The 230,686-nt window shown below is 51.8% G+C and carries 201 protein-coding genes and 1 pseudogene (1 of these 202 running past the window's edge); 52 read left to right on the forward strand and 150 right to left on the reverse strand.

Annotated elements, in window-relative coordinates:
• Positions 1-1,750, forward strand: partial view of a bifunctional 2',3'-cyclic-nucleotide 2'-phosphodiesterase/3'-nucleotidase gene (locus R50912_RS21830; protein WP_042237826.1) — the 3' portion only. Its footprint begins 878 nt before the window's first position; 1,750 of the gene's 2,628 nt are visible here — the last part of the coding sequence; the start codon falls outside the window, past its left edge; its stop codon occupies positions 1,748-1,750.
• A gap of 108 nt (positions 1,751-1,858) precedes the next feature.
• On the opposite strand, the gene R50912_RS21835 is transcribed toward R50912_RS21830, so the two are convergent.
• Positions 1,859-2,167, reverse strand: coding sequence for a hypothetical protein (locus R50912_RS21835; protein WP_039300408.1), 309 nt, complete (start codon positions 2,165-2,167; stop codon positions 1,859-1,861).
• A gap of 119 nt (positions 2,168-2,286) precedes the next feature.
• Entirely contained in the window at positions 2,287-2,946 is a 660-nt protein-coding gene (locus tag R50912_RS21840; RefSeq protein ID WP_042237829.1) for a helix-turn-helix domain-containing protein, read from the reverse strand.
• Between the two features lie 269 nt (positions 2,947-3,215).
• Here R50912_RS21840 and R50912_RS21845 point away from each other — a divergent pair, with 269 nt between their 5' ends.
• Complete coding sequence (locus R50912_RS21845; protein WP_042237833.1) at positions 3,216-3,587, forward strand: hypothetical protein; 372 nt, start codon at positions 3,216-3,218, stop codon at positions 3,585-3,587.
• A gap of 64 nt (positions 3,588-3,651) precedes the next feature.
• On the opposite strand, the gene R50912_RS21850 is transcribed toward R50912_RS21845, so the two are convergent.
• From R50912_RS21850 to R50912_RS21980, 27 genes are all read right to left on the reverse strand, one after another.
• On the reverse strand, positions 3,652-3,933 hold the full coding sequence (locus R50912_RS21850; RefSeq protein ID WP_081956597.1) for a copper amine oxidase N-terminal domain-containing protein: 282 nt from the start codon (positions 3,931-3,933) through the stop codon (positions 3,652-3,654).
• A gap of 188 nt (positions 3,934-4,121) precedes the next feature.
• On the reverse strand, positions 4,122-4,940 hold the full coding sequence (gene spo0A, locus R50912_RS21855) for a sporulation transcription factor Spo0A (RefSeq protein WP_042237835.1): 819 nt from the start codon (positions 4,938-4,940) through the stop codon (positions 4,122-4,124).
• A gap of 170 nt (positions 4,941-5,110) precedes the next feature.
• Complete coding sequence (gene spoIVB, locus R50912_RS21860; RefSeq protein WP_042237836.1) at positions 5,111-6,244, reverse strand: SpoIVB peptidase; 1,134 nt, start codon at positions 6,242-6,244, stop codon at positions 5,111-5,113.
• A gap of 114 nt (positions 6,245-6,358) precedes the next feature.
• Complete coding sequence (gene recN, locus R50912_RS21865) at positions 6,359-8,086, reverse strand: DNA repair protein RecN (protein WP_042237837.1); 1,728 nt, start codon at positions 8,084-8,086, stop codon at positions 6,359-6,361.
• A 56-nt stretch (positions 8,087-8,142) separates the two neighbouring features.
• Complete coding sequence (gene ahrC / locus R50912_RS21870; protein WP_042237838.1) at positions 8,143-8,592, reverse strand: transcriptional regulator AhrC/ArgR; 450 nt, start codon at positions 8,590-8,592, stop codon at positions 8,143-8,145.
• Positions 8,593-8,620: 28 nt separating this feature from the next.
• Positions 8,621-9,091 carry a hypothetical protein gene (locus R50912_RS21875; RefSeq protein WP_052416600.1) on the reverse strand — a complete coding sequence of 157 codons (471 nt, stop codon included), beginning with the start codon at positions 9,089-9,091 and terminating at the stop codon, positions 8,621-8,623.
• Positions 9,092-9,215: 124 nt separating this feature from the next.
• A complete protein-coding gene (locus R50912_RS21880; RefSeq protein ID WP_042237840.1) occupies positions 9,216-10,115 on the reverse strand; it encodes a TlyA family RNA methyltransferase in 900 nt (299 codons plus the stop codon).
• A gap of 41 nt (positions 10,116-10,156) precedes the next feature.
• Positions 10,157-12,070 (reverse strand): 1-deoxy-D-xylulose-5-phosphate synthase, encoded by a 1,914-nt coding sequence (gene dxs / locus R50912_RS21885; protein WP_042237842.1) that lies wholly within the window; start codon positions 12,068-12,070, stop codon positions 10,157-10,159.
• A 96-nt stretch (positions 12,071-12,166) separates the two neighbouring features.
• Entirely contained in the window at positions 12,167-13,114 is a 948-nt protein-coding gene (locus R50912_RS21890) for a polyprenyl synthetase family protein (protein WP_042237844.1), read from the reverse strand.
• On the reverse strand, positions 13,101-13,358 hold the full coding sequence (gene xseB, locus R50912_RS21895; protein ID WP_039300434.1) for an exodeoxyribonuclease VII small subunit: 258 nt from the start codon (positions 13,356-13,358) through the stop codon (positions 13,101-13,103). Before xseB ends, R50912_RS21890 begins: the two co-directional genes overlap by 14 nt.
• On the reverse strand, positions 13,330-14,715 hold the full coding sequence (gene xseA, locus R50912_RS21900; RefSeq protein ID WP_042237846.1) for an exodeoxyribonuclease VII large subunit: 1,386 nt from the start codon (positions 14,713-14,715) through the stop codon (positions 13,330-13,332). Before xseA ends, xseB begins: the two co-directional genes overlap by 29 nt.
• Positions 14,716-14,724: 9 nt before the next feature.
• On the reverse strand, positions 14,725-15,582 hold the full coding sequence (folD, locus tag R50912_RS21905; protein WP_042237848.1) for a bifunctional methylenetetrahydrofolate dehydrogenase/methenyltetrahydrofolate cyclohydrolase FolD: 858 nt from the start codon (positions 15,580-15,582) through the stop codon (positions 14,725-14,727).
• Between the two features lie 31 nt (positions 15,583-15,613).
• Positions 15,614-16,063 carry a transcription antitermination factor NusB gene (gene nusB, locus R50912_RS21910; RefSeq protein ID WP_039295510.1) on the reverse strand — a complete coding sequence of 150 codons (450 nt, stop codon included), beginning with the start codon at positions 16,061-16,063 and terminating at the stop codon, positions 15,614-15,616.
• Positions 16,064-16,206: 143 nt separating this feature from the next.
• Complete coding sequence (locus R50912_RS21915; protein WP_042138734.1) at positions 16,207-16,440, reverse strand: DUF2273 domain-containing protein; 234 nt, start codon at positions 16,438-16,440, stop codon at positions 16,207-16,209.
• 15 nt (positions 16,441-16,455) lie between these two features.
• The gene (amaP, locus tag R50912_RS21920; RefSeq protein ID WP_042237850.1) at positions 16,456-16,995 is read right to left on the reverse strand and encodes an alkaline shock response membrane anchor protein AmaP; all 540 of its coding nucleotides are present in this window, start codon (positions 16,993-16,995) and stop codon (positions 16,456-16,458) included.
• Positions 16,996-17,067: 72 nt separating this feature from the next.
• Positions 17,068-17,484, reverse strand: coding sequence for an Asp23/Gls24 family envelope stress response protein (locus tag R50912_RS21925; protein WP_039295505.1), 417 nt, complete (start codon positions 17,482-17,484; stop codon positions 17,068-17,070).
• Positions 17,485-17,603: 119 nt separating this feature from the next.
• Complete coding sequence (gene accC, locus R50912_RS21930) at positions 17,604-18,947, reverse strand: acetyl-CoA carboxylase biotin carboxylase subunit (protein ID WP_039295502.1); 1,344 nt, start codon at positions 18,945-18,947, stop codon at positions 17,604-17,606.
• Positions 18,948-19,003: 56 nt separating this feature from the next.
• Positions 19,004-19,513, reverse strand: coding sequence for an acetyl-CoA carboxylase biotin carboxyl carrier protein (accB, locus tag R50912_RS21935; protein ID WP_042237852.1), 510 nt, complete (start codon positions 19,511-19,513; stop codon positions 19,004-19,006).
• A gap of 271 nt (positions 19,514-19,784) precedes the next feature.
• Complete coding sequence (locus tag R50912_RS21940) at positions 19,785-20,675, reverse strand: SpoIIIAH-like family protein (RefSeq protein ID WP_042237853.1); 891 nt, start codon at positions 20,673-20,675, stop codon at positions 19,785-19,787.
• Positions 20,676-20,753: 78 nt separating this feature from the next.
• On the reverse strand, positions 20,754-21,392 hold the full coding sequence (gene spoIIIAG / locus R50912_RS21945; protein WP_039295496.1) for a stage III sporulation protein AG: 639 nt from the start codon (positions 21,390-21,392) through the stop codon (positions 20,754-20,756).
• 54 nt (positions 21,393-21,446) lie between these two features.
• On the reverse strand, positions 21,447-22,250 hold the full coding sequence (locus R50912_RS33455; RefSeq protein ID WP_052416601.1) for a stage III sporulation protein AF: 804 nt from the start codon (positions 22,248-22,250) through the stop codon (positions 21,447-21,449).
• A 73-nt stretch (positions 22,251-22,323) separates the two neighbouring features.
• Positions 22,324-23,577, reverse strand: coding sequence for a stage III sporulation protein AE (gene spoIIIAE, locus R50912_RS21955; protein ID WP_042237855.1), 1,254 nt, complete (start codon positions 23,575-23,577; stop codon positions 22,324-22,326).
• A gap of 46 nt (positions 23,578-23,623) precedes the next feature.
• A complete protein-coding gene (gene spoIIIAD / locus R50912_RS21960; protein WP_042237857.1) occupies positions 23,624-24,013 on the reverse strand; it encodes a stage III sporulation protein AD in 390 nt (129 codons plus the stop codon).
• A gap of 9 nt (positions 24,014-24,022) precedes the next feature.
• Entirely contained in the window at positions 24,023-24,226 is a 204-nt protein-coding gene (gene spoIIIAC / locus R50912_RS21965; protein ID WP_020426549.1) for a stage III sporulation protein AC, read from the reverse strand.
• Between the two features lie 13 nt (positions 24,227-24,239).
• Positions 24,240-24,758, reverse strand: a complete 519-nt coding sequence (gene spoIIIAB, locus R50912_RS21970; protein ID WP_042237859.1) for a stage III sporulation protein SpoIIIAB — start codon at positions 24,756-24,758, stop codon at positions 24,240-24,242.
• Entirely contained in the window at positions 24,751-25,752 is a 1,002-nt protein-coding gene (spoIIIAA, locus tag R50912_RS21975; RefSeq protein ID WP_042237862.1) for a stage III sporulation protein AA, read from the reverse strand. The genes spoIIIAB and spoIIIAA overlap by 8 nt, the downstream gene beginning before the upstream one ends.
• Positions 25,753-25,834: 82 nt before the next feature.
• Entirely contained in the window at positions 25,835-26,098 is a 264-nt protein-coding gene (locus R50912_RS21980) for a YqhV family protein (protein WP_042138738.1), read from the reverse strand.
• Positions 26,099-26,438: 340 nt separating this feature from the next.
• Here R50912_RS21980 and R50912_RS21985 point away from each other — a divergent pair, with 340 nt between their 5' ends.
• Entirely contained in the window at positions 26,439-27,305 is an 867-nt protein-coding gene (locus R50912_RS21985; RefSeq protein ID WP_042237864.1) for a YitT family protein, read from the forward strand.
• A 537-nt stretch (positions 27,306-27,842) separates the two neighbouring features.
• Here the strand turns inward: R50912_RS21985 and R50912_RS21990 are convergent.
• The 4 genes from R50912_RS21990 to R50912_RS22005 all read right to left on the reverse strand — a co-directional run bounded on the left by R50912_RS21990 (position 27,843) and on the right by R50912_RS22005 (position 31,586).
• Complete coding sequence (locus R50912_RS21990) at positions 27,843-29,096, reverse strand: aspartate kinase (RefSeq protein WP_039295541.1); 1,254 nt, start codon at positions 29,094-29,096, stop codon at positions 27,843-27,845.
• Positions 29,097-29,345: 249 nt separating this feature from the next.
• Positions 29,346-29,903 carry an elongation factor P gene (gene efp, locus R50912_RS21995; RefSeq protein ID WP_042237868.1) on the reverse strand — a complete coding sequence of 186 codons (558 nt, stop codon included), beginning with the start codon at positions 29,901-29,903 and terminating at the stop codon, positions 29,346-29,348.
• A 45-nt stretch (positions 29,904-29,948) separates the two neighbouring features.
• The gene (locus R50912_RS22000) at positions 29,949-31,019 is read right to left on the reverse strand and encodes a M24 family metallopeptidase (RefSeq protein WP_042237870.1); all 1,071 of its coding nucleotides are present in this window, start codon (positions 31,017-31,019) and stop codon (positions 29,949-29,951) included.
• 75 nt (positions 31,020-31,094) lie between these two features.
• A complete protein-coding gene (locus tag R50912_RS22005) occupies positions 31,095-31,586 on the reverse strand; it encodes a YqhR family membrane protein (RefSeq protein ID WP_042237871.1) in 492 nt (163 codons plus the stop codon).
• Positions 31,587-31,793: 207 nt separating this feature from the next.
• Here R50912_RS22005 and R50912_RS22010 point away from each other — a divergent pair, with 207 nt between their 5' ends.
• Entirely contained in the window at positions 31,794-32,747 is a 954-nt protein-coding gene (locus tag R50912_RS22010) for a DUF1385 domain-containing protein (RefSeq protein WP_152679709.1), read from the forward strand.
• A gap of 7 nt (positions 32,748-32,754) precedes the next feature.
• Positions 32,755-33,096: a hypothetical protein gene (locus R50912_RS22015; RefSeq protein ID WP_042237874.1), complete on the forward strand. Its 342-nt coding sequence runs from the start codon at positions 32,755-32,757 to the stop codon at positions 33,094-33,096.
• Between the two features lie 101 nt (positions 33,097-33,197).
• Here the strand turns inward: R50912_RS22015 and R50912_RS22020 are convergent, their stop codons facing one another.
• From R50912_RS22020 to mntR, 3 genes are all read right to left on the reverse strand, one after another.
• Positions 33,198-34,157 carry a patatin-like phospholipase family protein gene (locus tag R50912_RS22020; protein WP_042237876.1) on the reverse strand — a complete coding sequence of 320 codons (960 nt, stop codon included), beginning with the start codon at positions 34,155-34,157 and terminating at the stop codon, positions 33,198-33,200.
• A gap of 68 nt (positions 34,158-34,225) precedes the next feature.
• Positions 34,226-35,902, reverse strand: coding sequence for a family 10 glycosylhydrolase (locus R50912_RS22025; protein WP_042237878.1), 1,677 nt, complete (start codon positions 35,900-35,902; stop codon positions 34,226-34,228).
• A 175-nt stretch (positions 35,903-36,077) separates the two neighbouring features.
• Complete coding sequence (gene mntR, locus R50912_RS22030; protein ID WP_039295471.1) at positions 36,078-36,503, reverse strand: transcriptional regulator MntR; 426 nt, start codon at positions 36,501-36,503, stop codon at positions 36,078-36,080.
• A 192-nt stretch (positions 36,504-36,695) separates the two neighbouring features.
• Here mntR and splB point away from each other — a divergent pair, with 192 nt between their 5' ends.
• Positions 36,696-37,772 (forward strand): spore photoproduct lyase, encoded by a 1,077-nt coding sequence (gene splB / locus R50912_RS22035; RefSeq protein WP_042237880.1) that lies wholly within the window; start codon positions 36,696-36,698, stop codon positions 37,770-37,772.
• A gap of 9 nt (positions 37,773-37,781) precedes the next feature.
• Here splB and R50912_RS22040 read toward each other — a convergent pair whose 3' ends face one another.
• The 8 genes from R50912_RS22040 to R50912_RS22075 form a co-directional block, all read right to left on the reverse strand.
• Positions 37,782-38,495, reverse strand: a complete 714-nt coding sequence (locus R50912_RS22040; RefSeq protein WP_042237882.1) for a cytochrome c biogenesis CcdA family protein — start codon at positions 38,493-38,495, stop codon at positions 37,782-37,784.
• Positions 38,496-38,582: 87 nt separating this feature from the next.
• A complete protein-coding gene (locus R50912_RS22045; RefSeq protein WP_042237885.1) occupies positions 38,583-39,386 on the reverse strand; it encodes a metal ABC transporter permease in 804 nt (267 codons plus the stop codon).
• Positions 39,387-40,115: 729 nt separating this feature from the next.
• Positions 40,116-40,865: a metal ABC transporter ATP-binding protein gene (locus R50912_RS22050; RefSeq protein ID WP_042237887.1), complete on the reverse strand. Its 750-nt coding sequence runs from the start codon at positions 40,863-40,865 to the stop codon at positions 40,116-40,118.
• Positions 40,866-40,899: 34 nt separating this feature from the next.
• Positions 40,900-41,868, reverse strand: a complete 969-nt coding sequence (locus R50912_RS22055) for a metal ABC transporter solute-binding protein, Zn/Mn family (RefSeq protein WP_042237889.1) — start codon at positions 41,866-41,868, stop codon at positions 40,900-40,902.
• Positions 41,869-42,092: 224 nt separating this feature from the next.
• Entirely contained in the window at positions 42,093-44,126 is a 2,034-nt protein-coding gene (gene metG / locus R50912_RS22060; protein WP_042237891.1) for a methionine--tRNA ligase, read from the reverse strand.
• A 353-nt stretch (positions 44,127-44,479) separates the two neighbouring features.
• The gene (gene yidD / locus R50912_RS22065) at positions 44,480-44,743 is read right to left on the reverse strand and encodes a membrane protein insertion efficiency factor YidD (RefSeq protein WP_042237893.1); all 264 of its coding nucleotides are present in this window, start codon (positions 44,741-44,743) and stop codon (positions 44,480-44,482) included.
• A gap of 2 nt (positions 44,744-44,745) precedes the next feature.
• Complete coding sequence (locus R50912_RS22070; RefSeq protein WP_039295454.1) at positions 44,746-45,207, reverse strand: Fur family transcriptional regulator; 462 nt, start codon at positions 45,205-45,207, stop codon at positions 44,746-44,748.
• A 274-nt stretch (positions 45,208-45,481) separates the two neighbouring features.
• On the reverse strand, positions 45,482-47,782 hold the full coding sequence (locus tag R50912_RS22075) for a copper amine oxidase N-terminal domain-containing protein (protein WP_042237896.1): 2,301 nt from the start codon (positions 47,780-47,782) through the stop codon (positions 45,482-45,484).
• A 555-nt stretch (positions 47,783-48,337) separates the two neighbouring features.
• On the opposite strand from R50912_RS22075, the gene R50912_RS22080 reads away from it, so the two are divergent.
• From R50912_RS22080 to R50912_RS22090, 3 genes are all read left to right on the forward strand, one after another.
• Positions 48,338-49,714, forward strand: coding sequence for a helix-turn-helix domain-containing protein (locus tag R50912_RS22080; RefSeq protein ID WP_197072955.1), 1,377 nt, complete (start codon positions 48,338-48,340; stop codon positions 49,712-49,714).
• 91 nt (positions 49,715-49,805) lie between these two features.
• Complete coding sequence (locus R50912_RS22085) at positions 49,806-50,822, forward strand: ABC transporter substrate-binding protein (RefSeq protein ID WP_197072956.1); 1,017 nt, start codon at positions 49,806-49,808, stop codon at positions 50,820-50,822.
• 10 nt (positions 50,823-50,832) lie between these two features.
• Positions 50,833-51,267, forward strand: coding sequence for a nitroreductase family protein (locus tag R50912_RS22090; protein WP_052416604.1), 435 nt, complete (start codon positions 50,833-50,835; stop codon positions 51,265-51,267).
• 92 nt (positions 51,268-51,359) lie between these two features.
• On the opposite strand, the gene R50912_RS22095 is transcribed toward R50912_RS22090, so the two are convergent.
• The 19 genes from R50912_RS22095 to R50912_RS22185 form a co-directional block, all read right to left on the reverse strand.
• Positions 51,360-52,151, reverse strand: coding sequence for a response regulator transcription factor (locus R50912_RS22095; RefSeq protein ID WP_042237902.1), 792 nt, complete (start codon positions 52,149-52,151; stop codon positions 51,360-51,362).
• Positions 52,129-53,982, reverse strand: a complete 1,854-nt coding sequence (locus R50912_RS22100; protein WP_042237904.1) for a cache domain-containing sensor histidine kinase — start codon at positions 53,980-53,982, stop codon at positions 52,129-52,131. The genes R50912_RS22095 and R50912_RS22100 overlap by 23 nt, the downstream gene beginning before the upstream one ends.
• Before the next feature lie 27 nt (positions 53,983-54,009).
• A complete protein-coding gene (locus R50912_RS22105; protein ID WP_042237906.1) occupies positions 54,010-54,837 on the reverse strand; it encodes a carbohydrate ABC transporter permease in 828 nt (275 codons plus the stop codon).
• Entirely contained in the window at positions 54,837-55,721 is an 885-nt protein-coding gene (locus R50912_RS22110; protein WP_042237909.1) for a carbohydrate ABC transporter permease, read from the reverse strand. The genes R50912_RS22105 and R50912_RS22110 overlap by 1 nt, the downstream gene beginning before the upstream one ends.
• A 171-nt stretch (positions 55,722-55,892) precedes the next feature.
• On the reverse strand, positions 55,893-57,296 hold the full coding sequence (locus tag R50912_RS22115) for an ABC transporter substrate-binding protein (protein WP_042237911.1): 1,404 nt from the start codon (positions 57,294-57,296) through the stop codon (positions 55,893-55,895).
• A gap of 338 nt (positions 57,297-57,634) precedes the next feature.
• Positions 57,635-58,372, reverse strand: coding sequence for a pyruvate formate-lyase-activating protein (pflA, locus tag R50912_RS22120; protein ID WP_042237913.1), 738 nt, complete (start codon positions 58,370-58,372; stop codon positions 57,635-57,637).
• A gap of 123 nt (positions 58,373-58,495) precedes the next feature.
• Positions 58,496-60,757, reverse strand: a complete 2,262-nt coding sequence (gene pflB, locus R50912_RS22125; protein ID WP_042237916.1) for a formate C-acetyltransferase — start codon at positions 60,755-60,757, stop codon at positions 58,496-58,498.
• Between the two features lie 262 nt (positions 60,758-61,019).
• Positions 61,020-63,641: a bifunctional acetaldehyde-CoA/alcohol dehydrogenase gene (gene adhE / locus R50912_RS22130; protein WP_042237918.1), complete on the reverse strand. Its 2,622-nt coding sequence runs from the start codon at positions 63,639-63,641 to the stop codon at positions 61,020-61,022.
• Positions 63,642-64,088: 447 nt separating this feature from the next.
• Positions 64,089-65,555 (reverse strand): ABC transporter substrate-binding protein, encoded by a 1,467-nt coding sequence (locus R50912_RS22135; RefSeq protein WP_042237920.1) that lies wholly within the window; start codon positions 65,553-65,555, stop codon positions 64,089-64,091.
• A gap of 133 nt (positions 65,556-65,688) precedes the next feature.
• The gene (locus R50912_RS22140; RefSeq protein WP_042237922.1) at positions 65,689-66,561 is read right to left on the reverse strand and encodes a carbohydrate ABC transporter permease; all 873 of its coding nucleotides are present in this window, start codon (positions 66,559-66,561) and stop codon (positions 65,689-65,691) included.
• A 1-nt stretch (position 66,562) separates the two neighbouring features.
• Positions 66,563-67,486, reverse strand: a complete 924-nt coding sequence (locus R50912_RS22145; protein ID WP_042242960.1) for a carbohydrate ABC transporter permease — start codon at positions 67,484-67,486, stop codon at positions 66,563-66,565.
• Between the two features lie 116 nt (positions 67,487-67,602).
• Positions 67,603-68,931, reverse strand: a complete 1,329-nt coding sequence (locus R50912_RS22150; protein WP_042237924.1) for a response regulator — start codon at positions 68,929-68,931, stop codon at positions 67,603-67,605.
• A gap of 13 nt (positions 68,932-68,944) precedes the next feature.
• Positions 68,945-70,738, reverse strand: a complete 1,794-nt coding sequence (locus tag R50912_RS22155; protein WP_042237926.1) for a cache domain-containing sensor histidine kinase — start codon at positions 70,736-70,738, stop codon at positions 68,945-68,947.
• Positions 70,739-70,902: 164 nt separating this feature from the next.
• Positions 70,903-71,865 carry an alpha/beta hydrolase gene (locus tag R50912_RS22160; protein ID WP_042237927.1) on the reverse strand — a complete coding sequence of 321 codons (963 nt, stop codon included), beginning with the start codon at positions 71,863-71,865 and terminating at the stop codon, positions 70,903-70,905.
• Positions 71,866-71,883: 18 nt separating this feature from the next.
• Complete coding sequence (locus tag R50912_RS22165) at positions 71,884-72,393, reverse strand: GNAT family N-acetyltransferase (RefSeq protein ID WP_042237929.1); 510 nt, start codon at positions 72,391-72,393, stop codon at positions 71,884-71,886.
• A gap of 40 nt (positions 72,394-72,433) precedes the next feature.
• Positions 72,434-73,234, reverse strand: coding sequence for an alpha/beta hydrolase (locus R50912_RS22170; RefSeq protein WP_042242962.1), 801 nt, complete (start codon positions 73,232-73,234; stop codon positions 72,434-72,436).
• 79 nt (positions 73,235-73,313) lie between these two features.
• Positions 73,314-73,943, reverse strand: a complete 630-nt coding sequence (gene pgmB / locus R50912_RS22175; protein ID WP_042237931.1) for a beta-phosphoglucomutase — start codon at positions 73,941-73,943, stop codon at positions 73,314-73,316.
• A gap of 98 nt (positions 73,944-74,041) precedes the next feature.
• Complete coding sequence (locus tag R50912_RS22180) at positions 74,042-76,378, reverse strand: glycosyl hydrolase family 65 domain-containing protein (protein ID WP_042237933.1); 2,337 nt, start codon at positions 76,376-76,378, stop codon at positions 74,042-74,044.
• Positions 76,378-78,681 (reverse strand): glycoside hydrolase family 65 protein, encoded by a 2,304-nt coding sequence (locus tag R50912_RS22185; RefSeq protein ID WP_042237935.1) that lies wholly within the window; start codon positions 78,679-78,681, stop codon positions 76,378-76,380. The genes R50912_RS22180 and R50912_RS22185 overlap by 1 nt, the downstream gene beginning before the upstream one ends.
• A 411-nt stretch (positions 78,682-79,092) precedes the next feature.
• Between R50912_RS22185 and R50912_RS22190 the strand changes: the two genes are divergently transcribed.
• Positions 79,093-79,812 carry a Crp/Fnr family transcriptional regulator gene (locus R50912_RS22190; protein ID WP_216626496.1) on the forward strand — a complete coding sequence of 240 codons (720 nt, stop codon included), beginning with the start codon at positions 79,093-79,095 and terminating at the stop codon, positions 79,810-79,812.
• Between the two features lie 134 nt (positions 79,813-79,946).
• On the opposite strand, the gene R50912_RS22195 is transcribed toward R50912_RS22190, so the two are convergent.
• From R50912_RS22195 to ric, 6 genes are all read right to left on the reverse strand, one after another.
• The gene (locus tag R50912_RS22195) at positions 79,947-80,429 is read right to left on the reverse strand and encodes an NUDIX hydrolase (RefSeq protein WP_042237937.1); all 483 of its coding nucleotides are present in this window, start codon (positions 80,427-80,429) and stop codon (positions 79,947-79,949) included.
• A 103-nt stretch (positions 80,430-80,532) separates the two neighbouring features.
• Positions 80,533-81,351: a formate/nitrite transporter family protein gene (locus R50912_RS22200; protein WP_042237939.1), complete on the reverse strand. Its 819-nt coding sequence runs from the start codon at positions 81,349-81,351 to the stop codon at positions 80,533-80,535.
• 24 nt (positions 81,352-81,375) lie between these two features.
• A complete protein-coding gene (gene nirD / locus R50912_RS22205) occupies positions 81,376-81,717 on the reverse strand; it encodes a nitrite reductase small subunit NirD (RefSeq protein WP_042237941.1) in 342 nt (113 codons plus the stop codon).
• A 25-nt stretch (positions 81,718-81,742) separates the two neighbouring features.
• Positions 81,743-84,169 (reverse strand): nitrite reductase large subunit NirB, encoded by a 2,427-nt coding sequence (nirB, locus tag R50912_RS22210; protein ID WP_081956599.1) that lies wholly within the window; start codon positions 84,167-84,169, stop codon positions 81,743-81,745.
• Between the two features lie 202 nt (positions 84,170-84,371).
• Positions 84,372-85,058 (reverse strand): hypothetical protein, encoded by a 687-nt coding sequence (locus tag R50912_RS22215; protein WP_042237943.1) that lies wholly within the window; start codon positions 85,056-85,058, stop codon positions 84,372-84,374.
• Positions 85,059-85,202: 144 nt separating this feature from the next.
• Positions 85,203-85,898 carry an iron-sulfur cluster repair di-iron protein gene (ric, locus tag R50912_RS22220; protein WP_042242967.1) on the reverse strand — a complete coding sequence of 232 codons (696 nt, stop codon included), beginning with the start codon at positions 85,896-85,898 and terminating at the stop codon, positions 85,203-85,205.
• Between the two features lie 232 nt (positions 85,899-86,130).
• On the opposite strand from ric, the gene R50912_RS22225 reads away from it, so the two are divergent.
• On the forward strand, positions 86,131-86,346 hold the full coding sequence (locus R50912_RS22225; protein ID WP_042237945.1) for a helix-turn-helix transcriptional regulator: 216 nt from the start codon (positions 86,131-86,133) through the stop codon (positions 86,344-86,346).
• Positions 86,333-86,776, forward strand: a complete 444-nt coding sequence (locus R50912_RS22230; RefSeq protein WP_042237946.1) for a hypothetical protein — start codon at positions 86,333-86,335, stop codon at positions 86,774-86,776. The genes R50912_RS22225 and R50912_RS22230 overlap by 14 nt, the downstream gene beginning before the upstream one ends.
• A 157-nt stretch (positions 86,777-86,933) precedes the next feature.
• On the opposite strand, the gene R50912_RS33460 is transcribed toward R50912_RS22230, so the two are convergent.
• From R50912_RS33460 to R50912_RS22250, 4 genes are all read right to left on the reverse strand, one after another.
• Positions 86,934-87,656 carry a hypothetical protein gene (locus tag R50912_RS33460; RefSeq protein ID WP_052416607.1) on the reverse strand — a complete coding sequence of 241 codons (723 nt, stop codon included), beginning with the start codon at positions 87,654-87,656 and terminating at the stop codon, positions 86,934-86,936.
• A 352-nt stretch (positions 87,657-88,008) separates the two neighbouring features.
• Positions 88,009-88,326 (reverse strand): winged helix-turn-helix transcriptional regulator, encoded by a 318-nt coding sequence (locus R50912_RS22240; protein WP_042138775.1) that lies wholly within the window; start codon positions 88,324-88,326, stop codon positions 88,009-88,011.
• Between the two features lie 126 nt (positions 88,327-88,452).
• Entirely contained in the window at positions 88,453-88,782 is a 330-nt protein-coding gene (locus tag R50912_RS22245; RefSeq protein ID WP_042138776.1) for a protein YxiS, read from the reverse strand.
• A 32-nt stretch (positions 88,783-88,814) separates the two neighbouring features.
• Positions 88,815-89,750: a Gfo/Idh/MocA family protein gene (locus R50912_RS22250; protein WP_042237947.1), complete on the reverse strand. Its 936-nt coding sequence runs from the start codon at positions 89,748-89,750 to the stop codon at positions 88,815-88,817.
• A gap of 148 nt (positions 89,751-89,898) precedes the next feature.
• Between R50912_RS22250 and R50912_RS22255 the strand changes: the two genes are divergently transcribed.
• Both R50912_RS22255 and msrA read left to right on the forward strand, forming a co-directional pair.
• Positions 89,899-90,507, forward strand: a complete 609-nt coding sequence (locus R50912_RS22255) for a TVP38/TMEM64 family protein (RefSeq protein ID WP_042237948.1) — start codon at positions 89,899-89,901, stop codon at positions 90,505-90,507.
• 91 nt (positions 90,508-90,598) lie between these two features.
• The gene (gene msrA / locus R50912_RS22260) at positions 90,599-91,585 is read left to right on the forward strand and encodes a peptide-methionine (S)-S-oxide reductase MsrA (protein ID WP_042237949.1); all 987 of its coding nucleotides are present in this window, start codon (positions 90,599-90,601) and stop codon (positions 91,583-91,585) included.
• A 112-nt stretch (positions 91,586-91,697) separates the two neighbouring features.
• On the opposite strand, the gene R50912_RS22265 is transcribed toward msrA, so the two are convergent.
• Entirely contained in the window at positions 91,698-92,105 is a 408-nt protein-coding gene (locus tag R50912_RS22265) for a GNAT family N-acetyltransferase (protein WP_042237950.1), read from the reverse strand.
• Between the two features lie 50 nt (positions 92,106-92,155).
• Complete coding sequence (locus R50912_RS22270) at positions 92,156-93,301, reverse strand: DUF4349 domain-containing protein (RefSeq protein WP_052416609.1); 1,146 nt, start codon at positions 93,299-93,301, stop codon at positions 92,156-92,158.
• Positions 93,302-93,672: 371 nt separating this feature from the next.
• Between R50912_RS22270 and R50912_RS34420 the strand changes: the two genes are divergently transcribed.
• Positions 93,673-93,825 (forward strand): DUF1540 domain-containing protein, encoded by a 153-nt coding sequence (locus tag R50912_RS34420; RefSeq protein ID WP_076245672.1) that lies wholly within the window; start codon positions 93,673-93,675, stop codon positions 93,823-93,825.
• A 185-nt stretch (positions 93,826-94,010) separates the two neighbouring features.
• Here the strand turns inward: R50912_RS34420 and metE are convergent, their stop codons facing one another.
• From metE to R50912_RS22295, 5 genes are all read right to left on the reverse strand, one after another.
• Positions 94,011-96,311 (reverse strand): 5-methyltetrahydropteroyltriglutamate--homocysteine S-methyltransferase, encoded by a 2,301-nt coding sequence (metE, locus tag R50912_RS22275; protein WP_042237951.1) that lies wholly within the window; start codon positions 96,309-96,311, stop codon positions 94,011-94,013.
• A 252-nt stretch (positions 96,312-96,563) separates the two neighbouring features.
• Positions 96,564-97,424, reverse strand: a complete 861-nt coding sequence (locus R50912_RS22280; protein ID WP_042237952.1) for an undecaprenyl-diphosphate phosphatase — start codon at positions 97,422-97,424, stop codon at positions 96,564-96,566.
• A 30-nt stretch (positions 97,425-97,454) separates the two neighbouring features.
• On the reverse strand, positions 97,455-98,078 hold the full coding sequence (locus R50912_RS22285) for a DedA family protein (protein ID WP_039295402.1): 624 nt from the start codon (positions 98,076-98,078) through the stop codon (positions 97,455-97,457).
• 15 nt (positions 98,079-98,093) lie between these two features.
• Positions 98,094-100,043, reverse strand: coding sequence for an FtsX-like permease family protein (locus tag R50912_RS22290; protein WP_042237954.1), 1,950 nt, complete (start codon positions 100,041-100,043; stop codon positions 98,094-98,096).
• Positions 100,018-100,788, reverse strand: a complete 771-nt coding sequence (locus R50912_RS22295) for an ABC transporter ATP-binding protein (protein WP_042237956.1) — start codon at positions 100,786-100,788, stop codon at positions 100,018-100,020. The genes R50912_RS22290 and R50912_RS22295 overlap by 26 nt, the downstream gene beginning before the upstream one ends.
• 249 nt (positions 100,789-101,037) lie before the next feature.
• Here R50912_RS22295 and R50912_RS22300 point away from each other — a divergent pair, with 249 nt between their 5' ends.
• The 3 genes from R50912_RS22300 (at position 101,038) to R50912_RS22310 (ending at position 103,012) form a co-directional block, all read left to right on the forward strand.
• The gene (locus tag R50912_RS22300) at positions 101,038-102,075 is read left to right on the forward strand and encodes an NADH:flavin oxidoreductase/NADH oxidase (protein WP_042237957.1); all 1,038 of its coding nucleotides are present in this window, start codon (positions 101,038-101,040) and stop codon (positions 102,073-102,075) included.
• A gap of 95 nt (positions 102,076-102,170) precedes the next feature.
• Positions 102,171-102,605, forward strand: a complete 435-nt coding sequence (locus R50912_RS22305; RefSeq protein ID WP_042237959.1) for a MarR family winged helix-turn-helix transcriptional regulator — start codon at positions 102,171-102,173, stop codon at positions 102,603-102,605.
• Positions 102,606-102,736: 131 nt separating this feature from the next.
• Complete coding sequence (locus R50912_RS22310; protein ID WP_042237962.1) at positions 102,737-103,012, forward strand: PQ-loop domain-containing transporter; 276 nt, start codon at positions 102,737-102,739, stop codon at positions 103,010-103,012.
• A 21-nt stretch (positions 103,013-103,033) separates the two neighbouring features.
• Here R50912_RS22310 and R50912_RS22315 read toward each other — a convergent pair whose 3' ends face one another.
• Positions 103,034-104,008: a sensor histidine kinase gene (locus R50912_RS22315; protein ID WP_042237964.1), complete on the reverse strand. Its 975-nt coding sequence runs from the start codon at positions 104,006-104,008 to the stop codon at positions 103,034-103,036.
• A 1-nt stretch (position 104,009) separates the two neighbouring features.
• On the reverse strand, positions 104,010-104,708 hold the full coding sequence (locus tag R50912_RS22320; protein WP_042237965.1) for a response regulator transcription factor: 699 nt from the start codon (positions 104,706-104,708) through the stop codon (positions 104,010-104,012).
• Positions 104,709-104,815: 107 nt separating this feature from the next.
• On the opposite strand from R50912_RS22320, the gene R50912_RS22325 reads away from it, so the two are divergent.
• On the forward strand, positions 104,816-105,613 hold the full coding sequence (locus R50912_RS22325) for a class I SAM-dependent methyltransferase (RefSeq protein ID WP_156123261.1): 798 nt from the start codon (positions 104,816-104,818) through the stop codon (positions 105,611-105,613).
• 495 nt (positions 105,614-106,108) lie between these two features.
• Here the strand turns inward: R50912_RS22325 and R50912_RS22335 are convergent, their stop codons facing one another.
• The 7 genes from R50912_RS22335 to R50912_RS22365 form a co-directional block, all read right to left on the reverse strand.
• Entirely contained in the window at positions 106,109-106,906 is a 798-nt protein-coding gene (locus tag R50912_RS22335; RefSeq protein WP_042237971.1) for a TIGR00266 family protein, read from the reverse strand.
• A gap of 434 nt (positions 106,907-107,340) precedes the next feature.
• Positions 107,341-108,027, reverse strand: a complete 687-nt coding sequence (locus tag R50912_RS22340; protein WP_042237973.1) for a YitT family protein — start codon at positions 108,025-108,027, stop codon at positions 107,341-107,343.
• Positions 108,028-108,342: 315 nt separating this feature from the next.
• On the reverse strand, positions 108,343-108,843 hold the full coding sequence (locus R50912_RS22345; RefSeq protein ID WP_042237976.1) for a Crp/Fnr family transcriptional regulator: 501 nt from the start codon (positions 108,841-108,843) through the stop codon (positions 108,343-108,345).
• Between the two features lie 214 nt (positions 108,844-109,057).
• The gene (gene tnpB, locus R50912_RS22350; protein WP_042237978.1) at positions 109,058-110,179 is read right to left on the reverse strand and encodes an IS200/IS605 family element RNA-guided endonuclease TnpB; all 1,122 of its coding nucleotides are present in this window, start codon (positions 110,177-110,179) and stop codon (positions 109,058-109,060) included.
• Between the two features lie 204 nt (positions 110,180-110,383).
• On the reverse strand, positions 110,384-112,333 hold the full coding sequence (locus tag R50912_RS22355) for a PTS fructose transporter subunit IIABC (RefSeq protein WP_042237980.1): 1,950 nt from the start codon (positions 112,331-112,333) through the stop codon (positions 110,384-110,386).
• Between the two features lie 44 nt (positions 112,334-112,377).
• Entirely contained in the window at positions 112,378-113,289 is a 912-nt protein-coding gene (gene pfkB / locus R50912_RS22360; RefSeq protein WP_042237981.1) for a 1-phosphofructokinase, read from the reverse strand.
• Positions 113,290-113,329: 40 nt separating this feature from the next.
• Complete coding sequence (locus R50912_RS22365) at positions 113,330-114,091, reverse strand: DeoR/GlpR family DNA-binding transcription regulator (protein ID WP_197072957.1); 762 nt, start codon at positions 114,089-114,091, stop codon at positions 113,330-113,332.
• A 400-nt stretch (positions 114,092-114,491) separates the two neighbouring features.
• On the opposite strand from R50912_RS22365, the gene R50912_RS22370 reads away from it, so the two are divergent.
• Positions 114,492-114,791, forward strand: coding sequence for a hypothetical protein (locus tag R50912_RS22370; RefSeq protein WP_042237985.1), 300 nt, complete (start codon positions 114,492-114,494; stop codon positions 114,789-114,791).
• Positions 114,792-114,804: 13 nt separating this feature from the next.
• Here the strand turns inward: R50912_RS22370 and R50912_RS22375 are convergent, their stop codons facing one another.
• Positions 114,805-115,278: a general stress protein gene (locus tag R50912_RS22375; protein ID WP_042237987.1), complete on the reverse strand. Its 474-nt coding sequence runs from the start codon at positions 115,276-115,278 to the stop codon at positions 114,805-114,807.
• A 211-nt stretch (positions 115,279-115,489) separates the two neighbouring features.
• Here R50912_RS22375 and R50912_RS22380 point away from each other — a divergent pair, with 211 nt between their 5' ends.
• Complete coding sequence (locus R50912_RS22380; protein WP_063840078.1) at positions 115,490-116,629, forward strand: AI-2E family transporter; 1,140 nt, start codon at positions 115,490-115,492, stop codon at positions 116,627-116,629.
• Positions 116,630-117,541: 912 nt separating this feature from the next.
• On the opposite strand, the gene R50912_RS22390 is transcribed toward R50912_RS22380, so the two are convergent.
• The 4 genes from R50912_RS22390 to R50912_RS22405 form a co-directional block, all read right to left on the reverse strand.
• Positions 117,542-117,946: a hypothetical protein gene (locus R50912_RS22390; protein WP_039295375.1), complete on the reverse strand. Its 405-nt coding sequence runs from the start codon at positions 117,944-117,946 to the stop codon at positions 117,542-117,544.
• Positions 117,947-117,977: 31 nt separating this feature from the next.
• The gene (gene ung / locus R50912_RS22395; protein WP_039295373.1) at positions 117,978-118,646 is read right to left on the reverse strand and encodes a uracil-DNA glycosylase; all 669 of its coding nucleotides are present in this window, start codon (positions 118,644-118,646) and stop codon (positions 117,978-117,980) included.
• Positions 118,647-118,716: 70 nt separating this feature from the next.
• Positions 118,717-119,382 carry a ribonuclease H gene (gene rnhA, locus R50912_RS22400; protein WP_042237991.1) on the reverse strand — a complete coding sequence of 222 codons (666 nt, stop codon included), beginning with the start codon at positions 119,380-119,382 and terminating at the stop codon, positions 118,717-118,719.
• A 158-nt stretch (positions 119,383-119,540) separates the two neighbouring features.
• The gene (locus R50912_RS22405) at positions 119,541-120,116 is read right to left on the reverse strand and encodes a TetR/AcrR family transcriptional regulator (protein ID WP_042237993.1); all 576 of its coding nucleotides are present in this window, start codon (positions 120,114-120,116) and stop codon (positions 119,541-119,543) included.
• A gap of 162 nt (positions 120,117-120,278) precedes the next feature.
• Here R50912_RS22405 and R50912_RS22410 point away from each other — a divergent pair, with 162 nt between their 5' ends.
• The 3 genes from R50912_RS22410 (at position 120,279) to R50912_RS22420 (ending at position 123,274) form a co-directional block, all read left to right on the forward strand.
• Positions 120,279-120,839 carry a hypothetical protein gene (locus R50912_RS22410; RefSeq protein ID WP_042138799.1) on the forward strand — a complete coding sequence of 187 codons (561 nt, stop codon included), beginning with the start codon at positions 120,279-120,281 and terminating at the stop codon, positions 120,837-120,839.
• A gap of 89 nt (positions 120,840-120,928) precedes the next feature.
• Complete coding sequence (locus tag R50912_RS22415) at positions 120,929-122,287, forward strand: metallophosphoesterase (RefSeq protein WP_042237995.1); 1,359 nt, start codon at positions 120,929-120,931, stop codon at positions 122,285-122,287.
• A gap of 84 nt (positions 122,288-122,371) precedes the next feature.
• Positions 122,372-123,274, forward strand: a complete 903-nt coding sequence (locus R50912_RS22420; RefSeq protein ID WP_039295366.1) for a manganese catalase family protein — start codon at positions 122,372-122,374, stop codon at positions 123,272-123,274.
• Between the two features lie 186 nt (positions 123,275-123,460).
• On the opposite strand, the gene R50912_RS22425 is transcribed toward R50912_RS22420, so the two are convergent.
• The 3 genes from R50912_RS22425 to R50912_RS22435 form a co-directional block, all read right to left on the reverse strand.
• Positions 123,461-123,742 (reverse strand): Dabb family protein, encoded by a 282-nt coding sequence (locus tag R50912_RS22425; RefSeq protein WP_042237998.1) that lies wholly within the window; start codon positions 123,740-123,742, stop codon positions 123,461-123,463.
• Positions 123,742-124,866 carry a DNA alkylation repair protein gene (locus R50912_RS22430; protein WP_042238000.1) on the reverse strand — a complete coding sequence of 375 codons (1,125 nt, stop codon included), beginning with the start codon at positions 124,864-124,866 and terminating at the stop codon, positions 123,742-123,744. Before R50912_RS22430 ends, R50912_RS22425 begins: the two co-directional genes overlap by 1 nt.
• Before the next feature lie 336 nt (positions 124,867-125,202).
• Positions 125,203-125,733, reverse strand: a complete 531-nt coding sequence (locus tag R50912_RS22435) for a hypothetical protein (RefSeq protein ID WP_042238001.1) — start codon at positions 125,731-125,733, stop codon at positions 125,203-125,205.
• A gap of 258 nt (positions 125,734-125,991) precedes the next feature.
• On the opposite strand from R50912_RS22435, the gene R50912_RS22440 reads away from it, so the two are divergent.
• Positions 125,992-126,219, forward strand: coding sequence for a hypothetical protein (locus R50912_RS22440; protein ID WP_052416612.1), 228 nt, complete (start codon positions 125,992-125,994; stop codon positions 126,217-126,219).
• A 148-nt stretch (positions 126,220-126,367) separates the two neighbouring features.
• On the opposite strand, the gene R50912_RS22445 is transcribed toward R50912_RS22440, so the two are convergent.
• The gene (locus R50912_RS22445) at positions 126,368-126,616 is read right to left on the reverse strand and encodes a hypothetical protein (RefSeq protein ID WP_042238005.1); all 249 of its coding nucleotides are present in this window, start codon (positions 126,614-126,616) and stop codon (positions 126,368-126,370) included.
• Between the two features lie 187 nt (positions 126,617-126,803).
• Between R50912_RS22445 and R50912_RS22450 the strand changes: the two genes are divergently transcribed.
• The 6 genes from R50912_RS22450 to R50912_RS22475 all read left to right on the forward strand — a co-directional run bounded on the left by R50912_RS22450 (position 126,804) and on the right by R50912_RS22475 (position 134,029).
• The gene (locus R50912_RS22450; RefSeq protein WP_081956602.1) at positions 126,804-127,799 is read left to right on the forward strand and encodes a LacI family DNA-binding transcriptional regulator; all 996 of its coding nucleotides are present in this window, start codon (positions 126,804-126,806) and stop codon (positions 127,797-127,799) included.
• Between the two features lie 182 nt (positions 127,800-127,981).
• Positions 127,982-129,403 (forward strand): tagaturonate reductase, encoded by a 1,422-nt coding sequence (locus R50912_RS22455; protein WP_081956603.1) that lies wholly within the window; start codon positions 127,982-127,984, stop codon positions 129,401-129,403.
• 29 nt (positions 129,404-129,432) lie between these two features.
• A complete protein-coding gene (locus R50912_RS22460) occupies positions 129,433-130,920 on the forward strand; it encodes a UxaA family hydrolase (RefSeq protein ID WP_042238011.1) in 1,488 nt (495 codons plus the stop codon).
• A 35-nt stretch (positions 130,921-130,955) separates the two neighbouring features.
• Positions 130,956-132,380: a glucuronate isomerase gene (uxaC, locus tag R50912_RS22465; protein WP_042238013.1), complete on the forward strand. Its 1,425-nt coding sequence runs from the start codon at positions 130,956-130,958 to the stop codon at positions 132,378-132,380.
• A gap of 13 nt (positions 132,381-132,393) precedes the next feature.
• A complete protein-coding gene (locus tag R50912_RS22470) occupies positions 132,394-133,080 on the forward strand; it encodes a rhamnogalacturonan acetylesterase (RefSeq protein WP_042238015.1) in 687 nt (228 codons plus the stop codon).
• Positions 133,081-133,186: 106 nt separating this feature from the next.
• On the forward strand, positions 133,187-134,029 hold the full coding sequence (locus tag R50912_RS22475) for a sugar phosphate isomerase/epimerase family protein (RefSeq protein WP_042238017.1): 843 nt from the start codon (positions 133,187-133,189) through the stop codon (positions 134,027-134,029).
• A 160-nt stretch (positions 134,030-134,189) separates the two neighbouring features.
• Here R50912_RS22475 and fucU read toward each other — a convergent pair whose 3' ends face one another.
• Genes fucU through R50912_RS22495 form a run of 4 tightly spaced genes read right to left on the reverse strand, consistent with a single transcriptional unit; the run spans position 134,190 to position 138,597 of the window.
• Positions 134,190-134,630, reverse strand: a complete 441-nt coding sequence (gene fucU / locus R50912_RS22480) for an L-fucose mutarotase (RefSeq protein WP_042238018.1) — start codon at positions 134,628-134,630, stop codon at positions 134,190-134,192.
• A gap of 33 nt (positions 134,631-134,663) precedes the next feature.
• On the reverse strand, positions 134,664-135,314 hold the full coding sequence (locus tag R50912_RS22485) for a class II aldolase/adducin family protein (protein WP_042238020.1): 651 nt from the start codon (positions 135,312-135,314) through the stop codon (positions 134,664-134,666).
• On the reverse strand, positions 135,314-136,801 hold the full coding sequence (locus tag R50912_RS22490) for a rhamnulokinase (protein ID WP_042238023.1): 1,488 nt from the start codon (positions 136,799-136,801) through the stop codon (positions 135,314-135,316). The genes R50912_RS22485 and R50912_RS22490 overlap by 1 nt, the downstream gene beginning before the upstream one ends.
• Positions 136,802-136,830: 29 nt before the next feature.
• The gene (locus R50912_RS22495) at positions 136,831-138,597 is read right to left on the reverse strand and encodes an L-fucose isomerase (protein WP_042238025.1); all 1,767 of its coding nucleotides are present in this window, start codon (positions 138,595-138,597) and stop codon (positions 136,831-136,833) included.
• 333 nt (positions 138,598-138,930) lie between these two features.
• Between R50912_RS22495 and R50912_RS22500 the strand changes: the two genes are divergently transcribed.
• Positions 138,931-139,701, forward strand: a complete 771-nt coding sequence (locus R50912_RS22500) for a DeoR/GlpR family DNA-binding transcription regulator (protein WP_042238027.1) — start codon at positions 138,931-138,933, stop codon at positions 139,699-139,701.
• Positions 139,702-139,867: 166 nt separating this feature from the next.
• Here the strand turns inward: R50912_RS22500 and R50912_RS22505 are convergent, their stop codons facing one another.
• Positions 139,868-140,719 (reverse strand): MBL fold metallo-hydrolase, encoded by an 852-nt coding sequence (locus R50912_RS22505; RefSeq protein WP_231637689.1) that lies wholly within the window; start codon positions 140,717-140,719, stop codon positions 139,868-139,870.
• 302 nt (positions 140,720-141,021) lie between these two features.
• Between R50912_RS22505 and R50912_RS22510 the strand changes: the two genes are divergently transcribed.
• The gene (locus R50912_RS22510) at positions 141,022-141,363 is read left to right on the forward strand and encodes an antibiotic biosynthesis monooxygenase family protein (RefSeq protein ID WP_042238030.1); all 342 of its coding nucleotides are present in this window, start codon (positions 141,022-141,024) and stop codon (positions 141,361-141,363) included.
• A gap of 302 nt (positions 141,364-141,665) precedes the next feature.
• Complete coding sequence (locus tag R50912_RS22515; RefSeq protein ID WP_042238033.1) at positions 141,666-143,603, forward strand: NAD(+) synthase; 1,938 nt, start codon at positions 141,666-141,668, stop codon at positions 143,601-143,603.
• 283 nt (positions 143,604-143,886) lie between these two features.
• Here R50912_RS22515 and R50912_RS22520 read toward each other — a convergent pair whose 3' ends face one another.
• From R50912_RS22520 to R50912_RS22535, 4 genes are all read right to left on the reverse strand, one after another.
• Positions 143,887-144,315 carry a GreA/GreB family elongation factor gene (locus tag R50912_RS22520; RefSeq protein WP_042238035.1) on the reverse strand — a complete coding sequence of 143 codons (429 nt, stop codon included), beginning with the start codon at positions 144,313-144,315 and terminating at the stop codon, positions 143,887-143,889.
• Positions 144,316-144,483: 168 nt separating this feature from the next.
• Positions 144,484-145,389: a class I SAM-dependent methyltransferase gene (locus tag R50912_RS22525; RefSeq protein WP_042238037.1), complete on the reverse strand. Its 906-nt coding sequence runs from the start codon at positions 145,387-145,389 to the stop codon at positions 144,484-144,486.
• A gap of 111 nt (positions 145,390-145,500) precedes the next feature.
• Positions 145,501-145,902 (reverse strand): RrF2 family transcriptional regulator, encoded by a 402-nt coding sequence (locus R50912_RS22530; protein WP_042238039.1) that lies wholly within the window; start codon positions 145,900-145,902, stop codon positions 145,501-145,503.
• A gap of 262 nt (positions 145,903-146,164) precedes the next feature.
• On the reverse strand, positions 146,165-148,828 hold the full coding sequence (locus R50912_RS22535; RefSeq protein WP_042238040.1) for a glycoside hydrolase family 78 protein: 2,664 nt from the start codon (positions 148,826-148,828) through the stop codon (positions 146,165-146,167).
• 149 nt (positions 148,829-148,977) lie between these two features.
• On the opposite strand from R50912_RS22535, the gene R50912_RS22540 reads away from it, so the two are divergent.
• Both R50912_RS22540 and R50912_RS22545 read left to right on the forward strand, forming a co-directional pair.
• A complete protein-coding gene (locus R50912_RS22540) occupies positions 148,978-149,901 on the forward strand; it encodes a helix-turn-helix transcriptional regulator (RefSeq protein ID WP_052416614.1) in 924 nt (307 codons plus the stop codon).
• Positions 149,902-150,006: 105 nt separating this feature from the next.
• Complete coding sequence (locus R50912_RS22545; RefSeq protein ID WP_042238042.1) at positions 150,007-151,746, forward strand: ABC-F family ATP-binding cassette domain-containing protein; 1,740 nt, start codon at positions 150,007-150,009, stop codon at positions 151,744-151,746.
• 76 nt (positions 151,747-151,822) lie between these two features.
• On the opposite strand, the gene R50912_RS22550 is transcribed toward R50912_RS22545, so the two are convergent.
• The 9 genes from R50912_RS22550 to R50912_RS33465 all read right to left on the reverse strand — a co-directional run bounded on the left by R50912_RS22550 (position 151,823) and on the right by R50912_RS33465 (position 165,955).
• Positions 151,823-152,374 (reverse strand): SMI1/KNR4 family protein, encoded by a 552-nt coding sequence (locus tag R50912_RS22550; protein WP_042238043.1) that lies wholly within the window; start codon positions 152,372-152,374, stop codon positions 151,823-151,825.
• Between the two features lie 270 nt (positions 152,375-152,644).
• Positions 152,645-155,830, reverse strand: coding sequence for an alpha-mannosidase (locus tag R50912_RS22555; RefSeq protein WP_042242980.1), 3,186 nt, complete (start codon positions 155,828-155,830; stop codon positions 152,645-152,647).
• A 275-nt stretch (positions 155,831-156,105) separates the two neighbouring features.
• Complete coding sequence (locus tag R50912_RS22560) at positions 156,106-157,143, reverse strand: LacI family DNA-binding transcriptional regulator (protein ID WP_042238045.1); 1,038 nt, start codon at positions 157,141-157,143, stop codon at positions 156,106-156,108.
• A gap of 1,022 nt (positions 157,144-158,165) precedes the next feature.
• Positions 158,166-159,857, reverse strand: coding sequence for a cellulase family glycosylhydrolase (locus R50912_RS22565; RefSeq protein WP_042238047.1), 1,692 nt, complete (start codon positions 159,855-159,857; stop codon positions 158,166-158,168).
• Positions 159,858-159,872: 15 nt separating this feature from the next.
• Positions 159,873-160,745 carry a carbohydrate ABC transporter permease gene (locus R50912_RS22570; protein WP_042238049.1) on the reverse strand — a complete coding sequence of 291 codons (873 nt, stop codon included), beginning with the start codon at positions 160,743-160,745 and terminating at the stop codon, positions 159,873-159,875.
• Positions 160,742-161,629 carry a carbohydrate ABC transporter permease gene (locus tag R50912_RS22575; RefSeq protein ID WP_042238051.1) on the reverse strand — a complete coding sequence of 296 codons (888 nt, stop codon included), beginning with the start codon at positions 161,627-161,629 and terminating at the stop codon, positions 160,742-160,744. Before R50912_RS22575 ends, R50912_RS22570 begins: the two co-directional genes overlap by 4 nt.
• Positions 161,630-161,661: 32 nt before the next feature.
• Complete coding sequence (locus R50912_RS22580; RefSeq protein WP_042238052.1) at positions 161,662-162,981, reverse strand: ABC transporter substrate-binding protein; 1,320 nt, start codon at positions 162,979-162,981, stop codon at positions 161,662-161,664.
• Between the two features lie 132 nt (positions 162,982-163,113).
• Positions 163,114-164,187, reverse strand: coding sequence for a response regulator transcription factor (locus R50912_RS22585; protein ID WP_042238054.1), 1,074 nt, complete (start codon positions 164,185-164,187; stop codon positions 163,114-163,116).
• A complete protein-coding gene (locus R50912_RS33465; protein ID WP_052416616.1) occupies positions 164,165-165,955 on the reverse strand; it encodes a sensor histidine kinase in 1,791 nt (596 codons plus the stop codon). The genes R50912_RS22585 and R50912_RS33465 overlap by 23 nt, the downstream gene beginning before the upstream one ends.
• A 201-nt stretch (positions 165,956-166,156) precedes the next feature.
• On the opposite strand from R50912_RS33465, the gene R50912_RS22595 reads away from it, so the two are divergent.
• Positions 166,157-166,792: a TetR/AcrR family transcriptional regulator gene (locus tag R50912_RS22595; protein ID WP_052416619.1), complete on the forward strand. Its 636-nt coding sequence runs from the start codon at positions 166,157-166,159 to the stop codon at positions 166,790-166,792.
• A gap of 13 nt (positions 166,793-166,805) precedes the next feature.
• Positions 166,806-168,080 carry an MFS transporter gene (locus tag R50912_RS22600; RefSeq protein ID WP_042238057.1) on the forward strand — a complete coding sequence of 425 codons (1,275 nt, stop codon included), beginning with the start codon at positions 166,806-166,808 and terminating at the stop codon, positions 168,078-168,080.
• 140 nt (positions 168,081-168,220) lie between these two features.
• Here R50912_RS22600 and R50912_RS22605 read toward each other — a convergent pair whose 3' ends face one another.
• Positions 168,221-168,736: a stalk domain-containing protein gene (locus tag R50912_RS22605; protein WP_042238060.1), complete on the reverse strand. Its 516-nt coding sequence runs from the start codon at positions 168,734-168,736 to the stop codon at positions 168,221-168,223.
• A 227-nt stretch (positions 168,737-168,963) separates the two neighbouring features.
• On the opposite strand from R50912_RS22605, the gene R50912_RS22610 reads away from it, so the two are divergent.
• Positions 168,964-170,652 carry an alpha/beta hydrolase family protein gene (locus R50912_RS22610; protein WP_052416621.1) on the forward strand — a complete coding sequence of 563 codons (1,689 nt, stop codon included), beginning with the start codon at positions 168,964-168,966 and terminating at the stop codon, positions 170,650-170,652.
• Between the two features lie 616 nt (positions 170,653-171,268).
• On the opposite strand, the gene R50912_RS22615 is transcribed toward R50912_RS22610, so the two are convergent.
• The 6 genes from R50912_RS22615 to R50912_RS22640 all read right to left on the reverse strand — a co-directional run bounded on the left by R50912_RS22615 (position 171,269) and on the right by R50912_RS22640 (position 179,699).
• Positions 171,269-173,695, reverse strand: coding sequence for a glycoside hydrolase family 31 protein (locus R50912_RS22615; RefSeq protein WP_081956605.1), 2,427 nt, complete (start codon positions 173,693-173,695; stop codon positions 171,269-171,271).
• A gap of 36 nt (positions 173,696-173,731) precedes the next feature.
• On the reverse strand, positions 173,732-174,655 hold the full coding sequence (locus R50912_RS22620) for a carbohydrate ABC transporter permease (protein ID WP_042238061.1): 924 nt from the start codon (positions 174,653-174,655) through the stop codon (positions 173,732-173,734).
• Between the two features lie 16 nt (positions 174,656-174,671).
• A complete protein-coding gene (locus tag R50912_RS22625) occupies positions 174,672-175,595 on the reverse strand; it encodes an ABC transporter permease (RefSeq protein ID WP_042238062.1) in 924 nt (307 codons plus the stop codon).
• A 519-nt stretch (positions 175,596-176,114) separates the two neighbouring features.
• A complete protein-coding gene (locus R50912_RS22630) occupies positions 176,115-177,398 on the reverse strand; it encodes an alpha-amylase family glycosyl hydrolase (RefSeq protein ID WP_042238063.1) in 1,284 nt (427 codons plus the stop codon).
• A gap of 17 nt (positions 177,399-177,415) precedes the next feature.
• Positions 177,416-178,042, reverse strand: coding sequence for a LacI family DNA-binding transcriptional regulator (locus R50912_RS22635; protein WP_052416623.1), 627 nt, complete (start codon positions 178,040-178,042; stop codon positions 177,416-177,418).
• Positions 178,043-178,091: 49 nt separating this feature from the next.
• Positions 178,092-179,699, reverse strand: coding sequence for an extracellular solute-binding protein (locus R50912_RS22640; RefSeq protein ID WP_042238065.1), 1,608 nt, complete (start codon positions 179,697-179,699; stop codon positions 178,092-178,094).
• 318 nt (positions 179,700-180,017) lie between these two features.
• On the opposite strand from R50912_RS22640, the gene R50912_RS22645 reads away from it, so the two are divergent.
• The 3 genes from R50912_RS22645 (at position 180,018) to R50912_RS22655 (ending at position 184,936) form a co-directional block, all read left to right on the forward strand.
• Positions 180,018-181,757 carry a sensor histidine kinase gene (locus R50912_RS22645; protein ID WP_042238067.1) on the forward strand — a complete coding sequence of 580 codons (1,740 nt, stop codon included), beginning with the start codon at positions 180,018-180,020 and terminating at the stop codon, positions 181,755-181,757.
• Positions 181,754-183,364 carry a response regulator gene (locus R50912_RS22650; RefSeq protein ID WP_042238068.1) on the forward strand — a complete coding sequence of 537 codons (1,611 nt, stop codon included), beginning with the start codon at positions 181,754-181,756 and terminating at the stop codon, positions 183,362-183,364. The genes R50912_RS22645 and R50912_RS22650 overlap by 4 nt, the downstream gene beginning before the upstream one ends.
• 555 nt (positions 183,365-183,919) lie before the next feature.
• A complete protein-coding gene (locus R50912_RS22655; protein ID WP_042238071.1) occupies positions 183,920-184,936 on the forward strand; it encodes an ABC transporter substrate-binding protein in 1,017 nt (338 codons plus the stop codon).
• A gap of 126 nt (positions 184,937-185,062) precedes the next feature.
• Here R50912_RS22655 and R50912_RS22660 read toward each other — a convergent pair whose 3' ends face one another.
• From R50912_RS22660 to fabZ, 7 genes are all read right to left on the reverse strand, one after another.
• A complete protein-coding gene (locus R50912_RS22660; protein WP_042238073.1) occupies positions 185,063-186,055 on the reverse strand; it encodes a Gfo/Idh/MocA family protein in 993 nt (330 codons plus the stop codon).
• Between the two features lie 139 nt (positions 186,056-186,194).
• Entirely contained in the window at positions 186,195-187,550 is a 1,356-nt protein-coding gene (locus R50912_RS22665; protein ID WP_042238074.1) for a glycoside hydrolase family 30 protein, read from the reverse strand.
• 61 nt (positions 187,551-187,611) lie between these two features.
• Positions 187,612-189,252 carry a type 2 periplasmic-binding domain-containing protein gene (locus tag R50912_RS22670; RefSeq protein ID WP_042238076.1) on the reverse strand — a complete coding sequence of 547 codons (1,641 nt, stop codon included), beginning with the start codon at positions 189,250-189,252 and terminating at the stop codon, positions 187,612-187,614.
• A 63-nt stretch (positions 189,253-189,315) separates the two neighbouring features.
• A complete protein-coding gene (locus R50912_RS22675; protein WP_039310017.1) occupies positions 189,316-190,203 on the reverse strand; it encodes a carbohydrate ABC transporter permease in 888 nt (295 codons plus the stop codon).
• A 15-nt stretch (positions 190,204-190,218) separates the two neighbouring features.
• Positions 190,219-191,199, reverse strand: coding sequence for an ABC transporter permease (locus tag R50912_RS22680; protein ID WP_197072958.1), 981 nt, complete (start codon positions 191,197-191,199; stop codon positions 190,219-190,221).
• Between the two features lie 183 nt (positions 191,200-191,382).
• Entirely contained in the window at positions 191,383-192,402 is a 1,020-nt protein-coding gene (locus tag R50912_RS22685) for a LacI family DNA-binding transcriptional regulator (protein ID WP_042238078.1), read from the reverse strand.
• Positions 192,403-192,513: 111 nt separating this feature from the next.
• Complete coding sequence (fabZ, locus tag R50912_RS22690) at positions 192,514-192,942, reverse strand: 3-hydroxyacyl-ACP dehydratase FabZ (protein ID WP_042238080.1); 429 nt, start codon at positions 192,940-192,942, stop codon at positions 192,514-192,516.
• Positions 192,943-193,016: 74 nt separating this feature from the next.
• On the opposite strand from fabZ, the gene R50912_RS22695 reads away from it, so the two are divergent.
• Positions 193,017-193,319, forward strand: a complete 303-nt coding sequence (locus R50912_RS22695; RefSeq protein ID WP_042238082.1) for a hypothetical protein — start codon at positions 193,017-193,019, stop codon at positions 193,317-193,319.
• 812 nt (positions 193,320-194,131) lie between these two features.
• On the opposite strand, the gene R50912_RS22700 is transcribed toward R50912_RS22695, so the two are convergent.
• From R50912_RS22700 to R50912_RS22710, 3 genes are all read right to left on the reverse strand, one after another.
• A complete protein-coding gene (locus tag R50912_RS22700) occupies positions 194,132-195,520 on the reverse strand; it encodes an MATE family efflux transporter (RefSeq protein ID WP_042238084.1) in 1,389 nt (462 codons plus the stop codon).
• A gap of 44 nt (positions 195,521-195,564) precedes the next feature.
• Positions 195,565-195,996, reverse strand: a complete 432-nt coding sequence (locus R50912_RS22705) for a MarR family winged helix-turn-helix transcriptional regulator (RefSeq protein WP_197072959.1) — start codon at positions 195,994-195,996, stop codon at positions 195,565-195,567.
• A gap of 303 nt (positions 195,997-196,299) precedes the next feature.
• Positions 196,300-197,055: a YheC/YheD family protein gene (locus R50912_RS22710; RefSeq protein ID WP_042238087.1), complete on the reverse strand. Its 756-nt coding sequence runs from the start codon at positions 197,053-197,055 to the stop codon at positions 196,300-196,302.
• Between the two features lie 212 nt (positions 197,056-197,267).
• Here R50912_RS22710 and R50912_RS22715 point away from each other — a divergent pair, with 212 nt between their 5' ends.
• Together R50912_RS22715 and R50912_RS22720 are read left to right on the forward strand one after the other, a co-directional pair.
• Positions 197,268-198,083, forward strand: a complete 816-nt coding sequence (locus R50912_RS22715) for a DUF6492 family protein (RefSeq protein WP_042238089.1) — start codon at positions 197,268-197,270, stop codon at positions 198,081-198,083.
• A gap of 14 nt (positions 198,084-198,097) precedes the next feature.
• Positions 198,098-199,423 carry a sugar phosphate nucleotidyltransferase gene (locus R50912_RS22720; RefSeq protein WP_052416624.1) on the forward strand — a complete coding sequence of 442 codons (1,326 nt, stop codon included), beginning with the start codon at positions 198,098-198,100 and terminating at the stop codon, positions 199,421-199,423.
• 96 nt (positions 199,424-199,519) lie between these two features.
• On the opposite strand, the gene R50912_RS22725 is transcribed toward R50912_RS22720, so the two are convergent.
• From R50912_RS22725 to R50912_RS22755, 7 genes are all read right to left on the reverse strand, one after another.
• Positions 199,520-203,005: a glycoside hydrolase family 2 TIM barrel-domain containing protein gene (locus R50912_RS22725; protein ID WP_042238091.1), complete on the reverse strand. Its 3,486-nt coding sequence runs from the start codon at positions 203,003-203,005 to the stop codon at positions 199,520-199,522.
• Positions 203,006-203,302: 297 nt separating this feature from the next.
• Positions 203,303-204,181: a carbohydrate ABC transporter permease gene (locus tag R50912_RS22730; RefSeq protein WP_042238094.1), complete on the reverse strand. Its 879-nt coding sequence runs from the start codon at positions 204,179-204,181 to the stop codon at positions 203,303-203,305.
• A 13-nt stretch (positions 204,182-204,194) separates the two neighbouring features.
• Positions 204,195-205,103: an ABC transporter permease gene (locus R50912_RS22735; protein WP_042238096.1), complete on the reverse strand. Its 909-nt coding sequence runs from the start codon at positions 205,101-205,103 to the stop codon at positions 204,195-204,197.
• A gap of 84 nt (positions 205,104-205,187) precedes the next feature.
• Entirely contained in the window at positions 205,188-206,798 is a 1,611-nt protein-coding gene (locus R50912_RS22740) for an extracellular solute-binding protein (RefSeq protein WP_042238098.1), read from the reverse strand.
• 174 nt (positions 206,799-206,972) lie between these two features.
• A complete protein-coding gene (locus tag R50912_RS22745; RefSeq protein WP_042238100.1) occupies positions 206,973-209,261 on the reverse strand; it encodes an AraC family transcriptional regulator in 2,289 nt (762 codons plus the stop codon).
• 394 nt (positions 209,262-209,655) lie between these two features.
• Positions 209,656-210,450, reverse strand: coding sequence for a Nif3-like dinuclear metal center hexameric protein (locus R50912_RS22750; RefSeq protein ID WP_042238102.1), 795 nt, complete (start codon positions 210,448-210,450; stop codon positions 209,656-209,658).
• A 34-nt stretch (positions 210,451-210,484) separates the two neighbouring features.
• Positions 210,485-212,569 carry an alpha-glucuronidase family glycosyl hydrolase gene (locus tag R50912_RS22755; RefSeq protein ID WP_042238104.1) on the reverse strand — a complete coding sequence of 695 codons (2,085 nt, stop codon included), beginning with the start codon at positions 212,567-212,569 and terminating at the stop codon, positions 210,485-210,487.
• Positions 212,570-212,860: 291 nt separating this feature from the next.
• Between R50912_RS22755 and R50912_RS22760 the strand changes: the two genes are divergently transcribed.
• Complete coding sequence (locus tag R50912_RS22760) at positions 212,861-213,766, forward strand: AraC family transcriptional regulator (RefSeq protein ID WP_042238106.1); 906 nt, start codon at positions 212,861-212,863, stop codon at positions 213,764-213,766.
• Positions 213,767-213,848: 82 nt separating this feature from the next.
• Here R50912_RS22760 and R50912_RS22765 read toward each other — a convergent pair whose 3' ends face one another.
• Positions 213,849-214,481: a GntR family transcriptional regulator gene (locus R50912_RS22765; protein WP_231637690.1), complete on the reverse strand. Its 633-nt coding sequence runs from the start codon at positions 214,479-214,481 to the stop codon at positions 213,849-213,851.
• 244 nt (positions 214,482-214,725) lie between these two features.
• Between R50912_RS22765 and uxuA the strand changes: the two genes are divergently transcribed.
• A complete protein-coding gene (gene uxuA / locus R50912_RS22770) occupies positions 214,726-215,802 on the forward strand; it encodes a mannonate dehydratase (protein ID WP_042238111.1) in 1,077 nt (358 codons plus the stop codon).
• Positions 215,803-217,419, forward strand: a complete 1,617-nt coding sequence (locus R50912_RS22775) for a mannitol dehydrogenase family protein (RefSeq protein ID WP_042238113.1) — start codon at positions 215,803-215,805, stop codon at positions 217,417-217,419.
• Between the two features lie 101 nt (positions 217,420-217,520).
• Here R50912_RS22775 and R50912_RS22780 read toward each other — a convergent pair whose 3' ends face one another.
• The 6 genes from R50912_RS22780 to R50912_RS22805 all read right to left on the reverse strand — a co-directional run bounded on the left by R50912_RS22780 (position 217,521) and on the right by R50912_RS22805 (position 224,533).
• Positions 217,521-218,528 (reverse strand): alpha/beta hydrolase family protein, encoded by a 1,008-nt coding sequence (locus tag R50912_RS22780; protein WP_042238115.1) that lies wholly within the window; start codon positions 218,526-218,528, stop codon positions 217,521-217,523.
• Entirely contained in the window at positions 218,506-219,189 is a 684-nt protein-coding gene (locus R50912_RS22785) for a GNAT family N-acetyltransferase (RefSeq protein WP_042238118.1), read from the reverse strand. Before R50912_RS22785 ends, R50912_RS22780 begins: the two co-directional genes overlap by 23 nt.
• Positions 219,186-219,983 (reverse strand): MerR family transcriptional regulator, encoded by a 798-nt coding sequence (locus R50912_RS22790; protein ID WP_331281879.1) that lies wholly within the window; start codon positions 219,981-219,983, stop codon positions 219,186-219,188. Before R50912_RS22790 ends, R50912_RS22785 begins: the two co-directional genes overlap by 4 nt.
• 175 nt (positions 219,984-220,158) lie before the next feature.
• On the reverse strand, positions 220,159-221,745 hold the full coding sequence (locus tag R50912_RS22795; protein ID WP_042238119.1) for a glycoside hydrolase family 43 protein: 1,587 nt from the start codon (positions 221,743-221,745) through the stop codon (positions 220,159-220,161).
• Positions 221,742-223,709: a YjhG/YagF family D-xylonate dehydratase gene (locus tag R50912_RS22800; protein WP_042243002.1), complete on the reverse strand. Its 1,968-nt coding sequence runs from the start codon at positions 223,707-223,709 to the stop codon at positions 221,742-221,744. Before R50912_RS22800 ends, R50912_RS22795 begins: the two co-directional genes overlap by 4 nt.
• Before the next feature lie 65 nt (positions 223,710-223,774).
• Entirely contained in the window at positions 223,775-224,533 is a 759-nt protein-coding gene (locus tag R50912_RS22805) for an IclR family transcriptional regulator (protein ID WP_042238121.1), read from the reverse strand.
• Positions 224,534-224,628: 95 nt separating this feature from the next.
• Between R50912_RS22805 and R50912_RS22810 the strand changes: the two genes are divergently transcribed.
• The 4 genes from R50912_RS22810 to R50912_RS35995 all read left to right on the forward strand — a co-directional run bounded on the left by R50912_RS22810 (position 224,629) and on the right by R50912_RS35995 (position 226,487).
• Positions 224,629-225,564 carry a dihydrodipicolinate synthase family protein gene (locus tag R50912_RS22810; protein ID WP_231637691.1) on the forward strand — a complete coding sequence of 312 codons (936 nt, stop codon included), beginning with the start codon at positions 224,629-224,631 and terminating at the stop codon, positions 225,562-225,564.
• A 234-nt stretch (positions 225,565-225,798) separates the two neighbouring features.
• A complete protein-coding gene (locus tag R50912_RS36250) occupies positions 225,799-226,008 on the forward strand; it encodes a sugar diacid recognition domain-containing protein (RefSeq protein ID WP_052416630.1) in 210 nt (69 codons plus the stop codon).
• Positions 226,005-226,208 carry a sugar diacid recognition domain-containing protein gene (locus R50912_RS36255; protein ID WP_052416632.1) on the forward strand — a complete coding sequence of 68 codons (204 nt, stop codon included), beginning with the start codon at positions 226,005-226,007 and terminating at the stop codon, positions 226,206-226,208. Before R50912_RS36250 ends, R50912_RS36255 begins: the two co-directional genes overlap by 4 nt.
• Before the next feature lie 69 nt (positions 226,209-226,277).
• Positions 226,278-226,487, forward strand: coding sequence for a hypothetical protein (locus tag R50912_RS35995; RefSeq protein ID WP_052416635.1), 210 nt, complete (start codon positions 226,278-226,280; stop codon positions 226,485-226,487).
• A gap of 529 nt (positions 226,488-227,016) precedes the next feature.
• Here R50912_RS35995 and R50912_RS22820 read toward each other — a convergent pair.
• The 3 genes and pseudogenes from R50912_RS22820 to R50912_RS22830 all read right to left on the reverse strand — a co-directional run bounded on the left by R50912_RS22820 (position 227,017) and on the right by R50912_RS22830 (position 230,663).
• On the reverse strand, positions 227,017-228,159 hold the full coding sequence (locus tag R50912_RS22820; RefSeq protein WP_042238123.1) for a glycerate kinase family protein: 1,143 nt from the start codon (positions 228,157-228,159) through the stop codon (positions 227,017-227,019).
• 27 nt (positions 228,160-228,186) lie between these two features.
• A pseudogene (locus R50912_RS22825) lies at positions 228,187-228,994 on the reverse strand (GntT/GntP/DsdX family permease).
• Between the two features lie 190 nt (positions 228,995-229,184).
• The gene (locus tag R50912_RS22830) at positions 229,185-230,663 is read right to left on the reverse strand and encodes an MDR family MFS transporter (protein ID WP_042238124.1); all 1,479 of its coding nucleotides are present in this window, start codon (positions 230,661-230,663) and stop codon (positions 229,185-229,187) included.
• Positions 230,664-230,686 lie beyond the last annotated feature (23 nt).

Genomic DNA, 230,686 nt, shown 5'->3' on the forward strand with positions numbered 1-230,686 from the left:
GAAGTCGCTGGATGTCCTCTTCAAGGATGCCTCCGGCAAAGTATTGCCTGGTGTCGACAATGCCAAAGGAACCATCAACGGTGTCCCGGCAGTACAGGCCGGCTACGGCGGCAGTAATCTGGGCCTGATCGATCTGACTCTGGAAAAAACAGATGGCAAGTGGAAGGTCACTTCATCGCAATCCTCCACCAAAGCCATCTATGATGCCGTTGCCAAAAAATCTACGGTAGACGTGGATCAGGCCATTGTGGATGCCGTGCAGGCCGATCATGAAGCAACGATAGCCTATGCGAACAGTCCAATTGGCACTACGACCGCTCCGATCTACAGCTACTTCGGACTGGTTCAGGATGATCCATCCGTACAGATCGTTACCACTGCGCAGAAACAGTATGTAGAGAATTACATCAAAGTTAATCTTCCGCAATATGCAGGTATCCCGGTTCTGTCCGTCGGTGCTCCATTTAAGGCCGGACGTAACGGCCCGGAAGAATATACTGATATTGCTCAGGGTCCACTGGCCATTAAGAGCGCAGGTGACCTGTACCTGTACGACAATACGCTGAAGGCGATTCTCGTGAAGGGTTCTGTGGTCAAGGAATGGCTGGAAATGTCTGCGGGCAAATTCAATCAGATCGATCCGTCCGCTACAAATGCGCAGGAACTGCTTAATTCCTCCTTCGCCGTCTATAACTTCGACGTAATTGATGGTGTAACTTATCAGGTCGATGTTACCAAACCAGCCAAGTACAAACCGGATGGTACCGTGAATGACGCCTCCTCCACCAGGATTATCAATCTGCAGTATAACGGCAAAACGATTGATCCGAATCAGGATTTCATCATGGCAACCAACAACTACCGTGCAAGCGGCGGCGGTAACTTCCCTGGTGTCAAAGGCAGCAAATACATCATCGACTCACCGGATGAGAACCGCCAGATCCTGATGGATTATATCACGGCCAGCAAGACCATTAATCCGTCCGCCGACAACAACTGGTCGATTGCACCAATCTCCGGGAATGTGAAGGTCACCTTCACCTCATCTCCCAAAGCAGAGGCCTATGCCAAATCGACGGATAACATTGCCTATACAGGTCAAGTGGATGAGAAGGGCTTTGGTGTCTTCACACTGGACGTGAGCAAGGCTGTAACGCCATCTCTACCCGCTGCCGATCCGGTTACGCAACAGCCTGCCGTTGCAGTATTCAAGGATGTTCCCGTGTCACACTGGGCGGCTGGTTACATCAATAGCCTCACTGCGGATAAGATCATTTCCGGCAAAACAGCCGATACTTTTGATCCGAACGGCCTGGTAACCCGCGCAGAATTCGCCAGCTTGCTGACCAAAGCCTTGAAGCTACAAGTCAACGTATCTCCAGCCTTTAAAGATGTACCCGCATCCGCCTGGTATGCAGGTGCCGTTGCAGCAGCTCATGAGAACAAGCTGGTAAGCGGTCTAACCGCCGATACCTTCGCACCTAATGCATCCATCACCCGTGAACAGATGGCGGTTATGGTGAAGCAGGGGCTGGATCTTCGTGCCGGTAAAATCTTGACTGCCTCCACAGCAGTCAGCTTCAGCGATTCGGCTTCCATCAGCGCTTGGGCAACATCCGCTGTAGCCGTCGCTGTCGATAAGAAGATTATCGCTGGACGCACAGACGGCAGCTTCGCCCCTAAGGCTACTGCCACACGCGCTGAAGCCGCCAAAGTAATCTCCAGCCTGCTGTCTGCTTCTGTAGAGTAACCCTCAGCTGTGAGCGCTGAAAGGCTATACTGAACAGTATGCACAGACGCAAAAAAGCCATCCTCCACATACGTGCGGGGATGGCTTTTTATGTTAGTACACAAGGGACTACTCGATGAATTCTGTCTTGAAGACATTCTCCAGCTTGCCGCCGAGTCTCTTCTTCAGTGGAACCTTGATATCACGGCCCAGCTCTTTGAAGAAAGTATCCACATCGCATTTCACATTCTGCGCCAGGGCGATGATCGTACCGTCGCCTACGATATTCTGGTTCACTTCAAGAGGCACATCCACTTCAATATCGTATTTCTTAGTAAGTGTTTTGATGTATCTTGCAAAGATCTCCAACAGCTCATCGTTATTGAAATTCTCGATTGCAGCTTTACCTTTGCTGGTAAACTTCATATTGATTCTCATGATTCGTATCCCCTTTTCTGTCTAACCATTTGTAGTTGTTTATGGATCAAGATGAATAGATGGCTGCAAGAAAGGGCAACATTATTCATTTTTGACAACAAGCTGAGCTAGGTCCTTCTTCACTTATACACGCCCTTGATCTGCTGGACTTTGAACTGAGTGAATTCCTTCAATGACTGGATAACCTGATCCTGCTCTTCTTCCTTCAGTTCATAGATGCATTCGCGGAGCCACTCTCCGAACAAATAGGCCTGACGCCCTTTGCGGGGCTGTTTGCGGAGGCTATCCAGACTTCCCTCGAATATATCGTTCAGGACGTCGGTCAGGTTGTATTTCTCGATCTTCTCTATTACCATTCCTGCCCCATATTCCGTTTCATAAACGATAACTTCGTCAGAATCAAACGAAACATATGACGTTTCTTTGTCTTCCTTAGCCCGGAACTCCTTCAGCTTGTTAAACGCCGTTTCATAGATGTAATCCTGGGACTGATTATGCTGCGGCAGCTTGTAGCCCTGCTTGAGAGTCTTAATGTATTCAATGTCAGGCATGTAGTCTGCCAAATGATACATCCGGTTCTTAAGATCCCCTCCGAGCGCCTCAATGATCTTGTCCAGGTTATCTTTAAGCGGAATACTCTCTCCCCGTTCAATCTTGCTAAGCTGTGAATAGCTGATGCCGCTCTTCTCTTCAAGCCCTCGTAAGGTCAAACCTCGAGCTTTGCGGAAGTGCCGGATGAAATTCCCCAGCTCATCGGGATAGTTATCGAAATCGTTCATAGGAGCCACCTCTACCTATATCATAACACAAGATAACAATTTGTGTTTCATTATAACAATTGTTTGTGTAAATTCTTTAGGCAGAATCAATAAAAAATCCAACATTAGCACTCAAGGGCAGCTAAACTTAAGGCTAAATCCGCTTTAAATGGAGGTAATTCCCATAACTGTGAACGGATCTGATTTGATTTCCTTATTCTCTCAAATACACTGCATTATTATCCGATAAAGACTAATGTATAATCAAAATCACTACTGGGGGAATTATTATGTCTTACACCATGGAAGTAAATGTAGCGAAAAATCAGGTGATTGTTAGAGCCTATGGCCTCACCGAAGGTGATGTGCCTGCATACATAGCCGATTTCGAGAGTGCTCTGAAGAAACTGAAACCGGGATTCACCGGCGTAACCGATGTAACGGGTTCCCCTACTGTACTGTCTCCGGAAGTAGCAGCTTTGCTTGCTCCGACGGGCGACCTGGCGATTGCCTCAGGTGTTGGCGGCTGGGTCTACGTTGCAGATTCCCCGGTATGGAAAATGCAGATGAAGCGATTGTTCGGCAAATTCGCTGTCCACTACCCGACCTATGAAGAAGCAGATGCTTACCTGAACGGCTTGTCTAACCAGACGATTAACTAAAAAAACATACAAAAGGTGATTCCTAACCGGTTGAGTTGGGGATCACCTTTTTTAATTTTAACAATTATTCAGGAAAGCTAATGTAGATTGAGGCATCATCGTTTGTTTTATTCCATTGAACCGCTGCCCCTAATGCTTCAGAGATAAATCTCAGATTAACGTAAAATATATTGTTGTTCGGTTCTAAGGTCGGAACCTGAGTTAAAGCAACCTTTTCTCCATTAATAACTCCATCATGAGAATTATGCGTTAATTTAATGACCGTACCCTCTTTCGTTGCAGTTACTGTTTTCGTAACATTACCCCATTCAATGCTCATTCCATATTTCTCAAAGATCGGCCGCATAGACTACATAATATATATTCAATCTAATATTTTCCATTTATATTATTTTATTTTATAACATTACTTTAAAAAAACTCCTTCAAGGGATTTGCATACCCATGAAGGAGTGTTTTGTACATATTCTCAGCAGAAACTGATTGACTCATCAGTTCCCCGTTAAATCTTCACGTATCCTAATCCTAACCCTTTCAAGACACCTTATGCTCAATGCGCAGCTTGTCGGCTACCATGGCAATAAATTCCGAGTTAGTTGGCTTGGATTTGGAGATATTAATGGTATAGCCGAACAGTAGGGAGATGCTGTCGATGTTGCCACGGGTCCAGGCGACTTCGATCGCATGGCGGATGGCGCGCTCCACACGTGAAGGCGTTGTCTTGAATTTCTCGGCAATGGCAGGGTAGAGTGTCTTGGTGATAGCACCCAGAATCTCGATATTGTTGTAGACCATGGTAATGGCTTCACGCAGGTACTGATAACCTTTAATATGCGCAGGTACGCCGATTTCATGAATGATCGATGTAATATTGGCATCCAGATTCTTTCCTTTGGACAAAGGCACCACATTACTGGAAGATCTGGAACTCGAATAGCCGGACATGCTGGCAGAAGTGCTCATGCTGCCTTGGGCACCCACAAGCTGACGCACACGGTTCGCCAGAACCTCCATATCGAAAGGCTTCAAAATATAATAAGATGCTCCGAGCTGAACCGCTCTTTGGGTGATGTTCTCCTGGCCGAAAGCGGTCAGCATGATGATCTTCGGCTGAGGGTTCAGATCCATATCGCGCAGGCGTTCCAGAACGCCGAGGCCGTCCAGATGCGGCATAATGATATCAAGAATAAGGACATCGGGAATTTTGCGTGCTCCGCTCAGCATTTGAAGCACTTCTTCACCATTATAGGCAATGCCTGTCACGGTCATATCTTCCTGTTCGGTAATGTATTCGGCAAGCAAGTTAGTGAACTCCCTGTTATCATCGGCCAACAACACTTCAATATTCTGCACTGGCTACTTCCTCCTTATTATCTTCTCTCCCTTAAGTTTTCGACATGAAGATTGAATATCCTTCTGTCGAAAATTATTTTTCTTTATTTTTTTTCGGCGTTGATTTATAATTAAATATTTTGTTTCACGATTCGATGTTTCTCGTTGGCCTTCGACAAAAAATCTTAAGGCTAAACCGCCTTAAGATTGTAGGGAAGCAAATTCTCTTGTTGCACCACACCGGAGTCACGAAGCATCCATTCGATGAAGCAGCCGTAACCCGACTTGGGATCATTGACGAATACATGGGTCACTGCACCGATCAGCCGGCCATTCTGGACAATCGGGCTGCCGCTCATCCCCTGAACAATCCCGCCGGTCTTATCAATCAGACGGGAATCGGTGATGCGCAGCACCATTCCTTTGGTCGCCGGAGTCTGCTGGCGTGCCACATGAATGATCTCCACATTGAAACGTTCCACCTGCTGACCATCGACTACTGTAAGAATCTGTGCCGGGCCTTCCTTCACTTCTGCGCTCATTGCAACGGGTATCGGTTCCTGGTACAGGCTGTGCTCTGGATTACGGGTCATTTTGCCGAAGATTCCGAAATCCGTATTGCTCTCCACATTACCAAGAACCTGGCTTTCCTTCAGAAAATGAGCCCGTTTCTCCCCAGGATCGCCATCCTGGCTTTTGGAAATGGAGGTGACACTGGACTGGACGATATGGCCGCTGCCGACAACGATCGGTGTACCGGTGTTCATGTCGGTAATGACATGCCCCAGAGCACCGTATACGCCTTGTTTCGGAGCATAGAAAGTCAGGGTACCCACACCTGCTGCGGAATCGCGGATGTAGAGCCCCAGTCTCCATACCTTGTCATTGCGGTCATACGCGGGTTTTAGCTGAGCTTTGTGCTCTTTGCCGCTGCGTTTGTACACAATACTTAAGGAATCATTGCTTTTACCGGCACGTTCCACAAGCTTTGCTACCTTGGATACCTCATCCAGCTTGACTCCATTAATGGAGATCATCAGATCACCAGGCATCAGTCCGCTGTTCTCGCCGGGTGAAATCTTGGACTGCTCCGATACTTCAATCAGATGATGGCCCACGACCAGAACCCCTGCTGACTTCACTTTCACACCAATCGTCTGACCTCCCGGGATGACTCTAAGCTCATTGTCATTCCCCTGAACCGCTTTATGCGGCTGATGTTCTAGCGGTGCTGCAAAGCTCTGTTGAGGTCCCGTTATGCCTGTTAAACTGAGAAAGAAGGCAAATAAAAGGCCGGGCATTAACTTCCTGAGGTTCGGCTTCAATGGCTGTCACGCTCCCTTTTGCTTCTTTCGCTTGACGAAAAAGGTGGTCGCCAATTGCGTACCTATAAGATAACCTTGCCCCCAGGCTTTTATTACTGTCAATCATTGTCCCGCTTACCCAGCAGCAGCTTTGCTGGCCTCGGCCAAACCGAGCATTTCCTGTGCGTGATGCAATGTTTTTTCGGTAATTTCCACACCACCCAGCATACGGGCCAGCTCAAGGACCCGGCCCTCTGCCGAGAGGGAGTCCACTTCGGTCATCGTGCGTCCGTCTTCGACTTTTTTGACAATCAGATATTGATGATCCGCCATACAGGCCACCTGCGGCAAGTGAGTAATGGAGAACACCTGACAGGTGGAGGACAGCTTGTATAATTTATCCGCAATGGATTGAGCCGCGCGCCCGCTGACACCGGTATCCACTTCATCGAAGATCAGGACAGGAATGGCATCATGCCGGGCAAAAATGCTCTTCATCGCCAGCATGATCCGCGACAGCTCACCGCCGGAAGCGATTTTGCCCAGCGGCCGCAGGGGCTCGCCCGGGTTCGGGGAGATCATGAACTCCGCGCTGTCGATCCCCTGCCGGGTCAGACGGTAACGGCGGTCCTGATACTCAATACCACGCGGATCTTCAAGTGTATCCATTTTGACCTGAAGCGAAGTCCGCTCCATCTGCAGATCCTTCAGCTCACCTTCCACTTGCGAAGCGAGATCCGTAGCACACTGGCGGCGTGCCGCGCTAAGTGCTCCGGCAGCTTTCATTAAAGTGCCGAGCAGGCCATCGCGTTTGGCCGTCAATTTCTCAATGTATTCGTCCTTATTCTCCAGAAGATCGGTCTCCCGGTGAATCTGCTCATAATAAGCCAGAATCTGCTCAACACTATCCCCGTATTTGCGCCGCAGCCCTGTGATCAGATCCAAACGGTTCTCAATTTCCTCCAGCCGCGCCGGGTTGAATTCGATCTCTTCACGGTAGTCACGTAATTGAAAGGCCGCATCCTCCAGCTGATAATACGACGACTGCAGCTGCTCGAATACAGCTCTCAGGCCCTTCTCGTCATAACGGATCGCATCCTCCAGCTTGGAGATGACACTCCCGATGGATTCAAGCCCTTGCCTGTCATACAGCAGCTCGTATGCGCCGGATACTGAATCCATCATTTTCTCACTGTGGGATAGTTTGACCCTTTCTTCGTTAAGTAATTCATCTTCTCCCGGTTTTAGTCCAGCAGCAGAAATTTCCTCTAGCTGAAAACGGTACAAATCAAGCATTTGATACGCTTTTTGACTGGATTCCTGAAGTTCCCGGAGTTCTTTTTCCACTTTGGCGAAGGCCGTATATTTCTCCTGGTAGTCAGATTTAAGCGGGCCAATCACAGCTTCGCCGTAAGTATCCAGCAGCCCCAGATGACGTTCTGCCTTCAGCAGGTTCTGATGCTCATGCTGCCCGTGGATGTTAACCAGCTGTTCACCGATTTCCCGTAGCATGCTGAGATTGACCATCTGGCCGTTCACCCGCGAAGTGCTTTTGCCTTGAGCGGTAATCTCCCGGCGGATCACCAGATGCTCTTCGCGTTCTGCTCCAATGCCAAGACGTTCCAGCGTATCCCAGACCGGGTGGGTTCCAGGCAAGCTGAAAAGCGCTTCCATTTCTGCCTTTTCACACCCATACCGGATAGAGTCCGCAGAACCGCGGCCCCCGGCAATGAGTGCTAGCGCATCGATAATAATCGATTTCCCTGCCCCCGTCTCCCCTGTAAGAACATGAAAGCCGGGATAAAAATGCACATCCACCGCCTCAACGACGGCCAGATTGCGGATTGATAACGTGTCTAACACGAATACAGCACCTCCGAAAAGATGATCGATTATTTAAGTCTAAACGTGTGATAGAGTTATGAGATGTAGCCCATAATTTGTGCAATAACGCCTTTGCTGTCCTCCGGCTGGTGGCAGATAATCAGAATGGTGTCATCGCCCGAGATGGTGCCCATAATTTGCGGCCAGTCAATATTATCAATCAGTGCAGCCACAGAATTGGCTGTTCCCGGAAGACATTTCATGACCACAAGGTTGGCGGAGAAATCGATCTGCACAAAATTATCCACCAGCACCCGCTTAAGCTTCTGGGTCGGATTATAGCGCTGGTCAGTCGGCAGGGAGTATTTGTAGCGCCCGTCATCCATCGGTACCTTAATCAGCAGCAGTTCCTTTATATCCCGTGATACTGTAGCCTGGGTAACCTGAAATCCGGATTCACGCAGAGCCTCAACCAGGTCATCCTGGGTCTCGATCTCCCTCTGCGTAATAATTTCTCTTATTTTGATGTGCCTGTGTCCCTTCATTGTTGCCTCCCGTATTTATAAGTTGATCTCAATTGGATTCACCATCGTCTTTGCCTAACTTAATTACATGAATTGCTGAATTCACCGTATCCACGTACAGCACACCGCTGCAATCCGGATAGATCAGCAGATAAGGAAGCAAGGTGTCGCGAAGTCCGCTGCCGGTGAACTCAAGCCCTTTGCGCGGCCGGGACAGAATAACCAGATAGAAATGCTCCTCATCTTTGCTGGCCACATAATCAATGAACAGCCTGCTGTACATCGGTGCCCCGTTCACTTGAAAGGACAAAGGAATCTTCAGCTTGCCGCCAATGACCTCGTAACCGGCATCCTCTAATAGTCCGATGGAAGGATGAGGCTGAATAATGGTATTGATCGGCACCCGGTCCTTCATGAACGATCTTGGGGAGCCTTGGAGCCAGATGTAGATCCGGTAAATGATAAAGATTGCCGCCGCCAGTCCAATGAGTGCCACAACGGCCTTGTCAGAGCTCGCCACTCCCATCACCTCGGTGAATCTATTCGCGTGAGGGCAGGCGAAATCCTGCTTGTAGGGAACAACTGGTTTATTGCAAGCAGAACCGGCAGATCATTTCATTCGTTATTATTGCAGCAAAAGAAACTCATCGTTTAGATGAGTTTCCATTGTTCGTAGCGCTAAAGGTTGCATTCGCTTCCTTGATGACGGATTCGGCAAGCGCGGCGAAAGGATTCGGCTGTACTTCAGCCGGGAAAAGCAGCTGTTCGTGCTGTTCATCCGGAGAGTTGTCCACTGTTTCAGGCAGTAGCTTCCAGTGGGCCAGAAATTCAATATTACCTTCCCCTCCGGTAATTGGAGAGAAGGTCAGCCCTTCCAGCTTATAGCCCAGCTCGGCCGCCATAGACAGCACATTAACTAGCACCTCTTTGTGAACGGCGGATTCGCGGACTACACCGGATTTCCCAACCTTTTCACGTCCGGCCTCGAACTGCGGCTTGATCAGCGCAGCGATATCGGACGGTCGGTTCAGGAGCGCCATCAACGGCGGCAGAATAATCTTCAGCGAGATAAAGGACACATCAATACTGGCAAAGTCAGGTACCGGCCCCTTCAGGTCTGGCGGGGTCATGTAGCGGAAGTTGGTCTGCTCCATTACAGTTACCCGCTCGTCGTTGCGCAGGCTCCAGTCCAGCTGGTTATGGCCGACATCAATAGCATACACATGTGCTGCCCCGTTCTGGAGCGCACAATCGGTGAAGCCTCCTGTAGAAGAGCCGATATCCAGCATATTCCTTCCGTTCAGGTCAATGCCGAACTGCCGCAGCGCCTTCTCCAGCTTCAGGCCGCCCCGGCTGACGTAGGGATGCACAGCTCCTTTGACTCTTAAGACAGAGCTGCGCAGCACCTTCATTCCCGGCTTCTCAATCCGTTCTTCATTCGCCAGCACAAGACCCGCCATGATTGCTGCCTTGGCCTTCTCACGGCTGTCGTAGAAGCCTTGCTCTACTAACAGTACATCTATACGTTCCTTAGGGTGTTCCATGTTCATCTCCTGGTCACTTGGGTCCGGCTTCCACCCTGTACTCAGGAATTGGAAGTCGACTTGTAGGTATAAGTGCTCAATGCCTGCATCGCCTTGATCCGCGCACATAAGGCTTCAATGGTGAGGCCGGTTTCCTGACGCTGCTCCTTGATCGAACCATGCTCAACGAAGATATCCGGCACGCCCATCAAGTGGACACGTGCATCATAAATCTCATGTTCCGCATAGAATTCGAGCACAGCGCTGCCGAGACTGCCTGCCTGGCTGGCTTCTTCAAGCACAACCATGCTGGTTCCGGCATGAGCCAGTTCAAGCAGCATGGTATTATCCAGCGGCTTCAGGAACCTGGCGTTCACTACGCTAACCTGAATGCCTTCACGCTTCAGCAGCTCAGCTGCCTCCTCGGCTAACTGAACCATAGGGCCGCAGGCCAGCACTGCGTAGTCATCTCCCGGACGCAGACGCTCCCAGGAGCCGATAGACAGACAATGCAGTTCGGCATCTACAGCCGCCCCGGTGCCCTCAATCCGCGGATAACGGTAAGCGATTGGTCCGTCATTGTATTCCAATGCCGTCTTCATCATATGGCGCAGCTCATTCTCATCCTTAGGCATCATAAGCACTATATTCGGGATGTGCCGCATGAACGCTATATCATATACCCCTTGATGGGTCTCCCCGTCCGCACCGACAAAACCGGCGCGGTCGATCGCAAACATTACATTAGCGTTATGTCTGCAGATATCATGGACAATCTGGTCATAGGCACGCTGCATAAAAGTGGAGTAGACGGCATAGACCGGTTTCATCCCCTCCATGGCCAGAGCGGCGCACAGTGTGGCCGCATGCTGCTCAGCAATACCGACATCGATCATCCGGTCCGGGAATTCCTTGGCGAACGGGAACAGGCCCGAGCCGCCCGGCATTGCCGGTGTGACCGCAATCAGTCTTGAATCCTGCCGGCCTAGCTCAATCAGCGTCTCCCCGAATACTTCAGTATACATCGGGTGGCTTACAGCCTTCACAGCCTTAAGGGACTGGCCGGATTCAATTTTGTAGGGTGAGATCGCATGTGATTTATAGAAGTCCGTTTCGGCCGGTTTGTAGCCTTTGCCCTTCGTCGTCAGCACATGTACCAACACAGGACCAGACACATTATCTGCCTGATGGAAGGTGTCGATCATTTTCTCCAGATCATGACCATCCACGGGTCCCAGATATGTGAATCCGAGCTCTTCGAACAGAACACCGGGAACGAGCATGTTCTTCAGGCCGTCCTTCACATTCTGCGCCGTCTTGGCCAGCCGCCCGCCAATCGCCGGGATTTTCTTGAGCAGGCCTTCCACTTCATCCTTCGCACGCAGATAATGGCGGTCCGAGCGGATTTTGCTCAAATAATTATGCATGGCTCCTACATTCGGTGCAATAGACATCTCATTGTCATTGAGGATAACCATCAGCTTGCGGCGCTCATGTCCAATATGGTTCAGCGCCTCAAAGGCCATCCCCCCGGTAAGCGCGCCGTCGCCGATCACAGCGATGACCCTATTGTCCTCGCCCTTCAAATCCCGGGCCATAGCCATTCCCATTGCGGCAGACAAAGAGGTACTGCTGTGTCCGGCTTCCCAGACATCATGCTCGCTCTCCGAACGCTTCACAAAGCCGCATAAGCCGCCCTGCTTGCGCAGTGTATCAAACCGGTCCTGGCGGCCAGTCAGTATCTTGTGTACATACGCCTGATGACCGACGTCATATATCATCTTGTCCCGGGGACTGTCATAGCAGTAATGCAGGGCCAGCGTGAGCTCCACTACCCCCAGGTTGGATCCGAGATGCCCTCCGGTTACTGTAAGTTTGTCTATTAAAAACCGGCGGATTTCTTCCGCAAGGGCTGCCAGCTCCTCGACTGACAAAGATTTAAGTTGCTGAGGATCATTTATTTGTGGAAGCAGCACGAGTATTCCCCGCTTTCCTAGATGTTGTAAAATATATAAACCCCATTATAACACAAACGAAACGGCTGTCGAAACACAGCCGTTTCCGAAATGTACCTAATGATCGCGTGACATCAAATAATCCGCAATTTCAAGCAGCCGGGTATGATCCTGAAATCCGCCCTCAAGGACCGCGCTGTGTGCTTCAGCGGTCAGCCGCTTCACCTCTTCACGCGAGGCTTCCAGGCCGATGAAGTAAGGATAGGTCACCTTTTGCTGCTTGATATCACTGCCGGTTTTTTTGCCCAGCTTGCTCTCATCGCCGACCAGATCAAGGATATCATCCTGAATCTGAAAAGCCAGACCGATCTGCGTTCCGAACTGGCGAAGCGCTTCCAGCTGACGCTCATCCGCACCGGCGATTCTGCCTCCTGCCAGCAGCGAGAAGATCATCAGATCGCCTGTCTTATGAAGATGGATATATTGAAGCTGATGCAGATCGGTTAAGCCCTGCTCGCCTTCCATATCGGCAACCTGCCCGCCGACCATGCCGCGCGGACCGGCCATTTCGGCCAGATCCTCAACGATGGACAGCACATTCTCTGCCGGAACGCCAAATTTACGCGAAGCTTGTACCACGCTATAGAATGCATGCGTCAGCAGTGCATCCCCGGCCAGAATCGCCGCAGCTTCCCCGAAGACCTTGTGGTTCGTGAGCTTCCCGCGCCGGTAGTCGTCATTATCCATGGCTGGCAGATCATCATGAATCAATGAATAGGTATGCACCATTTCAATCGCTGCCGCTACGGGCAGCGCAGCCTCACGGCTGCCGCCAAGCGCTTCACAGGCGGCGATGACCAGCAGCGGGCGCAGGCGTTTGCCTCCGGCCTGCAGCGAATAGTCCATCGCCTCCCTGAGCACCTGAGGCACAGTCCACTGCGCAGGCAGGGTTGCCGTCAGTGCATCGGCAACCCAGTGTCCCACCTCTGCAATATACTGCTCAAGCGGTGCGCGCCCGTGTGCTTCCGCTTCACTGCTGCCCGGTTCCAGCTCAGAACGACTCATCGCCATCGCCTTCCAGCCGGGCTCCGAATGGCTTCTTGCGCAGCTCGCCATCCTCTACCGTAATCATCTCGATCTTGCGCTCTACCTGCTCCAGCTTACTGCCGCAGAGCTGCGACAGCTTCATTCCCTGCTGGAATAAATCAATCGCCTTCTCCAGGGGAACGTCGCCATGCTCAAGCTCGCGTACGATTCCCTCCAGGCGCTCCATGGCTCCCTCAAAATCCAGTTCCGCTTCCTTTGCCATTCGTTTCAACATCCTCCTTCATTCCCCATACCTGGCAGTTTAGCTGTCCGTCATTAAGCTTTATGTTCACCTTATCGCCTACTTCAACTTCCTTCAGCGATTTGATTAAATGCTCTTCCTTCTCATCGTACACGAGGCTGTAGCCCCGTGACATCACCTTGAGCGGGCTGAGCGCATCCAGATGGCGCAGCTCAGCCACATAGCGCGCGCGCTTATCCTGGAAGCGCGCCTGCATCGCCCCCGTCAGCTCACGGGTAAGGCTATCCGTGCGCCGGCGGGCAGCGCTGATGCTATCCCGCGGATGGAAGCGCTGCAGGCTCTGATGCAGCAGCGCGCTGCGCCCCTGAGCGCGGCTGTGCCTTGCCTCGGCTGCGCGGACCAGGGCCGCGCGCAGCATGTCCAGCCGCTGCGCGTGCTGGGCCAGCTGCCGGCGCGGGCCGGCCAGCGCCAGCGAGCGCTGCAGCGCCGCGAGGCGCTCGCCGCTGCGCTGGGAGCGGCGCAGCAGCCCTTGGCGCAGCCGCTGCTGGGCGGTGCGCAGCTGCCCGGCGAGCTCGGCTGCGCTCGGCACGGCAAGCTCCGCTGCCGCCGTAGGGGTTGCCGCACGGAGATCGGCGGCGAAGTCGGCGATCGTGAAGTCGGTCTCGTGGCCGACAGCCGAGATGACCGGAATCCTGGAGGCCGCAATCGCGCGGGCGACGGCCTCTTCATTGAAGGCCCAGAGCTCCTCCAAGGAGCCGCCGCCGCGCCCTACGATCAGCACATCGGCCTCGCCCATGGCGTTCAGGTTCTCGATGGCCTTCACAACGGAAGGGCCGGCGCCTTTACCCTGTACAAGTACAGGATAGAGCACTACCGCCACCTGCGGATAACGGCGCTGCAGGGTGATGATAATATCCCGCACCGCCGCTCCTGTCGGCGAGGTAACTACACCGATCACGCGCGGGAACCGCGGCAGCGGACGCTTGCGCGCCGCTGCGAACAGCCCCTCCTGCTCCAGCTTACTCTTCAGCTGTTCGTAAGCCAGATACAGGCTGCCGATTCCGTCCGGCTGCATGTGGGTGGCGTAGAATTGATACTGCCCGTCCCGTTCATAGACCGTCACGTTGCCTCTGGCAATGACCTTGGTGCCTTCCTTCGGTACAAAAGGCAGCCGCGAATTATGTGAAGCAAACATGATCGCCTTGATCCGGCTGCTCTCATCCTTCAGCGTGAAATACATATGCCCGCTTCCATGGTGGGTGAAATTCGATATTTCACCGCGGATCCATACATCGGAGAGCACTACATCCGAATCCAGCTTCATGCGGATATACTTGTTAAGTTCCTTTATGGAGTAGACTTGCCGCTCTGCCGCCATAAGCTTAGCCTACTTCAGGCCGTGGCGGCGTTTGGCCGCGATCAGCGTGTTGCTCATCAGCATGGTGATCGTCATCGGCCCTACTCCGCCCGGCACAGGCGTAATAAACCCGGCGACTTCACGGGCACTCTCGTAATCAACATCACCGGCAAGCTTGCCGGTATCCAGGCGGTTCATTCCGACATCAATAACAACGGCGCCAGGCTTCACGAAGGAAGCATCGATGAAGTTAGCCCGGCCGATGGCAACAACCAGAATATCCGCCTGGCGGCTGAGTTCAGCCATGTTCGCGGTGCGTGAATGGCACATGGTTACCGTGGCATTCTCACGCTGCAGCAACAGGGACACCGGCTTGCCGACAATATTGCTGCGGCCGATAACCACAGCATGCTTGCCGGAAATATCAGTACCTGTCCGTTTGATCAATTCGATGACACCCGCAGGAGTGCAAGGGAGCAGACTGTCATCACCGATCACCAGATTCCCTACATTGACCGGATGGAACCCGTCAACATCCTTCTCCACGGAGATGGCATTAATGACTGCCTTCTCTTCAATATGCTTGGGAAGCGGCAATTGCACGAGAATGCCGTCAATATCATCACGGCCGTTCAGATCAGCCACCAGTGCCAGCAGCTCCTCCTGGCTGGTTGCCGCATCCAGCCGGTGAACCTCGGAATGGAAGCCCAGCTCAATACATGATTTCTCTTTGTTGCGCACATAGACCTGAGAAGCCGGATCTTCACCGACCAGAACGACAGCAAGACCGGGCTTAACGCCACGTTCCGTAAGCTCTGCAACCTCCCGGGCAATGCTGATCCGAATTTCGTCCGATACCTGTTTACCGCTGATAATCGCTGCTGTCATGTAAGTCTCTCCCCTTTTGTCTATTTAACGATTACAGATCCGCTCTAAGCGTATCTACATCCTGAATCATCTTGCCGAGTACGCCGTTAACGAATTTACCGGAATCATCGGTGCCGAAATGCTTGGCCAGATCAATCGCCTCATTGACAGCTACCTTGGCCGGCACATCGCTGGCAAAGATCATCTCGAACGTGGCCAGACGCAGAATCTGACGGTCAACACGGGACAGACGGCTCATCTGCCAGCCTTTGAGGTAATGCTCCAGCATATCGTCGATGGCCATTTTGTGCTCCCACACGCCGTTAACATGGGCGATCACATAAGCCTTCAGCTCGGTCTCGTCAGTGATGACGCGTTCGGTTTCGTTCTCATCTGCAGCTTCCTCAATCAGCATTTCTACAGCCTCGGTAACTTCCACATCATTCATTTCCATCTGGTACAGGCTCTGGACAATAATTTCTCTCGCTAAACGTCTTTTCATTTGTTCCTCCTACAGTCTTAACTAGCATACTTTGTATTTGAATTACTTAAATCTTCTTACCAAAAAACCGCGCAGCCGTTCTTCCGCAGGTCAGCAACTCAAAGTAACGGGTTCCAGGCTTCCGGGAGAAAGACTATCGCGGTTCATTTGAAGGGACGCCAGCGTCCGGACAGCCGGCTCACGAGCTCCTGCCACTGAAACAGGGGAGCCTGCGCGGTATCCTTTCTTTTGCCAAGCGTATATCCGATGAACACTACCAGTGCAAAGAACAGCATATCCCAAAAACCGCTAATCAGATAAATCAAACCGAGAACGACCCCGAAGGTAACTCCGGCAATTCTACCCCCGTGACTTTCCCATACTTCTCTCCAAGACATAAGGGAAACTCACCTCTATTCCACTCGACTTTTGAAGCTTGGTGACTGTGTGAGGTTAGCAATATATACAGATACATCCGCTACCGGAATTCCGGTTGTTTCCTGGACGAAATCATGCACCTGGCGCTGCACCTCAGTAGTAAGCAGAGGCAGGGAATGCTCGCCGTCCACAACTGCACGGATCATAATTTCAAGTCCGGCCTGCGAGACGCGGATTCGCGACTTCAGATCACGGATGCCCTTCACTTTGCCTGCAGCCTTGAGGCTGAGGTTCTCGATGGTTTCCATGGAGATCTGAATGTCCCCATACTCTGTACGCTGATCAACGGACGGCAGGGAAGCACGGTCGCGGCGCAGAGAGATGTAGAAGAAACGGATGCTCAGCAGGAAAAGAATAACCGCAGCTGTAATCGCAGCGATATAGGCCCCCGGCCCGTCAGGAATCTCAAACGTGTCCGGAATGACGCCGCTCAAGAGGAGGATGGCAATTACAGATAGTATTCCGATACTTAAGCTGTAAAGGAACAGCAGAAGCCTGTCCAGAATTTTGGCCACGAGTCACATAACCTCCTTAAATTAAGGTAAACCCTCGACGTACGTCGGGGGTTTATGGAAGAACAAAGGCTCTTACTTCACGCGGATAACCGCATCTGTATCTTCGCTTTTGTCAACACTTGTGGCGTTTCTGAACTGCACATCATGGATATGCACATTCACTTCTACAACAGTCAGACCGGTCATGGTTTCGATGGAACGCTTAACGTTGCGCTGAATTTCAGCAGCCACTTCAGGAAGACGGTTGCCGTACTCAATGATTACGGATACATCCACTGCAGCTTCGCGTTGTCCAACTTCAACCTTAACGCCCTTAGACAAGTTCTTGCGTCCGAGAAGCTCCACGATTCCTCCGGCGAAACCGCCGCTCATTCCGGCCACGCCTTTAACCTCTACGGTTGCCAAACCTGCGATAACCTCGATCACTTCGGGAGCAATCTGGATCTCACCAATTTCCGTACGTTCGTATTCTGTGGGCAATGTACTCATTTTGGACTTCACACCTTTCCAGTAAAAAAGTTATTCGGACATTTCAAGCAGGCAGCACGTCTCTTATTAAACATACTATATCATTTGACGAACTTTATGACAAACAATGAGAAGTCGTCCTAAATTTCATACTCTTCCAGGAATTTGATATCGAAATTCCCGTCCAAAAATACCGGATGCTCCAGCAATCTCTGATGGAAAGGTATGGTTGTATGTATGCCTTCCACAGCGAATTCGGATAAAGCCCGTTTCATCTTGGCAATGGCTTCATAGCGCGTCGGCGCCCAGACGATCAGTTTGGCGATCATCGAGTCATAAAAAGGTGAAATGGTGTAGCCCGGATAAGCCGCGCTGTCCACCCGCACTCCAAGACCGCCCGGCGGCAGGTAGAAGCCGATTTTGCCCGGAGACGGCATGAAATTACGTTCAGGGTCCTCAGCGTTAATGCGGCATTCGATTGACCAGCCGTTGATCACAATATCCTCCTGGGTGAAGGACAAGGGGTTGCCTTCCGCCACAGAGATCATTTCCTTGATCAGATCCACGCCGGTGACCATCTCCGTTACCGGATGCTCAACCTGGATACGCGTGTTCATCTCCATGAAGTAGAACTGTCCGTCCGGCCCCAGCAGGAATTCAAGTGTACCCGCTCCCGAGTAATTAACTGCCTGAGCAGCCCGTACAGCCGCTTGGCCCATCGCATCACGGACCTCCGGCGTAAGTACAGAGCAAGGCGCTTCTTCAATCAGCTTCTGGCGGCGGCGCTGCACGGAGCAGTCCCGTTCGCCCAGATGGACTACATTGCCATGGTTATCGGCGATAATCTGAATCTCCACATGCTTCATGCCGGTCAGGAATTTCTCAAGATACACACCAGCGTTGCCGAAAGCCTTCTGCGCTTCCTGCTGGGCAGCCGTAATCTGCTTCACCAGTGATGCTTCGTCCTCGGCGATGCGGATGCCTTTGCCTCCACCGCCTGCTGTGGCCTTGACGATGATCGGATAACCAATATCACGGCCCAGCATAACCGCTTCCTCGATGTCGCCAACAAGCCCGTCAGAGCCCGGAATAATCGGAACTCCGGCCAGCTTCATGGTTTCTTTGGCTACAGCCTTGTCACCCATCCGTGTGATCGCATCCGGAGAAGGGCCAATAAATGTAATATTGCAGGATTCACAAATCTCCGCGAAATCTGCATTCTCGGCCAGGAAGCCGTAGCCGGGATGAATGGCATCGCAGTCCGTGAGCGTGGCTACGCTCATAATATTGGTAAAGTTCAGATAGCTGTCCTTGGCGGGCATCGGACCAATACAGTACGCTTCATCAGCCAGACGGACATGCAGTGAATCCCGGTCCGGCTCCGAATAGACTGCTACGGTGGAAATGCCCAGTTCACGGCAGGCCCTGATAATGCGGACCGCGATTTCGCCGCGGTTGGCAATCAACACTTTTTGAATGTTCATGCTTTTCCTCCCAAAGTTTAGCGAAGCTTGCAGGCTCCTCATGATTCTCGCGGCAATTATTCCGCTCTCACCAGAAACAGCGGCTGGCCGTATTCCACTAACTGGCCGTTCTCGGCCAGGACGGAGACGATTTCGCCTTTCACTTCCGCTTCCAGCTCATTCATCAGCTTCATGGCTTCAATGATACAGACCGTTGATTTCTCATGAACCCGGTCTCCCACACTTACAAAGGACGGTGTTTCCGGAGAAGCAGCACTATAGAAGGTCCCTACCATCGGAGAGACGATTTTATGTAATGCGCCTTCAGCGGAGGGTGATTGCTGCTGCGTTACAGCAGGAACTTCACTGACAACCGGAGGAGCAACATGCTGCGGACTTTGCGGCTGCGATGCTGGCGTAAAGGGGTAGGCATAAGGAGTCGCCTGGATTGCTGTTCCATCAGCTTCAGGGCGATCCGGTTTGCGGATAGCCAGCTTCATACCTTCGCTTTCAATCTCCAGCTCATGTACGGAAGAGGTCTGGTCCAGCAATTTAATTAATTCCTTAATCTCGCTTAACTTGAACATTGGGTAGTTCACTCCTTCAGCTTTCTCTCAAAGCCATTTTGGACGCAGATAAGCAGGGTACGATATTCCGTTCTTCCCGGGTAACCTGTGATTCAGCCTGCTTGCGGTTCTTTAGAATCGCTTTCAGGATAACCGCTGCCTGCGTATTCTTCTTATATTTCAAGATAACTTTATGTATTATATCACAAACGCTAGAAATGGAAAGAGCCCGGGACGTGCCCGGACTCTTTCGGCATTTTATTCTATTTTCTTTCAATTAATTCAGGGGGGCTTACTGCTCCGATACGTATTGGACTTTAATCTTGTCCTGGGACACACTCAGTTCTTTCATTACAAGGTCAACGATGCCCACGGCCTGCTTCACATCCAGCTTATCGCTGAGCACTACGATCGTGTACGCATCTCCGGCTTCCTCTTTCACAATAGCTTCTCCGTATTTCTGCTGGAGCTGTTCCTCAATTCCGGTGATCTTTGATTCTTTTTCCTCCAGCTTGCTGAGTTGTTCCTGGGCAACCGCGTTCTCCGCAGGTGTCTTATCCATGTCATTAATCAGGGCCAGCAGATCATTGTGGTCCTTAAGATTCTGCTGCTCGCGTTCATACAGGTAGTTCGTGAACATGCTGCTGGCCGACACGCTCTCTGAAGCTACTTCATCCAGAATAGCCGCATCATCCTTGGCCGGAGTCTTATCTGTGGAAGCTGCTGCTGATTTGTCGGCACTTGCAGCCGGTTTGTCTGTCTTGCCCGCTGTATCTGCTGCGGCCGTTTCCTTGTCAGCGTTGGAGCTGTTAGCTGCTGCGCTGCTGTCATCTGTTACTGCTGCAGTTGCGGTATCATCCGTCACGGCAGCGGCTGCGGTATCGTCTGCAACAGCTTTGTCGGCATCCTCAGTTACAGCAGCAGTTTTGCTGTCCTCTGTCTGGGTTCCCGCATCGGCAGTAACGGAATCATCAGTTGTTACTTCGTTGATCACGAGCCCGCTGTCAAGCGTAGTAGCTGTCCCGCCGCCCGTCCCATCCTTCACGGTGTCCACCTGAATGCTGCCTGCAGTTTCTTTAGGAATGGAAGCACCTGTGTCCTCCGTGAACAGATAATAAGCCGAGAGCACCACCATTAAACTGAGCATCGAAACCAGCCAAATCGTTTGTCTTTTGCCCTTCATTTGTGATTCCTCCTAAAAGTTTTATTAAATATGCCTCTACGAATTCGCTTGCGTATGTCTGGCTTGTAAGCTGAACGCCTATTCCTGCTTGCGCGGAACGACGGAGATCCGGTAGCTCGGCACGTTCAGCCCTTTCTCGACAGCCTGCTCGATCAGGTTACGCACCACTTTATTCTCTGCCCCTTTGGCGACAACCAGCACACCGCGCACCTGGGGTTTGATCCGTTTGGTGATAATCGGGGTCTCGTCACCGGACTGGCTGTAGGTTACGATTTCGCCGTCCCTGGTGTATTGTGTGGTATGGCGTTTACCACCGCTGGCATCGGTTTCCTCACTCTGCGCCTGCGAATCATTCATATTGCGCTGCACGACTATTTCCTCTGTGGAATCCACGGTGACCATAATGTCAACCGTCCCGACCCCGACGATTTTCTCCAGAATCTCCTTCGTCCGGTTCTCCATCGCCAGCTCGATGCTGTCAAAAGAATTGGGTTGCACCGCCTCCTGCTGCAGGACCGCCTGAGAGGTCTCACTTACGGGTGGTTCACGTCCCGTATTCTCACTGTCCAGCTTCTTCACATTCACGAAGGAGTTGAACAGCATGATAGCAACGCCCAGCAAGCCAATAATGATCAGCCAGCGGAAAGTATGACTCCTCTTCGGGTTGCCGCTTCCGCCGCCGGCCCACTGCTCAAGCTTTTTCAGCCAATTGGCCATTGATTTCCCTCCTTCTGTTTATGGCATTCTGCCTTGATTTCCCTGGTCACTGTCTTATGATTTCACGGCGCTGGTGCCGCCGCTCAGCACATGTATCGAATCCGGGTCCAGGTTCCAGTTCTGCTCGAGCAGCCTTTTGACCGATTCGGCCTCTACAACCGCTGCTGCCTGTTCCTCCTGCGCCCCATTTCCTGTGGCTGAAGGCTGCGAAACACCCGTTGCGGCTCCAGAACCTTCACTTGCCGTCCCGTCCTTGTCCAGGCTGACCTGGACCGGTTCTACAGGGGTAATCAGTATCGGTTCGGATGCCGGGCTTGCAGCAGGCTGTGAGCCCTCTGCTGAACCCGGTATGCCGCTTGCAGCAACCGCTCCCGACACTGGTATATCTACCGTGACCGAGGAGATCACCGGCACCTCTTCGCCCAGAGGCGCACTCGGATTCTGCCCCATGCCCAGCGTCACCGTAACATTTGCGCCGCGGATGCCGGTGCTGCCGGCAATCTGATCACGCATCTGCCCTGCTATTTCTTCGGCGGCAAGCTTCAGGCTCTGATCGCGCGCGCCCTCTGCCAGCATCCGCCCGTCCGCCAGAATCTTCTCCAGCGAGTCCGCGCCGTCTCCTGCACCTGAGAGCAGCCCGCCGCTCCGCTCCTGCTGCTCCATGGCCAGACTAAGCTCCTTGCTGGCGTCACCCTTTAGCATAGAGACGATCGGACTCAGCATGGTCAGCAGAACCAGCAGACTGAGCACCAGTCTGGCATAACGTTCCATGGATTTGCTGGGCAGCAGCATCTCGACAAACGCGGCCATCAGCACCACCAGAATCAGTTCATGGAGCCATCCGCTGAGCCAGCTCATGGCACACCTCCTGAAAGTTTCTTCACACAACCAGCCTCATACCTCATACAAACGGACCAGGATGTTATTCGCCTCACCGCATCATTACGGTGACATTTCCGGCAGTCAGCATGATGGTGACGGCCAGGAAGAACATCAGAGATACGGCAGCCAGCGCGGCGAATACGTAGATCATGCTTTTACCGATCGTCTGCAGGCAGGTCACAATGGGCGTTTCACCCAGCGGCTGCATAACGGCGGCGGCTACGTTGTAGATCAGGGCCAGCACCAGGATTTTGATCGCCGGGAAGGCGCAGAGGAAGAGGATGATGATGACCCCCGAGAGCCCGATAGCGTTCTTCACCAGCAGTGATGCCGAGATTACGGTATCAGTGGCATCAGCGAACATTTTGCCGATAACCGGCACGAAATTGCCTGTGATATATTTGGCGGCGCGGATGGTTACTCCATCAGTGACCGAGCTGGTGATTCCTCTGACCGAGATTACCCCGAGAAAGACGGTAAGCAGGACTCCAAGCAATCCGGCACCGATATTGCGCAGCAGGTTGGCCAGCTGGGTCAGCTTATATTTCTCCGACATCGCACTCACCAGATGCAGCACCGCCGAGAAGAACAGCAGCGGGAACACTATGGTGTGAATCATCGTGCCCACCGTATGGATCATGAACACGATCAGCGGATGGGTCACAGACACCGTTACGATATTGCCCATTGAAGCCAGCAACGCGAACAGCAGCGGAATCATCGCCATCATGAAATCGATCATCCGGTCAATGGCATCCTTGGCGTAGCCGATCGAGATGTTGAAGCTGTTCACGGCTATGACCAGTACCACCATGTAACAGAGCATATAAGCGATTTTACTGACGGATTTCCGTTCAAAAGCGGTCTGCAGCGTCTCCAGAATCATACTCAGCACGCTGATCATCACAATCGTAACCAGCAGCTTGCCGTTGTAGAGCACCTCATGCCACATGAAGCGGGTCAAGCCGGACAATACGCTTTTGAAGCTTAAACCGTCTTCTCCGGGCAGCAGCATATCCATCAGCGAAGGCGTTTTGCCTTCCGGGAAGAATCCCCCGTAGTCCTTCATCAGCTGATCCCAGTACGTCTCCACCCCGTCTGTCGGAAGGTTCTCGACCTGCCCCTTCACCCACTGGTCTACAGGGGATGAGGACCCTCCGCTGCCTCCCGTTTGCGTCTGTGTCTGCGCTTGAGAAGCTGGAGCTGCATAAGCGGTTCCTGCACACAGCAGAAGCAGCAGACAGGGGAGCAGAACGAGCAGCCTGTTTAATTTTGGCGGACGAAAAATACTGCGCTCCTGCATACCCTCACCCCGCTTTCCTGTGGCCTTCCGCTACTCCTTCTGAATCTCAAGCAGGCAGCAGCTTCATCACCGTTTCAATAATGATGCTGATAATCGGTACGGCCAGCACCATGATCAGCACTTTGCCGGCCAGCTCGATTTTGGAAGCGATCGATTCCTGTCCGGCATCGCGCACGATCTGTGCCCCGAACTCCGCGATATACGAAATGCCGATGATTTTAAACACGGTTTTGATGTAGATCATTTCCATCCCGGAGGATTCTGCCACCTGCTCCAGCGTGCCAAGAATCGTTCCGATCTTGCCGATCAGAAACAGAAAAATCAGTATGCCTGCCGCAGTAGTCAGCAGAAAAGCGAACATCGGCTTTTGTTCCTTCAGGACAAGGATGAGGACGGTCGACAGAATCCCTATTCCCACTACTTGAATGATTTCCATAACCCCAGCCTATTGAAAAAGAAAGATCGTTTTGATTTCCTGAAGCAGTCCGTCCAGCATGCGGATCACCATGAACAGCACGATGATAAAACCGACAATCGTTACCCAATGGGCGATGTCCTCTTTGCCCATCTGCTTAAGCACCGTGTGGATCATGGCGATAATGATGCCGATGCCGGCAATCTGAAAGATCGCGTTAACTTCAATATTCATTCCTGGCACCTCGCTAAAAGATCAAAATGACGATCAATGCTCCAAGCAGCAGACCCAGGCTTTTGCTCACCTTTTCATATTTGCCCTGATCTTCTCTGGCCGCTGTCTCTTCCTGCTTCAATTGCTGCAGAGCCAGTGCAATATGCGTGCTCTGATTCGATCTGTCACTGGTTCCGAGTGTGCAGCTGAGCTGCCGGAAAATTTCCTTCTCTGTTCCTTTCAGGGAGGCGCTGCTCCAGTGAATCTCCATGGACCGCTGCACAGCTTCCTCGGCGCTGTAGTTATGCGGCGGGCTCATCTCTTCCGCTGCCGTGAGGAAGAATGCTCTCAGCGGCTCCTTGCTCTGCATCCCGATCCGGCGCAGCGCCTCCGGCAGCGGGGTATAGCCATACTGGATCTCCGTCTCCAGCCGCTGCAACGCTGCGATCAGGCCTCTGATATGCCGGGGCCGCTCAGCATACTGGGCAGCCCGCTTGAAGCCGGCCAGCGTGCCCGCAAGCACGATGAGCACTGCCCCGAGCAGCTTAAGCATGCCGGTCACCGCCTATCCGCTCTTCTGGAGAGATCAGCAGCAGCCCGCGCTTCTGGGCGTCCAGGATGCGGAAGGACAGGCCAACCTCCGAACGGTGCAGGATTACGTACCGCTCGAACATCCGGTGCTCCAGCAGACCGCCAAGGCCGGGCCGGCGGGCCAGCTCGGACACTTCCTTGCCATGGGCGGAAGCGACTACCGAGATGCCGGCGTGCAGCGCCTCGGTTACTGCATCCGCATCCTCCAGGCGGCCGATCTCATCGGCAATCAGCACATCGGGTGAAAGTGAGCGGATCATCATCATCATGCCTTCCGCTTTGGGACAGCCATCCAGGATGTCCGTGCGCGGGCCGACGTCGAAGGCTGGAATCCCGCGGCGGCTGCCGGCGATCTCCGAGCGTTCATCGACGATGCCGACCTTGAGACCCGGGCGTCTGCCCTCGCGTCCGCCCTGCCCTCCGGACGAGATCTGCCTGGCGAGGTCACGCAGCAGCGTGGTCTTGCCATGCTGCGGCGGCGAGAGGATCAGCGTATGCATAATGCGCTGCCGTCCCCGGTCCAGCAGATAAGGCAGCACGCCGTCTGCCAGCCCGTGCACTTCGCGGGCAATCCGCACATTGAAGCCGGTAATATCGCGGAGATGCTCAACCCCCCCGCCGCTTAAGACCGTCCGGCCGGATAAGCCGATCCGGTGCCCGCCGGGAATCGTGATGAAGCCCTTGCGCAGCTCCTCTTCCATCGTATACAGCGAATGATTGCTGATCAGGTCCAGCAGCCGGTGCGTATCCTCCCGGTCCGGCTTGTAGGCTTCAACGGGAAGCTGTGTCAGACTGCCGTTCACGCCGACAAAATGATATTTGCCGGAGTAATTAATCTCTAGCGGCCGTCCTTCACGGACGCGCACTTCCTCCACCTTGTCCAGGAGCGCAGCGGGGAGGCCGCCGAGCAGCGCTCTTACTTTTTCGGGAAACAATAGAAGCCAATCATTTGCCATACAAAGTACCCCCAAGTTGTCCTCTACTTAATAGCTTTATTCCATATTTATGCTTGTACTTGTACTTTATGACTATCATCTATCATTTCTTCAGAATGCCGATTAAGAGAAAGGCCACACCGCAGCCGATCCAGCCGAGCTTGCCCCACGACAGCTGCTGGGCCATCCCCGTCAGGCCGACTGCTGTGGTCAGAATCAGGATTGTCGGGCCGACCAGTGCCAGCCCGGAATTAACCGCGAGCGCCTTATCCACCTGGTTCAGCCTCAGCATAATCAGTGCAGCAGCAATCTCCACACTGCCTGACAGCAGCCGAAGTCCCGCCATCCAGCTCACATACTTGTCCAATCTGTTCAACTCCCTTGTACAAATCTATGGATACCAAAGAATCCGCTGCGAATAAACAAGCTGTTATCCATGGATATGCAGAAGAGGTCCACTTTAGACAAGAAGAAATGCAGGAAGCTAGCAGAGATTTAAGCAGATGTGAAAGAAATCATAGTGCTCTCCTCTATAAAAAAATATCATCGGTATGATAAAATTAATTTTGCGCGTGCAAAAAAATGGAGCTCTGGAAAATAGAAGGGCAGGCCGCTGGAGAAACTAAGCCTTCCTAAACGCTTCTGGAGTGGGTTCGAGCGCCGCAGAAATACAGATAAAGACATCGGAAAAAGAGGGGATCACAGTCATGCAAGTTCGTAATTTCGTAGTACCGCTCGTATCGGGAACAGTAGCCAGACAGGTCAAAGAAGTAGCCATCATTATATTCTCGGCACTACTGTTAGCGAGCGGGCTCAGGCTGTTCCTGATTCCGCATCAGCTGCTCAGCGGCGGCGTAGCCGGAACGGCCTCCATCATCGGTTATGTAACGAATCCGAAGTACATCTCGCTGTATTATTTCGCCATTAACCTGCCGATCCTAATCTGGGGTTTCGTAGCCGTGGGAAAGAAATACATCTGTTATAGCCTGCTGTCCGTCGTATCGACCACATGGTTTCTGAATGTGATTCCGCTGGTCAAGCTGACGAAGGACCCGATTCTGGCCAGTATTTTTGGGGGTGTGATCATTGCCGGCGGTGTCGGCTTCTCGCTGCGGGCGGGAGGCTCTTCCGGGGGATTCGATATTCTGGGCTCCATCATTACGCGCAAGCGGGATATTCCGATGGGTACTGTGCTGTTCGTGATGGACGGTCTGGTAATTCTAAGCCTGGGCTTCTTCAGAAGCTGGGATTCGGCGCTGTACGCGATGCTATGTATTTTCGTCAAAAGCCGTGTGGTCGATATGATCCATATCCGCCATGTCAAGCTGACCTGCTTCATCGTTACGAAGGAGCGGGAGAAGATGCTGAACCGCCTGACCTGTCTGCCTCACGGCATCACCGTCGTGAATGCGGAGGGCGGATACAGCCATGAGGGTAATACGATGCTGATGACGGTAACGACCCGCTACGAGCTGGCTGACCTGCGCAAGACGATTCTTGAGACCGATCCGAAATCCTTCGTCAACGTGCTGGAGACAGTGGAGATTATGGGCCGGTTCAGACGATTGAGTTAAACGAGGATAGTTGTATAATGTGCAATTAAAACCAGCGAAAAGAGATGCGAACATTTTAAGCATACCGCCTATACCGTTGCTAGCCACATTTACTATACAAAAAGAGTGCTGCTCTCCGCTCGCGCAGGGAACAGCACTCTTTTTGACTAATGATTGTTGGTTCTAATAGATCTTTGTCTCTTTGTCTTATACATTATCCGCTTTACATCCACGTCAGCACAATGTATTCGGTTTTCCGCATACATTTGGCTCATCTACCCAATCACAGGCACATGTATTCGGTTTTTCGCATACATTCGGCCCGCCTACCCTATCCCAGGCACATTACATTCGGTTTTCCGCATACATTTGGCTCATCTACCCAATCACAGGCACATGTATTCGGTTTTTCGCATACACAATGTATCCGGTTTTTCGCTCAAGTCCCAACTCAATTTAGGGTTCACCTGCCACATGGCGCCAAACAGGGATGTCCTCCAGCCTTCCGGCTGAAGAAACATCCCCAATGGTCATGCTGTAGAATTACAGTCCAGAAGCTTACCGGCGGTCCTGCGGGCCTCCCACGAAGGCCTGCTCTGCGGTGTCGAGATTATAAGCGGTATGCAACGCCTGAATAATCTGCTGCAGATTGCCGGATTCAATGACGCAGGAAACCTTGATCTCGGAGGTGCTGACCATCTTGATGCTCACACCTTCGTTCGAGATCACCTCGAACATTTGGGCCGCAACCCCCGGATGGCTGACCATGCCGGCGCCGACAATCGACACCTTGACCAGACTATCCTCGGAAGTCACTTCACGGTACGGCAAGACACTGTGCAATCCTTCAATTACCTGCTTAGCCTTTTCCAGATCGCTAAGGGCTACGGTAAAGGAGAAGTCTGCGGTCTGATTCTGAACGCCGCTCTGTACGATAATATCAACGTCCACACCCTCTTCGGCCAGCTTGCCGAAGACCTGGGCAAGTACACCCGGAACATCCGGAACTCCCAGAATACTGATCCGGGCCACATTCTTGTCATACGCAATGCCGCTAACTACTACACCCTGCTCCATACTTGCTTCCTCCTTCACAACAGTTCCCTCATTATGGTTAAAGCTCGATCTGACGACCAGCTTCACTTGATATCGTTTGGCATACTCCACCGCGCGCGGATGCAGTACGGCTGCACCGAGATTAGCCAGCTCCAGCATCTCGTCATATGAAATTTCCTTCAGCTTCCGCGCAGTCTTCACAATACGCGGGTCTGTGGAATAGATGCCGTCCACATCGGTATAGATTTCGCAGACATCTGCTTTGATCGCAGCAGCCAGCGCAACCGCCGTTGTATCCGAACCTCCGCGGCCCAGCGTGGTAATCTCACCGTCCAGTGTCATTCCCTGGAACCCGGCAACGATAACAATCTGCTCACGCTCCAGCGACTCCAGAACACGGCGTGGAACGATTTCACTAATCCGCGCACGGCCATGGGTCTCATCGGTACGGAACCCGGCCTGCCAGCCTGTATAGGATACAGCATTCCGCCCGATTCCATGAAGAGCGATGGACAGAAGCGCTACTGAGATCTGTTCCCCCGTAGTCATCAGCATATCCATTTCCCGTGCGGGAGGCTGCCCGTTCAGCTGTTTCGCCTGATCGATCAGTTCATCTGTCGTATCCCCCATAGCGGATACAACCACAACGCAGCGATGTCCCTCATCCTGCTTATCTGCGATGCGCTTGGCGACACGCTTCATACGTTCAATATCGCCGACGGAGCTGCCTCCGAATTTCATAACATAAAGTGACAAAGTCCCATTCACTCCCTATTTCGCTGTAAGTAGTAGCTTTTATTTGGTTTTCGCTTTAACACAGTATAATACGAAAATCATGACATGCGTTAATAGTTTCACAAAAAAAGCGCCCAATTTTCCGAACATGTCCATTCCTCTAAGCCTGGCAGGGCAAATTATATTCAGCTGAAGCTGTACAAAAAACCTCCGCCGCATAGTGCGGGGAGGCCGTCTTAAATAACGTTGAACCCGGAGCTAAGACAGCTCCTACGCGCGGGAGATGTATTTACCTTCGCGGGTATCGATCAGGAGAACGTCTCCTTCATTAATGAACAATGGAACCTGTACCGTATGGCCGGTTTCCAGAACAGCCGCTTTAGTTGCACCCTGAGCGGTATTGCCTTTAACGCCCGGTTCTGTTTCGGTAACCTTCAGCTCAACGCTTGTAGGAAGGTTGATTCCGAGGATTTCGCCCTGGTAGCTGACGATATTGACAGTCATATTCTCTCTCAGGAAGTTAAGCTCCCATTCCAGCTGCTTCGCAGTCAACTCGAACTGGTCATAAGTTTCGTTGTCCATGAATACATGCTCTGAACCGCTGGCATACAGGTACTGTACTCCACGGTTCTCGATGATCGCACGGCCGATCGTTTCGCCTGCACGGAATGTACGTTCAACGGTATTGCCGTTACGCAGGTTCTTCAGCTTGGAGCGGACAAATGCCGCGCCCTTACCCGGCTTCACGTGCTGGAAATCGATAACGGTGAAGATATCCCCTTCTACTTCTACGGTCAAGCCTGTCTTGAAATCATTAACTGAAATCACAAAAAATCCCTCCTGGAATCGATGAATTAACTGAATAAGTGTGTCTTACAGTACCGTGTATTCCTTAGACGAATGTGTCAGCAGCGCGATGCCGCTTTCGGTAATGACAATATCATCTTCAATCCGCACGCCGCCGAGGCCGGAGAGATAAATTCCCGGTTCTACGGTAACTACCATGCCCGGCTCCATAATTTCATCGGCAAGCTTGGACAGACGCGGGGATTCATGAACCTCCATGCCCAGACCATGGCCTGTGCTGTGGCCGAAATACTCACCATACCCGTAACGGGTGATGATGTCGCGGGCCAGGGCATCACATTCGCGGCCGGTCATGCCGGGCTTGATATGTGCCAGTGTGTGAAGCTGCGCTTCAAGCACAATATCATAGATTTCCTTCAGCTTGGGATCTGGCGATCCCGTAGCAATCGTACGTGTTACATCTGAGCAGTAACCGTCCAGCAGAGCGCCGAAATCGAGGGTTACGAATTCGTTGTTCTGGATGATCTTGCTGCTGGCTACGCCATGCGGCATGGCCGAGCGTTCGCCGGAAGCAACGATTGTATCGAACGAAGACGAGGTTGCACCATGCGTACGCATGTAGAATTCCATTTCCAGATCGACATCACGTTCAGTCATGCCTGGTTTGATCACATTCAGGATATGACTGAACGTGGCGTCGGCCAGATCGGCCGCCCGCTGCATGACAGCCAGCTCTTCTTCGTCCTTGAACATGCGCAGATTCTCCACGGCTTTGGATACCGGCACCATGACAGCCGGCTGCAGAGCCGCCGCATAGGCAGTGTACGCGCTGAAGGTTACATCATCCTGCTCGAATCCAACCCGGACTTGTCCGCCATGCGGCAGCAGCTCGCGTACGGTGTCAATGAATTTCGAAGCATGCTGAACTACCTGGAGGCCGTTTACCTGTTCCGAGGCCTGTGTCATATACCTGAAGTCAGTCAGCAGATAACTGTCATCACCGGTAACCAGCACATACCCGGAGGAGCCGGTGAATCCGCTCAAATAGCGGCGGTTATAGCCGCTGGTAATTAACATCGCATCCAGTCCCTGTTCCTGCAAAACCTTACGCAGCTTGGAGACGCGCTTGTTGCTCATTTTCATTCTCCTCTCGAAATAGCCACATTGTATTTTAACATAGTGGCATGCCACCTGAGAAGTTTTTTCGGACGCTTAGGCCAGCTTTGTCTGCTGCTCCCGTTTCCGCTCATCCGTATACTCCATCGCCGCAGTATATCCGATGAATAATCCCCAGAGTAAAAAGAGGCAGAATTCACTGATCACAGAGTTCCATGGCAGCTTGAAAGGCGGCTGCATCAGGAACTGCCAGGAGCCGGCAAGGAACAGGGCCGACCACCAGAGCACACCGTAAATCATACCCGGCCAAGGCCCCTTCAGCTTGCGGAAAATAAGCACATAGATCAGGGAAACGATCACCGAGAAGACGATAAAGGATAAATATCCGAGCAGATGCCCGGCAGGCGACACCAAAAATTCATGTTTAAAGAAGGGCTCCGCCAAAAATCCCGGAATCACCTTGGTGAAATGCAGGACGTACATCAGCCAGCGGGCTCCTCCCCAAATGATGCCGGCGAAAAAACCCAGTTCAATGGCAAAATAAAACGGATTCGTATGGACTGACTTTTGCTTGTTAGAAGAACTCATAGAGCAGCCTCACTTTCAATATAGGGTTAATCCGGTTTCCACTCCGCTCTCTATAGACTAGTATGTACAGCAAACGGCAATCCAACTAGTAATGTGCTTAAAAATTCGTTACAATGTATTATATAAATCACATTAAAATACGGGAAGGTGAATTGGTTGTCCCAGGAAACTCCCAGTTACGGCGGCCAAGCCGTCATTGAAGGCGTCATGTTCGGCGGCAAGCATATCAACGTAACAGCCGTAAGAAGGAAGAATCAGGAAATTACATTTTTGGAGGTGCCGAAGAGCGATAAGAGCTGGGTCCTTAAACTGCGCAAGATTCCGCTGCTTCGCGGCATTGTCAGTATTATAGATTCCAGCGCCAAAGGCTCGAAGCACCTGAATTATTCGGCGGAATCCTATGCCGAGGATGAGACAGAGCCTGAAGAGCTTGCTAAGCAGAAAGAGAAAGATAAAGACAAGAAGAAAGATGAGGGCTGGAGCCTCGGTATGATTTTCGGGGTAGCTGTCATGGGTATTCTTTCTTTCCTTTTCGGCAAGATTATTTTTACTCTGGTGCCGGTATTCGTAGAAGATTTTTTATTCAAGAATGCATTTGATAACTATATTCTGCACAACCTTGTTGAAGGCGGCATTAAGCTGATTCTCCTGCTCGTTTATCTGTTTGCGATTTCACAGACTCCGGTGATCAAACGGCTGTTCCAGTATCATGGTGCCGAGCATAAGGTAATCAGTGCTTTTGAAGCCGGCGAAGAACTGACTGTTAAGAATGTACAGAAATACAGCCGTCTGCATTACCGCTGCGGAAGCAGCTTCATGATGCTGACCATTATCCTCGGTGTGATTATCTACTCTGTTGTCCCATGGGATAATCTTATGGAACGGGTACTGCAGCGGATTATTCTCCTGCCGGTAGTCATCGGGATCTCCTTTGAGGTGCTGAAGGGCACCAATGCCGTGAGAGATATTCCCGGGCTCAAGTATCTGGGGTATCCGGGTCTGTGGCTGCAGCTGCTGACGACCAAAGAGCCTAAAGACGACATGGTTGAGGTGTCCATCGCCTCGTTCAACCGGATGCGGGAGCTGGATGCCGCAATTGAAGCAAGAGGATATTCGGAGGCAAGTGTGTCAGGCGGCATTTTGGATCCTGCGAAAGGATGATTAGCCCATGATCAGACATACTTTGATTGTTTGGATTTCAATAGCTCTCGCAGCATGGGGGCTGGTAACGGAATTTATGATACGCGGCCTTGCTGCACTATCTGTCTTTATTCTTCCGCTAGTTCTGCTGGCGCTGCTGTATTATGCGTACAAGATCGTTCCCGGAAGAACAAACGGCGGTCCCGGCCGGCCGCGCACCAAAGTCAAGCCATCGGCCAAGACGATGTCCAAGGTTGCGGGTATCCGCAAAACCCAGGCCGCCTCACCCGGCAAGCGTAAAACCTATCCATTCCAGGTGATTGAAGGCAGCAAAGGTAAGAACGACGACCAGCTTCCCAAATATCATTGAACTCCCGGCTATCCGCTAAGATTCAAGCAACAAAAGGCATCTCCGCATTGTCGTTACGACATGCGGGATGCCTTTTTGGTTATAATTCAGATCCGGCGCGCTTAGGCCGGGTGAATGTATGGACGCGTTCTAAGCGACGGCCGCCAATTTTTGAAAAAATCCGCTCCAGCCGTCAGCCCCGCAGTATAGATCGCCTCACTCTGTTCCGGGGAGATATGAAACTGGGTGGTGGAAATGCCCAGCGTGGGAATTTTGACAGTGCGTACGAATTTATCCGTCTCGATATAACGTTCATCATGGGCGGAGAGCATCGTCCCTACCATGGCCTGAAGCATGCTGAACGGCCCGGTAATGCGGTAAGGCTGCGGCTGTGTCTTACCGATTAACTGGTAGCCTACTGTGGGCGTACGGCGCTCAGGGGACTGGAAGCCATCCTTCTTCTCATCAAACAGCCACAGCGGAAAATTGCTGAGCATCCCCCCGTCCACCATATACACAAACTGCTCGGCAAAAGACTTTCTCCGGGCTGCCTCCCCATTCAGCCGCAGCATCACCGGATCGAAGAAGTAGGGAATGCTGCAGCTCATCCGCACAGCCTTGGCCACTTCAAAGGAGTACGGTGAAATCCCGTACAGCTCCAGATCATCCGGCAAGACGACAATTCTCCCGTTAGTAATATCTGATGCGATAACGGTCAGCCTGCCGCGCGGCAGATCGCTGAATGTAACCACACCCTTCTCCAGCAGAATGCCGCGGATCCAGGATTCCAGAGCCTGGCCCGAGTAAAGGCCCTTTTTGATCAGCACACGGATTGCCGGTCCTATTACAGCGGTGTTATATAGCGCTCCGCGCTTGAGAAAGGATGTGAAGGGCGTCTCCCTGATGATCCGGCTCATCGCCTCCCCGTCATATCCGGCGGCCAGCAACGAAGCAATAATGGAGCCTGAAGAGGTTCCGGCTACTCTCCCGAAGGTCCGGCCCGCCCGCTCCGTTGCCTCCACCGCACCTGCGAGCGCAATCCCCTTCACTCCACCGCCTTCAAAAACTGCGTTAATCTCCATACATAAGAGTCCCCCGTTCCATAGATCTTATTGCTTATCTATGAGCACGGGGGACTATTCATGACTGACTATGATTTGAAATAAAAGCTGAGCAGGCTGGCCAGGCCAAATGGATCACGGACCACAATATCATTGGCCCGGAACAAAATACTGCCGGAAACCTCATCGTATTTCTCATTATATTTCAGCTGGTTGATAATCTGATCGCCGCTCTGCCATTCCGCGGTTTGTTTGGTGTCCCCTACTTTGTAGGAGGCCAAGCCGATATACAGCTTGACACCCGTGCCAGTGACTTCGTTCACCCACCAGTCCACCAGCTTATCATAGCGGGCGTCTTTGAAAGAGAGGCTCCAGTAAATCTGCGGGGCCACATAGTCGACCCAGCCGCTCTTAATCCATGTGCGTACATCCGCATACATATCATCATACGCAGACACGCCTGCCGTGGTATCTGAGCCGGTGCTGTCAGCTTTTTTATTGCGCCATACCCCAAAGGGGCTAACGCCAAACGAAACTGCCGGTTTCACCGCATGAATCTCTGCACCCAGCTGCCGGATGAACTGATTGATATTATCCCGGCGCCAGTCTCCCTTGGTGGCAATTGCCTGAGCGTTGTAAGTCTTAAATGCCGTGTCATCGGCAAAAGTTACGCTGGAAGGATAGAAATAATCATCCAGATGCACACCGTCGATGTCATACCCTCTGACCACTTCCATTACGGTGTCAATGATATGCTGCCGCGCTTCCGGAATACCCGGATTTATGTACAGCTTACTGTCAGCTTTGACAATCCACTCCGGATGCAGCTTGGCAACATGATTGGCGGCAAGCCCTGTAGTGGAGGCATCGGTAGTTGCCCGGAACGGATTGAACCAGGCATGCAGCTGCATGCCGCGTGAATGGGCGCTGCTAACCATATACTGGAGCGGATCATAGCCGGGCTCCTTCCCTTGGGTACCGCTAAGCACCTTGGACCAAGGGACGAGCTGTGAGGAATACAGGGCATCTCCGGCGGGTCTGACCTGTACGAATACACTATTGAAACCGGCAGCCTGCAGCTTGTCCAGCATGCTGTCGAACTCTTTCTTCTGCTTGTCTCCATTACCGGCCGAAGCCGTTGACGGCCAGTCCAGATTAAATACGGTGGACACCCACGCGCCCTTCATCTCCTTTCCGGTCTTAGCCCCGGGAATGGAAGGTACGGTTGGCGTTGGCACGGTCGGTGCCGGCACCACAGGCGTTGGTACGGATGGTGTAGGCACTGTCGGAACAGACGGTGTCGAAGGTGTAGACGGCCCGCCAATCTCTACATTTGAATATAAGGCAATATGCTTCGCAGCCTGATTCCAGACCACCTGCAGCCCGAGCTGCTCGCTGACGAACCGCAGCGGCACCATCACTCTGCCCTGTGTAATCTGCACAGAGTTATCCAGAGGGACTGAATCACCGTTAACGATTGCACTTTTGCTTCCGCTAGTCAGCTTCAGCACATTATTCCCCTTGCTGATTGTAGCCGTCTTACTGGCCTGATCCCAGACCACGCCGGCACCTATTCCTTTACTGACTACCCCGACAGGGACCATAGTAACATTGGTCCGCGTAATATAAGGCGGAACATCCGTGCTTAAGCTCTCTCCATCCAGTTCAATGGTAATCTGCACCGAAGCAGCGCGTGCCCCTGTTGTCCACACAGGCAGACATAGCATAACTACCAGCAACCCAAAAATCCATTTACGGTAATTCATAATTCCTCCCAAATGTTGTAGTGATATAACAAAGAAACGGCCTTCTCATCCTTGAATCAGGGAGAAGGCCGTTTCTTTAGTAAACGGAGTCCTTCCTTAGGTGAAAAAGGAACGGTATCCGTTTTGACGTAAACAAACTGGAAAGGTTGCGCTAATCAAACAAAAACAGCCAAAATTATGAATCACTGACCATTTCATGGTGAATATCGTATAAGGTCTGCAGACGCGCTTCATCCCGGCGGAAGTACTCCACTAGTGTCTCGATCCGGGTGATAGAATCCCAGCTCAAATGATGCTCAATGCCTTCAACATCCTTATAAATATGTTCTTGCTGAACTCCAATAAGCCCGAGGAATTCCTCCAGCAGCTGATGGCGGTCCACAAGACGTTTTCCCACTTTTTTTCCTTTGCTTGTTAGGACAAGCCCACGATATTTCTCATAGATGAGATATTCGTCCTTATCCAGTTTTTGGATCATCTTGGTCACAGAGGAGGGGTGTACTTCCAGTCCCTCGGCAATATCCGAGACCCGCGCATAACCCTTCTCATCGATGAGCTTGTATATGCGCTCCAAATAATCCTCCATGCTGGGTGTTGGCATTAACTTTACCTCTTTTCTATATTGAGCGTGGCGATGGGGCCGGGCCTTGCTCTAACAATGATACATGTTTCTGCCGCTCCTTGGCAAGTCCTACAGGTCCGCCGCTTCTCTGCTTAGCGATGTTTACCATGATTCCATTCACCCGCTTAACGGCACAATAACGGTATCCTCATCTATAAGGAGCGTGAATTCATGAACGTAGTCACCCCTGAACGCCCTCCTGCCAAAAGACCACGGAAGCCGACGGGTCTCTTCATTCCGGAGCTGGTTTTTTTCGAACCGGATGCCTTGAATTACCCCAAAGGGGAGCGGATTATGGAGTGGGTTAAGGCCCGTAACATCCCCTTCCGTATGACCACTTCGCATAACCGGATCACCAATTTGCCCGGCGAAACCGAAGTGGAGCAATACAAAATCGCTAAAAGAACACTTGTCGTCGGTCTCCGCAAAACGCTGACTTTTGACCAGTCCAAGCCGTCTGCCGATTATGCGATTCCGATTGCCACCGGCTGTATGGGCCACTGTCATTATTGTTACCTTCAGACTACATTGGGTTCCAAGCCTTACATTCGCGTATATGTAAACACTGGAGACATCATCGATGCGGCCAAAAGATATATCGGCGAGCGCGCCCCGGAGATTACTACATTTGAAGCTGCCTGTACCTCTGACCCGCTGGGGTTGGAGCATATTACCGGCTCACTGACCGAGCTGATCGAATTCATGGCCGAAGAGCCGCTCGGACGGCTGCGCTTCGTGACGAAGTACCAGCATGTGGAGCCTCTGCTTGGACTGAAGCATAACGGCCATACCCGCGTACGCTTCAGCGTGAACGCCGATTATGTAATTAAGAATTTCGAGCCAGCCACCTCGCGGTTTGAGGAGCGGATTGAGGCTGCCGGTCAGATTGCCCGTGCCGGTTATCCGCTCGGCTTCATCATTGCTCCGATCATCTGGCATGACGGCTGGGAAGAAGGCTATGCCGAGCTGCTGGAGAAGCTGGCCCATACACTGCCGACGGGAATTGGCAAGGGTCTAACTTTTGAAATGATCCAGCACAGGTTCACCAAAACGGCCAAGACTGTGATCGAGAAACGTTATCCGAAATCCAAGCTGGAGATGGATATCGAGAAGCGCAAGAAGAAATGGGGCAAATGGGGCCAGAACAAATATGTCTACCCTGATGAACAGCAAACCGCCCTGCGCGAATTCATCACAGAGCGGATTTTTGAACATTTTCCGGAAGCGGCTATTGATTATTTCACTTAACCTTTAGGCTTAGAAAATCAGCCACTCCGGCGTAATCCCCTGCAGCCAGATCGTTATCCGGAACATCTGGTCGGTGAACAGGAGAATGCCCATGAACACCATCAGTGTGCCGCCAAGCTTCATCAGCAGATTGGAATACTTCAGGATCTTCCGCGCGCCGCCCAGGAAAAAAGCAAGTCCGAAGAACGGGAGCGCGAACCCGATACTGTATGCCGTAATCAAAGTAAACCAGGTTCCCGGATCACTGGCAGAAAGCGCAATAATCGCCGTCAAAATGGGACCAATGCACGGTGACCAGCCCGCTGAGAAGCCGATGCCGAAGATAAACGAGCCCAGATATCCCGCAGGCTTCCATTTCAGCTCCAGCTTGCGCTCCCGGAGCAGAAACTGCGGCTGAAAAATACCGAGCAGGAACAGCCCCATCACAATAATCAGAATAGCCGACAACTGGCGGATCAGATCCCGCTGGCCGTTGAAGAATTCACCAAACAGTCCGGCCCCGAAACCAAGGGTATAGAACACCGCCGAGAAGCCCAAGATAAAAGCCAGCGTATGCGAGAGGGTCCGGAAACGGACCTCTTTGCTGTTGCCTCCACTCTTCAGCTCCTGTACCGATAAGCCGGTAATATAAGATAGATAGGAAGGGTAGAGCGGCAGACAGCAAGGCGATATGAACGACGCCACTCCGGCGGCAAAAGCGATTCCTGCATTCAGGTTGGACACTGGCGCATCTCTCCTTCCCTAATCGGGTTCAGTTCACGAAGGCAGCATTCAAGCATATGTAGTTTAGGCCGCTGGGCGCTTCAGGCTTTAGGCTGGCAAGCCTTTTTTGCCGATCAGTGTTAACGTCAGCAGTGCAATCAGCAGTAGAACAATGGTGGCTCCGGGAGCCAGATTCCACACCCCGGCAATGACAAGGCCGCCGACTACGGCGATCTCAGCGATAATCACGGACAGAATGACTGAAGACTTGAAACTTCGGGACAGCAGCAAGCTGATCGCCACGGGAATGGTCAGGAGTGCAGATACCAGCAGGGAGCCGACAATTTTGATCGCCGTGCTGATTACAAGCGCGGTCAACACGGTAATCAGCGTATTAAGCAGCTTCACCGGCAATCCGCTGACACTGGCTGCATCCTCCTCAAAGCTGAGCAGGAAGAACTCTTTGAAGAACAGCGAAACTACAACCACAACCGCAATGGTAACAATACCTACTACAATCAGATCGGTGTTATTCAGCGTGTAAATGCTGCCGAACAGGTAACTCATCACATCCGCATTATAGCCTTTGCCCAGGGTGAAAAAAAGCGAAGCCAGCGCTACCCCGCCCGACATGATGATGGCAATGGAGAGTTCGGCATAGCTTTTGTACGCCTTGCGCAGCTTCTCAATCGCAAACGAGGCCACTACGGCAAAGATCAGCCCCGCTCCGAGCGGGTAGAAGCCGGTCAGGAAGCCAAGCGCCACCCCGGCAATGGTCACATGGGCCAGCGTGTCTCCGATCATGGACAGGCGCCGCAGCACCAGAAACACGCCTATCAGCGGCGCGGTAATCCCAATCATCAGCCCGCCGGCCAGAGCCCGCTGGAAAAAGTCACTAAATAAAATTTCCAAGATATTTTTCTCCTTTTATGAATCAAACCTTTTCGAGTGAACCTTTTAGATCTAAACCTTTAGGACAAAACCTTTTAGATCCAAAACCTTTTAGATCAAAAACCTTTTAGATCCAAAACCTTTTAGATCCAAAACCTTTTAGATCCAAAACCTTTCGATCCAAACCTTTCGATCCAAACCTTTCGATCCAAACCTTTCGATCCAAACCTTTCGATCCAAACCTTTCGATCCCACCCAAACCCTCCCTTCCAAGGGAGGGCCCCAAGGGCTCTGCCCTCTGGACACCCGTTAAGTGCAATTGGCGTGGGACGGCAGACTTTCGCTGCTTAGAGATGTTGAAGCAGGACCGCTTTTCCTCCCTGCGGGATGCGCTTAACTTTATGCAGGATCTATCTACATTTTAAGATCAAGTACAAAAGATCAAGTGCAAAAAATCAAGTGCAAAAGATCAAGTGCAAAAGATAAGAACGAAGGCCGTCCGATGTTGTACAATGGACGACCACAAATTAACTCTATTGCAGAACATACAACAGATTCTCCAATATTGCCTGCTAAATGCGATTCTACTGTATTTCGTGCAATAGAAATTGGCAATTAGGTTGTGATAAGGGGAATTTACTCAATTCTAAAGTACAAAGTACAACAGAAGCAGAATTTGAGCGTTTTTGCGAGCAATCTGATGTACTAAATACAATTGAAGCTTAAGTCGAGCCCGAAAGTCCCGATTACTTAAGACAGTGTATGCTGCAAATTATCAACAACGCAGTCCTGAACATCATGAGAATGGCGGCAATAGAAATTGATCTTGCCGTTCTTCTGCACTGGCTCGTTGCCGAGATAGTTCTTAATCATGTCAATGTCATGCGACACCATCAGAAAGGTCATGTGGTGATGGGCATGCATATGCATGATCAGGTCGAAGAATCCGGCCTGCGTCTCGGCATCAATGCCAACGGTAGGCTCATCGAGGATCAGCAGATCCGGATGGTTGATCAGGGCGCGGGCCAGAAAAACCCGCTGCTGCTGGCCCCCGGACAGCTGGCCAACTCTTTTCTCCGCAATATCCTGAATCCGCATCACTTCAAGCGCATCCTCACATTGGCGGTGCTGGGCTTTGGATACGCGGCGGATCAGATTCTTGTTATTGTACAAGCCTGACAATACCACTTCACGCACGGTAGCGGGGAACAGCGGATTGAAGGCATTCTTCTGCGGAACATAACCGATCCGTTCCCAGTCCTTGAACTTCCGGACCGGCTGGCCGAATAAATTGATCTCCCCGCTGGTAGCAGGCAGCAGGCCGACTATCATCTTGAGCAGAGTAGTCTTGCCGGCACCGTTCGAACCGATGATGCCGAGAAAATCACGTTCTTTCACTGTATAATTCAAATTAGAGATTACCTTCTGTTCCCCATAGGAGAAGGACAAATCCTGTATTTCGATCATATGCTGATGGCAGTCCAGGGATACCGGTTGCATGTGAAGTACCACCTTTCAACTTATACTTTCCTTATTATTGTAAAGCCAGAATGAGATTTTGCAAATTTTTCTCCATTAGCGTGAAATAGTTGTCGCCATTCTTCTCCTGGGCTTCAGTCAAACCCTCTACCGGATTCAGCACCATCGTGGACACGCCGGTTTCACTAGCGAGTGTTTTGGCCAGCTTATCGGATACCAGTTCTTCGAAGAAAATGTAGCGGATGCCCTCTTCTTTGACCAATGCCGCCAAATCGAGCAGATCCTGTCCCCTTGGTTCAGCATCCGGTGACAGCCCCATAATAGCGTGCTGTGACAAACCATAATCACGAGCCAGATAAGAGAAGGCCTGATGAGAGACAACGATCTCTTTATTCGGCAGCTTGCCCAGTTCCTCGGTAAACTTGCTGTCGAGCGCACTCAAGCGTTCAACCAGCTTCTGATACCGTTCTTCATAACCAGCGGAATGCTCAGGATCTACGGACTGCAGGCTTTCCTTAATATTCTTCGCCATCACGAGCGCCGACTTCGGACTTACCCAAGTATGCGGGTCCGTGTGTAGGCTATCGCTGTGTTCTGCACCTTCATCCTCATGACCATGATCATGGCCATCTTCCTCGTCGGTCATAATCAGATCAACCCCTTGGCTGACTTCTACAGCCTTGGCTTCACTGTCACTGTCGAGGCTTTTGAGGAAATTGGGCACCCAGCCCTCCAATCCTGCTCCGTTGTACAGAAACAGCTGTGCCTTCGAGGTATTAATAATATCCTGGCTGCGCGGCGTCCAGTCATGCGGCTCTACCCCAACCGGAAGCAGATTGATCGCATTGATATCTTCCCCGCCGATTTCACTGGCAAATTCATATATAGGATAAAAAGTAGTAATGACATTCACTTTTCCCTCAACGATACTTCCGCTGCTCTTAGGTCCGCAAGCGGCAAGCATCATTAGCAGCAGAGCGGCAACAACGAGCAAAAGCCCTTTATGCAAGCTTCTATATAACATTTCTCAATCGACCCCTTAAATCGTAAAATTTACTATGAGAATTATAATAGTAATCGTTACGATAAGTCAACTCTGATCTTCTGGCCAGACCCCCGGTAGTCAGACTAAAGCTGCTTATGCTTAAGGCCAGCACCTGATAACGTATATTCTCTATTTACACTACAACAATCCCCGCTGCATTAAGCACACGGGGATTGTTCATATCATTCAAATATGCACTTGGCTTATTTCACAATGGCTCCATTCGGCATGCTGTCCGGTACGGTTGCAATCGTCAGCTGGTCGCCCTTGGAGGCTGCCAGGATCATACCCTGCGACAGCTCGCCGCGCAGCTTCACCGGCTTCAGGTTCACGATACAGATGACCTTGCGCCCCACCAGCTCTTCCGGTGTGTAGAACTTGGCAATGCCGGATACGACCTGGCGCTGCTCGTATCCAAGATCGAGCTGCAGCTTCAGCAGCTTGTCCGCCTTCTTCACTGGCTCGCAGGCGATGACCTGGGCTACACGCAGCTCCGCTTTGGCGAAATCGTCGATGCCGATTTCTTCCTTATGCTCCTCTTCCTCCGGACCCTCCGCAGCCGCATCCGGCGTCACTGCAGCCCCTGCAGGCGCAGCTTCAGCAGCTGCTTCTGCAGGCTTGCCGGCTCCCATCGCTTCGGCGATGTACGCCACCTCCTGCGCCACGTCCAGGCGCGGGAAGATCGGATCGCCCTTGGCCAGCTTGGTTCCCGCTGGAATCAGGCCGAATGATTTGCCGCTCTCCCAGGTGGTCAGCTCGCCTGGCTGAATGCCCAGCTGCTCCCAGATCTTCGCCGGAGCACCGGTCAGGAACGGCTGCAGCAGGATGGACGCGGTGCGCAGTCCCTCTACTAGATGTCTCATCACCGAAGCCAGCTCGCCGGTTCTGCTCTCATCCTTAGCCAGCACCCACGGCTGGGTCTCGTCGATATATTTGTTCGTCCGGCTGATCAGGGCGCCAATCGCGGTCAGGGCTACGGAGAATTCCATTTTCTCCATCGCTTCTTCTACTTTGACATAGGTGCTCTGCACTACCACTTCCAGTTCCCCGTCAAATGCTGTCACCTGGCCTGCATAAGCAGGAAGCTCACCGGCGAAATATTTCTCTACCATCGCCCCGGTCCGGTTCAGCAGATTGCCCAGGTCGTTGGCCAGATCATAGTTGATGCGGTCCACGAAGCTCTCCGGTGTGAAGGTTCCGTCCGAACCGAACGGAACTTCGCGCAGCAGATAATAACGCAGAGCATCCAGACCATAGCGGTCGATTAAAGTAACCGGATCAACGACATTTCCTTTGGATTTGGACATTTTACCGTCCTTCATCAGCAGCCAGCCATGCGCGAACACCTTCTTCGGCAGCGGTTCACCGAGCGCCATCAGAATAATCGGCCAGTAGATCGTGTGGAAACGGACAATCTCCTTACCCACAATGTGCACATCCGCCGGCCAGAACTTATCATACAGGCTGCGGTCTTCCGATCCATAGCCGAGAGCCGTAATGTAGTTGGTAAGTGCATCAATCCACACGTACACTACATGCTTCTCATCGCCTTTTACCTTAACGCCCCAGTCAAAGGTCGTACGGGATACGGCCAGATCCTCAAGGCCAGGCTTGATAAAGTTGTTAATCATCTCATTCTTACGCGATTCCGGCAGGATGAATTCCGGATTTTCTTCGTAGAACTGCAGCAGGCGGTCAGCATATTTGCTCATGCGGAAGAAGTAGCTTTCTTCCTTAACCAGTTCAACTGGATGTCCGCTGTCCGGACTTTTACCGCCGGTAATATTACCGTCAGCATCCCGTTCAATGTCCACCAGCTGTGTCTCGGTGTAGAAGGTCTCATCCGAAATACAGTACCAGCCTTCGTATTCCCCCTTGTAGATATCGCCCTGCTTCAGCAGGCGGTCAAAAATATCCGCCACCACTTTCTTGTGACGCTCCTCAGTGGTACGGATGAAATCATCATTGGAGATATCAAGCTTGCGCCACAGATCCTTAATGCCTACGACAATTCCGTCAACGAACTCCTGAGGGGTCTTACCGGCCTTACCAGCCTTCTCCTCGATCTTCTGCCCATGCTCATCCGTTCCAGTCAGATAGCGGACCTCATAGCCGCGCAGACGCTTGTAGCGGGCCATCGCATCACCGGCCACCGTTGAATACGCATGACCAATATGCAGCTTATCGCTTGGATAATAGATCGGTGTAGTTAAATAAAAGGTTTTGTTCTCACTCATTACGTTGTCATCCCTTCGTATACCTTCTCATATTGACGCAAAAAACTCCCGCCCCTATATGGGGCGAGAGTAAACTCACGCGATACCACCCAAAGTTCCCCGGCTCCTCACAGAGCACAGGCTTCGCCAGTCCCTTACGGAACTGTCCATTAACGCTGGAACACGCCGTTATCTTACGCAAGCCGCAACTACCCGCTTCTGCTCGAACACAGTTCCTCCCGGACCATATTCAATCTGGCATCCCATACCGGCTTCCAGCAGCCCCGGCTCTCTGTAATGGTTGTCCACATTTACTCATCCGTTCCTCGGAATATTGCTTATTATTCAAAATATACCCATCACAGAGGCTCATGTCAAGTCGTATGAACAGGCTTATCTCCTGGTGATTGCTCTTTGCGCGGTGGCACCGGGTCCAGCCCACCCGGATGAAAAGGATGGCAACGGGCGATCCGCCTTGCAGCCAGCCATGAACCCTTCAGCGGTCCATGGACCTCAATAGCTTCAAGCGCATAGGCTGAACAAGTCGGATAGAACCTGCAGGTTGCCGGCTTAAGCGGCGATATGAACCTGCGGTAGACCCGGATTGGAGCCTGGACTGTTCTTCTTAAGATAGCCATATTCAGCGGCCTTCTTTGCCGTGAGCAGCTACGGCGGACTCTTCTTCGCGGCCCTGTTCACAGTCCTTGCAGTAACCGAACACCTCAAATTTATGCTTGACCACCCGGAATTGATCCGGTGTATCTGTTAAATTCATCGGACAGAAATGAATCGGGTAAGTCTTCATACACTGAAGACAAATCATATGATGATGATGGTGGTCCTGACTGCAGCTTGCTTTGAATTTGACACCGTCTTCAAAGACAATCTGCTCCAGCACACCAAGCTCCTCCATGACACGCAGGTTGCGGTAGACCGTATCGAAGCTGAGTCCGCTGTATTTGCGGCCCATATGCTCATATACATCCTTCGCAGACAAATATCCCGTATTCTCGCCGAATAACCTGGCAAGCGTTTTGCGCTGATCGGTGATTCGCAGTCCCTGCCCCGACATGGCTTCCAGTATTTGTTCTGTCGACAGCATTCGCTCATCTCCCATAACATAGGTCGTTTGTATTGCACTCTCTTTATAATGCCCCAAAAGTACTGCCCCGTCAATGAAGTGTACCTGTCCTGCAGCCTGCCCCACATTCCTGCGGGTGCATTGCATAAAATAAATCCCCGCAAAGCAGAAGCTTATATCCCCTGATTTCACAATTAATTACTGATTCCCGAAACATATAAATTCTTAACTTTCAAAAAAAACGGCAGCCGTCCCCTCAGGAACGCTGCCGTTTGCATTTGCATTGAAGTTATATTTATTTTTTGGCCGGAAGCGGAGTAAACACAAAGTTTACAGGGAGATTGCTGCCGGAAGCTACGGAGAAGGTGATATCTACCGGACCTTCGTATTCGCCGGTACGGAATATAACTGCATTCATGTCCGAGCTGGATAAGCTGCCCTTGTTCGGCAGATTCACAATCGTTCCGTTCACCAGTAACGAACCCAGATAATTACCTCCACGCGGGTTGAAGGTGATCAGTGTGTTCGCTGCCACACGGTTCAGCACGATTTTGTACAAGACGCCGAAGTTCCCGGAATTAGAAGCCTCCGTTCCAGTCATCGGATCAATACCAATCAGATTGAGGTCATTTTTATTATCCCCCAGGATCAGCTTGGATTGCGTTGTGCCTACTACATCAGTTACGTTGATGATGCGTGTTGAATCCGGATACGTTCCGCGGTTATGCACGCCGTCGCGGTCAAGAATTGGCAGTGTCGGCAGCACAGCTACCGGATCTTTAGTCTGCTCAACCATTACCACATTATATAGAATAGGATAATCACTAATCAGATCGGCGCTGAGTGAGAGCACCTCTTTCGGTTTCATGGCAATCTTATTCAGATCCGTCATGATCGGCACACTTTGTCCCGGCTGCAGGGTGATTTGAGATTTGCTTGAACCTGTAATCATGGAATTATAGTATTTCTGAATGGAAATTCTGCCTGTATATTCCGGAGAAGTTACCGGACCGGCAATACCTGAGTATTCCGTCGTTATCGTTGCTGGATATATGCCGTTGTTCGTGGCGATCACATACAGCTTCTGTCGTGTAGTCATATTGTTCATATGATGTACCAGGAAACGTGTCTTCCCTACGGAAGTCTCACGATACAGCACACCCTCTGTATTAACTGTTTCAGGGCTGTTACTGCGGATCAGCGTATAGCTGTCAGAAGAAAGATTGTACGGCAGGTTAGGAAGCGCCGGGATTAATCCGCCGTCAAATGTAAGAACATCCCCGGGAATAGTGAACAGCTTCGCTACCTCATCCTGGGTGTACAGTTGTTCGCTTGTAATGTTAATGGTCTTCTCAAAAGTACTGCTAAGACCATGCTTATCGGTTACCGTCAACTGGATGGACGTAGGACCGGGGTTGAAATAGGCCAGGCCACGGTTGCTCCAAGTGGTCGTCAATTCTTCGTACTCGGGGTCGTAGCTGGTATCTGTCAGAATTACCGGCTCACCCATTTTGTATTCATCTTTGTCAGTCGTGAATTGAGCCACCGGCGGCTGATTTGGCTGCAGCACTTGGATCGTTACAGAGTAAGGATCACTCCACAAATTATTCGCATCACGCACAGAATAAGTTACGGTATAGAATCCCGGCTGATCGTACATATCCAGTTTATTGCCGCCCCATTGTTCTTCAGCCATCGGTGTACCATTCGGTGAAGAATACGAAGTAACATAATTCACAGTCGTTTGACCTGCATATATCTCAGTCGGTTGGACCGTAAAGGATGCTGTCGGCTTAGTGTTCAGCGTAAGAATGACACGCTTCTGCACATTGTCCACCGTATAGGGAATATTCAGCGCATACGTAATGGAGGTTAAAGGAATCATGAAAGTGCCTTTGAACTGGTAGGCTGGACCTTTCATGGTATATTTGGTCCCATTGATCGTATATACTTTGCTGTCCGTTTTGAACCGCATAATACTGGTGCCTTTAGTAACAATAACTTCCTTGGTTTTATAGTCATAGGTATAACTTACTCCGACCATTTCCACCATTGCACGGATCGATACATACGAGACGCCGTTCTTGACAGCCATCGGCTGGTTGGCAGTATACGGTGTACCGTTTCTGTACATTTTGTTGCTGTTCATCATCAGGATGAGCTGGCCGCCGCCAGTAGCGGAGGTGGTCAGGCCTGAAGTTGTAAGCGCCTGCCCTGCCGGGGTGCTGCCGGGTAGCGGAGTAGCCGTTGGAACAGCAGCGTCTGTTGAAACAGCGCCATTAACAGGAGCCTGAGTTACTGCCGGAATGGGTGTTCCTGTTGCTGCCGGCACTTCTGGAACTTCCGTTGCTGCCGGGATCGGTGTTGGCGTTGGTGTTGGCGTAACTGTACCTGCAGGCGCCTCAGTAACCAATGGAGGCAATGGATCTGTAGCCGAGGGCTCCTCCTGCGTTACAACCGTCTGGGTGGTATTCACCGCTGCGGCAACGTTGCTTGTGGTACTTTGTGTGCTGGCAGGGATTGCAAAGGCCGGAACCGCTGCTGCGGTTTGTGAAACGGCCAATACTGCCACTAAGATCATTTTTTTCAAATTCATTGTACGACTCCTTCTGCTCCCAATTGTAGTGTATAAGGCATTATCTTTCTTTCTTCACCTTATATTCCCCGCAAAAACGCAACCGCCCTCTACAGGACGGCAGAATTTTTTGCCACGTTCATTTTACAAAACATAGTATTAGACGCACCCCACTCCGAAAAGTTTCATTTAGTGTAAAGAAAGAACAAATAAAATCCATATCTCTCCATTTTCATTGGGGTAACCAAACCAAGCTAATGTGCTCTGAATGCTCTAAGTACACTTTCGCTCATGAGAAATGTGACTGCTGTCAACGGCAGAGTATAATGGAAGCAGACCTCATGTGAAAGGAGCATTTAAGCTGACGATATGAACACAACTGACGGGTTATACAAACTTACTGACGTCCGGCGCATTAATGCAGCTCCATCTGAATCTGAAATCCATAAGTCAGATCAGCATACCCTCCTTATAGCATTTCAAGGCAACGGGGAAGTTGAAGCTGATGGTTATCACTCTGAATTTGGTTCATGCGATGTAGTGCTGCTGCTCCCTGATACACCATGGCGTATGTTCGTGAAGGAGAATCCTTCTCTGAAATATTACTCTTTCACTTTTGATGCATATGCTGTGGACGGACAGGGTACACTTCAGCGCGGAGAGCTGGAGGCCGCTATTTTCCCGCCCGCACATTGGTCTGAAGTGTCAGAAAAGGCTGGCCTGATCTACTCTTGCTGGCAGGGCAGCCACTGGGACCAGTTGGAATCGGCAATCCGTTTTCAGGAACTGCTGCTTCAGTTATGGAGACCAGCCCAATCAGGAACTAGGGATAACAATGCTGCAAGCGGAGCGATTAATCAATCCAAAGCCTATATCGACAGTAATTTTGCGCAGCCCTTGACCAGAGAGAAGCTTGCCGGTTTGACAGGAATGAGCGTTGCCCATTATTCCCGGCTGTTCAAGAAATATGTGGGGCGGAGTCCGATGGAGTATCTGAATTCTATCCGCATACGCCATGCGGGTGATTTGCTGCTCCGCTCTGAACTCACCCTCCGTGATACTGCGAACCGTGTGGGCTATCAGGATGAATTCTATTTCAGCCGTAAGTTCAAATCAGTCACTGGCATTTCACCATCTGTGTATATCAAAAAACAGCGCACATCCACACAAATTGCTTCTATGGCCCATCCCTACACTTCTCATTTGCTGGCGCTCGGTTTAACACCTTATGCAGCGCTGTTGAACAATTCACGCGGGTCCGGCCACGGCTTGCATAACATAATCAGCCTGGGACATGACCAGCCCGACCTAGACAGACTGGCAGATGCCCGTCCGGAGCTGATAATCAGCTTCGAGCCTTCGGATTATGCGGAACCGGACAAAGCTTTCTTGTTCCCCCACATTGCGCCAACGTGTACTGTTCCATTCGAAGGGGAGTGGCGTGAACATTTCCGGATAATTGCGAGAGCGGTGAACCGCCTGGATATCGCGCAGCAGTGGCTGGCGGCATACGAAGAGCTCGCCGAGAGACTGCGGGTCAATGTTAGAGAGAAGCTGGCAGACGAGAACGTTGCTGTAGCACAATATGAGCAGGGCCGCTTCCGTTTGTTCGGCAACCGTAACTTGGGTACCGTCCTGTATAACGATCTGCAGCTGGCCAGACCCCGGCAATTGTTGAATGTAGCGCATTCTGCTCTTCTTACTGCAGATCAGCTGTCGGAATATAGTATTGACCATCTGATTTTATTTACATCGGGTAACACCGCACAGCGTAACATGATCCATCACTCGCTTGCTTCACAGGAAGCTTGGAAGGAATTACGCGCCGTACAGCAAGGAAATGTCTACGAGCTCGGTGATTCAAGCCTCTATTCCTGCTATACTTCGCTGGCCCATGAATTATTTCTGCGTCGTTCAAGTTCATTGCTCATGAGCGATATGTCCAGACGATGAGCATTTTTATCCATGGCACCCAGGTAGGCAGCTCCTTATAATTAGGTGGTGATAATGATTATCAAACTCAATTATGAAAGGTGTGTGGCTTGTGTTTCCTAGTACTCAAAAGTTCAGTCACAAATTTAACCTGGGGGTCATCGGCCTGCTTGGAGTACTCATGCTGGGATTAATCGTTGGATGCAGCAACAGCGGAAATAAAGGAAGTTCAGCGGTTGCCGCCACTCCTTCACCAGCAGCTGCCAACTTGGCAGAGAATACAGAAACCCGGATTATCTCAACCATTAAAGGGGATATAGAAATTCCGGCTCATCCAAAAAAGGTTGCGGGCATGCTATATGTTTTTGCAGACCATCTGCTGGCACTCGGAATTGAACCGCATGCCATGGTTACATACAATGACCTGGGATTCCCCGAATACTTGGCGGACCAGATGAAGGATACTATCGCTATCGGCTCAGGAGAAGCCCCTAACTTGGAAGCACTGCTCGAGTCGGAGCCGGATCTCATTCTCGCTTCAAAGACACTTAATGAGGAAAACTATGAGCAGCTGTCCAGGATAGCACCAACGATACTTTTCGATAATGAGAACGAAGAAGATTGGACAAGATTCCGGCAAACGGCAGAGATCTTCGGCAAAGAAGCCGAGGCTGACCAGATCCATGCCGATTATGAAGCGAAGATAGCCAAGGTAAGAGACAAATTGGCTGCTGCTGCTCCTAATGAAACTGTCGCTTATATGCGGATACAGGACAAGCAGCTGCAGCTGATCCAACCGGGTGATAACTTCACGCTGTTCGGTCCTCTCGGACGAACCCCTGCTTCCACAGAGCGCATAGATTTCAAGGACTCATGGAATGTAGCCATCTCTGAAGAAGTACTCCCCGAGCTGAATCCTGACCGTATGTTCATCATTCTCCGTCCCGGTGACAGTAATCAGACGGCTCTGGATAACATTATGAACACTTCAATCTGGGCTAACCTTACAGCAGTCAAGAATAACCATGTATATATCGGAGATGCAAATCTGTGGTTTGCAGGCTATGGCCCCATTGGACTCAGCAAGGTCATTGACGAAATCTCGGGTGCCTACGTACCGGAAATATGAGGGACAAGCTATGACCTCTCCTGACAGCCAGCTCATACAGACGATACGCGGCAGAAGAACCATACAGGAATTCAATGGCGTTCCCATTGCCCGGAACACACTTCTCGGCTTGCTGAACAACGCGGTTTGGGCACCCTTTCACTCCAAAAAAGAGCCTTGGCGCTTCATCCTGCTCGCCGGGTCCGGCCGGAAGAAATTTGCCGACGCCGTTCTGAAAACACGTCCAGAAGCCTTCATTCAACAATACGGAGCACAGATCTATGATACGTATTGCAGGCGGATTCCAGCCCACCTCCTCGTGATTATGAATAGCGCCCTTCCCCAAAAGGCTTGGGAGGAGGCCTTGGCAGCAACTGCCGCTCTGATTCAGAATGTTCAATTGCTGGCCTGGGAACAGGAAATCGGCGTGGTATGGAAGAGAACAGCCTTTAATGAAGAAGACTGATGAATTCCCCCGACAGATGAACATACTTAAGCCAGCGGTTGCTTAGCCGCTGGCTTCTTTTTTCCGCAAGCTCAAATGATATGAAGGCAGACTTACCGTGCCTCAGCTGTCCTGTATTTATCGCGGTATTCCTTAGGGGACATCCCCGTCTGTTTCTGGAATACCTTGGTGAAATAACGCCGCTCCTGATAACCCACTCCCGAGCTGATCGCAGTAATGCTTTTGTCACTGCTGGCCAGCATGAATTTGGCGGCTTCAATCCTCTGCAAAGTTACATACTCCACAAAGGTCATCGCAAAGCGGTTCTTGAAGAGCAGGCAGAAATAGCTGCTGCTAATGCCGATCCGGTTCGCCACCTCTTCAATGCCAAGGTCATAGCTCAGCCGCTCGGTAATATAATTCGCCGCCTGGCTCATCAATTGATCCGGAGTTTTTTTGGCGGAATCCTCGGGTACAGGCATCTCCTGAAACAAGGGAATACTGTTATACAGTTTATCCTTATACTGTTTGCTGCGGATTCGGGCTCCAATCTCCCGCACCTTGTTGCCAAGCTCCTCATAATGTATCGGCTTGCAGATATATTCCTTCACACCAAGGCGGATGGCCTCACGCGCATAATCAAACTCCTGATACCCGCTTAGCAGCAGAACCTCACTCTCCAGCCCCATCTCACGCAGCTTGCCGATGAATGTAAGTCCGTCCATCACCGGCATACGGATGTCACAGAGCACCAGATCGGGCGTCGCCTCTTCAGCGATACGCAGAGCTTCCATTCCGCTGCGGGCCATCCCCGTAACCTCCATCCCCATGTCATGCCAAGGCAGCACTTTGTTGAGATTGTTAAGGATAGGCGCCTCATCGTCAACCAATAATACCTTTAGCATAATGATCTTCCCCCTGCCCGTATTTAGGTATGACGCACTGGATAATCGTTCCCTCACCAGGACTTGCACAGATGAAAATCCCATATCTATCGCCGTACTCTATACGGATGCGGTCTGCTACACTGCGTACGCCAAGCCCCCTGCGCTCCAGGTGAATTCCGTGTTCCGGTTTACCTTCAGGCTTCTGTTCCGCCGGATCGTTAACCATATACTGAAACATGGACAGCTGGGACGGAGTCATGCCGATCCCGTTATCCTGAATCCGCAGAATCAGATTCCCCCGGTCTTCCCAGACCCTGACACTTACCAGACCTTTGTAACTGATCCCCTCAAAACCATGCTGTATGCTGTTCTCAACCAGCGGCTGCAGCGTAAGCTTCAGAATTCCGCAGCCCAGCAGCTCCTCCGGCACCTCAAGCTCATAATCAAACAGATCCTCGAACCGGAATTTCTGAATATCCAGATAGTTGCGCAGATGCTTAACCTCTTCTTCCAGCGTGATTTCATCTCTGTCCTGGATACTGATCCGCAGAATACTGGCCAGCCTGTAGACCATCTCACTGACTTTGCGCCCTTCATTCTGCACAGCCAGCACATTGATGGATTCCAGCGTATTGAACAGAAAATGCGGTTTGATCTGCGCCTGCAGCACGCGCATTTCCGCCTGATTTTTGCGCCGCTGCTCTTCATTGACCCTGTTGAATAATGAATTGATTTTGTCCATAAGATCATTGAAGCCTCTGGCGAGCAGCGTCATTTCGTCACTGCCCTTCTCCTCGACCCGGGTTGTCAGGTCTCCATCCTCCACCCGCCGCATGAAGCGGACGATCACAGCAATCCCCCCTGTAATCCGGTTCATGAAGAACAGATTGAAGATCACTGCACCGAGCAGGCACAGGAATATAACCACCACAAACCAGCGGGCAAACACAGTTACTTCATGGGACAACGAGCCCCAGGAGGTCACAGAAACAAGGCTCCATGGATAATCCTTCAGGTGGTAGACTGACAGAATGCTCTTTTCGCCGTCAAATTGGGTTTTGTAGCTCTGGAAGCCCGGGTTAAAGGTAATATCCTTCGTAGTAAAGTCGCGGAAATCCTGTCCGTCCAGCTGCCTGTCGGGGTCAAGCAGGATCATCCCGTCATCGTTGACCAGCATAAAAGATACCTTCTGGCTGCTGTCCCCGATCTTGAGATTGCGGAATATCGATTCGAACTCCCAGTTCTTGATCTGGACTACCAGAATACCGATGTTCTGAAAAAAGCTTAGCTCCTTGATCAGCCGGATCTGGGTAAACACAGCCTCCGTTCCCGTCAGTTCGGGATACTCATGCGGAGCCAGCCATTTCGGAACCCCGTTTAGCTTCATAACCTCCTGGTAGAGATCACTTCCTTTGAACTTATCGTAAGGGAGTGTGCGGAAATTTTCTTTGGTGAATACCGATACGATCTCCGAGCTGCCTTTTCCATTAAAATTATACAGAAACGCATAGCTGATCGACGGATGATTATAGAGCAGACTACGGAAATTGCGTTGGCTGGCATTCAGGCTGAGCTGCTCGGCGTCGGTCAAATCCTGTTTGGAGGGATCATCCGCACTGAGCGCCATGTGAAACACCGAGGTGGCAATTCCGTTGTCTGTCACGTTGTCCATATCTTTAAATACATTCGAAATGCTGTAACTGATCGCCTTAAGTGAATATTCAGATTGCTGGCTGTACTTCTTCTCTATCGAATTATAGGTGACGAAGAACATAATCATGCCAAGAATGAATAAGGGAATGATAATCAGGCCCAGAAATGCCGTAAATAATTTGTAGCGCAAATTCATCGGCCCATGCTCCTGACATGAATAGGGTTATCCTTTTACACTGCCTGCTGTTACGCCTTCAATAATCTTCTCCTGCAAAATAGCATAAATGATGATGACCGGGACCACGCTGTAGACAATACCCGCCGACATTTGCGCGTAGTTCATCTGATATTGATCACGGAATTGAACCATGCCCACCGGAAGGGTGCGCAGCTCGTCATTAGAGAGGAAATAGTTAGCCAGCAGGAACTCGTTCCAATTTCCCAGGAAATTAACAATGAAGACCGTAACCATGGCGGGAACTGTCAAAGGTACAATAATTCTAGCAAAGATACCTGGAGCCTTCAAGCCATCCATGACCGCCGCCTCTTCAATTTCACTGGGAAGTGAGCGCATGAATGCAGCCAGGATAATAATCGTGAATGGAATTGCATTGGCGATATAAGGAATAATCAGTGCCCAGTGTGTATTGAGAATATGAAGCTTGCGGACAATCGTGTAGATAGGCAGCATCAGTGCATTGTTCGGAATAAGCATGCCGATCAGGACCAGCGAAAAAAGAATCTTGTTCCATTTCCCCTGGCGCATCCGCGTAACCGCGAAGGCAAACATAGAAGCCAGCAGAATGGATACCACCGATGATAGGATCGAAATATATAAGCTGTTAAAAAAGTATGTGCTGATCTTAGCGTTCACCCATGCTTCAACGTAGTTCGAGAATTCGAATGTCTTCGGAATCCCGAACGGATTCAGGGCGATCGCATTGTTATCCTTCTTCACCGAGGAGAACAGGACAAAGAGAAACGGAAAGAGTACAACGATCAGGTATCCCAGCAGAGCAACATGAGGTAAGCTTTTCTTCAGGCGCGGCATCAGTATTCAATCCTTTCATTACGACGGGCAAACAGCAGCTGATAGAGAGCTGTAACCACGAGCGTGAACATAAAGATCAGAACTGCAATCGTATTGCCGTACCCATACTTGAAATTAGTGATCGCATATTTAATCATATAGGTGGCCATAACCTCAGTTGAACCTGCCGGGCCGCCTTTGGTCATAACAATGACGATATCTGCGGCCTTCATCGCTCCGGCAATAGAGAGCATGATTACTACCGAGATAATGGGAACGATCAGCGGCAAAGTGATGCGTGTAGCACGCTGGAAGCCCGTAGCACCGTCGATGGCCGCAGCCTCATCCAGTTCACCGGGGATGGAGAGAATAGCCGCCAGCACCATTACAATGTAGAATCCGGTCCATTGCCAGGCATTCGTAATCAGAATCGACAGCATGGCGAAGCGTTCATCCGACAGCCAGTAGACAGGCTCAATGCCGGCAAGACCAAGCACTTTGTTGAACAAGCCGATATTCGGCTCATAAATGAAGCCCCACAGAATACCGATAACTGCAGTAGACATAATGGATGGCATGAATACTGCTGTCTTGTAAAGGCCCTTCAGCTTCTTCACATTAGCAATTAATAAGGAGAAGAAGACAATCAGCGGCACCTGAATGCATACGGAGAACAGAATGAACCAGCCGTTATTTTTAACAGAAACCCAGAAGCGTTCATCTCCCAGGGCTTTTTTGAAGTTGTCCAGTCCGGCGTATTTCACTGTATCGGATACACCGTTCCAACTGGTGAAGCTATAGTAGAGTGAACTGAAAATAGGGTAAATGAAGAACATAATGAACAGAACCAGTGCCGGTATAACGAACAGAATGAACACCAGAGGATTTCTTAGTGCCTTATTCATGACTACCTCCAAGTTGCTTAGACATCTCTCACTTTAAAACAACCCCACAAAGTGGGGCTTTGGCTTCGAAGCTTACTCAGGTACTTTGCGGGGACCCCGAAACATATAAAGTCTTGTCTTTTAAAAATGTACCCTGGAGCAAGCACCAGGGTACATTCAATTTACCGCCTCTTATTCTACTGCTGCGTTCGCTTCTTCCTGAATCTTCTGCAGTGCATCTCCCATCTTCTCAGGAGTGGTCTGTCCGCCAATCAAGCTTTGAATCTGGATATTACTGATCTCGGTAGTCACATCTGCCTGCACCAGAGAGTCAAATGCCGGGAAGGAGGACTGTGAGCTGTTGAGTACTGCTACAATCTCACTCATCAGATCATCGGTAATATTCTCATTTAGTACCGCCTGATCAATCTTCATAGCCGGCAGTACTCCATCTTCCACCAGACCGCGCAGCTGCATTTCTTCATTGAACATATTCTTAATGAATGATTTGACTGCAGCGAGTTGACGTTCATCTTCACCTGCAGATGCCGAGAAGCCATAGCCGTTGTTCACATCACGCATGAGTGCCGTCTGATCGCCCACTCCGCCGTCTACCGCCGGAATATTGAAGAATCCGACTTTACCAATCAGACCTTCACCGGATTGTCCGGCTTTGAATACAGAGGACTTCCATGTGCCGTCATACATCAGGATTGCTTCGCCGCTGGTGAACTGGGTTGTATATTCAGCATACTCGAAGCCGAGTTCGCCTTTTTTGAAGTAGCCTTTGTCTACCCATTCCTTGTATTTCGCAAAGCCTTTGACTACATTCGGATCATTCCATTTAGCTTCACCCGTAGCGAACTTCGCTGTAACATCCGGTCCGGCATAACGTGACCAGAGATGGTTGGCAAGCATTAGCGGTACCCAGCCAGCCTTGGAAGCCCCGGCAAGCGGCACTTTGCCGTCAGCCTTGATATCAGCCAGCTGCTGTTCCAGCTCAGCGAAGGTGGCCGGAGCCTTCCAGCCCTTGCTGTCATAGTATTCTTTATTGTAGAAGAACCCTTCACCTGAACCGCCGATTGGCAGACCGTAGATTTTACCTTCGTAAGTAAATGGATCCAGATTGGAGAATTTGTCTTTAATGCCTAGTTCATCGAGGATCGGGGTCAGATCGAGCAGCTTACCTTCTTTGGCATAGATCTTGGAATCCGGACTGCCGAACAGGTCGAAGATCTCCGGAGGATTCCCGGCCGCCATTTCCCCGCGCAGCTTCTCTTTACGGTTCACATCCGAATCGACTCCATCCAGCTTGAAGGTCAATCCCGGTACTTCTTCCTGCACCTTGCCGACTACATCCTCCAGGATCGCCAGGCGTTTCTGTTTATCTGCACCTACCTGAGTATGACGGACCGTCATTTCAAAAGGTTCAGCGCTAACCGGTTCTTCGGTTGCGACAGCATTGGTTGCAGCAGGCTCATTCGTTGCAGCCGGTTCTTCCGTTGCAGCAGCATTGTTATTGTTGCCTCCACAACCTGCCAGCAGTGCTGAGGTAACGAACATCAGGGACAACAGCATAGTTAAGCTTTTTCTCATTACGGGTGACCCTCCCTATTTAATGGTTTCCCTTACAACTCTTATTATAGAAAACCCTGATTGTAATCGTAAGGTTAAGATTCATCTACAATAGGGATAAAATACTCTAATGTAAGCGAATTCAGTTGTGTTTAGCGACATCATTAAGTTATATTTCATCACACAAAAGCTTTCAAAAAAGAAATTCCAATGCTTTCACGTCAGAATACCTATACATATAAATTACAATTATCATCAATTTCACACGTTGCTATGTATGTTGAACTCACTACACCGTACATCAAAAAAGCGAAACTCCTCAAATTGGAAGCTCCGCTTTCGTTATATCGTGTATGAATTTATACCAAAGCAGACTGTTTACGGCCCTCTTCAATCAGCCGGTATGCACGCTGCACTTCTTCTTCGTCCGGTGACTCCACCCCTTCAAGCTCGTAGGGACGGCCAAGCTCTTTCCATTTATAAATTCCCATTACGTGATAAGGCAGAATTTCAAACTTCTCTACTCCATTAAGCGTACCAATGAATCGGCCGAGATTCCGCAAATCCTCTTCCTTATTATGAATGCCGGGAACGTATACGTGGCGAATCCACATTTTACGGTTATTATCTGACAACCAGCGGGCAAGCTTTAAGGTACGGTCGTTGGATTTGCCAGTCAGCTTAATATGAGCTTCATCATCGATGTGCTTCAGATCCAGCAACACAAGATCGGTAACATCCAGCAAGTCGCTGATTTTCGAACCATCATTATAGCCGTTAGTATCAAGCGTAGTATGCAAATTCCAGCGTTTCTTCACTTCGGTGAATAGCTGTTTGACGAAATGTGCCTGCAGTGTGGGTTCACCGCCGGATACGGTAAGCCCGCCGCCGGAAGTTTTATAATAATTCAGGTAAGGTTCAATTTCCGCAAGCACTTCTTCAACGGTCATTTCCTTGCCTTCATTCAGTCCCCAGGTATCCGGGTTGTGGCAATACTGACACTTAAGTAGGCAGCCCTGCATAAAAAGCACGAAGCGGATACCGGGGCCATCCACCGTCCCAAATGTTTCTAAGGAGTGGATATGTCCTTTAAGCATGAGATGTCATCCTTTCGAAAAAAACCTTAAAATTTTAATTACTTTTAAACAAGAGTGTACCGCCCTCTTGCAAGGGCGGCAGCTCTTTGATTTATTTCAATTCTTGATCTGCAAGAACAATTCTTACATGGAATCGTGGAACGTACGGTTGATAACATCCAACTGTTGTTCGCGGGTCAGCTTGATGAAGTTAACAGCATAGCCGGATACACGAATGGTCAATTGCGGGTAGTTCTCAGGGTGATCCATTGCATCAATCAGCTGCTCACGGTTAAATACGTTAACGTTCAAGTGCTGAGCGTTGTTGTGGAAGTATCCGTCCATCATGAATACCAGGTTGGACTTACGGGATTCTTCGTCTTTACCCAGAGCCTTAGGAACGATCGAGAATGTGTTGGAGATACCATCCTGTGCATCGGAGTAAGGCAGTTTAGCAACAGAGTTCAGGGAAGCAAGTGCACCCTTCTTGTCGCGTCCGTGCATTGGGTTAGCACCAGGTGCGAATGGTTCGCCTTTTTTACGTCCATCAGGAGTAGTACCAGTCTTCTTGCCATATACCACGTTCGAAGTGATTGTCAATACCGATTGAGTCGGCACAGCATCACGGTAAGTTTTGTTTTTGCGGATCATCGACATGAAGGTTTCAACCAGTTCAACTGCGATATTGTCAACAGCATCATCGTTGTTGCCGTAGCAAGGGAATTCGCCTTCTGTTTCGAAGTCGATTGCAATACCTTGTTCGTTGCGGATCGGTTTAACCTTGGCATATTTAATTGCGCTCAGGGAGTCAGCAGCAACGGACAAGCCAGCAATACCGCAAGCCATTGTACGCAGAATGTCGCGGTCATGCAGCGCCATTTCAATACGTTCATAGGAATATTTGTCATGCATATAGTGGATGATATTCAGGGTATTGACATAAGTCTTAGCCAGCCATTCCATCATCGGTTTGAAGCGTTTCATTACTTCGTTGTAATCAAGATATTCGGAAGTAATAGCAGGATATTCAGGACCTACCTGGGCACCGGACTTCTCGTCTACACCACCATTGATCGCATACAGCAAGGCTTTTGCAAGGTTGGCGCGGGCGCCGAAGAACTGCATTTGTTTACCGATACGCATTGGGGATACACAGCAAGCAATCGCGTAGTCTTCACCCCAGTATGGACGCATTACATCATCGTTCTCATATTGGATAGCACTGGTTTCAATGGAAACCTTGGCACAATATTTTTTGAAGCCTTCAGGCAGCTTTTCAGACCACAGTACAGTCAGGTTTGGTTCTGGTGCAGGACCCAGATTGTACAGGGTATGCAGGAAGCGGAAGCTGTTCTTGGTTACGCGAGTTGTTCCGTCTTCAGCCATACCACCGATGGATTCAGTTACCCAAGTAGGGTCGCCAGAGAACAGATCGTTATAGTCAGGCGTACGCAGGAATTTCACGATACGCAGCTTCATTACGAAATGGTCAACGATTTCTTGCGCTTGTTCTTCAGTAAGAGTACCTTCTTCAAAATCGCGTTGTACATAGATATCAAGGAAAGAGGATACGCGTCCCAAGGACATTGCGGCACCGTTTTGCTCTTTAACTGCTGCAAGATAACCGAAGTATACCCATTGAGTAGCTTCTTTGAAGTTATTAGCAGGTTTGGAAATATCAAGACCATGAGCAGCAGCCATTTGCTTCAATTCGCCCAGAGCGCGCATTTGCTCGGACAGCTCTTCACGCAGACGAATTACATCTTCAGTCATGGAATCCACTTCAAGCTCGGTTAGTTGTTGCTTCTTGTCTTTAATCAGGAAATCGATACCGTACAGGGCAATACGGCGATAGTCGCCGATAATGCGTCCGCGGCCGTATGCATCAGGAAGACCTGTGATTACGCCGGATTTACGCACAGCTCTCATATCTGGTGTATATGCATCAAAAACGCCTTGGTTATGCGTTTTGCGGATGTTCGTGAACATGTCAACGATATTTTGCGGAAGTTCGAAGCCGTAAGCCTTAGTAGCATCGATCATCATTTTGATACCGCCGAACGGTTGAATGGAACGTCTGAAAGGGGCATCAGTCTGAACGCCGACAATTTGTTCCTTGTCCTTGTCAATATAACCTGGGTTATGGGAAGTGATGGTGGAGACAGTATCGAGGGAAACATCCCATACGCCGCCTCTTTCTCTTTCTTCCTTACTCAGTTGGGAGATAATCTTCCACAATTCAGTAGTATTGCTGGTAGGACCTACAAGGAATTCTTCGTTTCCTTCATAAGGATTGATGTTCTTGGCAATAAAGTTATTAACGTCAACTTTCTTGGCCCATGTACCTTTAGTAAAACTTCTCCAACTCGACTTAACCTCTTGTACTTCTTTTTCAATCACCGACATGCTAAATCCCTCCATTTATATTTAGTATATTTGTAGAGATCGCGGGCTTGAAGGTTAATCCCGTGTCTCGTGATCCCATAGCTACTCGGTTGTTATAAAATTCACAATCGCGACTTCATAACTGGGATCGTTGTTTATATAAACATTTTAGTTTATTTTCTGAAAAAGGACTGTGACAAATATCACTCTTTCAGTGATATTTGTCACTTCCATCCAGTTCCATATTAACCTTTAACCTTATACTTTACCAGGCAATCTTAGATTAGTTGTCGAATTTTCCGTAGAATGCGTTGCGGTATACATCAGCAAGCTCAGATACCAGCGGCATTTTTGGATTGGCAGTTGTACATTGGTCTTCAAATGCACGGTCAGCCAGGTAATCTACACGGGATTCGAAGTCCTTAGGATCAAAACCAAGAGCCGAGAAGGATTCTTCGATGCCGAGTTTTTTGTTCATGTCGCGGATTGCATTGATCAGGCTGGTTACGCCTTCTTCAGTAGTGCGTGCTGGCAATCCCAGGATACGGGCGATTTCAGCATACCGTTCGTCAGCTACAAAGTGCGAATATTTAGGGAACGAAGCGAACTTCGTAGGTTTCTTAGCATTGTAACGGATAACGTGCGGCATCAGGATCGCATTAGTACGGCCATGCGCTGTGTGGTACTGGCCGCCCCATTTGTGCGCCAAGCTGTGATTGATACCCAGGAATGCATTTGCAAAGGCCATACCGGCAAGTGTAGATGCGTTGTGCATTTTTTCGCGGGCAAGCTTGTCGCCAGTCAGTGCGGATTTCTCCAGCCACTGGAACACCAGTTGAATCGCTTTGATTGCCAGACCATCTGAATAGTCACTAGCCATTACAGATACATAAGCTTCGATTGCATGTGTCAATACATCCATACCTGTATCGGCAACAGCAGTTCTAGGCAAGCTATATACAAACTCAGGATCGATAATCGCTACGTCTGGAGTCAGCTCATAATCGGCCAGCGGATACTTTGTATTATTACCCGTTGTCTTGTCTGTGATTACTGCGAACGATGTTACTTCGGAACCCGTACCGGAAGTTGTTGGAATTGCAACGAATTTCGCTTTGTTGCCGAGCTTAGGGAATTTGTATACCCGTTTGCGGATATCCATGAACTTCTGTTTCAGGCCGTTGAAGTCTGCATCCGGATGTTCGTAGAACAACCACATTCCTTTTGCTGCGTCCATTGGGGAACCGCCGCCGAGTGCGATGATGCAGTCAGGCTGGAATCTGTTCATCATGGCAGTACCTTTTTCTACAGTAGTTGTCGATGGATCCGGTTCAACTTCCGAGAACACTTCGATAGCTACAGGAGTCTGGCGTTGACGCAGATAGTGCTCAACTCTTTCTACATAACCCAGTTTAACCATCATAGGGTCGGTGATAATTGCTACACGAGTGATGTCAGGCATTTTGGCCAGATACTGTGTGGATCCCTTTTCGAAGTAAATCTTGTCAGGTACTTTAAACCATTGCATATTCACGGTACGACGGTTCACCCTTTTCACGTTGATCAGATTGATTGCAGTCACGTTTTGCGATACAGAGTTGCGTCCATAAGATCCGCAGCCCAGTGTCAGTGAAGGGATATTGGTGTTGTAAATATCGCCGATTGCGCCGTGTGTAGATGGCGAGTTGACGAGAATACGTCCGGTTTGCAGACGGTTGGAGAACTTCATGATTACTTCTTCGTTGTTGGAGTGGATGGCCGAGCTGTGGCCCATGCCGCCAAATTCAACGATTTCAGCTGCGCGTTCAATACCCTGGTCAGCATTCTTCACTTTGTAGCAAGCCAGAACCGGGCTCAGCTTCTCAGCAGACAGCGGATATTTAGTACCTACGCCTTCAAGCTCAGCTACCAGGATCTTCGTTCCGGCAGGAACCTGAATACCGCACATTTCAGCGATCTTCACAGCGGATTGGCCTACGATAGCAGGGTTAACCGCACATTTCTCTACGTTCATTGCGCCGCTTGTCAGCTTGCCAGCTTCTTCTTTGTTTACAAAGTAGCAGCCGTTCGCAATCATTTTTTTCTTCACTTGGTCAAAAATCGCTTCTTCAATAATAACCGCTTGCTCAGAAGCACAGATCATACCGTTATCAAAAGTCTTGGAAAGGATAAGGTCAGTTACTGCCTGATCAATGTCAGCACTCTTCTCAATGAAGGCAGGTACGTTACCAGGACCTACGCCGAGTGCCGGTTTGCCGCAGCTGTAAGCTGCTTTAACCATTGCCGATCCGCCGGTTGCCAGAATCAGTGCAACGTCAGGATTGTTCATCAGTGCATTTGTTTTGTCCATGGTCGGAAGCTCGATCCATTGGATGAAGTTCTCAGGAGCGCCGGCTTTTACGCCTGCATCATGTAGAATTTTGGCTGCTGCCGCACTACACTCTTGCGCTGACGGATGGAAACCGAATATAATAGGATTACGTGTCTTGGCGGAAATCAACGCTTTAAACATCGTGGTGGATGTTGGGTTGGTTACCGGTGTGATACCCATAATGATTCCGACTGGTTCAGCAATCTTCTGGAAGTTGTCATAAGCGTTATCCTCAATAACGCCTACTGTCTTGTCGTACTTAATTCCGTGCCAGATATATTCAGTTGAGAAGATATTCTTCGTAATTTTGTCTTCATAGACACCGCGGCCTGTTTCTTCAACAGCCAGCTTAGCCAAGTACATGTGCTTGTCGAGTCCGGCCAACGCCATTGCATGAACGATTGTGTTTGTCTGCTCTTGATCCAGCCCCATAAACTCTGCATGAGCTTTCTTTGCTTTATCCACCAAAGTCTGAATATATTCTTCAGCGGTGGTTTGTTTCACTTGGGCGGCGACTTCGTTTTTAACTGCCATCTCCCTCGTCCTCCTGTCAATTTTTAGGTTGTTTTTCTCTACACATTTATCTTATCATATTCTCTACGCATTGTATAGTGAAATCTTTCACAAAGTATAAAGTTTTTTTGATTTGTTTTCAAAGCGCTTTCATTCGATCATAATCAGGTTATTTTACCATTTTATGTGTTATAATTGCTCGAATTTTGTCTTTTCTGCTAACGGGGTACTGCCTAGATCATCTGTTTTAGCCGCATTCATCCTTGGAGGCCTTCTTATCGGCTCTAAATTTCTGAACAGGATCTCCTCTGTCATATGCTCCACTCGGCTCTGGACCCCCAAATTCCATTCCTGCATTTAGTTATAATATAAATAATATAGCAAAAAGACAGGAGACTAAGGCCCCCTGCCTTTAAGTAATATTGCTCAGTTCAATACTCCTGAACCGTTCATTTATGAAACCCGCTGCTACTCCACTTTAATAGTATCGAAGAATTTCTCCTGCACAGTTTTGGCTGCAGCGTCGAGCTGGGCCTTGGAATCTGTACCCTCTTTCGAGAATAGCTCCTGGATTACATTAGACATGGTGGCGTAGTAATCCTGAGTATTGTATTGCGCTTCAGGTTTACCATCAAGCAGCGCCATGATTTCAGGGCTATATTGATAGACGATGTCGTACTTGTCATAGACAGCTTTGGTCTTCTTGCCGAAGTCGGAATCGGCAGCATAGTAATCAAGGAGCGGCGGGATGTAGTATTTGCCGTCCGTTTTGCGCTGGCTGATAATCGCGTCAAGAGCTTCAAGACCTTTGTCAGAGAAGTAATCGAAAGTAATATAGCGGAAGGCCATTTCCTGCTCGTCTTTGCTGGCGTTCGGATTGATAACCAGATAGTCCCCGCCGAGTACGCCGGTATGCTTGCCGCCTTTTTCAGCAGCAGGCATCGGGTAAGTAAGTACATCTTCAGGTTTGAGTCCGCCCTGGTTGAGCGCCTGCTCGATAACACCGTCAGATCCGGCCATTACCATAGCAGTACGTCCCTGCTGGAACGCGCCTACAGCATCGCCCCAGCCAAGCGCCCAGTCCTGAGGAACAGCTTTTGCTTCCCATCTTAGCTTCTTATAGAAATCCAGCGCCTTCACACCGGCATCCGAATTGAATGTAGCTACAACCTTGCCGCCTTCAATCTTCTGGATTTCACCACCTGCTTCGAACAGGAAGTTGGTCCAGTTCCAGCCTGCTTCGTTGCCTTTACCCATTGGAGCAATACCGGAGATCCCTTTCTTGGTATCTGCTACGCCTTTGGCTGTATTCAGCATGTCATCCCAGGTCCAGTCCATTGGAGGGACAGCTACACCTTTTTCATCGAGCATCTTCTTATTGATCATCGTCGTGGTGACATAGCCCTTCTGCGTTACACCGTACACTTTGCCGTCAATAATGAACTGGTTCTGCAGTACAGGGTTGATCTGATCCTTGAATTCATAGTTATTCCACAGATCCGTAACATCAGCGACCCAGCCCTTCTCGACCAGGAATTTCGCTTCTGTTGCGTACGTATTGAAGAAGGTTGGCGCTTCGTTCGCAGCCATCTTCACACCGATTTCACTTACATTGTACTGCCAGTCATCCTTGACAATCTCCACATTCGGATAGACTTCCTGGAACCGTTTGATCTTGTCATCCTCCTGTGCTCTTACTTCGGTAAGGTCAGGAGTTGGATAGTGAATTTTGATCGTTACTTTTCTCTGGGTGATATCATCTACCGGTGCTTCTGTAGGAGCCGTGGTCTCTTCTGCTGCATTAGTAGCTGCTGGTGCTGGTGTCGCCTCTCCTCCATTTGCCGCCGGTTTGTTCCCGTTATTATTGCCGCCGCAAGCGGACAATAACGATCCCGTCACCAGGAGACATGCTAATACACTGGAAAATTTACGCATTGAAACTCCCCTTTTCAATTCATAATTAGCTTACAAATTCATCATAAAAGAGAAACTGTTTACAAACGAGGTGTATTTATATTCCTTTCATGTGCAGGTTTACGATCCATATCCTTCTGCAGCATAATTCTGATCACCCTTTAACAGCCGACAACGAGACACCGCGCATAATAAACTTCTGGAAGATCAGGAAAACCAGGATCGGCGGCAGCGAGACAATGAACAGAATGGCAAATTTGATATTCGTATTCAGTGCTTTTACATTAATAACGTATTTATAGATCGCTGTTGCGAGAGTGTACTTCTCCTCACTGTGCATGACAAGCGACGGCCAGAACCAGTCGTTCCAGGCTGTGGAGAAGATAAAGATCGCGAGTGTCGCAAAAATCGGAATGGACAGCGGAACAGCAATGGTAAAGAAGCTTCTCGGCTCCGAGGCCCCGTCAATCCGTGCGGCTTCAAGAATCTCAGGATGAATTCCGTCGAAGAAGTTCTTGAGCAGCAGGAAGAAGAAGGTATTCGCACCTGCCGGCAGCCAGAAAGCAGCATACTGGTTCAAGAGTCCGAGTTCCTTGAGATTGACAAAGTTCGGAATCATATAGCTCGTGGCCGGTATAAACAGCGTCATCAGGAAGAAGAAGTAGAAGGCCTTGCGGTAAGGCACATTCATCCGCGAGATGCTGAAGGAGGCCAGGCCCAGTACAACCAGGGTAGCTACCATGTTCCCGGCGAAAATGTACAGCGTGTTTCTTAGAAACATCGGCAGATTGATATAATCCAGCGCATCCTTAAGATTGCTGAAATGCCATTCCTGCGGGAAAAAATGCGGCGGGAATGAGTTAACCTCAACATTGGACTTAAGTCCGTTGAACATGGTCATCAATATAGGATATAGCATGCTAAAAATCATTAACAGAATGAAAAACACCATGATTCCATATACGATTTTATTGCCGGTCTTCTTAAGATCATGTTCGGAGAGAATCCCTCTGTCTGCGCTCTTCATCCTAGTTGTCCTCCTTGTTAAGCTTGAACTGTAAAATGCCCAAACCGCCCAGAACAACAAACATCAGCATTCCCAGCGCAGTCGCCGTACCATAATCCAGTCTTGTAAAAGCATATTTCACAATGAGCAGCGCATAGGTCAGCGTAGCATTGTTCGGTCCTCCGTCGAGCAGGGCCATCTGCGACTGGTACCCTTGAGAGGTAGCAATGATCTGCAGAATCAGCATGAGCAGAATCAGATTGCGCAGCGAAGGCAGTGTAATATGGCGGATGCGTGCCCAGACTCCGGCTCCGTCAATCTCGGCGGCCTCATACCAGTCCCTGGGAATACTGAGCACGGCAGCCAGATAGATGAGCATCCCCGAGCCGAATTGCTGCCAGGTCTCCATGAAGACAAGCGAGATCATCGACCACCTGGTATCGGTCAGGAAGGCGATCTGGTCCGCCCCCGTGCTGCCAATCAGGGCATTAATCGGTCCGACGGGATCATACAGCCATCTCCACAGTCCGTACAAGACAACCGCAGGCATGACATAAGGCAAATACGCTGCTACACGTACGAATCCGCCGAATTTTCTCAGCTCCGAAATCGCGATCGCAAACGCAATCGGAACCCAGAAACCGATTACAAGACACAGCAGCATGTAGTACAGGGTGTTCTTCACAGCGATAAGCACATCCGAATCCGTGAGCGCTCTGGCATAATTGTCCATGCCTACGAATGTATTTCCTTTGACGAAATCCACCGTGTAGAAGCTGTACAGAAATCCTTTGAAAATGGGCACCCACATAAACATGATAAAGATGATGATTGCGGGGACGAGGAACATAAAGCCCCAAAAGTTCTTTTTCCAGCGGTTCTGTTTATACGGCTTGCTCTCTAGTTCCGCTGGAAGTTGATCGTGTAACGCAGCAGACTGGTTCATTCTGGCTCCCTCATTCCTTTCGTCTTTCAGCACTTTCGCAAAGCGCCTCCTACCTTAATTGTAGGAAATGGGGGAGGGACTGAACATGTCTATATCTATGGCAATCGTAAGCGTTTTTACTTCTTCAATTCGCTGGGGCTGATTCCATAGTATTTTTTGAAAATCTTGCTGAAATGCTCCGGCGACTCATACCCCACCCGCTCGGCAATCTCATAACGGCGCAGATCGGTATTCAGAATCATCTCCCGGCTGTCCTCCATCCGCAGCTTGATGACATATTCCCACAGGTTATGGCCTGTATTTTTCTTAAAGAGATAACTCAGGTAATTGGGGCTGACATGATTCTTCTTGGCTACTTCATGGATGGTCAAGCCCTTCTGGGCGTAATTCTCATCGATATATTCCTTCGCCTTCTGCACAATCAGATTGCTGTGCGTATGCAGCTCCTCGGCGGAAGGATCGGCAGCATAGTTGTTCCAGTTGAAATCCCCGTAGTAGAACACATAATGGTCCGCATGCTCCTTGTTCCAGAGAATGGCCTTCGAAGCCTGCCGGTTCAGCACATCCATGAAACTGATTCCCTTCAGAATCTGGCTGATCCCTATTACAGCATTCAGATGCAGATAACGGTGAATATTGAAATGCAGACTGCGGCCCAGCGCATCCAGCCTGCTCACTTGGCCTGTCGCCGATTCCTCGTAGCTCTTCTCATCCCACTGAATAATGACCGTAATCTCTTCATCGGGGGAATAGAATGCTGTGGAATTCCACTCCTGATTCAGCAGCTCCTTGGCAATATTAAGAACAGCGTAACGCAGCAGTCCGTGGTCACGGGAGGTATATTTCTGTGCATGGTGCTCCTCCGGGAAGGGGAGCTTGATCTTGATTACAGCAAAGAACGGCCCCTGCAGCTTCAGTTCGTCCAGCTTGCGCAGCTCTTCCTCCGTTCCCAGCACCGCAGCCGTTTCGGCCAGCAGTACATTCAGCAGCTTGCTGTATTCCGGAAGCGGCTCCTCCAGACGGAAGCTTTCACTGATATCGGCCATATAGGTGACCAGCTCGGGGGAAGGTTTATCCATTTTGAGCACAACACTCCGCACCGAGTCCAGAAACTGCTCGCTGTTCAGCGGCTTGATCAGGTAATCCTTGGCTCCCAGCCGGACGGCCATCTGGGCATATTGAAAGGTCTCGTGCGCAGAGATGACAATCGTCTGCACCCAGGGCTTGGTCATTTTGGCATGCTGCATCAATTCGATCCCGCTCATTGCACCCATTTGAATATCCGTGACGAGCAGATCGATCTCTTCCATCCGGATACAATCCAGTGCCTCAAACCCGCTGTTCGCGGTGAAAATATGATCGATATCCAGCCCGGAGGCAGCCAGCAGATTGCTGAGTCCTTTACAAATGAGCGGCTCATCATCAACAACTAATATATTGAACATCAGGATATCTCCTCTACTCTATAGTCTCTGATTTCGGAAGGGTTACTGTCACGACGGTTCCTCCGGCGGCACGCGGGCCATAGCTGATTCCGTAGTCCGGGCCAAAATGCAGATGAACCCGCTGATTAATATTACGGATGCCATATCCGCTGACAGGATTGGGGCTCTCATCATTCAGCACCAGATCAATTGCCTTGTAGTCGACCTGCTTATAGCCGTTATCCTCAATGGTAATCAGAATCCTGTCATTCTGCAGAACGGAGGTGATGATGATTTCGCCGTCCTCATCCATATTTTTGACACCGTGAATAATGGCATTTTCGATTAACGGCTGCAGGGTGATCTTGGGAATCAGATTGCTTTTGGTTTCAGGAGCAATATTCCAGATGACGGCGAACACATAGTCATACCGATGCTGCTGCAGCTTGATGTAGGCACTGGCATGCTCAAGCTCCTCCTCAAGCGTGATCAGCTCTCTCCCCCGGCTTAAGCTGATCTTCATCAGCTTGGATAATTCCTTGATCATTTCCGCGGATTCCACATTGCCCTCCAGCGAGCTTTTCCAATAAATACTCTCCAGGGTGTTGTATAGTAAATGCGGATTGATCTGCTGATAGAGCAGCTGCAGCTGAGATTCCTTCTGCTTGATCTCCATCTGGTATTTGTACATGATCAGGCTGTTGAGCCTGCGGGCCATATCATAGGTGGAAGCGATCAGCACACTGACCTCATCATTGCTGCCTCTCCGGGGAGTCTCGGGAACGCGGTTGCCAGGCTCATACTTGCGCACAAAAAAAGCCAGCTTCTGCAAAGGAGTCATCAGCGAACGCCAGAAGTAGGTGATGATGATCAGCCCAAACAGTGCGTACGCAACGGTTATGTATTGAATGACACGTTTCATTTCGTTCTGCTGCTGCAGCAGCGCCTTGACCGGAACCTTATACACCAGCTTCTGCTCGAAGGCGTGATTGTTGTTGACTACATATATGAAGTCATCCGTGATGATATCCTCGGTCCCCTCCGGGTCACCGGCTTCAGATCCCTCAGGCAGAGCAATAACTTCCCCCGTTGAATTCGTAGTAGAGGCAAGCACACGGTTACTCATGTCGGTCAGATAAATTTCCCCGTCCGGCAGGGAGATGGATTTCAGCGATTCACCGATCTTCGATTCCATCTTGGTCACAACGAGCACACCGATCGTCCCAGCACCTCTATAGATATTATTAACTGCCCGGACATAAGTGAGTGTCTTCAGATCCTCGGCCTGCGGGCTCAGCTTCTCGGTGAACATCAGATAACCGTGGCCCTTCTGCTGCACCACCTGCTCGAACCAATACGGCATTTCACCCTTGGAGAAAAAATAAACCCCCGCCTTCTTCACCTGAGGAAAATTGGGAGCGAAAAAGTAATAGTTATCCGGATCATACACATACAGCGAGTAATAGATCCCGTCGCCCCGCTCGGCTCCCTGGGAGTAGCTGCCCAGCAGCTTCTCAATGGTTTCGTACCGCTCAACGCGTTCAAGCACGGGATCATCCCCGCTCATATTGAGCTGCTGCAGGATCGGATTCTGGATGACGGTCGTTGTTATTTTGTTAACCGTATCAATATCTCTGTTAATGATGGCGAAATTCTGCTTGTTCAGCTCCACATAGGCATTGGTGACGTGGCGCTTAAGAATCTCTTCTGCCTTATAGTTGCCGTAGCTGTTCAAAATCAGGATGGGCGAGATCATAATCAGGAACAGCAGAATCAGCTGCTGCTTGACGTTCAGCTTCACGATAGGTTTAATAAGCATCGACAACATCTGGATACACCTCCAGTTTCAATAATATAACAAACCTACAAGCGCTTACATATGTTTATTTCAAAGTTCTTTATGTTCATTTGTATGGAGTTTCACCATTATTATATTTAAACAAAAACCAGCCATAACACGAAGCTACCGTGTCAGACTGGTTATTATCACAATCATTCTCTCTCGAGTTCGTTCTCTATCGTTCTCAAAAAAGCAAGCACAGCAACAATCATCTGCTCCAGCCCCCGTTGTTCAATCGGAAAATGACCCGCACCCTCTAAACTCACATACTCTTTTCTGCTTTTGAGATTATCATAAAACGGTTTACTGAAGCGGTAAGGAGTCATAGGGTCTAATTGAGGATGAACGAGCAATACCGGGCAAACCTCAAAGTTCTCAGGTTTAATCACAGGTTTCATATTTAAGAACGTTCTTAATAAGCGTAAGGGAATAGATGTGCCTGCCGCAAGAGGATCATTCATAATGAGTCTGGTCAGTTCAGCGTTGTTCGTGATCCATTTCATCCGGGATACTTTATTGACAGAGATCTGCAAGGAGTCTAATAGGGAAGGGAATTGATTCATACACCATCCCCCTAACCGGCTAATGAGTTTGTTAGGAGCTAACTGATCACGAACTTTTGAATCACTCGTATCCACAAATGTTGTTGCAATCAACCCTTTGACCCGTTTACTTTGTACAGCCGTGTGATAAGCTAACATGCCTCCAATACTGGAGCCCAGCAGAATGACAGGCTTGCCGTCCCGTTTCAGCTCCTGTTCGATCAATTCATTAAGGATGTCAATCCAGAGCTGATAATCCAATGATTCCGCTGAATCGGTATAGCTTAGACCATAAGGCGGCAGATCCGGCGACACTACTTCATAACCGTAGGTTTGCAGCATTCGTGCATAAGGAGCGAGCAACCTGCCATTGCCGCCAGCTCCATGAATGAAAATGATTTTCAATTGTGCATCAGGAACAGGCATACGATCCAGGTGAATATGAGCATTGTTCCAGGTCATCCACTCTTCTGTGGGTAAGTGACTTTCATTGATCTGCATGTCATCAGGGAAAAACTTTTGATATTGTTTCCAATAGGTCACCGATTGATTATAGGAAGAATCCTTGTTCATAAATATGCCGTCCCTCTCTCAGGGGACCGGAATTTCTTTTTCCATAATAAAATCATCCATGACGAATCCATTCCCGATATCCGCCATTTGTTCCCTTAGGGTCCGAAAGCCTTTTCTCTTATAGACTGCAATGCTGGATGCATTATCACGATTGACCGTTAGCCAAATATGAGTCAGGTTCCGCTCTTGGCACAGCTTCTCCAGGAAGGCCAACGCTTGGCTGGCATAGCTGCGACCCCTGTACTCCTTGCCTATATAGAACTTGCTCAAGAAGAGCTTTCCTTCCTCTTGTCTCGCCGACATATACCCCACCGTGGCGCCTTCCCCGTTATGGATTAAGTAATATTCATAACCCTGATGATGGATCTGCTGCGTAATTGCAGGAACCGACTGGTACTTGTCAAGCATATACTCGATCTGCTCGGCGGTAATAATGGAGACATAATATTCGCGCCATATTTCTGCCGCCAATCGGGCAACTTCAGCGGTTTCTTCCGCTGTATGCACATGTGGAAATCTAAGTTTCATTATATGTACCTCCTTTGGGCGCGGACATCGAAGCAGACGCTCATGCTTTGGTATAGCCGTTCAATTCCAGCCAGGAAGCACAGGCATCGGTCCAGGTCCGTGTATGCGGCTCATCGGCTCCTAAACCAATCCCGTGTATCCCATGTGCATAAATGTGCAGATCGAACGGAACACGGTGACGGCTCAGCCCTGCGGCGAACAGCAGGCTGTTCTCTACGGGAACGGAAGCGTCATCTGAGGTATGCCAGAGGAATGTTGGCGGAGTCTCTGCGCTCACCTGGAACTCACTGCTAAGCCGCAGCGGCAATTGCTCATCCGGGCTTACTCCCAGCAGGTTCTCCTTCGAGCCCTGATGCGTTACCCCTTCGGTCATGGAAATGACCGGGTAGCATAGAATCAGCCGGTCCGGCCGGCTGGACAGCCTCTCCAGCGGCTCCGGATGATCGGGATTTCCCAGATCATATAACACCCCGGCCGTCGAAGCCAGATGTCCACCGGCGGAGAAGCCCAGAATGGCCAGTCGGTCCGGGTCAATTCCGAATTCATCCGCCCGGAAGCGGATCGTCCGCAACGCTCTTTGCGCATCCTGTAGCGCACTCGGGTATTTATAAGGTGCAACACGGTAGCGCAGCACAAACGCTGAAATCCCGAGTGTGTTCAACCATTCTGCAACCGGCCCTCCCTCGTGATCGGCACGCATCGCATAGCCGCCTCCCGGACAAATCACAACAGCGGCATTCTGCTTGCCTTCAACTAAATAAGGTGTAATCGCGGGCCGGTCCTCATCACTGTTTCCCAGCGCTCCGGGCGCACCCTCAGGCCATAGCAATAACGTTTCCATCATCATCCCTCAAGCTTTCCTTCTATAATAGAATAGGTAGTAGAGGAAATAAGTTCCTCTAGGCAATTCTATCAAGGTCTTACAGATCATGCAATCCGGATACTACCAGATCTGCCTCCTTCAGCACTTCCCGTTTCCCGATGCCAACGACCTGCATTCCCGCAGCTTTCCCGGCGGCTACACCGGCCTCGGCATCCTCGAATACCACGCAGTCCTGCGGCTGCAGGCCCAGTTCCCGGCAGGCAGTCTGAAACACTTCCGGGTCCGGTTTTGCCCGGGATACCTTATTGCCGTCAACAACGGCATCGAACAGCCCAGCAATATTCAGCTTATCCAGTATAAATACGGCATTCTTACTGGCTGAACCGAGGGCAACCCCTACACCGCGCATTCTAAGACCGCTGAGGTATGTCATGACACCAGGCAGCAGCTCCGATTCATCCAGTCCGGAGATGTATTCCACGTAAAGGCGGTTTTTCTTATCTGCCATGACAAGCTTCTCCGCTTCACTGAATTCCAGCCTGCCAATCTCCAGCAGGATATCCAGTGACCTCATCCGGCTGACACCCTTGAGCCGTTCATTATGCTCTACCGTGAACTGGAATCCAAGCTCTTCTGCCAGCGAGCGCCACGCAAGATAGTGATATTTGGCGGTATCTACAATTACACCGTCCAGATCAAAAATAGCACCTTTCATTTGCTCCAGCATCTGTTATATGTCCTCCTTATTGCTTCTTGTTTGCTTGATTATTTTGTAGTGAAGATCCGGTAAATTATCTAATTCCTGCCCAGCATACAATATTAATTCTAATGTTGCCGAATTGTCGTGACTCCGGAGTCCGCATTCTCCTCTGCAGCCCCTTCCACTCTACCCTGAGCCCGCAGCCGCAGCTGTATGCCCGGACGGCACAGCTCCGGTTCGCCGCCGAAGCCGGCGAATGCTACAGCTTCACTGTTGTCCGGCGCCGCGGTGACGGTGATCTCTTCCCGGCTGATCTGCAGCCGGAAGCTGCCTCCTCGCAGCACAACCGGCAGCTCCACAGCTGTCCACGCCTTAGGCAGCGCCGGATTCATCACAGCGGTCACACCATCAAACTGAAGACCTCCGAAGCCGAGCACCGCTGCCATCCATGCGCCGCCGTTCGCAGCCGGATGGGTCCCGCCGATATAGAGATCGCCAACATACTGCTTCGATTCTCCGGTGAGATCTACAGTGGCTGTACGCATAAAGTACGGATATCCCCAGTCAGGTAAGCCGATATCGGCAGCGACAAGTGCGTAAATGCACGGACTAAGGCTGGAACCATGCTCGGTTCGCGGCTCATAGAATTCCCAGTTGGCCCTCTTCACTTCCTTACTGAATTTCTCTTTGAACAGGTTCAGCATCAGCACGATATCAGCCTGCTTCAATATTCTTGTGGAGGTGGCCAGCCCGTTGCCTCCGCCCCAGTATTCATGTTTGTTGATCACCCGTGATTTCAGCTCAGCCAGTGCAACCTCTTCCAGCTTCAGATAGCGGTCGAACTGTTCAATAACCAGGGTGTCCGGGTCCGGCTGCGGAACATAGAAATGCTCCAGCATATCTGTGAACTCAGCCAGGAACGGCCCCTCAGCAAACCGTCCTGCCAGCTCCGCATACACAGCCGGGTATTTGTCCTGCAGCAGACCCACTGTCCGCAGTGCAATTTCCAGTGTCTCCTGCACCAGAGCATTGGTGAACGCATTATTGTTGACCCGCTCATGATATTCATCCGGTCCGGTAACATCCAGAATCTCGTAACGTTTCTTCACCGGATTATAATAAGCATACGAGTACAAGAAACGTGCACACTCCCAGATGACTTCAGCTCCGCCGTCCGCAAGCATACTGTCATCTCCGGTGAACTGGATATACTGCCAGATCCCGTGCACGACATCTGCACTGATATGCACCTGCTTATCCCGGAAATAGGTCCGCATTGGCCGTCCGGTAAACACATCATTCACATTGAACAGTGTACAGGCATCATCTCCCGAATCCTGGCTCTCCCAGGCATAAAAAGCACCCAGATACCCATACTCTGCTGCCTTACGGCGGGCACCGTCCAGTGTATGGATGCGGTACATCATCAGATTGCGGGCAATGCCGGGATCACTATGCAGGAAGAACGGCAGCATGAACATTTCCGTATCCCAGAACACAGCTCCTTTATAGACTTGGCCGGATAGGCCGCGTGCAGGAATGGATACTTTCTCAGACAACGTTGGCGCAATAATCAGCAGCTGATAAATGCTGTACCGGAGAGCGAACTGCGCATCATTATCTCCTTCGATCACCACATCGCTGCTTAACCACCGCTCTTCCCATTTCCGGCAATGGGCTGCCAGCAGCTCTGCATAACCTGCCGCAGCCGCAGTCCTGACTGTTCGTACCGCCTGTACAGCAGCTTCCCCCTCCATGTCCAGCCCGGTGAAGACGGCCACATATTTGTACCATTCATAGATCTCTCCAGCCTTGGCGTCAAAAGAAACCGTCCGGAGCGCTGCCTCCCCATGGATACGCTGCTCCGCAAACGCGAAATCCGCCTGCTCAGCAACCGCGACCGGCAGCTGTAATTCACCCGTAACAGCCGTTGCCAGGAGCACGCCTTCCTTCAGCTGATTCCGCTGCTCAAACAGATGGGGGCCGTTGATATCCCAGACCTCACCGTCAATCCCTGTTTCAATCTCTATCCGGCAATCCACCGTACTATGAATTGTCCATTTACCGGCCAGCACATGCAGCTGATCCATGCTGACGAACCGCTCCGCTGTGAGGGTCAACTGTCCACCGTCCCGGACACTGAACACCGTCTCCCGCCGGTGGACTGCTGCGCGGAGTTCCAGGCTCTGTATATGAGCCTGCGGCTCCGTCTCCAGAACGCTAAGCACTTTCCCGTCACAGCTGATTACGGTGAACATACCGTTCGGGGCATTCACCGGCTCGCGCCATTTATCTCCCGCTCTGTCGTATACCCCGGCCAAAGTAACCGCCGTGAGCTGCTCCTTGCCGAACTCCTCGAGCACACCCCGGAAGCCCATATACCCGTTACCGGTCATATATTTATTCCCGTTGGTTGTAATCCTGCCAGGTTCGAAGCTGCTTTCGCTTACGGTCCAGTTCATTATGCCATCATCCCTTCACCCAGCGGAAGCTTCGTACCTGCAACATCCACCTTCACCAGCCGTCCGTAAATCATAACCTCAGTGCTTCCACCCTCTATGGCTCTGAAGCTAACCGAATCCTTGTTCACAATAATTCCGAGCAGCACGCCCTCAACCCTCACCTGGAAGCTATAGGAGGTCCAGCGCTGCGGCAGTGTAGGCTGGAAGGACAGACGGGTACCATCAGAACGCATGCCGCCGAAGCCGTACACAATGTTCATCCAGGCTGCTGCAATCGAAGTTGTATGCAATCCTTCTCTGGTATTTCGGTTGTAGTTATCCAGATCCAGCCGGGTAGCGAATTCGAAGAAATGATACGCTTCCTCATGTTTGCCGACTTCACTGGCCAGAATGGAATGAATGGACGGCGAGAGTGAAGATTCATGGATACATCTGGATTCGTAGTATTCATAATTCGCAAGCTTGGCTTCTCTGGAGAACTGTCCGTTATATAAGAACATGAACATCAGCACATCCGGCTGCTTGATCATGTCATAGCGGTACAGGCGGTCATAAGACCAATTCGAGTAGAGCGGGAATTCGGATACCGGAATCGAGTGAATATCAATATGAGGCATATCAAAAAATCCGTCATGCTCCTCATACACCCCGCTCTCCGTATCCAGCGGAATCTTCATATGCTCGTGTTTGTTGTCCCAATCCGCCAATTCCTCTTCGCGGAGCTCCGTTTTGGCAACAACGGCTGCATATGCTTCAGGCGTCTTCACCTTCATCTCGGCAATGGTTTCGAGTGTGAATTCAAATAATTTCTTAGCCATCAGATTGATATAGCAGTTATTGTTGACCATCAGCTGAAATTCGTCAGGTCCCATTACTCCGAAATAACCGTATTCTCCGCTGCGCTGACCCCACTGGCCGCGGGTTGCATAGAAGCGGCTGATCTGAATCAGCATCTCAGCACCTTTGCTGTAGAGGAATTCCCGGTCACCTGTATTCTTCACATAATGCCAGATGCCGTAGGAAACAGCTGTTCCAACATGCAGCTGAAGGTTAGAGTGCTGCCACAGATCACAGCTCTCAGTCCCGTCAATCGTGGCAATGGGATAAAAAGCACCTTCGCAATCCACATCCTTCCCGCGCTGCATGGCTTCCGGCAGTGACTTATAGCGGAACTCCAGCAGGCTGCGGGCCGCCTTCGGATTATTGAACATATAGAACGGCAGACAGTAGGATTCCGTATCCCAGAAGGCCAGACCGCGGTATGCTTCTCCCGTCAGCCCTTTGGCACCGATGTTATAGCCCGGATGATCTCCATGATAGGTCTGATACAGCTGGAAAATGCAGAACCTTATCCCCTGCTGATTCTCGGGATCGCCTTCAATAGTGATATCACTGGTTGCCCAGATACCACTCCAGTAAGAGGCTTGGTCAGCAAACACCTGTTGCTTTTCCAGCCCGCTTACCCCGGCCGCAAGCTCCATACCTTCAGCCCAGAGGCTATCCTCCGTACGGGAGGCTTTGTTGTCCGCCGCATTCACGACGAGCTTGGTGAAGGAAGCCGGTTCTCCTTGAGACAGTTCAAGAGAGAACTTCCGTCCGATGAACCGGTCACGCTCCACAAGCTCTGTATTTAGTGGCTGGGAGGACTGAAGTATAAACCCGGAGAAAAGCTTGTTCCCGGTTGTCAGCGTACTTCCCAGGATAGCTGTAACTGCCTCTACGTCTCCGCTGCGCAGCTGCTTCCACATGCTCTGGCCGTGTTCTTCGTGGATCATGTTGAAATCAAGACCCGTACAGATATCTACACTCCCCGTGAAGTTAAGCGGCTCAAAGGTGATCTGCTGCAGACCCAGATGAGACATTGTCATACTTACCAGGCGCGCGAAGCTGATCTGCAGCTGTTTGCCGTCCGGCAGATGCCAGATGAATTCCCTCCGGAATGTCCCGGTACGGAAATCCAGTCTGCGGGAGTAATTCGTAACCTTGCTATGAGCCAGATCGAGCTGTAAGCCATCAACGGATATTCGCGTATACAGCCAGTCCACCGCATTCACCATATAACGGAGTGTCCGGATAATGCCCTTATAATGGTTGCCGACATTCATCTGCTCGTTTAGCCCATTCAAGTAGCTGCCAGGCAGTGAATCTCCGCTGTACCCTTCTTCGGCATACCCCCGCACGCCCATATACTCATTGCCCAGTGAAAAAATCGATTCCGAGGTCCGGTTACGCTCCGGATCAAAGCCCTCTTCTATTATCGCCCACGGATCGACCTTCAGATATTTGTCCGCCACTTTTGCCATATTTGATTTCTCCTTCTCTAAGGGAATGTTCCGCCCTTCCCGCAGTTGTCCACGGAGGTACGGACGCTCAGTTCCAGAGTATCTCTAAGTACCTTCAGGACCAAGGTCTGCTTATAACGGAGTTATGTGCATTTTTACGGAAATGGGGAGATCCAGCAAAAACAAAAAAAGCCGCAAGCTCCCAGGATCTATCCAGAATAGGAGACAGCTGCTATAATATCCTGTAATACAGGTTATGGACCCACTTTTGGTGCGAAAACATATCATATTTCACACAAACGAAGTGAAAATTATCACAATGTAAAAAAATCGACACTTTTTCGCGAAATTTTTTAACCATAAAGAGGAATTAACATGTATAATTAATTTAAAATTTACTGAAAAACTGAGGGAATAAAGGGGATGTCGATTATGATAAAGGAACATTATAATGTTATCGAAGCCCGCGGCAATACAAACTGTTTCTCCGAACAGAACTTTAACCGGCTATTGGTCACAATGAAGGAGCGCATGGTCCCTGAAGGCTCTCACCTATTCTGGGAAGGCGACTATTCGGATAAATTGTTTTATATCAAACGTGGACGTGTGAAACTAACCAAATCAACTGACGAAGGCAAGGAACTAATCCTGTATATGTATCAGGCCGGTGACATGGTTGGTCAGGCAGACCCCTTCTTCAGCACGAAGCATAGCTTTACTGCCGAAGTAATTGAAGAAAGTGAAGTCGGCGTCATCGAGCAGAAGGATCTGGAGATTCTGATCTGCCAGCACTGTGATTTCGCGATTGACTTCATGAAATGGATGGGGATTCATCACCGTCTCACGCAGACGAAATTCCGCGATCTGATGATGTACGGCAAACCAGGTGCACTCTGCTCTACGCTGATCCGTCTGGGCAACACCTATGGCGAGAAGACAGGCGACAGCATTCTGATCAACAAAAAAATCACGCATACAGACCTGTCCAACATGATCGGCGCTACCCGTGAGAGTGTTAACCGCATGCTGAGTGATCTGCGTAAAAAAGACGCTGTAGAGTATGAGAACGGCATGATTGTCATTAAGGATCTGTCGATGCTTCAAGACATCTGCCATTGTGAATTGTGCCCTAACGAAATCTGCCGAATTTAATTCCTAATAATAATACCCTCTATTCACCTCAATGAAACATATATGACCCAATAAATTAATAGAGTGGTCGAAGGCGCCTTGTCCGGCGTCTTTTTTTCTTGTCTGCTGAAGAGATTCCCGCGCTGCCAGCAATTCTACAAGGTCTTTATTTCCCAAGAATCATAGTATTCCGTCCCCATAGTCAGCACATCCCCGCTAAGCCATTTCGCTGCCAGTACAGCTGCCGGTGAAGCCGAATCCAGCGTGATCCGTGCTAATTCCACCCATTCCATTCCGCTCGAATCCTGTTCCGCAAAAGCTGAAATAACTGCTGGCGTCTGCTCCCCGTCCAATTCAACCTGGTACAACGCTGCCAAATGATGCATATGCGTGAATTCTTCCTCCTGATAACGGACAAAAAAATCGAATATGCCCAGGTTTCGTTCTACCTTGACTGTGAATCCGGTCTCTTCCTTGAATTCTCTGACCAGGCCGTCAAGCAGTGATTCGTTCTCTTCGAGTCTTCCACCAGGCAGATCGTATCTTCCCGTGTATGGCCCTCTTCCCTTATGAATTACCAGCAGCTTGCGGTCACACTGGCAAATTCCATATACGCCAAAATGGTTAAAGCTCTTCATGACTGTCCACTCCCTGATTCGAGTCCTAAACAGCTTACCACAGATAGATGCTCCTTTCAGTGACAAAAAAGCCCCGCAGTAATTAAACTGCGGGGCTTCTAAATTAACTTATTTTCTTAGTCTGCATGGCAGTTGATACTTTACGGGGACTACGCACAGGTGAGATCAGCCAGTATGCCATGCCGACGAATACACCGCCGCCGATGATATTGCCGAGCGTAACAGGAATCATGTTATGCAGCCAGCCGGCAATGCTCACGGTCTCAGGGTGATTCGGCAGCAGCACTGCCACGCTGAGCAGCGTCATGTTCGCTACACTGTGTTCGTAGCCGCTTGCGATGAAGGCGAACAGGCACCACCAGATCAGCACCAGCTTCGCCGCTTCACTCTTGGCACGGGAGGACATCCACAGTGCGAGACAGACAAGCCAGTTACACAGAATACCGCGGAAGAACAGCTCCGAGAACGGCAGGCTCATCTTCTTGGCTGCTGCAGTGAAGATCAGATGATCCACCGGAGCTGCCTTGAACAGTCCCGAACCCTGAATGAGCAGGGCCAAGATTATTGCTCCGGCTACATTGCCAAAGAAGACGAGAACCCAGTTCTTCACGGTATCCCAGACCGTAGTTCTCCCGGCAAGCGTGCTTACCGTGAAGAACATATTATTTCCTGTGAACAACTCCGAGCCAGCGAATACAACCAGGGTCAAGGCAATCCCGAAGGATGCACCCATAATCAGCGGCTGGAACGGTGACTTGATCGCTGCCAGCGGCGCCCCCAGCGAGAAGATCAGAATAATACCAATACCTACATAAGCTCCTGCCAGGAGTGCCGCCAAGAAATATTTGGGCAGGCTCTCATTCATCTTGTCGCGTTTGCCTACGGCTGTCTCAACGATATTCTCTACGCTCTGCGTAAACATATCTACACCTGCTCTTCTTTTAATTTATAGCCTTGCCACTGCCGCAGGCAGACTAACCTTGACGACTCCGTCCTCCACAACAACCGGATGGACTACTGCCTGACCGCGGTCCGGAGCCTGAACTTCTCCGGTCCGCAGATCGATTTTCCAGTCATGAAGCGGGTCATACAAATAATAGCCGGATACAATCCCCTCAGCGAGCGGACCGCCCTTGGGGTGGGGACTGTGGTTCTCCACGGCATAGAAAGCGCCATCCGATGTGCGGAATATCGCTAACTCCACCTCGCCTGCATTTACTACCCGGCCAATCTGCAGCATGAAATCGTCTGCGGCTCCTACTGCATACTCTCGATTACTGAGTTCCATAATTTTCTCTCCCTCTCCCTTCAGGCTAGACCCGTGTCTGTTCGAACAGTGCTGTGCGGGTACTGTTGTCATCCAGCATCTTTTTCCATGGATCGCTGACTTGTGCCAGGGCGAAGTCGATCCGTGCAGCGAGTTCTTTCCGGTTGTCATCACTGCCCAGAATAACGTTCTGGATATGCTCAAGGCCCATACGTTCTACCCATTCTGAAGTTCTCTCCAGGTAATTTCCGGTTTCACGGTAATACTGCATTACGGCGGAGCAGACCTCGACCAGCTCTTCATCGGTTCTTACCTTGCAGAAGGCATCTGCGATCCGTGGCTTAATCCCGCCGTTGCCGCCGATGAATACTTCCCAGCCGCCGTCGTTGCCAACAATGCCGATATCCTTCGTGCAGGATTCTGCGCAGTTGCGCGGACAGCCGTTAACCGCCATTTTGAACTTGGCTGGCATATCCAGGCGCTCATACTTGCGCTCAAGCATAGCGCCCATGCCCATGGAATCCTGTGTGCCAAAGCGGCAGAACTGTGAACCAACGCAGGTCTTGACCGTACGTAAGGATTTCGCATAGGCATAGCCGGATGGCATATCCAGCTCCTCCCACACCTTCGGCACATCCTCTTTTTTGACACCGATCAGGTCCAGACGCTGCCCGCCGGTCACCTTCACAACCTTCACATCATACTTCAGGGAAACATCGGCGATGCGTTTCAAATCCTCTGGAGTGGTAACCCCGCCGTACATCCGCGGAACAACCGTATAAGTTCCGTCCTTCTGAATATTGGCGCTCATCCGTTCATTCACGAAGCGCGATTCCTTCTCGTCCTCATGGGTGTCCGGATAGATCATACCCAGATAATAGTTCACAGCAGGACGGCATTTAGAACAGCCTTCTGATTGCTTCCAGTCCAGCACATGCATAACTTCTTTGGTGGTTTTGAGGCCTTTAGCCGTAATTTCGGCTACAATCTCATCCCGGCTAAGCGGGGTACAGCTGCAGATCCCCTGCTTGGCGCTTTGCTGGAAGCTATCTCCCAGAACGAACTGCAGAATCTGCTCAACTACAGGCTTACAGCCGCCGCATGAGCGGGTTGCGCCTGTACAAGCCTTGATCTCATCCACTGTAGTGAATCCATTCTCCGTAACGGCATCAACAATCGCCTTTTTGGTTACCCCGTTGCAGCCGCAGACAATTTCTTCATCGGCCATCGCTTCAACCGATAGCCCTTTCTTGGCTCCGCCTCCGCCGCAGCAGCCTGTGCCCATGACCTCTCCATAGATCTCATCGGTCATTTCTGTTCCCTGCTTCACCAGCTTCTGCAGGCTCGCTGCTTCCGTTACATCACCGAACAGAACCGCGCCGACAATAATGTTGTTTTTGAGCAGAATCTTCTTATAGGTTCTCTTCCACTCATCCTTGGCGGATATGACGGTATGCTCCGCTGTTTCGGTGAACTCTCCGGCCGAGAAAACATCAACACCGGAAATCTTGAGCTTCGTCGCGACAACCGAACCTTCGTATCCCGGAGTCTGCACACCAGACAAATGCTTGGCCAGTACCATCCCCTGCTCGAAGAGAGGCGCTACCAGACCATAGCAGGTGCCCCGGTGCTCCGTACATTCACCGACAGAATACACATTAGCCATGGAGGTCTGCAGATAGTCATTGACGACAATCCCGCGGTTAACCTCGATGCCGCTATCCTTGGCAAGCTGAACATTAGGTTTAATTCCGACTGCCATTACCACAAATTCTGCGGGCAACTCACTGCCGTCACTGAAGCGCAGCCCCGTAACCCGCTTTTCTCCAGTCAATTCGACCGTCTGCTTACCCATGGCGAATTTCACACCTTGACGCGCAAGCTCCGCCTGCAGCATAGAAGATGCCGTACGGTCCAGTTGCCGTTCCATCAGATCCTCAAGCAGATGCACAACGGTAACGTCCATCCCCAGATTCACGAGGCCTTTGGCTGCTTCAAGACCAAGCAGACCTCCGCCGATCACAGCTGCCGTGCGGTACTGCTTCGCTGCAGCCAGCATGGCATCGCAATCTGCGATATCACGGAAGCCGACTACCCCGTCTTTTAAACTGCCAGGAACAGGTAATATAAACGAATTAGAACCCGTAGCAATGATAACCTTGTCGTAATGAACCGCCTGTCCGTTATCAGTAATCACCTGCCTGGTTTGTTCATCAATCCGGATCACAGTCGTTCCAGTATGCAGGGTAATATTGTTATCTTCATACCACTGGCGGTCATTCAGAATAATATCTTCAATGGTTTTACTGCCTTCGAGAACATAGGACAGCATAATCCGGTTGTAATTGGGATGCGGCTCACTGCCGATAATCGTGATATCATAAGCCCCGCCCAGCTTTAAAATCTGCTCAATAGTGCCTACACCCGCCATGCCATTGCCAATCAGCACTAACTTTTCTCTGTTCGCTGTCACTGGTAGAACCCTCCTTCGAAACTCAGATTTCTTCACAAACTTGCTTGATATTGAAATTATACTGTCCAAAATTCCCCGGCATTTGTGATTCCAGTCACATTAAATGTGAAACATTTCACATAAAGTAAAATACAAAAAAAGGACCCCTGCGCACTCGGCACAGAAATCCTTGTATCCGATAAAACGGATTCCGCTATCGTAATTACCTCAGAACCAGTGATATCTCCAGCTTGTCCTGCGGTCTGAGCTTCATATCCACACCATTTCCCAGCAGCGCTTTGTCATTAACCTTCAGTTTCCACTCCTCACTGCTGAGTGGTGTGTAATCCATTACGGTAAGAACCGTCTTGTTATTCTCTGCCAGCTTAATCATTCCGCTGTTCTTCATAAGTCCCTTCACTGACAAATCTTCCGTATAGGACAGCACATGCGAATGTGTCAGCTCAGGCTGTTCACTCCCGCCATTCACCATAAGGATAACCGGTTGAAATAACGCCCCGGCTGCGGCCGGCTGCGCTGAGAAGACAATCGCTGCTCCAGCCTCGATTTTACTGTTCCAGTCCGTAAGCTTCTTGCTGTTCACTTGTACTTCCCACATCATATCCTGACTGAGCGCAACCCTATTGACCTCAAGAATACTATAGCCGTCTGCTGCAAAAGTAACGATCCCGCTCTTTCTCAGCAGTTCTATAATGGAATTACCTTCAATATAAGCTTCGTTAAGCAGTCTGCCGGAGGTTCCGGCCATTTCACGTTCACCCACCAGAATTGAAAAAGATAGTCCTGTGCTGCCGCCCGTATTTCCCGGTCCCAGATCCGAGCTGCAGCCGCTGGCTGTGAGTATAAAAACAAGGCACAGTAGTAAGCGCCCCATCCATTTCGTGGACATTCCACGGCACCGCCTTCTTATGTAATATCCCTGACTCCTTTAAGGATACCGCATAGAAGACCTGTTCTCAAATTATTTCTGCTCTAAACCTAACGTTCTTTATAACAAAAAAGTCCCCGGAGGGACTTTCCGTAGCACTACATTTTATTGATAACGCAGGAACAGGATATTATTCTCCAGATGCACATGCTCAAAGGTCATACCCTCCAGCTCCTCAAGGCGTGCATAGGTCAGGCGGTAAGTCGTACAGGCGTGCGCAGGCGGTGTGTAATCGTTGGTTACCCTGCGGAGCTCGCGGAGGATCTCACCGGCACCGTCATGCTCAGCTTCAAGATTATGCAGCAGGCCGCGCAGCTCCGATAGGCCTTCTTCAGTCGGGTTCTGTGTGTAGGCCAGCATTTTAGGGAATTCGCTCTCTTCTTCCTTCGCCGTATGCTGAAGCAGATCTTCGCGCAAAAGATTAAACAGGCGGTGCATCTCACCCAGATGCGGAGAATCCTCGCCATGAACGCGGAAGACCTTGGTCACATTCTGGCTGATTAACGGAAGCTCTTCACGCAGGTAGCGGTGATGCTTGTTCACGATATAATTCACCAGCTCTTCAGAGGAGGCCTCGTTCCAGGCTGTATCCTCTTCCAGCACCGGATGCTCTTCCTGCAGCTTGTTCAGATCCTGAATCATCGCTTCCGGATCAAGCCCTTTCTCGGCAGCAGCTTCAGCCAGCGGCTTCGCGCCTCCACAGCAGAAATCAATGCGCTTAGCCTTGAAATAATCCGCAGACTTAGGGAACTGCAGGACGATGTCTCTGACCATTGCTTCAGAGGTAAAACCTGATTGAATTGTTATATCGTTTAATTGATTGGACGCCATTGTGGCCCCTCCTCATGTTATGGGTATAGGTTTTTGTTGCTGATCACCTTTACACCTTAACACCGGCAGGAAGTCGGACTAGTGATTGTACGCACTGGATATATAAAATTTTATTGAACGGAATGATTATGATAAAATCCACTGTGTATAATATAGTAGACATAATGTTAAATATATATTACAATCTACGCGAGGTGAGGGAATGGGGAAAAACCTGAGGCTTAAGGCCTCAAGAGCGGCAAAAGATATGTCGCAGAAGCAGCTGGCGGATGCTGTGGGGGTCACCAGACAGACGATTATTGCGATTGAGAACGGTGACTACAATCCCACAATCAGGTTATGTATTGATATTTGCCTAACACTGGGTAAGACGCTGGATCAACTTTTTTGGGAGGGAACTGAGCATGAGCAAAGCTAACCTGGACGAAAGACAACTGTTGAAGCGGAACAAAGCGGGGAATCAGTCATTTATTTTACTGGCCTTCCTGCTGTTGGCAGATATGGGCCTGCATAATTACGGAATAGACTGGCTCAAGTATCCATTGAGTAATTATGTTATTTTTATGATTGGTGTCGGCTCCTATTTGGTACGTCTGATCTGGAACGGTTCCTATGTAGGACCTGGACGGGAGGGCCTGACAGCTAATAGCAGAAGCGCAGCCGTTATCCTTCTAGCAATTCTGATTGCAGTATGCATCATTATTGCCGCGCGCATGAGTCCATCCCCGATAATACCAGACGGTAGTGCAAGCGGAAACGCAATTCTGATCATATCTGCAGCAGTTGGAGTGGTGATCTTAAGTTTGGTTTATTGGATCAGAAGAAGGAATAACCGTGATGAGGCATAAAAAGCACCTGGCGGATTCCTAATGATACTCAATCATTCCCAAAGTGCTGCCGCATCAAGGAGCTCAACAAATTATTCAGCAGCACTTTCCTTCTTGTTTGTCTTCTAAATCATTCTCAAAGCCAACCTTTAACCCTTCAATGTATGCATAGTATGATTTATTGAACAGTCGCCTGCATATATGTCCGCTTGCCTTGCGCATCCTTCAAATAGGGTCCAAGCCCGGCAAACCGCGAATGATCCACATACACTCCAGTCATCCACCTGCCTTCGGTCAGACCTCCATTCCACTGCAGCACCAGATCCGGGGCAGAGATCCATTCCTGATAGACTCTGATATTCTTATCCTTATATTCTTTGGCTTGTTTATTCATTTCCATTAACGGGGTCTGTGTCATATAGGTAGGCACGAAATATACAGAAATAAGCTCCAAATCATCTTCGCTAAGAAAAGCTTCTTCACCTAAGTAAGGCTGGAGCAGCAGCGTATTCTCATACATCGACCAGATTACCGCCTGCAGCACCATACTCTGACTAATGCCGTTATGAAAGGTGAAGCGGCGCGGCGGGCCGGAGGTATCGCTATCCGCAGCTGTCACAGGCTCCAGACAATGCCGTTCACAACCGATGCATTTCCAGCCGGAGGGGCTTTGAATCCACTTCTGAAACACACTGCCGCTATCATTGTCCCCTTTGTATAGAGAGGATATGATCTCATAAGGCACGCCAATCCAGGCATCCCATAATGAAGCGGGAAGATGGCTATGAAGCATATACAACACCTTGTCATAAATCAGCTGCACTCTAATTGACGCAGTCTCCAGTTCAGCGACATCCTTTTTTCCATAGGCTATTTCGCGGGAAAACAAGGTGATGGTCATGATCCTCGCCTCCTAAAAGTTTTGTGAGCGTTACTTCATAAGAGTCCACTACGGCAAAACTTGCATCGAAAGCATACGCTAGGTTTTGTGAGCCTAAACATCCCTGAATCAGCATCGTTCAAAACTTGCCTCGAAAGCATCGTCTTAGTTTACTTGCCTTAACTTCGGCTTATTCACATTCTCCTTAGGCTTTTCCCAGTTTTGTCAACGCTTCCACACATCCGTAACTTTAGTTTGTTCTATTATATTACACAGGTTTGGACACAGTGCAAGTTTTATTTAGCAAAACCGAAGCAAAAACCCCTTAAACCGGAGACCGGTAAGGGGCTGTCATTAGGAATATGAAACGTAACTACTCAACCCAGCTCTCGGCCCAGAACTGAATTTGCTGCATAACCGGCTCAAGCGCCCGGCCTTTGACCGTTAATTCATACTCAATGCGCACCGGTGTTTCCGGATATACATGACGTACCAGAATGCCTTCACATTCCAGATCCTTCATACGCTCGGACAGCATCTTGTCGCTCATTGTCGGAATCAGTCCGGAAATATCCTTGAACCGCTTAGGGCCGCTCATCAATGTCTGAATAATAAGTCCATTCCAACGTTTGCCTAAAAAAGAAAAGGCCGTCTCGAATCTCGGGCACATCGTCAGTTGATGTTCTTCCATTGTTTTTCACCTCTCACTTGTGAAACTTACTATTAGTTAGTATATATAATTTTACCACATTTATTCTGTAATGAACATCGTTTACCAAAAAAAAGTTCATTAACCATAACTATTATATCTTCGTTGTCAATCCCTTGTGTCTGCTTTCTGCTCCCGCTGATGAATCGCTTCAGTTACCACGTAAGCGAGGTCATCATTGCTATATAGCGACAGTACACCAAGTACGGTGTCATCGGAGATAAAACCGGCCTCTTCCTCGGATACAGTCAGTGCCAGCGCATTGCTCAGCGCCTGATTGCCCTCCTGCTGCGGATATGCCTGTAAATACAGTGCGTGCGGGTCCAGCTTGTTATTCACGCACCACTGGGCAAAAACAAGAATCATCATTTCCTCATCCCGTTTGTAGCTTTCGATAATTCTCTCTTCCATTGACTTGCCGTAATCCTGATCTTCCATGTTGTTCTCCTCTCTGCTGCTAATCTGAAAATTCAACGGCTGAGCTTCGCTGCCAGCTCATGGCTCGGCAATACGGCTGAAGCGGAAATGCCGCATTGCTCCGGGGTCGCGATATTACTCAGGTAATGGCTGACGGCTCCGCTGAAGCCTCTGCGCTCCAGTATAGTGTCCCAGCTGCCGAAATTCTGCGTGCGCGGCAGGGAACCCTGCTCATATAATGTCGCCCGTTCCATATCCGTCACTTCGACTGATCTGCCATTTCCGTGCAGCTCCAGCTTCTCCAGATCAGCACCGGCATCGCGCACCATACTGTATATTCCGGTTGCTCCGCTCTTCCAGTCCAGCTGCCCCAATGACTGCAGCAATCTGTCTTCTGTATCTGTCTTCAGGCTGCTGTGAAGCAATTCATAATCGCCGCCGCACAGCCATAGCAGCAGATCCAGCATATGGATCAGATCATCATGAATGGTTTCATGGCTTGTACCCTGCTGCAGCTTCGTCCGGTGCTTGATTGCGCTGCATTGGCTAATGCCACCGGCTTTCAGCAGCCAGGACTTGGCCGCCATATACATCGGAGCATAGCGGCGGTTGAAGCCAACCCCCAGCAGCAGTCCCTTGTTCTCTGCGAGCTCGGCCATCCGCCGGGATTCTTCCAGATCATAAGACAGCGGCTTGTCCACATATACGGAGACCCCATGCTCCAGGCAACGGGTTACAAGTTCATAATGTGTAGGTGTTGGACTATGCACGAATACAGCATCTATGTCCCAGGATAACAGCTCATTCAGTTCTGTTGTCCCTTTCTGAAGACGATAAGTCTGAACTGCCCGCTGCACCGTCGCAGAGGAATAGCTGAGTACCCCTACAATTTCTGCCTGATCATGACGGGAGAGCAGCGGCAAATAGACTTTACGGGCAATATCGCCGATGCCAATTAATGCTACTCTTTTGCGTACAGGTATATTCATTGAGGTATCTCCCTTAAATATTGGGGGATTTCTATCCCTTATAGGTGTATTATACCGTGACAAGCGGCTTCGACAATGATCTTTGCTTCAATAATCACTTTTTTTTCAGTATGATGAAATGTATGGAGTGAAGAAGGGGCATAGTAAAATGAGAAAATGGTTGACCGTAATTCTGTATGTTTCGTCTATAATCCTTGCGTTTATCTACAGGTATGACATTCTGGCCTGGCTCAAAGAGGACCATAATCTGCTGCTGTCCATGCTCGCCGCCACTGTTCTGGCCTTATTTCCGGTAATCCCCTACAAGCTGATCATCGGTCTGTTCGGATACGCCTATGGAAGCCTCGCGGGAGCGTTACTATGCTGGAGCGCAACCACATTGGCTGCAGCGATCGTGTATGGTCTAGTTAAATTTATGTTCCAGAATAAATCCATGACTTATCTGAACTCGATTTCGGCGCTGGATAAATTCACCGGGGCCGTACAGCGGCGTCCGTTTGCCTCTGTAGTCCTTGCCCGGCTGGCGCCTGTGATTCCACAAATGGCCGTAAATATCTACGCCGGTGCTGCCGGACTGCCCTTCTGGAGTTATCTTGCAGCAACCGGCATTGGTAAAATCCCGGGGATTACCCTGTACGCCTTCCTCGGCGGCCAGATGTTCCAGCATCCGCGCAGTGCTGCCATTGCCGTGATTCTATACGTTGCCGTGCTTGCAGCTGCCGGATTCTCCCTGCGTCCGCGGTCCGCTAAAATCTGAGCGTGACCCGTCAAGCTGGCAGAGTGCAGCTATTTGATTTATAATTAAATTGTGATCTATTTAATTGCATTCTATAGATGGAGGGATATTAATGAGTGAAGTTCAATCTGATTCTATAAACGTCAAGACGGAAAAAGCTACGTTCGCCGGCGGATGCTTCTGGTGCATGGTATCCCCGTTTGAAGAACTTCCCGGTATTGTCGAGGTAATCTCCGGCTATACAGGCGGTCATACCGCGAATCCGACTTACGAGGAAGTCTGCTCGGAAACGACCGGACATGTCGAGGCTGTGCAGATTACGTTTAATCCGGATATTTTCCCATATACCAAGCTGCTTGAGCTGTTCTGGCAGCAGATTGACCCTACTGATGCCGGAGGACAATTCCATGACCGTGGAACCTCCTACGGAACAGCGATTTTCACCCATTCGGAAGAACAGCGGCAGCAGGCTGAGGCATCTAAGGCAGCACTGCAAGCCAGCGGACGTTTCTCTGCTCCTATTGTGACTCCGATTCTTCCGGCTAAGCCATTCTATCCGGCTGAAGAATATCATCAGGGATATCACCACAAGAATCCCGGCCATTACAAGCGTTACCGCAAGGGCTCAGGAAGGGAAGCTTTTATCGAAACCCACTGGACCCACAAGGAAGACAAAAAAAGCCTGAAGGAGCGTCTGACTCCGCTGCAGTATGAAGTTACGCAGAACAGCGCTACCGAATCTCCTTTCCGCAACGAATTCTGGGATCATCACGGGGATGGAATCTATGTGGATATTGTTTCCGGTGAACCCCTGTTCAGCTCACAGGATAAATTCGATTCCGACTGCGGCTGGCCGAGCTTCATGCGTCCGATCCGCGATTATGCGGTCAAGGAGAAAACTGACCTCAGCCATCTGATGATCCGTACCGAAGTGCGCAGCAAAAAAGCCGATTCCCATCTCGGCCATGTCTTTAATGATGGTCCCGGGGCAAACGGGCTGCGCTATTGCATCAATTCTGCGGCCTTGCGTTTTGTTCCCAAAGAAGATTTGGAGAAGGAAGGCTACGGCGAGTACCGCGTTCTTTTTCAGCATGCCTGATGCAGGGGAATAAGGGCCGTCTCATCCACCCATAGACAGTTACAGCTACAGCACAAAGCCTCCAGCCCGGTTACAACGGGTTTGGAGGCTTTGTGTAATGACGCTATCGCTCCTATAAAAACAAAGTCATCCCCGGCGCCCCGGCAGGACGCTCCTGAAATCCGAACTGAGTATAGAAGCCCGATTTCCCCTGGGCGGATGACAACTGAATCCAGCGGATTCCCCGGCTGCGGCAATGATTGATCAGCTGATCCATAACTACGCGTCCCAGCCCCTGCTTCTGATAAGCCGGAAGCACAATCATATCGCATACATAACACTGGATTACACCATCGGACACGATCCGGCCGGAGGCCACCAGGCGGTTATCCTCATACACCGTGAGAACATGCCAGCTGTTCTTCAGCGCCATGTGCATATGCTCCTTCGTCCAGAGCCCGTCTGCATTCCAGCCGGTGGACTGATATAAGCTGTAATACTCATCCATGTCCGGAATATCTGTGCGGTAAGTAAAGCCCACTCTACATCCCCCTTAATCACTTCAAACTCTGAACATGACTATTCAACTGCTTATTTATTGTCTTTCTCAGTATCACTCTCTATTTCAGCTGGTGCGATAGGCGCCTCAACGTCACGGTTCAGCAGCTCCCGGTTCTGCTCCCGGTTGCCCTGACGTACCCCTGCCAGGTGCTCCCGCTCCCGACGCTTAAGGATTCTGCGGACCCAGATCACAACCGCCACAACCACTGCAGCCACGATCAGCACCGGAAGTGCAGCCGCCAGCACAACTACAAGCCACTGGAACATTACGGATAATGCCTTCATGCTGCCCTGCAGCGCCTCCGAAGCACGTTCACCCAGCGGTCCTTGTTTTGTCACTTGCGTGACGGCGATGCTCTCCTCTGTCTGGTAAAGGCGAAGCTCAACGGTTGAGAAGGATACGTTCTGGTCGATATAACGCATCCTGCCCTTGATCTGTTCGATTTGCTCCTGGATTGCACCCAGCTGGTTGGCAAACTGCACCAGATCTGCCGGCTTGGTCGCTTTTTTCATAAAATCGATATATTGCGTTTCCATCATCTGCTTAGCCTTGAGGCGTGACTCCAGATCAACGTACTCTTCCGAGACATCCTGCCCCTGAATACTTCTCTGCAGCTTCTCATGTTTGACCTTCTCCAGATTGTTCAGAAAAGAAGAGAAACCCGACGCCGGTACCTTGAGGATGAAGGTTCCGCCCTGTTCATACTCAGACATATTCTCTGAAAATTCAATAATGTAACCGCCTGCCAGTGTAATCATATTCCGTACTTCGGTCTGTGCCGCCCCGTAATCGGCCACCTCCATGTTGAGGTTAGCCTTATAGATCAGCTTTTTGTTCAGCCCTGCCACCACATCGGTTCCCGTGAACCCGGCTGACGCGTCTGCCACCTGCTCTGTTCCCGGATTAGGGACCGCAGGATTCGCACCTCTGACTTGCACTGCATTCTGATCATTCACAGCCACCGCGGTGGTGGAGTTGAAATTTTCGGTCATTTCCTTCGCTGCCGGCACACTGGCAGCTGAGCCGTCTTCCACTGCCGCCGCGGACTCAGCAGTCAGCGCATTACCCGCTGTATCTGCCGCCGAATTGGAATTGTTGTTACCAGCCCCGCAACCTGCCAGAACCACTGCCAAAACAATTAAACACAACAAAGAATGCAGACCCCATTTTCGCATGTTCATTCCTCCAAAAGTGTAATTGCGAAAGGCCGTTATATCTATAGATCTCTTCCGCACTTATACCTTTGACGTTCCAAAAGCTGGAAGGTTGCAGACAATTAGGAGGGTGGAAGCCTTTTTTTGTTTTTTTTCCCATATCGGTAAAAATGCCAAACAGAACCACTCAGCAGCTGAATGATCCCGTTTGCGTAATAGCTCTTTATTTGTTACAATTATAGTGTCTGTAAAAGACAAAAAACACCAAATACCCTCCATTCTCAAGGAATAAGGGTAAGGTGCTGTTCGGACAAGCTCCACCTTGCCGGACAGATCTATTCAATTGCTAACTGATTTATGATGCCAACTACTATAAGAGGAGGTGAACCCTCATGGCAAAAGACGTATTGTGTGCAGTTAACTCCTGTACCTACTGGGCTGAAGAAAACAAATGCAACGCTGAGTCCATCTTCGTTGCTTACCACAGCTCCAAAGAACCTACTCATTCTGAAGAAACAGATTGCAAAACCTTCGAAAGCAAATAAGGTCTGAAAAATATCGAAGGGACCCTCCACGGTTCCTTCTTTTCTTTTTCTCATTTTATCAATAATGATAATTATTATCAAGTGTTTCTTTCAAAAATGAAAATAAATCACTATAACCAGAGTGAATTACCCTGGATATAGTGATTTATTTGTGTCCGGCAGCTACCACAGATTAGCTAAAACGTTTATCGGCTGACTGCTCCGCTCTTCTCCCGTACAAGGACCGCAGCCCTCACCATATTACGAAGCGCGGCTGTGGTCTCTTCCCATCCGCGAGTCTTCAATCCGCAGTCCGGATTAATCCAGAACTGCTGCACATCAAGAGCGCGCAGCGCCCGCTCGATGGCCGAAGTCATCTCCTCTACGACCGGAACCCGCGGGCTGTGGATATCATACACTCCAAGTCCAATGCCCTTGTCATATTCCTGCTCCTCGAAGCTGACGATCAGCTCCCCGTGGCTGCGGGAGGTCTCAATCGAGATGACATCCGCATCCATTGCGGAGATCGAACCGATCATGTCGTTGAATTCGCTGTAGCACATATGCGTATGCACCTGGGTCGTATCCTTGACATGGTTCGTCGCGATCCGGAACGACTTCACAGCCCAGTTCAGGTAGTGCTCATGATCCCCCGCCTTCAGAGGCAAGCCTTCGCGGATGGCCGGTTCATCGACCTGGATCATCTCAATGCCCGCCTCCTCCAGGGCTGTTACCTCATGGCGCAGCGCAAGTGCGATTTGCCCTGCAACGGCTTCACGGCTGAGATCATCGCGGACAAAGGACCAGTTCAGGATCGTGACCGGGCCCGTCAGCATCCCCTTGACCGGCAGCTTCGTCAGCGACTGGGCATACAGGCTTTCTTTGACGGTCATCGGCTCGATAAAAGCAACATCGGCATAGATAACCGGCGGCTTCACGCAGCGTGAGCCATACGATTGAACCCAGCCGCCTCCGGTGAAGAGATAACCGGCCAGCTTCTCCCCGAAGAATTCGACCATATCTGTCCGCTCAAACTCCCCGTGTACCAGTACGTCAAGCCCAAGCTCCTCCTGAAGGGTGATAGCCTCAGCGATTTGACGCTTGATGAACCCGTCATAACGCTCCTGGGTCCATACCCCCTTGCGCCACTTCAGCCGGGCCTGGCGGACCTCAGCTGTCTGCGGGAAGCTGCCGATAGTGGTTGTAGGCAGCAGCGGTAACCGCCACTTCTCCTGCTGAACCTTCAACCGCTCTACAAAAGGAAGACTGCGGTTGTCCGGCAGCTTCTCCAATGAGCGCACCTGCTCAGCTACATCCTCACGCCCACGTTCCGGAAGGGCACGGAATACAGCAAGCATCTCACGATTTGCAGCGAGCTCCGCTGCATAACGTTCAGTCCCCCCGTTTGCAGCTGCCGCAATTAGAACCAGCTCTTTAAGCTTCTCATTGGCGAAGGCTAATGCATTCTTGACCGCGGATTTCAGTTTATTTTCCCCTTCGACTGTAACGGGCACATGCAGCAGGCTCGAGGCGGGCTGAAGAATCAGCTGCTCTTGTGGCACATATTTCTGCAGATCAGCAACCAGCTCCAGCTTGGCATCTATATCCGAAAGCCAGATATTGCGTCCGTCGATAATTCCGGCAGCCAAGGTCTTATCCTGCGGCCAGCCCAGCCGGGCAATGGACTCCAGGTTCTTGCCTCCATCATGGACGAAATCCAGGCCCAGACCTTGCACTGGCAATTCCAGCAAGGCTTCCAGCGGCTCGGCAGCTTCGAAATACGTCTGCACAATAACATTAAGGCCCGGTACTGAAGCGGCGATCTCCCCGTAGATTGTCTTAAGCAATGTGATGTCCTCTGCCGTTATACCCGTTACAATTGCCGGCTCATCGATCTGTACCCAGGCCACGCCTTCTTGCAGCAGCTCCTGCAATAGCTGCACGTATACCGGCAGGAAGCGGGCAGCAACTGCGGATATTTCGGCAGCCGGGAAGCCCTTGGACAGCTTGAGGAAGGTATAGAGCCCTACTATAACAGGCTTGCCTTGTATGCCCGCCCGCTCTTTAGCGAACCGGTAGGCTGCCAGCGGCTTATTCTCTGTCAGGACAGGTGTAATGCTGCCAATCTCAGGCACGATATAATGGTAGTTCGTATTGAACCATTTGGTCATCTCGCAGGCTGTAGCCCCTGCATTGCCGCGGGCCATGGCAAAGTACAAGTCGAGCGGAATCTCTCCACCCTGATAACCATAGCGCGCCGGTACAATTCCGAACATCGCTGCTGTATCCAGTACATGATCATAGAAGGTGAAGTCGCCCACCGGAATCAGCTCTATGCCAGCCTGCTGCTGGGTTTGTAAATGCTGTAGCTGAATTTCTTCCATCTGCGAGCGGAAATTCTGCTCATCTATTTTCCCGGCCCAGTAAGCCTCCAATGTTTTTTTCCATTCGCGGTTCTTGCCGATTCTCGGATAGCCGAGGCTGCTTGTCTTAATTCCTTTGCTCATTTATGTCCGCTCCTCTTGGGTTAAGTTAGGTGCTGCATCCTTAATCTGCTGCCATCTTACTTTACATTTTCCGCGGTCCGCAACAGATTCCGGGGAGTTTGGCTATACAGATTCCTTATAACAAAAGCAAATCCCCACACAAAGCGGGGGATAGCTTCGGGGATCACTCAGGTACTTTACGGGGACCCCGAACATAATAAAAGCCGCAGTCTCCAATGAAGGAGGTGCGGCTGTGGCAACCGTGCAGACGGCTCAGAACCAGATCAGATAGACTACACCGGCGAGAATAATCCGGTAGATGGCGAAGGGCAGCAGCTTAATTCTGTTAATCAGCTTCAGGAAGAAACGCATCGATAACAGCGCGAACAGGAAGGCGCTGATAAAGCCGGCAATGAAGAACGGCAGGGCATCCAGTGTGAAGTACTGCCAATTCTTCAGCAGCGAAATCAGGCTCGCTCCGGCCATAATCGGCACAGCCATAATGAAGGTGAAATCGGCAGCCGCGCGGTGGCTCATCCCCAGCAGAACACCGCCGGATATCGTCGAGCCGGACCGCGAGAACCCCGGCCACAGGGAGACACACTGGATCAATCCGACCGATAGCGCCTGCCTATATGTAATCTGGTCCACACTCTCTGTTGTGATGGTTTTGGGTGCAAACCGGTCGGCGCAGATCATAAATACAGCACCTACAACCAGTCCGATCAGCACTGTAGAAGTGGAAAATAAATGCTCATCAATGTAGTCCTCGAACAAAAAACCGAATATCCCGGCCGGAATCAGGCCTACGATTACCTGGGCTAACTTCAGACGGCCTTCGGCAGGTGCCTGCGGCTGCCCCTCAGGCACCACCGTAAGCTCCTTGCGGCTGAATTTCTTCAGTCCGAGCAGATCGATGAACCGGTTACGGAAAATAATTACTACAGCAAGGATGGAGCCCAGCTGAATAACAACCTTGAACGTGTTCGCCGTATATTTTCCCAGAAACTCCTGCGATTTAAGCCACATATCATCAACGATGATCATATGGCCTGTTGAGGATACCGGAGCAAATTCAGTTAGTCCTTCTACAATTCCCAGTATGATTGCTTTGACAATGGTCAGCAGCTCCATGGTTATCCTCCTTTGAATGTTGTTGGAAAATTATCCCCGGACCTTGCCGGCATTCAGTCTTTTACGGTAATACAGGAATCCGAGCAACAAAAGTCCTGCAGCAATGATGGCATATACTACACTGGAATAGGTGCCGATAATACCGGCAATATCCTCCCACGACTCTCCAAGCGCGGCCCCCAGCAGCACCAGCAGCACATTCCAGCCTAAGGTTCCGATCGTTGTAAACAGCATGAACACGCCGAATTTCATCCCGGACATCCCTGCGGGAATGGAGATCAGACTACGTACGAGCGGAATCATCCGGCAGAAAAGCACGGTCCAGTAGCCGTATTTGTCAAACCAGGCGTCCGCCTTGCGGATATCCTTCCCGCTGATCCGCAGCAGGCCGCCCCAGCGGTCTACGATCCGCTCCAGTCTGTCCACATCCAGCATCCGTCCGATCCAGTACAGAATCACTGCTCCCAGCAGTGAACCGGCGGTTGAAGCGATCAGCACTCCGGGAATCGTCATGTCAGTCGTAGTGGTCATGAATCCGCCGAAGGGGAGAATGACCTCTGAGGGAATGGGCGGAAAAACATTCTCCAGCGCCAGCATCAGAAAGATGCCGAAGTATCCGAACTGCTCCATAAAATCCGTAATCCATGTTTGCATATGCGGGCCTCCTGTTTAGAGCAGATTTTTCTTGAGATTACGTAAATAACGGCTGCGGATGAAGAAGAAATAGATTCCCTGGGCTGCCAGATATCCGGCCAGCACTGCCCCTGTCTCGGCCGCAATCGACAGATAGAACAGGCGCTGCAGGGCAATGAAAGCAAAGACGCTGTGCAATATGGCCAGCAGCACCGGAACGAAGAACATCAGGGCCAGCTGCTGGGTGACGCTGCGGTCCAGCTCCTGATCGGTGAAGCCCATTTTGGACAACGCAGAATACTGGAAACGGTCATGCTCCAGATCCATGTACAGCCGGAAATACAGGAAGCTTCCTGCCGCGATGAAGAAGACGGTCCCCACCAGGAGGGAAGCAAACAGCATGGTGCTGTACAGTGTCCGCTGAATCTCAAACAGTGTACCGCTGACCACGACAGCGTAATTTGCCTTCTGCTCATAGGCGACCTTGCCGCCGTCCGCAAGACTTGAAGCAATGCCTACCGTCTGGGGGAAATCCTCCATGTAAAAGCCGTAGTATATGTCCTGCTGGACCGGAACTATGGTGTTATAGAGACTGTCGCTGACCACCAGGCCGCTGAAATCTCCGCCCCCCCGCCCGTCCAGCTCCGGCAGCAGATATTCGGCAACCGGCACATGCTGTGTGTAGCCAATTTCCCGGATATCTGTTCCCTGCTCCAGCGTATAAGTGGCTTTGACACGCTCACTGATCAGGCTGCGGTCCCGCTGAGAGCCGATCATCACCAGACCGTCGTGTCCTGCCAGCGGAGGTTCAGAGGAATCGAAGCCGGCATATTGGAGAGCCAGCCTATAGTCACTGTAAGCCATGAGCGGCAACCGTTCGGTATGGTCCGGTCCGCTCTGCGCGGCCACATCGGCATATTTCACCGGGATCGACAAGGTATCATACGCTAGTCCCAACTGCTTCAGCTCCGACTCGATGCCGTCCAGATCCTGCACTGCCGTGGAACTGGCCGCTCCGCCTTTGGCGACGTAGCCTACGGCTGCGGGATAATCCAGCTTCAGCTCCCGGGACAGGGTATGGATTGAGGCGAAAACGCCCACCGAAGTGAAGGATACCGCCGAGACAATGGTCACCATGAAGAACATCCGCCCGTTATCCTTCCAGCGGTAGGATAAACCCGAGAAGGTGATAATCCGCATCCGCTGCCAATAGAAGCGCCGGATTCTTCTCAGCTGTTCCACCACGTGTAGACTCAGCTGTGTATAGAACAGGTAGGTACCCACAACCGTGATAGCCACTACCGGGAACATCATCACCTCAACCGTTGTGGCTGTAGTGAGCACTGCCAGCACATAACCGCCAAGCAGCAGCAGAGCGGCGAGCAGCGCCTGCCAGCGGCGAACGCGCGGCTCCGTATCTCCTCTGCGTCCGCCTTGGAACATTCCCCGCGGCGACTCATTGCCGATAAAAAAGAAGGTGCACAGCGAGATCAGTACGAACAGCAGCACAAAGCTGATAATAGTCAGCACGGGTGCCTGCCAGCTTAGATGGAAATCCAGCGGGGGAATGCCGAGAAAGGCGGAGCCGATCATCAGGAACAGCTTGCCGAGCAGCATCCCGAGCAGTGTGCCGGTGACGATGGCCGAGCCGCCGATCAGCATATTTTCCAGAAACACCATCTTGTTGAGCTGTTGCTTGGTCATGCCATGCATCAGCAGAATACCGAATTCCAGCTTGCGGGACTGCAGGAAGGAGCCGACGGATACCAGTACGAACAATGAGCAGAAAACATAGATGATCCCTTCCGCCATCATCATTGTCTTAGCCGCAGTATCCAGGATCAGATCTCCTGAGATTACCGGATGAAAGATGAACAGGGCACACAGAAAGAAAATCATCACCGAAAAGGCACTGCTGACGAAGTAGGCGGCATATTTGCGCTTGCTCCGGGTTACATTCCTATAGGCGAATTGCCGAAAGGTCATGGCCGGCTCCTCCCAGCAGCGACAGCATGTCGATGATATTCTGGAAGAATGCGGCTCTGCTGCTGCCCCGGTACATCTCGCTGTAGAAACGGCCGTCTTTGATAAAAATCACCCGGTGGCAAAAGCTCGCTGCCACCGCGTCATGCGTAACCATCAGCACAGTGGCCCCCTCGGCTTCATTCACTTCAGCCAGCAGCCCCATCACTTCTTCCGATGCCTTGGAATCCAGACTGCCGGTGGGTTCATCCGCCAGAATCAGCGAAGGGCGGTGGATCATCGCCCGGGCAATGGCTACACGCTGCATCTGGCCGCCGGAGATTTCATAGGTGCGTTTGTTCAGCAGCCCGGCAATATCCAGCCTGGAGGCCACTTCGGCCAGCCGCTTTTCCATTTCCGCAACGGAACTCCCGCTTAGCGTCAGCGGCAATACTACATTCTCTTCTACCGTGAGCGTGTCCAGCAGATTGAAATGCTGGAATACAAACCCCAGCTCCTTGCGGCGGAACAGCGCCTTCTCTTTACGGCCCAGCAGGTTAGGGTCCCGGCCGCTGATCATTACCTGGCCTGAGGTGGGTTCATCAATCGTCGCGATAACATTGAGCAGCGTGGTTTTGCCGCTGCCGGACGGGCCCATAATTCCGACGAATTCCCCCTTCTCTACGGCGAACCGGATATGGTTCAGCGCGTGAATGGATACCTTGCCTTCATATATTTTGGATAAATTGTGTACGTCTAATAGGGGCAAGGGCTACCGCTCCTCTTTCACCTGGATTGCTTTCATTATACAAACTGTAAACTAATGCTGCTATTTCTGAAACTTACAGCTACCTTACAGTATTGTAAGCACAGTTGTAGTTGATAGTTGACAGTGTAGAAATAAAGCCTTATATTTAAATGCATGAGCATGCATGTATTTTATGGAGAGCCGATTTTTACCATAATCCTCCCCCTGCCGCATGCCAATTCCAGATGGAACGAAGGAGCGCGACGAATAATGAAGGATCTGTTCACCCCCTATGAGTATAAGAGCCTGAAGCTGAAGAACCGGGTAGTTATGCCGCCTATGTGCCAGTATTCGGTCACCAATAAAGATGGAATCGCTACAGATTGGCATTATAACCATTATGTGAGCCGTGCAGTCGGCGGTGCCGGACTGATTATTGTAGAGATGGCTGATGTTGACCCGGATGGCCGTATCACCGACTATGATCTGGGACTCTGGTCCGATGAACAGATCCCTGCCCTGGCCCGGATCGTGGAGGCCAGCCATGCCTACGGTGCCAAAGTGGGGATTCAGGTCGCCCATGCCGGACGCAAGGCCGAGGATGCCGTGCTTCCTGTCTCCTCTTCCGCTATTCCTTTTGACGATAAGTCCACTACTCCGCATGCCTTGACTACGGAAGAAGTGAAAGCTATGGTAGGCAAATTCAAGCTGGGTGTGCAGCGGGCTGTTCAGGCCGGCTTCGATGTCATTGAACTGCATGGTGCCCACGGCTATCTGATTCACCAGTTCCACTCACCGCTGACCAACCAGAGAACGGATGAATACGGACAGGACCGGACGCTGTTCGGCCGGGAAGTGATTGCCGCCGCGAAGAGCGTAATGCCTGAGGGTATGCCGCTGATCATGCGCATTTCCGCGCAGGAATACGTTGAGGGCGGCTATGGACTCACCGAGAGCCTGGAAATCAGCAGAGCTTATAAGGAAGCCGGAGCGGATATCTTCCACATCAGTGCAGGCGGTGAAGGCCCGATAGCTGCAGCCGGCAGACCGGGCACCCATGCTGCCTATCAGGTGCCGCTGGCCAGAGCTATCAAGCAGGAGCTGAATGTTCCGGTGATTGCCGTCGGCCGGCTGGATGAAGCGGTACTCGCCAATGCGGTCATCGGTAATGAAGAGGCTGATCTCGTAGCGGTTGGACGGGGCATGCTGAGAAATCCTTACTGGACGCTGGAAGCTGGTGTAGTACTCGGCAAAGACGCGGGCGTTCCCACGCAGTATGAGTTCGGGTTTCCCCGCGCCGCCAAATAATTGAGTATTCCCTGCGGTGTCCTTCTCATCTTCCAGATGATATACTAAAGTGAAATTTATATTCATGAATGGCATGCACCGGGAGGATTGAAGACATGAAGAACACCCCTGCAAATGACCTGATATCCAGCTGGTTGTCACTCTCTCATATACAAATTAATGTTGCCGCTGCACTTGAAGCAAAGCTGGTGGAGAACTATCAGTTATCGCTCAAGGAGTTCTACGTACTGCTGTTTCTGTCCGAGGCACCCGAGAAGAAGCTGAAGCTCCAGCAGCTTGAGTCCATGGTCGGGCTGAGCCAGAGCGCCGTATCCCGGCTGGTCAGCCGGTTCGAAGCCAAAGGCTGCGGCGCGCTGGAGCGCAAGGTCTGTGATGATGACCGCAGAAGCATCTATACCTCTTTAACTGACATCGGTCAGAATAAGGTGGACCGGGCGCAGGTGACCGTAAATGAAGTGCTGCAGGAAGCCTTTCCTGTAGCCGATATACAGCAGCTGCTGGAACAGCTTGTGCAGCTGAAACAGCAATAGACCCGGGCAGAGCGCCTGCCGGGTGAACCCGCCGTCCCTTACAGGGGCGGCGGGTTTTTGATATGCAGCACCGAACCTGATACGCCCCCTGAGCATACAACGTACTAAACGAAGAATAGCGGGGTGTACGCATGTTGTTCACAGTAATGCAGCTGATTGGCGGTATCATTCTCTCTGTAGGCTGGGTTCCACAGATTCTGCAAATCATCAAGACCCGGTCTGTCACAGACCTTAGCTTGAAATCCTACCTGCTGATGCTGCTGGGCATCGCCCTGATGGAGGCTTATGCGGTAAATCTGGCCGCTCACGGGGTTGGGCTCGCTTTTCTGATCACCAATACCCTGTCGCTGGCGGTTGTAACAACGGTCGTCCTCCTGATTATCCGCTACCGGGCAAGCAGTAAATAGGCAGAAATGCCGCCCCCTGTGTCAAAAAACAATCCGCACTGCCGTCCCCTTGCCTACCTCAGAGCTTATCTCCACCTCATGCTCCAGCTTGCCGCAGATTTGCTTCACCAGATACAAGCCCATGCCTGTAGACTCCTGAAAGCTGCGCCCATTGACGCCGGTAAAATAAGGATCGAATACCCGCGGCAGGTCACCCGGAGGGATGCCCACGCCTTCATCGCGCACCTCCAGCACAGCCCTGCCCTGCTCCTGAAGATACCCATGGAAATGCACAAACTTCCCCTCCTCCACTGTATAGCGCAGGGCATTGGTTATCAGCTGGGTTATGACGAAGGACAGCCATTTCTCGTCCGAGGTAACCGAAATCCCGCTCTCCACAGAAATCACCGGAAACACCCGCTTGCGGATAAACAGCCGTTTCTGTTCCGAGGTTACGCTCCGCACCACGGCCGAGAGCTCCAGCCGCTCGACATAGAAATCATGCTCAAAGGTATCCAGCCGGGCGGTGTAGAGCACCGTTTCCAGCCCTTTCTTCAGCCGGTCCAGCTCATCGCCAATGGCCGTGAACGGAGCCCCGTCTTTATCCTGTATCATCAGATGAATCACTGAAAGCGGCGTCTTCATGCCATGCACCCACTGGTTGATGAAGTGAATATGCTCCTCCAGCTTGTGGCGGTAGTTGTGCAGGTCGTTCTGGTACAGCCGGAACTGCTGGGCCAGCAGCATACGCAGACTCCCGGCCAAAGGCGTGTTCTGCGCCGGCCCGCCGGATTCCTCGAGCGATGCCGGCACCGTCAAAAGCCGCTCATAGAATGTACGGTTTGTGAGATAACGGTAGGCCAGATAACCCAGCAGCAGAATTGTACTGAGCAGCGCCGCATACAGGCTCACTGTGACTCCACTCCCCCCGTCCAGCCGGTAGACAAGCGTAATTATGATAAGCTGGGCCAGATAGACGATGATCAAAGGCGATTGTTCCCGCATGAACAGCTTCATGTCACCCCTCCTCCCAATTCCCGGTGAGCCTGTACCCTTGACCGCGCACCGTCTGCAGCCCCTCCATAATGTCCAGCGCAGCCAGCTTCTTGCGTACCCGGGTTACGTAGACGTTCAGCGTGTTGTCATCCACAAAAGCTTCGGTATCCCAAATCTTCTCCAGCAGCCGGTCACGCGTAACGAGGGTACCGGATTTCTGCATCAGCTCATCGAGAATCTTGGCCTCGGTGTGGCTGAGGTCGATTCTGGCTCCGCCCCGTGTCAGGATCAGCCGTTCTACGTCCAGCATCAGTCCCGAGACGGTGAGGCTGCGTTCAGTGCCGCCCCCGGCGTAGGAGCCGTAAGCACGGCGCAGGTGGCTTTTGATTTTGGCCATCGCAATCTCGTAATCAAAGGGTTTCGTAATATAATCATCCGCGCCATTCTCCAGCGCCATGACCTGATCCATCTTCCCGTCTCGCGCGGAGATGAACAGAATGGGACAAGTCGAGACCGCACGGATCTGGCGGCACCAATAATATCCGTCGAATTTGGGCAGGTTCACGTCCAGCAGGACCAGCTGCGGGGCGAACGTCTCGAACTCGGTCCGTACCGCTTCAAAATCATGCACCGCCATTGTTTCGTATCCAAACTTATGTAAGTAGTCCTGGAGCAGGGTTACCAGTCCCTTGTCGTCCTCAATGATAAATATTTTGAACATCATAGCCCTCCGGTTGCCGCCTTAAGTAGTCTAAGGGGTTTGCCCCATAATATATACAGTACCTGCGTTCCAGTCAAATCTGCGGTATACTTTCCGGGAAGCGGTGAATGCCAGTACAATTCCTGTTTCGAAAAAATAACGGGCTTAAAGCCGTTAAGGAGGTACCCCGCATGAAGCAAAACAAATATGATGAGACCAGCTTTTTTGAAAATTACAGCCGGATGCCGCGCTCCACAGGCGGACTTGAGTCCGCCGGAGAATGGGGAACCTTCAGCACGCTTCTGCCTGACCTGCAGGGTCAGCGGATACTGGATCTGGGCTGCGGCTTCGGCTGGCACTGCCGGTATGCCCGTGAGCAGGGGGCCGTATCTGTAGTGGGCATCGATCTTTCCGCGAATATGCTGGAGCGGGCCAGGGCGATGACCCGCGATCCGAAGATTGAATACCTCCAGCTGGCAATTGAAGATGCCGCTTTCGGTGCGGATGAATTCGATACAGTCATCAGTTCACTTGCCATTCACTATGTAGAAGACATCGCCAGCCTCTGCCGCCAGGTCTACTATTGCCTGAAGCCTGGCGGAGCCTTCGTGTTCTCGGTCGAGCATCCCATCTTCACCGCGCTCGCCGCGCAGGATTGGCATTACGGTCCTGAAGGCGGGAAGCAGCATTGGCCTGTTGACAATTATCATCTCGAAGGACCGAGGCAAGCCAATTTCCTTGATCATGCAGTCACGAAGTACCACCGTAATACCGCCACCTACATTAATACGCTGATCGGTTCCGGCTTCACCCTGACCCGGATCTCCGAGCTGCAGCCGACTGCAGCTATGCTGGAGAATAATGCTGCCTGGCAGGAGGAAACCCGGCGTCCGATGTTCCTGCTGCTGTCTGCGGTGAAGAATTAGCCGGTATATAGCGTGCGTTTGAGAAACAAAATTGCTGGAGGGCGAGGCTGGGTGAGGCTTCGCGGGCGAGGCTGGCTGGAGCTTAGTATGCGCGTATTTGCTCCAGCAGTGGCCGGTGGGTTCTTCATAACTCACTCATCAGCTTGTGGGGAGGACTGAGATTCCGTTATTTGTGCAAATCGAGTGATTTCACAGGGTAAGCGGACTCAGATTCCGTTATGGGGCCGATTATCCCTCCTTTTGAGCTGAAATCAACAGGATAAAGGAATCTCAGTCCGTTTCATCAGCAAAAAAAAGGTCTTTCCAGGAAATAAGGGCATCTCAGTCCGCTTCCCTCCGCAGACCAAACAGCCGCCTCCCGGGGAATCCGGCGAGGCGGCTGTTGCACTTACCGGGGAATCCCGTGAAGCAGCGGCTGCATTCCGCTCAATCCCGCGAGGCGGCAATTTGTTACGGTTGAATTTGGAGCGGCGGCTTATTTCATCGCCGCTCCATTTACTTGCCGTCCAGCAGATTGCCCAATCCGCCAAGGATACTGCCCTCTTCCTTCCGCCCGGAAGGTCCGGCAGCCGACAGAATACGGTCAGCCATCCGGCTGAACGGCAGCGACTGCACCCACACCTTGCCCGGTCCGCGCAGGGTGGCGAAGAACAGGCCTTCGCCGCCGAAGAGCGCAGTTTTCACACCTTTGACCATCTCGATATTATAGTCGACATTGGATGTCATGGCGACGAGACAGCCGGTGTCGAGCTTGATGGTCTCTCCAGGCTGAAGTGTCCGCTCCAGCACATGACCTCCGGAGTGAACGAAGGAGAGTCCGTCACCTTCGAGCTTTTGCATGATGAAGCCTTCGCCGCCGAAGAAGCCCGCCCCCAGCCTGCGCTGGAATTCAATGCCGATCGACACGCCTTTGGCTGCGCAGAGGAAGGAATCCTTCTGGCAGATGATTTTGCCGCCGTATTGCTGAAGATCCAGCGGAATAATCTTGCCCGGGTATGGGGCGGCAAAGGTTACGCTTTTCCGTCCATATGCCCCGCTGTGCGTGAAGACGGTCATGAACAGGCTCTCCCCGGTCAGCAGCCGTTTGCCTGCACCCTTCAGCATGCCCATCAGTCCGCCGCCGCCCCGCGAATTGCCGCTGCCGTCACCAAAGATCGTCTCCATCGTAATCTCCGGGTCCATCATCATGAAGCTGCCCGCTTCGGCAATCACGCTCTCCCCCGGGTCGAGCTGCACCTCCACACACTGAATTTCCTCACCCATAATCGCATAGTCAATTTCGTGAGCACTCATTCCCTTACATCCTCCCTCTACATTCTGAGCATAGTGTAACCTTGGGCCTTGCAGTTTGAATGAAATATATACGCGCGCTCACGCCTCACGGTTTCAGTATCCAGGAACACCTGGGAGGTCAATGTGTGAATTGTGGCGCAAACGAAGAAATACACATTTTACCGAAAACAAACTAACAGAGGATGATATGTAAAATTGTTGCAATATTACAACTTCGATTCACTGATACCGGGGTGTGCGGAAGGATTGTTGTATGAAATACAAGAATCCTCTCGTTAATCGGCTTGGAGGGGGCAGAATGCTGCATTTCATAAAGCAATTTCCGGTTACGGTCGATATTACGGGCGGAATGTTGTATGAAATGCAGGATTTTTTCAAAAAAAAGACCAGCTGGACTTAAGTCCGCTGACCTTTCATCATCCCCGTATAGGGGTTCACATTGCATTGTTCACATTCACCGTGCCATCCTGAGTCTTGGCTAGTGGAGATGGAATCTTCGGAGCCTTGACCAGCTTCGGTCTGCCCAGAGAGGTTGTAAAAGTAATCACATATCCGGCCACAACTACAGCCATCACTGTGTACAGGGTCTCTTTTAACGGCATATAGAAGAGGGACAATGCCAGTACAATTACATCCATCAGGATAAATACGGTTCCTACCTTAATTCCCTTCCATTCACTAATCAATAGCGACAAAATATCATCACCGCCGCTCGCTCCGCCGCCTCGCAGAACCATTCCCGCTCCTAGACCTGTCAGTACACCGGACAACAGTGCCGCAAGCGGCAAGTTACCCTGCAGATCAATAACCCATCCGGAATAACGTTCCATCAATCCGTAGAATACCGTAAAGGCCGCTACAGAAATGAAGGTGTTCACAACGAACGATTTCCCTTTGAAGATAATTGCAATTAAGAGCACTGGAATGTCTAAGATCAGGATCGATAGTGATGGTGAAATCCCTAGTACATATTTGCCGAGCAGGGACAAGCCTACGAATCCGCCCTCGGTCAAATGGTTCTGATAATTAATGTGATAATACGTAAATGCAAGCAATAGTGTTCCGGACAAAATAACAGCTAGTCGGAGCGGCAAACTCATGCCACTGTCTTGTTTCCTCATTACTCGGTCTCCCCTTATCGTATATGGCGGCTAGACGTCCCACCAGCCTCTACGACGGGTTAAACCGGAGGTGTTGCTCCTTCGCATACAATACTCCCTTCCCTCGCAGAGGCGGTTCGTCAATTAACAACGGTTCGCGCACATTCTACAGGGAAGCTAAGTATAAGACAGATCATAACGTTTCCAAATCGTCCTTTGGGGAATCGTCCTTCGGGGACACATGGTATCCTGATCCTTTCTTTAGTTTGATATGTTCTGAATAGATTATACCACGCGGAACGGCCACTCTAAACAGTTTCCAGTAAAAATAAGCAATTAGCCCTGATTTCGCAATAAGCGGTTGACTGTTTCCCGGCGTACACCAATTAATTGTCCGATCTCTTCCTGTGTCAGCAGATCTGTCAACTGTGCGCCATGAGAGTATTCGTTCAGCCAGCGGATTAGCAGCGACATGCGCTCCCCGGGCGTTCCGACCGTGAGATGGTCGAGCCGTGTCTGCATGAACCGCACCTTCTCCTGGAGCAGAAGCGCGATCTCCATCACCTTCTCAGGGTCCTCCCGCAGCTCCCGGTACCATTCCGCAGCGGGAATGAGCTCGACCTCACTTTTCATCATCGCCACCGCTGTTCCATGCGCCTCCTTCGGCGAAATGAGGGAATGATGTGGAACTGTCTCACCCGGATACAGCAGGTTGAACAGCACCATGTTCCCGTTCTCATGCAGTCTTGTCACCTTGAATAGTCCGCTTTTCACCCGGTACAGGTTCTGGCCGCCGTCACCCTGACGGAACAAGACTTCCCCTTTGTGCAGAATCATTTCGCATTCTCCTTTGCCTTCTCTTTATATATATTTTTAATTATACCGAAATACGACATTGAATTCTCCCCCACTTAGCTAACGCTTGAAGTGGCGGATTCTTGCGAACAGAAGAGTACCCTCTTCTTATGGAGCAAGCGATCCCTGCGTTCCCGCAGTTTTACATTTTTGACGCAAGTGAAATGTTGAATTCTATCGTTTGGTTAGGTGGCGGTTAAACCGCTACTTGTTCAATATTGTGAGCGGCGTTTTCGTCACGGTCATGGATCGTCCCGCAGGCCGTACACGTCCATTCCCGAATGGACAGGTTCTTCACCTCGGGGTGGATCGTGCCACACACATGGCAACGCTGACTGGTCGGCTCAAACGTTTCGGCGATCCGAAGATTTCGTCCATACCATTTCGCTTTATACGTCAGCTGTCGCACCCACTCGCCCCAAGACGCATCAGCAATGGATTTTGAAAACTTGGGGTTCTGAATCATATTCGCCACACGCAGATGTTCGATACTGATCGTTTGGTTTTCACGAATCAGTCTCGTGGTCAGCTTGTGGAGGAAGTCATTTCGTTTATTGGCAATGCGTTCGTGAATACGAGCGATATGCTGCTTTGCTTTCTTCCAGTTGGAGCCGCCCGGAGTACGCCGAGCCATCCGCCGCTGCCAAAGCGCCAGCTTGTTCTCGTATTGACGGTAAAAGCGAGGATTGGCGATATGTTCGCCGTTTGAGCATACTGCATATTCTTTCAAGCCTAAGTCGATGCCAATAGGTGTATCCACTTGGGGCAGAGGGTTCTTTTGAACTTCGCAAACGAGCGAGACGAAAAATTTCCCGCTGGCGTTTTTACGAACGGTAGCGGACAATATCCGGCCTTCCAGCTTCTGGGAGTTTGCAAAACGTATCCAGCCGAGTTTTGGGAGCTTCAAGCGACTGCCCTCCATGGCGATATTCCCGTTGGTGAATTTGGTCGTGTAACTTTGAATCGGATGCTTTCGGCTCTTGAAGCGTGGCGCTTGATTTTGCTTCTTGAAAAAACGCTCAAAGCTATCCGCCACATGACGAGCAGCCGACTGCAAAGCGATGCTATCGACTTCTTTCAGCCAGTCGTATTGTGCTTTTAAACCGGGGAGTTGTGTTGCACAAGCGTGATAAGACAAGCCTTTTCCCGTTTCCGCATAGCTTTGATTCCAAGCTCCCAAGAAGTAATTGAACACAAAACGGCAGCAGCCAAACATTCGACGAATGAGTTGCTGTTGCTCTGTATTGGGGTAGATCCGATATTTATAGGCTTGATGAACCAGGTGTTTCGAAGAAACCTCCTGCGCAGACACGAGCATGGGCAACACCTCCTTTTAGTGATCTCATCCATATTATAGCACATACGTTCGTCTTGAAATCGAAAACTACTGATTCATCCCCACCCTATCGAGGGTGGGGTATTCTCAGCTTTTTTAGATAAAATGGAGCGTGCAAACAAAGAAACCGTATGAATGCAGAATGTTGCTCTGCTTCCATACGGTTAAGGACAGGAAATGATTACGTTACTTCAATGCGAGCGGCTTCTTCCAGAGACCCAGCATCAGCCCGGAAATAACGGAGCCGATCAGCACAGCCAGCAGGAACAGCAGCGCGCTGCTGGACAAGAAGGCTACGAACACACCTCCATGCGGTGCAGGTACATTGATATTCCACAGCTGGGTCAGTCCGCCGGCTACGGCTGAACCCACGATACAGGAAGTGAGCACCCGCAGCGGATCTGCTGCAGCAAACGGAATGGCACCTTCGGTGATGAACGACAAGCCCAGCACGTAGTTGGTTAATCCGGATTTGCGTTCAGTTTCAGTGAATTTATTCTTGAAGAACGTAGTTGCAAGGGCAATCGCCAGCGGAGGCACCATCCCTCCGGCCATGACGGCAGCCATCATCAGTCCGTTTGTATTGCCGCTTGAGGTGAACACACCGATAGCAAAGGTGTATGCTGCTTTATTGAACGGACCGCCCATATCGATAGCCATCATACCGCCAAGCACCAATCCCAGCAGTATTTTGTTGCCAGTACCCAGGTGGTTAAGCGCATCAATCATACCTTCATTAATCCAGCTGAATACCGGATTGAACAGATAGAACATGACCGCGCCGGTAATAAGCAAACTGAACACCGGATACAACAGAATCGGTTTCAGGCCGTCAAGCGTACGCGGCAGGCCAGAGAAGGCTTTGCGGAGCATAATCACCACATAACCGGCCAGGAAACCGGCAGCCAGGCCGCCCAGGAAGCCCGCATTGGCATTTAGAGCCATGATACCGCCGACCATACCAGGCATCAGCGCCGGGCGGTCGCCGATGCTAAGTGCGATAAATCCGGCCAGAATTGGAATCAGGAAGTGGAACGCCCCGTCTCCTCCGCCAATCGTCTGCAGCAGCTTCACCAGCGGATTATCGACACTGGCTACCTGTTCAATCAGGAAGGAGATCGCCAGCAGAATCCCGCCGCCGACTACGAACGGCAGCATGTGGGAGATGCCATTCATCAGGTCTTTATAAATTTTGCTTCCGATTGTACCGGACTTCGCCGATGCGGCACCATCCTCATTACGGCCGGAGCTGCGGTAGATTGGCGCATTGCCTTGGACCGCGATGCGGATTAATTCCTCTGACTTGCGGATTCCATCGCTTACGGGACGCTGAAGTACAGGCTTGCCGTTGAAGCGGTCCATCTCCACGTTCTTATCCGCAGCAATAATAACTCCGCTCGCCCGGGCAATCTCATCCGCAGTCAGCACATTCTGCGCACCTTCTGAACCGTTCGTTTCTACACGGATGTTAACTCCCATCTCTTTGGCTTTCTTCTTCAGGGCATCCTCAGCCATGAAGGTATGGGCAATTCCCGTAGGACATGCTGTCACAGCCACAACAAAGCTCTGCGAATCCGGGTTCCCGGTGATCATCCGTGCAGGTTCAGCCTGCGGCGCCGCTGTCTTCCGGGCTTCTTGCTCCGCAGCTGCCTTAGCTTCCGCTTCCGCCTGAGCTTCCGCCTCAGCTTGCTTGGCATCGAACAAGTGTGTTACTTCAGCAGGAGTCTTGGCACTCATGAGCTGCTCGATGAATTCGCTTTCAATGAGCAGCCTTGATAATGCAGCCAGTGTGCGCAGGTGCATATTTCCAGCTCCGTCCGGCGCTGCAATCATGAAGAACAAATGAGCCGGCGCTTCATCCAGTGAGGCAAAATCTAGTCCGGCGCTGCTCTTGGCGAACACAACCGTTGCTTCATTCACAGCTTTGGTCTTGGCATGAGGCATAGCGATGCCTCCGCCGATTCCCGTACTGGACTGGGCTTCACGGTCCAGTATCTTGTCTTTGAACAGCTTCACGTCATTAATGCGTCCGCTGGCTGCGAGGCTGGCAATCAGTTCGTCAATCGCCGCTTCCTTCGTTGTAGCCTTCAGCTCCATAATCATAGTTTCCTGTATCATCAAATCTGTAATTTTCATTAATCTCAACTCCCCGGTTTACTTAAAATCTTTCGTTATGTTGTTTACAGCTGGGAAATTACAACGAGCGGCCGAAGCTGATCTATCTTCTGTCTGTCCGCCAGATCGTCCGAGAATGCCGTTGCGCTTCCTGAGGCGACGCCGGCACGGAATGCCTCCAGCACATCTCCGGTCAGCGACAAGTTCCCCACAAACCCGGCGATCATGGAATCTCCTGCACCTACTGAATTCTTCACCTGCCCTGCAGGAGCAGCTGCATGGTAGACACCTTGCTCCGAAATAAACAATGCCCCTTCACCGGCCATCGATACCAGCACATGCCTGGCCCCTGCTTCCAGCAGCTTGCGTCCGTAGGTAATAATCTCCTCCCTGGTGCTGATCTGAACGCCGAACAGCTCTGCCAGCTCATGGTGATTCGGTTTGACAAGCAGCGGTCCCAAAGGCAACGCGTCTTTCAGCGCCTGTCCCGTTGTATCAATTACAAACTCTGCCCCCTTCTGTTTGCATACTGCGATCAGCCTGCTATAGAAATCTCCGCCAAGTGACGGTGGAGTACTTCCCGACAGAATAACAACATCACCCTGCTTCAGGGCATCCAGCTTGTGCAGCAGAGAAGCGATCTCAGGCTGCGAAATCTCCGGTCCGGCTCCGTTAATTTCCGTCTCTTCCCCGGCTTTCAGCTTGATATTGATCCGGGTATCATCTGTTATGTGAACGAAATCACTTGCAATCATCTCCTGACGCAGCCACTGTTCAATATATCCGCCCGTAAAACCGCCAAGGAATCCGGTTGCCGTATTCTCGACCCCCAGCTGCTTCAGTACGCGGGATACATTGATTCCCTTCCCACCAGGCAGCTTCATATCCCGCTTCATCCGGTTTAACCCGCCTAGTGTAAACTCTTCAACCTCCACGATATAATCGACGGAAGGATTAAGTGTCACTGTATAAATCATCATTCATCCCTCATTTATAATGTTTGTCTTCTTCTCACACTCACACCAATGTATAATCAACGTCCATCTTCTCCAGCTCCCGGCGGAAGTTATCCGGCGTATCCGTATCAAGAATGCAGTGATCCATCTCCTGCAGATCCGCGACTTTACAAAAGGAGATTTGCCCGATCTTGCTATGGTCTGCGAGCAGAATGGCTTGCTTTGCGACAGCAATCATTTTGCGCTTGGTTGCAGCCTCCAGCATATTGGGAGTCGTGATGCCTTCATGTATATCCAGCCCGTTGGTTCCAAGGAAGGCTTTGTCTACCCGAACCATATCCAGTGAGCGTTCTGTCATCGGTCCGACAAAAGCCATCGTGTCCGGCCGCAGCATTCCGCCTGTAATCGAGACTTCGATATGGCGGCAATCCTTCAGCTCATTAAGCGCCATAATCGAGTTGGTGATGACCTTGAGATTACGGAAGGATTTCAGCGCCCGGGCAATCTGCAGCGTAGTCGTTCCGCCATCCAGAAGAATTGCATCGCCTTCCTCAATCATCTCCACGGCCTTGCGGGCAATCCGCAGCTTCTCATCAAGGAACCGGTCTTCTTTATCCGGAACAGCCGCTTCAAAGTTCACACTCTGCAGGGATACCGCCCCGCCATGCGTACGTTTCAGCAGCCGTGCTTCCTCAAGCTCCTTGAGATCGCGGCGGACCGTTGATTCTGAAACGGACAGCTCCTGGCTCAGCTCCTGAACCGATGCTCTTGTATGATTCTCAATAAACTGCAGAATACTCAGCTTCCGTTCTTCTTCAAACATGCGCTTCACTCCTCGGACTTGCAGCACCTGCTGCCGGATTCCTTTTATACACAATCGTCTATCTGTGTTCGGGCTTATTGTTAATTGAATTTAAATAAAAGCTCATTCGTGACTGATATTGATCATTTCTGCTCATTTATGATTGTAACAGCGTTTTCATAAACTGTAAAGTGCTTTTTTATCCGCTTATTTTTTACGGAAAAAGCTTATACTATGCCTTATGCGGCGGCTTTTTTCGTTATCCGCTGATCGAATGGCTGAATGGATGCTCATCTCTGCTCATTTCATCCTGAAAGGGGCAAATACCGGTTGCAGCAAATTACCACCCGAACGCCTATTTCACAAACGCGGTCAGCGACATATTTTATATTACATATGGGGAAAAGCGGGTGAACAGGAGATGGCCTATAACAATAATAATTATGGATCCGGCTATACAGGCGGTAACAACAATAACACTAACGGAGGTGCGGGCAAATCCTCCCCTGCAGAAGCTGAAGAACTCAGTGCCGAAGACTATGCAATCATTGCCGCAGGTTTTGGGGCACTAGGTGAAATCTTTGCTTTTCTCTCCCTGGTCAAAGCCAAACAGGTCACCAAAGAAACCGGAGGACAGGCAGGCTTTGAAGTGGACCCTATCCTATTCGTACAGTCACGAAAAAAAAAAGCAGCCAGACGAAAATCCCGCCGGCCGCGTTGATATATTCTTGTGCTTAAGAAATCTTCAAAGGCAGAACCTGATGCTTCGCGAATATAGAGTCCACCTTCTCTCGCTGCTCCTCCTCATCAAGGAAAACAATGACTATAATATGCTCCAGCTCTACATGCCTGGCATAAGCCTCCGCATCCTCCTGCAGAATGCCAATACCGATCAGACTTACAGTAAGACCATCCGTTTCAATATCCGCTCCAGCCAGTTTGCGTGCAGCCGGACCCGCAGCCACAGCAGTATCGGCCAGCATGTCGAGTCCAACTCCTAACCCGCGGGCTGTACCGAATAATCCCTCATTGCCTTCCCCGGTCTGCGCAGTACCAATTCCGGTATCGTGGCTGATGATCTCCAGCGTATTTTTCTGCTTGGTTACTGCAGATATATTCTTCGAATTGATTCCATTCTCTTTCATTTCCCCAATCGCCAGTGCAGCATCGGTCCGATGGCCAAAAATCCCGAGTACCAATGTAGGCATCTAACATCCCTCCTGTTAGTGCGATATTACCACTCTGCCTGCAGCTTGAACCTGACGGCAAGACTCACCAGTAGTGAATCAATCTCTCCTAATTCGGTTATAAAGATAGAATCAGGCAAATTGATATACAGCAGTCTTATAAAATAAGATAGAACGCTGTTGCTCCTGATGCGTATACATAAACATAAATTATAAGATTGGAGGGGCTCCTGTGCTTCAAAGCAAATATTTCCGGACAAGCCTGGCCATTATCGCCTTTTTGACGATATTGTATCTGGGTTCCAAAGTTATCTTCTTATTCACGCCTCTCGTGTCCATCTTTAATCTTCTGCTTGTGCCAATGATGCTGTCGGGCTTCATGTTTTATCTGCTTCGCCCGCTCGTCAACTTTCTGGAGACCAAAAAACTTGGACGCGCACTCTCGATTCTCCTAATCTATCTCGTCTTTATCGGATTGTTCGTCCTGTTCTGGGTGCTGGTCTGGCCGACATTGCGCGAGCAAATCCAGAATTTCATTGACAACACGCCGTATCTGGTAGAGGGACTGCAGAATCAGTTCAACAAGCTGCAGAATGATCCGTCATTATCCCGTTTTTTCAAGGGCGATACCGATCTGGCTACCCGGCTCTCCGGGTACTTGAATGACGCTATTACCTGGGTGACCAATTCCATGTCCAATCTGATCGGTGTCATCTCCAGCATCGTAGTAGTCATCGCCACGCTGCCGATTATTCTCTATTACATGCTGAAGGATGGACATAAGCTGTCTCCGATTCTTCAGGGCCTGATACCGAGAAAGTTCCGCAAGGAAGGCCAGGATATGCTGAAGGATATCGACAGTGCGCTAAGCGGCTTCATCGTTACGCGCGTCCTGCTGAATGTGGTGCTGGGCATTATTCTCTACATCGGATTTCTGGTAATCGGCCTGCCTTATTCCCTGTTGCTGGCCGTCATATCCATTCCGCTTAACTTCATTCCGTATGTCGGCTCGCTGCTAGCGGCAATCCCGGTTATTATCGTAGGATTCATTGAATCACCTTCGATGGCGCTCTGGTCTCTGGTCATCATCGTCGTTGCCCAGCAGATTCAGGATAATGTTCTGTCACCGATTATCTACGGTAAATCCCTGGATGTACATCCGCTGACAACCGTTGTGCTTGTCCTGATAGGCGGCGACTTCTTCGGCATTATCGGTGTGCTCATTGCGCTGCCTGTATATATGATTCTCAAAATCCTCTTCTTGCGAATTTATGAAATCATTATCGCTGAGCGTGAGGATGATCCGGGCGGTCCCGGGCCTATAGCACCGGAAGGGATTGAGGTCGAGATAGTTAAGGAAGAGCAGTTGTAGTTCAGTTGTAGTTCAGTTAAACCTGGTTTGAGTGTTATATTTCAAGACTGAATTCGCCCAAAGGGCGAATTCTGCTGGAGCAGATGGGGCATGTGCAAACTAATATAAGCTCATACAGGCAATAAAGCTTATAAGGCAACCTCACATTGCTCCAAGTAGACTAATTCTGGGATACCAGGGGGTGGAATCAAGGGCATTAATGCCCCTCATTTGCTCATTTGGGTTGCGTCCGGTAGAATCAAGGGCATTAATGCCCCTCATTTGCTCATTTGGGTTGCGTCCGGGGGAATCAAGGGCATTAATGCCCCTCATTTGCTCATTTGGGTTGCGTCCGGTGGAATCAAGGGCATTAATGCCCCTCATTTGCTCATTTGGGTTGCGTCCGGGGGAATCAAGGGCATTAATGTCCCTCATTTGGTCATTTGGGTTGCGTCCGGTGGAATCAAGAGCACTAATGCCCCTCATTTGCTCATTTGGGTTGCGTCCGGTGAAATCAAGGGCATTAATGCCCCTCATTTGCTCATTTGGGTTGCGTCCGGTGGAATCAAGAGCACTAATGTTCCTCATTTGGTCATTTGCTCAAAGTTCGACGGAATTAGAGGGATTTATCCCCTTGATTTCTCCGTTCCGCCTACTTTCGGCGGGATTAGAGGAATTTATCCCTTTAATTTCCCTGTTCCGCTTACTATCGGCGGGAACAGAGGGATTTCTGATATAAGAATAAGAATTAATTCATTCTACAAACGGATCGCCACAATTCGAAAGCATCTTATCTATAACTAATACGCAGATCTTATCCACAACAGTCAAATATCATAATATCCAAATAACAAAAACAGCAAAACGGGCCAATCTCTAAATAAGAGATTGGCCCGTTTTGCTGTACCTTCCGAAGCCTTCCGTTTCGCAATCTCAGCCCCGCAGAGAGCGCACCACAAAAATGTGATTGCCCTTCAGCAGGTTCTGCCCGTCGCGGAGCGTGACTGAACCCTTAGTGTGCGCTACGATGGTCGTATTGAGGGCAACCAGCTGATCACCTTTCCAGATGGTGACCGCCGACTTGAAATATACTGCGTTGTCAAACTGCTGGCGTTCCCTCATCACGTACCCTACGGAATGGAGGACCGGGGGCAATGCCCTCTCCTTGGGAGCCAATGCCTTGATGAACACAATATCACGAAAAGGGACGGCAATCTCCTGATGTCCGATTACGGCTACCGAAGCTGCAGGGTCCCATCTGCGCAGCACGCCTTTCATGATCGTATATGGCTCTTCTCCGCAGTACATAATGACCGGTCTGCCTACCCAATGCTTCATGGCTCCACCCCCTTCGCTGTGTCCGTGCTACTTATACATTCGGTATGGACCAATCGATTCCTGTAAGCCCGTGCGACTCCAGATAGGAGTTAGCCTGTGAGAACGGATGGCTGCCGAGAAATCCGCGGTGGGCCGAGAACGGACTTGGATGCGGAGATTGAATAACCTTATGCCTGCTGCGGTCAATCGAAGCCCCTTTGAGCTGGGCATGACTGCCCCACAGGATGAACACCATCGGTTCTGTCCGTTCATTCAGCTTCTCCATGATGGCATCTGTAAACGTCTCCCAGCCCAGGCCTTTATGCGAGTTCGGCTGGCCTTCACGTACGGTCAGCACTGCGTTAAGCATCAGCACCCCTTCTTCTGCCCAGTGGAGCAGAGAACCATGGTTCGGCACAGGTACGCCCAGATCATTATGCAGCTCGGTATAAATATTGCGCAGTGACGGAGGAATCCGCACTCCCGGCTCGACCGAGAAACTCAGGCCATGAGCTTGTCCCGCCCCATGATACGGGTCCTGACCCAGAATGACCACCCGGGTCTTGCTGTAAGGCGTCAGCTTCAGCGCTGAGAACAGCTTGTCTTTTGGCGGATAGACTGTATATTGCTTATATTCACGTGCCAGCGCATAACGCAGCTCTTCAAAATAGGGCTTATGCGTTTCTTCCTGCAGTACCTCATCCCAATCATTGCCAAACATCCCGTTCTCCTCCTGCTTGCTTCCCTGTAGTATTCATTCATTACCTGTTATTAACCAGAACCCGCAGAATTTATTTGCGCCCGTAATCTGCTTTGATCTCGCCCCACACCTTAGTCTGCCATTTCAGCACCTTATTCTCATATGTATGGTTGCGCAGCCAGCTCTCCGCCCGGTCAATCAGCGTCCAGATTTCCGCTGTGGAAGCATCCCGGGGCAAGGTAGTAGCGACCTTCTTCTGCTTCACCCACTTCATAGCATTCACGGAGTCGGTATAGACCGTACGGCTGCTGCCTTCCTTCTTAAGCAGAGCCAGCGCATGGACAATCGCCAGAAATTCCCCGAGGTTATTCGTTCCCTTACTGATTGGACCGCAGGAAAAAATAATGTCACCGGTCTGCGTGTCTACGCCTTTGTATTCTACCGGTCCGGGATTGCCGCGGGTGCCGACATCTACAGAGATGCTGTCATAATCAATCTCCTCTGACGTTTCTACCGAGGCACTGCGGCTCCAGCTGTTTGCCGTTTTACTCTTGGCACCTGCGCCGGATGATGTAGGTCCTGTTCCCCAGTTGCCTTTCCAGCCCGCCTTATAGGCCGTATCCGCCGCCGCTTTGCTCTCATAGGATTTATATTTCGCTCCGGTATAGTGATCGGTCTGCGCCTGGCATTCTGCCCAAGTGCTGTACACTCCCGGCTGCTTGCCTTCCCACACCACATAGTATTTCTGCTTAGCCATGAATACGTCTCCTTCCTAAACGCTGATGAATCATCAAAAACATATTGTAATCCAAACAGCAGCGATATTGAAGTGAAAATAAGCTCAGCACCACTGCTGTGAGCCTAAATTAAAATTGGATAATTACCAGCAGGCGTGTTCATACTATTAGGGCCGCATTATTCCAATACGGCAAGCGTAGTGTTAACGATAGTCTGGAGCTTGTTAATATCCCGGGTGGTTTTGACCATGACCCGCAGCCCGACGAGGGCATTATGCAGATAAGCAGCAAGCGCGGAGGCCTGATACCGACCGGAGAGCTCACCGCTAGCCTGTCCGTGCTGAATCAGCCGTTCAATGAGACGTTCGGTATTCAGAAAAGCATCATTCGCTTTGGTTGCTGCTTCCGGATCATGATTGGACAGCTCCACTGCGGTATTCACCAGCAGACAACCCTTGGGCTCGTCTTCACTTCTGTGAATCGTTGCTTCGAACAGCAGGGTGATCGCAGCTTTAGCCGAGGAAATACCTTCGATCCGGCTCTCCATCCGGGAGGCGTTGATGGCTGCGAACCGCTCCAGTGCTTTTATATATAAAGTATGCTTGTCTCCAAATGTGTCATACATGCTTCTCTTGTGAATCCCCATGCCAGTTACAAGATCCTGCATCGAGGTTTTCTCATAGCCCTGCTGCCAGAAGATATTCATCGCCTTTAACAGTACATCATCAATGTCGAATTCTTTGCTTCTCGCCATCACCATGCTCCTTTCTGAGTCAATTTTACCATTTATAGAACGATCGGTAAATATAATTACCAATTGTGAATTGAATCACATTAATTCCGCACTAGTCATTCTATATTAATTTTAAAGGAAAAATAAATCTACAGCAACACACACCATAAGGAGGTTATTTACATGAGAAAGCTCGCAGCAATAGCAGCCGTATTCACTCTGACCCTGCTCGTCGGATGCGGCAACTCGGCCAACAACAATGCGGCAAATACAAACACGTCCGCAAATAACGGCAATACGGCCACGGCCACCGAAGCACCGGATGCTGTAACATCAGTCTCCGTCGTTGATAATAATGAAGCCTTCAAGAAGGCGATCAGCAAAGACGGCCACTGGATCGCCGCAGTCCTGAATGACCTGACCTTCACGGAAGAGCTTGTGGTAGACGGACAGTTCATCAATAAGGAAGAGCCGGCCCGCAAAATCGCGCTCTATACCCAGGATGCAGATCACAACATCACCAATTCCTTCACACTTACCGCTCCAAAAATGACAATCCGCAGTGAAAATGCCCGTATTCAGGGCGGTACCTTTGTTGGGGATGTCTACGTTGAAGCTGACGGCTTCGCTGTTGTGAATGCTACCATCGAAGGCAATGTCTATTTCTCGGATGCCAAATACCAGGCTACCTACACGGCAGCTGACCAAGGCAAGGTAACCGGTGTGACTGAAGTCAAGAAATAAGTTATTCTGTACAGGAGGTGTTCCCTTCAGGGCAATCTTGCCGGGGACACCTTTTTGCGGTTTCTACCAGGAAAAGAGGTGCAGAACCCATGTTATCCGTCCGTAAGTCCGTCATACTCTCCCTATTGCTGCTGCTGTTCTCATCCTGCAGCGGGCAAGAAGAGAATCAACAACCGCAATACCGTATACAGTCCGGCCATGATCTTAGTATTCTTACGACTACCGATACGCACTATTTATCTCAAAGCCTGCGGGATCTCGGGCCTGCCTTCAATCAGTTTCTGGCTGCCGGAGATGGTAAACAGCTGGGATACAGCAACGAAATGATGGAAGCCCTCGGATACGACATTGGCATCCGTAAGCCGGATGCCGTCATCATTAGCGGAGATCTCAGCAACAATGGTGAAGAAGCCAGCCATAAAGACCTGGCCAAACATCTGAAGACCATCGAACAGGAGACCGGGACCCGGGTATATGTGATACCCGGCAATCACGATATCCAGAATCCCTGGGCCCGTAAATTCAAGGGTAAGCGCCAATATGACACGGATTCCGTTACACCTAAACAGTTCCGCAAGATCTATGACAGCCTCGGTTACGATGAAGCGCTGCTGGAAGATGAGGATTCGCTGAGCTATCTCGCCGCCCCGTCGGATGATTTATGGCTGCTTATGCTCGACACCGCGCAGTACAAGAATAATAAAATTCTGGGAAATCCGCAGCTTGAGGGCAAGGTGAGCGCTTCGACCCTCAAATGGATTGATACCTGCGGTGAAATGGCTGCGGCACATGATGCTCAGATCGTAGCAGTCATGCATCACAGCCTGCTGGATCACAGCGATTTCATCCAGGAGGGCTTCACTGTCGATGATAACGGGCAGGTAATTGAAGCCCTGCTGCGCAATAATATCCATACCACACTGAGCGGCCACATCCATATTCAGGATATAAGTGAATATCAGAAGGACGGTAACAGCATCTTTGACATCGCAGACAGTGCCTTATCGGTATTCCCGCATCAATACGGCATCTTAAACTATTCAGCTGCCAATCAGACCCTGGATTACAATACGGCTAAATTAGGGATGGAGCTGTGGGCCGCAGCCTCGGGCAGCACAGATCAGAATCTGCTACAGTTCAACACTTACAGCGAAGCGAATTTCCGCAAGCGCTCCGCGACCCGCAGTTATTCCCGGCTGACCGCGGACACAGCCTATGCTAATTACACGGATACCGAGCTGAAAGCGATGGCGGATGTGGTCGGCCGGCTGAATGAGATTTATTTTGCAGGGACCGCCAGTACTGACAATGCGGCTGTAATCAACACGGAAGGCTACCGCCTCTGGCAGAAGGCCCCCGCCAGCGGGACTAGAAGTTATGTCCTGAGCATGGCTGCACGGGAGCAGAAGAACAACCACCAGCTGCATGTACAGCTTCCGGTCCGTTGATGTTTGAGCATGAAGGATTGCGTTTAATTTAGGGCTGTACAGCAATATCATGACTGCTGAAGCGCTAAGGAGGATGACAAGCCAATGTTCAAACGCATGGATGAGATTATGATTGAGATTCCGGACGTCGAGAAACCAGATCCGAATGCTGCTGCGGCTGTACAGGAACTGCTTGGCGGTAAATTTGGTGAGATGTCAACACTCAACAACTATCTGTATCAGTCCTTTAACTTCCGTTCCAAGGAGAAGCTGAAGCCCTTCTACGATCTGGTAATGAGCATTACCGCAGAGGAGTTAGGCCATGTCGAACTCGTCTCCCACGCGGTTAACAAATGTCTTAGAGGTTCCACGGATTATAAGAAGCCGGACTCTACTCCATTGGATGCTGTAAAAGATGCCCGGCTGTCCTATCACTTCCTGGCCGGAGCCCAGGGTGCCATGCCGTTCGATTCCATGGGTAACCCCTGGACCGGGGCCAATGTGTTCAACAGCGGCAACCTCGTGGAAGATCTGCTGCATAACTTCTTCCTGGAATGCGGGGCCAGAACACATAAAATGAAGGTCTACGAAATGACCGACCATCCGGCTGCACGTGCTGTTGTCGGCTTCCTCCTTGTCCGTGGAGGCGTTCATGTGGTCGCTTATGCCAAGGCACTGGAGATTGCCACAGGCGTCAATGTAACCAAGCTTGTGCCGATCCCTTCCCTTGACAACAAATCGTTCAATGAAGCTAGAAAGTATGAAGAAAAAGGCGTGCATACGAAGCTGTACACCTGGAGTGATAAGGATTTCAGCTCCATTGACCAGATCTGGAAGGGCACCCATCCAGAGGACGGGCTTCCGCTTGAGGTTATTCAAGGCGTGCCTGAAGGTGTACCGATTCCCGAGGCTCCCGAGTCCAAGGAGGAATTCGCACCGGGAATCTCGGCCGAGGAATTCAAGGAGATTGCCAAACGGCTTAAGATGGCAGGCAATATCAAAGATTAGACAGGGCTGGTGTTGACGTATATTTTATGCGGTGAACACAGGCTGGCTGAAATAAAGAAGCGGATGTTCCGGAAGCCCTGAGAGGGCTGCATGGACATCCGCTTTGTTGTGCAGGTTGGCGCAGGAGGAGGTTGCGGATAATCCGCATATCCCTCAAGATTCGCTGAATCCCTGACTTTTACCGAATCAGGATTCATAACAGAAGGAACCTGCCGACTGCAGAACACCAGTAATGTACTCCGAAACCCTGACATGCACCGGATGAACCAGATAGGCTTCCAGATCCGCCATGCTCTCATATTGCACAATCAGCATCAGATCGTAAGAGCCGCTGCGGACATCCACCTCCACCTTCAATTCATGGATTTGGCCGATTTGACCACGCATGCCCAGCAGCACTTCACGGGTTTCAGCAATGCGCTCCGGGCTGTTGTCCTTCAGCTTGATTAACAGATTATTCGTAATCATTAAACCGTTCCCCTTTCATTCTGAGGTTCGAGAAGCAGTGATGTGCTTGCCGCTTCGCGGCCATTTACCAGCAGCGTCACGGTATGTTGTCCGGGATAATGCCGGCGGGTGGTCAGGTCGGCCCAGCGGTGCGTCCGTACACCAGCCAGTCTGGAACCCCCGGGGACTGTTTTGTCTGACAACAGAAAGAGCTTGCGGGAGGTCTTTCCTCCTGCCTTCACGAAGTCTATCCCGTATTCGATGCGGATACGCACCGGTTCACCTTCCCGGATGGTGAGGGCATACTGCAGTTCGCAGTGGTCACCGATCCGCAGCTCAGCCGGTTCTGCCGCGAGGACAGCAGCGGTGACCAGCGGCGCACCGCTCTCTTCAGGAGCATAACCGAACAGCTCCATAATCTCCGGGGCCGCCTTACGGATCAGCGACCGGCAGCCATGCCGCACAATCCAGTCCGTATTCACATTGTTGCCTTTCCAGCGGCGGGCTGTGTCAATGACGACAGCCGGATGATCCTTCGCGATATCGTTCAGATTGTTGGCCACACTCTTGCGTACATAGAGCGACGGGTCCGCCTTCAGCTTCTCCAGCAGCGGCAGCACCGGGGACGGATCGCGCTTGAACATCGGCAGCGCCTGGCCCCATGGAAGACGGGGCCGGCTGCCTTCGCTGGCCAGACGCCGCACATGCTCATCCGGGTGCTCTGCCCAGGCCAGCATCTGAATCATCATCCGCTGCGGGTCCCGCAGCATGAACGGCCTGACGGCGAACTCTGCCGAGGATTTCGGCGTGAACCGTTCCAGCGCCGCCGTGGACAACTCCCAGTGCTCCTCCCTGCCGCCGAACACCTCGACGAAATCAGGGAAGATCAGATACGGAAACCCGACACAGTCTTTATCGATGGCGTACAAAATATCTAATGCTTCTTCATAACGCGATGGCAGGAATGCCCCCAGAGTCTCTGTGATCCGCCGCATCCGCGCCTTAAGCTCCAGTTCCTCCCAAGGCTCTTTCATTGCCGCAGCGGTGAAGTCCTCCGCATCAAATGAACCGTATACGGCATGGATCTTAGTGCCGAGGCTGCGCAGGAATTCCTTGTTGTACATTGCTTTTAATGGTTCCGCCATCCTATGATTCCTCCTGCTGATTGTGTTCAGATCACTTGTCAGAACAGCGTAACATAACAAACTGGACAGCCTTATGTCACGTTAAAATGATTCCCGTCCAATACCTTGGCACGGCTTAATAAAATATGCCCAACGACAGCGCCATCCTGCTCGGCAACAATGGACAGCTCCGGCACGAACTCCTCCGAAGCTCTGATCCGCTCAATCAGCCTGGATTCATCCTCCCGGTTCCGAATGCCTTGACATTCAGTTCAAATACTTGACTATAATCCTGCGCCGCTGTCTCGGTTCTTATCTGCATCTGAGTTTCCCCTTCCATAATAACGGTTATGCCGGTCAGTTAATCAGGCGCTCCACTTCTTCAATGCTTTTCTTCGCCCGGCTGTTCAGCGCCCGCTTGTCCTTGAGTCCGAGCTGCTGCAGCTCATGGCCGGGGTCTGTCACCAGCGGCTGTGTTACCACACTTTCTAGCAGTTGCACGGCGATCCGGCAGGCGCTGAAAAGCAGTTCGCGGGTAATTACTATTTTATGGGCGCGGATGATGTCTACCAGAGCTTCTGCATACATCAGTCTGACTATACTGTCTGCGCTCATCAGGTTGCGGGAGGCGAAAGAAGCTGTCTTGTCCACAATGACCGGGTCCTGATAGTTCTTGGACAAGGCTTCAAGCCCGGCAACAGCCTCCCAGTCCCTGATCGACAGACGCCCGCACCCTTCCGCGATCATCTCCTGAAACCATTGAAGCTCCATTTCCCGGACAATGCCATATTGTTTGTACTGCTTAAGGGCACCATCACGGTGCATTTGGGCCGGGCTGCCCAGATACCGGATGAATATCTCCCGTGCTTGCCGCGTTTCTGCTTCCATACTGCCCTCCACCTTATTTGCTATATTTTTTTGTTCACCATAACCATTAACGCCAGGGTAGTATAAACCGTCTTTCTCCCAACACTCACGAGGGAACAGCCACCTTCATCCTTCGTCCGGCCTTCAAGCACAATTCCGGGAAAATTTTCAACTATTTCAGAAAAGAAATCCTATTTTCAAAACCCGCTATGTGTCGTAGAATAGTGCTTAAGATTCTTCAACGTTATATTCATATTACAAATGGAAGGGGCTGGGATTATGCCGCAGACACTGGTCCAAAATGCTGATTTCTGGGTTGCCGCTTTATCGCAGACCTTCGTGTCCGCCTTGCAGCTTGACCCCGATGGAATGTACTCCCAGGTTGGAGTCGGAATTGTAGAGAAGTTCTCCGAGGAATATGTGCGGCTCAAAAGATTCGACGGCACTGTCTCGCATTATGCCCGCGATATTACCAAATTCCAGCACAATCAAGCCCCACGCCGCTAACAGGTCTATGCTGTACTTTCCCCTTTTGGCCGGAGTTCTCCTGCTTGGGGGAAGTGAATTCCAATTGGATTCCCCACAATGGGCCGATACCGCTACAGCCTGCCCGATGTCATTTCCTTGCCCTGCTCTGTTCGCTATAATCAGGTTCTCAAGCATCAGCTTCCGGCCGCCGAGGAACAGTGTAGGGTGTAGCAGCGCCTTGGCTTGTCTGTTCATGGTCATTACCACTTACCCGATGCCCACTATTAAGATTGGACCGGTATATTCTTACCGCCTCTTCATACACACCTGATATAATATACAGGGTCACCGGCTTCTCCAGCGGATCCCGTTCAAGTTCATCCACCGCTCCCTTGATACTCTGGTAATCGCAAAAGTCCCGCTTGCCCACCAGCATTGCTTCGTCCCCCCTGAAGAAACAGGTCCTGTTCAAACCGGCATTCTTTGTCACGTAAATTATACCGCCACTTCACAGTAATATTCCAGATAAATTTTAACGTGTGCATTTCAATAATGTCTTGACTTGATGCGGTTGTAGCACTAAACTGAAATCGTTAACAATTCTATTTTCCCGGAGAGATATTATGATTACTATCAAAGATATTGCACGCGTCGCCGGCGTCTCCCACACGACTGTATCCAGAGCGCTGAACGGCAGCCCGCTGATCAAGAAAGTCACCCGGGATAAGATTGAGCGAATCGCCGCGGAAATGAATTATGTACCGAATTACAGCGCCAAGAGTCTGGTTACGAAGAGATCATTCACCATCGGGCTGTTCTTCTCAAGCATTGAGCAGGGTACTTCAGCAAGCTTCCTGGTTGATGCGGTCAAAGGCATTACGCATATCCTGGATGAGAACTACAATCTGACCGTTAACGGAATAGACGGTGTCCATAATTTCAGCAATATTCAGCCCCAGCGTTTCGACGGCATTCTGGTCATGAGCCAGAGTGATGAGGATAATGCCTTCATCTATCATGTGAAGAAGATGGGCATACCGCTTGTGGTGCTGAACCGCCATCTGGAGGACCCGGGCATTATGAATGTTGTAGCCAATGACCGCGAAGGCGTAAAGGAAGCGATTGATTACGCTGTGCTTCAAGGGCACCGGAAGCTGGCCATTATTGAAGGGAAGCCCGGCTTCAAATCGTCAAGCGAACGCAAGCAAGGGTTCATGGACAGCCTGATTGCAGGCCGTCTGGCGCTTAATCCCGATTATTTCGCTTCAGGAGATTACAGCATCGAGAGCGGCTATGCGGCAATGACCGCGCTGCTCAGCCTTGAGGATCAGCCTACGGCTGTATTCTGCTCCAACGATGATATGGCCATTGGCGCGATGAACGCCTGTTATGCCCATAAGGTAGATGTGCCGGGACAGATATCCCTGATTGGATTCGACGATATTATGTTCGCCCGTTATACGAATCCTGCCCTGACCACCGTCCGCAAGCCCATTGCGGAGATCAGTGAGCTCGGTATGAAAATGCTGATTCAGCTGTTGCAGCAGCCCGAAACAGAGCCGCAGCAGCTATTCGTCAAGACCGGCCTCATGGTACGCGATACTGTCGCCAAGATCTGAGTTGAGTGCTGGTTCTGCGCAGTGAATTAACCCGCACGTGCCGGGCTCCCCGGCTTGCCCCGCTTTGTATTTTCAGCAGACACGAATAACGTCTTACAATGACGCATTTCAGGGTTTGCTCTAAATAAAATGTTAACGTGTGCATTTATGATATTATACTTTAAAAGGAGATCATGACCATTATGACAAACCGTTTATCCAGAAGTACCCACCCGGGGTTAACCCTGCATCCTGAACGGATGATCCAATTCGGCGAAGGCAACTTTATGCGCGCCTTCGTGGACTGGCAGCTGCAGCAAATGAACAATCTTGGCCTGTTTAACGGAAGCGCCGTACTGATTCAGCCGATTGAACAAGGACCCGGGGGAGTCGGCGGATTCATGGCCGCCCAGGACAATCTCTACACCGTGCTGCTGAACGGCATTATGGATAACCAGACGGTCAACACGCGGGAAATCATTTCTTCGGTCAGCCGCGTTATTAACCCTTATAGCGATTACGGGAGTTATCTTGCGCTTGCAGAGAATGATGAGCTGGAATTCATCACCTCTAACACTACGGAAGCCGGTATTGCCTATCTTCCGGGCGACCGTGCAGACGGCACGCCGCCGAAGAGCTTCCCTGGCAAGCTGACTGCGCTGCTCCACCGCCGTTTCGAGCTAGGCAAAAAAGGCTTCGTCATCATCCCCTGCGAGCTGATCGACCGCAACGGTGAGAAATTGCAGGAAATTGTTCAGCAATACGCCGCTGACTGGAATCTGGGCGGGGAATTCCTGCAATGGCTGAAGGAGGAGAATACCTTCTGCTGCAGTCTGGTTGACCGGATCGTTCCGGGTTATCCGTGCGATAAGGCCGCTGAGCTGGAAGCTGAACTGGGATATCTGGACTATGTGATGGTTACTTCCGAGCCTTTCCTGTTCTGGGTCATTGAAGGGCCGGAATCACTGGCTGAGCGGCTGCCGCTGGCCAAGGCCGGACTGAACGTTATAGTCACTCCTGATATGACGCCTTACCGCGAACGCAAGGTTCATCTGCTGAACGGGCCGCATACGGCAATGGTTCCACTGGGTTTGCTGGCGGGTCTGGAAACCGTTGAGGATGTTATGAATGACGAAACATTCTCCCGCTTCGTGAAGCAGCTGATCGAAGACGAACTGATTCCTATGCTGGATCTGCCTGCTGAAGAGCTGCTATCCTATGCGGATGCCGTGCAGGAACGGTTCAGAAATCCGTTCATCCGCCATGAGCTGACTTCCATCTCGCTGAACAGCATCTCCAAATTCAAAACCCGGCTACTTCCAGTGCTGCTCCGCTACCAGCAGGAACGCGGCAAGCTTCCGGAGCGGATTACGCTCGCCTTCGCCGCCCTCCTGCTCAGCTACCGCGGTGACCGGGTGCCGCTGCAGGACAGTCAGGAAATCCTGGAGACTTTCACACAGGCATGGAGTGATCCGGCAAGCTTCGCAGGCACCATTCTCAGCAACACCAGCCTGTGGGGACAGGATTTGTCCTTGCTGTCCGGACTCACAGCTGAGATTAACGCCCATCTTCAGCAGCTGGAGCAGCACGATTCCCGCGCCGCTCTGCAGCAGCTTGTCGGCTAGGAATAACTATCAAACTTAGGAGGGTCAACATGAAGCACTTAATGAAAATGAATCCCAGAGATACAGTAGCTGTAGCCCTGCGGCCGATATCGGCCGGGGAGCAGCTTACCATAGACGGCTTGACGCTTCAGGCAGCCCAGGATATTCCGCAGGGCCACAAGATTGCCCTGACCGGTTTCCAGACTGATGAGGTTATCACCAAATACGGTTATCCTATCGGCCATGCCATCGCTCCAATTGCCGCAGGGGACTGGATTCATACGCATAATATCAAGACCAATCTGTCCGGCGAAGAGGAATATGAGTATGTGCCGGATGTTCATCAGGTTACGTATCCCCGCCGTGATCTGACCTTCCAGGGCTATCGCCGGAGCAATGGCAAAGTCGGCATCCGTAATGACCTGTTCATTATCCCGACCGTCGGCTGTGTGAACGGGATTGCCGAGCAAATGCTGCAGGAGTTCAAGGCTGAGCATCCCGATCTCGGCGGCTTCGATAACTTCACGGTACTGAAGCATCCTTACGGCTGCTCGCAGCTCGGCGATGATCACCGCATGACCCGCAGTATTCTGCTCGACGCGGTCAACCATCCGAATGCCGGAGGGGTGCTCGTGTTCGGACTCGGCTGCGAGAACAACATCGTCTCCGAATTCCGCAGCATGCTGGGCGATTATGACGAGTCGCGGGTGAAATTCCTGGTTGCCCAGGAGGTGGGCAATGAGGTAGAAGCCGGTCTTGAGCTGCTGGAGCAGCTGTATGAAGCTGCGAAGAACGATGTACGTGAGCCTGTTCCGCTTAGCGAGCTGAACATCGGCCTGAAATGCGGCGGCTCTGACGGGTTCTCCGGGATCACAGCTAATCCGCTGCTGGGGGCGTTCTCCGACTTCATCATCTCCCAGGGCGGAACCTCGGTACTGACGGAAGTGCCGGAAATGTTCGGTGCAGAGAAAATGCTGATGGCGCGTGCAGAAAGCCATGAGGTCTATGAAGAGATCGTCTCGCTGATCAATAACTTCAAACAGTATTTCCTCTCCTACGGCGAACCTGTATACGAGAATCCTTCCCCCGGCAACAAAGCCGGCGGCATCAGCACTCTGGAGGACAAGTCGCTGGGCTGCACCCAGAAGGCTGGAACCTCGCCGGTGGTGGATGTGCTGCAATACGGCGTGAAGCTGCGCAAAAAAGGGCTGAGCCTCCTGCAGGCTCCCGGCAACGATCTGGTAGCCGCCTCCGCTCTCGCTGCTTCGGATTGCCAGCTGGTGCTGTTCACTACCGGACGCGGAACGCCGTTCGGCAGCTTCGTGCCTACGGTGAAGGTGGCCACCAACAACGATCTTTTTGCCAAAAAAGGCCACTGGATGGACTTCAACGCCGGTCCTCTGCTGGAAACACCGATGGCCGATGTACTGGAGGAATTCATCACTTATATCATTGATGTCGCCAGCGGCCAGAAAACACGGAACGAGCAGAACGAAGTGCGTGAGCTGGCTATTTTCAAAACCGGCGTTACGCTATAAACCCTGTCCAAATTCATGTAAGGGAGATCTTATCCATGTTTCTTAATGAAGATTTCATGTTATGCGGCGATACCGCACGCCAGCTCTTTCATCAGCATGCCAAAGCAATGCCGATTGTCGATTACCATTGCCATCTGGACCCGCGCGAAATCTATGAAGATCAACCGTTCGAGAACCTCACCGCAGCCTGGCTCTATGGAGATCATTACAAATGGCGGCTGATGCGCGCGAACGGTGTGCCGGAATCGCATATTACCGGGGACGCCTCCGATTATGATAAATTTCTGGCCTGGGCCCGTACACTCCCGAAAGCCATCGGCAACCCGCTGTACAGCTGGACCCATCTGGAGCTCCGCCGCTTCTTCGGAGTGAATGATCTCCTGAACGAAGCTTCAGCCCCGGCAATCTGGGAGAAGGTGAACCGCAAGCTGGCCGAACCGTCATTCACCCGGCGTGGTCTGATCCGCAGTTCGAACGTCAAGGTAATCTGTACTACGGATGATCCGGCAGACTCGCTGGAATACCACAAGCTGCTCAGAGACTCTGAGACTGCGTTCCAGGTGTTCCCGACCTTCCGTCCCGACAAGGCACTGAACATCGATGCCGAGGGCTTCAGCGCCTGGATCGGCAAGCTGGAGGAAGCTGCAGGCCAGCAGGTCAAGACCTATCAGGCACTGCTTGAGGCACTGAGTAACCGTGTGGACTTCTTCCATGAGAATGGCTGCCGCTTGTCGGACCATGCCCTCGATGTGCTGCGTTACGAGGATGGTGAACCGGAAGCTGCCCAGGCGGTCTTCGCCAAAAGACTTCAGGGCGCTTCCCTGTCACCGCAGGAAATTACCCTCTACCGTACAGAGCTGCTGACTGCACTGATCGGCTTCTACCAGGCCAAAGGCTGGACCATGCAGCTTCATTTGCATGCATACCGCAACAACAACACGCCGATGTTCCGGAAGCTCGGGCCGGATACCGGATACGACGGCATTAATGATCTGCCGCTCACCACACCGCTGTCGAAGCTGCTTGACCGTGCTGAGAGCGGCAGCGGACTGCCGAAGACGATTCTGTACTCGCTGAATCCCGGCGACTACCCAGCCCTGCTGGCCCTGCTGGGCTGTTACCAGAAGGATACCGCCGGCAAGCTCCAGCTCGGCTCCGGCTGGTGGTACAACGATACGCGCAGCGGTATGCGCCAGCAGTTGACCCTGCTGGCTGAGGGCAGCCTGCTGGGGAACTTCGTCGGCATGCTGACCGATTCACGCAGCTTCCTCTCTTATACTCGGCACGAATATTTCCGCCGGGTGCTCTGTGAGCTGCTCGGGGAACTGGTGGAACGCGGCGAGGCACCGGATGACATAGACTTACTGGGCGCTATGGTAGAGGATATCTCCTACAATAATGCAGCAGGCTATTTCGGCTTCCAGACCTCCGGCAGCTCTGTGGAGGTTACCACCCGGTGAAGGAGTGCTGAAGATGCCAACTATTTATATTGCCGGCGATTCTACCGCAGCCCGGAAGGCGGCCTCCGAATCGCCGATGACCGGATGGGGAGAATTTCTGCACAGGCATGTAGGACAGGAGATGCGGATTGAAAACCGGGCAGTGAACGGACGGAGCACACGCTCCTTCCTGGCTGAAGGCAGGCTTGCAAAGATCGAGCAGGACTTCCAGGCTGGAGACTTCCTGCTGATCCAGTTCGGGCATAATGACCAGAAGATCGAAGATCCGGCGCGTTATACGGATCCGGATACCGAATACCGCCAGAATCTCAAGGTGTTCATCGATTCCGCCCGCAGCCGCGGCGGGTTCCCGCTGCTGTTAACCTCTGTGAGCCGCCGCCGCTTCACAGCGGAGGGTGACCCTGATCCTGAGGCTGTTGGACCTTATCCGCAGGCCATGCGCGAAGTTGCAGCAGAGACCGGAACACCGCTGCTCGATATCTTCGCCTCCTCCCAGCAGCTCTATCGCTCAATGGGAGTACACGCTTCGATACAGCTGTTCATGCATCTGCCGCCGGGCAGTCATCCCAACTACCCGGACGGGATCGCGGATGACACTCATTTCTCGCAGGCTGGCGCACAGCGGATCGCCTCGCTGGTTGCGGAAGCAATGGAACAGACTGCGGGACTCTCAGCACTGCAGCCTTACTTGCGGGTATAGCGCAAGTAAGCCGCTTCACTTGATGACTCAAATTGGCCGCCATGTGCCTTTGCGGACACAGGCGGCCTTATTTGCGGGAAAATTGCAGAACAAAGGAGTAAACCATATGACCGTTCCGTTTCATCTCGGCGTCCGCGCCCATGATTTCAACCCGTGTCCTTTGCCGCAGCTGATTCAGAAGCTGGAAGAGTACAGCTTCTCCTCTGTTCAGTTCGCGCTGCATAAGTCCTTTCCGGAGAGTGCGCCCAGACTCAGCGCACTCAGTCCCGGAACGGCTGCCTATTATGGCGAAGCCTTCAGGCAGGCCGGCATCAGGATTGCCGTGCTCGGCTGCTATGTAAACATCATCGATCCTGATCCCGAACGGCGCGCACAGGCATTGAACGATTTTCATGCCCATCTGCGGCTGGCCCGTGATTTCGGGGCGAGTCTGGTAGGTACCGAGACAGGCAGTGTTGGAAATGGATATACGCCGGATAATTTCACGGAGGAAGCTTTTGAACAAGTTGTGGCTTCTGTTAAAGCAATGGTTGCGGAAGCAGAGCGTTTCGGGGTAACGGTCGGCATCGAGGCAGGGATTAACCACCCGCTTCATACGGCTCAGCTGACCAGAAGGCTGTTGGACGAAGTGGCCTCCAATAATCTGCAGGTTATATTCGATGCCGCTAATTTGATAACGCCGGATAACTATTTACAGCAGGAGAGTATTGTTGCAGAGGCTCTTGAGCTGCTGGGTGACCGGATTGCCGTTCTGCATCTGAAGGATTTCACGCTCAGGGACGGCAGGATTGAGATCGTCCCAGCAGGAGAGGGACAACTGAACTTCGCTCCGCTGCTCCATTACATGAAATATAAGCGTCCCCATATTCAGGGCCTGCTGGAGAGCACCCCCGAAGAGCATATGTGCGGCAGTGCAGAGCTGCTGCGGAGGATGTATAACGAAATATGAACAAGTGCCCCGGCCATATAGCGTACGGGGCACTTGTTTATATTGAATCCGGTTTAGGGGCTGGTTCAATACTAGAAATGAGCAATTAACAGTAATCGGTCGTTCGCTCCGGTCCTAAGTGTGTATCCTTTATCCTGCGACATTAAGCAGACTTGAACCTTTATACCCCGGCATCAGGCGGAATTACGCCTTTTTTGAGAATAATATTCCCGTACAGCGCCTCTTCTCCAGTAACTAAGATGGCATAACTCCGCTTCGAGCGGTCATAGAACTTAAAACGCTCTTCAAACTCTACCTGAGCCGCAGCGTCATGTTTGGCCAGGATCTCCTTATACGTCTCCCATATCACCGGAACCGTGGGGTCTCCCTCCACTACAGCCATGAATGCGGCCTGGGCCGGGGCATAATGATCCAGCGGGAGCAGCTCCAGGATGGCATCCAGCAGCCGGGGAATACCGATTCCGTCTGCTCTTAGCACTCTTGAATGAAGCCCATGGCCCGGGTAATTAGCATCTGCGAGAACCAGCTCATCCCCATGGCCCATTTCCATCAGGGTACGGACCAGTTCGGGGGAGAGCAGCTTGGGTATTTTTTTGAGCATAAGCATCCTCCTTCATTTCTGAGTCGAAGCAGCTTACATGCCGTAGAATGATCTCAAAGCTACCAGTTCCTCGATCCGGTGCTGTGGCAGCTCACGTTCCCCGCCAATCATCCGGGTCAGGAAGGTCAGCTTCGCTGTATACTCAAGCCGCTCCATATTCATGTATGCGCTCATTACGTCCTTGCCCCAGGTCAGGGCACCATGACTTTCCAGCAGTACAGCGGTTTTCTTGCCAAGGAAGGGGATTAGCGAATCCGGAATCTCTTCAGTTGAAGGCGTCCCGTATACCGCCAGTGGAATGTCCCCCATGGCAATCACAGACTCAGGCATCATCATCTTGTCGAGCGCTTCACCCTTGATGGCAAAAGCGGTCGCATATGGCGGATGTGCATGAACTACACCGCCCATCTGCGGCAGCTCATTGTAAATCTTCAGATGCATCTTCACTTCTGTGGATGGCCGGTAGCCTTCCGCAGCTTCAAGGATATCTCCCTGCAGATTCACTTTGACCAGCATATGCGGCTGCAGATAGCCTTTGCTGACTCCTGTTGGTGAGGTGATTACCTCTGTAGCCGACAGCCGTGCCGAGATGTTGCCGTCATTGGCGGCAATAAAGTCCTTATTAAACAGATTGCGGCCGATATCACAGATAAGCCGGCGCAATTCCTCTTCCTTCGTATTCATCATTGTCCTCCTTGATCGCTATGGATAATTGATAAAGCCGGCTGATACCGGACAGGGGCACTGGAACGGGCTACAATTGTTCTGGCTTCGGATGCTTCAATCGCTCCCAGTGCCGTCAATTGCACCAATACGTTGCCGATTGCACTTGCCTCTACCGGTCCGGCAATGATTTCTTTGCCTGTGGCATCCGCTGTAAGCTGGCACAGCAGCTTGTTCTGGATGCCTCCGCCGACCATATGAATGCAGCTGACCGGGCTGCCTGTAAGTGTCTCCAGTTCACGGATCGTGCTGGCGTAAGACTGGGCCAGACTCTCCAGAATGGTGCGGATGATCTCAGCCCGGCTCTGCGGTACAGGCTGGCCTGTGCGGATACAATACGATTCAATCCGCAGCGGCATATCCCCCGGGGTGCTGAAGAGGGGATCGTTCGGGTCCAGAACGGCTATGCGCGCTGTCGACCGGTCCAGCCCCTCAGCAAGCTCTGCCGCCTCCTGATGGCTGAGCGGTTCTCCCGCTTCTGCCCAGCCGCGCTGGGTCTCCTGCAGCAGCCACAGGCCGGTGATATTCTTCAGCAGGCGGTTCGTGCCGCCGAAGCAGCTCTCATTGGTGAAGCCGTAGGCGGCGGCCTCGGCGCTAAGTACGGGCTCCGCAGTCTCCAGCCCGGCCAGCGACCAGGTTCCGCAGCTGATGAAGGCGGCGGAACCTGCCGGACTGGAGAAGCCTCCAAGTCCGTAAGGGATGGAAGCCACAGCGGAAGCTGTGTCGTGCGAAGCCCCGGCAATGACCTTGAGCGGGCCGGAACCAAGCTCTTCCTGCAAGCCTGGCCGAAGTTCGCCAATTACAGTGCCTGCCGGCACCAGCCGGGGAACCAGCTCCACCGGGAGCTCCAGCCTGCGCAGCACTTCGCTTGCCGGAGCAGACGAATCCGGATTCAGCAGGCCGCTGGTGCTCCAGATGGTCTGCTCCGCCACAGCTGTGCCGCTGAACATATAATTGAACAGGTCAGGCATCATCAGCAGCTGACTCGCCTTCCCCCGGAGCTCCGGATTAGCCTGAAGATCGGCAAATAATTGATACACCGTATTAATCGGACTGGACTGGTTGCCCGTCAGCCTGAACTGCTCCTCAGGGGGCAGGGCAGTCTCCAACGCCAAAGCAATCCCCTCCATCCGCTGATCCCGGTAATGATGCGGGGAGTACAGCAGTTCTCCCTCTGCATCCAGGAAGCCATAGTCGACTCCCCAGGTGTCGACACTTATAGACTGCAATGGGCCGCGGGACTTCACGGCCTCCAGAATCCCCTGCTTCATCTCATGAAACAGCTGCTGGACATCCCAGTACAACTGCCCGTCAGCCTCTACGGGCCCGTTAGGGAAGCGGCGGATCTCTTCCACCTCCACCTTCCCTCCAGCATACGTTCCCAGCATGACCCTGCCGGAGCTGGCACCCAGATCGATGGCCAGCAGCTTGATTATCTCTTCGCCCATGTTCTCCGCACCCGCTTCATTTTGAAGATTTAGTAGAGCGGCCCAAAGTTACGGCAGGCTCTGTAGTCAGCACTTTCCAGATCCTCTGTGCCGAATAGCGACCAGACACGCGGCCGGAAAATACGCGATTCCTCCACGTTATGCATACTGACCGGAATCCGCAGGATCGAGGCCAGTGTAATCAGATCGGCTCCAATATGCCCGTAGCTGATCGCTCCGTGATTGGCGCCCCAATTGTTCATCACATCATATACAGACTGGAACGAGCCCTTGCCTGTCAGCTTAGGTGCGAACCAGGTTGTCGGCCAGGTAGGGTCCGTTCTCTGATCCAGCGTATCATGCACTTCTCCCGGCAGCTCCACCGTGAAGCCTTCCACCAGCTGGAGCACAGGCCCGAGGCCCTTAACCAGATTCAGCCTGGCCATGGTGACCGGCATTCCGCCCTTGGTCAGGTAGTCTGTCGAGAAGCCGCCCCCGCGGAAATATTCCTGCGAGGCCGGGCGGAACTGGGTCTGTGCGAGACAGGCAGCCGCTTCCTCATCCGTGATGTCCCAGAATGGCTTGATCGCCGGCTTGCCGTCAATGCTCTGCTCACCGGTTCCGTCCAGTGCCGCTGAACCGGAGTTAATCAGATGCAGCAGACCGCCTGCCGCTGCCCCCTCCAGCTCGTATCCGGTCACACGCTTCACTGCAGCCGGACTCCAGAAGGTACGGACATCGGCAAAAATCTGCGCCGTATTCGTCAGCAGATAATTGAACAGCATCGTGATCCCGTTCAGGCTGTCATTCTCGGTCGCGACAATATAAGGCGCCCGTCTGCCGTTCCAGTCGAACGAGGAGTTAAGAATCGTCTCCATGAAATCACCGTTCGGGAAATGGTCCGTCCATTGACGCTGGCCCTGGAAGCCGCCCAGCAGAGCGTTGTGACCGTTTGCTTCTTCCTCGAAGCCAAGCTTCGCAAGCTCCGGATTGCCGATCATCAGATCGCGGGCAATCAGCGCCATTTTGACACAGGTCTCCCATTGCTCTTCCTTCACTTCTTCGCTGAGCTGCAGATGCTGCGGGTTATTGTCCGCGCCCACCCGGCAGTTGTCCTTCACCCAGGCCAGCGCCCGCCCAAATTCCTCAGGATCATAGATCCCTTCCTCGAATCTCCGGACATATTCAGACATATCGATATACTCATTGCGCATGCCGAGGTACTCCTGGAAGAACTGCTCGTTGACGATGGAACCGGCGATCCCCATAGATACGGAGCCCATCGACAGATAAGACTTCCCTTTCATCAGTGCAGCTGCAAGTGCCGACTTCGCGAACTGGAGCAGCTTGGCCTGCACATCCGCCGGGATCTCTTCGCTGCTGGATTCCTGAACATCCTCGCCGTAGATGCCGAAGGCCGGAATACCCTTTTGCGCATAAGCAGACAGCACTGCTGCCAGATATACCGCCCCCGGGCGTTCCGTTCCGTTGAATCCCCAGACCGCATGCGGAATGGAGGCATCCATATCCATCGTTTCCGATCCGTAACACCAGCACGGTGTCACCGTAATCGATACGCCTACACCTGCACCCGCGAACTTCTGCGCCGCCGCAGCAGCTTCCTTCACACCGCCGATAGTAGAATCGGCAATAATACATTCCACATGCGAACCGTCCGGATAAAATAAATTCTTCTGTAGAAATGCTGCCACACGCTCCGCCATGCCCATCGTCTGGGCCTCAAGCGATTCACGCACCCCGCGTCTTCTGCCGTCAATCGTAGGCCGGATGCCAATCTTCGGATAATTTGCTGTCACTGCTGTTCCTCCCCGGAATGAATAATGGATAAAATAATTACATAGGAGCTGCATACTCCGATTAGTAAGCGCTATCAAATACAGCCCGCAAATGTCTGCAAACTATGGGCATCCTCCGCCGACTAATTATTTTCTTCTCCATCATAGATTTCTAAACCCATAAAGTCAACAATATTCCACACTTTTTATTTGATATTTATGTGGTATTGTGTGATATAATTCAAATGCAGTGTGGGATTATACCCGTTTTAATTATTTAAGTTTTGCAGAAATATGTAGTAAACTAGTTGATATACTATGGCTAGAACTATTTAATCAAGGGTGGGCAACGGGATGAAGGCTTTTGAACGGCGGGATCTGGTAATCAACGAGCTATACAGGCATAAGAAGGTTCACGTAGCGGACCTGGCGCAGAAATTTGGTGTATCGGAGGAGACCATCCGGCGTGATCTCGACCGGTTGGATAAAGAGGGTATTGCCAAGAAGAATTACGGCGGGGCGATTCTGAACGCCCATACCAACGAGGACCCCTCCTACTCCCATAGGCATCAGGTCAACATTGAAGCGAAGCGGATGATTGCCGCATGTCTGCTGGAGCTGATTAGTGACGGGGACAGTGTGATGACTGATACCAGCACAACAGCTTTTGAAGGCTTGCGGAGAATCGTGGAGGACAAAAAAAATCTGACAATCATCACCAATTCCCTGGCGGTATTGTCAGAGTTCCAGCATTCCGGACAGAAGCTCATTTCTACGGGAGGCATCCTGGGGCCGGAGACCAGCTCTTTTGTAGGGCCGACGGCGTCGCAGACGATCCTGAAATATAATGTGGATGTGGCCATCTTCAGCTGCAAGGCGCTCTCCATGACCGGCGGACTCAGTGATTCGAACGAAGCGGAGACCGAACTCAAGGTGCTGATGCAGCAGCAGGCGAACAAAGTTGTGCTCCTGGCCGACCATTCCAAGTTCGACCGGATCGCCTTCATCCGGCTGTTCAGCTTCGACAAGGTCGATTATATCGTCACCGATCAGCGGCCGTCCGAAGAATGGATTGAATTCTTAAGCAAATATCAGGTGTCTTTGCTCTATCCTGCGCTGCAGTAGTGCACACTCTGCACCGGAAGGAGGTGAACCACAGAATGGGGATGATCCAGATTGCTGCAACCTCCGCTCCACTGTGGTTTCCGCCGGTTCTCGCCGCCGTCGGTGTGTGTCTGATTTCGCTTTTGTGGATGGTATTCAAGAAATCGGGCTGATTTTATGAATGCGTTTACTTGGAGTCTGGAGTGCTGTTCTTAAAAGCCTGCGCCGATACATAGACAAACCGTTCGGCTCTGGCCATCATATGGAATTTCTGCTCCGGGAAGTGGCGGTACAGGTGATCGACGAAATATCCCGGATTCTCAGCGTTTCCGGCGAACAGGTCATAATGGAGTGGAATGACCGTCTCAAACCCGCTGGTCGCCGCAAACTCCGCCGCTTCCCGGTAGTTCATATTGCCGACAATATTGCGGCTTCCCCGGTAGTAGTCACGGCCGTTAATCGGCAGCAGCGCCAGATCAATCTTCCGGCTGCCGACTTCCTCAATCAGCTCAGGGAACAGAACCGTATCTCCGGCATGATACACCATGACCCCATTCAGCTGCAGGATGTAGCCGACATACTTGGGGTTTCCCTGTTCATCGCGCTCCAGCTGTTCATGCGCTGCGGCAACAGGGAACACCTGCAGGCCGGGTGCAGGCTCTGCTGCGTGAGCAGGCAATGCTGCGGTTAGGCGCTCCTTCTGTATTCCTAGTCCCTGCAATCGTTCCAGGCAGACCGCCGGAGCCATGAACCGGGCTGCGGGATTGTGCTCTGCAAGCATCGGCAATGCCCGCTCATCCAGATGATCCGAGTGGTCATGGGTGATCAGACATACGTCCATATTGGTAATCTCCGCAGGCGGAATCGGCGGTGGGAACGTCCGGTCCGGGTCAGGAGAGACATAAGGATCAATATAAACGGTCACCTCTGCCCCTTTGATAATCACACTGGCTTGTCCCAGAAACCAGACGGCCAGACAGCCATAGGGCACCTCGGTCGCCCGGACTTCCTCGATCAATTCTTTTCCTGTTAACGGCATGTACATGCCCTCCCTTCTTCTCGGCAAAATTCTACCCCAAAACCAGCGTGCACGCAAACGCAGCGAGCAGGCCCGTGGCTTCAATCGCGGATTTTGCTCCTCCGCCCGTTGTCTTACCGCTGCATAATCCCTTCCCTGACATCCCGCTTCTGTGGACCGGCGCTTGCTTCAAGCAGCTCTGACAGGCCGGTTCGTCCGCCAGGCTATACATCCGGATCATAGATACACTACTATAGATAAAGAATTAGATAATAAAATAGATAAATGAAATAGCAACATTCCAATCAAATGGAGGGAAAGTCATGAGTGAAATTGCCAACACACCAGAGCCCCCTTATTATGCCGTGATTTTCACATCTGAACGGACAGACGGGGATAACCAATATGCGGAGATGGCCGAGGAAATGGATAAACTCGCAGCCGCCCAGCCTGGATTTCTCGGAGCAGAAAGTGCCAGAGAAGGTCTAGGTATCACCGTCTCTTATTGGGATTCGCTCGAAGCTATCCAGCAATGGAAGCACAACGAACGGCATCTGGTCGCCCAGAGCAAAGGGATTGCGGACTGGTATCTGACCTATAAAACAAGAATCTGCAAGGTGGAAAGAGATTATGGATTTGAGAAGGGGAGCCCCCCGGTCCGTTAGTCCACCCCAAAAATTAATGGTAAGGTACCGGCTGAATCCCGCATTGAAATTAGCAGCTGCCCGGCAAATGCGCCTCCGTTCATGATCAAGTGGAGAAAATCCACCTATTGCCTGCCGCCAACGCCACCACACTCACTCCTGCCAACTGCCAATGCTGTGATTTCCTAATCTATCAAAAAGCGCGTCCCGTTCGGTTGCTGCTTATTGCTGCAAATCCCCGCTTGTTACCGATGCCATTTCATGGGTACAATATTTAGATAGTGTACTTCTACTAAAGGACAGGTAAAGGACAGGTGAAATGCATGCAGAATCACGGATTCGCGCGAGTCGCTGCCGCTTCCCCCGAGCTTAAGGTGGCCGACTGCGTATTCAATTCCGAACAAATTATTGAAGTGATAAATAATGCCGCGGCACAGGAGGTGGAGTACCTGGTACTCCCGGAACTATGCATCACGGGGTACACCTGTGCGGATCTGTTCCTGCAGCCCAAGCTGCTGGATGCCGCCACGGAGGCTCTGCTCCGGATTACTGCCGCAACGGCAGAATATACAATGATCGTTATTGCCGGTCTGCCTATCTCCATCAAGAGCCGACTGTTCAACTGCGCTGCTGTCATCCAGCAGGGTCATATTCTCGGGATTGTCGTGAAGACCTGCATTCCCGGTTATAGCGAATTCTATGAGCCGCGCTGGTTCGCGGGAGCTGAAGAGCTGGAAGTGGCAGAACTTCGGATCGGCGGAGCTGTAGTACCGATCGGTAATGATCTGATTTTTGCCTGCGAGAGTAACGGGAATTTGTCCTTCGGCGTTGAGATCTGCGAGGATCTCTGGGTTCCTGTTCCGCCAAGCAGTCTCCTGGCCCAGGCCGGGGCCACGCTGCTGTTCAACCCGTCTGCCAGCAATGAGCTGGTAGGCAAGGCCGATTACCGCCGCCAGCTGGTGGGCAGCCAGTCTGCTTCCTGTGTGGCCGGTTATGTCTATGCCGGCTGCAATACCGGTGAATCTACAACGGATGTTGTCTTCGGCGGGCACTCGCTGATCGCGGAGAACGGCCAGCTGCTGGCCGAGTCTGAACGCTTCACCCACGAGAGCCGGATGATCACCGCCGACATCGACCTGCCGCGGATTCAGTATTCCCGCACCGTGATGGGCACCTTCCGGGCCGGCAAAGGCGGCCGCAATTACCGCGAGCTGCTCTTCACTTCTCCAGTCCGCGAGAATAGTAAGCGGGAGCTGAAGCGTACAGTAGGTGTCAATCCGTTTGTCCCTGGCAATCCATTGCAGCGCGACGAACGCTGTCAGGAAATCCTCTCCATCCAGACCTCCGGCCTGATGAAGCGTATCCGTCACATCGGCACCAAGCAAGCCGTAATCGGCATCTCCGGCGGCCTTGACTCTACGCTTGCGCTGCTGGTAGCTGTGCGTGCTATGGAGCTGCTCGGGCGTCCGGCCAGCGATGTGCTTGCCGTCACGATGCCTGGCTTCGGCACGACGAACCGGACCTACGACAATGCCGTCGGCCTGATCAAAGCGCTCGGCGCCTCGCTTAAGGTCGTTGATATCAAGGCTGCCTGCCTCCAGCACTTCGAGGATATCGGCCATGACAAAGATGTGCATGACCTGACTTATGAGAATGTCCAGGCCCGGGAGCGTACGCAGATTCTGATGGATCTCGCCAACAAAAACGGCGGCATTGTCATCGGAACCGGCGATTTATCCGAGCTGGCGCTAGGATGGTGTACCTATAACGGCGACCACATGTCGATGTACAGCGTGAATTCAGGCATTCCGAAGACACTGATCCAATATGTCGTCGCCTGGTATGCGGATCATGAAGCCGATGAGACGGTGGGCAAGTTCCTGTACAGCATCATCGAGACCGGAATCAGCCCGGAGCTGCTGCCGCCATCGGCAACCGGAGAGATCGTCCAGCTCACCGAGAATATTCTGGGGCCCTACATTGTGCATGATTTCTTCCTGTATTACATGCTGCGCACAGGGGCTTCTCCCGGCAAAATGCTCTACCTTGCGCAGCACGCTTTCGGTGAGGCCTACCCTAAGGAGCAGCTGGTCGCTTGGCTGAAGGTGTTCATCACCCGCTTCTTCACCCAGCAGTTCAAGCGCTCCTGCCTGCCGGACGGACCGAAGGTGGGTACCGTCAGCCTCTCGCCGCGCGGCGACTGGCGCATGCCGAGTGATGCTTCCGCTGCACTCTGGCTGCGGGAAATCGAAGAATTGTAATCACCGCCCGGGCGCTGGTGAGGACGCTCCGCGAACAGACCGTTGTTCCAATCGCTGTTGTCCCCAGATTTTATTCATTCTCCTTAGCGGTGAAAATCCGGGGACAAAGGCGACCGCTGCCGCTTTTACACAATCGTTCTGTCCTCTCCGCTGTTTAAGCGGGAATCGTATCTTCAATCTTAAAACAGAGCAGCAATCCTCGCGTTATTGGAGGATCGCTGCTCTACTGATTTTCGCCTTTTTTTATTAACCGCCCTAGACAGTTACTGCACTTCCTGCCCGTTCAATCATACACATTATCCAGAATCAGCACTTCATCGCTGCCAAACGGGGTTTGGATTGTGACGGTATCGCCGGGACGTGCCAGAATCAGCCCCCTGCCCATCGGAGACCAGAGGGAGATGCAGAATTCATCCAGCTCGGCTTCACCGGGAATTACGATTCTATAGGCATCCTTCAGCGTTTCCTGACCGATCCGCAGCGATACCCGCGACCCGACCAGAACAGTGGATTGCTCCAGCGCTTCATCCCCGCCGGACAGAATCTGCTCCACCGCCTCCTGATACTTCCTGATCAGGGACTGAATCTCCGCCCGTTCGGCCGGTGACTCCCATGTTCCCCGGTCCAGAATAACAAATTTATGCTCATCGAGATAGACCAGCTGCTGCACCAGCTCCTGGCGCAGGGAAATCGTAACGAGACTATGGCTCATAGTAGATTTCACCCACTTTCTTCATCAGGTCATGCTCGAAAATACGCTTACTCAACCTCATAGCCCTCAGTCCTCCCAAATAATAAAATAGATCCCGCGTGGGGATCTACTCTCTATGATAGCATCTTTCTATGGAAAGACAATGTCATGTATATATGCTGTTGTGATTTACTGCTTGGCTGCAGCTGCTCTGCTGTACATATTGAGATCCTGCAGCTTAATCAGTACCTTGCCGAACCGTCCGCCTTGGCGTATCACTACCTTTTGATCAGAATAAGCAGTATGCAAATAATCCGTGACGACCTTCAGGGTAGCCTCTTTCCCGTCCAAATGATGCATAGGCAGCATCTCTATTACTTCAGCAAGCGCAGCTTCAACGGATAGCTCCTTGCTTTTCGTCTCGCGGGTCACAATCGATTCATAGGAATACCCCTTCAAATACAGCAGCTGCATCAGGTAGGCCATATCCGAAGATTCCGCATGCACTGCCCGGCCCGTCAGCAGAGGCAGCACTTCATTCATGAGGCTATGCTCCTGAACCCCCGCCGATGTGCTGATATAGCAGTATTGCCGGGCACAGCTAATGACCTTCTCCGTGCTCTCCCAGTCAAATACCGCCGGACACATGGACACAAATACAAGATCGAAGGCGTTCAGCCAGCCTTTTGCCGCAATATCAATATCCTCAAACGGTTCGCGCACCAGTTCCACTTGACCAGGGGCGTAGCCTGCGGTGTTGTGCAGAAACAGTTCAGACAGTGGAATGTTAGGCTCTACTGCTGTTACCTTGGCCCCTCTCTCGATAAAAGGTACGGTGAAGCCGCCAGAAGCCGCGCCCACATCCAGGACAGTCAGCCCTTTGAAATCTACTCCCTGGCCCTCCATCCAGCTGATAATCCGCTCACTTCTGTCTCTCCCCGCGCTGCTGAACACCTCTTCATTAAACACCTTCGCCTTATGATCGAAGCTGGTGTGCGGGTTCATTCCCATTGCTTTGAACTTGTTGGCCATTGCCTTGGGATCTTCCTTCCAGGCCTGTTCCCATACTTTTGCATCAAATAATCCGTTAATCATCTCTGATTCATCCTCTCTTATTTTACAGACTTTACAGACTTTGAATATCTACAAAACCCCCAAGAAGAAACGGCTTTGCCGTCCTTGAATAAGGACGATACCGTTTCAGACTTAGTGACTCTGCATCATCTTATCGGCAAGCTCCGACATCATCTTATTGCGCAAATACTCCTCCATCTGACCCTCGGCCTTCACCATCTCCTGCTGGATCAGACACTCGCTGGAATGATTAAGCGTGCAGTCAAACAGCGAAGCCGTGCCTTCGATCGCATGAATAATATCGAGGAACGATATTTCTTCCTTCCTGCGTCTCAGGCGGTACCCGCCGTTCGCACCGGATGCCGATTCAACCAGCCCCGCCTTTACCAGCTTCGTAAGGATCTTGGACAAATAAGTAGGCGATACATTCTGCCGCTCGGCAAGCTGCTGCACGCCTACCGGCTTATCAGGGGTGTGCGCTACCAGGAACAGCATCGTATGCAACGCATAGTTCGTTGCCTTTGAGTATTTCATCGTACATATCTCACCTCAATCACGGACTTTATTGATCTATAATAACCCTTATAAGGAGAGAATGCAAGCGGGTGCTACAAGAGGGCAGCCCTTTTCCATTTCCTTCTATGATCGCTGACCAAACAAATGGAAACGGCTTTACCGTCCTTTTTTAGGACGGTACCGTTTCAGCGAGAAAGATAAGGACAATTTATGCGCGGAGCATATCAATTTTGAAAAAAACAGAGCCCGTTGTCCCCTAGGAGCTCTGCATAATGTAATGTTATATCGTCCGCAGGGTATACTCAAATCTGTATTCACCGGACCCGAGCGTAATCTTCACAGCCTGCTCCAGCTGCTCTACGGCATGAATGCCGCGGACCTGCTGAAGCTCCTGCCCGTTCTCCAGTACACCCGCCAGCACAGAGTCCGGGAGATGCACAGTAGCCGAGGTATTCGGCGGAACTACGGCCACCAGCTCTATTTTGCCGGAAGCTATCGTCCATTCGGAGCGGATCTTCCCATACATGGATTCCAGCTCGGCAGCAGCCGAAGTCAGTCCGCCTCCCGGATGCGGCTGAATCAGAAACTGCTTATAGCCCGGATACTCTTCCAACTGCTCGATACCGGCGACACAGCGGTACAAAAAATCGCCAATCGCCCCATACGCATAATGATTGAAGGAATTCATATCCTTGCTCCAGAAGCTGCCGTCCTCCTTAATTCCGTCCCAATGCTCCCAGATGGTCGTTGCTCCCCTAGTTACCTGATACAGCCAGGAAGGGTAATCGGTCTGCAGCAGCAGCTTGTAGGCAGCATCATAATGGCCCGCCGCGGCCAGTACCAGATTCAGATAAGGTGTGCCGACGAAGCCCGTTGTAAGATGATATTTGCTCTCTTCCAGCAGTTCTATAAGCTTGGCGACTGTACGTTCCTCCGCCTTCCCCTCCACCAGTCCGAACATTAATGCCAGCACACAGGCCGTCTGTGTAGCTACACTTATCCGTCCGGCAGGCGTGATGAATTCCCGGTTAAAAGCTTGTTTGATCCGCGCATGCAGCTGCGAGTAATACTGCACGTCTTCTGTTCGGCCTAGCACTTCCGCCGTCTTCCCCATAAGCTCTACAGAATAGGCGTAGAAAGCCGTTGCGATATAATCCCTGTCCGTAGCGCCGATGTAGCTGTCCGGCTTGGCATCCAGGCCTAGCCAGTCTCCGAAATGGAAGCCGGTATTCCACAGGAATTCATCCGTCCCCTGCCGGCGGATATACTCCACCCAGCCCTGCATGCTGCTGTACTGCTGCTCCAGAATCCGCTTGTCGCCATAACACTGATAAATCGTCCACGGACAGATGACAGCCGCATCGCCCCAGGCAGCGGAAGAATGGGAATTCTCATCCAGCACGTGGGGAATTACGAACGGAACACCGCCGTTATCCAGCTGATCGGCAGCCAGATCCTTGAGCCATTTGCTGAAAAAGGGGGCCACATTCATCAGATACGCCGACGTACGGATGAACATCTGCGCATCCCCGGTCCAACCGAGCCGTTCATCGCGCTGCGGGCAGTCTGTCGGCACATCGACGAAATTGCCTTTTTGCCCCCAGAGAATGTTATGCTGCAGCTGATTCAGCAGCGGATTGGAACAGGTAAAGCTGCCGGTCGGCTCCATATCCGAATGTAAGACAATCCCTGCGAAATCCTGCAGATTGAGGTCCTCCGGGAAGCCTATCAGCTGAACATACCGGAAGCCTTGGAAGGTGAAACGCGGCTGGAAGCTCTCCCGTCCTCCGCCTCTGGCAATATAAGTAACTGTCTGTTTGGCTGCCCGCAGGTTGTCTGTGTACACATTACCTTCCTGATCCAGCACCTCGAAATGCCGCAGCTGAAATTCCTGTCCTGCCTGCCCTTCCATGGAGAACCGCATCCAGCCGACCATATTCTGACCCATATCCAGCACGGTCTCCCCGGCCGGAGTGCGCAGGAGTGCGATGGGTGACAGTTCTTCAATAGCTTTTACGGGAACATTCTCCTGGGCCAGCAGAATATCCTTGGTGTACGGAAGGATCTCCGCAGGCGTCCATAACTGGTCATCGTACTCTGCCCTGCTGAAACCGGTCTGCTCCAGACGGGCATCATAGGTTTCGCCGTGATAGATCTCCGACATCAGCAGCGGTCCGGGCGATACCATCCACTCTTGATCCGTCCGGATGATCTGCTCCACCCCGTCCGCATAGATGAGATGAATCTGCATCAGCAAGGCCGTGCGGTCGCCGAACACATGCTTTTTGTTATCCCAGGCCAGGTTTCCTTTGTACCAGCCGTTCCCCAGCCAGGCGCCAACCGCATTGTCCCCCACTGCCAGCTGCCCTGTGATGTCATAGGTCTGGAACTGCAGGCGGGTGCTGTAGCTGGTCCAGCCGGGGGTCAAATAATCCTCGCCGACTCTTGTACCGTTCAGCTCCACTTCATAGAGACCGAGACTGGTCACATACATTCTAGCCCGGGTGACCTGCCGGTCTACATGGAAGCTCCGCCGCAGCAGCGGAGCCTGCTCTGCCTGGACATCCAGGCAAGCCAGCGGCGCTGTAATCCACTCTGCCTCCCAATCCTCCGGCGAGAGCAGGCCCATCTCCCACCAGGCGGTATCCGACCACTCTGTAGGCCGGTTCTGCTGATCCCATACTCTGATCCGGTAATAATAGCGCTGCTTAGGCTGCAGCTGCAGCTCCTTCAGCTCAATATGCAGGGATTGTCCGGACTCCACTCTGCCCGAATCCCATACCGTGCTTCTGAAGTCCTGATCCATTGCTGCCTGAATCTGATACGCCTGCTGCAGCACATCCCGCTCATCCGCACTCAGCTGCCAGCTGATTCTTGGACAACGGACATCCAGTCCCAGCGGATTGTCTTTGTACTCCACACGTAATTTCCGGACTTCTATCATGGACTCCACCCCGTCTTTTCTAATAATGACCCTATAAATATGAAACGCTTTCTATTACAATTATAGAATTCCGCAGCATTTAAATGACCTGCAATATGGACATTTCACCGGGGTAAAAAGGACATCTTGTTGTTTGGAGGAGTGAGCTGATGCATTCGGCCAATCATACGCTAAAAGGAGAGTATTTCTTCCAGAACAATCTCCAGTTATATGTGAACCGCGCTACCGAGAACTATGATCTTCCGCTTCACACCCATGATTTCATAGAGCTGACGTTCGTTGCCGAAGGCAAGGGCTTTCATTATATCGGGCAGCAGGCTCAGCAGACCGGCAAGGGTCAGCTGTATTACATTCCCGTCGGAGTCTCCCATGTCTTCCGTCCGTCTTCACCCAGCCCGCTCCGGGAACCGCTCGTAGTCTACAATTGTCTGTTCAAGCCGGAGCTGCTGGACAGCCTTGCCTCCGTTGTTCCGGACCCGCCGATTGCCTCCTATCTGGAGCAGATCCGCAATCATCAGCTGCCCGCATTCTCCGTGACGGACCAGAACGGCTCCATCGAGAGCCTGTTTCTGGCGCTTCACCGGGAGGTTCATCTTCCGCAGACCGGCTCGGGCAGCTATTTGCTGACCTTGTTCATTCAACTGCTGATAAGTATCTACCGGCTCGTGCATGACGAGGTCCAGTTTCCGCTGAACAAGCAGACGCAATTCCTGCAGATTCTGAATTATGTCAACCAGGAGTATGTGCAGGAAATCACCCTGAAGCGTCTGTCACGCAGCTTTGACTGGAGTGAACGACATCTTCAGCGGTTGTTCAAGGCGCATACCGGGCAGACCTTCCACCATTACCTGCAGAATGTCCGGATTCAGCAAAGCTGTCTGCTGCTGGTCCAGCAGCCCAAGGCGCATGTTCAGCTCATTGCGGAGCAGGTCGGCTACCGTGACCCGAAGACCTTCAATCTGGTGTTCAAGCGGATTATCGGCACCACTCCGGGGAGCTACCGGCAGGCGTCCGGCAAGAAACATTTGGAGGGCCCGGAGCCGGGAGGAACAACTTTAACGCAGAATGATTGATGTTATTTGTAAATAGTGTTAGGCTATCAACGGTAAACTCAACATCTGTGCTCTTCAATACATCCTAAAATAGTCACAAATTTAGTTAGAAAGAAAGGTAACACTATGATAAAAGTAGAACACTTATCCTTCTCATTCCCGCAAAAAGAACTATATAAAGATATTTCCTTTACGCTTGAAGCCGCACAGCATTGTGCTTTCATTGGAACAAGCGGCAGCGGCAAAAGTACACTGACCGATATTCTGATGGACCCGGAAAGATATCTGTTTGAGGGCAGGTTAGAGATAGATCCTACTTGCAGCATCGGGTATGTAAGCCAGTTCTCCCAACCGGAAAAAACTAAAGATACAACCGTTTTTGAATATATCGGCGAAGAATTTATTAAGGTACAGACTGAAATAAATTCTATTTTGGCTGAAATGGAAACCTCCTCGGATATGGATTCGCTGCTGGAAAGATATCAGTTGGCGCTAGACGCCTTCGATGCTATGGACGGGAATGATTACGAAAGCAATATTAATAAGAAGCTAAATCTGGCAAACCTCATGAAGCTAAAGGATGTCAGGGTATCTGACCTGAGCGGCGGGGAATTCAAGCTCATTCAAGTAATGAAGGAAATGCTCAGCCGTCCGGAATTCATGATAATGGACGAGCCCGATGTATTTTTAGATTTTGACAACCTAAATTCGCTTAAGAATCTTATTAATGCCCACAAAGGCATACTGCTGGTGGTTACGCACAACCGCTATCTGCTCAATCATTGCTTCAACAAAATCCTGCACCTTGAAAACAAGGAGATCCAGGAGTTTGACGGGCGGTATATGGATTACAACTTCTCCTTGCTGCAAACCAAAATTGAGCTGCAGGAGCTCGCCATCGCTGAAGAGGAAGAAATTGCGAGAAACGAGAACATCGTCAATAACCTTAGAGCAATCGCAACTTATAATTCTGAGGCCTCCAGAGGGAGAGCGCTAAAAGCCAGAGTTAAATTTCAGGAAAGACTGGAAGCACGCAGAATTAAAGCTCCATTCGTAGAGATTAAGCAGCCGGATATCCGTTTCAGTATCGATCATGAACTGGAAGACACGACTGTTATAACTGTTAATAACTATAGCGTTTCCTTTGATGAGCTGCTGTTAGAAAATGTTAACTTTGAGATCAAATCTACGGATAAAGTAGCCCTTATCGGTGCAAACGGCACCGGGAAAACGACATTACTCCGGGAGATTTATAGGAATAATCATGATGCAATTGAAGTAAATCCGGATGCTAAAGTGACTTATTTATCTCAGCTTCAAGGTGAAATGCTGAAGGATTCTAATACCATCCTGGAGGAATTCATCGATGCCGGGTTCGCAACGTATGATGAGATTAGATCGCATCTTTCAAGCTACGGCTTTGAAGGGGAAATCCTTGAGCAAAGAATAGAATCCTTATCCGGCGGCGAAAAAAATATGCTTCAGTTAGCTAAAGATTCGGCCAGTAAAGCGAACGTACTGCTGCTTGATGAACCGACAAGCCATTTGGACACCTATACACAAATCGCACTGGAGAACGCTATCCAGAACTATAAAGGTGCGATTCTCATGATTTCGCATGATTTCTATTCGGTGGTAAACGGGATGGATTATGTTCTGATCATTGACGGCAAGACGATTAGAAAGATGACGATCAAGAAATTCAAAAAGATGATTTATGCCCGGCATTTCGATAAAGACTATCTGGAACTGGAACAAAATAAAAAAGCTGTTGAAACGAAAATCGAGTTGGCTTTGAAAGCTGCTAATTTCGAACTTGCACAAGGTTTGATGGATGAGCTGGAGGAGCTGATTAAACAGCTGTAAATGATAACTAAATAGGATTCACCTGTCAGAAAAAAACGACAAAAGAAGCCTTATATTTAGGGTTTCTTTTGCTGTTTTATGGAAAATATTTATTAAGATTCTCTGGTGTGATGCCGTTCCATAACCAAAATTGATCCCCTTGCGATACAAGTAATCGATCGAGCCATAGTTCAAAGCTTAAATTAAGCGGCTCACCATTATCACGAGCTGAGGTATAGATTGACTGGTCAAACAGATAGTCTTTTCTGCCTTGCTTTACATAATCGCTATTTACACATATTAAAGTCTCACTGAATTTTGCTATAACGTATACGTGCTCAGGGGTTGGAAACTTTTCCAATGCATCTAGAATTTCATCCACTCCAAAAATATGCCAATGAGGTGCCGATTCTTCAACATCCTTATATAATTCCATTCCGTTATGAAGAGACAAAAAGAACTTATAATCCTCAGGCAGCTTTAACTCCGTCTCCGCTTCAAAATCCTTGATTTCTTTCAATAAGACGGGCTTAGAAAATGAAAATCTACATGTAAGCTGAAATCCTAAATTTCTTTGTATAGAAAAATTTTTGTTATTGTAAATTACCTTCTTTAAAGCCTCTAAGGATGCGGTTATTAATTTTGACATTTGCCCTCCCCCTCATAAAAAAACCACCAATTGATTTGTAAAACCCATCATATCTAGGGTATTCGCTTAGTATTTAAACAATCCTGCGCTTAATGAAAGTACCCGCAATCTAATACTTTTGTCCTTTGAACATCAGGGGATCGCCTCTTTTCGGTTTGATTTGGTCCGGCTTACCATTATTCGGCAGGGCGGCTTTTCTCCCGCAAAAAAGCAAAAGATCCCCGGAGTCCGGGGATCTTTCGGTCAATCAATGCATAATTAACGCTCACATCAGGCAAAGACAACATGCAGCGTATGAATCTCATACGGTTTGAAATCAAGGCGGATGGCCGGTCCGTCCACCGCTTCAGTCTCCAGCGGACGCTCCATCAGATCGCGCAGCTGCCAGGAGACGGCGGAGTAATCGCTGCCGATATTCGCCGTGCTGCGTGTTCCCGTATACTCATGCAGTCTGACGATACATCCGCTGCCATCCTCGGCCAGCTTAACGGCATCGACGGCAATGTTCGGTACATCACAGGTGATCAGCGACTTGCCGTTACCGGCGGCATAACCCCCTTCTGCAGCGAGGAGCGGATTATTCAGCGCCCAGGCTTCCTGCACGGTGCCTGCCGCAGCCCAATCCCCTTTATGCGGAAGCAAGGCATACGTGAAGCGGTGCTCGCCCTGGTCAGCCAGCCGGTCCGGGCTGGTTGCCGATTTGATCAGCGACAGCCTCATCGTGTGATCTTTAATGTCGTATCCGTATTTGCAGTCGTTCAGCAGACTGACGCCATAGCCCCGCTCCGACAAGTCCGCCCACTGGTGGCCGACGCTCTCGAACCGCGCATAATCCCAGCTCGTATTCCAGTGGGTCGGCCGCTTCACATTCCCGAACTGGATATCATAGGTAGCTTCCGTCGCGCGAACCGCAACCGGGAAAGCTGCCTTCATCAGCTGATGCTGTTCATGCCAGTCCACCAGGGTCTCGAAATCAATCCGTGCACTTCCGGCATATACCCTAACCTTCTGAGTGATCGAGGAATCCATGTACTTCCAGGTGAACTCAAGCACCGCCTGCAGCAGGCCGCATTCGGTCAGCTCTACAGAGCGCAGATCGCTCACCACCAGCATTTTCTCCTGGTAATACAGATCGATATCCCAGGCATCATACATCTTCGGCTTATCCTCGAATACCTGCAGCAGGTTGCCGCATTCGCCCGGTGCCAGCACCTCACGGGCTTCTCTGCGGTCGAAGATCCGGCTCAGCTGTCCGGCTGCATTCCACTCCAGAATGTAATAAGGGGTAGTTAGCGTAGAATCCTGCCAGGTAAAAGGAACGGAGGGTTCCGTATTCTCTCCGGAAGCGGCGGGTTGTGCAGCGCGGATCACTGCACTGCCCATCGCCGGAACGGTTTCTACCTCAACCAGCCATTGGCCGCCGGAGCGCTGGGCGGACAGCGGGTTGCCGGCGGCATCACTCCAGACGGCATTCTCTGCGCTGTGTGGGACGGCTGCCAGACGAGGACCTCCAAAGAGGGAGCTGTTGAACAGCGTGTACTCCATGTGTGAATCGGTAGACGCCGGGTCATCCTCACCCGCTGATGCAGCATCAGGGCTGTTAAGGTTGATGAGTCCCGCAGCCGCAGCATTAAGCGCAGCCCGGCCCAGTTGCTCTGCTTCGGCATATTCCAGCCGTGAATCCTGGTAGACCTCATGGATCGAGGAGCCAGGGATAATATCATGGAACTGGTTGCGCAGAATAATCTGCCAGCCTTCCAGGAGCGACTCTGCAGGATATTGTGCATATCCGCCTGTCTCCGCAGCAAGGAGTATCTGCAGCCACTCCGCCTCGCGGTACAGCAGCTCCAGCTTGCGGTTCATTCTTTTGTTATAAGCCTGGCTGGTGTATGTCCCGCGGTGAAACTCCAGATACAACTCCCCGTCCCAGGTATGCACATATTGATCGGTGCCCTCTATAGTTTCATGCAGCCGCTCGAAATAGTCATCCGCCCGGCCCGGCTTCACTTGCGGCAGCCCCGGCATGGTATCCAGCCTCCGGCGCATCTCCAGCATCTCGCGGTTCACACCGCCGCCGCCATCTCCATACCCGTAGGAGAGCAGCAGCTCACGGTTCAGGTTCTTGTCGCGGTACTGGTCCCAGATTCCCTGCACAGAGAAAGGCTCGATAAGGCCGTTATACGTATAGTACCAGGCGCTGGAATCAGGAGCTTCGGGTGTGGTGATGAAGTGGGTCAGTACCTCGCTGCCGTCAATCCCTCTCCAGTGGAACGTATCATGCGGCATGCGGTTGTATTGGCTCCAGCTGATCTTGGTCGTCATAAAGGTGTCAATGCCCGACTTGCGCAGAATCTGCGGCAGCGCCCAGCTGTAGCCGAACACATCCGGCAGCCATAGGTACTTGCAGTCTACGCCAAATTCCTCGCGGAAGAATTTTGTCCCGTACAGAATCTGCCGCACCAGCGACTCGCCACTGGTCAGATTGCAGTCCGCTTCCAGCCACATTGCACCTCCGGCTTCCCAGCGCCCTTCCTCCACCCGCTGCTTAATTTCGCTATAAATCTCCGGATAATCCTGCTTGATGTAGGCATAGAGCTGCGGCTGGGTCTGCAGGAAGATGTACTCAGGGAACTCCTTCATCAGCCGGAGCACCGTAGAGAAGGAGCGGGCCGCTTTCTCCCGCGTATGGGTAAGCCGCCATAACCAGGCCACATCAATGTGGGTATGGCCGATTGCGGTTACCGTAACCGGATGCTGCTGTTCCAGCAAGACCAGGGACTCAAGCAGGCTCTTCTCGGCCTCCTGGACTGAAGCATAGAAATCCGCGCTGCCGGGCCTTGACCAGTCCAGCTTGTTAAACGAGCGGTTCAATGCCATCAGCAGCTCATGCTTCTCGATCTGGCTGTCGGCAAGCTGCTTGAAAGTACCCAGTGCCGCCCGGCCTGTATAATAGAGATTGTCGGCCGCTTCATCCAGATATGCCAGCTCAGCCTGCTTGATCCGGTGTTCCTGAGCAATCAGCTGGCCGTCTCCGTTCAGGCCTGACCATAAGCGGAAGGTGAAGTCCAGCTCCCTGCCAGCGGCATCCTCAAGAAACACCTCCTGGTGATTGGAATCCACGCCCTGATACGGCTTGCCATCCAGAAACAGCAGGGATTCGAAGCCGCTGTTGTTCCCTCCGCCTGTCCGGCCGAAATCGAATATACCTACAATACGTTTCCCCTGCCAAGCTGCGGGTACGGTTATTTTGCGGTGCAGCCACAAATACACATCACTGCCGGTCCAGTAATCCCCTATACGAAGCTTCTTGTCTCCTTCCGGGGCGGATGGATAGACACCATTGTCACCCTCCTGATCCTCTGTAACCAGCCATTCATCAAGCGTAATAACCTCACGGTACCGGTAACCCTCCAGCTCCTTCAACCGCAGTGCAAGCTTCTCTTCAGTCCAAAACATTCCCATTCCGATTTTCCTCCCTTTTGTATAACACGTGTTATAAAATGGGCAGAAAGACGGTCCATCCGTGTAAGGATGGTACCGTTCCCTGCTAATTAGGATAAGCTGCCACTACAAAGTGAATCGCTGCTTAAGGCATATTGCCTGTTAGCTCAGCCGGCTCAGACTATGTGCAAGCTAAAGCTACATCGTCCCCCAGCAGAAGCTGTTCAGGCTGTGCCGGCAGCAAGTGCAACACCCTAAATGGCTTAGCCTCCCCTTCATACCAAGCGCGGTTACGCGCTTTCTCCTGCCCTTAATACTGCTGGAAGCCAGATTTTGTCCGCCTGTCCTGCTTCGTTCCTGCCGTTCATCTGCGTAAGTAAGCAGCGTACCGCCTCTTCCCCCATACTCACATAAGGGATTTCTACGCAGCTTAGAGACGGCAGGCTAAGACGGTGACCCTGAATCGTATTATCTGCCGCCATGATCCGCACATCTTCACCGATACGCAGGCCAAGCTTGTGAGCCGCCCGGTACAGATCGGGAATTGCGCTTGACCAGTTGACCAGCAGCGGCACATGCTGCGGCCCGCTATCCGCCAGCCTCTGCAGGCACGCTGTCCAGTCGCCATGGTGTTCCTCCAGCCGGATCACGATTGGCTCCATCCCATGTGCGCTGCACCAGCCGGTATAGGCATCGCGGCGGTTCCGCTCCGCCCAGTTATCCGCGCTATGCTCATGGTATACCTCGGCATAGACCGGGCCGGGCTGCTGCGGTGTACCCTCCCGCAGCAAATAATTCAGCGCCGTCTCCACACTGCCCGAATAATCGGCCAGCACGGAAAACACACCAGGCACTTCTGCGTACCCTTCCACAGAAACATAGGGGATTCCGGCATTCCCTATGCGGGAAGCCCACTCCTCATCGTGGTAGCTGGTATGATCCAGCGTCACAATCCCGTCGATCTTCCGCCGGTGATAGAGCTCCAGCAGCTCGGTCCTGCCGTTGGCGTTCCCCTTATGGCGCGGAGAGCAGAGCAGAATATGATACCCGCTGAGCTCACACTCCCGCTGCATGCCTTCCAGTAGCCGGGTGAACAGCGGATGACGCGTATCACCGAAAGCGGCAAGCGTCATGCTTCTTCCCGTCTTCATGCTGCGCGCTCCGGCGTCCACATGGTAATTCAGCTCGCGGATGGCTTCCAGCACGGCTTCGCGCGTCTCCGCTCCAACCCCGATGCCGGGAGTATCATTCAGCACCGCAGATACCACACTGCGGGACACGCCTGCCCGCTTGGCTACGTCAAAGCTGGTCACTCTTTTTTTGCCCATATATCAGCACCTCACCGAGAGTATAACACGTGTTATCAAAAGTTGTATAGCGCTTTCTTTCATTTTTATGCCTGCTGACTTTTCGCCTTATGCATTGCGCAGATGAATTTGTGCTAGCTTTCGGAACGAATCGGACTTCTGCCTAAAGCAGAGGAGCTTTCGGGCTTTAACTGTATTTAGTGCAATTAAAACAGCAAGATTTTGTCAGACGAGTACTATAGTTGCACTCTCTCTCTCTGCAGTTATATTTAAAGTTATTCCTTAGAGCATCACCATTTGCCGGTTTTAGTTGTACAGAATACAGTTAGCGGAATAAAACCGGCTTTTCCCGGCTTTTAATTGTACGAAATACAGTTATTTGCTCGCTGCATACAATTATCTGCTATCCGCGTTCCATAACCACACTTCACTTAATTCGGTACCGGCTGAAAATCTACTCCCCCTGATGGAGACATCCAGGAAGCCCTGTAATCATAATTGTTGTATGTTTTACAACTTTGATTCACGGATAGTTCGGTGTTCGGGAGGATTGTTGTATAAAATAAGAAAAATCCGGCTAAGCCGTCTGAAACAGGAAAAATGTTGCATTTGATATAACAATATTGGATTTGAATCGATATTAGGCGGAAAATGTTGTATTTTGTGTAGGATTTCACAAAAAGTCACCCGCTACCTGCCACGGAAAGCGGATGAATGAGGAAATTCCTGAGGTAACAAAGGTAACAAAGTATTATTGCATACAAAAAGGCCCGTAAACTGCGGAAACGCAATTCACGAGCCTTATCACATTAGCTGAATGATCCTGTTAGCGCAGACGGGCATGCTTGTCTGCATTCCCATACTGTACCTTTACTGTACCTTCGCTGTACCTTCGCTGTACCTCTACTTTTCCTGCACTCTAACTATATTCTATTCTTACATTACCTCTACCCTACCATTTACTCTACTTTTACTGCACCCTCGCCGTTCCTTCTCTGCATCCATACTGTACCTTCATGTTGTACCTTTACAGCACCTTTGCACTACCGCAAATCCAGCCACTCCAGGGATGCCGCACCCGATGCAGCGCTGACTGTCAGCTCATGTGCTCCAGCTTCCAGCGGCTGACCACTCTGAATCCGCACCGTCTGCCAGTCCTGCCCGGAGTCCGAGGCATTACCGTGAATCCGGCCGATCTCCTGACCATCCAGCTTCACCATCAGCTCACTGTCCGAGCCGCTCATCAGGACCCGCAGCTCCAGAGCCAGCAAGCCCTCCAAGTCCCCCAGCTTCAGCAGCTCCATATCCCCAGCCGCAACCGCAACCGTAAATTCATACGCTGCCCAGTCCCCCTCCGCCAGATCCACACACAGCCTCTCCTCAGGCAGCCAGGCCTGGCCGCGGCCGTGCTGGAAATTGGGTACCGTCCGGTCTCCCTCCACGAAGCGGAAGTTCATTCCGTCCTCCTCCCGGAAGCCCGTGCCTACCGCAGCCTGTCTGCCGGAAGCTCTCCCGAAGCTGAGACCGCTCCCCTTGTAGCCATAAAATATAGCAGGAATCCTCACCGGCAGCCGCCGGAACAGCGAGTGGACCACCTCTGAATGGTACACACAGTTGTCCAGGCTCAGATTGAGCAAATATTCGTCCAGAATCTCTTGAGCCTCCACACGCTCCGGCTTCGCACCTCCCTCCAGATAGCGGACCAGCTTAGGCCAGCCCTCAGGAGGAACGATGGAGCAGGGGGAGTTATCCGTGTCGAGCTTCTTCCAGGTCCAGAAGTTCCAGGAGATGCCGTGATCCTCAAACAACTGGAAAGCGCCGGCATACCAGTCCTTATTATTCTCCCCGCCCTCCCCCATGAACAGCGGCACATTCAGCCGCTCTCTTACGTCGAGATACTTCTGAATGCTCTCCGTATCCGGGTTGTTCCAGTACTTGTGAAACTGCAGCATTACATTATCATCCGGCAACTTATTATCAGGCAATCCCTCGAAGATCGACCAGTCCGTCGCCCAGTGCACGCCCTCCAGAATAATCATATGCAGGGCATCGACCTCCCGGATAGCCGCAATAATCTCGCTGTACAGCGGCATCACCTGGTCATTGTATTGCGAGAACCAGTCCGGCAGCGGCTCGTTCAGCAAATCATAACCCGCTACGATCCACTCGTCCTTATACCGCTGCGCAAACATCCGCCAGATGGCGATGGTCAGCTGCTTGTTACGCTCATCTGTGAACAGCTCCGGCAGATCCCGCGCGGAGTCGTCGATATTCGTTCCGGTCTGGCCTCCGGGTGCTCCATGCAGATCCAGAATGGCGTAGATTCTGTGCTCCCTGCACCAGCCAATGATCTGATCCAGCCGCACCAGATGCTCCTCATGCCAGCCGGACACTCCCTCTTCTTCCCGCAGGATATAGCGGGCGTTAATCGGAATCCGGATCGAGTTGAAGCCTTCTGCGGCAATCCGCGCAATATCCGTTTCGGCCACATAGCGGTCATAATAGGTCTCCCAGAACGCCTCCGCCCCGTCAGCACCAATTAGCGCTGTAATCATCGCTTCGATCCGGCGCGGACGGTCTCCCTGTTCCGGGAAACGCCACATGTACCCTTCAGGCAGCAGCCAGCTGCCAAGCCCCACACCCCTCAGCAGCAGCTCGCGCCCTTCCCCGTTTCTTAAGCGGTGCCCGTCTGCATAGAGAAACCCGCTTACTTCATGATGGTCCGGGTGAATCATTTGTTTTTCCTCCCTTTACCCTTTGACGGCGCCTTCGGCAATGCCATTCAGAATGTATTTTTGCAGCAGCAGATATAGAATCACAACGGGCAGCATCGTCAGCACCAGCGAAGACAGAATCGCCGACCAGTCATTATTGCCATATTGCCCGAACAGCATATTGGTGGACAGCAGCAGCGTATATTGATCGGCATCCGTGAGCATGAGCAGCGGCAGCAGAAAGTCATTCCACATCCACAGCAGGTTGAGAATCGCCACAGTTGTCGTAATCGGTAGCAGAAGCGGAAAAATAATCGTAGTGAACAGCCTGACCTCCCCGCAGCCGTCGATTACCGCAGCCTCATCCAGATCCCGGGGGACCGATTTGACGAATCCGTGATACAGGAAGATGGCCATCGACACACCCAGCCCGATATAGATTAGGCCGAGGCCGACCGTGGTGCCCTGCACCGCCAGCTTCATGGAGATCCGGTTCAGCGAGATCATAATCGAATGAAACGGAATCAGCATCGACAGGACGAACAGGTTGAACAGGAACGTGCTCAGTCTGCCGGGTGTTCTGGACAGCTTATAGCCGGCCATGGACGAGAATAGAATAATACCGACGAGACCAGTAGCCGCGACTACCACCGTATTGCCGAGACTGCGCAGGAAATTGGTTTTCTCAAAAGCATCACTATAGTTGCCGAATTCCAGCTTACTCGGAATGGCCAGAATATTATTCATCATGTCCCCTTCCGTCTTCAGAGAGTTGAGCACCCCCATGTAGATTGGAAAGAGCGTAATTACGGCACCTGCCAGCAGGAAAAGAAAGACGATAAACGAAGACAATCTGCGCCGCCCCGCAATACCGGACTTAGATGTGGAATTCAACCGGACGGTACTCATGCCTCCACCTCTCTTCGTTTCATAATGCTCAGCTGTATCAGCGTGATCACCAGGACCACCAGGAACAGGATCATCGCCTTGGCACTGGCGTAGCCGTAGCGGCCGCTCATCTTGAACGCTTCCTCAAAAATATTCAGCGCGAGCACCTGGGTCGCTCTTCCCGGTCCACCCCCGGTGAGCGCGAACACGGCGTCAAAAGCCTTGAACGAGCTGTTCAGCGTCACGAAGATACCGATCGTTACAGCCGGATAGACCATAGGCAGTGTAATGCTGCGGAAGGTCTGCCAGCTATTCGCGCCGTCAATGGCAGCCGCTTCCTTGAGCGCATCCGGCACCCCTTGCAGCGCCGCAATATAGATCACCATCAGGTAACCTACGCCGCCCCACAAGGAGACAATGACAATCGCCAGAAAAGAATATTTCGGGTCGCCGATCCACGACTGGTCCAGAAAAGCCAGGCCCGCATGCTCAGCGATATAAGGCAGTGCTTTGGTGAAAATAAACAGCCACATGAAGCCGCCGATAATCATGCTGATCATGTTCGGCATGAAGAAGATCGTCCGGAACCAGGTCTTGCTGCGGCGGCTGGATTCGATCAGCACAGCCAGCAGCACCGCCAGTACATTCTGCAGCACGACCATAAACACTACAAATTTCAGGGTAAACCAGACTGAATCGATGAAAAAAGCATCATCCGTCAGCGCTTCGATGTAATTGGCGAATCCCACCAGATGGTAGGCGGGATTCAATCCGTTCCAGTCCGTGAAGCTGTACCATGCCCCGCCGAAGGCGGGAGCAAGCATGAATACGGCGTAGAACAGCAGGGCGGGAAACACGAAGGCCAGCAGAATGAGCGACTGTTTGCTTTTACTGCTTCCACTCATCTCTATCACTCCTATGCTGTTTCTGGGTTTCCTTAGTTACCTGCTTTTACCGCATTGGCCCAGGTCTTGTCGAGCGTCTTAATGAATTCCTCCTGAGTTACACCCTTGGTGTAATAACTCTGAAGCAGCTTGGCCGTCTCATCGGTTACGCCGTTCGGGAGCGACAGATCCAGATAAGCCTTGCCTTCGGAGACATAAGAGCTGGCCTCGGTCACCCACGGATAGGTATTGTAGGTGTGCTGCTTCGCCACCGGATTAAATTTCAGCTCCTCGAACAGCGCCGAAGAATCCTGGTCATCCAGCACATAATTCACCAGATCCAGCGCCACAGCCTTGTTCTTGCTGTTAGGGGATACCGCCAGAGATGTCGAGGTCGCCAGATTAATCTGTGTAGCCGCGGGATCATTACTGACTGGCAGCGGAGCCACACCAAATTCCATATCAGGATTGGCTTTGAGGATGGATTCCGCCTGCCACGGTCCCTGCACCCACATTGCCGCTTTGCCGTTCGCAAAATCCGTGGACCCTGCCGCACTGCCCACCTCAAACGGTTTATCCGTGCCGTTAGCCATAATCAGATCAATAATGTTGAAGACATCCTTCACATCGGCATAGGAGGCTTCACCTTTGTTCATCTTCTCCACCCAGTCCGGATGCTCGGAGGATACGATGCCTCCAAGAGACAGCGCCATCATCAGCTGCGGAATCCACGATTCCTGGAAGCTCAGCTCGAACGGCTTAATCCCGGCTGCATTCAGCTTGTCAATCGCTGCCTGCATGTCATCCAGTGTCTGCGGCGGCTGAATCCCGAGCTCGCTGAAGATTTGCTTGTTGTACAGATATCCCCAGGACAGGCTCTCCAGCGGAAGGGCTACGACTTTATCATCATAGGTAACGGTCTGCCGGACACTGTCATACAGCTTCGGTACGAAGTCCTGATCCGACAGATCGCTTAGATAGCCGGCCTTGTAATACCGGGGCACATCCGCAATCGCATGGAGGGTGAATACATCCGGCGCATCATTTGAGGCCATCCGGGTCTCCAGAATCTGCTTGGCCTGATCCGGGTTCGGCATCTCCAGCTTGACGGTGACATCAATATTTTTCTCCGCCAGCTCCTTGGCCTTGAATTGCTCGAAATATTTATCGAATTGATCCTTGAAGCGCGGGAAGCTCATGAATACCTTCAGCTCCACTTTTTGGGCCGGACCTTCAGTCGCTGCTGCCGCACTTTCCGCCGGCTTGCTGCTTGCGCTCTCCCTTGGCGTATTTCCATTTGAACCGGAGCTGCACCCCGATACAATCCCCAGAACAAGCATCAGTGCCATTGCTGTATTAAGCGCTTTCTTCATTTCTGTTACCCCCTTCTGTTATGTCTGCCTCTTTAGTCTAGGGGATATAAGGGGCAGCGTCTTTTAAGGATATTAACATCGGGAGTTGCATTATATTGATACGCTTTCATTTTTATTTATCATCCGCAAAATTCACTTCTCGCTCCGCAGCTCTCCGGGGGTAATGCCGTAGTGCTTCTTGAAGACACGGTAAAAGTATGCCAGATCCTCGTACCCGCAGAGTCCAGCAGCATCTTTGATCGGCATGTCACGCCCTGCGATCAGCTCTCTGGCCCGCTCCATTCTCAGCCGGGTAATGCGGTCGAGTACTGTGTCTCCCGTTGCGGCCTTGAAAGCGCGGCTGAGATGCTCCTTCGTCACCAGGAAATGTGCGGCGATGCCCTCCAGCGACACCTGCTCCAGGTAATGATTCCGGATATAGTCCTCAACCTCCGCCAGATCAAGCTTAACGCGGTTCTTGCGCTGCTCCAGAAGCGTGTTGATCAGCTCTGTGAAGTGATCCCCAAGCCCCGTTACCATGGCCTGAACTGACGGCCATGGCTTATCGGGCCTATCGGACGTATCCGGCGCATCCGCTGCCGTCACACCCCCGTTTGTCTTCGCGGCTTCACCGGCCAGCAGAAGCAGGTCACGGGCAGTCCGCTCGATCATTGCTTCCAGCTGATGCTGCGGCACCGAGCGTTCCAGCTCCCGCCCCAGCTTCTCCAGCTCTTCTCTTGCCGCCGGCTTGTTCAGCGCCAGCAGCTGATCATAGATCCGCTGGCGGTAGGCGAGATAACGCTCCATCAGCGGCTGATCCATGAGCATCAGCGGTGATCCGGTTAAGCGCTGCCGTTCCCGCTCCTTCGCGCACTCCGAGAGCACGTTATTCAGCTCTTCCCGGTCCACCGGCTTCAGCAGATATTCAACCGCCTTCGAGCGGATCGCCTGCTTCAGGTAGACGAAGTCATCATATCCGCTCATCACAATAATCTGCACCTCCGGGTACTGATGCTTCAGTCTTTCCAGCAGCTCGACCCCGTCCAGTCCGGGCATCCGCATATCGGTAATTACTAGCCCCGGATGAAGCTTCTCCACCAGCTCAAGTCCTTCGATTCCGTCCTCCGCTTCGCCGATCACCTGCATTCCGTGTTCTTCCCAGGCGCCGAGCGACTTCACTACCTGTCTGGACCAGGGCTCATCGTCAATAATCAGAACCTTCAGCATTCCGCTCTCCCCCCTCTGCGGCCGCAGGCCACTGGATCACAACCAGTGTTCCCGCCCCGGCCTTGCTGTATATACGCATTCCATACTTCTCTCCAAATTGCAGCACCAGCCGTGAATGGACGTTGTGCAGGCCGATGCCCTTTCTCCGCCGGGGCTCTCCCGCTCCGGGATCGGCCAGCATCGTGACATTCCCCCGGAGTGCCGCACGGATCTCCTCGAGCCGCTCCGGCGTCATGCCTACGCCTTCGTCCTTAACCATGAATACAGTGCGGCTGCCAACGGTCCGGATCCGGATCAGCAGCCTCCATTGCCCGCGCTGTGGCTGCAAGCCATGCTCAAAAGCGTTCTCCACCAGCGGCTGCAGCGTGAAGCGCGGCAGCAGGCTGGCCCGGGAGAACTCATCCGCCTCAGTCACCACTGTACAACGCCCCAGGAAGCGGTTCTCCTGAATGAACACATAGTTGCGCACATGCTTAAGCTCTTCCTCCAGCTTCACCAGCCCGCCTTCATTGCTGATCGAATAACGCAGCAGGTCGCCAATCACCCGGGTGATGTTATAAATATCATCAGCATTCCTCGACAAAGCCATCCCCCCGATCAGCTGGAGCGTATTGTTCAGGAAATGCGGATTGATCTGGGCCTGAAGAGCGAGCAGCTGGGCATTCTTGACCTCAATCTCCTGGCGGTATTCCACCTCAATCAGCTCCCGTATCCGTTCCATCATCGAGTTGTAGCCGCGCTCCAGCAGCCCGATCTCATCACGGCTCTGCACCGAGTGCTGTTCGAAGTTGCTGACATGCGCCTTGCGCATCGACACCGCCAGACTGACAATCGGGCGGGTAATCCGCAGCGAGAACAGGATAGACAGCAGAATGGAGGCAATCATGAACAAGCCTCCGGTCAGAAAACCGGCAGCAATCGTAGGCCGTGCGCTCTTGGCGACAGTGGACAAGGGAATGGCTTTCACGACCGTAAGCTGACCATCGGCCACTTTTTTCATGAAGAAGAAATAGCCGTCCTCCTGCCGGAATTCAAGTTCATGCTCAGAGACGGCAAGATTCTGCAGCCGCCTGCCGATATCACCGGAGCTCTCGGAAATGCTCGAGCCGGAGAGCAGCTCGCCCTCATCATTCAGCAGGAAGACCGAGCTCTCGTCCTCGGACTGGAGTATATGGCTGACCTCCTCCCATACCTCCCGATTGATCCGCACGCCTATGCCTCCGAGCAGCCGGTGATCCTCGAACCGGTTAATGCCGTGGTAGGCATAGATGCCGGTGCCGTTCTGCTTGAAATACATATTGACCGGCCCGTAGGGCAGCCGGCTCCAGGGGCCCTCACCGATATCCAGCGGGGAAACGCTTCCACTATTCACGAAGTCAACGGAGATGGCTTTTAATTGGTCATGCATGTACAGTGTCAGCTCGTCTACCTTCCGGGAGTTCGTATAGAACTGCGAGGTTATGGCTTCGCGGATATTGTTCAGCGAACGGTACTGGACACTAATGTCCGGGCTGTCCGTACCCGTTAACCCCGCCATAAGCTGAGGGTTAATCTGCAGGGTGTAGAACAGGGTATCCAGCTGCTCAATCAGCTCATCCAGATACTGGTCCGCCCACTGCATCCGGGAGTTATTCGCATTGATCATTTCCTTCTCCACGGATTGCCGCGTATTGTACGTGGCAATGGTGGTAACAGTGAGCACCGGCAATGTGGTCAGGCAAATCATGATGACCAGGAGCCGGACCCGGAGACTTGTCCGCTTCATCATAGGCTGATTCCTTTCTGCGAAGCTGGATTGCTTTTACCGTCAAAATATAGCATGCCGGATCAGGCCAGACAATACGGTGCTGAGAATATTGCTGGCCGGGGAGTGGATATAGCGGCCGATTCAACTGCCACTTGTTAAATGACAATGATGTCATTATAATATTAATGACAAGCGTGTCATTATTTGAGAGGGGGAAGTGAGATGTCACCCAGAATATCCGACCAGCAAAAAGAACAGCGGAGGATGCAGATCCTCGGTGCCGCCAAAGTGGTGTTCACCGCCAAGGGCTATGAAGCAGCTACGTTCACAGATATCCTGGAGGAAACAGGGATGAGCCGGGGCTGGATCTATTTGTATTTCCAGACCAAGGAGGAAATATTTGAAGCGCTGCTCGATCAGCAGGATAGTGAATATGAGGCCTATACAGCAGCCCTGTTATCGGCACACCCTGGGGTGTGGGAAGTCATCCGGCAGATGTACGCCGATCAGCAGGCAGAGCTGCTGCGCATGCCGGGCGGAAGTTTCCTTCCGGCCTTCTATGAGTATTTCCTGGGCGGCTCCAGGGATGAACGGCGGCGAAGCCTGCTGCTGAAGCGGTACGAGACCGGAATTGCCCGGTTTGAGGCACTGCTGCACTCAGGCGTGGAGCGGGGGGAATTCAGCCCGCTTATGCCGCTTGCGCAGCTGGCGAGAATTACAGCCTCTTACCAGGAAGGAATCATGACCCACACTCTTGCCGTAGGCCCGGAGCTCGCTCACACGGAATTCCAGATTAACGCGCTGCTTAATTATCTGGAGCAATTACTGAAGCCCGGGCGCCGCCCGGCTGAAGAATAGGAGGCCCCGCCACATGTCCGCACTCTTCCGCAATCCCGTCTTTACCAGGCTGTTCCTGGCCGCCTTCGCTTCACAGCTCGGGACAGTTGTCGGGAACATGGCCTTTGCCTATTACCTTGTGGACCATTTCAGCACGCGTCCGGCACTGGCGGCAACGGCTGAACTGATGTATTCCTTGCCCACCCTTGCCGTGTTCTGGCTTGTCGGAGTCATCGCCGACCTGCTCGACCGCAAGAAGATTGCCGCTTACAGCGACTGGATCCGGGCCGGATTAACGCTGCTGCTCCTGGTATGCGTACATGGTCAATTGCTTACCTTATGCTTCCTGGTGTTGTTCCTGCGCAGCGCCATTGCGAAGTTCTTCGGCCCCGCCGAGATGGGCCTGCTGCAGGGCAGCATCGGGCAGGCGCAATATGTTCAGGCAGCGGGCCTGAACCAGATGATTATGGGGCTGTTTATGCTGTTCGGCATGAGCCTTGGCGCGGCGGCTTACCGCTTTCTCGGGATTGAAGGTGCTATCCTTATCGACGGGGCGAGCTTCCTCATCTCCGGACTCCTGATCCTAAGCTGCCGGTTCACAGCTGAAGTGCGGATGCCCAGCGGACACTACGCACTGCGGGATATCCGGTTTCCGCAGCTGCTTAAAGATTTCCGTGAAGGGCTGCGTTATATCCTCGGGCACAAGCTGCTCCTTACACTCATCTCCGGCTTCCTGTTCTTCGGCATCGTCAACGGCGTATTTGCCGTCCTGCCTATTTTTGCAATGAAATACAAGCTCAGCCCGGATAACTATATGCTTCACGCCTCGCTGATCACCCTCTGCCTGGGCACCGGCTTCCTGATCGGCAGCCTCGCCGGCTCCGCGCTGATCCGCCGGTTCACACGCCCCCGGGTGCTGATCTTCGGACTGCTGTTATCCAGCCTGCTGATTGTTGCCCTGGGCTCGGCGGACACCCTCTGGATCTATCTCCCGCTCGTTCTGATCGAAGGCATCTGCATTGCGCCGGTGAATATCGCGCTGGGCAGCTGGCTGCCGGAGCTGGTCATCCCGCAGAACATGGGGCGGGTGAATGCAATGATTGAGCCGGTGATGATGCTCGGCCATTCCCTGGCGCTTGGTTTTGTCGCTATTGCATTTCCGGCTGTCGTGTCGATCACTTGGCTTCACTACATTCTGGGCCTATGCACCCTGCTGGTCAGCGTGTATTACGGATTCGCCCTGCCTCCGCTCGTCCGCAGGCTGGCCCTGCCTAACGGGAATTCTTCAGCCGCTGAAAGAGCTGGCTAAGGCCGTACCAGATAACTGTTTATTCGATCGAATGCACAGCAAAAAGGATGCCCCAAGCCCATGATCCATTACATTCGGCTTTAGGGACATCCTGTCTCAATTTTTCCTGCTTCTTCATGCTTTTTCACAGCTGCCTCTGTTTATTTTTGCAGCTCCAGATCCTTTTGCTTCAGCAGATCAGCGTATTCCGCTTTGTACTGCTCCAGCTTCAGCTTCAAATCGGCGCTGTCCGGACTCGATTTCAGCAGGCTGCTGGTGGCCAGGATATTATTGACCGCCGTATCAATTTTAGCGTCGATAACTTCGATTCTGCTCTTGGTCACGCTCAAGGCGGGATCAGGCGTAACAATCGGCACAGGACCAAGAATGGCATTCTTATCGCTTGAGGAAGAAGCGCCTCCCTCTGTCTTTTCATCCAGACTGATCGTTTTACCTTCTACGGAAACCTTGAATCCGGCTAATTCTCCGATTGCACGGACGGGTGCATAGCTTTTGCCGTCAATTACGATGGCCGGATCGGCCAGCTTCTTGCCATACACCTTCACGGTATACTCCGCCTGAATTGCCTTTCCTACCAGTGTTGCCGAAGCGCCCAGCGCCTGCGCACCCACCATCAGTATCGCCCCGGCAATGAATCCGGCAGCAATCTTTTTCATAAGAAATTCACTCCCCGTCAAAGACTATGACTACTATTCTACCATTTCACAGCCGCCTGTGCCGACATTTGCCGGTGATTCCATTGGAAACGCCTGTCCGAAGAACCCTTTTAACCCAAATTTAAACCCGGCAGCTACCGGTATTTAACCTTCCATATGTACACTTTAGATAGGCTGAATCTATGAAACATGCGGTCTTACTGGGGATGTAAATATAGGAGGTACATATGAGAGTATTGGAGATTATTTTGACTGTGTCCGCATTATTATTAATGTTCAGCTTCGTGTCTGGCAAGGGCGTTCTCAAGGTGAAAATAGCTTTAACTGCGGTTAGCGGCACATTGTGCGCAGCACAGCTTGGGCTCGAAGGGTACCGCTGGCAAATGGCGGGCGTGTATGTAATTGTGCTGCTTGGCCTAATCATCCGCATTGCAGGAATAATTAGCGGCCGTTCGCGGAAGCTGTTGTCCACTGGCCAAAAAACCAGGAAATCTGCATTCCGCCGGTTGAAACGCGGCTGGGCAATAGCAGGTACCGCAGCAGGTATACTTATAGTGATCTGCTCGGCAGTGCTCTCTTCCATGATCCCGGTTGTGGAGTTACCCGCTCCTTCAGGGCCTTTTGCCGTTGGCATGCAGACTCTACATCTCACCGACAGCAGCCGGCCTGAATCTCAGACACCTGACCCCGGGGACTCACGGGAGCTGATGGTTTATGTCTGGTATCCGGCCCCGGCGGAGAAGGGTCACCAGACTGCACCTTTGCTGCCTGGTGATAAACAGAGCAACCGGAAGGTTATGTCCGCTTTTGCCGGATCATTAGGAATCCCATCCTTCTCCCTCGATTATTGGGCATATATTCATACGAATGCTTACCGGAATGCGGACTGGCTGCGCTCAGAGGGACCTTATCCGCTGATTCTGATCAATCACGGCCTCGGTACCTCAAGTCTGCTGCATACCACACTTGCAGAGAACCTGGCAGCGAACGGTTATATTGTAGCGGCCGTAGATCATACTTACAGTACAGCGGCTACTTTATTTCCAGACGGCACAGTTACCGAGTTCAGCGAGTCTTTAAGCAGTGATCATTTCATAGCAACAGGAAAGCAGCTGGGCAACGTATGGAACGACGATAACCGCTTTGTCCTCAGCCAATTGAAGCAGCAATTCGCAGATTACATAGATACTGATCTCATCGGGATAGCAGGACACTCCTTCGGTGGAGCAGCTGCGTACGAGGCGATGTTCTCCATTCCTGAGCTTAAAGCGGGAATTGATCTGGATGGAAGCTTGTATACCCTCACAGGTCCGTCCCTGGGTAAACCGTTTTTGTTCATAGAGTCAGAGGATTACAATAACCGGAAGAAGCAGATTTCAGATCCGGATATCGATGCCGAGGAAAAAATAATGAATAACGCCAGGCTAAGCGGGGGCGGCAAGCTCTATATCAAAGGCACAGCACACTTCAACTTTACAGATCTGCAGCTCTATTCAAGCCTGCTGAAGTACACCGGAATGACGGGCGGCATTGACGGCGGGCGAAGCAATGAAATTGTGAATCAGCTTGTGCTGGATTTCTTCAACAGCCATTTGAAGGGAAGCCATGAGGATGGAGAGGATGCCGGGACCGCTGCTGGGACCGCTGCCGGGACGGATGCCGGGACGGATGCCGGGACGGATGCCGGGACGGATGCCGGGACGGATGCCGGGACGGATGCCGGGACGGATGCCGGGACGGATGCCGGGACGGATGCCGGGACGGATGCCGGGACGGATGCCGGGTATGATGCCGGGACGGATGCCGGGACGGATGCCGGGACGGATGCCGGGACGGATGCCGGGACGGATGCCGGGACGGATGCCGGGACGGATGCCGGGACGAATGCCGGGTATGATGAGGTGGTTAGGCCTTAATCTCCTTGGAATACATATCGCTAGCTTGGCTGTTCACTTCTGGTTTGCTTCTGGTTTGCTTCTGGTTTGCTTCTGACTTGCTTAGGTCTTTCACCTGTTCCTTGCGGACTGTACCGCGCTTATTTTCAGTCCTGGGCACGATTCGCCAGGCCAACGGACTCCAGCGCGCTTATTGTCTCGCCACGGAGCCGATTTCAGGTGAATCCTGGCAAATAGCTGCATCTGAGTCCGTTAGCACAGAAAAAAGGTGCTTTTCGAGGAAATAAGGTCTCCTCAGTCCGTAACAGGTGTACCATGCGATAAAGCCGCTAATATATGCTAGAAACTGTTAGAATTTCCGTATCCACCTATCAGAATCTAATTCTCCATCCTGAATGCTCCACCTGTTCGGCTTCAAAAAGTCCCCCTGAGAATTCCCCGTTTATGCAGACGGGTAATTCTCAGGGGGACAACACTGAACGCTCCATGCTTCATGCTTATGTCTCATGCTCATACTCATACTCATACTTATGTTCATGCTGAATGCTTATGCTCAATACTCATGCCTCATGCTCCATGCTTCACATTTCGCGCTTCACGTTATACTCCTTGCTTCACATCCGGAGACGCAGGCCGCTTACAACCGGGCCGTCACAATCTCACATATCGCCCCATACAGCGCAGGCTCCAGCTCCAGCGAGGATAGCGCGGCAAGTGCCGCCGCAGGACCCGCGTTCTCCTTTACCAGCCGGTAGATTTGCTCCTTATGGTCGAACCGGATCTGCGCATGGTTTAGCAGCGCAAATACCTCCTCCTCCACCCGGTTCACCGCAACCCGTGCCGTAGTGAGCATTACCGCCAGCTCCTCAGTCACCTCAAGCTCCGGCACAGTAACGGTCAGGGTATGCGAAGCCTCATCATACTTAGTTTCGGCCGCAACCGCTCCTCCTCCAGCCATGACTGTCACCTCTGTCTCTGCACAGCCCATGAAGAGCAGCTTCCAGCTCCGCCGCTCCGGCACCATCGCAGTATTACCCTGCGCAGGCTGAATGGTGAAGACCGCCGACTGTCCGGCTTGTCCCCATGCCAGGGCCATCCCGGTAACACACCAGTTCCCGTCCAGGTCTTCCGCAGTGTCACCTGCGTCCTCCCAGAGCTGGAACTGGCCGTCCGCTCCGGCAAACACCCGTACCTCCAGCCGTTCCGGGTTGGCCACCGATGACGTATACTCCGTCAGATCGGCCAGCGGCACGATGGCCCCCGCCTTCGCCAGCACCGGAATATGCTCCAGCGTGCGGTACAAGGACAGCCTTCTGCCGCCGTCATAGACTCTTCCGCTGAAGAAGTCGGTCCACAGCCCTTCCGGCAGCCAGGCCTTGAACTCCGCCACGCCTGTCTTGGAATGTACAGGCCGGGTAATCGGACATGCGATCAGCTCGGTGCCGAAATAATACTGATTCGGCACCCCGTAAGCTTCCCGCTGCTCCGCGTGATGGTAATACATCGGCTGCACCAGCGGAAGTCCTTCCCGGCTGGCATAACGGTTCATCGTATACAGATAGGGCAGCAGGCGGTGCCGCAGACGCAGGGAATCCTTCATAGCCTCCCCGGCAATTCGATTGAACCGCCATGGCTCCTTGCTGTTGAACGGACTGGCTGAGCTGTGCAGCCGCAGCAGCGGGGAGAATACGCCGAACTGCACCCAGCGCAATGCCAGCTCATCATCCAGATACCCGCCCATATGGCCGCCGATATCATGACTCCACCAGCCATACCCGCTATTGGACGCCGTTGCCGTGAAATACGGCTGGAAGTCCAACGACTCCCAGGTGATGATCGTGTCGCCGGAGAACCCTACCGGATAACGGTGGCTGCCAAGACCTGCATAACGCGAGAAGGTAAGCCGCCGCTTCCCCCGCCGGCCGCTGTCCAGGTAATGATAGTGATTCAGCATCCAGAGCGGATCAAGACCCGGAACCTTAGTCATCCCGCCCTGCTGCCAGTCGATCCACCAGAAGTCAACGCCCTCTTCCTCCAGCGGATAATGCAGGAACTTGAAGTAGGCCTCCAGGAACTGCGGATCGGTAATATCAAACTCCACTGCCTCCCCTTGCTCCGGGTCCATGCCCAACTCCCCCGCAATTGCCAGATACGGCTCCTCGAAGGCCCGTACCCCGTCAGCGGGATGGACATTTAGCGTTACGCGCAAGCCCCTGCCATGCAGCCAGTCCAGGAAACGCTGCGGGTCCGGGAACAGCTCCCGGTTCCAGGTGTAGCCGGTCCAGCCGCTGCCGTACTTCGGATCAATATCGACCAGATGCCAGTCCATATCCATCACCGCTACGGAGAACGGAAGCTGCTCCTGTTCAAAACGTTCAATCAGCGTAATATACTCTTCCTCGGAATACCGGTAATACCGGCTCCACCAGTTGCCAAGCGCATACCGCGGCAGTAGCGGAGTGCTGCCGCACAGCCGGTAGAAATCCTTCAGGCACTTCAGGTATTCATGTCCATAGCCGAACAGGTACAGATCGATTCCCTCCTGCTCCCGCTGCTGCACCGTCCCGTCTGCTTCCAGGAGCAGAGAACGGCTGTCATCCACCACCGTAACGCCTCCACGCGACAGCAACCCCGGCTCCAGCGGAATGACACCGTCGGCATTATCCAGCGTGCGCGCGGTACCGCCGAGATCCTGCTCCTCATCCCCATAGTGCCAAACGCTCAGCAAATGTCCGGATTCATTCCTCACCTTCACACTCAGCCCATGCCGGGAGAAGGGCGCTTTGTCACAGGTGAGCTGCAGGCGGTCCGTCATAATTTCAAGCCTGTTCCCGAGATCGGTCACCCGGAAGTCAGGAACCGGGAACTTACGGTTCATCACCATCTGGGTCGCCCGGTCTTCGAAGCCTCCCTTAGGACTGTATTCCATCCGGATCAGCGCCGGAGTAAGCACTGTGAACCGGTAGCATTCGCCTTGAATGACTGCCCCTGCACTTGCGGCCGGTTCAGATGCGAACCGTAAGTGCTCCGGCAGCGGCAGCAGCTCTTGAGTTGTTGTTTTCATCGATAAACCTCATTTCTGCGTAGATAAGCAATCTGTCTATTCCTTCACGGCACCAATCATGACGCCTTGATTGAAATACTTCTGGACGAACGGATACACACACATAATGGGAACTGTAGCAATGATAATAACGGAATAGCGCATCATATTAGCCAGACGCAGGGCAATCTGTGCCGCTTCACCGCTGCCGATGCCCGACTGCATCTGATTCGTGATCAGAATGTTACGGAGAATCAGCTGCAGCGGATACATATTCGGATTCTTCAGATAGATTAGCGCGTTGAAGTAGGAGTTCCAATACCCGACGGCAATCCATAGGCCGAGCACGGCAATAATCGCTTTGGACAGCGGCAGCACCACCTGCAGGAAATAACGCAGATTCCCGCAGCCGTCAATCTGCGCCGCTTCCCACAGATCTCCGGGAAGGCTCGTCTGGAAGAAGGTCCGGGCTACGATAATGTTGTAGACGCCAACCGAGAACGGCAGCACCATAACCAGGAAGGTATCATACATGTGGAAGTCCCGGATCGTCAGGAAGGTCGGGATCAGCCCGCCGTTGAAGAACATGGTGAAGATGAAGAACAGCGAGAGGATTTTGCGTCCCGCCAGGTCTTTTCTGGACAGTGCGTAGGCTGCCGATATATTCACAACCAGACCAATGACCGTCCCCACCACCGTATAGAGGATGGTATTCCGGTAGCCAATCCAGATGTTTTTATGCCGCAGCAGCTCCTGGTAACCGTCAAGCGTGAACCCCCTCGGGAACAGCCAGACCTTGCCGCCCGCCACCGCAGACGGATCACTGAATGAAGCAATGACGATGAAATACAGCGGATAGATCAGGATGATCAGAAACAGGACAGCGATAACATACATAATAATTTCCATTACCGAATCCGAGGACCGGTTATTTTTGATTTTGCCAGTTCTCTTGCTGGCTGCAGGCTCTAGTACTCCCATTGTGCTGCTCCCCTTTCTACCACAGGCTGTTTTCACTAAGTTTTTTGGAAAGCTGGTTCACCATGATCAGCAGAATAAAGTTGATGACCGTATTGAACAGGTTGATCGCTGACGAGAAGCTGTATTGGCTGCTGAGCAGGCCGATTTTGTAAACATAGGTGGACAGAATCTCACTGGAGGTGATATTCAGATCATTCTGCATCAGATAGACCTTCTCAAATCCTACGCCCAGCAGACCGCCCACCCGGAGAATCAGCAGCGTGATCGCCGTCGGCATCAGCATCGGGATATCGATATAACGGACTTTATTCCAGCGGCTGGCCCCATCCACCGTAGCAGCTTCGTACAGGCTCGGATCGACCGACGAGAGCGCGGCAATGAAAATAATGCTGTCCCAGCCGACATGCTGCCACACATCCGACCAGACATACACACTGCTGAATAGCGAGGTCGAGCCCATCAGATCAGGAGCCTCCCCGCCGAACAGGCTGTACAGATTACCGACCAGCCCGGTGCTTGGCGAGAGCAGAATCATCATCAGGCCCACCATTACGACTGTGGAGATGAAATGCGGCATATATGACACGGTCTGGAAAAAACGTCTGAACCGGTTCGGCCGCATCTGATTGACCATTAGCGCAAGGATAATCGGGATCGGGAAGGTGATCAGGCTGTACACGCTAATAATCAGCGTATTCTTAATCGTGTTCGAGAATTGATAGGAATTGAAGAACTTGTCAAAATACTTGAATCCCGCCCACGGACTGCCGTCAATTCCCAGCGCCGGGCTGTAATTCTTGAAGGCGATGAGCACCCCGTACATCGGTTTGTATGCGAACAATAACGTAAGCACAACTGCGGGAAGCAGCAATAGATACAGTCCCCAGTTTCGTTTGATCTGTCCGATGGCTGCTGCCGGACTGGACTGACCGGATTTCATTGTGACCCCTCCTAAAAGTTTGAGTTTGTTAGCATAAGCTTCATGATCGACTTCGGCAAAACTCGCTCCGGTAGCCTACGCTTATCTATATTTTCATTCAGTATACCTGCCCCCCGCCGCGCCAGCCGGACCTCCTCACAGCGTAAACCGGACTTTCGTTGTCCGCAGGAGAGAACTTCGCGCGGCCCGTTACCCGGGAGACACTAAGCCAGACGGTATGCAGACTTCCGCTAACGTTATCCGGACTTTTGGGGCATAAACCCATATGTCGGACACCTGAGCAGGGAACGGATGCTTCCGGAAGGCAAATCCTGCAGCATACTGCGAATCAGGCTTAACCCATCCAGCGTTCACGGCGGAATTAAAGGGGTTTATCCCTTTATTCCCCTCTTTCCGCCCACTTCCGGAGGGAGCAAAGGGACTTTCCCTTCGTCAACAAAAATACCGCCCTGCAGCAGACATCGTTGCGGGACGGCATTTTATCAAAAGGCAGCCTGAAGCTTGCTCACACTGCTTATTTCATGCTTCGATGATCACCGGCCGGCCGCTGCAGTGCAATCTGCCCTCGGCCACGTTTACCGCGCTGCCGTCAATCAAATTGACATACGCTCCATCCGGAAGCTCCAGCTCCACATCTCCCTGCCTGCCTCTCAGGCTGAACACACCAGCCAGCTTCTGCTCACCCCAGGTATGCATGCCGCAGACCATTCCGTCTTCTTCATGTGCCGTAAACTGACAGACACCATGGGCCATAATTGCTTTGTGCTTAATGGGGTACAGCGCTTTGAACAGCCAGGACAGGTCCTTCCCCGTATTCCAGCTGACAGTACACTTGTCGAACAGATCGGGACAGACCTCATTCTCCGTCTCCTGCCCGCCGTAGATCAGCGGCATGCCCTTCTGGAAATACATGAATGCCGTCCAGTTGATCAGCTCATTCTCCTCCGGGAACAGTTGCTTGGCCCGCGGCCGGTCATGGTTCTCCAGAAACCGCAGCTTCACATAATTGCCCGGATAGATATACTCCTGCGCATTGATCTTCTCTATATAGCTGCCGAGCGTAACGCTGCCGTTCAGATAGCCCGTGAAATACGGGTACACATCATAGTCATAGCAGGCATCAAACGCCTGGAGCACCTCGCTGTCGGACAGACTGGCCATGCCCCGGGAACGCAGATGCATCGTGAAGTCCGGTTCGATGGATTCGGCAAGCCATAGGCAGCCGGGGTTAACCGCAGCCACCTCTTCCCTGGCGTTCAGCCAGAAGTCCAGCGGCAGCAGAGGGGCTACGTCACAGCGGAAGCCGTCTACCATTCCGGCCCACATTTTCAGCGATTCGATCTGATAATCCCACAGCTCCTGATTGTTATAGTCCAGATCCACAATGTCGCCCCAGTCGCCAACACGGTTACCAAGCTTGCCCTCCGGAGTCCTGTAGAAGAATTCAGGATGATGTTCCACCAGCCAGGAGTCGGGCGAAGTATGGTTATAGACCACATCAATGATGCATTTCATCCCGAGCCTATGAATGGCCTCCGTCAGACTCCGGAAATCCGCCAGACTGCCAAGCTCCGGATTCATCTCCCGGTAATCCTGATTGGCATAAGGACTGCCAAGCCCGCCCTTGCGGGCCACAAGGCCAATCGGGTGCACCGGCAGCAGCCAGATAATATCCACACCAAGCTCCTTGATGCGCTCCAGATCCTTCTCTACCGCCTTGAAGGTTCCTTCTTCGCTGTGATTGCGCACATAGATGGAATAGACCACTTGGTTCCGCAGGGTTACTTCCGTTAATTTAGCCATACTTACACTCCTATTGGTTACACGATTCTGCTTGCCTTGAGATGCTCTGGAAGCCTGATCTTCCCGGTTAATGCCCGGACAGCAAGAGTTCCCAGCTCATATCCCTCCCTGACCAGATGCTGCGCAGCCTCAAAATCTGCCATATTCTGCTGCGTACCCGCACTTATGATCCCTTCATCACCGCCGCAGCGGCCTGCCAAGACAAAAGGGTAGCCGCTGCTCTGCAAATACCCCATCACAGCCTCTTCCCCGCTGGATGGCAGCAGAATGACTCCGTCTGCGCGGTGCCCCTTCAAGAGACCGGAGACAGCCTTCAGTTCCTCCTGCTCATCCGCACCTGAACAGATGATCGTGTCATATCCTAAGCGGCCCGCCTCCGCTATAATTCCGCGCAGGGTCTCCATGAACATCAGACCTAAGATGGCCTGCTCTGAAGGTCCCGGCAGCAGAATGCAGAAGCAACGGGCTGACTTCAACACCAGGCTCTTCGCGATGATATTCGGCGTATACCCCAGCTCCTCCATCACCTGCTTCACCTTGCGGGAGACTTCCTCCCGGACCACCGGCCGACCGGACAGCACCCGGGAGACCGTGGAGATGGAGACTCCCGCTCTCCGGGCGACTTTTGCCATCGTAACCGTCATTATAGAAGCCTCCTTCCGCGGATCAGTGGAATCTTTAGAGCTATGGTCTTTATTTCACGCTGTTGTAACGTCCGTATGCATCCGTGCGGATCTTCACCAGCTTATCCAGACCCATATCGTTCAGCTTCTTCACATAAGCATCCCAGTTCCCGTCGATATCCCCTTTGCTGATAAACTGTGCACGCATGGTGTTCACATAAGTATCGATATCCGTGGTCAACGTCGGAAGCTCTTCGAACTCCTCGGAAGTGTACATTACGTTAGGGAACGGTGTCGTTACATATTCACTGCCCAGCTTGTCGAGCTCCAGCTTAAGACCGTCGCCCGCTTCCGGGTTAAGTACGATCTTCTGTTCAAAGGACGGGCTGACATATTTCGGTCCGAAGTCCCGCAGGGACTGATCCCAGTACCAGGCATCTGCGCTGGTTCCGCTTGGAGGGTCCATCAGTGTATAGGTGTCGTTATCATTCTTCTGGATAACCGTTCCGATTGCTCCCCAGAAGTTCTGAATGCTCGCTTCGTTCGTGTAGAACTGGTCCGCCCAGCGTGCGGCAATCTCCGGTGTTTTGCAGGAAGAAGTGATCAGCAGCTCGTTGCGGTTCAGACTCATCCCGATCGGATTGCCGATGGTGTAGCGGTTACCATCCGGTCCGGCAACCGGCGGAATCGTTACATACTGGTCACTCCATTTGCCGAATACGGCATCCGGTGTCCACTGGTAGGTGAAGCCGACGATCGGCGCATCCGGGTTCTGGAACTTGGCTGAGATCATCGTAGCGTCCTGGGTGAACAGCTCTTTGTCGAGCAGACCTTCGGAATACAGCTTATTCTCCCATTTCATGCCTTCCTTGTACTCCTCCGTTATCGGGTAATACACAGCCTTGCCGTCTTTAACCAGCATGTTGTTGGTATTCAGATCGGCAATTCCAAACGGACTGATCATATCATTGCTTACTTCAATATACGGAATTTCATCCGCTTTGCCGTTTCCGTTCGGGTCCTGCTCCTTGAAGGCTTTGAGCACAGTGTAGAGCTCGTCAATCGTTTCCGGAACCTTCAGGCCCAGCTTGTCGAGCCAGGTTTTGTTGATGACCGGCTGGCGTGAGCTCTTCGGACGCGAAGGCAGCCGGGTCGGCATGGAGTAGATTTTACCGTCCGGGAAGGTGCTGATCTTCTTCATATCTGGTGTTTCTTCCATCGCGGCCTTGAGATTAGGCATATACTGATCAATATAATCGTCCAGCGGACGGAAATAGCTGAGATTGTTCACGATATCGGAGTCGGTGAAGGTCTGATCGCCCAGCACGACATCCGGCAGTGTGCCGCTGGCCAGCAGAATGGATTTCTGTTCGGCCCAGTCATTGGAGGACATGACCTGCCAGTCGATTTTGACATTGGTATTCTTCTCGAGATCGATCAGCCACTGGTTCTTGGTGAAGGTATCCCCCATGCTGCCCCAGCGTACCGTCAGTACCTTAAGCGTTACCGGCTCCTTGACGATCGGCAGGCCTTCTTTATTGAAGCTGTCCGTGTCTACAGCCGCCGTGTTATTCTCTTTGTTGCCGCTGCCGCATCCGGCCAGTCCGACAAGCATCGCTGCCGCCATTAGTGAGATCGCCCACGTCTTGGCCACCGGTTTCCTGTTCTGTTTAACCATTCATAATCCCCCGTTTCGATGTATTAGATCCTTTTGACATCCCTAATGATACCTTCTTGCTTCTCCGCATTCCGGACAATAACGCCCTGTTATTCGGACCTATGCATCCGCTTACATTATTTAGGGAAGCCAGCCCCCGGTTTTAGGCAGTTTTCATGACGCTATTCAGACTTTTACTTGCGGTATCCGGACTTTGGGGTGAAAAGCCGGGATTTCCCCATGTTTTTTTGATCCCGGGGTTTTATAATGACTGTGTTACCTACTCGCAAGTAGTACGTCCGGAAACGGACATACAGGAAAGGACTTCACCAGACAACTATGGTCAAAAAAACGGCACGAAACAAACCCTACCCGATACGCCATTATGTTAGAGTCACGATCCTGATCTCATTCATTGTGCTTATTCTGGATCTTGTCATCAGCGTTGCTTCCATTTCCATCGTCAAGCAGCAGTCCACCCGGTATTTGCAGGATACCGCCGATTTGTATATCAACCGGATTAATCATGATTTTGCCTACATTAATCATTATATGGGCTGGACGCTCGCGAACGATGAGAGCCTGAATATGATGAATGCCCACGACAAGACCAGCAAAGAGTTTATTAATTCAAACGAGGATTTGCACAAACGGTTTACAGAGCTCCAGAAGAATTACGGGCAGGAATATAACTTTTTCTACTATTTAAAAAACCAATCCTTCTTCCTGAATTGCGCCCCCATCAGCATCGATTATACCGTCTACCGGGAGCTGAAGAAGCAGATTATTTCTTTTATTGATGATAAAGAGGTGTATGAGAAGTTCTATTCCCGCTGGACCCCTATACTCGTGAACGGTAAATATTACATTATCAACATTGTTCCGTACCACAACCGTTATTTCATCGGGATGATCTCGGCCGATAATCTCATTACCCCGCTCCGCCAGATTAATTTGGGTGCGAACGGCTATGCTTCACTTGTTGATGAGAACGGGACAGACCTCTCCACTCTGGTCTCGAACAGCGGCAAGCCTCTGCAGGAAGAGGCGGGCATCCGGAACCTGTTCCAGTCGCGCACAACCATTGAGAGTGAGTTCTCCGGTACAGCCTTCAGCGCCAAGATGGTAATCAAATTCGGGGCTTTCGAGAAAATTATGATTGCCCAGCTGCTCATCATGCTGCTCTTCTTCATGGTCACCTCTACGCTCTGCGCCGTCATGCTGTTCTTCAACCGCAAGGTGCTCGGACCGATCCAGAGCTTCTCGGAGAGTCTGACGCACCTGAATGAAGACGGCCAGCCCGCCGGGTTCAAGAGCAGCACAATCATCGAGCTGGAAGAGGCCAGCGCGCAGTTCAAGGATTTGGCCCTGCAGATCCGCAATTACAAAATCGCCATGTACGAGCAGGAACTGGAGAAGCAGAGTATCCAGCTGGACTTCATGAAGCAGCAGATCAAGCCCCATTTCTTCCTGAATTGCCTGACCAGTATCTACAGCATGGCGCAGATTCAAATGTACGAGGAGATTGAGCAGATGGCGATGTCCACCTCGAAATATTTCAGATATATTTTTCAAGGCAGCGAGGACTTTGTCCTGCTTAAGGATGAGATTGAGCATGTGCGGATCTATCTCGATATTCAGAAAAGCAGGTACCGGGACGCTTTCATCTATCAGATTGAACAGGAAGCGCAGACTACAGACATGAAGATCCCTCCGCTGGTGCTGCAGACCTTTATCGAGAATTCAATCAAATACGCGATCTCCAGAGCTAACGAGGTGCAGATCAGGCTTACTGTGAAACGCCGCAGAATGGATAATGAAGAGATGACCATGATCCAGATTTCCGACACCGGTCCCGGATTCCCCGCAGAGGTGCTGGATAAGCTTGTGCAGGGTAAGCCGCTGGACCAGTCCAAAGGCAACCAGATTGGCATTATGAATACGCTTAAACGGCTGGAATACCTCTATTTGAGCAAAGCAGCCGTCAGCTTTTCCAATCCCGCAGAAGGCGGCGCATGCATCACCCTTTGCCTACCGGATCTGCCGGAACTCTCAACAGGAACGGAGCAACTCTTATGAATATTTTGCTGGTTGATGATGACTACTATGTAATTGCCGCGCTGCAAAAGAGAATGGACTGGGCGCTGCTTCAGATCGAAACCGTGTTCACTGCGAGCAATGTGTCACAGGCCCAGGACATCCTGGAGAACCATTCTGTGCAGATTCTCATCTCCGATATCGAGATGCCGCAGGGGAGCGGGCTGGAGCTGCTGGCCTGGATCAGAGAGCGGCAATACAGGATCCAGACGATCCTGCTGACTAACTATGCCGATTTCAACTATGCCCAGAAGGCGATTGAGCTGCAGAGCTTCGAGTACTTCCTGAAGCCGATCGAATTCGACAAGCTGATGCTGATTATCCAGAAAGCGATATTACGTGCCCGGGAGCAGCAGCATAACGAGAAGGCCATTCAGGAAGGGCAATACTGGCAAAAGAATCAGGCGAAAATTCTCGAGCACTTCTGGCGCAAGCTGGTCAATGACAGCACGGCCTTCCCTATCCGGACCTCTGCCATCTTCCAGGCCATGGAGGAGCAGAACCTGAGCTATCAGATGAATGAGATCATCCAGCCTGTGCTCTTCAATCTCTTCCCCCATAACGGCAGCATGGGCAAGGAAGAGAAGTACCTGTTTGATTTCGCACTGCTGAATGTGCTGTATGAGCTGTTCATGAGCCCGCTTTTCTCGATCGAGAGCATCCTTGAATATAAGGAATCGAACTGGATCGCCATTCTGAAATGGAACAGCGCACCTGAGCTTCACCTACTGGAAGGGCTGTGTAGTTCTTTTATTCAAAAAGCCAATCCGTATTTAAAATGCGATGCCTGCTGTACGATCGGCTTATCTGGTGAACTTGGCGAGGTCGGCAGTATCTTCAAATCCACCCTCACGATGGATGAGGAGATTACCCGCAGCCGCAACCATACCTTCCTGGTGGAGACCTATCTGCAGCATAGCAAAGCCGCCTATCTTCCGCCGGATCTGACGCAGCTGGAGGAGCTACTCAGCCAGAACAACCTTTCCGCCTTTCTGGCCGAGGTGACTGGATACCTGCGGGGGATGCTCCGGGGCCGGGCGCTGGATACCTCTGTCCTCAGCCTGTTCCGGCTTGATATCGTGCAGCTCGTCTACTCCTTCCTCAAAATGAAGGGCATTCAGGTTCACAAATTATATACTGGCAAAACCCATGACCAGCTGCTGCTGCACTCGCTGGCTTCCATTGAAGATATGGAGGAATACCTGAACTATCTGGTCAGCACGGCGATGAAATACCGGGACTTCACCTCGCAGCCCCAGTCGGTAGCCGAAGAGATCAAGCAATACATCCATACCCATTACGGCGATGATCTGACCCGGGGCGATCTGGCAGAGATTGTCTACCTGAATCCGGATTATCTGGCCCGGCTGTTCAAGAAGGAGACCGGCATTTCCTTAGGCAGCTATGTCATTCAGGTCCGAATCGCCGCTGCCAAGCACCTGCTCGAAACGACCCACCATTCCGTCTATACCATTGCGAACAAGGTAGGCTACTCTAACTACTCTTATTTCTCCAAGCTGTTCAAGCAGGAGGTCGGCCTGCCGCCGAATGAATATAAGAAGGATCAGCATTCTCAATCGGTGCTGTAGCCCCTACATTTCCAACTCTAGCACAAAGATGCCGCTGCACCACTTGGATGGTGCAGCGGCATCTTTGTGCTGTTGCTGATAGAGTGCGGGTATCGAGGAGTGACTTAATGAGTACCTTTGGGGAGTAGCTTGGATAAGTAACTTAATGAGTAGCTTTAGAGAGTACCTGTTGAGGATTGACAACTCTCTTGTTCCTCTCTATTATAATAAATTATAATCTAGTGATAATGATTATCATCTTCATTTAGGTGCAAGGGCATTTTCACAGTTGAGGACCGGCTGCGCTTACCTCCAACCTTTCCCACCGCCTCCAGCCTCTGCGAACCATTCAAATCCGTTGTAAATAGCGGGATGTGGTAGTTAGTGGGATATACCCCTTTAAGTTCACTACAAGTACACGGAGCAAAACCGCTGCGAGAGCTTCTACTTTTTTTGCCAAACGGCCAGTTAGCAACAAACAAGGTTGTTGCAAGAAATAAGATCTGCTCAGTCCGTTACAGGCCGGAACCCCTCTCCCGCAAGTCCAAAACAAACCATCATAAAGGAGCGTCACCCATGCTAAGCACAAAAAAGATATTTCTTCCATTAACCTTCCTTCTACTAATGTTAATCCTGGCCTCCTGCGGACAATCGAACAACAGTAACAACGCAGCTCCAGCTTCTGCGGCTGCAACGGCGGCTGCTACTGAAGCACCTGCTGCCACTCCGGAGGCAACTGAGCCCGCTACGGCTGCAACACGGCTGTACACGGATTATAAAAAGAGAGAGGTAGAAATCCCGACCGATCCGCAGCATATTGTATATGTCGGCAGCAATCCTGGTGACCTTCTGGCGCTTGGAATAAAGCCTATAGGGGCTTCGCTTAGCGTCATCGGGACGCAGGTTGCCTACCCCGATCTGCTCGAAGGCATTGAAGATATCGGATACCCTTTCTCTCCTGAGAAGATCCTGGCCCTATCACCGGACCTGATTATTTTTGACGACTGGGATGAGACCGGGATTGAGGCGTTAAGCCAAATTGCACCGACCGTAGTAGTCGGCCTTGACGGCACCTTCCCGACGGAAGAGCGTGTACGGCAGATTGCTGAATTGTTCGGCCGCACGGAACAGGCGGATACCTGGTTCAACGCTTATAAAGCAAAGGTTTCCTCCGTGAAGGAGCAGCTGAACTTAACAGAAGGCGAAACCGCTACGTCCCTGCTTGTCCTGGGCTCTGATCTGTATATCATGGGCAACAAAGGCCTGAACGAAACGCTGTACGGACAGCTCGGATTCAAACCGACAGAAGGTGTCCAGAAGCTGATTGATGCCGACGAACGGTTCGCGAACATCTCCGACGAGGTGCTGACGCAGTATATCGGCACACACATGTTCATTCTGACCGACAACAGCAGCGAAACCGTAGCGAGACAGACGGCACTTACAGATAGCGGCTTATGGAAAGCTATTCCTGCCGTCAAAGAAGGCCGCGTCTACACCTTCGACAGCAAGTACAACTTCGACGACCCGATTACGCTGGACAGGCTGCTGGATGAGATCACCAGTATCTTTAGTAGTCCGGGGACCAAATAACACAACTTTTCATCCAGATGCAGCCTATCAAGAAAGGGATGTCCTCCGCCAACTAACGGCCGGGACATCCCTTTGCTCATTCATCTAACCGGTTCAGCTTCATCAGCTTGCTGGTTCTTCGCCAGTTTAAGCCAGTGCCGATAAGATCAGATCGCATAATTCCATCGTCTGTACATTATCCCTTCCGCTGGACAGCGGAGCCTGACCCTTCCGGCAGCAGTCCATGAAATGCTCCATTTCCCCGACAAAACCCCGGAGATACAGATCTCTAAGACCGCCGGACATCGCCGAAGCCGAAGGTGTCAGGACGGTATCCTGCTCCTCCAGCGATTGCCACGGCAGCCTGCTGCCGGAATACGATCTGTGGATCTTAAGCGTGTTGAGCTCATCGGCAAGGGCAAACCCCTGGTCGAAAGTAACCAGCACACTCTCGCTCTCCCTGGACCATGCGCTCATGCCGGAGAAAGACAGGCTGCCCACTACACCGCTGGCAAACTTTATGGAGAGACTCTGCGAGATACACTCCCCGCTGCTGCCCGACATGCCTGACACCTGAGCGGCCTTTCCGAACAAATATCGGGTCAGATCGACCATATGAATGGCCGCCAGCTTAATGAACTGTTCCTCATCCTTACAGAAGGGGGTACTGTCCACGGCAAACTTCACCTGAAAAGATCTGGCGGCACCCAGACTTCCATCCTCAATAAGTGCTTTAAGTTTCTGATACACAGGAGCATACCGCTTCATAAAGCCGACCATCAGAACAACCCCTGCTTTCTCCGCAGCCTCTGCCATCACAAGCGCCTCCGTTGCATTCCAGCCCAGCGGTTTGTCTACATAGACATTTTTGCCTGCCCGGATGCAGTCCAGCACAAGTGAAGGCTGATCCCCGGGCTGGGCTACCACAACCACGCCGTCGCAGGCTTCATTCTGGAGCATCGCTCTATAATCCCCGTATGGTGTCCCGCTGCTCCCGAAACGCTGAAGCGCAGCTGCCGAACGCTCCAGGCTGCGGGTCGCAATAGCTTGAATGTCCGCCTTCGCTTCCACTGCCGCAGGATATATATTCGTGGCGGCATGGAAGCCTGCCCCGATGAAACAAAGCTTGATCGTACTCACTGGATGAATCGCTCCTTCTTCGTATGAGGCTTCTTAGTTGCTTATATCTTAACGCAGGCTGTGCCATTAGAAAAAGGACAGGTGTCCCTGTCCTTTCTCTGCATTCAATATACGCATGTGACCGGAGCTTAACGCCTGCCTACTCCCTATTGCCGTCCACCTTCAATGAAACAGCGCTTTTTGGTGCCATGGAGAAGGTCAGCACCTCTCCCCCCTGCAGCTTCACAGCTACCTTCTCTTGCGTATCCCCATTGTTGAACAAAACCGCCGCAACCGATCCGTCACTGTTGCGGAAGGCAACGGAGCGTACTTGCTCATTGCTCGCGGCAGAAGCAAGCCGCAGCGCCTTTGGCCGGATGACTTTGCTGAAATGTGCCAGCGCGTAATAATCCAGGGTATACGTAAGCTCCCCGGTCTGCTGGTTGACCGTCACTACTCCGCGGCAGGTACTCTTGCCGAAGCCGGGAACGGTGGGGCCATTCTGCTCATCCAGCGCCATATTCCACAGCACGAACGACTTGCTGTGATTCCTCAGGATCTCAATTCCCGTACGCATTACATTGGAGAACGCCTGCTCAAACGGCGGAATCCATTCCCCGCCCGAGCCTTCGGTGAAATGTACCTCTTTGCCGGGATAAGCCTTTAACACCTCGGACTGTGCGGCCGGTGCGCCGCCGTACCAGTGCCAGGCTACACCATCCACTTCAGTTGCAGCCTCCGCTAGAACAGACAGCGCATAGTCCGGCCGGTCCCAGTTGTGGTCATAGCAGAGGATTTTAGTCCCCAGTCCGTGCTTCTGGAAGCTTGGCTTCAGAAACCTGCGGATGAACTCCAGCTGCTCCTCCGGAAGCATCAGCATACTCGGATAGTGCTGCGGTTCATAGAGCGGCTCATTCTGCGCAGTGACGGCATAGGTAGGCAGACCGTGAGCCGCGAAGGCCTGGATATAGCGGACAAAATAATCCGCATACACCTGATAATGCTCAGGCTTCAATTGGCCGGCAATCATCGACCCGCTGGTCTTCATCCAGCCCGGCGCACTCCAGGGCGAAGCCATCAGCTTGATTTCCGGATTCAGCTTCAGCGCCTGCTGCAATAAAGGGATAATATCCGCTTCATCATGGGCAATGGAGAACCCGGACAATTCGGGATCGGTCTCGTTCTCAGGCAGATCGTTATAGCTGTAGACCGTTCTGGCATAATCCGATGCCCCCATCGGATTCCGCAGGAAGGACAACCCTATCCCGTCCTGCGGGTGGAACAGCTTGCTCATTACTTCCGTTCTTCGCTCCTCGTCAAGCACCTGATGAATCAGATAGGCGGCCGAATCCGTGAAAGAGGCCCCGAACCCATCCATCTCCTGGTAGGTTTGACTGGCATCTATCTCAACTGTGGCGGTAACCGCATCCGCTGAAATCTGCGGCAGCTGTGCAACAGACTGCTCCACAAACAGCTCGTCTTCTCCGTTAGACTGATACATGATAATCTCCCGCATGTGTTATCCCTCCATCCTTTTATAGAAAAGGGCCCAAAGCGGGCCCTTTCTTGTGCCTTGCTTATTTAATGCCCAGTTTATCCTTGTTGGCTTGCATCTTCCCGCTGCGGATCTCTACGATCTTATCCCAGCTGTTTTTGTCCAGGAAGGCTTTATAGTCAGCCAAGGTACTGTCAAAGGCTGCATCATCCTTGGCACGGATCATGCTTACCATTGTTGTATTCCAGGTGGTGTTAATCGCCGTCAGACCGCGGGCTTCAGCCGTACCCTGATCCGGATTAATGTTCTCCAGAATGAAATGCGGTTTCAGCTTGCCTTGGCCCCATTCCTGCATTTGCTTGATCGATTCAGGGAAGGCATCCTTGCTCAGCGCTTTGTGGCGGTCATGCCCGAAGAACATGAATTCGCCCATCCGGTAATCCTTCTTGAACTTATCCGCATTATTCAGCTGCAGATCCTTCACTTCCGGCAGCAATTCAACCGTACCGTCGCTATTTGCCTTGTAGGTCTCGCCTTCAATACCATAGTTCATCAGCTTCTGGCCTTCTTCACTCAGCAGGTACGTGAAGATTTGAATCGCTTTAGCCGGGTCCTTGCAGTCTTTGGTGATGTAGCTGATCATCCAGCCGGTAATTCCGGACTGATTGAGTGTAGGCTGATGTCCAACCGTGCTCTGCGGGCCATCGATGGCAATGTACTCTTTTCCCGGATTAGCACTCATGAAGATCTGCAGATTACCGCCCTGCTGTGGAGTCCCGTCGAGCAGCATCGTGGCATATTTACCGGACTTCACTTTCTCCTCAAAGCCTGTACCGTCATCGGCGAAGCTGTCGTCACTGATCGCCCCGTCTCTATATACGGCATTCAGCGTCCGGAGCCAGGTCAGGTAATCCTCATCCAGATTGCGGTTGTAGAACTTGCCGTCTTCCGTTTCAAGCGGAACGCCGATGAAATCCTGCAGCACATCCCCGAGCGATCCGGTGCCTTCCCCAATGGAGTTGAAGCCGAAAGGAATCATGTCAGGGAACTGTGTTTTGATCTGGTTCAGGACACTCTTGAATTCTTCCGGGGTCCCGAAGGATGGGCTGCCCAGTGCTTCATAGACATCCTTCCGGATGACAAAAGCGGTTTTGGCCGGAATGTTGCCGCTGTCGTAATCTGCCTGTGTATTGGAATAGTTAGGATAACCGTAGGTTTTGCCGTCTTTCAGTTGGAACCAGTTCAGTGTGTCGGCCGCAGCGACCTTGTTGAAGTACGGATCGTATTTCTCGGCCAGATCATTCAGCGGGAGCGCCCAGGTAGCGGCCTTTTGCACGACCGGGGAGTTCGAGTCGAAGATCGTCAGCAGATCCGGCATATCACCGCCCGCGAAGAACGTATTCAGCTTGGTGTCGTCCCCCGTAATGAACTTGATGTCAATGTTCAGATCCTCTTTGATCTTCTTGGTTACTACATCCTTGCCGAAATCGGTGTTCCACCAGTCCGCGTTGACATACCAGGTCAATTCCGTAGTCTCCGATTTCTTATCCAGCTGCCAGGCCGGGGTTTCCGGGTCCACCGTGTAGCGGTCTTCTATTGAGACATCGCTGCCCTTCTTCGAACCGCCGTTTGAGCTGCAGCCTGCCACCACCAGCATTGCCGCCATCAGCAGCAGCGCAAGCTTAACACCCTTATTCCCCAGGACTTTATTCATCTTAATCATTGATAAACCTCCTATAATATGATGTAGAAACCTTTTTTTAAAAAATACGCCCCCTCTTCTTCTCTACTCTTTGACCGCCCCCATCATCATGCCGGAGATAAAGTACCTTTGAAGAACTGGATACATCGCAACAATCGGCAGGGTAGTAATGACAATTGTTGCTAGTTGAACCCCTTTGGTGGTGGTTTCAATCACGGCGGAGCCCCCGATGTTCTGCATCGACTGGGTCTGTGACTGCACGATAATCTCATACAGCTTCATCTGTAGCGGATAGAGGGCCTGATTGGTGATATATAGCTTCGTTGTCATGAAGTCGTTCCATTGCCCCACCCCGTTGAACAGAGCGATTGTCGCCATCGCAGGCATGGAGAGCGGAATGAAGATTTTGAGGAAAATATGCCAGTCGCCTGCGCCGTCAATCTTGGCCGATTCTTCCAGCGAATCCGGGACATTCCGGAAAAAGTTCATCAGAATGACAACGTCGTAATAGCTGAATAATGCGGGTATGATATACACCCAGAAGCTGTTCAGAAGTCCAAGCGATTTAATGAGCAGGTAGGTCGGAATCATCCCGCCTGAGAAAAACATCGTAATCACGCCCATCGCCACATACAGCTTGCGGCCGCGGATGTATCTTTTGCTGAGACCGTAGCCGATCATGGCGCAGAAGAACACATGGGTGAAAACCCCGACAAAGGTTTTGGAGATGGAGACCAGGAAGGACTGCCCAATGCTGCTGTCATTGAATACGGCGCGGTAATTCTCCAGGGAGAATTCCTTGGACCAGAAGATAAATCCGCCTTCGGCAAGCGCCTTGCCTGAGCTCAAGGATGAAATAATGACGTTCCATAAGGGAACGAGAATAATAACCATGAAGATTATCAGCAGAACCATATTGACCGCGTCAAAGATCCGGCTGTCGATATCTTCTTTAACCACCTTTCGGTTCACAGCACATGCCTCCCTTTATAACACGGATTGATTATCATTCAATTTACTGGTGATTTTGTTCGCCGTAACCAGCAGGATCACCGATACGATGGAGACGCCTAAACCAACGGCGGTCGCATACGAGAAATCACCTTGCGTCATCCCCATACGGTATACATAAGAGTTGATAACTTCGGCTCTCGCCCGGTTCTGGGAGTTCATGAGGACCAGCGTCTGGTCCAGATTGGAGCCGAGTAAACCGCTTACAGTCAGAATCAGATTCAGGCTGATAATTGACTTCATGTTCGGAAGAGTGATATTCCAGATTTGCCGGAGCCGGCTGGCTCCATCTATTTTGGCCGCCTCGTAGTAGGTCGGATCGATTTTTGACATAATGGCCAGATACAGAATTGTGCCCCACCCGGCTTCTTTCCAGATATCGGACAACGTGGCAATCCACCAGTACTTTCCGGAATCCAGTAGAATGTTGGACGGCTTCGAGATCAGTCCCAGATTCAGCAGCAGCTCATTGAACAAGCCGGAAGTAGAGAACCAGGTGATCAGCATCCCGCCGAGTACGATCCATGACAGGAAATGCGGCAGGTAGGAGATGGTCTGGACGAATTTTTTGAAGCGCCCCATGTTCAGCTCGTAAATCATGATGGCGAGAATAATCGGAATGACGAACCCGATCCCAAGCTTCAGGAAGCTGATGCCCAGCGTGTTCACGACCGCATCCCAGAAGTATTCGTCAGACAGAATAATCTTGAAGTTATCCAGTCCCACCCAGGGTGCAGTAGACAGTGTGTCTATGACCGTGTAGTTCTTGAAGGCAATTGTCAGACCGTAAATCGGTATGTAGCAAAAAATAATCATAAAAATAATGCCCGGCAGAATCATGGATTGAATCTCCCACTGCCTTTTGTAATCGATTACAAATTCTTTGATCCGCTGCCCCATAGGCTTCTTGGCGTTCGGCGGCATTGAAGTTGCCGGTACTACAGCTGTTTTATTCACGTTCTTCTCCCCTCCAAATCAAGAAATCAGATATTCAAATCAATAAAAACGTTTTTATTTCTGCGCAAAAAAAAGCCCCCCTGCTGTGCATATTTTTATATAACAATGAAGTAGAAACAGAAGGAAACCTAATCGTGTGAAAACATATGGATGCTTATATCTGGAAACGACCACTTCTACTCTCTAAGGGCGGTCATTCCGGTCCATCTTTACATGGCTTGAGCCTCTTACAACAAGTTCACCCTGCAATTTCTGTACGGCGCCTTGCTCCTTCTCTTGAATCATGCGCACCAGATGGTCAATTGCCAGCATGCCCTGCCTTGCGATCTGATTCCGCACTGTCGTGAGCGGCGGCGAGTAGTATGGAGCGATATCAATATCATCGAAGCCCATTACGCTGACATCCTCCGGCACCTCATACCCGTAGCTCTTAAGCGCCTGGATACAGCCGATCGCACTGATATCATTACCGGCCAGGAAGGCATCAGGTAATTTCTCGGGATGCACGCGGATAAAGGACTTCACGGCATTATAGGTGCTGTCTTCCTCAAAATAACCCTGAAGAATATAATCCTCATCTTCCGGAAGCTGATATTGGCGGATCGCTGCCAGATAACCTTCCCGCCGCTGTACGCTGTCGAACATCGTATCTACGCCGGAGATATAGGCAATTTTCTTATGCCCCAGGCCGATTAAATACTTGGTAGCCTCATAGCCTGATTCAAAAGAATCAAAAATGATGCTCCCCATCCCTTCGTCCTCCAGCACCCGGTCCAGAAACACTGCCTTAATCTTGTCTTTCTTCATCGCGGCAATGTCCTTCTCATCGATGCCCAGCTCTTCATAGATAATGACACCGTCCACGCGCCGCCCGAGAATATTGCTCATGACCACTTGTTTGTCCTTGGTGACAAATACATTCAGCCCGTAGCCTAGGCGGTCGCACTGACGGGCCATGGATTCTACCAGCTTGTAGAAGTATGGACCTGACACACTTGTGGTGAAAAACCCCAGCATCTTGGTCGTACCGGACTTCAGCAGCTTACCGTTCAGGTTCGGAACATAATTCAGGCGCTGCGCTACCTTCAGCACATGGGATTTGGTCTCCGGGTTGAGTACATCCACGTCATTCAAGGCGTTGGAGACCGTGGAGATGGAGACGCCCGCTTCTCTGGCCACGTCTTTGATTGTTATCTTTCCCATATCATTGTTCCTCTGCAATAAAAACGTTTTTATAGTTTATAAAATAGCATGAAACCGTTTTAAATACAACACTTTTTCTCATGATCTTTCTCCAGCCACCTTTTCCGCTAGTTATTGCCCGCTGAACGCAAACATAATCTCTGCCTCGCACACCCGCTCACCCTCTACAGTGGCGGTCCCGGTTCCTTTTACAATCATCCCTTTGACGCGGGTGACCTCAAATTCAAGGCGCAGCTGATCTCCCGGCTTCACTTGACGTTTAAACCGGCAGTTGTCTATTCCCGTGAGCAGTCCGAGGGTGCTTCTGCTCTCTTCCTGCTTGGACATGGCTATACCGCCTACCTGAGCCAGCGCCTCTACAATCAATACACCCGGCATCACCGGGTATCCGGGGAAATGCCCCTGGAAGATCGGTTCGTTTATACTCACATTCTTAATTCCTACCGCCCGCTTGCCTTCTTCAAGCTCGGTGATCCGGTCTACCAGCAGAAACGGATAACGGTGGGGAACCCGCGCCTGAATTTCATTAACGTCCAGCATACAGTAACTCCTCTGTGATTAAATTTATCTCATTTTACTATAAAGCAGCGGGCTTTAGCTATGCAGGAGTTGGAGTGGCTGCGGCGGATGGGGCGGTGAGTGCGGGAGGGCGCGGCGGCGTGCAGCGCGGGGGCGAGGGAAGCGGTAAGTGCATAGGGCGGTATGTACAGCGGACGGTATGTGCGGCGGGCGGTATGTACAGCGGGCGGTATGTGCGGCGGGCGGTATGTACAGCGGGCGGTATGTACAGCGGGCGGTATGTACAGCGGGCGGTATGTACAGCGGGCGGTATGTTCGGCGGGCGGTATGTGCGGGAGGGCAGTGAAGGCGGATGGCATGTACTACTTATAGGTACAGGCGATGATGGGGCGAATTGAGGGACGCTGCACAACCCTTCGTTCCACTCACGAGCCCACTGCCAGCAGAATCAAAGGGATTTATCCCTCTAATATCCCTCGTCCCGCCTACTCTTGGCGTGTTTAATGGAATTTATCCCTCTATTCCCCTCATTCTGCCTACTTTCGGCGTAATTAGTAGGATTTATCCCTATATTTTTTCATCTGCGCCCTACTTCCACCACCTTAATCAGGGGCACTTTTGCCCCTCATTTCCCTCTACAACCTACTTCCACCGGAATCAGGGGCACTTTTGCCCCTCATTTACCTCTACAGGCCCACCTGCACCGGAACCAGGGGCACTTTTGCCCCTCATTTACCTCTCCACGCCCGCTTCCACCGGAACCAGGGGCACTTTTGCCCCTCATTTCCCACTTCACGCCCGCTTCCACCGGAACCAGGGGCACTTTTGCCCCTCATTTCCCACTTCAGGCCCACTTCCACCGGAACCAGGGGCACTTTTGCCCCTCATTTCCCTCTTCAGCCCCACTTCTACCGGAATCAGGGGCACTTTTACCCCTCATTTTCTCTCACAGCCGACTTCCACCGGAATCACTCTTACCCCTCATTCCCTCTCATTGCCTACTCTCGGGGGGGGGGGCCGATGGATTCATCGTATAATTTCCTAAACGACCAAAAAACCTTGTATATAGTTTAACTTAAGAATGTTGATCAGCCGATGGACGCCCCTCCTGCAGAGCAAGGGTTCGTCCATGCAGCAATTCAGATTCAAGGTTTTTAAAGAAATCTAAGTAATTCACTTAGGACTTCAGGGCTTCAAGCTTCAGGCGGCGTCACACCGACAACGCCGGAGCAGCAGCCTCCAGATCATCTACACTAGCCATGTTTCTCAGCTTCCGCTTGAAGCCGATGAACAGGATCGCGCCCAGAAGGCTTGTCGTCACCTCGGTAACGGTCATGGACCAGATCACGCCATGCAGTCCGAAGAAATAATGCAGCACGATAATCACCGGGATATAGAGCACTCCTTGCGTAACAGCCATAATCCCCGCCTGGGCGGCTTGGCCCGTGGCCTGGAAGATGCTCATGAACAGACCGGTAAAACCATTGAACAGCGCGGAGATGAGCATGGCTGCCAGGATATAAATCCCCATGCTGATCACTGAGTTATCGCTGGAGAATAAATGCAGGATAGGTCCCCGGAACACATAGACCAGACTGACAAATACCACCGCAATGCTGGCGATATAGCCAAAAGCATACTTTATGCTGGAGGTAAGTCTCGCTCTGTTCCTGCTGGCATAGTTAAAGGCGAAGAGCGGAATCAGGCCCAGGAACAGTCCCATCGACAGGAACTCGGGAATCTGCACAATTCTCAGGGCCACCCCAAACCCGGCTACGACATTATCACCATACTGGATGGAATAGTTATTAAGCAGTAGTGTGGTCACAATCAGAAAAGCGCATTGCAGCAGCTCAGTGATGCCGACTTTATAGATCTCCAGCTTATCCTGTAGGGATATTCTGAAATGCTTCAGGAACCCCCTGAGATTCTGACTCCGTTTCTCCAGATAATAGAGATAATAGAGTGCCGAACCAAGGTTAGCGAGACACATGGCCAGCGCCGCTCCGGCTACATGCCAGCCCAGAATCAGGATAAACAGCGGGTCAAAGATCAGGCTGAGCGCCGTGCTGATGAAAATGCCGTACATCGACTCCTTCGAGGCCCCCTCCGCGCGGACCAGCTGTTCAAGCGCAAAGTTAAGCACAATCGCGAAGCCGCCGGCGAACATCGTCAGGGCATAGGTCTTCGTGTAATCGAAGGTTGCCGCATCCGCACCGAGCAGGCGGGTGAGCGGATTAATCGCCAGCAGCGCCAGCAGGGCGATAACGATTCCGGCGATGATGCTTGCATAGAAGGTATATCCGGCGATCCGCTTACCCTTCTCCGTATTCTTCTCTCCGGCCAGCCGGGTGACGAAGGTTCCGCCGCCTACTCCAAACACATTGCCGAAGGCCATCAGGACGGTAAAAATCGGCAAGCCCAGCGTAATCGCCGTCAGCATCCCCGTATTATGCAGCAGGCCGATGAAATACGCGTTGATCACATTGTAGACCGTTCCGACCGACATGCCGATCATCATGGGAACTGACAAATGGAATATCGCCTTTTTCATTGGAGCGGATTCCAGGTAATATTGGTTGGATACTTCCTTGTTCATATTCATTCCTCCGAACGTGTATCTTCATAATCAAATTCATTCCATTACAAGCTTTGATTAACTTTGGACAGCAGCGACAATAGGGTTGCTGCCTCCTCCTTGCTGAGCTGCCGGGTAATACCGGCTTCGACATCCGAGAACATCAGGTTGAACTCCTCGACCAGGATGACTCCCTTCTCCAATACGGTCAGCTTCTTCTGACGCTCATCCTTCTCATGGGTGACGCGTGCGATGTAGCCTTTTTTCTCCAGGCCCTGGAGCATGCTGGTGATGCTGGCCCCTCGCCGCTTGAACTGCTCCGCCAGATCCTTCTGGATCACACCTTTGTCCTGATTCTCATAGATATATCCGATCATCCGGCCTTGTGCGGAGTTCAGTCCCAGCTCGTTCAGCCGGGCATCGGCAGAGCTCTTAAGCTTGAGTCCAATCTCACGGATCAAATCTGAATACGGTGTATGCAAAATGGGTTCGGCCATCTTCATTTCCCCTTGTCATTTTAGATAGAATTCTAAGTAATACAGTAAGCATATTAGATAGAATTCTAACTGTCAAGGTTCTAATTAACTGGATATCGAAGCAGCCCGGGCCTCTCCTCCTCTCGGCATAGCCATGATCCGCTGCAGACCTAATGTACTTAGGGAATGTAAACTGAGTTTAAACAGCGTCAATGACGAATCGGCCAAGCCGTCTGGTTGACTCCTGCTAGCTAAGCGTAAGCCTATATAAATAATTATTACAAAAGAAAGGCCTCGCACGCTGGCAGGCCTTCTTCGTATGCTCTATGGCTTCAGGCTAAAACGCCGGTACCTCATCACTCTGCGGTACATGGATTTATCCTTAAGCTGATTAAAAATATACGGGTCTGGATTCATGTTCACTTCAATAATCCACGGCTTGAGCGTCCGGTCAAGACCGATGTCTACACCGAATTGCCGGTGGTGAGGATAGGTCTTCTGCATTTGAACCGCGATGCGTGTGCCCAGACGGTTCAGTTCACCCTTCAGCTGTACGAGCTGGTGGGCCGACAGATGGGTAGAGAGCAACTGCTCCACTGCGGTCGGTTTGCCGCCGCTGTGGTAGTTGGTGACTATTTTGCGCGGATGGCCCAGCCGGCCAATGATCCCGGTAGCCTCCCAAACGCCCTTGGGGCTGAGCTGCACCATCACCCGGAGGTCAAAGCGGCGCCCGCCCTGCTTCAGCAGATGGATACCTTTTTGAACCAGATAGCTCTTTCTGCCGATCTTCTTCGCCAGACTTTTATGAAAAGCTTCAAACGCATCGAAATGGCGCCGCGTTTCCTCATACTGGTACGTATACCCCTGCCGTTCCCCCCGCTCAGCGCGGATCACTCCATTGCCATAGGTTCCCCGTTCCGGCTTGACATAAATCATTCCATAGCTGTGAATCATCTGCTCCAGATTTCGTCTGGTAAACCTCCGGGTATCCGGAATGAACGGGGAAATGGTTTGGTTCTTAAGCAATAATCGGGTCTTGTACCATTTGCTCTGACCTGACTGAACCTGCTTGGCTGTCACGCATACACTCTCCTGTCCGGGAAGGAGCTTTCCATCCTCCCTTGATTTGCATAGTCGCTGCATTCTATGCGGAAGAAGGCGTATTTGAATAAAGCATCTGCCCCCTACGGGAAGATTATCTTTCAGCAGGATCATTGCCCTGTCAACCGTTAATCCGCAGGCATACCCTAGTGCAGGCGCTCAAGTGTCAATATAGGTACGGAGATGAACCCATGTCAGATGCTTCGGAAAATGTAACGAAAAATGGTCCTCCAATCGATGTCCTGATCCCGGCTATTGAAAAGGATCTTGCCACCCTCCCCCATGTAATCGACAGTCTCCGCCGTTACGTCCGCCACCCTATCAGCCATATTTATATTGTCTCGCCGAACAGCAGCAAGATCAGAAGGCTATGCTCCCGCAAAAATTGTGTCTTTGTCGATGAAACCACCGTTCTGCCGTTCACTAAGAAAGCTATCCGCTACTCCTCTTCCCGCTGGAACCGTTCCGGCTGGCTGTACCAGCAGCTGCTTAAGATGAACGGGGATCATATTTGCCGCGAGAAATTCTTCCTGGTGGTTGATGCGGATACGGTGCTGATTCGCCCCCATCGTTTCCGTTCCGGCGGGAAAAGCATCTTTTACTGCCGCAGCTGGAGCCAGCCGGAATATTTCCGCACCTACCGGAAGCTGCTCGGCGCCGCCGCTCCTTCCCCTAAGTCTTTTGTTACACACTATATGCTGTTCGAGTCCGCGAAGCTGGCCAGTCTCAAAAGAATGATTGAAGCCCGGCACGGGATGCCCTGGCATGCCGCTATCCTCCGCTCCATCGACAAAACGAAGCAGTTCGGCTTCTCCGAATTCGAAACCTATGCCAACTATGTGTACAGCAGGAACAGCGCCGCTGTGCTGCTCAGGAACGCCAACAATAAAGCTCTGAAGACTCCGGCGGCCTCCCTGGGCAAAGCGCAGCTTCAGAAGTATGCCCGTACGTACCGTTCGCTGTCCTTCCATCAGCGCAAGGGATATTCCACTCCGCCCAAACCTTAAGGAGGCAGACCGCCTTGCATACTATTCTTCTAAGCGGGGGCTCCGGTATGCGGCTATGGCCCCTCTCCGGCAGCATCCGTTCCAAGATGTTCCTGCCGCTGCTTCCTGCACCTGACGGGGGCACAGAGTCCATGATCGGACGCGTATGCCGGCAGCTCGGTCAAGCGGGACTTGACGGATCCGTGCTGTTCGTTGCGCATCAGGAGCAGCTGGCCATCACCCGGCGCTATACCGGAAAAAAATTCCAGGTGATCGGGGAGCCTTACAAACGCGGCACATTTACGGCAGCCGCCTATGGCGCCCTGCATTTGTACTCCGCAGGAAAGGCTAAACTGGAGGACATCATCTGCATCGCTCCGGCTGATATGTATGCGGACGAAGACTTCTTCCGGCTGTTTCCTAAGTTTCCGGATATTCTGGCAGCCTCACAGGCAGAGCTCCTCCTGCTTGGAACTCAACCTGCCCATCCTTCGGATCAATACGGCTATATTGTCCCGGCACAAGGAGGCATGGAGGCGTATGCTCAGGTGCTCTCTTTTGCAGAGAAACCGGATATCGCCAAAGCGCGGGAGCTGATGCAGGAGCATGCCTTATGGAACTGCGGGGTATTCGCGTTTCGGCTAAGCTTCCTGCTGTCGCATCTGCAGAGGATGGGGCTGCCCACTGATCATGCGGCATTTGCTGCTCAATATGCCGGACTTCCGGTCCGCAGCTTTGACAAGGAAGTGGCGGAGCACAGCACCAAAGCAGTCGTTGTGCGGCATAAGGGGGAGTGGTCTGATCTGGGAAGCTGGGATATGCTGACTGCCCGGCTGGACTCCCCGTTGACTGGCGAAGGAGGCTTATGGGGGGAATGCCGGGATACCCATATCGTCAACGAGCTGAAGGTTCCGCTGCATGTAATCGGTGTACCCGGCATAGTCGCCATAGCGAGCCCCGAAGGCATCCTGGTTGCAGCCAGGAAGGAAGCAAACATGATCAAGGACATCCTGCAAGAGCATTCTGTTCAGGAACCGAGGTACGGTGAGACCGGCTGGGGCAGCTATACCCTTCTGGACCAGGCAGCAAATGGCATCCGCCTTGTACTTACGATGATGCTAACACTGCTGCCGGAGCATGACATCCCGGAAATGGACTGTCAGCATTCTGCCAAGACATGGATGATTGTATCGGGCCACGGTGAGGTCACGGTGAATGGAGCCGCAGCCGCAGCATCGGCAGGGGGAATATTCACTATAGCCCGTGGAGACCGGCATGCGGTCAGGGCTGTCAGCACCTTGAAGCTTATTGAGGTACGGATCAGTGATCCAGGCGATGAGAGGCGGGTATATGGCAGCTGATAAGAAGTTTCAAGGCTTGTTCTTCGCATCCGCCGCTACAGACAAAAAGGGATATCTCAAACGCCAGATGGTGGCTGTTTGGGATATCCCTGATTGCTATACGGACCGCAGGAACTGGAACCATTTGAAGTCAAACTGGCTGCCCGGCAGGAACAGGAAGGTGACCGTCTGGCTTCCGCTTACCGGCGGCTCCAGTGTGAATTCACGCTCCGTGTAGCTGTCGCTGCCAGCAAATTCAATCAGCTGCTTGCCTTCGCCAGCGGGTCCGCTGAACAGGATCTGCAGCGTGTTATTCGCAAGAGCGGAGCGGCCGCAGATTACAATCCGGGAGCATTCCGCCCCTCCAAAGTCCATCCCTGCAAAGATAAGCGAGACATTGTTGCCGATCCCCTCGATTGCGTTCTCCGTTACTGTGAAGGTATCCCCGTAAACCGCGCTATTGGTTAGGGCATCAAGACGCTCAAACGCCTTGTGCTTGCAGACAAACGAGAAGCCCTTCAGATGAATCTTCTTGAAGAGTACAAAAGTCAGCGAAGTCATACCCGTCAAACGCTTAGGCAGTGTGTAACGTTCCTCCTGATATACATTCCATAGGGAAGGCTTCTGATAAGTGACTGTGGTGAGCAGCTCGGCACCACTCTCCCCGGGAACGCCTTCCCAAATTTCAATCGGGAGCTCCTGATCATCAAGCGAGAAGATGGGCAGGATGATCTCATCAGCGCCATAATCCCCGAAGTCGATCCGTTCGAAGCAGATCCGGCTCTCCCCTTCCCGGGCTGTGGCGACACCCCGTTCATTGCCGTTAGTCAAATTCCGGCTGTGGCTGCTGTTAAACCCGGAAGAGACAAACTCATACGGATTCAGATAGGCTTGGCCAAGGCCTGTAAGCTTGAATTCCATTTGTGAATAGAGCCGTATGCCGTCAGCTCCATTGGCTGTACCGCAGCGGATATACACATCTCCATCGCCCAGAGCAGATATCACCGCTTCATGCCCACTAGCCTCAATGGTCGCGATATTCGCATCAATGCCAGCAGCATTGGTAATCCGCCACTCGACATCCTGCCAGGCAGCATCCGGCGGATGAAGCTTCACACGAACCGGAAGCGACGGTTGCTCCGGCGTCAGAACGTTGCCCGCAGGACAGATCAGCTCCAGCTTGCGGACCGGAATTTCCCGATTATGGCCAACCTCCGGCTCCGCAGAAGACGCATCTGCTTCCAGCGGATTATGCGCGTAGAGATACAGCTCGTCTTCATTGAAGGTTCCCGGTGCCGGAAGAGCTGACCTGAGGGTAAGCTCAGCGGAAGCTAAATTCGCCGAGGCCGCTCGCAAAGTAATCGTTCCAGGCTCCAGCGTACTGGCAATCACAGCAAGCAGTTTGCCGCTGAATAACTTGCGGCTTACGCCTTTATAGGAGTCATAATCCGTGCTGTCCCCATTATCCAGACCGATCAGCCGCCCCGGGCCTTCAATGCTCAGATGCACCTGATTATTCGCATTCGCTACCGGACGTCCCGACAGATCCAGTGTACTGATCGTTACAAATATAAGGTCCGTACCATCCGCTGCGATTTCCTGTTTGTCGGGGGTGAGGACCAGCGAATCCGCATCTCCGAAGGAGGAGATCTGATCCGTAGCGATTATATTCCCCTGCTCATCATAAGCAGCTGCGCGAAGAACCCCCTCCGCATAGGGCAGCTGCCATTCTCCAAGCAGCTTATGTCCATGGATATGGTCGATATCCACGCTTCCTTGCGAGACTTCATTTACGAACAATTCAATCCGCGGAGCATTAGAGCAAACACGGACATCAATCTGCTGCCCCTCCGAGAAATCCCAGTAAGGGAAGATGTGAACCATAGGATTCGTATGATAATCCGTCCATTCCGCCTGATAAATATAATAGGAATCCTTAGGGAAACCTGCGGTATCCAGCTGTCCGAAATACGAATTCTTGGTGTGATATGGAGTAGGCTCACCTATATAGTCAAAGCCGGTCCAGAGAAACTGTCCCAGCGAGAAAGAAGCATCCCGGTCTGCAGTGATGCAGGCCTCTGTGCTTTTGGCTCCCCAGCTGGTAGAGCTGTTCCCGAGGGAAGAACACTGAAGATCATCATCTGCCAGCACGGACTGGGCCAGCGGGAAATGATAGACTCCCCGGCTCTGCACGGTAGAGCAGGTCTCACTGCCGTAGATAATCCAATCCGGATGCTCCCGGTGATGCTGCCCGTAATATTTCTCTGCGTAGTTATAGCCGGCTACCTTCACGATATCAGCGCATTTCTGCGCATTCTCCCACGGCATGAAGTTCGAGCCGATGGTAACGAACGCATTGCCTCCCGGATCATGAACCAGCACTTCAGCCTGCAGCTCCCGGGTAAGCTCCTGACCCCGGCTATCCGCATGAGTGTCGTAAATCTCGTTGCCGATGCTCCACATCAGCAGGCTTGGGCGGTTGCGGTCACGCCGCACCCAGCTGGCAATATCGCGCTTCCACCACTCCGGATAGAACCTGGCATAATCATAGGCTGTCTTGCTGCGCTCCCACATGTCGAAGGCTTCTGAAACGATCAGCAATCCCATTTCATCGGCCAGCTCCATGAGTTCGACAGCAGGCATATTATGTGCTGTACGGATGGCATTCACGCCCATTTCCTGCAGCAGCACGAACTGGCGGCGTAGAGCCGCCTTGTTCACAGCAGCCCCCAGAGCACCCAGGTCGTGATGCTGGCAGACTCCGTATATTTTGACATGACGGCCGTTGAGGAAGAAGCCCTTGTTACTATCCAGTACCATGGTCCGGAAGCCGAAGCTCTCCTTCTCCACTTCAATTACCTCATCCTCTGCCAGCAGTTCGGATTGCAGGCTATAGAGTTGGGGACTCGTAATATCCCATAGCAGGGGCTGATCAACAGTCAGACGGCTGTGGCTATGGACTGTTAAACCGGCTTGTACAGGCACCTCTGTAATTTTCCCGGCAACAACGGTACCCTCCGCATCCAGAATGCTATGCCGCAGCTTCAGCTTCGTGCCTTCTGCAGCAGCTTCAGCAATATGCAGCTCAACACCCACATCCACTGTCCAGGCTTCACCTTCCGCTGCTCTGGCCACTATATAGATCCCGTCTGCCGCCATATGCGTCTTCGGCGTAGTCTTGAGCCAGACAGGCCGATAGATTCCGGCGCCGGAGTACCAGCGGGAATTGGGCGATTCATGGATGACACGCATATATATTTCATTCTCCCCCGCTGTCAGGTACGGGGTAATATCAAACTCAAAGGTAGAATATCCGTATTTCCACTCCCCCGCGACCTGGCCGTTCACGTATAGCGTAGAGTTCATATACACTCCCTCAAAACGCAGGGAAACGAGCTCCTTGGCAGGCACTTCACCGAATTCAAGGCCGGTGCGGTACCAGCCCTCTCCGTTCTCATAGAGATTATAAGTATCGTAAATCAGCCAATCATGCGGCAGCGTAACCGGCATCCAGTCCGTACCTGCGGCTACCTTGGCGAGCTCGGAATGAAGCGGCTGCTTGCTGAATTGCCAGCCCTTGCTGAGTTTCCTTTTTAGACTCATTGCTGCACTTCCCCCTTAGATCTCCATAGCTAAGCTTCCTGAATAACTTCATACCATACTGCAGCGGACGCATCCGCCAATTAACAAGAGTTTGAACTGTAAATACAACAATTAGATGAGAGCAACGGAGGTGAAGTTTGGAACTGTAGGAGCGGAAGCGTCCGCCTTTGTCGCCGGATTTCTACCGCGTAGAGCGGTTTAAATCAAGAAATCCGGGGACAACAGCGGCCGGAAGTCCAAACATTCACCGCAGTTGCAGCCGGAATCGATTTTGGACTTGCGTACGAACTCTCTACCTCACCCCTTTAGAGCCCCTACCATCACGCCTTTTACAAAATACTTCTGCAGGAACGGATACAGCACCAGGATTGGCGCTGTACTCACGATAATTGCCGCATACTTCAGCGTCTCAGTCACATCCCGGCTGTGGAGCAGCGTTGTGGTGCCCAGCATGCTGGCGTTATCGTTCTCAAGAATGATATTTCTGACCACAAGCTGGATCGGGAACAGGCTCTGGTCCCGCAGGAAGATCATCGCGTTGAACCAGCTGTTCCAGTGGCCTACGCCATAATACAGGATCAGCACGGCGACAACCGGCATGGACAACGGAAGGAAGATGCGGAACAGGATCGTGAAGTGGCCAGCACCGTCCAGAAAAGCGGACTCCTCCAGCTCCCTCGGAATCGCCATGAAATAAGTGCGCATGATGATTAAGTTGAACGTACTAACCGCGGTAGGCAGAATCAGCGCCCAGAGGCTGTCGAGCAGGCCATAGGATTTCACGATCAGATAGAAAGGCACGAGTCCCCCTTGGAAAAACATGGTGAATACGATGAAGAACATGATCGGCTTTTGCAGCAAGACCCCTTCCCGTGACAGGAAATAAGCGCCAAGGGAGGTAAGCGTCATGTTAATGACAAGTCCCACCACCAGAATGAACAGTGTATTTTTGAAGCCGCTCAGAATGACTGGGTTGTTAAGCACCGCCTTGTAAGCTGCCAGCGAGAAGCCTTGCGGCCAGAGCAGAATGCCATCGAAGGAGATCAGGCGGTTCCCGTCACTTAACGAGGAGAACAAAATATACAGCATAGGATAGAGTGTCAGAATAATCATAAGCACCATAATAATGGAATTGCAGATATCAAAGATTCGTTCGCCGAGCGACGCTTTAATCATCGTTGTCCACCCCTTACCAAAGACTGTTTTTACTTGCACGTTTACTGAAAGAGTTGGCGAGCAGCAGAATGGTGAAGTTGATGACGGAGTTGAACAGACCTACCGCCGCACTGTAGCTGTAGCTGAATTCCAGAATCCCTTTACGGTAAACAAAAGTGGATATGACATCAGCCGTCTCGTAAATACTGGCGCTGTATAACAGAATGATTTTCTCAAATCCGACATTCATAATATTTCCGAGTGCCAGGATCAGCATAATCATAATCGTAGGCAGAATGCCGGGCAGGGTAACGTGGCGGATCTGCTGAATCTTGGTCGCTCCGTCAATTTTGGCAGCCTCATACTGCTGCTGGTCAATACCGGTGATGGCGGCCAGATAGATGATTGTTCCCCAGCCGATTTGCTGCCAGATCTCACTGATGATATAAATGGGGCGGAAGGACTCGGGCTGTTGCAGAAATGAGATCCGGGCGCCGCCAAAAAAGGCAATGACATCGTTAATCAAACCATCCGATAAGGTGAAGTAGCGCACAATTCCCGCCACAACTACAAGTGTAATAAAATGCGGCATGTAGGTAATAGTCTGTGTGATCCGGCGGAAAATCGGGCTTTTCAATTCATTTAGCAGTAAGGCCAGAATGATCGGTGCCGGAAATCCGATGAGCAGATTGAAGAAGCTTAGCAGAACGGTGTTCTTAATTACGCGAAAAAAATAAATACTCGAAAAAAAAGCTTCAAAGTGCTTGAATCCCACCCATTCACTGCCCCATATTCCTTGGGAAGGGACAAATTGCTTGAAGGCAATAATCGTACCGTAAAGCGGAACATAGTGGAACAAAACATAATATAGGATGACAGGCAGAATCATCAGATACAGCCATTTATTGCGCAGGAAGTCTTTTCCCAGTCTGGTTTTCAGCATATTTCCCTCTCCTTTGCTGCAAGGCTTAAGGCCGGGACTGCCCGTATCTGTTCTTTGTAGCAGCCCCTGCCGTTATAAGTTTAGTTAGCGGTTCAAATAACGTTCGTAGGCCGCTTGTTGAATTTCCAGTGCGCGCTCAATGCCCAGATCCTTCATTTGCTGAACAGCTTGATCATATTTATCAACAGATTCGGTTCCCAGGATGATCTTGAGCTCCGTTTCTTTCACAAAGGCGTTGATATCGTTCATAATACTGCTCATTTCATCCGCTTCTTCGGCAGTTGGGGTTACCGGAGGAAGCAGGTGGCTCTCATGATTGGTTTGTTTCCAGATGCCGATGGATTCGGTAGTTGCCGGATATTTCGCCGGCAGGTTGTTGTCCTGCTGAATCATCGGGAAGTTGGTGCCGTGAGAATATTTGGACATGACCTGATCGCTGCCGAGGCCCTCCGGATTCTTAACTACAAGATCGGTATAGACGGGCTTGCCGTCTTCCAGATTGTAAGTCATTCCTTCAACACCATAGGTATTCAGCATGCTGCCTTCCATGGTAAAGGCATAATCCAGCCAGCGCATAGCCGCTTCGACATTCTTGGCGGTGGCAGAGATTGCTGCAGAGCTTGTCCCCGCATAAGCATTATCCAGCTGGCCAAATTCTGGAAGCTCGCCTTTGACAGCAGACGGATAAGGAGCGGCTACGAAGTCGGCCTTCGGATCGGTTTCCTGTACGGCTGAATTATATTTCTCAATATAGTACTGCCAGCCAATCGTTGCACCGCTAACATTAGAGGTCATTTTCTTATCGACTGTAGCTGCATCAATAGAGGCGAAATCCTTGTCGATCAGCCCTTCTTTGTACCACTGGCTCATCGTAGTCAGGTAATCCTTGTAGCCCGGCTCTAGATAGCCGTACACTACTTTTCCATCATTGACATAGAAGTTCCCCATCACGCCGAAGGCTCCGGCGAATCCGCCTGTCCGTTCACCGAGGAACATCGTGCGGAAGGTTACAGGGGAGGCAGCATTCTTCTTCTCTTTAAAAGCAGTCAGGACGGTATGCCACTCCTCAATCGTTTCCGGGATACTGAGATCCAGCTCATCCAGCCAATCCTGACGGATAATCGGCCCGCCATAGACACGTCCGGCTTCCGAGCGGATGAACGGAAAAGCATAGTAGGTGCCGTCATCCGTTTTGATCATTTTGTCAATTTCCGGGTGCTCCTGGAGGGTCTTCTTCAGGTTAGGCGCGTATTGATCAATCAGATCATTAAGCTTCAGAATATATCCCTGCTCTACAGCTTTGTCAGGACCGCCCGGATATTGCAGCCATGTATTCAGGAAGATATCCGGCAGTTCACCTGATGCCAGCAGCAGACTGAACTTCTGATCAGTCATGGGTGTTCCGCCCAGCTGTTTGATGGCGATTCCTGTACGTTTCTCGTATTCGTCATCGACCGGCAGACGTTCCGGCGTGCCTCCCAGCTGTTCGTTCATATAAGTCAGCTCTATTCCGCCCGACATCGGATAAGTGAAATCTGCAGCGGCTTCATTTGAAGCAGGGGCGTTCCCTGCAGATGTGTTTGGAGCGCTCTCATTGTTCACATTCTTGGAACTGCTGCAGCCTGAAGCCAGCAATGTGAGACCTAACAAAACGACAACCGGTTTGTGAAGCTTGTACGTTCCAAATAATTTCATCGCTAATTCGACCTCCGTTATATGTTTAGATGACGACTTGATGCCTCTACAATGTAAGCTGAATCTTGTATACAAACAATATTCAAAATGCGGAATCCATTGTTAAAAACGCAAAAGGAGGATAGAATCAGCCTGCTTCTATCCTCCTGTAGAGAAATTGAATATCCGGTTTGTTTATTGCAGAGTTTTGAACCGCCCCGGTGTGATGCCTTCATACTTTTTGAATACCCGGATGAACGCACTGCTGCTGGAGAAGCCCACACGGGAAGAAACCTCCTCAATGGTGACTCCTTCCTGAAGCAATTTTTTGGCCTCGGCTGTACGAACCTGACTGATGTAATCATGCAGACCCTGACCCATCTGTTCCTTGAACAACCGAGACACATATTGCGGAGTGATGCCGAAATTGGCACCAATCATGGACACACTAAGATTGATGTCCGCATAATGATTCTGCACATAGGCAGATACCTCGTCTCCGATTCCCGAATTTGACACCAGCGCAAGCTTCTCCGTGGCTTTGCTGCAGGCCATTTGGATCAGCTCTGTCAGCTCATGACGGAAATCTGCGCGTGTGGAGCAGGCCAAGAGCCTTTTCATCGGACGCCATTCCTCCCATAGCTTCGAGCGCTTCGTTTCCTGCGGGACGGCCTTCATAATGGAGCTGGTTAAATCAATCATGGCATATCTCACAAGCTCAATGGACACCTGGGAACCGAAGAAGCGGGCCAGAATCTCATCTGCCATCGCCGCAGCCTTCTCAAATTCACCGCTTTTGACCAGATTAATAAATACCACTTCATCATTGATTGTCAGATAATAATCCGTCTCCTGCGGTTCAATATCCCCATACCAGATTGATATATTCTCTTCCAGCACCAGCCGGTATTCCTGAGCCTCCAGCGCCTGCAGATATCCCTGATGCATACTGCCCATTCCGTGAAGCAGCTCGCTGCCGGCCATCGCAATCTGCAGACCGTATTTCCGCTGAATGAAATCCAGGGTTTGGCCCAGCGCATCTTCAATATCCTCTTTCCAGCTGACGGAGCGGCCGGTGTTAATATTCATAACCGCCGCCAGCATACCGTCCATTTCGGTAAAGCTCAGGCCGTGATCCGGACCTGTGAAATCCATAATGATGTTGGACACGATGAAATTGGAAAGGCTTGGCGACGGACTGCCTTCTCCGCCAGCCTGAATGTAGAATAGGAGTACCGCAAAATCCTCCGAATCCCACTGGAAGTGATGGACTCTCGCCGCTTCCTCCAGCGATAATCCGTCTTCCACCTGCCCTTTGAGCAGCCTTGATAAGTAGTAGGTCTGCAACACACGCAGCTGCCTGAATTGCCGGCTGTTAATGTCATCCCTCTCCCGGATGGTAGCCAGGGCGCTCTCCCGGATGAAGGAGAATTCATCCAACACCCGCTGCGTCTGCTCATCTGTGGAGGGCGTGAACATATTAACCAGCTCGCGGACAGGATTATAATTCTTGCGGGCAAAGTAGGAGATGACCACCGTCCCGATCAAAAAGCTGATAAATAGTCCCAGCAGGTTCAAATTGCGGATTTGCCGCGCTTTTTCCCAGAATACGCTTGAAGGAAACACACTGATATACTTCCATTTGGTGGTATCGGAATCGATGAAGGATACCATATTCTCCGTACCGGCGATATCCTGGAAAGAAGTGCCTGCAGTCTCATCCCCAGCCTGGGCGTCCGGCACTGCCAGCTGCGGGGAAGCATCGTTATTCTGAAATAAAATCTGATTATGATCATCGGCAATGTACACCTCACCGTTATTCACCCAATCCACATTCTTCAGCATGCTCTGAATCTTGCTGCCGTTCAGCGGCAGAACCAGCATCCCCTTCAGTCCATTGTCAGCAACGCTGCTGGTGAACGGCTTCATCATCACAACCTTATTCTCCCAGCGCTTGAATTCAATAAACGGCATGGGAGTCCCGCCATCGTCACTCCCACCGTTCAGCTGTGACAGCCATTCTTCATAGGACAAGCCGATCATCGTACTGTTCATCGCATAAAAGGTTTCGCTGTCCGTATACGTCTCATCCGTCAGTACCCTGTCCAGACTGCTAGAATACAGATAGATTCCATCAATGAAATCATTGGCGGATTTGTACCTGCTCAGCTCCTGCCGGGTTTGATAGATCTGAAAGGCCCCTGCTCCCTCTGCGTCAGGTGTGAGAGTTAAGTATTTGTTCACACTGCTATGAATGGATAATTGCATGGCCAGCTTCTCAGCCTGATTAATCTCGCTGTCTACTGTATTCTGCATCTGCTTAAGCATGGCGTTGCCTGCACGTTCAATCTCATACTCTACAATCTGTTTGGTCTGCAGATAGATGATAGCGCTAACAATAAGCGGGATAAGCATGATCACAGAATAGGAGACGATCCATTTAAAGGCAATACTTTTGCTGAACCTAAAGCGCTTATATTTCATCTGCTGTGCTCCCTTACTGTTGCTTGTCTGGATTCTGGATGGATCGGACTGAAAATCCCACTTGTTTTAGGCGAAGGGTAACTACGGTGAATGTTTGGACTTCCGGATACAAAGGCGGACGCTACCGCTCCTACAGTTCCAAACTTCCCTTTCGTTACATTGCCTTTTTTGTGAAGTTTTCAAGTTCACCTCATATAGAATTCCACTATATGATAATTGAGTCCAGCGGGCAATCCACAATATGAACCCGATCGACAATTTGTAAACAAGACCGCTGTACTGCGCAATCCGGCGGAACCATCCAGCTGAACATTAAAAACCCCTTTGCCGGCAGAAGACCTGAAGGGACAGCCATTGTCCCTTGATCTTCACACCTTCAAAGAGGCTTCTCCAGTTATACAATTTGAAATACAGGCTGTTCCTGAATATAATGCACCGGTACATCCGGAAACTGCAAGGCCAGCCGCTGCGCGAGCAGCTTCATCCCCGGCGCTTCACTCTCCGCATGGCCCAGCATAATTAATGCCTGGCTTCGGCCCTGCCGGACGGCATCCCGGATATATTCCGGGGTCTCCCATTCCGGGCCTTCACCGGCGATAATCAGATCAAGTGACTCCTGCTCAAATAGGGGAATGGTAGCTGCACCACCGCCTCTGTAGCCAACCAGCACGCCCACTCTGCTGCATACAGCGGATAAATTGCCTGCTGCGCGGACATAGGGGATATGCAGCTGCTGCTTCAAATATCCGGCAATCTCTGAAACTGACGCAGCAGGGACCGAGAGAATAGACACATGGGGCAGATGCCGTTCGACATACGGCTCCCATTCCAGCTCCCGCAGCAGCCCTTCTATGATCCCGTCCGGTGTATAGCGGTGCACATAGTCATGGAAGCGGTAGATACCTACCCCGGTGCTGGCGATCAATGCAGATTTCTGCCGGTATACAGGATCATTCTCCAATCCTTCCCGGTTGTCCTGATGGCTATAAAAAACACCTTCATGCGTAATGATCAGATTCGCACCAAGCAAGACCGCCTGTTCAATTACATACTGCGAAGCCGAGAAGGCGGTCACAATTCCCTGCACTTCCGACTCCGGAGCACCCGGCTCCAGCCTGTCTACCGTTCCATCCGGCTTGCGGATGCCTGCTGTTAAATGTCCGATAACCTGTCCGAAAGTGAGCGTCATGAACCTGCCCCTCCTAATAGTTCCCTATTAACTCTCAATAAATCTTGCGTGCTCCGGAATCTTCTATACCGCTCTTGCGGTAAAAGTAAGTATTGATCTGGTCGCGCCACTCCTTGGCATGCGCAGCCTGTCCCCGCAGACGTTCCTCTACCTGCACATACAACCCCTCTGCGATCCTTCCCTTCAATCCGTTCCAGGCAGCCAGCAGCCCGTCAGCACGTTCCGCACCTGCAAAATGGGTGTCGTAGATATGCTGAATCACAGTTTTGCCGGAATGCAGCACATGGGTGTAAGGCACATGATGGAAGAACAGCAGCAGTTCATCCGGACATTCTTCCAGCGAATCATAGCGCTGCGCATTGTTGCCCATATACTGGGCGCTGTATCCGGTGCCTGTAGCCACAGTCCGGTCTACACCGATTCCCTGATGATCGGCATAATGGTAGGTACCCCATTGTGAATATTCATAGCCGTCAACATTAGGTCCATAGTGATGCTCAGGGTTAATCATCCAGCCCACGCCAAGCGGTGCTGTATAGGACTCGTAAATCTCCCAGGAATCCAGTAGAATCCGGCTGATTACGCCGGCAACCGCAGCCTCTGCACCAAACGTCAGGGCGATCCACTCCGCAGCTATTTCTTCCGCGCTAAGCTCCGGGTTCCAGGCCAGCCGCCCGAATCCGTAAAGATTCGCCTGAGCCAGCAGATGACCGGTCCAATTCCGGTCATTGCCCACATTGGATACCGCGGCCACACCGCTGTAACGGTTGCCCCATAACGAGCCGTCAACGATATGCTTCACCGGAGCCGTTCCGCCTTGGGCCAGCGTATCAAATTCCATAATCTCTTTCCACTGCGGAACCAGGTAACAGACATGACGCTGCTGTCCGGTATACTCCTGGGCAATTTGAAATTCAATTACCTGATTGGTCTGTTCAAGCGCCCCGAACAGCGGAGATACCGGTTCTCTGACCTGGAAATCCATCGGGCCGTTCTTGATCTGCAGAATTACGTTATCATGGAACTTACCGTCAAGCGGCTTGAAATGATCATAGGCTGCTCTCGCCCGGTCCGTCTTGCGGTCACGCCAGTCCTGCTTGCAGTTGTACACGAAGCAGCGCCAGATAACGATGCCGCCGAACGGCTCCAGCGCCTCCGCCAGCATATTGGCGCCATCGGCATGATCCCGCCCGTACGTGAACGGGCCTGGCCGGTTCTCCGAATCGGCCTTGACCACGAATCCGCCGAAATCAGGAATCACCGTATAGATTTCAGCCGCTTTCGTCTTCCACCACTCCCGGACTCCGGTGTCCAGCGGATCTGCAGTTCCTACTTCACCTTCATGCATCGGGCCCGCGAAGTTCACGCTCAGGAACAGCCGGATACCATAGGTTCTGAATACATCAGCGATTCTCGCTACATCGGGCAGGTAGGTGGAGATAAACAATGTTTCCAGCGCATGAACGTTCACGTTATTGATCGCAATGGCATTAATCCCTGCGGTAGACATCAGCCGAGCGTAATCGGTAATTCTGTTAAAATCATCCGTGAAGCGGTTATTCTCATAGAGGAAGGATCTCCCCGAATATCCCCGCTCTACACTGCCGTCGAAATTATCCCAATGGTTGATCATGCGCAGCGCGTTCACCGGATTCACGGTTTCATCCAGACGCTCAATGTCTTTCAGACCTCCAATCAGGCGCAGGAGGTGGAAGACACCATACAGCACACCTGCCGGTGCGGAAGCCCCTACGGCAATGCACTTCTGGGTCAGGCTGGTGCGGATCGCGAATCCTTCCGGTCCTACCCCTTGAATCGTCTTCACATCAAATACATCCTGAATCAGCGGATTGCCACCATGGAAGGTGCCGAATGCTATGGTGAATCCGCCCGCAGCCGGTGAAGCCCCTGCCTCAATGTCCAGCATCGAGGCAATCCCTCTCTGCCATTCACGCAGCGCCGCTTGCACCGTCTCCTGCTCTTCCGTCACGGTTACGGCCCCGCACCATTTCACATATTGCGTATATAGATTGCCTTGCGGCAGCTTCGGGTAGCTTAACCAGGCGTCGTATCCGCTGCCGGCTACTACGGCAGTCTGATTGTCCGGTTGTTGTCTCATGCCAACATCTCCTCCAGTGTATTAATCATGTTTAGCGGGCGTATGACCGGGCAGGTATCGCTGAGCCACGGTTATTAACACAGCCGTGAAGCTCAGGCTTCTTCGCCCATCTTGTATACTAGTTCCTGTTCAGGTTCATCCTACCACGCTGCCGCCGGACGGGAACATTGTCAAATCAAGCAATTATTTACCCAAATCAAGCAGGTTTCAGCTATACTAAAAACGAGATAATGGATCGCGTAAAACGAATACACTCGTTAATTCTAACGCAAGTGTCAGGGGGAGAATCTATTGGTTTCCGCTTTTTTACCGCCTGTATTGGGTCAATGCCTTAGTGAAACGATCATCCCGGATGTGAAAACCACGCTTAACCTGTTTGGTATGCATCTGCGCAAGGTCAGCGGGGAATGGGATTATCCGCTGCACGCCCATCCGCAATATGAATTCAACTATGTGCTCGAAGGGGAGCAACTGTTTACCGTTAATAACCGCAGCTATATCCAACGGGCCGGAGACTTAGTACTGCTCCGGCCGGGAGATTCTCATGCCAGCCGCAGCGGAAACGGCCAGGCTTTTACGTATTTCTGCATTCATTTTGATATCGATGACAAGCTCCTGATCTCCTTGCTCAGCCGCCTGGATCACGTACTCTTCCCTTCCGCAAGCAATATTGCCCATAAGCTAGGGCCCATCCTCTCCAAATTGGTGGATATTTCAGGCTCTATCTCGGGAGACATCACCATGTCACAGCGCATGAGGCTGCAGTCCGCCGTCTTCGATCTGTTCGCCCAGCTGTGGGAAGCCTTCTCTATTGAAGCTGATCTGTCTTCCCCTGCCACCTATGAGAAGATTGAGCTGGCCCACCAGATCCGCGGCCGCCTTCAGGGGCTGGTCTACCAGCAATTCAAGCTGGAGCTGCCCTATGACAGCCATTACGGAATTGATGATATTGCCTCGGAGCTCGGGATCAGCGCCTCGCACTGCTACCGGGTGTTCCGCCAGGTGTTCGGCATCTCGCCCCGGGAGTTTCTGTCCGAACAGATGCTCCATGAAGCTAAGGTCCTGCTGGATGATCCCAGCCTGTCCGTCAGCCGGATATCAGGCATTCTCGGCTACCGCGATATTGCCCATTTCAGCCGGCAGTTCAAGCGCTGGCACGGCACCTCACCGCGCGAATACCGCGAGTCCGGACTATAGGCCTCCATGCCAAATATCCCTGCCTTCATGTCACATGAGTGCAGGGATATTTGGCATCTGCCAGACGGTCCAGAATACGGATTTATTGCTTGATATAAGTGGCAAAATGCTCCTGAAAGTTCGTCGAATCAATATCTGCCCGCAGATGATGATGCAGCAGCTCATCGATCCCCGCCGTGTCCCCCTGCAGGGTATAATCCAGCAGCTGCTGATGCTCCTGCTGAATCGTAGCCAGCTTCTCGTCCTTCAGCATATGCAGCTTCCGGTAGCGGATGTAATGCACATTGAACTGCTGCAGCACCCCCCACAGGAATTCTCGTCCGGCCAGGCCGAACATGGTGCGGTGAAATTGATCATCCAGCTGCAGGAAAACCTCGGCCCCCTCGGCCTGCTCAATACACTTCTGCTGCTGCGCAAGGTTGCCCCTCAGCTCATGCAGCCCCTTCAGCGGAATATTACCGGCCAGCGACTTCATAATTTCCTTCTCCAGCACATTGCGGAGATAGATTATCTGCTCCACCGACTCCAGATCTATGTACGAGACCAGATTGCCTTTTTTGGGATAGATGTCCACGTACTGCTCCAGGGACAATTGCTTCAGCACATCCCGGATCGGCGTCCGCGACAGCTGGAAGCGTTCGGAAAGCGCGGTCTCACTGATCATCGACCCGGGCTTCAGCGCAAGCGAGAGAATTTCCTGTTTCAGATACGACATTATTTCTTTCTTGGAAGTCATGGAATGGACCAACTTTCTGTACGATATTCTTCTCCACTCATTATATAGAAAACAGATAGGAATTACATTGACAAAGCATAAAGCTTATTCTATGATCAATACGAATCCTAGCTTGTATACAAGATAATCATATCACAAAACGTTTTATCCGTATGGTCAATTGTCACAAGGCTTCAGAATGATTGTATTTGTATTTATGTTTAATACCAAGGAGGAAATGACAATGAATATGACTTGGAGATGGTATGGCGAGGGCAACGACAATATTACCCTTGACCATGTACGTCAAATTCCCGGAGTAATGGGCATCGTCTGGTCGCTGCATCACAAGGTAGCGGGTGAAGTATGGGAAATGGAAGAAATCCAGAAGGTTGCCGATCAGATTACAGCCAAAGGCTTCAGCACAGCGGTTGTAGAAAGCGTTAACGTTCATGATGATATCAAGATCGGGCTGCCGTCCCGCGACAAATACATTGACATCTATATCGATACCATCCGCAAGCTGGCCAAGGTCGGCGTTAAGGTCATCTGCTACAACTTCATGCCGGTGTTCGACTGGACCCGTACTGAGCTGTATAAGGAGCTGCCGGACGGATCGAATGCACTCTTTTATGAAAAGGCTGCCATTACGGATAATCCGCGCGAAATGGTGGACCGGATTCTGAGGGGTGCCGGAGAATTCACAATGCCGGGCTGGGAGCCGGAGCGGCTGGAGAAGCTGGATGATCTGTTCGCGGCTTACGCCGATGTCACCGAGGATATCCTGTTCGACAACCTGAAGTATTTCCTGGAGCGCATTATTCCGGTGTGTGAAGAAGTGGATATCCGTATGGCGATTCACCCTGACGATCCGGCCTGGCCGATCTTCGGACTGCCGCGCATCATCCGCAGCCGCGATTCCATCCGCCGTTTCCTGGACATGGTCGACAGTCCGTATAACGGCCTTACCTTCTGTACAGGTTCGCTTGGAACCAACCCGCAGAATGATCTTCCGGCGATGATCCGCGAATTCCACGACCGGATTTATTTCGCCCATATTCGCAACGTGAAGGTATTCGACAATGGCGACTTCATTGAAGTATCCCACCGGGGGCAAGATGGCAGCGTGGATGTGGCTGAGGTTGTCAAAGCTTACCACGAGAACGGATACACTGGCTATGTGCGTCCGGACCACGGCAGACATCTCTGGGGCGAAGAGAAAAACTGCCGTCCGGGTTATGGCCTGTACGACAGAGCGATGGGCATTATGTATCTGCTGGGCGTATGGGACAGCCTGGAGAATGCCAAGGGGGCGAAATAAATGCTGAGCCTCACCAGAAGCAGCATTGCGGACCGTGAAGCCTGGGAAGCCGCAGGTGTAGAGCTGCCGCAGTTCGATTTCGCAGCGGTAGCACAGAATACACTGGATAAGCCGGAGTGGGTTCACTTTGGCGCCGGAAATATCTTCAGAGGCTTCGTGGCCAATGCCCACCAGAAGCTGCTCGACAGCGGCAAGGCAGATACCGGTATCATTGCTGCCGAGACCTTCGACTTCGAGATGATCGACAAGGTCTACAAGCCTTATGATAATCTGACTCTGCTGGTATTGATGAATGCGCGCGGCGACTTCCAGAAGAGAATCGTCAGCAGCATCGTGGAAGGTCTCACAGCGGATAAGACCCGCGAAGCGGATTACAGCCGCCTGACCGCAGTGTTCGAGAATCCCAGCCTGCAGATGGCCAGCTTCACGATTACGGAAAAAGGCTATTCCCTCACCGGACCGAACGGCCAGTATCTGGGTATCGTCGAGATGGATATCGCCGGCGGTCCGGAGCAGCCGGTCCATGCGATGAGCATCGTCTGCTCCTTCGCTTACCGGCGTTATCTGAAGGGACAGCATCCGATGACCTTCGTCAGCATGGACAACTGCTCGCATAACGGCGATAAGCTGAAGAACGGCATGGTTACGATCGCCAAAGAATGGGCGGCCAAAGGCCATGTAGAAGAAGGCTTCGTTGCTTATCTTGAGGATGAGCAGAAGATTACCTTTCCGCTGTCCATGATTGACAAAATCACGCCGCGCCCGTCCGAATCGGTGCAGGCGGCGCTGCTGGAGCAGGGAATCGGCGGCATGGATGTGATCGTCACCTCCAAGAATACGTACACCGCCCCCTTCGTCAACGCCGAGATCAGCGAGTACCTGGTGATTGAAGATAAATTCACCAACGGCCGCCCGGCGCTGGAAGAAGCCGGTGTCATCTTCACCGACCGGGATACGGTCAACAATGTCGAAACCATGAAGGTAACTACCTGCCTCAATCCGCTGCATACTGCGCTGGCAGTAACCGGCTGTCTGCTCGGTTACACGCTGATTGCCGATGAGATGAAGGATGATACCTTGCGGAAGCTCGTGGAGATTATTGGCTACAAAGAAGGCCTGCCGGTGGTTGTAGACCCGGGCATTCTGAGTCCGAAGCAGTTCCTCGATGAAGTGCTGCAGGAGCGCTTCGCCAATCCGTTCATTCCGGATACCCCCCAGCGGATTGCTACCGATACTTCGCAGAAGGTCGGCATCCGCTTCGGCGAGACGATCAAGTCGTACATCCGCCGTGAGGAGCTCGATCCGGCGCAGCTTACGGCCATTCCGCTGGCAATTGCAGCTTGGTGCCGGTATTTGCTCGGCGTGAACGATGAAGGCGGCGTGTTCGCGCTGAGTCCCGACCCGCTACTGGAAGCTTTACAGGCCCGGCTGGAAGGAATTACGCTAGGCGCGAATGCAGAGCAGGCAGCGAAGGTGCGGGCGGTTCTCGAGGATCAAGCCATCTTCGGCGTTGACCTGTACGCCATTGGACTGGGTGAAGTCATCCAAGGGATGTTCACTGAGATGCTGGCGGGCCCCGGTGCTGTGCGGGCTACGCTGGAGAAATATATCGCCTGATGGGCAGGTGATACGAGATAGGTACTTACCGAAAGACCGGGACGGTTGGTCCCGGTCTTCTTTTATATCCAACCCCTCCGTTCTTCCTTCCACCCTTCACTTCAGCCTTGTTTACTAAGAAACAGTTCTATCTGCTCCATATAACCATCAACTGTAATCTTCCGAGGGGCAAAGAGACTGATCATCAATGCACGCAGAGCAGAATCAGCCGTTTGGACCCGAAGCATAGAATGCTCGGTGTCCGGGAACAGCCTAACCGTGAGCAGTGAGGCAGGGCTGATGTTCTCACGGTACACCGACTCCGTTTGCTCCACATCTACATTCAAGTCCTCTTCGCCAAGCAGCAGGAGCACCGGGGATTTGAAGTTCTGTAGCTCATTCGTAGCGTCTGACAGAAAGTTCCGGCGGACAAATGACCAGCGTTCTGCGGACATTGCCTCCTTCGGATGAGTCAATTGTGTATATTCTTCATAGTCTGCTCCCTGAAGCAAAAGCTCGTCCACTTGCTGCTCGTAGGTGATCTGACGCTTAATTTCCTCGGCGGTATACCCGTCCTTCTTCATCTGCTGCCGGGTATTATACGCCCCCTGCTGCAGCCAATTGATGGCCGGTGAGACCAGAATGCTGAATGCGAGCGTTTCTTGTGCCGCAAGCTTCGGAATCACCCAACCCGCTTGGCTGGCTCCCCATACACCAACCCGCCCGCTATCCACGAACGTCTGCGCTCTGGCCCAGGCCAGTGCCTGTCCGGCTTCCTCCACCCGATCCCCGATACTCTGCTCAAGCCAGCTGCCTGCGGATCCATTGATTCCTCTTTTATTAAGCGACAGAGAGGCATACCCCAGCGAGGCGAGCCGTTCCCAGAGTGGTTTGTATCCGTCATGATGTGAAGCATCGACCGGTCCGTCGCCATGGATGAATAGTACTAAACCCAGTCCGCCTGCGGCGTTCTTAGGGAGCGTCAGTATCCCCGTTAATTTGCCCTGCGGGGTGGGAATCTCAACGGACTGCTCTATCATTTCAAACGTATTCTGACGCACAATATAAAGACCCGCACCAAGCAGTATACCTAACACGATGATTAAGCTAATTACGATTTTCTTGTTCATATGAACCTCCATATTGCCTGCTGATCATATACTCCCACTTCACTTCACCGGACAGAAATTTGCTTAACAGGCTATACTCTTCCGCTTGGGTGCTGAATCCAAGCCGTTCATACAAACTCTTGGCAGCCCTGTTGTTTCCAGAGACATGCAGGCTTAAATATGTTAATCGCGGATGATCCTGCATAAATTGTTGTGCCCGGCCTATCAGCAGTTGCCCTACACCTTTACCCTGATGTTCAGGATGAACCGCAAGATCTGCGATATAGCATTCTCCCGGCAATGGGTCATAGTTCAAGCCATAGAGTGTGGCCAGCAGCAGCAGTGTATTTCTTGTGCCAATCGCTGTAATCTGCTTCCATGCAGAAAGCTTGGCGGATTCAGCCGCCTTTCCGGTGATACTTACAGAGTTCTTGTGCCACTTCAGGCTAAGGGTACCCGCCACTACCCCGCCTCGCAGCGCCACCACCCGTTTCGTGCACAGACCTTCCGCTGAATGCTCCAGCAGCTGCTCAAAAAACACGGCTAACTCCCCTGGATCAACCTTGGCTAGCGCCATAAACTTACTCTGGAATCCATGCACAATGATCCGGCTGACCTCAAGATTATGTTCCGGCTGTATGTCTACAGTGGTAATCGTTTTGGGAACAGAAGAATGGGTCATAAAGGATCTATGCCCGAAGCGGCTTCGGTTTCAATGCAGAGCAATATCTCATAATGGAGCATGCCCTGGCTGAACAAAGAGAGGTAGGATTTCTCGATAAGAATAAGCGGACCCGGAAGTTCACTATATTCATGCTCAGCATGGCGGCTGAATTGTTCAATAGCCTTCTCAAGCCCGGATTCATCTTTCACCTGTAACTTAAGAGAGAGATAGTTGCCCGCCGGTAAAATCCGTCCGATTCCTCTGCCCCGCTCCAGAGCCGTATACAATGAGACAGTATCCTTACGGTCATAAACATAATGAATATCAGTTTCGAACAAATGGTTTACGCCTGCAGACTGTTCCACCAGTGTTCTTGCATCAAGAGCGGCTGCCGAATCCATGTCAAACCACTTTTGCAGCTGCAATGCTTCACGCATTTTCACGCTGTAGCTCTGCTTGTCCATCTGAAAATCACGCTGCTCATGCAGAACCTTCAAGAGGAGCTGCTCCAGCTGCTGGAGCCTGGCAATCTCTCTGCCTACCTCCCCCAGCGAGTGATGCAGCTTCTCTTCCATTACCTGCTCTCCGTCCTCCGCCATACTTTCTTTTATCGCCTGCACGGGCATCCCCAGCTTGCGCAGCAGCATAATTTGCGAGAGCTGATAGATCTGGTCTATGCCATACTTGCGATACTGGTTCGTATCCGTATAGGAAGGGAGAAGCACCCCTTTTTCCTCAAAATACCTGATCTGATGAACCGACACCTGCATCAGCTCGGCCAATTCGCCAATTGTAATTTCCGCCCCCAACACTCATCCCTCCTCACTTCCCTGCCTATGCTTCAATGATATACCTTAGGCCAGACCTAAGGTCAATGACTTAGTCAGAAATGTAAAAAAGACGGCACGAAAGAACGATGTAATGGATATACAACCGCTCTTTCAGTGACGCCTGGTCCTATCGTATTTCAATCAATATTAACTACGCTTACACATCAAACTCCTGGTACTCAAAATAATCAAAATCCGCCGCATGAAGCGTTCCGCTCAAATCCTGCACACACATTCCGATGAAAGTCCCGGTAAAGCGGATGTAGGCCGGGAAATCATCGGACAGATGATAGATTTCCATGGGCCCGCCGATTTTCTCCCAAGCGGATTCCCCCGACTGATAGTGGAATTGGGCGAATTCCCGGTCGATCACTACCTTCAATGCTACGCTTGCTCCCGTCGGCAGCGGGACATCCGCAGTTAGGGTATCCTCATAGACCCCGTCCCGCGAGCGGATGATGCCCACGCATTTCCCGAGGGTCTCATCATGAGTAATCCGCAAGTAGAGATAATCCTTCGTATCATAATAGACAATTAATCCGGCCATCTGCTGGAAGTGCTGCGGCTCGAATTCAATGGCGGTTTCGGCGCTGCAGCTGAAAGCCTGCTGGCGCAGGGCAACCAGACTCTGGCGGTGCATGGAGCTCATGGATTCTCTGCCCCGGAGGCGCAAATACCCGGGGCGCTCCTGTAGCGATAGCCACGCTTCCTCAGCAGGCACACGCAGGGTGCTCCAGCGGACATCCAGCTGCGGGGCATCGAAATCATCACGGGGAGCCGGAGCGGAGAATGGATGCTCCGGAATGGCCGGACCGGGCACAGTAAGCGCCGGGGCGTTCCCGCCGCCGGCCAGGGCGAGCCAGCCTTCATCCGTGAATTCGCAGCGCTGAATAGCCGTCTCCCGGCCCAGATTACAATAATTGTCCTTCACGGGACGGCCGCATAAATGCACCATATACCATTCATCTGTATGCGTGTGGACAAGACTGGCGTGTCCTGCCTTCTGCAGCTCCAATTCACGATTTCCGGCAGAAGTAAGCAGCGGATGATTAGGGGCCGTTTCGTAAGGCCCTTCGATTTGCCGTGACCGCGCCACGGTTACCGCATGATTATACTGTGTGCCGCCCTCAGCCGTAATGAGATAATACCAGCCGTCCTTCCGGTACAGATGCGGTCCTTCCGTGAGCTTCAGCTCCGTTCCCTTATAAATGGGAATGACCGGACCGGTAAGCCGCTGCTCAGTTGCCGAATACTCCTGCAGCACAATGCCGGCGAAGCTGTTATTCCCGGTGCGGTGATCCCACAGCATATTAACCAGCCATTTGCGCCCGTCTTCATCATGGAACAGCGAAGGGTCGAAGCCACTGCTGTTCAGATACACAGGCTCAGACCAGGGACCTTCGATATTCTTAGCAGTTACCAGATAGTTAGGCGTATCCTTGAACGCCCCCTGTCTGCTTTTGACATCGGTATAGATCAGATAAAAGAGTCCCGCATCATAAGTGAGACAAGGCGCCCATACGCCTCCGGAATCCGGATCACCTTCCATATTCAACTGCGATTTGCGGGTCAGCGCATACGTAAGCGGGCGCCAGTTTAACAGATCGCGTGAATGATGAATCCGTACGCCGGGAAACCATTCGAAGGTGGAGGTGGCAATGTAGTAGTCCTCCCCCGCCCGGCAGATCGACGGGTCCGGATGAAACCCGCGGAGAATCGGATTATGAATCAGATTTCTGCTCATGCTTTCTCCCCCAATGCTTGCCGTCCTGCTTCCAGTAAGGCAATGATTTTGTCGGTATCGTAGACACAGCCCTGCCAGGTCCCTCCGCTTGCTGCCTGCAGTGCGGCCCATAGCCGGGTGTCATCGGGCAGTCCCGGATCAACGGCAAGACCCGGATGCGGAGTCCGCGAAGCCAGAATCAAGGTGCCTGCTTCCTTCGACAGCGGCTGTCCCCCTTCTCCGCCTTCCCCGACCAGATTCACGCTCCCATCCAGCTTCACAGTATCGATCAGCACCTCTACCCAGTCATTATCCCGCAGCTTCCCGAGGGGACCGCCCGCCAGCGCTTCCGGTCCCATATGCCCGATGCAGGCACCGGTGGACACACCGGAGAAACGGGCATCCGTGATCAGCGTGACATATTTGCCGTAAGGCAGATGCTTGAGCGCGGATGTCAGCTGGTAGGTCTCTTCCATTCCTGTTCCGCTCGGCCCACGGCCGATAATGGCTAGGATATCGCCAGCCTTCACCTTGCCGTCCTTAATGCTACGGATAGCATCCTTCTCGGCAGTGAACACCTTCACTCTTCCCGTATGCCTATAGACTCCTTCGCTGTCCAAGACGGAAGGGTCAATCGCTGCCGATTTGATCACCGCCCCTTCAGGGCAGAGGTTCCCGGTGGGAAACGTCATCGTGGAAGCCATACCCTGCCGCTTGGCCTCTTCCGGGCTCATGATCACAGAATCCGGGTCAATACCGTCCGCTTCCTGTAATCTCCTGCGCATGTCCGTCCGTCTCTGCGAAGTCTCCCACCAGTCGAGATTCTCGCCCAGTGTCCGCCCCGTTACCGTCAGTACGGATTCATCAATCAGTCCTAGGCGCCGTAAATGCAGCATGACTTCAGGGACACCGCCTGCCAGGAACACGCGGATCGTAGGATGCGGCACCGGACCGTTCGGAAGCACACTGACCAGCCGGGGAACCTGGCGGTTCACCTCGTTCCAGTCATCTACTGTAGGAATCTTCAACCCGGCGGCATGGGCAACGGCCGGCAGATGCAGCAACAGATTCGTGGAGCCTCCGAACGCAGCATGCAGTACCATCGCGTTCTTAATAGCCTGATCTGTAAGAATATCACTCATCACTATCCCGCTATGCTCCATATGCTGAAGTGCGCGGGCCGACTGGCGGCCGATATTCTTCCAGACCGGCTGCCCCGATGGTGACAGAGCCGAATGTGGCAGTGACATGCCCAGTGCTTCAGCAATCACCTGGGCCGTTGCGGCGGTGCCGAGGAATTGACAGCCGCCTCCCGGGGTCGCGCAGGCCCGGCAGCCCAGATCTGCTGCATCCTCGAGCGAAAGTTCACCATTGCTGAACCGCGCTCCGATGCTCTGCACCTTGCCGGCATCCTCGCCGTTAACCGGCGGCAGTGTAACGCCGCCAGGCACGATAATCCCCGGAAGCTGATGCCGCATTCCGGCCAGCGCCAGCATCATGGCGGGCAGACCTTTATCGCAGGTGGCTACGCCCAGAACTCCTTTGCGGGTAGGCAGGGAACGAATCAGCCGCCGTAGAACCACGGCAGCATCATTCCGGTAAGGAAGAGAATCGAACATGCCCGTGGTCCCCTGGGAACGCCCGTCACAGGGATCACTGACATAACCGGCAAACGGTATCCCCTGATTGGCGGTGAGCTCCTCAGCAATTTCTTCCATCATCACGCCGATTTCCCAGTGTCCGGTATGGTAACCGAGCGCTAGCGGACTGCCGTCCTCCCGCCGGATTCCGCCCATTGTGCCGAGAATCAGATATTGCGGTCTGTTCAGCAGCAGCGGATTCCAGCCCATGCCCGCATTCTGAGTCATGCCGAAGATTTCTCCGCTTGGTGCACTTCGCAGCTGCTCTCCTGTAATCGGCAGCTTGCCTGCGGGACCCTCCGCAGCGGTATGTACAGGAATAGTATCATCTATGGCTTCCTTCATAATCTCATGCAATGTCAGCTTCACACTTAACCCTTCTTTCCTTCAGAATGAACTTGCCCAGACGATTAACACGAGGATAGTTTCCTCGCCAGCTCTATCACTTCCCGGACCGCAGCCTCCTGTTTATCGGCAAAAGCATGCTGCAGCATCGTGGTGCTTACAGCGGCAACGGCATTTCCTGTAGCATCCAGAATCGGCGCAGCCACACAGCTGATGCCCTGAATAATTTCTTCCCGGTCCACGGCGTAACCGGCCTCACGAATCTCAGACAATGCAGCCGTGAATTCCGCCCAACTCGTCAACGTGTGAGACGTAACCGCAGTTAAGGTTTTGCCGGAATAACGTCTTAGGAGCTCGGCTTCCGGCAGCAATGCCAGCATCATCTTGCCCATGGCGGTCGCATGTGCCGGGAACCGCATCCCTGGGCTGGACTCCAGCCTCACAAGTGAGGGCCCTTCCTGCTTGGCCAGATAGATAATCTCATCCCGGTCAAGAACCGATAACTGAAAGGTTTCCCCGATTACCCTGACACTCTGTGCAGAGCTTACCAGGAACCGCTCCACCAGATTCGTATTCTGCTTAAGGGATTCGTTGTAAACCGTATTATAGTAGGAAACCCCAGCCCCCAGTGCGTAAGCCTCCCTGTCATCCTTCACCACCCATTGCAGGGTTTCCATCGTGCGTAGCAGCGAGAACATGGAGCTTTTGTTAATGCCCGTTTCATCGCACAGGTCGGTCATCTTATGTTCTCCGGGCTTCCTGGAGATTGCCGTAAGAATCAGATCGGCCCGTTCTAAAGCTGGAACCCAATATTTCCGGTCCAAACCTTCATTCCCCTCTCATAAATCAATTGATTAAGCCGCCTTAGTTCACTATAATAATCTTATGTTTATAATAACAAACTTGGAGGCGGAATAAAATGAAAATTTCTAACATGACCGTGAGACCGCATCATACAGGCATCATCCCCCCGGTTCCGACGATTCTGGATCAATCCGGAAAATTCGACCCTAGCGGAATGAAGCTGCTGATCGACAGCCTGATCCGGCAAGGAGTTCAGGGACTCTTTTTCCTCGGGACAGCCGGAGAATTCAGCTTGTTCAGCACCGAGCAGCGCGAGGAAATCGCTGAGGTATGCGTTAAATACACGAATGGCCGTCTTCCCGTATGGATTGGTACCGGCAGCAATACGACAGCAGAGACCCTCCGCCTTACCAAGCATGCTGCGGAGCAAGGAGCAACAGGCGTCGTTGTCATTAATCCTTATTATTACAAGCTTAGCGAGGAGGCTTTGTTCTCGCATTATGCCTCAATTCTGGAAGCCGTTGATGTGCCGCTGATGCTGTACAACTTCCCGGCACTGACTGGCCAGGATCTGAGTCCGGCCTTCGTCAGCCGCCTTGCCGCCAAATACACAAATGTAACTGGAATTAAGGAAACCGTAGACCAGCTCAGCCATATCCGGCAGATGATTATGCAGGTGAAGGCGGTCAAACCGGACTTCTCGGTATTTTGCGGTTTCGATGAATATCTGCTGCCCACGCTTGCTGCCGGTGGAGACGGGGCGATTGCCGCCAGTGCCAACTTCGCACCGCAGCTGATGCTCGGGTTACTCAGCAGCTTCCTGAAGAATGATCTGGCAGAGGTGCATGAGCTGCACCGGAGAATCATAGAGATCCCTGCGCTGTATAGCATTGATGATCCTTTCATTCCTTCAATAAAAGAAGCCATTCGTCTGGCTGGTGTGCCGGTGTCCACCTTCTGTCTTGCACCCGTAACCCCCTGGAATGCTGACAAGGAGGTTAGATTGAAAGAGATTTTCAGCCGGGCGGGAATCTCCCAAGTCTCTATCTAGTCCATAGTCCCCATAACCGTAAAACACCGCTGCGCTACTCTGCCTGGACCGTTTGGCCGCCCCCTTAGCTCCGGTACACCGGTTCAGTCTTTATTCTCCGTGCAGAAGCTCTATACTTTTGTTCAGATGCACAATGAAAGAGACTGAGGCTGCCTAGGCAGCCCTCCGGGCACGGCGAAGGGGGAAATTCCGGTTGTTTCAGCTATCCGAGAAGCAGGCACAGGAAATTGTAAAATGATGATGGATATTCCTTATAACATCATCATCATGAATCATCAGGGGATTATTGTCGGCAGTGGAAAGAAAGAACGGGTCGGCACCGTTCACCAGGGTGCAGTCAAGGCATTGTCCACCGGGCAAATGGTCGAGGTGCTGGAGGATGGTCTGTATGAGAAAAAAGGACCAACGAACCGATTGTCATCGGCAACACCCGCGTTGGTGTGATCGGAATTTCCGGGAGCCCTGAGGAAGTCCGGCCTTTTTGCAACATCGTAAGAACAACGGTATCCCTCCTGCTCATCGAACAGCGGAACACACTGGAGAATCTCGCGAATGAGGCAAACCGCAAGAAGGCTATGCTGGAAATGCGGCTCGCCCATCAGGGAGCGTATTCCCAGAAATTAAGAAAAGAAGCTGCTGCATAACCAGCCGCTCCTGCTGCTGGCCTCCGGCAGACTGGAACCCAGCATTGCCGAGGGATACCTCAGGCCAAATTGGCCTTGGGTATACAGCTTGCGCTGAAGCCTGCTTCACAAGCCATTACCTTCGAAGAAGCTGAATTTCTGGTGAAGCTCAGCCATGCGAAGCTGTCGGACAAACCCGGCAGGGCGATCAAGCTGGAGGATACCGCCGATCTGCTGGAGACACTTAGAAGCTTCATCAACCATAACTGCAGCTCTTCGAGCTTACGTATGAATTGCTAGCGCTCTATAAGTAGAGCGGCTTCTCGTGTTGTTATGCCCGGGCGAGGATGCGGGCGAGGGAGGGGGTGCGGGTTGCGCGGGCGTCCCGTGCGGGTGTCGGTGCCGGTACGGGTGCTGGTGCGGGTGCGAGGGGGCGGATGCGGGTGTAGGCAGGCGGGTGCTCGGGCTCGGGTGCGGGCGGGTGCGGATTGCGGGGCCTCCCGTGCGTTGAATTACTGCCCCGCGTTTCCAAATGTTGTACGTAATACAACTCGGAAGCGTAAATTCAGGCGGTTTCGTAACGATTGTTGTATGAAATACAACAATCTGTGATTAGACCCGATATCACGGGAAGAATGTTGTATTTCGTGCAGGATTTCACCTCTGCGGGGATTATTTATAGTCTTATCTCCCGCACAAAATCAATAGCCCCTGGGAATTATCCCAGGGGCTATTCAATCAGGCTCAATTCAACTCAACTCAATCCAATTCAACTCAGCTATTCGCCCAGCTCCACTATTCACCTCGCTGCACTACCCGTCCAGCTCCACTATTCGCTAAGCTTCAGCAACCTCGCAATATTCTCGCAGGTCCGCTCAACATTAGCCGGGCCTTCAGCCAATAACTGCTCCAGGCTGGAAGCGCCCGGGACTATGCCGAAGATGGCATCAATGCCTTCTGCATACAGCGTTTCAATTCCTTCGCCGATGTAGCCGGCCAGGGCAATCACCTTCTTGCCGTTGGCCTTGGCGGTACGGGCTACACCATATGGTGTTTTGCCGAATTTCGTCTGGAAATCGATTCCGCCTTCACCGGTTAATACGAAATCCGCATCCGCCAGCTTCCGGCCTAGACCCGTGTATTCAATCACGATCTCGATCCCCTTCTGGAGTGTGGCCTGCGTGAAGATCATAAGGCCTGCCCCCAGACCGCCGGCCGCACCGGCACCGGGAAGATCCCGCACATCCTTGCCAAGCTGCTGCTTCACCACCGCCGCATAATGAGCGAGATTGGCATCAAGCTGCTGCACCATTTCAGGTGTAGCGCCTTTTTGCGGGCCGAATACCGCCGATGCCCCGTGATCACCGCAGAGCGGATTCGTCACATCACAAGCCACAATCAGCTGAATCTGCTGCAGTCTTGCATCAAGTGAGCTGATGTCGACGCTGCTCAGTCGGCCCAGACTGCCGCCGCCGCGCGGCAGCAACTTCCCCGCCTCATCGATGAATCTCGCACCCAGCGCCTCGGCCATGCCTGCGCCGCCGTCATTGGTCGCACTCCCGCCGATGCCGATGATAATCTTGCGGATTCCCCGTTCCAGACATTCCATAATCAGCTCACCCGTACCGTAAGTCGTTGTGATCAGCGGATTCCGTTCCGCCTTGTCCACCAGCTGAATGCCGCTGGCAGAAGCCATTTCGATCGCCGCAGTCTCTCCGTCGCCCAGAATCCCGTATTTCGCCGTAACCGGCTGTCCCAGCGGCCCCACGACTTTTTTATAATGAATCTCCCCGCCGGAAGCATCGACAAGAGACTGTACCGTCCCCTCTCCGCCGTCTGCCATGGGAACATGGATATAAGCCGCTTCCGGATAAATCTTCCGCAGTCCGCTCTCCATCGCAAGACAGACTTCCTTCGCAGTCATACTCTCCTTAAAGGAATCCGGTGCCAGTACAAAGGTTTTCTCTCTCATTTCCACACCCCGTATATGATATTGATATTAGAATGAAAATCCGTAAACCAGCGTAGCCACAATCGTCATCGTTCCGCCGACAAGCGCTTCGTAAGAGATGAGCCCCATACGCTGTTTGATCGTCATCTTCATACTGTCCGCAGTAACGTGATAAGTAAGTGCCCTGCCCTGCGGCAGCGAGTCGATGAACGTCGCCCCGGTATGGACCATAACGGCTGCCGCCAGCGGAGCCGTGTCCATATCCAGAATGGCCTGTCCGAAGGAACCGGTCGCCACAATAACCCCAGTCGAAGTGTACGCAGTTGCCGCTGCTATCAGAATACCGGAGATCGGTGTCAGGAACGTGCCGGAGATTCCGGACAGCTCAATGAGATGAACCACCTGATTCGATAAATCCGAAGCAGAGATCAAGCCGGCAATTCCGCCTGCCCCGATCAGGATCAGGACGGTGGCTGTCATTTTACGGAGACCGGAGGAAGTATACTGCAGAACCTTGTTCCCCTGCCCCATCGCCAGCATACCGATAATTCCGGCCAGCGGCAGAATATAAAGCGCATCCACTTTAAGTCTGGCCAGTGGCTTCAGCCGCCCCCGATTCCATCATGACACCAGCCAGGACTCCGGCGGCCAGCACCCGCAGAACCATGCCCATTACGCTTTGTGTACCGCTTACAAGAACGCTTACCGTCTGTTCCAGATTGGCTCCGCCAATAAGCGCCCCTACAATGGCTCCCAGGAACAGTGCGTATACCGGATTCAATTTTCTAAGGATCAGAATAATGGCAATAGCCTGTCCTGCCACTGCTCCGTACCAATCAATGATTACTCCTTCGATTTCGAATATCCCCCTAAGTACTTGTTGAACACACTCTCATAATTATACGGTCCCGGGGCAGTAAACGAATATTGAGGATCGGACGAAATGCATTGTGCAAGTGACCAATAGAAACCAGCTATATTTGTACTCCATTGTTAAAAGAGGACCTCCGGCAACTGCCGGAAATCCCCTTATGAACTCTCGAATATTAGGAAGCCGTCTGCCGTCTTGGCGTATCCGGCTGTGCTGCAGCATGACTGTGAACGATACTCCGTCTCACGAAGAATCCGGCAATCACACCAATCAGCGTGATGACTGCCGCCAGAATGAACGCATTATGCACGCCTGCCGCCAGACTTAGTGATCCCATATCCGCTGCTGCGGTATCCAAATGAGTACTGATGTAAGTACTTTGGCCGGCAGTCATCACACTTACAATCAGAGCTGTCCCGACTGCACTGGCTAACTGCTGCAGGGTATTCATGATGGCTGTACCATGCGGATGCAGTTCCCGTGGCAGCTGATTCAGCCCGTTCGTCTGCGCCGGCATCAGGGTAAGCGCCAGACCCACTGTCATGCAGCAGTGCATAAGAATGATCATGTAGACTGGAGTATTTACGTCAACGCTGGTGAACATCCACATGGCAGCGGACAGAATGATCATACCCGGAATAACCAGTACCCGGGGGCCGACTTTATCAAAGCTCCGTCCGATAATGGGTGACAGTATGGCATTGACCAGCCCTGCGGGAAGCATGAGCAGTCCGGCATACAGCGCTGACAATCTCAGTGAGCCCTGCATAAAGATCGGCAGCAAATACGATGTAGCGAAAATCGTCAGGAAGCCGATCACAATAAACAACGTACCTGCTGTGAACATAGGATATTTGAACGCCCGCAGATTCATGATCGGCTGCTTCATCGTGAGCTGGCGCAAGATAAACAGTAAGAGCGCTGCAAGTCCGATAACAAGGCAGGCAATAACCTTCGGACTGCCCCAGCCTCCGTCTCCTTCGCCCACAACACTAAGCCCGTATACGATACCTCCAAAGGCGATGGTGGACAGGACAAGCGACAAAATATCAATCTTCGGTTTGGTGATCGTTGCCACGTTCTCAATATTAAGCAGCCCGATAATAAAGTCGATCACCAGGAAAGGAACCAGCACCCAGAACATCCAGTGCCAATCCAGCTTGTCGATGATCAGCCCGGACACGGTAGGTCCAAGCGCCGGAGCTACCATCATCACGAGACCTACCATACCCATAGCCGCCCCGCGTTTAGCGGGTGGAATAATAGTCAGGATCGTATTGAAGATGACCGGCATCAAGATTGCGGTACCCGCTGCTTGAACCAAACGCCCGATAAGCAGCATCCCAAAGCCCGGGGCAAGCCCTGCGGCCAAGGTTCCGAGCATAAATAAGCTGATCGCTGTCACAAATAGTTTTCTAGTTGTGAACCACTGCAGCAGTAAGGCTGAGACCGGCATAATGATGCTGATGACCAGAATGTAACCTGTGGTGATCCATTGTGCGGTTGAAGCGGAAAGATTCCACTCCGCCATAAGCACGGGCAGGGCCACGTTCATCATGGTCTCACTTAACAACCCGATGAATCCCCCTAATAATAGCGCAACGAGCACAGGGATTACCTTGTATTTCACCTTGATTTGTGTTGCCTCATTCATGTACTAACGTTCTCCTCTCGAAT

The organism is Paenibacillus sp. FSL R5-0912, from assembly GCF_000758605.1.
Classification (GTDB): Bacteria; Bacillota; Bacilli; order Paenibacillales; family Paenibacillaceae; genus Paenibacillus_AQ.

What these genes read in the sequence shown, in the direction of transcription:
- R50912_RS21835 (WP_039300408.1), bottom strand. Translation starts at nt 2,167, where the DNA reads ATGAGAATCAATATGAAGTTTACCAGCAAAGGTAAAGCTGCAATCGAG.
- R50912_RS21840 (WP_042237829.1), bottom strand. Translation starts at nt 2,946, where the DNA reads ATGAACGATTTCGATAACTATCCCGATGAGCTGGGGAATTTCATCCGG.
- R50912_RS21845 (WP_042237833.1), top strand. Translation starts at nt 3,216, where the DNA reads ATGTCTTACACCATGGAAGTAAATGTAGCGAAAAATCAGGTGATTGTT.
- R50912_RS21850 (WP_081956597.1), bottom strand. Translation starts at nt 3,933, where the DNA reads ATGCGGCCGATCTTTGAGAAATATGGAATGAGCATTGAATGGGGTAAT.
- ahrC (WP_042237838.1), bottom strand. Translation starts at nt 8,592, where the DNA reads ATGAAGGGACACAGGCACATCAAAATAAGAGAAATTATTACGCAGAGG.
- R50912_RS21880 (WP_042237840.1), bottom strand. Translation starts at nt 10,115, where the DNA reads ATGGAACACCCTAAGGAACGTATAGATGTACTGTTAGTAGAGCAAGGC.
- R50912_RS21890 (WP_042237844.1), bottom strand. Translation starts at nt 13,114, where the DNA reads ATGAGTCGTTCTGAGCTGGAACCGGGCAGCAGTGAAGCGGAAGCACAC.
- xseB (WP_039300434.1), bottom strand. Translation starts at nt 13,358, where the DNA reads ATGGCAAAGGAAGCGGAACTGGATTTTGAGGGAGCCATGGAGCGCCTG.
- xseA (WP_042237846.1), bottom strand. Translation starts at nt 14,715, where the DNA reads ATGGCGGCAGAGCGGCAAGTCTACTCCATAAAGGAACTTAACAAGTAT.
- folD (WP_042237848.1), bottom strand. Translation starts at nt 15,582, where the DNA reads ATGACAGCAGCGATTATCAGCGGTAAACAGGTATCGGACGAAATTCGG.
- nusB (WP_039295510.1), bottom strand. Translation starts at nt 16,063, where the DNA reads ATGAAAAGACGTTTAGCGAGAGAAATTATTGTCCAGAGCCTGTACCAG.
- R50912_RS21915 (WP_042138734.1), bottom strand. Translation starts at nt 16,440, where the DNA reads ATGTCTTGGAGAGAAGTATGGGAAAGTCACGGGGGTAGAATTGCCGGA.
- R50912_RS21925 (WP_039295505.1), bottom strand. Translation starts at nt 17,484, where the DNA reads ATGAGTACATTGCCCACAGAATACGAACGTACGGAAATTGGTGAGATC.
- accC (WP_039295502.1), bottom strand. Translation starts at nt 18,947, where the DNA reads ATGAACATTCAAAAAGTGTTGATTGCCAACCGCGGCGAAATCGCGGTC.
- accB (WP_042237852.1), bottom strand. Translation starts at nt 19,513, where the DNA reads ATGTTCAAGTTAAGCGAGATTAAGGAATTAATTAAATTGCTGGACCAG.
- R50912_RS21940 (WP_042237853.1), bottom strand. Translation starts at nt 20,675, where the DNA reads ATGAAGGGCAAAAGACAAACGATTTGGCTGGTTTCGATGCTCAGTTTA.
- spoIIIAG (WP_039295496.1), bottom strand. Translation starts at nt 21,392, where the DNA reads ATGGCCAATTGGCTGAAAAAGCTTGAGCAGTGGGCCGGCGGCGGAAGC.
- R50912_RS33455 (WP_052416601.1), bottom strand. Translation starts at nt 22,250, where the DNA reads ATGAGCTGGCTCAGCGGATGGCTCCATGAACTGATTCTGGTGGTGCTG.
- spoIIIAE (WP_042237855.1), bottom strand. Translation starts at nt 23,577, where the DNA reads ATGCAGGAGCGCAGTATTTTTCGTCCGCCAAAATTAAACAGGCTGCTC.
- spoIIIAD (WP_042237857.1), bottom strand. Translation starts at nt 24,013, where the DNA reads ATGGAAATCATTCAAGTAGTGGGAATAGGGATTCTGTCGACCGTCCTC.
- spoIIIAC (WP_020426549.1), bottom strand. Translation starts at nt 24,226, where the DNA reads ATGAATATTGAAGTTAACGCGATCTTTCAGATTGCCGGCATCGGCATC.
- spoIIIAB (WP_042237859.1), bottom strand. Translation starts at nt 24,758, where the DNA reads ATGCTTAAGCTGCTCGGGGCAGTGCTCATCGTGCTTGCGGGCACGCTG.
- spoIIIAA (WP_042237862.1), bottom strand. Translation starts at nt 25,752, where the DNA reads ATGGCAAATGATTGGCTTCTATTGTTTCCCGAAAAAGTAAGAGCGCTG.
- R50912_RS21985 (WP_042237864.1), top strand. Translation starts at nt 26,439, where the DNA reads ATGCAAGTTCGTAATTTCGTAGTACCGCTCGTATCGGGAACAGTAGCC.
- R50912_RS22000 (WP_042237870.1), bottom strand. Translation starts at nt 31,019, where the DNA reads ATGAGCAACAAGCGCGTCTCCAAGCTGCGTAAGGTTTTGCAGGAACAG.
- R50912_RS22005 (WP_042237871.1), bottom strand. Translation starts at nt 31,586, where the DNA reads ATGAGTTCTTCTAACAAGCAAAAGTCAGTCCATACGAATCCGTTTTAT.
- R50912_RS22010 (WP_152679709.1), top strand. Translation starts at nt 31,794, where the DNA reads ATGTTCGGCGGCAAGCATATCAACGTAACAGCCGTAAGAAGGAAGAAT.
- R50912_RS22015 (WP_042237874.1), top strand. Translation starts at nt 32,755, where the DNA reads ATGATCAGACATACTTTGATTGTTTGGATTTCAATAGCTCTCGCAGCA.
- R50912_RS22020 (WP_042237876.1), bottom strand. Translation starts at nt 34,157, where the DNA reads ATGGAGATTAACGCAGTTTTTGAAGGCGGTGGAGTGAAGGGGATTGCG.
- R50912_RS22025 (WP_042237878.1), bottom strand. Translation starts at nt 35,902, where the DNA reads ATGAATTACCGTAAATGGATTTTTGGGTTGCTGGTAGTTATGCTATGT.
- mntR (WP_039295471.1), bottom strand. Translation starts at nt 36,503, where the DNA reads ATGCCAACACCCAGCATGGAGGATTATTTGGAGCGCATATACAAGCTC.
- splB (WP_042237880.1), top strand. Translation starts at nt 36,696, where the DNA reads ATGAACGTAGTCACCCCTGAACGCCCTCCTGCCAAAAGACCACGGAAG.
- R50912_RS22050 (WP_042237887.1), bottom strand. Translation starts at nt 40,865, where the DNA reads ATGCAACCGGTATCCCTGGACTGCCATCAGCATATGATCGAAATACAG.
- R50912_RS22055 (WP_042237889.1), bottom strand. Translation starts at nt 41,868, where the DNA reads ATGTTATATAGAAGCTTGCATAAAGGGCTTTTGCTCGTTGTTGCCGCT.
- metG (WP_042237891.1), bottom strand. Translation starts at nt 44,126, where the DNA reads ATGAGTGAGAACAAAACCTTTTATTTAACTACACCGATCTATTATCCA.
- yidD (WP_042237893.1), bottom strand. Translation starts at nt 44,743, where the DNA reads ATGGCTATCTTAAGAAGAACAGTCCAGGCTCCAATCCGGGTCTACCGC.
- R50912_RS22070 (WP_039295454.1), bottom strand. Translation starts at nt 45,207, where the DNA reads ATGCTGTCGACAGAACAAATACTGGAAGCCATGTCGGGGCAGGGACTG.
- R50912_RS22075 (WP_042237896.1), bottom strand. Translation starts at nt 47,782, where the DNA reads ATGAATTTGAAAAAAATGATCTTAGTGGCAGTATTGGCCGTTTCACAA.
- R50912_RS22090 (WP_052416604.1), top strand. Translation starts at nt 50,833, where the DNA reads ATGACCTCTCCTGACAGCCAGCTCATACAGACGATACGCGGCAGAAGA.
- R50912_RS22095 (WP_042237902.1), bottom strand. Translation starts at nt 52,151, where the DNA reads ATGCTAAAGGTATTATTGGTTGACGATGAGGCGCCTATCCTTAACAAT.
- R50912_RS22100 (WP_042237904.1), bottom strand. Translation starts at nt 53,982, where the DNA reads ATGAATTTGCGCTACAAATTATTTACGGCATTTCTGGGCCTGATTATC.
- R50912_RS22105 (WP_042237906.1), bottom strand. Translation starts at nt 54,837, where the DNA reads ATGCCGCGCCTGAAGAAAAGCTTACCTCATGTTGCTCTGCTGGGATAC.
- R50912_RS22110 (WP_042237909.1), bottom strand. Translation starts at nt 55,721, where the DNA reads ATGAATAAGGCACTAAGAAATCCTCTGGTGTTCATTCTGTTCGTTATA.
- R50912_RS22115 (WP_042237911.1), bottom strand. Translation starts at nt 57,296, where the DNA reads ATGAGAAAAAGCTTAACTATGCTGTTGTCCCTGATGTTCGTTACCTCA.
- pflA (WP_042237913.1), bottom strand. Translation starts at nt 58,372, where the DNA reads ATGCTTAAAGGACATATCCACTCCTTAGAAACATTTGGGACGGTGGAT.
- pflB (WP_042237916.1), bottom strand. Translation starts at nt 60,757, where the DNA reads ATGTCGGTGATTGAAAAAGAAGTACAAGAGGTTAAGTCGAGTTGGAGA.
- adhE (WP_042237918.1), bottom strand. Translation starts at nt 63,641, where the DNA reads ATGGCAGTTAAAAACGAAGTCGCCGCCCAAGTGAAACAAACCACCGCT.
- R50912_RS22135 (WP_042237920.1), bottom strand. Translation starts at nt 65,555, where the DNA reads ATGCGTAAATTTTCCAGTGTATTAGCATGTCTCCTGGTGACGGGATCG.
- R50912_RS22140 (WP_042237922.1), bottom strand. Translation starts at nt 66,561, where the DNA reads ATGAAGAGCGCAGACAGAGGGATTCTCTCCGAACATGATCTTAAGAAG.
- R50912_RS22145 (WP_042242960.1), bottom strand. Translation starts at nt 67,486, where the DNA reads ATGAACCAGTCTGCTGCGTTACACGATCAACTTCCAGCGGAACTAGAG.
- R50912_RS22150 (WP_042237924.1), bottom strand. Translation starts at nt 68,931, where the DNA reads ATGTTCAATATATTAGTTGTTGATGATGAGCCGCTCATTTGTAAAGGA.
- R50912_RS22155 (WP_042237926.1), bottom strand. Translation starts at nt 70,738, where the DNA reads ATGTTGTCGATGCTTATTAAACCTATCGTGAAGCTGAACGTCAAGCAG.
- R50912_RS22160 (WP_042237927.1), bottom strand. Translation starts at nt 71,865, where the DNA reads ATGAACAAGGATTCTTCCTATAATCAATCGGTGACCTATTGGAAACAA.
- R50912_RS22165 (WP_042237929.1), bottom strand. Translation starts at nt 72,393, where the DNA reads ATGAAACTTAGATTTCCACATGTGCATACAGCGGAAGAAACCGCTGAA.
- R50912_RS22170 (WP_042242962.1), bottom strand. Translation starts at nt 73,234, where the DNA reads ATGGAAACGTTATTGCTATGGCCTGAGGGTGCGCCCGGAGCGCTGGGA.
- pgmB (WP_042237931.1), bottom strand. Translation starts at nt 73,943, where the DNA reads ATGCTGGAGCAAATGAAAGGTGCTATTTTTGATCTGGACGGTGTAATT.
- R50912_RS22180 (WP_042237933.1), bottom strand. Translation starts at nt 76,378, where the DNA reads ATGAACTGGACCGTAAGCGAAAGCAGCTTCGAACCTGGCAGGATTACA.
- R50912_RS22185 (WP_042237935.1), bottom strand. Translation starts at nt 78,681, where the DNA reads ATGGCAAAAGTGGCGGACAAATATCTGAAGGTCGATCCGTGGGCGATA.
- R50912_RS22190 (WP_216626496.1), top strand. Translation starts at nt 79,093, where the DNA reads ATGATAAAGGAACATTATAATGTTATCGAAGCCCGCGGCAATACAAAC.
- R50912_RS22195 (WP_042237937.1), bottom strand. Translation starts at nt 80,429, where the DNA reads ATGAAGAGCTTTAACCATTTTGGCGTATATGGAATTTGCCAGTGTGAC.
- R50912_RS22200 (WP_042237939.1), bottom strand. Translation starts at nt 81,351, where the DNA reads ATGTTTACGCAGAGCGTAGAGAATATCGTTGAGACAGCCGTAGGCAAA.
- nirD (WP_042237941.1), bottom strand. Translation starts at nt 81,717, where the DNA reads ATGGAACTCAGTAATCGAGAGTATGCAGTAGGAGCCGCAGACGATTTC.
- R50912_RS22215 (WP_042237943.1), bottom strand. Translation starts at nt 85,058, where the DNA reads ATGTCCACGAAATGGATGGGGCGCTTACTACTGTGCCTTGTTTTTATA.
- R50912_RS22225 (WP_042237945.1), top strand. Translation starts at nt 86,131, where the DNA reads ATGGGGAAAAACCTGAGGCTTAAGGCCTCAAGAGCGGCAAAAGATATG.
- R50912_RS22230 (WP_042237946.1), top strand. Translation starts at nt 86,333, where the DNA reads ATGAGCAAAGCTAACCTGGACGAAAGACAACTGTTGAAGCGGAACAAA.
- R50912_RS33460 (WP_052416607.1), bottom strand. Translation starts at nt 87,656, where the DNA reads ATGACCATCACCTTGTTTTCCCGCGAAATAGCCTATGGAAAAAAGGAT.
- R50912_RS22240 (WP_042138775.1), bottom strand. Translation starts at nt 88,326, where the DNA reads ATGGAAGAACATCAACTGACGATGTGCCCGAGATTCGAGACGGCCTTT.
- R50912_RS22245 (WP_042138776.1), bottom strand. Translation starts at nt 88,782, where the DNA reads ATGGAAGATCAGGATTACGGCAAGTCAATGGAAGAGAGAATTATCGAA.
- R50912_RS22250 (WP_042237947.1), bottom strand. Translation starts at nt 89,750, where the DNA reads ATGAATATACCTGTACGCAAAAGAGTAGCATTAATTGGCATCGGCGAT.
- R50912_RS22255 (WP_042237948.1), top strand. Translation starts at nt 89,899, where the DNA reads ATGAGAAAATGGTTGACCGTAATTCTGTATGTTTCGTCTATAATCCTT.
- msrA (WP_042237949.1), top strand. Translation starts at nt 90,599, where the DNA reads ATGAGTGAAGTTCAATCTGATTCTATAAACGTCAAGACGGAAAAAGCT.
- R50912_RS22270 (WP_052416609.1), bottom strand. Translation starts at nt 93,301, where the DNA reads ATGCGAAAATGGGGTCTGCATTCTTTGTTGTGTTTAATTGTTTTGGCA.
- R50912_RS34420 (WP_076245672.1), top strand. Translation starts at nt 93,673, where the DNA reads ATGGCAAAAGACGTATTGTGTGCAGTTAACTCCTGTACCTACTGGGCT.
- metE (WP_042237951.1), bottom strand. Translation starts at nt 96,311, where the DNA reads ATGAGCAAAGGAATTAAGACAAGCAGCCTCGGCTATCCGAGAATCGGC.
- R50912_RS22280 (WP_042237952.1), bottom strand. Translation starts at nt 97,424, where the DNA reads ATGGAGCTGCTGACCATTGTCAAAGCAATCATACTGGGAATTGTAGAA.
- R50912_RS22285 (WP_039295402.1), bottom strand. Translation starts at nt 98,078, where the DNA reads ATGCAAACATGGATTACGGATTTTATGGAGCAGTTCGGATACTTCGGC.
- R50912_RS22290 (WP_042237954.1), bottom strand. Translation starts at nt 100,043, where the DNA reads ATGACCTTTCGGCAATTCGCCTATAGGAATGTAACCCGGAGCAAGCGC.
- R50912_RS22300 (WP_042237957.1), top strand. Translation starts at nt 101,038, where the DNA reads ATGAAGGATCTGTTCACCCCCTATGAGTATAAGAGCCTGAAGCTGAAG.
- R50912_RS22305 (WP_042237959.1), top strand. Translation starts at nt 102,171, where the DNA reads ATGAAGAACACCCCTGCAAATGACCTGATATCCAGCTGGTTGTCACTC.
- R50912_RS22310 (WP_042237962.1), top strand. Translation starts at nt 102,737, where the DNA reads ATGTTGTTCACAGTAATGCAGCTGATTGGCGGTATCATTCTCTCTGTA.
- R50912_RS22315 (WP_042237964.1), bottom strand. Translation starts at nt 104,008, where the DNA reads ATGAAGCTGTTCATGCGGGAACAATCGCCTTTGATCATCGTCTATCTG.
- R50912_RS22320 (WP_042237965.1), bottom strand. Translation starts at nt 104,708, where the DNA reads ATGTTCAAAATATTTATCATTGAGGACGACAAGGGACTGGTAACCCTG.
- R50912_RS22325 (WP_156123261.1), top strand. Translation starts at nt 104,816, where the DNA reads ATGCCAGTACAATTCCTGTTTCGAAAAAATAACGGGCTTAAAGCCGTT.
- R50912_RS22335 (WP_042237971.1), bottom strand. Translation starts at nt 106,906, where the DNA reads ATGAGTGCTCACGAAATTGACTATGCGATTATGGGTGAGGAAATTCAG.
- R50912_RS22340 (WP_042237973.1), bottom strand. Translation starts at nt 108,027, where the DNA reads ATGAGGAAACAAGACAGTGGCATGAGTTTGCCGCTCCGACTAGCTGTT.
- R50912_RS22345 (WP_042237976.1), bottom strand. Translation starts at nt 108,843, where the DNA reads ATGATTCTGCACAAAGGGGAAGTCTTGTTCCGTCAGGGTGACGGCGGC.
- tnpB (WP_042237978.1), bottom strand. Translation starts at nt 110,179, where the DNA reads ATGCTCGTGTCTGCGCAGGAGGTTTCTTCGAAACACCTGGTTCATCAA.
- R50912_RS22355 (WP_042237980.1), bottom strand. Translation starts at nt 112,333, where the DNA reads ATGAAAATTACAGATTTGATGATACAGGAAACTATGATTATGGAGCTG.
- pfkB (WP_042237981.1), bottom strand. Translation starts at nt 113,289, where the DNA reads ATGATTTATACAGTGACACTTAATCCTTCCGTCGATTATATCGTGGAG.
- R50912_RS22365 (WP_197072957.1), bottom strand. Translation starts at nt 114,091, where the DNA reads ATGTTTGAAGAAGAACGGAAGCTGAGTATTCTGCAGTTTATTGAGAAT.
- R50912_RS22370 (WP_042237985.1), top strand. Translation starts at nt 114,492, where the DNA reads ATGGCCTATAACAATAATAATTATGGATCCGGCTATACAGGCGGTAAC.
- R50912_RS22375 (WP_042237987.1), bottom strand. Translation starts at nt 115,278, where the DNA reads ATGCCTACATTGGTACTCGGGATTTTTGGCCATCGGACCGATGCTGCA.
- R50912_RS22390 (WP_039295375.1), bottom strand. Translation starts at nt 117,946, where the DNA reads ATGAAGCATTGGGTAGGCAGACCGGTCATTATGTACTGCGGAGAAGAG.
- ung (WP_039295373.1), bottom strand. Translation starts at nt 118,646, where the DNA reads ATGTTTGGCAATGATTGGGATGAGGTACTGCAGGAAGAAACGCATAAG.
- rnhA (WP_042237991.1), bottom strand. Translation starts at nt 119,382, where the DNA reads ATGGCTAAGCAGAAATACTATGTGGTGTGGGAAGGCAAGCAGCCGGGA.
- R50912_RS22405 (WP_042237993.1), bottom strand. Translation starts at nt 120,116, where the DNA reads ATGGCGAGAAGCAAAGAATTCGACATTGATGATGTACTGTTAAAGGCG.
- R50912_RS22410 (WP_042138799.1), top strand. Translation starts at nt 120,279, where the DNA reads ATGAGAAAGCTCGCAGCAATAGCAGCCGTATTCACTCTGACCCTGCTC.
- R50912_RS22415 (WP_042237995.1), top strand. Translation starts at nt 120,929, where the DNA reads ATGTTATCCGTCCGTAAGTCCGTCATACTCTCCCTATTGCTGCTGCTG.
- R50912_RS22420 (WP_039295366.1), top strand. Translation starts at nt 122,372, where the DNA reads ATGTTCAAACGCATGGATGAGATTATGATTGAGATTCCGGACGTCGAG.
- R50912_RS22425 (WP_042237998.1), bottom strand. Translation starts at nt 123,742, where the DNA reads ATGATTACGAATAATCTGTTAATCAAGCTGAAGGACAACAGCCCGGAG.
- R50912_RS22430 (WP_042238000.1), bottom strand. Translation starts at nt 124,866, where the DNA reads ATGGCGGAACCATTAAAAGCAATGTACAACAAGGAATTCCTGCGCAGC.
- R50912_RS22435 (WP_042238001.1), bottom strand. Translation starts at nt 125,733, where the DNA reads ATGGAAGCAGAAACGCGGCAAGCACGGGAGATATTCATCCGGTATCTG.
- R50912_RS22440 (WP_052416612.1), top strand. Translation starts at nt 125,992, where the DNA reads ATGCCGCAGACACTGGTCCAAAATGCTGATTTCTGGGTTGCCGCTTTA.
- R50912_RS22445 (WP_042238005.1), bottom strand. Translation starts at nt 126,616, where the DNA reads ATGCTGGTGGGCAAGCGGGACTTTTGCGATTACCAGAGTATCAAGGGA.
- R50912_RS22450 (WP_081956602.1), top strand. Translation starts at nt 126,804, where the DNA reads ATGATTACTATCAAAGATATTGCACGCGTCGCCGGCGTCTCCCACACG.
- R50912_RS22455 (WP_081956603.1), top strand. Translation starts at nt 127,982, where the DNA reads ATGACAAACCGTTTATCCAGAAGTACCCACCCGGGGTTAACCCTGCAT.
- R50912_RS22460 (WP_042238011.1), top strand. Translation starts at nt 129,433, where the DNA reads ATGAAGCACTTAATGAAAATGAATCCCAGAGATACAGTAGCTGTAGCC.
- uxaC (WP_042238013.1), top strand. Translation starts at nt 130,956, where the DNA reads ATGTTTCTTAATGAAGATTTCATGTTATGCGGCGATACCGCACGCCAG.
- R50912_RS22470 (WP_042238015.1), top strand. Translation starts at nt 132,394, where the DNA reads ATGCCAACTATTTATATTGCCGGCGATTCTACCGCAGCCCGGAAGGCG.
- R50912_RS22475 (WP_042238017.1), top strand. Translation starts at nt 133,187, where the DNA reads ATGACCGTTCCGTTTCATCTCGGCGTCCGCGCCCATGATTTCAACCCG.
- fucU (WP_042238018.1), bottom strand. Translation starts at nt 134,630, where the DNA reads ATGCTCAAAAAAATACCCAAGCTGCTCTCCCCCGAACTGGTCCGTACC.
- R50912_RS22485 (WP_042238020.1), bottom strand. Translation starts at nt 135,314, where the DNA reads ATGAATACGAAGGAAGAGGAATTGCGCCGGCTTATCTGTGATATCGGC.
- R50912_RS22490 (WP_042238023.1), bottom strand. Translation starts at nt 136,801, where the DNA reads ATGGGCGAAGAGATAATCAAGCTGCTGGCCATCGATCTGGGTGCCAGC.
- R50912_RS22500 (WP_042238027.1), top strand. Translation starts at nt 138,931, where the DNA reads ATGAAGGCTTTTGAACGGCGGGATCTGGTAATCAACGAGCTATACAGG.
- R50912_RS22505 (WP_231637689.1), bottom strand. Translation starts at nt 140,719, where the DNA reads ATGCCGTTAACAGGAAAAGAATTGATCGAGGAAGTCCGGGCGACCGAG.
- R50912_RS22510 (WP_042238030.1), top strand. Translation starts at nt 141,022, where the DNA reads ATGAGTGAAATTGCCAACACACCAGAGCCCCCTTATTATGCCGTGATT.
- R50912_RS22515 (WP_042238033.1), top strand. Translation starts at nt 141,666, where the DNA reads ATGCAGAATCACGGATTCGCGCGAGTCGCTGCCGCTTCCCCCGAGCTT.
- R50912_RS22520 (WP_042238035.1), bottom strand. Translation starts at nt 144,315, where the DNA reads ATGAGCCATAGTCTCGTTACGATTTCCCTGCGCCAGGAGCTGGTGCAG.
- R50912_RS22525 (WP_042238037.1), bottom strand. Translation starts at nt 145,389, where the DNA reads ATGATTAACGGATTATTTGATGCAAAAGTATGGGAACAGGCCTGGAAG.
- R50912_RS22530 (WP_042238039.1), bottom strand. Translation starts at nt 145,902, where the DNA reads ATGAAATACTCAAAGGCAACGAACTATGCGTTGCATACGATGCTGTTC.
- R50912_RS22535 (WP_042238040.1), bottom strand. Translation starts at nt 148,828, where the DNA reads ATGATAGAAGTCCGGAAATTACGTGTGGAGTACAAAGACAATCCGCTG.
- R50912_RS22540 (WP_052416614.1), top strand. Translation starts at nt 148,978, where the DNA reads ATGCATTCGGCCAATCATACGCTAAAAGGAGAGTATTTCTTCCAGAAC.
- R50912_RS22545 (WP_042238042.1), top strand. Translation starts at nt 150,007, where the DNA reads ATGATAAAAGTAGAACACTTATCCTTCTCATTCCCGCAAAAAGAACTA.
- R50912_RS22550 (WP_042238043.1), bottom strand. Translation starts at nt 152,374, where the DNA reads ATGTCAAAATTAATAACCGCATCCTTAGAGGCTTTAAAGAAGGTAATT.
- R50912_RS22555 (WP_042242980.1), bottom strand. Translation starts at nt 155,830, where the DNA reads ATGTTTTGGACTGAAGAGAAGCTTGCACTGCGGTTGAAGGAGCTGGAG.
- R50912_RS22560 (WP_042238045.1), bottom strand. Translation starts at nt 157,143, where the DNA reads ATGGGCAAAAAAAGAGTGACCAGCTTTGACGTAGCCAAGCGGGCAGGC.
- R50912_RS22565 (WP_042238047.1), bottom strand. Translation starts at nt 159,857, where the DNA reads ATGATTCACCCGGACCATCATGAAGTAAGCGGGTTTCTCTATGCAGAC.
- R50912_RS22570 (WP_042238049.1), bottom strand. Translation starts at nt 160,745, where the DNA reads ATGAGTACCGTCCGGTTGAATTCCACATCTAAGTCCGGTATTGCGGGG.
- R50912_RS22575 (WP_042238051.1), bottom strand. Translation starts at nt 161,629, where the DNA reads ATGAGTGGAAGCAGTAAAAGCAAACAGTCGCTCATTCTGCTGGCCTTC.
- R50912_RS22580 (WP_042238052.1), bottom strand. Translation starts at nt 162,981, where the DNA reads ATGAAGAAAGCGCTTAATACAGCAATGGCACTGATGCTTGTTCTGGGG.
- R50912_RS22585 (WP_042238054.1), bottom strand. Translation starts at nt 164,187, where the DNA reads ATGCTGAAGGTTCTGATTATTGACGATGAGCCCTGGTCCAGACAGGTA.
- R50912_RS33465 (WP_052416616.1), bottom strand. Translation starts at nt 165,955, where the DNA reads ATGATGAAGCGGACAAGTCTCCGGGTCCGGCTCCTGGTCATCATGATT.
- R50912_RS22595 (WP_052416619.1), top strand. Translation starts at nt 166,157, where the DNA reads ATGTCACCCAGAATATCCGACCAGCAAAAAGAACAGCGGAGGATGCAG.
- R50912_RS22600 (WP_042238057.1), top strand. Translation starts at nt 166,806, where the DNA reads ATGTCCGCACTCTTCCGCAATCCCGTCTTTACCAGGCTGTTCCTGGCC.
- R50912_RS22605 (WP_042238060.1), bottom strand. Translation starts at nt 168,736, where the DNA reads ATGAAAAAGATTGCTGCCGGATTCATTGCCGGGGCGATACTGATGGTG.
- R50912_RS22610 (WP_052416621.1), top strand. Translation starts at nt 168,964, where the DNA reads ATGAGAGTATTGGAGATTATTTTGACTGTGTCCGCATTATTATTAATG.
- R50912_RS22615 (WP_081956605.1), bottom strand. Translation starts at nt 173,695, where the DNA reads ATGAAAACAACAACTCAAGAGCTGCTGCCGCTGCCGGAGCACTTACGG.
- R50912_RS22620 (WP_042238061.1), bottom strand. Translation starts at nt 174,655, where the DNA reads ATGGGAGTACTAGAGCCTGCAGCCAGCAAGAGAACTGGCAAAATCAAA.
- R50912_RS22625 (WP_042238062.1), bottom strand. Translation starts at nt 175,595, where the DNA reads ATGAAATCCGGTCAGTCCAGTCCGGCAGCAGCCATCGGACAGATCAAA.
- R50912_RS22630 (WP_042238063.1), bottom strand. Translation starts at nt 177,398, where the DNA reads ATGGCTAAATTAACGGAAGTAACCCTGCGGAACCAAGTGGTCTATTCC.
- R50912_RS22635 (WP_052416623.1), bottom strand. Translation starts at nt 178,042, where the DNA reads ATGACGGTTACGATGGCAAAAGTCGCCCGGAGAGCGGGAGTCTCCATC.
- R50912_RS22640 (WP_042238065.1), bottom strand. Translation starts at nt 179,699, where the DNA reads ATGGTTAAACAGAACAGGAAACCGGTGGCCAAGACGTGGGCGATCTCA.
- R50912_RS22645 (WP_042238067.1), top strand. Translation starts at nt 180,018, where the DNA reads ATGGTCAAAAAAACGGCACGAAACAAACCCTACCCGATACGCCATTAT.
- R50912_RS22650 (WP_042238068.1), top strand. Translation starts at nt 181,754, where the DNA reads ATGAATATTTTGCTGGTTGATGATGACTACTATGTAATTGCCGCGCTG.
- R50912_RS22655 (WP_042238071.1), top strand. Translation starts at nt 183,920, where the DNA reads ATGCTAAGCACAAAAAAGATATTTCTTCCATTAACCTTCCTTCTACTA.
- R50912_RS22665 (WP_042238074.1), bottom strand. Translation starts at nt 187,550, where the DNA reads ATGCGGGAGATTATCATGTATCAGTCTAACGGAGAAGACGAGCTGTTT.
- R50912_RS22670 (WP_042238076.1), bottom strand. Translation starts at nt 189,252, where the DNA reads ATGATTAAGATGAATAAAGTCCTGGGGAATAAGGGTGTTAAGCTTGCG.
- R50912_RS22685 (WP_042238078.1), bottom strand. Translation starts at nt 192,402, where the DNA reads ATGGGAAAGATAACAATCAAAGACGTGGCCAGAGAAGCGGGCGTCTCC.
- fabZ (WP_042238080.1), bottom strand. Translation starts at nt 192,942, where the DNA reads ATGCTGGACGTTAATGAAATTCAGGCGCGGGTTCCCCACCGTTATCCG.
- R50912_RS22700 (WP_042238084.1), bottom strand. Translation starts at nt 195,520, where the DNA reads ATGAACAAGGAAGTATCCAACCAATATTACCTGGAATCCGCTCCAATG.
- R50912_RS22705 (WP_197072959.1), bottom strand. Translation starts at nt 195,996, where the DNA reads ATGGCCGAACCCATTTTGCATACACCGTATTCAGATTTGATCCGTGAG.
- R50912_RS22715 (WP_042238089.1), top strand. Translation starts at nt 197,268, where the DNA reads ATGTCAGATGCTTCGGAAAATGTAACGAAAAATGGTCCTCCAATCGAT.
- R50912_RS22725 (WP_042238091.1), bottom strand. Translation starts at nt 203,005, where the DNA reads ATGAGTCTAAAAAGGAAACTCAGCAAGGGCTGGCAATTCAGCAAGCAG.
- R50912_RS22730 (WP_042238094.1), bottom strand. Translation starts at nt 204,181, where the DNA reads ATGATTAAAGCGTCGCTCGGCGAACGAATCTTTGATATCTGCAATTCC.
- R50912_RS22735 (WP_042238096.1), bottom strand. Translation starts at nt 205,103, where the DNA reads ATGCTGAAAACCAGACTGGGAAAAGACTTCCTGCGCAATAAATGGCTG.
- R50912_RS22740 (WP_042238098.1), bottom strand. Translation starts at nt 206,798, where the DNA reads ATGAAATTATTTGGAACGTACAAGCTTCACAAACCGGTTGTCGTTTTG.
- R50912_RS22745 (WP_042238100.1), bottom strand. Translation starts at nt 209,261, where the DNA reads ATGAAATATAAGCGCTTTAGGTTCAGCAAAAGTATTGCCTTTAAATGG.
- R50912_RS22750 (WP_042238102.1), bottom strand. Translation starts at nt 210,450, where the DNA reads ATGACGCTCACTTTCGGACAGGTTATCGGACATTTAACAGCAGGCATC.
- R50912_RS22755 (WP_042238104.1), bottom strand. Translation starts at nt 212,569, where the DNA reads ATGAGACAACAACCGGACAATCAGACTGCCGTAGTAGCCGGCAGCGGA.
- R50912_RS22765 (WP_231637690.1), bottom strand. Translation starts at nt 214,481, where the DNA reads ATGTCGTATCTGAAACAGGAAATTCTCTCGCTTGCGCTGAAGCCCGGG.
- uxuA (WP_042238111.1), top strand. Translation starts at nt 214,726, where the DNA reads ATGAATATGACTTGGAGATGGTATGGCGAGGGCAACGACAATATTACC.
- R50912_RS22775 (WP_042238113.1), top strand. Translation starts at nt 215,803, where the DNA reads ATGCTGAGCCTCACCAGAAGCAGCATTGCGGACCGTGAAGCCTGGGAA.
- R50912_RS22780 (WP_042238115.1), bottom strand. Translation starts at nt 218,528, where the DNA reads ATGAACAAGAAAATCGTAATTAGCTTAATCATCGTGTTAGGTATACTG.
- R50912_RS22785 (WP_042238118.1), bottom strand. Translation starts at nt 219,189, where the DNA reads ATGACCCATTCTTCTGTTCCCAAAACGATTACCACTGTAGACATACAG.
- R50912_RS22795 (WP_042238119.1), bottom strand. Translation starts at nt 221,745, where the DNA reads ATGAGCAGAAATCTGATTCATAATCCGATTCTCCGCGGGTTTCATCCG.
- R50912_RS22800 (WP_042243002.1), bottom strand. Translation starts at nt 223,709, where the DNA reads ATGAAGGAAGCCATAGATGATACTATTCCTGTACATACCGCTGCGGAG.
- R50912_RS22810 (WP_231637691.1), top strand. Translation starts at nt 224,629, where the DNA reads ATGAAAATTTCTAACATGACCGTGAGACCGCATCATACAGGCATCATC.
- R50912_RS36250 (WP_052416630.1), top strand. Translation starts at nt 225,799, where the DNA reads ATGATGATGGATATTCCTTATAACATCATCATCATGAATCATCAGGGG.
- R50912_RS22820 (WP_042238123.1), bottom strand. Translation starts at nt 228,159, where the DNA reads ATGAGAGAGAAAACCTTTGTACTGGCACCGGATTCCTTTAAGGAGAGT.
- R50912_RS22830 (WP_042238124.1), bottom strand. Translation starts at nt 230,663, where the DNA reads ATGAATGAGGCAACACAAATCAAGGTGAAATACAAGGTAATCCCTGTG.